Annotated in this window: 215 protein-coding genes, 2 tRNA genes, 9 pseudogenes and 1 riboswitch (1 of these 227 cut by a window edge); of the genes and pseudogenes, 128 read left to right on the forward strand and 98 right to left on the reverse strand. The window is 54.1% G+C overall.

What is annotated here, in order from left to right; all coding sequences use genetic code 11:
• Positions 1-160, reverse strand: partial view of a hypothetical protein gene (locus tag C1N59_RS03025; protein WP_033739939.1) — the 5' portion only. It extends 98 nt beyond the left edge of the window; the window shows 160 of its 258 coding nt (coding positions 1-160); the start codon lies at positions 158-160; the stop codon falls past the left edge of the window.
• A gap of 279 nt (positions 161-439) precedes the next feature.
• Complete coding sequence (locus tag C1N59_RS03030) at positions 440-2,368, reverse strand: methyl-accepting chemotaxis protein (RefSeq protein ID WP_394550276.1); 1,929 nt, start codon at positions 2,366-2,368, stop codon at positions 440-442.
• A gap of 919 nt (positions 2,369-3,287) precedes the next feature.
• Between C1N59_RS03030 and C1N59_RS03035 the strand changes: the two genes are divergently transcribed.
• A complete protein-coding gene (locus C1N59_RS03035; RefSeq protein ID WP_394550277.1) occupies positions 3,288-4,832 on the forward strand; it encodes a methyl-accepting chemotaxis protein in 1,545 nt (514 codons plus the stop codon).
• Positions 4,833-4,932: 100 nt separating this feature from the next.
• Here C1N59_RS03035 and C1N59_RS03040 read toward each other — a convergent pair whose 3' ends face one another.
• Positions 4,933-5,517 (reverse strand): phage repressor protein CI, encoded by a 585-nt coding sequence (locus tag C1N59_RS03040; protein WP_054633073.1) that lies wholly within the window; start codon positions 5,515-5,517, stop codon positions 4,933-4,935.
• Positions 5,518-5,943: 426 nt separating this feature from the next.
• Between C1N59_RS03040 and C1N59_RS03045 the strand changes: the two genes are divergently transcribed.
• From C1N59_RS03045 to C1N59_RS03120, 16 genes and pseudogenes are all read left to right on the forward strand, one after another.
• Positions 5,944-6,312, forward strand: a complete 369-nt coding sequence (locus C1N59_RS03045) for a hypothetical protein (RefSeq protein WP_394550278.1) — start codon at positions 5,944-5,946, stop codon at positions 6,310-6,312.
• Positions 6,313-6,378: 66 nt separating this feature from the next.
• The gene (locus C1N59_RS03050; protein WP_394550279.1) at positions 6,379-6,597 is read left to right on the forward strand and encodes a DUF2732 family protein; all 219 of its coding nucleotides are present in this window, start codon (positions 6,379-6,381) and stop codon (positions 6,595-6,597) included.
• Complete coding sequence (locus C1N59_RS03055; RefSeq protein WP_394550281.1) at positions 6,597-6,824, forward strand: TraR/DksA family transcriptional regulator; 228 nt, start codon at positions 6,597-6,599, stop codon at positions 6,822-6,824. The genes C1N59_RS03050 and C1N59_RS03055 overlap by 1 nt, the downstream gene beginning before the upstream one ends.
• Positions 6,821-8,922, forward strand: a pseudogene (locus C1N59_RS03060) (replication endonuclease). The gene C1N59_RS03055 and the pseudogene C1N59_RS03060 overlap by 4 nt, the downstream one beginning before the upstream one ends.
• A gap of 227 nt (positions 8,923-9,149) precedes the next feature.
• The gene (locus tag C1N59_RS03065) at positions 9,150-9,317 is read left to right on the forward strand and encodes a hypothetical protein (protein WP_226374750.1); all 168 of its coding nucleotides are present in this window, start codon (positions 9,150-9,152) and stop codon (positions 9,315-9,317) included.
• A 655-nt stretch (positions 9,318-9,972) separates the two neighbouring features.
• The gene (locus C1N59_RS03070; RefSeq protein ID WP_033739932.1) at positions 9,973-10,176 is read left to right on the forward strand and encodes a tail protein X; all 204 of its coding nucleotides are present in this window, start codon (positions 9,973-9,975) and stop codon (positions 10,174-10,176) included.
• A 5-nt stretch (positions 10,177-10,181) separates the two neighbouring features.
• Positions 10,182-10,406: an HP1 family phage holin gene (locus C1N59_RS03075; protein WP_033739930.1), complete on the forward strand. Its 225-nt coding sequence runs from the start codon at positions 10,182-10,184 to the stop codon at positions 10,404-10,406.
• Entirely contained in the window at positions 10,390-10,899 is a 510-nt protein-coding gene (locus C1N59_RS03080) for a lysozyme (RefSeq protein ID WP_394550283.1), read from the forward strand. The genes C1N59_RS03075 and C1N59_RS03080 overlap by 17 nt, the downstream gene beginning before the upstream one ends.
• On the forward strand, positions 10,896-11,330 hold the full coding sequence (gene lysB / locus C1N59_RS03085) for an Rz-like lysis system protein LysB (RefSeq protein WP_394550285.1): 435 nt from the start codon (positions 10,896-10,898) through the stop codon (positions 11,328-11,330). Before C1N59_RS03080 ends, lysB begins: the two co-directional genes overlap by 4 nt.
• Positions 11,212-11,487, forward strand: a complete 276-nt coding sequence (gene lysC, locus C1N59_RS03090; protein ID WP_226374589.1) for an Rz1-like lysis system protein LysC — start codon at positions 11,212-11,214, stop codon at positions 11,485-11,487. Before lysB ends, lysC begins: the two co-directional genes overlap by 119 nt.
• A complete protein-coding gene (locus C1N59_RS03095; protein WP_080752832.1) occupies positions 11,417-11,887 on the forward strand; it encodes a phage tail protein in 471 nt (156 codons plus the stop codon). Before lysC ends, C1N59_RS03095 begins: the two co-directional genes overlap by 71 nt.
• Positions 11,888-11,978: 91 nt before the next feature.
• A complete protein-coding gene (locus tag C1N59_RS03100; protein ID WP_394550288.1) occupies positions 11,979-12,563 on the forward strand; it encodes a phage baseplate assembly protein V in 585 nt (194 codons plus the stop codon).
• Positions 12,560-12,910: a GPW/gp25 family protein gene (locus tag C1N59_RS03105; RefSeq protein ID WP_172913629.1), complete on the forward strand. Its 351-nt coding sequence runs from the start codon at positions 12,560-12,562 to the stop codon at positions 12,908-12,910. The genes C1N59_RS03100 and C1N59_RS03105 overlap by 4 nt, the downstream gene beginning before the upstream one ends.
• Positions 12,911-12,913: 3 nt before the next feature.
• A complete protein-coding gene (locus tag C1N59_RS03110) occupies positions 12,914-13,822 on the forward strand; it encodes a baseplate assembly protein (RefSeq protein ID WP_394550290.1) in 909 nt (302 codons plus the stop codon).
• Positions 13,815-14,423, forward strand: a complete 609-nt coding sequence (locus C1N59_RS03115) for a phage tail protein I (protein ID WP_033739917.1) — start codon at positions 13,815-13,817, stop codon at positions 14,421-14,423. The genes C1N59_RS03110 and C1N59_RS03115 overlap by 8 nt, the downstream gene beginning before the upstream one ends.
• Positions 14,420-15,709: a phage tail protein gene (locus C1N59_RS03120; RefSeq protein WP_394550292.1), complete on the forward strand. Its 1,290-nt coding sequence runs from the start codon at positions 14,420-14,422 to the stop codon at positions 15,707-15,709. Before C1N59_RS03115 ends, C1N59_RS03120 begins: the two co-directional genes overlap by 4 nt.
• A 279-nt stretch (positions 15,710-15,988) precedes the next feature.
• Here C1N59_RS03120 and C1N59_RS03125 read toward each other — a convergent pair whose 3' ends face one another.
• On the reverse strand, positions 15,989-16,165 hold the full coding sequence (locus tag C1N59_RS03125) for a hypothetical protein (RefSeq protein ID WP_185200640.1): 177 nt from the start codon (positions 16,163-16,165) through the stop codon (positions 15,989-15,991).
• Positions 16,162-16,797: a glycine-rich domain-containing protein gene (locus C1N59_RS03130; protein ID WP_394550294.1), complete on the reverse strand. Its 636-nt coding sequence runs from the start codon at positions 16,795-16,797 to the stop codon at positions 16,162-16,164. Before C1N59_RS03130 ends, C1N59_RS03125 begins: the two co-directional genes overlap by 4 nt.
• An 81-nt stretch (positions 16,798-16,878) precedes the next feature.
• Between C1N59_RS03130 and C1N59_RS03135 the strand changes: the two are divergent.
• Together C1N59_RS03135 and C1N59_RS03140 are read left to right on the forward strand one after the other, a co-directional pair.
• A pseudogene (locus tag C1N59_RS03135) lies at positions 16,879-17,330 on the forward strand (phage tail protein); the annotation flags it as partial.
• Positions 17,330-17,926, forward strand: coding sequence for a tail fiber assembly protein (locus tag C1N59_RS03140; protein ID WP_058702818.1), 597 nt, complete (start codon positions 17,330-17,332; stop codon positions 17,924-17,926). The pseudogene C1N59_RS03135 and the gene C1N59_RS03140, both read left to right, overlap by 1 nt.
• Before the next feature lie 658 nt (positions 17,927-18,584).
• Here the strand turns inward: C1N59_RS03140 and C1N59_RS03145 are convergent.
• Positions 18,585-19,118 carry a phage tail protein gene (locus C1N59_RS03145; RefSeq protein ID WP_394550296.1) on the reverse strand — a complete coding sequence of 178 codons (534 nt, stop codon included), beginning with the start codon at positions 19,116-19,118 and terminating at the stop codon, positions 18,585-18,587.
• A 61-nt stretch (positions 19,119-19,179) separates the two neighbouring features.
• Here C1N59_RS03145 and C1N59_RS03150 point away from each other — a divergent pair, with 61 nt between their 5' ends.
• From C1N59_RS03150 to C1N59_RS03195, 10 genes are all read left to right on the forward strand, one after another.
• Positions 19,180-19,758 carry a recombinase family protein gene (locus C1N59_RS03150; protein WP_394550298.1) on the forward strand — a complete coding sequence of 193 codons (579 nt, stop codon included), beginning with the start codon at positions 19,180-19,182 and terminating at the stop codon, positions 19,756-19,758.
• A gap of 12 nt (positions 19,759-19,770) precedes the next feature.
• Entirely contained in the window at positions 19,771-20,124 is a 354-nt protein-coding gene (locus C1N59_RS03155; protein WP_394550299.1) for a YciI family protein, read from the forward strand.
• Between the two features lie 40 nt (positions 20,125-20,164).
• A complete protein-coding gene (locus tag C1N59_RS03160) occupies positions 20,165-21,334 on the forward strand; it encodes a phage tail sheath protein (protein WP_394550300.1) in 1,170 nt (389 codons plus the stop codon).
• 12 nt (positions 21,335-21,346) lie between these two features.
• Positions 21,347-21,859 carry a phage major tail tube protein gene (locus tag C1N59_RS03165; protein WP_033739911.1) on the forward strand — a complete coding sequence of 171 codons (513 nt, stop codon included), beginning with the start codon at positions 21,347-21,349 and terminating at the stop codon, positions 21,857-21,859.
• Positions 21,860-21,913: 54 nt separating this feature from the next.
• Positions 21,914-22,210: a phage tail assembly protein gene (locus C1N59_RS03170; protein WP_375097014.1), complete on the forward strand. Its 297-nt coding sequence runs from the start codon at positions 21,914-21,916 to the stop codon at positions 22,208-22,210.
• 32 nt (positions 22,211-22,242) lie between these two features.
• Positions 22,243-22,365 carry a GpE family phage tail protein gene (locus C1N59_RS03175; RefSeq protein WP_013027268.1) on the forward strand — a complete coding sequence of 41 codons (123 nt, stop codon included), beginning with the start codon at positions 22,243-22,245 and terminating at the stop codon, positions 22,363-22,365.
• Positions 22,358-24,604: a phage tail tape measure protein gene (locus C1N59_RS03180; protein WP_394550301.1), complete on the forward strand. Its 2,247-nt coding sequence runs from the start codon at positions 22,358-22,360 to the stop codon at positions 24,602-24,604. The genes C1N59_RS03175 and C1N59_RS03180 overlap by 8 nt, the downstream gene beginning before the upstream one ends.
• Positions 24,605-24,610: 6 nt before the next feature.
• Positions 24,611-25,114: a phage tail protein gene (locus C1N59_RS03185; protein ID WP_033739905.1), complete on the forward strand. Its 504-nt coding sequence runs from the start codon at positions 24,611-24,613 to the stop codon at positions 25,112-25,114.
• A gap of 1 nt (position 25,115) precedes the next feature.
• On the forward strand, positions 25,116-26,273 hold the full coding sequence (locus tag C1N59_RS03190; RefSeq protein ID WP_394550302.1) for a contractile injection system protein, VgrG/Pvc8 family: 1,158 nt from the start codon (positions 25,116-25,118) through the stop codon (positions 26,271-26,273).
• A 73-nt stretch (positions 26,274-26,346) separates the two neighbouring features.
• The gene (locus tag C1N59_RS03195) at positions 26,347-26,568 is read left to right on the forward strand and encodes an ogr/Delta-like zinc finger family protein (RefSeq protein ID WP_033739904.1); all 222 of its coding nucleotides are present in this window, start codon (positions 26,347-26,349) and stop codon (positions 26,566-26,568) included.
• Between the two features lie 374 nt (positions 26,569-26,942).
• On the opposite strand, the gene C1N59_RS03200 is transcribed toward C1N59_RS03195, so the two are convergent.
• Positions 26,943-27,473 carry a hypothetical protein gene (locus C1N59_RS03200; protein ID WP_262959506.1) on the reverse strand — a complete coding sequence of 177 codons (531 nt, stop codon included), beginning with the start codon at positions 27,471-27,473 and terminating at the stop codon, positions 26,943-26,945.
• A 138-nt stretch (positions 27,474-27,611) separates the two neighbouring features.
• Here C1N59_RS03200 and C1N59_RS03205 point away from each other — a divergent pair, with 138 nt between their 5' ends.
• The 3 genes and pseudogenes from C1N59_RS03205 (at position 27,612) to C1N59_RS03215 (ending at position 29,345) form a co-directional block, all read left to right on the forward strand.
• Entirely contained in the window at positions 27,612-27,803 is a 192-nt protein-coding gene (locus tag C1N59_RS03205; RefSeq protein ID WP_039341980.1) for a toxin-antitoxin system HicB family antitoxin, read from the forward strand.
• Positions 27,804-28,351: 548 nt separating this feature from the next.
• Positions 28,352-28,639, forward strand: a pseudogene (locus C1N59_RS03210) (DUF1493 family protein); the annotation flags it as partial.
• A 553-nt stretch (positions 28,640-29,192) separates the two neighbouring features.
• A complete protein-coding gene (locus C1N59_RS03215) occupies positions 29,193-29,345 on the forward strand; it encodes a tail fiber assembly protein (RefSeq protein WP_199227863.1) in 153 nt (50 codons plus the stop codon).
• Here the strand turns inward: C1N59_RS03215 and C1N59_RS03220 are convergent.
• Both C1N59_RS03220 and C1N59_RS03225 read right to left on the reverse strand, forming a co-directional pair.
• Entirely contained in the window at positions 29,342-29,782 is a 441-nt protein-coding gene (locus C1N59_RS03220) for a WapI family immunity protein (RefSeq protein ID WP_110268417.1), read from the reverse strand. The genes C1N59_RS03215 and C1N59_RS03220 overlap by 4 nt on opposite strands.
• Positions 29,783-29,802: 20 nt before the next feature.
• A complete protein-coding gene (locus C1N59_RS03225; RefSeq protein ID WP_394550304.1) occupies positions 29,803-30,348 on the reverse strand; it encodes a hypothetical protein in 546 nt (181 codons plus the stop codon).
• 279 nt (positions 30,349-30,627) lie between these two features.
• Here C1N59_RS03225 and C1N59_RS03230 point away from each other — a divergent pair.
• Positions 30,628-31,023, forward strand: a pseudogene (locus C1N59_RS03230) (phage tail protein); the annotation flags it as partial.
• 248 nt (positions 31,024-31,271) lie between these two features.
• Here the strand turns inward: C1N59_RS03230 and C1N59_RS03235 are convergent.
• The gene (locus C1N59_RS03235; protein ID WP_394550306.1) at positions 31,272-31,541 is read right to left on the reverse strand and encodes a hypothetical protein; all 270 of its coding nucleotides are present in this window, start codon (positions 31,539-31,541) and stop codon (positions 31,272-31,274) included.
• Between the two features lie 158 nt (positions 31,542-31,699).
• Between C1N59_RS03235 and C1N59_RS03240 the strand changes: the two genes are divergently transcribed.
• Both C1N59_RS03240 and C1N59_RS03245 read left to right on the forward strand, forming a co-directional pair.
• Complete coding sequence (locus C1N59_RS03240) at positions 31,700-32,599, forward strand: NACHT domain-containing protein (RefSeq protein WP_394550307.1); 900 nt, start codon at positions 31,700-31,702, stop codon at positions 32,597-32,599.
• A 95-nt stretch (positions 32,600-32,694) separates the two neighbouring features.
• Entirely contained in the window at positions 32,695-33,603 is a 909-nt protein-coding gene (locus C1N59_RS03245) for a hypothetical protein (RefSeq protein ID WP_394550308.1), read from the forward strand.
• A 130-nt stretch (positions 33,604-33,733) separates the two neighbouring features.
• Here the strand turns inward: C1N59_RS03245 and C1N59_RS03250 are convergent.
• The 3 genes and pseudogenes from C1N59_RS03250 to C1N59_RS03260 form a co-directional block, all read right to left on the reverse strand.
• Positions 33,734-34,399: pseudogene (locus C1N59_RS03250) on the reverse strand (tyrosine-type recombinase/integrase); the annotation flags it as partial.
• A 373-nt stretch (positions 34,400-34,772) separates the two neighbouring features.
• Complete coding sequence (locus C1N59_RS03255) at positions 34,773-35,414, reverse strand: hypothetical protein (RefSeq protein WP_394550309.1); 642 nt, start codon at positions 35,412-35,414, stop codon at positions 34,773-34,775.
• Between the two features lie 519 nt (positions 35,415-35,933).
• Positions 35,934-36,009, reverse strand: a tRNA-Ile gene (locus C1N59_RS03260).
• Positions 36,010-36,311: 302 nt separating this feature from the next.
• Here C1N59_RS03260 and mug point away from each other — a divergent pair.
• Positions 36,312-36,827, forward strand: coding sequence for a G/U mismatch-specific DNA glycosylase (gene mug / locus C1N59_RS03265; protein WP_394550311.1), 516 nt, complete (start codon positions 36,312-36,314; stop codon positions 36,825-36,827).
• A gap of 72 nt (positions 36,828-36,899) precedes the next feature.
• On the opposite strand, the gene rpoD is transcribed toward mug, so the two are convergent.
• The 3 genes from rpoD to rpsU all read right to left on the reverse strand — a co-directional run bounded on the left by rpoD (position 36,900) and on the right by rpsU (position 41,134).
• Positions 36,900-38,744 (reverse strand): RNA polymerase sigma factor RpoD, encoded by a 1,845-nt coding sequence (gene rpoD, locus C1N59_RS03270; RefSeq protein WP_028723590.1) that lies wholly within the window; start codon positions 38,742-38,744, stop codon positions 36,900-36,902.
• Between the two features lie 312 nt (positions 38,745-39,056).
• Positions 39,057-40,802 carry a DNA primase gene (gene dnaG, locus C1N59_RS03275; protein ID WP_394550313.1) on the reverse strand — a complete coding sequence of 582 codons (1,746 nt, stop codon included), beginning with the start codon at positions 40,800-40,802 and terminating at the stop codon, positions 39,057-39,059.
• Between the two features lie 116 nt (positions 40,803-40,918).
• The gene (gene rpsU / locus C1N59_RS03280) at positions 40,919-41,134 is read right to left on the reverse strand and encodes a 30S ribosomal protein S21 (RefSeq protein ID WP_001144069.1); all 216 of its coding nucleotides are present in this window, start codon (positions 41,132-41,134) and stop codon (positions 40,919-40,921) included.
• 278 nt (positions 41,135-41,412) lie between these two features.
• Here rpsU and tsaD point away from each other — a divergent pair, with 278 nt between their 5' ends.
• Positions 41,413-42,426, forward strand: a complete 1,014-nt coding sequence (tsaD, locus tag C1N59_RS03285) for a tRNA (adenosine(37)-N6)-threonylcarbamoyltransferase complex transferase subunit TsaD (RefSeq protein WP_058708785.1) — start codon at positions 41,413-41,415, stop codon at positions 42,424-42,426.
• Positions 42,427-42,460: 34 nt separating this feature from the next.
• On the opposite strand, the gene plsY is transcribed toward tsaD, so the two are convergent.
• Positions 42,461-43,060 (reverse strand): glycerol-3-phosphate 1-O-acyltransferase PlsY, encoded by a 600-nt coding sequence (plsY, locus tag C1N59_RS03290; RefSeq protein WP_006118206.1) that lies wholly within the window; start codon positions 43,058-43,060, stop codon positions 42,461-42,463.
• Between the two features lie 108 nt (positions 43,061-43,168).
• Here plsY and folB point away from each other — a divergent pair, with 108 nt between their 5' ends.
• Entirely contained in the window at positions 43,169-43,528 is a 360-nt protein-coding gene (gene folB, locus C1N59_RS03295) for a bifunctional dihydroneopterin aldolase/7,8-dihydroneopterin epimerase (RefSeq protein WP_006118205.1), read from the forward strand.
• Positions 43,529-43,721: 193 nt separating this feature from the next.
• Positions 43,722-44,540 carry an undecaprenyl-diphosphate phosphatase gene (bacA, locus tag C1N59_RS03300; RefSeq protein ID WP_033739833.1) on the forward strand — a complete coding sequence of 273 codons (819 nt, stop codon included), beginning with the start codon at positions 43,722-43,724 and terminating at the stop codon, positions 44,538-44,540.
• A 28-nt stretch (positions 44,541-44,568) separates the two neighbouring features.
• On the opposite strand, the gene C1N59_RS03305 is transcribed toward bacA, so the two are convergent.
• The gene (locus tag C1N59_RS03305) at positions 44,569-45,786 is read right to left on the reverse strand and encodes a multifunctional CCA addition/repair protein (RefSeq protein ID WP_006118203.1); all 1,218 of its coding nucleotides are present in this window, start codon (positions 45,784-45,786) and stop codon (positions 44,569-44,571) included.
• A 159-nt stretch (positions 45,787-45,945) separates the two neighbouring features.
• Positions 45,946-46,566, reverse strand: a complete 621-nt coding sequence (locus C1N59_RS03310; protein ID WP_006118202.1) for a TIGR04211 family SH3 domain-containing protein — start codon at positions 46,564-46,566, stop codon at positions 45,946-45,948.
• Between the two features lie 264 nt (positions 46,567-46,830).
• Between C1N59_RS03310 and C1N59_RS03315 the strand changes: the two genes are divergently transcribed.
• The 3 genes from C1N59_RS03315 to hldE all read left to right on the forward strand — a co-directional run bounded on the left by C1N59_RS03315 (position 46,831) and on the right by hldE (position 52,509).
• On the forward strand, positions 46,831-48,141 hold the full coding sequence (locus C1N59_RS03315) for a CYTH domain-containing protein (protein ID WP_058702278.1): 1,311 nt from the start codon (positions 46,831-46,833) through the stop codon (positions 48,139-48,141).
• 29 nt (positions 48,142-48,170) lie between these two features.
• Positions 48,171-51,023 (forward strand): bifunctional [glutamate--ammonia ligase]-adenylyl-L-tyrosine phosphorylase/[glutamate--ammonia-ligase] adenylyltransferase, encoded by a 2,853-nt coding sequence (gene glnE, locus C1N59_RS03320; protein ID WP_394550316.1) that lies wholly within the window; start codon positions 48,171-48,173, stop codon positions 51,021-51,023.
• Positions 51,024-51,084: 61 nt separating this feature from the next.
• Positions 51,085-52,509: a bifunctional D-glycero-beta-D-manno-heptose-7-phosphate kinase/D-glycero-beta-D-manno-heptose 1-phosphate adenylyltransferase HldE gene (gene hldE, locus C1N59_RS03325; protein WP_033739825.1), complete on the forward strand. Its 1,425-nt coding sequence runs from the start codon at positions 51,085-51,087 to the stop codon at positions 52,507-52,509.
• Between the two features lie 38 nt (positions 52,510-52,547).
• On the opposite strand, the gene C1N59_RS03330 is transcribed toward hldE, so the two are convergent.
• A complete protein-coding gene (locus C1N59_RS03330; protein WP_006118198.1) occupies positions 52,548-52,886 on the reverse strand; it encodes a ubiquinone biosynthesis accessory factor UbiK in 339 nt (112 codons plus the stop codon).
• A gap of 171 nt (positions 52,887-53,057) precedes the next feature.
• Positions 53,058-53,206: riboswitch (FMN riboswitch) on the forward strand.
• Positions 53,207-53,316: 110 nt separating this feature from the next.
• Here C1N59_RS03330 and ribB point away from each other — a divergent pair.
• The gene (gene ribB, locus C1N59_RS03335; RefSeq protein ID WP_006118197.1) at positions 53,317-53,973 is read left to right on the forward strand and encodes a 3,4-dihydroxy-2-butanone-4-phosphate synthase; all 657 of its coding nucleotides are present in this window, start codon (positions 53,317-53,319) and stop codon (positions 53,971-53,973) included.
• 182 nt (positions 53,974-54,155) lie between these two features.
• On the forward strand, positions 54,156-54,938 hold the full coding sequence (ygiD, locus tag C1N59_RS03340; protein WP_133745620.1) for a 4,5-DOPA-extradiol-dioxygenase: 783 nt from the start codon (positions 54,156-54,158) through the stop codon (positions 54,936-54,938).
• A gap of 40 nt (positions 54,939-54,978) precedes the next feature.
• On the opposite strand, the gene C1N59_RS03345 is transcribed toward ygiD, so the two are convergent.
• The 3 genes from C1N59_RS03345 to tolC form a co-directional block, all read right to left on the reverse strand.
• The gene (locus C1N59_RS03345) at positions 54,979-56,139 is read right to left on the reverse strand and encodes a glutathionylspermidine synthase family protein (RefSeq protein WP_394550319.1); all 1,161 of its coding nucleotides are present in this window, start codon (positions 56,137-56,139) and stop codon (positions 54,979-54,981) included.
• 8 nt (positions 56,140-56,147) lie between these two features.
• On the reverse strand, positions 56,148-56,816 hold the full coding sequence (locus tag C1N59_RS03350) for a DUF1190 family protein (RefSeq protein WP_033739822.1): 669 nt from the start codon (positions 56,814-56,816) through the stop codon (positions 56,148-56,150).
• 142 nt (positions 56,817-56,958) lie between these two features.
• A complete protein-coding gene (tolC, locus tag C1N59_RS03355; RefSeq protein ID WP_006118193.1) occupies positions 56,959-58,431 on the reverse strand; it encodes an outer membrane channel protein TolC in 1,473 nt (490 codons plus the stop codon).
• A gap of 211 nt (positions 58,432-58,642) precedes the next feature.
• On the opposite strand from tolC, the gene nudF reads away from it, so the two are divergent.
• Genes nudF through parE form a run of 5 tightly spaced genes read left to right on the forward strand, consistent with a single transcriptional unit; the run spans position 58,643 to position 63,099 of the window.
• Positions 58,643-59,278: an ADP-ribose diphosphatase gene (nudF, locus tag C1N59_RS03360; RefSeq protein WP_394550778.1), complete on the forward strand. Its 636-nt coding sequence runs from the start codon at positions 58,643-58,645 to the stop codon at positions 59,276-59,278.
• Positions 59,275-59,700 (forward strand): DUF1249 family protein, encoded by a 426-nt coding sequence (locus tag C1N59_RS03365; RefSeq protein WP_006118191.1) that lies wholly within the window; start codon positions 59,275-59,277, stop codon positions 59,698-59,700. Before nudF ends, C1N59_RS03365 begins: the two co-directional genes overlap by 4 nt.
• A 42-nt stretch (positions 59,701-59,742) precedes the next feature.
• On the forward strand, positions 59,743-60,570 hold the full coding sequence (gene cpdA / locus C1N59_RS03370; protein WP_394550321.1) for a 3',5'-cyclic-AMP phosphodiesterase: 828 nt from the start codon (positions 59,743-59,745) through the stop codon (positions 60,568-60,570).
• A gap of 3 nt (positions 60,571-60,573) precedes the next feature.
• Positions 60,574-61,155, forward strand: coding sequence for an esterase YqiA (gene yqiA, locus C1N59_RS03375; protein ID WP_039342135.1), 582 nt, complete (start codon positions 60,574-60,576; stop codon positions 61,153-61,155).
• Between the two features lie 48 nt (positions 61,156-61,203).
• Complete coding sequence (parE, locus tag C1N59_RS03380; protein WP_006118187.1) at positions 61,204-63,099, forward strand: DNA topoisomerase IV subunit B; 1,896 nt, start codon at positions 61,204-61,206, stop codon at positions 63,097-63,099.
• A 65-nt stretch (positions 63,100-63,164) separates the two neighbouring features.
• Here the strand turns inward: parE and C1N59_RS03385 are convergent, their stop codons facing one another.
• Positions 63,165-63,473, reverse strand: coding sequence for a putative quinol monooxygenase (locus C1N59_RS03385; protein ID WP_033739815.1), 309 nt, complete (start codon positions 63,471-63,473; stop codon positions 63,165-63,167).
• A gap of 31 nt (positions 63,474-63,504) precedes the next feature.
• Entirely contained in the window at positions 63,505-64,086 is a 582-nt protein-coding gene (locus tag C1N59_RS03390; protein ID WP_033739814.1) for an NAD(P)H-dependent oxidoreductase, read from the reverse strand.
• Positions 64,087-64,260: 174 nt separating this feature from the next.
• Here C1N59_RS03390 and C1N59_RS03395 point away from each other — a divergent pair, with 174 nt between their 5' ends.
• The gene (locus C1N59_RS03395) at positions 64,261-65,010 is read left to right on the forward strand and encodes a transporter substrate-binding domain-containing protein (RefSeq protein WP_394550323.1); all 750 of its coding nucleotides are present in this window, start codon (positions 64,261-64,263) and stop codon (positions 65,008-65,010) included.
• A gap of 286 nt (positions 65,011-65,296) precedes the next feature.
• On the opposite strand, the gene C1N59_RS03400 is transcribed toward C1N59_RS03395, so the two are convergent.
• The 6 genes from C1N59_RS03400 to C1N59_RS03425 form a co-directional block, all read right to left on the reverse strand.
• Positions 65,297-66,157: a ketose-bisphosphate aldolase gene (locus C1N59_RS03400; protein WP_006118185.1), complete on the reverse strand. Its 861-nt coding sequence runs from the start codon at positions 66,155-66,157 to the stop codon at positions 65,297-65,299.
• A gap of 86 nt (positions 66,158-66,243) precedes the next feature.
• The gene (locus C1N59_RS03405; RefSeq protein ID WP_033739812.1) at positions 66,244-67,095 is read right to left on the reverse strand and encodes a class II fructose-bisphosphate aldolase; all 852 of its coding nucleotides are present in this window, start codon (positions 67,093-67,095) and stop codon (positions 66,244-66,246) included.
• Positions 67,096-67,104: 9 nt separating this feature from the next.
• A complete protein-coding gene (locus C1N59_RS03410) occupies positions 67,105-68,196 on the reverse strand; it encodes a PTS fructose transporter subunit IIC (protein ID WP_054633136.1) in 1,092 nt (363 codons plus the stop codon).
• An 11-nt stretch (positions 68,197-68,207) separates the two neighbouring features.
• On the reverse strand, positions 68,208-68,522 hold the full coding sequence (locus tag C1N59_RS03415; RefSeq protein WP_394550325.1) for a PTS fructose transporter subunit IIB: 315 nt from the start codon (positions 68,520-68,522) through the stop codon (positions 68,208-68,210).
• Positions 68,523-68,542: 20 nt separating this feature from the next.
• Positions 68,543-69,013 (reverse strand): PTS sugar transporter subunit IIA, encoded by a 471-nt coding sequence (locus C1N59_RS03420; protein WP_033739808.1) that lies wholly within the window; start codon positions 69,011-69,013, stop codon positions 68,543-68,545.
• An 18-nt stretch (positions 69,014-69,031) separates the two neighbouring features.
• Complete coding sequence (locus tag C1N59_RS03425; RefSeq protein WP_394550326.1) at positions 69,032-70,594, reverse strand: BglG family transcription antiterminator; 1,563 nt, start codon at positions 70,592-70,594, stop codon at positions 69,032-69,034.
• 392 nt (positions 70,595-70,986) lie between these two features.
• On the opposite strand from C1N59_RS03425, the gene parC reads away from it, so the two are divergent.
• From parC to ftsP, 3 genes are all read left to right on the forward strand, one after another.
• Positions 70,987-73,260 carry a DNA topoisomerase IV subunit A gene (gene parC, locus C1N59_RS03430; protein WP_033739803.1) on the forward strand — a complete coding sequence of 758 codons (2,274 nt, stop codon included), beginning with the start codon at positions 70,987-70,989 and terminating at the stop codon, positions 73,258-73,260.
• A gap of 45 nt (positions 73,261-73,305) precedes the next feature.
• Entirely contained in the window at positions 73,306-74,043 is a 738-nt protein-coding gene (locus C1N59_RS03435) for a 1-acylglycerol-3-phosphate O-acyltransferase (RefSeq protein WP_039342149.1), read from the forward strand.
• 146 nt (positions 74,044-74,189) lie between these two features.
• Positions 74,190-75,620 (forward strand): cell division protein FtsP, encoded by a 1,431-nt coding sequence (gene ftsP / locus C1N59_RS03440; protein ID WP_039342152.1) that lies wholly within the window; start codon positions 74,190-74,192, stop codon positions 75,618-75,620.
• Between the two features lie 44 nt (positions 75,621-75,664).
• Here the strand turns inward: ftsP and C1N59_RS03445 are convergent, their stop codons facing one another.
• Together C1N59_RS03445 and dkgA are read right to left on the reverse strand one after the other, a co-directional pair.
• Positions 75,665-76,597, reverse strand: coding sequence for a flagellin N-terminal helical domain-containing protein (locus tag C1N59_RS03445; RefSeq protein WP_033739799.1), 933 nt, complete (start codon positions 76,595-76,597; stop codon positions 75,665-75,667).
• Between the two features lie 478 nt (positions 76,598-77,075).
• Complete coding sequence (gene dkgA, locus C1N59_RS03450; RefSeq protein ID WP_006118176.1) at positions 77,076-77,903, reverse strand: 2,5-didehydrogluconate reductase DkgA; 828 nt, start codon at positions 77,901-77,903, stop codon at positions 77,076-77,078.
• 193 nt (positions 77,904-78,096) lie between these two features.
• On the opposite strand from dkgA, the gene C1N59_RS03455 reads away from it, so the two are divergent.
• The gene (locus C1N59_RS03455; RefSeq protein ID WP_033739797.1) at positions 78,097-79,005 is read left to right on the forward strand and encodes an AraC family transcriptional regulator; all 909 of its coding nucleotides are present in this window, start codon (positions 78,097-78,099) and stop codon (positions 79,003-79,005) included.
• An 11-nt stretch (positions 79,006-79,016) separates the two neighbouring features.
• Here the strand turns inward: C1N59_RS03455 and C1N59_RS03460 are convergent, their stop codons facing one another.
• The 3 genes from C1N59_RS03460 to C1N59_RS03470 all read right to left on the reverse strand — a co-directional run bounded on the left by C1N59_RS03460 (position 79,017) and on the right by C1N59_RS03470 (position 81,970).
• Positions 79,017-79,676, reverse strand: a complete 660-nt coding sequence (locus C1N59_RS03460) for a DedA family protein (RefSeq protein WP_006118175.1) — start codon at positions 79,674-79,676, stop codon at positions 79,017-79,019.
• Between the two features lie 218 nt (positions 79,677-79,894).
• The gene (metC, locus tag C1N59_RS03465) at positions 79,895-81,085 is read right to left on the reverse strand and encodes a cystathionine beta-lyase (protein WP_394550327.1); all 1,191 of its coding nucleotides are present in this window, start codon (positions 81,083-81,085) and stop codon (positions 79,895-79,897) included.
• A gap of 78 nt (positions 81,086-81,163) precedes the next feature.
• Positions 81,164-81,970: an IclR family transcriptional regulator domain-containing protein gene (locus tag C1N59_RS03470; RefSeq protein ID WP_325992491.1), complete on the reverse strand. Its 807-nt coding sequence runs from the start codon at positions 81,968-81,970 to the stop codon at positions 81,164-81,166.
• A gap of 186 nt (positions 81,971-82,156) precedes the next feature.
• Here C1N59_RS03470 and C1N59_RS03475 point away from each other — a divergent pair, with 186 nt between their 5' ends.
• From C1N59_RS03475 to pcaC, 6 genes and pseudogenes are all read left to right on the forward strand, one after another.
• Positions 82,157-82,846, forward strand: a complete 690-nt coding sequence (locus C1N59_RS03475) for a 3-oxoacid CoA-transferase subunit A (protein ID WP_054633141.1) — start codon at positions 82,157-82,159, stop codon at positions 82,844-82,846.
• Positions 82,847-82,856: 10 nt separating this feature from the next.
• On the forward strand, positions 82,857-83,513 hold the full coding sequence (locus tag C1N59_RS03480) for a 3-oxoacid CoA-transferase subunit B (RefSeq protein WP_033739788.1): 657 nt from the start codon (positions 82,857-82,859) through the stop codon (positions 83,511-83,513).
• 10 nt (positions 83,514-83,523) lie between these two features.
• Positions 83,524-84,726, forward strand: a complete 1,203-nt coding sequence (gene pcaF, locus C1N59_RS03485) for a 3-oxoadipyl-CoA thiolase (protein ID WP_039342167.1) — start codon at positions 83,524-83,526, stop codon at positions 84,724-84,726.
• Between the two features lie 3 nt (positions 84,727-84,729).
• On the forward strand, positions 84,730-86,070 hold the full coding sequence (locus tag C1N59_RS03490; RefSeq protein WP_205952298.1) for a 3-carboxy-cis,cis-muconate cycloisomerase: 1,341 nt from the start codon (positions 84,730-84,732) through the stop codon (positions 86,068-86,070).
• Positions 86,067-86,822: pseudogene (pcaD, locus tag C1N59_RS03495) on the forward strand (3-oxoadipate enol-lactonase); the annotation flags it as partial. The gene C1N59_RS03490 and the pseudogene pcaD, both read left to right, overlap by 4 nt.
• A complete protein-coding gene (gene pcaC, locus C1N59_RS03500; protein WP_394550780.1) occupies positions 86,823-87,209 on the forward strand; it encodes a 4-carboxymuconolactone decarboxylase in 387 nt (128 codons plus the stop codon). It begins immediately after the preceding pseudogene.
• Between the two features lie 9 nt (positions 87,210-87,218).
• On the opposite strand, the gene C1N59_RS03505 is transcribed toward pcaC, so the two are convergent.
• Genes C1N59_RS03505 through pcaH form a run of 3 tightly spaced genes read right to left on the reverse strand, consistent with a single transcriptional unit; the run spans position 87,219 to position 89,569 of the window.
• Entirely contained in the window at positions 87,219-88,151 is a 933-nt protein-coding gene (locus C1N59_RS03505; protein WP_033739783.1) for a LysR substrate-binding domain-containing protein, read from the reverse strand.
• A 60-nt stretch (positions 88,152-88,211) separates the two neighbouring features.
• Entirely contained in the window at positions 88,212-88,832 is a 621-nt protein-coding gene (gene pcaG, locus C1N59_RS03510) for a protocatechuate 3,4-dioxygenase subunit alpha (RefSeq protein WP_033739781.1), read from the reverse strand.
• The gene (gene pcaH / locus C1N59_RS03515; protein ID WP_033739780.1) at positions 88,829-89,569 is read right to left on the reverse strand and encodes a protocatechuate 3,4-dioxygenase subunit beta; all 741 of its coding nucleotides are present in this window, start codon (positions 89,567-89,569) and stop codon (positions 88,829-88,831) included. The genes pcaG and pcaH overlap by 4 nt, the downstream gene beginning before the upstream one ends.
• 233 nt (positions 89,570-89,802) lie before the next feature.
• Here pcaH and C1N59_RS03520 point away from each other — a divergent pair, with 233 nt between their 5' ends.
• Both C1N59_RS03520 and C1N59_RS03525 read left to right on the forward strand, forming a co-directional pair.
• Positions 89,803-91,695, forward strand: coding sequence for a bifunctional sugar phosphate isomerase/epimerase/4-hydroxyphenylpyruvate dioxygenase family protein (locus tag C1N59_RS03520; protein ID WP_394550328.1), 1,893 nt, complete (start codon positions 89,803-89,805; stop codon positions 91,693-91,695).
• 279 nt (positions 91,696-91,974) lie between these two features.
• The gene (locus C1N59_RS03525; protein ID WP_039342179.1) at positions 91,975-93,351 is read left to right on the forward strand and encodes an MFS transporter; all 1,377 of its coding nucleotides are present in this window, start codon (positions 91,975-91,977) and stop codon (positions 93,349-93,351) included.
• Between the two features lie 15 nt (positions 93,352-93,366).
• On the opposite strand, the gene C1N59_RS03530 is transcribed toward C1N59_RS03525, so the two are convergent.
• Entirely contained in the window at positions 93,367-93,882 is a 516-nt protein-coding gene (locus tag C1N59_RS03530; RefSeq protein ID WP_226375065.1) for a hypothetical protein, read from the reverse strand.
• Positions 93,883-94,577: 695 nt separating this feature from the next.
• On the opposite strand from C1N59_RS03530, the gene exbB reads away from it, so the two are divergent.
• From exbB to C1N59_RS03545, 3 genes are all read left to right on the forward strand, one after another.
• Positions 94,578-95,303: a tol-pal system-associated acyl-CoA thioesterase gene (gene exbB / locus C1N59_RS03535; RefSeq protein WP_199227862.1), complete on the forward strand. Its 726-nt coding sequence runs from the start codon at positions 94,578-94,580 to the stop codon at positions 95,301-95,303.
• 5 nt (positions 95,304-95,308) lie between these two features.
• Positions 95,309-95,731 carry a TonB system transport protein ExbD gene (gene exbD, locus C1N59_RS03540; RefSeq protein ID WP_006118163.1) on the forward strand — a complete coding sequence of 141 codons (423 nt, stop codon included), beginning with the start codon at positions 95,309-95,311 and terminating at the stop codon, positions 95,729-95,731.
• A gap of 315 nt (positions 95,732-96,046) precedes the next feature.
• Complete coding sequence (locus C1N59_RS03545) at positions 96,047-97,369, forward strand: MFS transporter (RefSeq protein WP_006118162.1); 1,323 nt, start codon at positions 96,047-96,049, stop codon at positions 97,367-97,369.
• On the opposite strand, the gene C1N59_RS03550 is transcribed toward C1N59_RS03545, so the two are convergent.
• The 5 genes from C1N59_RS03550 to C1N59_RS03570 are packed head-to-tail and all read right to left on the reverse strand — an operon-like array spanning position 97,366 to position 102,620.
• On the reverse strand, positions 97,366-98,340 hold the full coding sequence (locus C1N59_RS03550) for a Csu type fimbrial protein (protein WP_033739775.1): 975 nt from the start codon (positions 98,338-98,340) through the stop codon (positions 97,366-97,368). The genes C1N59_RS03545 and C1N59_RS03550 overlap by 4 nt on opposite strands.
• Positions 98,337-100,784, reverse strand: a complete 2,448-nt coding sequence (locus C1N59_RS03555) for a fimbria/pilus outer membrane usher protein (RefSeq protein ID WP_394550329.1) — start codon at positions 100,782-100,784, stop codon at positions 98,337-98,339. Before C1N59_RS03555 ends, C1N59_RS03550 begins: the two co-directional genes overlap by 4 nt.
• Before the next feature lie 6 nt (positions 100,785-100,790).
• A complete protein-coding gene (locus tag C1N59_RS03560) occupies positions 100,791-101,489 on the reverse strand; it encodes a fimbrial biogenesis chaperone (RefSeq protein WP_006118160.1) in 699 nt (232 codons plus the stop codon).
• 18 nt (positions 101,490-101,507) lie between these two features.
• Positions 101,508-102,029: a Csu type fimbrial protein gene (locus tag C1N59_RS03565; protein ID WP_006118159.1), complete on the reverse strand. Its 522-nt coding sequence runs from the start codon at positions 102,027-102,029 to the stop codon at positions 101,508-101,510.
• A 24-nt stretch (positions 102,030-102,053) separates the two neighbouring features.
• Positions 102,054-102,620: a spore coat protein U domain-containing protein gene (locus C1N59_RS03570; RefSeq protein WP_006118158.1), complete on the reverse strand. Its 567-nt coding sequence runs from the start codon at positions 102,618-102,620 to the stop codon at positions 102,054-102,056.
• A 52-nt stretch (positions 102,621-102,672) separates the two neighbouring features.
• Here C1N59_RS03570 and C1N59_RS03575 point away from each other — a divergent pair, with 52 nt between their 5' ends.
• The 3 genes from C1N59_RS03575 to C1N59_RS03585 all read left to right on the forward strand — a co-directional run bounded on the left by C1N59_RS03575 (position 102,673) and on the right by C1N59_RS03585 (position 106,833).
• Positions 102,673-103,011 (forward strand): hypothetical protein, encoded by a 339-nt coding sequence (locus C1N59_RS03575; RefSeq protein ID WP_394550330.1) that lies wholly within the window; start codon positions 102,673-102,675, stop codon positions 103,009-103,011.
• A gap of 246 nt (positions 103,012-103,257) precedes the next feature.
• Positions 103,258-105,354, forward strand: a complete 2,097-nt coding sequence (locus tag C1N59_RS03580) for a putative bifunctional diguanylate cyclase/phosphodiesterase (protein WP_006118157.1) — start codon at positions 103,258-103,260, stop codon at positions 105,352-105,354.
• 72 nt (positions 105,355-105,426) lie between these two features.
• Positions 105,427-106,833, forward strand: coding sequence for an aminotransferase-like domain-containing protein (locus C1N59_RS03585; RefSeq protein WP_054633191.1), 1,407 nt, complete (start codon positions 105,427-105,429; stop codon positions 106,831-106,833).
• Here C1N59_RS03585 and C1N59_RS03590 read toward each other — a convergent pair.
• The 3 genes from C1N59_RS03590 to C1N59_RS03600 all read right to left on the reverse strand — a co-directional run bounded on the left by C1N59_RS03590 (position 106,830) and on the right by C1N59_RS03600 (position 108,876).
• Positions 106,830-107,312, reverse strand: a complete 483-nt coding sequence (locus tag C1N59_RS03590) for a YlaC family protein (RefSeq protein ID WP_006118156.1) — start codon at positions 107,310-107,312, stop codon at positions 106,830-106,832. The two genes, C1N59_RS03585 and C1N59_RS03590, sit on opposite strands and share 4 nt — an antisense overlap.
• A 78-nt stretch (positions 107,313-107,390) precedes the next feature.
• On the reverse strand, positions 107,391-108,551 hold the full coding sequence (locus tag C1N59_RS03595) for an amidohydrolase (protein WP_394550331.1): 1,161 nt from the start codon (positions 108,549-108,551) through the stop codon (positions 107,391-107,393).
• Positions 108,552-108,606: 55 nt separating this feature from the next.
• The gene (locus C1N59_RS03600) at positions 108,607-108,876 is read right to left on the reverse strand and encodes a hypothetical protein (protein ID WP_006118154.1); all 270 of its coding nucleotides are present in this window, start codon (positions 108,874-108,876) and stop codon (positions 108,607-108,609) included.
• A gap of 304 nt (positions 108,877-109,180) precedes the next feature.
• Here C1N59_RS03600 and C1N59_RS03605 point away from each other — a divergent pair, with 304 nt between their 5' ends.
• The 14 genes from C1N59_RS03605 (at position 109,181) to C1N59_RS03670 (ending at position 124,805) form a co-directional block, all read left to right on the forward strand.
• Complete coding sequence (locus C1N59_RS03605) at positions 109,181-110,182, forward strand: LLM class flavin-dependent oxidoreductase (protein ID WP_394550332.1); 1,002 nt, start codon at positions 109,181-109,183, stop codon at positions 110,180-110,182.
• A 15-nt stretch (positions 110,183-110,197) separates the two neighbouring features.
• Positions 110,198-111,352, forward strand: a complete 1,155-nt coding sequence (locus C1N59_RS03610; protein WP_081316784.1) for an amidohydrolase — start codon at positions 110,198-110,200, stop codon at positions 111,350-111,352.
• Positions 111,353-111,429: 77 nt separating this feature from the next.
• Entirely contained in the window at positions 111,430-112,743 is a 1,314-nt protein-coding gene (locus C1N59_RS03615; RefSeq protein ID WP_394550333.1) for an LLM class flavin-dependent oxidoreductase, read from the forward strand.
• Positions 112,744-112,754: 11 nt separating this feature from the next.
• The gene (locus C1N59_RS03620; RefSeq protein WP_394550334.1) at positions 112,755-113,693 is read left to right on the forward strand and encodes an ABC transporter substrate-binding protein; all 939 of its coding nucleotides are present in this window, start codon (positions 112,755-112,757) and stop codon (positions 113,691-113,693) included.
• 10 nt (positions 113,694-113,703) lie between these two features.
• On the forward strand, positions 113,704-114,216 hold the full coding sequence (locus tag C1N59_RS03625; protein WP_164482569.1) for a GNAT family N-acetyltransferase: 513 nt from the start codon (positions 113,704-113,706) through the stop codon (positions 114,214-114,216).
• Positions 114,217-114,225: 9 nt separating this feature from the next.
• The gene (locus C1N59_RS03630) at positions 114,226-115,152 is read left to right on the forward strand and encodes an amino acid ABC transporter permease (protein WP_394550335.1); all 927 of its coding nucleotides are present in this window, start codon (positions 114,226-114,228) and stop codon (positions 115,150-115,152) included.
• The gene (locus C1N59_RS03635) at positions 115,136-115,930 is read left to right on the forward strand and encodes an amino acid ABC transporter ATP-binding protein (protein ID WP_033739758.1); all 795 of its coding nucleotides are present in this window, start codon (positions 115,136-115,138) and stop codon (positions 115,928-115,930) included. Before C1N59_RS03630 ends, C1N59_RS03635 begins: the two co-directional genes overlap by 17 nt.
• 9 nt (positions 115,931-115,939) lie before the next feature.
• Positions 115,940-116,839, forward strand: coding sequence for an ABC transporter substrate-binding protein (locus C1N59_RS03640; protein ID WP_394550336.1), 900 nt, complete (start codon positions 115,940-115,942; stop codon positions 116,837-116,839).
• Between the two features lie 375 nt (positions 116,840-117,214).
• Positions 117,215-117,817 carry a cupin domain-containing protein gene (locus C1N59_RS03645; protein ID WP_033739757.1) on the forward strand — a complete coding sequence of 201 codons (603 nt, stop codon included), beginning with the start codon at positions 117,215-117,217 and terminating at the stop codon, positions 117,815-117,817.
• Between the two features lie 301 nt (positions 117,818-118,118).
• Positions 118,119-119,825, forward strand: coding sequence for a lysophospholipid acyltransferase family protein (locus C1N59_RS03650; RefSeq protein WP_033739756.1), 1,707 nt, complete (start codon positions 118,119-118,121; stop codon positions 119,823-119,825).
• A 74-nt stretch (positions 119,826-119,899) separates the two neighbouring features.
• The gene (locus tag C1N59_RS03655; protein ID WP_394550337.1) at positions 119,900-120,967 is read left to right on the forward strand and encodes an ABC transporter ATP-binding protein; all 1,068 of its coding nucleotides are present in this window, start codon (positions 119,900-119,902) and stop codon (positions 120,965-120,967) included.
• Between the two features lie 15 nt (positions 120,968-120,982).
• Positions 120,983-121,984, forward strand: a complete 1,002-nt coding sequence (locus C1N59_RS03660) for an ABC transporter substrate-binding protein (RefSeq protein WP_394550338.1) — start codon at positions 120,983-120,985, stop codon at positions 121,982-121,984.
• Between the two features lie 2 nt (positions 121,985-121,986).
• A complete protein-coding gene (locus tag C1N59_RS03665; RefSeq protein WP_394550339.1) occupies positions 121,987-123,729 on the forward strand; it encodes an ABC transporter permease in 1,743 nt (580 codons plus the stop codon).
• Positions 123,717-124,805, forward strand: a complete 1,089-nt coding sequence (locus C1N59_RS03670; RefSeq protein ID WP_394550340.1) for an MBL fold metallo-hydrolase — start codon at positions 123,717-123,719, stop codon at positions 124,803-124,805. The genes C1N59_RS03665 and C1N59_RS03670 overlap by 13 nt, the downstream gene beginning before the upstream one ends.
• 17 nt (positions 124,806-124,822) lie before the next feature.
• Here C1N59_RS03670 and C1N59_RS03675 read toward each other — a convergent pair whose 3' ends face one another.
• On the reverse strand, positions 124,823-125,887 hold the full coding sequence (locus C1N59_RS03675; RefSeq protein ID WP_039342364.1) for a LacI family DNA-binding transcriptional regulator: 1,065 nt from the start codon (positions 125,885-125,887) through the stop codon (positions 124,823-124,825).
• A gap of 217 nt (positions 125,888-126,104) precedes the next feature.
• On the opposite strand from C1N59_RS03675, the gene C1N59_RS03680 reads away from it, so the two are divergent.
• Together C1N59_RS03680 and C1N59_RS03685 are read left to right on the forward strand one after the other, a co-directional pair.
• Positions 126,105-127,412: an MFS transporter gene (locus tag C1N59_RS03680; RefSeq protein WP_394550341.1), complete on the forward strand. Its 1,308-nt coding sequence runs from the start codon at positions 126,105-126,107 to the stop codon at positions 127,410-127,412.
• A gap of 10 nt (positions 127,413-127,422) precedes the next feature.
• Positions 127,423-129,786 carry a glycoside hydrolase family 31 protein gene (locus tag C1N59_RS03685; protein ID WP_394550342.1) on the forward strand — a complete coding sequence of 788 codons (2,364 nt, stop codon included), beginning with the start codon at positions 127,423-127,425 and terminating at the stop codon, positions 129,784-129,786.
• Between the two features lie 70 nt (positions 129,787-129,856).
• Here the strand turns inward: C1N59_RS03685 and ftnA are convergent, their stop codons facing one another.
• Positions 129,857-130,363, reverse strand: coding sequence for a non-heme ferritin (gene ftnA / locus C1N59_RS03690; protein WP_054687048.1), 507 nt, complete (start codon positions 130,361-130,363; stop codon positions 129,857-129,859).
• Between the two features lie 423 nt (positions 130,364-130,786).
• On the opposite strand from ftnA, the gene C1N59_RS03695 reads away from it, so the two are divergent.
• The 11 genes from C1N59_RS03695 (at position 130,787) to mrdA (ending at position 143,061) form a co-directional block, all read left to right on the forward strand.
• On the forward strand, positions 130,787-131,386 hold the full coding sequence (locus C1N59_RS03695) for a pentapeptide repeat-containing protein (protein ID WP_006117596.1): 600 nt from the start codon (positions 130,787-130,789) through the stop codon (positions 131,384-131,386).
• Positions 131,387-131,733: 347 nt separating this feature from the next.
• Positions 131,734-133,320, forward strand: coding sequence for a peptide chain release factor 3 (gene prfC / locus C1N59_RS03700; protein WP_039342235.1), 1,587 nt, complete (start codon positions 131,734-131,736; stop codon positions 133,318-133,320).
• A 255-nt stretch (positions 133,321-133,575) separates the two neighbouring features.
• Positions 133,576-134,190, forward strand: coding sequence for a molecular chaperone OsmY (gene osmY, locus C1N59_RS03705; RefSeq protein ID WP_006117598.1), 615 nt, complete (start codon positions 133,576-133,578; stop codon positions 134,188-134,190).
• A 99-nt stretch (positions 134,191-134,289) separates the two neighbouring features.
• Positions 134,290-134,451: a DUF1328 domain-containing protein gene (locus C1N59_RS03710; RefSeq protein WP_003848537.1), complete on the forward strand. Its 162-nt coding sequence runs from the start codon at positions 134,290-134,292 to the stop codon at positions 134,449-134,451.
• A 239-nt stretch (positions 134,452-134,690) separates the two neighbouring features.
• Positions 134,691-135,740 carry a patatin-like phospholipase family protein gene (locus C1N59_RS03715; RefSeq protein WP_006118237.1) on the forward strand — a complete coding sequence of 350 codons (1,050 nt, stop codon included), beginning with the start codon at positions 134,691-134,693 and terminating at the stop codon, positions 135,738-135,740.
• A complete protein-coding gene (locus C1N59_RS03720; RefSeq protein WP_394550343.1) occupies positions 135,737-136,510 on the forward strand; it encodes a TatD family hydrolase in 774 nt (257 codons plus the stop codon). Before C1N59_RS03715 ends, C1N59_RS03720 begins: the two co-directional genes overlap by 4 nt.
• A 230-nt stretch (positions 136,511-136,740) precedes the next feature.
• Positions 136,741-137,520: a deoxyribose-phosphate aldolase gene (gene deoC / locus C1N59_RS03725; protein ID WP_394550344.1), complete on the forward strand. Its 780-nt coding sequence runs from the start codon at positions 136,741-136,743 to the stop codon at positions 137,518-137,520.
• A gap of 59 nt (positions 137,521-137,579) precedes the next feature.
• A complete protein-coding gene (gene deoA, locus C1N59_RS03730) occupies positions 137,580-138,908 on the forward strand; it encodes a thymidine phosphorylase (protein ID WP_054687052.1) in 1,329 nt (442 codons plus the stop codon).
• Between the two features lie 94 nt (positions 138,909-139,002).
• Positions 139,003-140,226 carry a phosphopentomutase gene (gene deoB / locus C1N59_RS03735; RefSeq protein WP_033739739.1) on the forward strand — a complete coding sequence of 408 codons (1,224 nt, stop codon included), beginning with the start codon at positions 139,003-139,005 and terminating at the stop codon, positions 140,224-140,226.
• Positions 140,227-140,258: 32 nt separating this feature from the next.
• Positions 140,259-140,972 carry a purine-nucleoside phosphorylase gene (gene deoD, locus C1N59_RS03740; protein ID WP_054633162.1) on the forward strand — a complete coding sequence of 238 codons (714 nt, stop codon included), beginning with the start codon at positions 140,259-140,261 and terminating at the stop codon, positions 140,970-140,972.
• Positions 140,973-141,177: 205 nt separating this feature from the next.
• Positions 141,178-143,061: a penicillin-binding protein 2 gene (gene mrdA / locus C1N59_RS03745; RefSeq protein WP_039342248.1), complete on the forward strand. Its 1,884-nt coding sequence runs from the start codon at positions 141,178-141,180 to the stop codon at positions 143,059-143,061.
• Here mrdA and C1N59_RS03750 read toward each other — a convergent pair.
• From C1N59_RS03750 to C1N59_RS03765, 4 genes are read right to left on the reverse strand one after another with little or no spacing between them, the layout of a single operon-like run.
• On the reverse strand, positions 143,058-143,768 hold the full coding sequence (locus tag C1N59_RS03750; RefSeq protein ID WP_033739733.1) for a GGDEF domain-containing protein: 711 nt from the start codon (positions 143,766-143,768) through the stop codon (positions 143,058-143,060). The genes mrdA and C1N59_RS03750 overlap by 4 nt on opposite strands.
• The gene (locus C1N59_RS03755) at positions 143,765-144,169 is read right to left on the reverse strand and encodes a DUF1987 domain-containing protein (RefSeq protein ID WP_033739731.1); all 405 of its coding nucleotides are present in this window, start codon (positions 144,167-144,169) and stop codon (positions 143,765-143,767) included. Before C1N59_RS03755 ends, C1N59_RS03750 begins: the two co-directional genes overlap by 4 nt.
• Positions 144,162-144,728 carry a SiaB family protein kinase gene (locus tag C1N59_RS03760; protein WP_006118245.1) on the reverse strand — a complete coding sequence of 189 codons (567 nt, stop codon included), beginning with the start codon at positions 144,726-144,728 and terminating at the stop codon, positions 144,162-144,164. The genes C1N59_RS03755 and C1N59_RS03760 overlap by 8 nt, the downstream gene beginning before the upstream one ends.
• Positions 144,729-144,744: 16 nt before the next feature.
• Complete coding sequence (locus C1N59_RS03765; RefSeq protein ID WP_033739730.1) at positions 144,745-145,974, reverse strand: SpoIIE family protein phosphatase; 1,230 nt, start codon at positions 145,972-145,974, stop codon at positions 144,745-144,747.
• 295 nt (positions 145,975-146,269) lie between these two features.
• On the opposite strand from C1N59_RS03765, the gene C1N59_RS03770 reads away from it, so the two are divergent.
• Positions 146,270-146,345, forward strand: a tRNA-Phe gene (locus C1N59_RS03770).
• 425 nt (positions 146,346-146,770) lie between these two features.
• Here the strand turns inward: C1N59_RS03770 and C1N59_RS03775 are convergent.
• From C1N59_RS03775 to C1N59_RS03785, 3 genes are all read right to left on the reverse strand, one after another.
• A complete protein-coding gene (locus C1N59_RS03775) occupies positions 146,771-148,081 on the reverse strand; it encodes a glycosyl hydrolase family 28-related protein (protein ID WP_054633164.1) in 1,311 nt (436 codons plus the stop codon).
• Between the two features lie 963 nt (positions 148,082-149,044).
• Positions 149,045-150,319 (reverse strand): MFS transporter, encoded by a 1,275-nt coding sequence (locus C1N59_RS03780; RefSeq protein WP_394550345.1) that lies wholly within the window; start codon positions 150,317-150,319, stop codon positions 149,045-149,047.
• Entirely contained in the window at positions 150,316-151,737 is a 1,422-nt protein-coding gene (locus C1N59_RS03785) for a M20 family metallopeptidase (RefSeq protein ID WP_054633166.1), read from the reverse strand. Before C1N59_RS03785 ends, C1N59_RS03780 begins: the two co-directional genes overlap by 4 nt.
• 145 nt (positions 151,738-151,882) lie before the next feature.
• Here C1N59_RS03785 and C1N59_RS03790 point away from each other — a divergent pair, with 145 nt between their 5' ends.
• Positions 151,883-152,797, forward strand: coding sequence for a LysR family transcriptional regulator (locus C1N59_RS03790; protein ID WP_054633193.1), 915 nt, complete (start codon positions 151,883-151,885; stop codon positions 152,795-152,797).
• Here C1N59_RS03790 and C1N59_RS03795 read toward each other — a convergent pair.
• Together C1N59_RS03795 and C1N59_RS03800 are read right to left on the reverse strand one after the other, a co-directional pair.
• On the reverse strand, positions 152,744-153,634 hold the full coding sequence (locus C1N59_RS03795) for an EamA family transporter (protein WP_394550346.1): 891 nt from the start codon (positions 153,632-153,634) through the stop codon (positions 152,744-152,746). The genes C1N59_RS03790 and C1N59_RS03795 overlap by 54 nt on opposite strands.
• A complete protein-coding gene (locus C1N59_RS03800; protein WP_173476988.1) occupies positions 153,631-154,764 on the reverse strand; it encodes an MFS transporter in 1,134 nt (377 codons plus the stop codon). The genes C1N59_RS03795 and C1N59_RS03800 overlap by 4 nt, the downstream gene beginning before the upstream one ends.
• A gap of 290 nt (positions 154,765-155,054) precedes the next feature.
• Between C1N59_RS03800 and C1N59_RS03805 the strand changes: the two genes are divergently transcribed.
• Positions 155,055-155,438 (forward strand): winged helix-turn-helix transcriptional regulator, encoded by a 384-nt coding sequence (locus tag C1N59_RS03805; protein ID WP_253274957.1) that lies wholly within the window; start codon positions 155,055-155,057, stop codon positions 155,436-155,438.
• Between the two features lie 295 nt (positions 155,439-155,733).
• Entirely contained in the window at positions 155,734-156,096 is a 363-nt protein-coding gene (locus C1N59_RS03810; protein WP_006118252.1) for a hypothetical protein, read from the forward strand.
• Positions 156,097-156,227: 131 nt separating this feature from the next.
• Here C1N59_RS03810 and C1N59_RS03815 read toward each other — a convergent pair whose 3' ends face one another.
• From C1N59_RS03815 to C1N59_RS03855, 9 genes are all read right to left on the reverse strand, one after another.
• Positions 156,228-157,436: an aldose 1-epimerase family protein gene (locus C1N59_RS03815; RefSeq protein WP_054633170.1), complete on the reverse strand. Its 1,209-nt coding sequence runs from the start codon at positions 157,434-157,436 to the stop codon at positions 156,228-156,230.
• 294 nt (positions 157,437-157,730) lie between these two features.
• Positions 157,731-158,483, reverse strand: coding sequence for a DUF1868 domain-containing protein (locus tag C1N59_RS03820; protein ID WP_235318793.1), 753 nt, complete (start codon positions 158,481-158,483; stop codon positions 157,731-157,733).
• A gap of 467 nt (positions 158,484-158,950) precedes the next feature.
• Positions 158,951-160,237, reverse strand: coding sequence for a methyl-accepting chemotaxis protein (locus C1N59_RS03825; RefSeq protein ID WP_006118256.1), 1,287 nt, complete (start codon positions 160,235-160,237; stop codon positions 158,951-158,953).
• A gap of 484 nt (positions 160,238-160,721) precedes the next feature.
• A complete protein-coding gene (locus tag C1N59_RS03830) occupies positions 160,722-160,967 on the reverse strand; it encodes a hypothetical protein (protein WP_394550347.1) in 246 nt (81 codons plus the stop codon).
• A gap of 26 nt (positions 160,968-160,993) precedes the next feature.
• Positions 160,994-162,280 (reverse strand): methyl-accepting chemotaxis protein, encoded by a 1,287-nt coding sequence (locus C1N59_RS03835; RefSeq protein WP_054687061.1) that lies wholly within the window; start codon positions 162,278-162,280, stop codon positions 160,994-160,996.
• 286 nt (positions 162,281-162,566) lie between these two features.
• Positions 162,567-162,962 (reverse strand): acyl-CoA thioesterase, encoded by a 396-nt coding sequence (locus C1N59_RS03840; protein ID WP_054633173.1) that lies wholly within the window; start codon positions 162,960-162,962, stop codon positions 162,567-162,569.
• A gap of 187 nt (positions 162,963-163,149) precedes the next feature.
• Positions 163,150-164,727 carry a methyl-accepting chemotaxis protein gene (locus tag C1N59_RS03845; protein WP_394550348.1) on the reverse strand — a complete coding sequence of 526 codons (1,578 nt, stop codon included), beginning with the start codon at positions 164,725-164,727 and terminating at the stop codon, positions 163,150-163,152.
• A 441-nt stretch (positions 164,728-165,168) separates the two neighbouring features.
• The gene (locus C1N59_RS03850) at positions 165,169-165,834 is read right to left on the reverse strand and encodes a YfdX family protein (protein WP_033739721.1); all 666 of its coding nucleotides are present in this window, start codon (positions 165,832-165,834) and stop codon (positions 165,169-165,171) included.
• 111 nt (positions 165,835-165,945) lie between these two features.
• Entirely contained in the window at positions 165,946-166,188 is a 243-nt protein-coding gene (locus C1N59_RS03855) for a hypothetical protein (protein WP_054687064.1), read from the reverse strand.
• 443 nt (positions 166,189-166,631) lie between these two features.
• On the opposite strand from C1N59_RS03855, the gene C1N59_RS03860 reads away from it, so the two are divergent.
• The 5 genes from C1N59_RS03860 to C1N59_RS03880 all read left to right on the forward strand — a co-directional run bounded on the left by C1N59_RS03860 (position 166,632) and on the right by C1N59_RS03880 (position 170,808).
• Positions 166,632-167,570, forward strand: coding sequence for a sensor domain-containing diguanylate cyclase (locus C1N59_RS03860; protein ID WP_394550349.1), 939 nt, complete (start codon positions 166,632-166,634; stop codon positions 167,568-167,570).
• Between the two features lie 140 nt (positions 167,571-167,710).
• Positions 167,711-168,541, forward strand: a complete 831-nt coding sequence (locus C1N59_RS03865; protein ID WP_283785903.1) for an alpha/beta fold hydrolase — start codon at positions 167,711-167,713, stop codon at positions 168,539-168,541.
• 596 nt (positions 168,542-169,137) lie between these two features.
• Entirely contained in the window at positions 169,138-169,302 is a 165-nt protein-coding gene (locus tag C1N59_RS03870; RefSeq protein WP_006118264.1) for a con-10 family general stress protein, read from the forward strand.
• A gap of 505 nt (positions 169,303-169,807) precedes the next feature.
• Positions 169,808-170,305 carry a YciE/YciF ferroxidase family protein gene (locus C1N59_RS03875; protein ID WP_006118265.1) on the forward strand — a complete coding sequence of 166 codons (498 nt, stop codon included), beginning with the start codon at positions 169,808-169,810 and terminating at the stop codon, positions 170,303-170,305.
• Complete coding sequence (locus C1N59_RS03880) at positions 170,302-170,808, forward strand: ferritin-like domain-containing protein (RefSeq protein WP_033739715.1); 507 nt, start codon at positions 170,302-170,304, stop codon at positions 170,806-170,808. The genes C1N59_RS03875 and C1N59_RS03880 overlap by 4 nt, the downstream gene beginning before the upstream one ends.
• A gap of 70 nt (positions 170,809-170,878) precedes the next feature.
• Here C1N59_RS03880 and C1N59_RS03885 read toward each other — a convergent pair whose 3' ends face one another.
• Positions 170,879-172,537 carry an alpha,alpha-trehalase gene (locus C1N59_RS03885; RefSeq protein WP_050504863.1) on the reverse strand — a complete coding sequence of 553 codons (1,659 nt, stop codon included), beginning with the start codon at positions 172,535-172,537 and terminating at the stop codon, positions 170,879-170,881.
• Positions 172,538-172,848: 311 nt separating this feature from the next.
• Between C1N59_RS03885 and C1N59_RS03890 the strand changes: the two genes are divergently transcribed.
• Positions 172,849-173,361 (forward strand): GNAT family N-acetyltransferase, encoded by a 513-nt coding sequence (locus C1N59_RS03890; RefSeq protein WP_039342296.1) that lies wholly within the window; start codon positions 172,849-172,851, stop codon positions 173,359-173,361.
• 49 nt (positions 173,362-173,410) lie between these two features.
• On the opposite strand, the gene C1N59_RS03895 is transcribed toward C1N59_RS03890, so the two are convergent.
• The 4 genes from C1N59_RS03895 to C1N59_RS03910 all read right to left on the reverse strand — a co-directional run bounded on the left by C1N59_RS03895 (position 173,411) and on the right by C1N59_RS03910 (position 175,855).
• Positions 173,411-174,121 (reverse strand): ArsR/SmtB family transcription factor, encoded by a 711-nt coding sequence (locus C1N59_RS03895; RefSeq protein WP_044241491.1) that lies wholly within the window; start codon positions 174,119-174,121, stop codon positions 173,411-173,413.
• Positions 174,122-174,126: 5 nt separating this feature from the next.
• Complete coding sequence (locus tag C1N59_RS03900; RefSeq protein WP_033739711.1) at positions 174,127-174,510, reverse strand: amino acid-binding protein; 384 nt, start codon at positions 174,508-174,510, stop codon at positions 174,127-174,129.
• Entirely contained in the window at positions 174,503-174,826 is a 324-nt protein-coding gene (locus C1N59_RS03905; RefSeq protein WP_006118272.1) for an antibiotic biosynthesis monooxygenase family protein, read from the reverse strand. The genes C1N59_RS03900 and C1N59_RS03905 overlap by 8 nt, the downstream gene beginning before the upstream one ends.
• Before the next feature lie 171 nt (positions 174,827-174,997).
• Positions 174,998-175,855: an SDR family oxidoreductase gene (locus C1N59_RS03910; protein ID WP_172913399.1), complete on the reverse strand. Its 858-nt coding sequence runs from the start codon at positions 175,853-175,855 to the stop codon at positions 174,998-175,000.
• 103 nt (positions 175,856-175,958) lie between these two features.
• Between C1N59_RS03910 and C1N59_RS03915 the strand changes: the two genes are divergently transcribed.
• The 8 genes from C1N59_RS03915 to C1N59_RS03950 all read left to right on the forward strand — a co-directional run bounded on the left by C1N59_RS03915 (position 175,959) and on the right by C1N59_RS03950 (position 182,759).
• Positions 175,959-176,342: a winged helix-turn-helix transcriptional regulator gene (locus C1N59_RS03915; protein ID WP_033739707.1), complete on the forward strand. Its 384-nt coding sequence runs from the start codon at positions 175,959-175,961 to the stop codon at positions 176,340-176,342.
• A 769-nt stretch (positions 176,343-177,111) separates the two neighbouring features.
• Positions 177,112-178,524 carry a cytochrome ubiquinol oxidase subunit I gene (locus C1N59_RS03920; RefSeq protein WP_033739705.1) on the forward strand — a complete coding sequence of 471 codons (1,413 nt, stop codon included), beginning with the start codon at positions 177,112-177,114 and terminating at the stop codon, positions 178,522-178,524.
• A 1-nt stretch (position 178,525) separates the two neighbouring features.
• The gene (gene cydB, locus C1N59_RS03925; protein ID WP_033739704.1) at positions 178,526-179,530 is read left to right on the forward strand and encodes a cytochrome d ubiquinol oxidase subunit II; all 1,005 of its coding nucleotides are present in this window, start codon (positions 178,526-178,528) and stop codon (positions 179,528-179,530) included.
• Between the two features lies 1 nt (position 179,531).
• A complete protein-coding gene (locus tag C1N59_RS03930) occupies positions 179,532-179,699 on the forward strand; it encodes a DUF2474 domain-containing protein (RefSeq protein WP_006118277.1) in 168 nt (55 codons plus the stop codon).
• A gap of 224 nt (positions 179,700-179,923) precedes the next feature.
• Positions 179,924-180,790, forward strand: a complete 867-nt coding sequence (locus tag C1N59_RS03935; RefSeq protein ID WP_394550350.1) for a helix-turn-helix domain-containing protein — start codon at positions 179,924-179,926, stop codon at positions 180,788-180,790.
• Positions 180,791-180,956: 166 nt separating this feature from the next.
• A complete protein-coding gene (locus C1N59_RS03940; protein ID WP_006118279.1) occupies positions 180,957-181,151 on the forward strand; it encodes a hypothetical protein in 195 nt (64 codons plus the stop codon).
• Positions 181,152-181,363: 212 nt separating this feature from the next.
• Positions 181,364-182,146 (forward strand): siderophore-interacting protein, encoded by a 783-nt coding sequence (locus C1N59_RS03945; protein ID WP_394550351.1) that lies wholly within the window; start codon positions 181,364-181,366, stop codon positions 182,144-182,146.
• A gap of 79 nt (positions 182,147-182,225) precedes the next feature.
• Positions 182,226-182,759: a PadR family transcriptional regulator gene (locus tag C1N59_RS03950; protein WP_394550352.1), complete on the forward strand. Its 534-nt coding sequence runs from the start codon at positions 182,226-182,228 to the stop codon at positions 182,757-182,759.
• Between the two features lie 16 nt (positions 182,760-182,775).
• Here C1N59_RS03950 and C1N59_RS03955 read toward each other — a convergent pair whose 3' ends face one another.
• Positions 182,776-183,069, reverse strand: a complete 294-nt coding sequence (locus C1N59_RS03955) for a SelT/SelW/SelH family protein (protein WP_394550353.1) — start codon at positions 183,067-183,069, stop codon at positions 182,776-182,778.
• Between the two features lie 257 nt (positions 183,070-183,326).
• Here C1N59_RS03955 and C1N59_RS03960 point away from each other — a divergent pair, with 257 nt between their 5' ends.
• Positions 183,327-183,842 carry a CinA family protein gene (locus C1N59_RS03960; RefSeq protein WP_054633197.1) on the forward strand — a complete coding sequence of 172 codons (516 nt, stop codon included), beginning with the start codon at positions 183,327-183,329 and terminating at the stop codon, positions 183,840-183,842.
• Here C1N59_RS03960 and C1N59_RS03965 read toward each other — a convergent pair.
• On the reverse strand, positions 183,839-184,822 hold the full coding sequence (locus tag C1N59_RS03965) for an acrylyl-CoA reductase (NADPH) (RefSeq protein WP_054633184.1): 984 nt from the start codon (positions 184,820-184,822) through the stop codon (positions 183,839-183,841). The genes C1N59_RS03960 and C1N59_RS03965 overlap by 4 nt on opposite strands.
• Before the next feature lie 581 nt (positions 184,823-185,403).
• Between C1N59_RS03965 and C1N59_RS03970 the strand changes: the two genes are divergently transcribed.
• Positions 185,404-187,554: an ornithine decarboxylase gene (locus C1N59_RS03970; RefSeq protein WP_054633185.1), complete on the forward strand. Its 2,151-nt coding sequence runs from the start codon at positions 185,404-185,406 to the stop codon at positions 187,552-187,554.
• 1,217 nt (positions 187,555-188,771) lie between these two features.
• On the opposite strand, the gene mltC is transcribed toward C1N59_RS03970, so the two are convergent.
• From mltC to C1N59_RS03995, 5 genes are all read right to left on the reverse strand, one after another.
• A complete protein-coding gene (gene mltC, locus C1N59_RS03975) occupies positions 188,772-189,851 on the reverse strand; it encodes a membrane-bound lytic murein transglycosylase MltC (RefSeq protein ID WP_033739669.1) in 1,080 nt (359 codons plus the stop codon).
• 52 nt (positions 189,852-189,903) lie between these two features.
• On the reverse strand, positions 189,904-190,176 hold the full coding sequence (locus tag C1N59_RS03980) for an oxidative damage protection protein (protein WP_006120869.1): 273 nt from the start codon (positions 190,174-190,176) through the stop codon (positions 189,904-189,906).
• The gene (gene mutY / locus C1N59_RS03985) at positions 190,176-191,261 is read right to left on the reverse strand and encodes an A/G-specific adenine glycosylase (RefSeq protein WP_054633249.1); all 1,086 of its coding nucleotides are present in this window, start codon (positions 191,259-191,261) and stop codon (positions 190,176-190,178) included. The genes C1N59_RS03980 and mutY overlap by 1 nt, the downstream gene beginning before the upstream one ends.
• 248 nt (positions 191,262-191,509) lie before the next feature.
• On the reverse strand, positions 191,510-192,922 hold the full coding sequence (gene melB, locus C1N59_RS03990) for a melibiose:sodium transporter MelB (RefSeq protein WP_054633198.1): 1,413 nt from the start codon (positions 192,920-192,922) through the stop codon (positions 191,510-191,512).
• A gap of 84 nt (positions 192,923-193,006) precedes the next feature.
• Positions 193,007-194,362 carry an alpha-glucosidase/alpha-galactosidase gene (locus C1N59_RS03995; RefSeq protein ID WP_155489634.1) on the reverse strand — a complete coding sequence of 452 codons (1,356 nt, stop codon included), beginning with the start codon at positions 194,360-194,362 and terminating at the stop codon, positions 193,007-193,009.
• A 252-nt stretch (positions 194,363-194,614) separates the two neighbouring features.
• On the opposite strand from C1N59_RS03995, the gene melR reads away from it, so the two are divergent.
• The 4 genes and pseudogenes from melR to C1N59_RS04015 all read left to right on the forward strand — a co-directional run bounded on the left by melR (position 194,615) and on the right by C1N59_RS04015 (position 197,501).
• Positions 194,615-195,550, forward strand: a complete 936-nt coding sequence (melR, locus tag C1N59_RS04000) for a transcriptional regulator MelR (RefSeq protein ID WP_006120865.1) — start codon at positions 194,615-194,617, stop codon at positions 195,548-195,550.
• Positions 195,551-195,725: 175 nt separating this feature from the next.
• Positions 195,726-196,445 (forward strand): tRNA (guanosine(46)-N7)-methyltransferase TrmB, encoded by a 720-nt coding sequence (trmB, locus tag C1N59_RS04005; RefSeq protein WP_033739664.1) that lies wholly within the window; start codon positions 195,726-195,728, stop codon positions 196,443-196,445.
• A pseudogene (locus tag C1N59_RS04010) lies at positions 196,445-196,742 on the forward strand (YggL family protein). Before trmB ends, C1N59_RS04010 begins: the two are co-directional and overlap by 1 nt.
• A gap of 42 nt (positions 196,743-196,784) precedes the next feature.
• Positions 196,785-197,501 carry a YggN family protein gene (locus C1N59_RS04015; RefSeq protein WP_006120862.1) on the forward strand — a complete coding sequence of 239 codons (717 nt, stop codon included), beginning with the start codon at positions 196,785-196,787 and terminating at the stop codon, positions 197,499-197,501.
• Positions 197,502-197,558: 57 nt separating this feature from the next.
• Here C1N59_RS04015 and C1N59_RS04020 read toward each other — a convergent pair whose 3' ends face one another.
• Genes C1N59_RS04020 through C1N59_RS04030 form a run of 3 tightly spaced genes read right to left on the reverse strand, consistent with a single transcriptional unit; the run spans position 197,559 to position 199,736 of the window.
• Positions 197,559-198,935: a PTS ascorbate transporter subunit IIC gene (locus tag C1N59_RS04020; RefSeq protein WP_033739662.1), complete on the reverse strand. Its 1,377-nt coding sequence runs from the start codon at positions 198,933-198,935 to the stop codon at positions 197,559-197,561.
• Between the two features lie 44 nt (positions 198,936-198,979).
• Positions 198,980-199,249, reverse strand: coding sequence for a PTS sugar transporter subunit IIB (locus C1N59_RS04025; protein ID WP_006120860.1), 270 nt, complete (start codon positions 199,247-199,249; stop codon positions 198,980-198,982).
• A gap of 25 nt (positions 199,250-199,274) precedes the next feature.
• Complete coding sequence (locus C1N59_RS04030) at positions 199,275-199,736, reverse strand: PTS sugar transporter subunit IIA (RefSeq protein ID WP_054633250.1); 462 nt, start codon at positions 199,734-199,736, stop codon at positions 199,275-199,277.
• Positions 199,737-200,192: 456 nt separating this feature from the next.
• Here C1N59_RS04030 and C1N59_RS04035 point away from each other — a divergent pair, with 456 nt between their 5' ends.
• A complete protein-coding gene (locus C1N59_RS04035) occupies positions 200,193-200,927 on the forward strand; it encodes a GntR family transcriptional regulator (protein ID WP_039339294.1) in 735 nt (244 codons plus the stop codon).
• Positions 200,928-200,979: 52 nt separating this feature from the next.
• Here the strand turns inward: C1N59_RS04035 and hemW are convergent, their stop codons facing one another.
• Genes hemW through C1N59_RS04055 form a run of 4 tightly spaced genes read right to left on the reverse strand, consistent with a single transcriptional unit; the run spans position 200,980 to position 204,001 of the window.
• On the reverse strand, positions 200,980-202,119 hold the full coding sequence (hemW, locus tag C1N59_RS04040; RefSeq protein WP_033739660.1) for a radical SAM family heme chaperone HemW: 1,140 nt from the start codon (positions 202,117-202,119) through the stop codon (positions 200,980-200,982).
• Positions 202,112-202,705: an XTP/dITP diphosphatase gene (locus tag C1N59_RS04045; protein ID WP_006120856.1), complete on the reverse strand. Its 594-nt coding sequence runs from the start codon at positions 202,703-202,705 to the stop codon at positions 202,112-202,114. The genes hemW and C1N59_RS04045 overlap by 8 nt, the downstream gene beginning before the upstream one ends.
• 21 nt (positions 202,706-202,726) lie before the next feature.
• Positions 202,727-203,281 (reverse strand): YggT family protein, encoded by a 555-nt coding sequence (locus tag C1N59_RS04050; protein WP_006120855.1) that lies wholly within the window; start codon positions 203,279-203,281, stop codon positions 202,727-202,729.
• Positions 203,282-203,293: 12 nt separating this feature from the next.
• A complete protein-coding gene (locus C1N59_RS04055) occupies positions 203,294-204,001 on the reverse strand; it encodes a YggS family pyridoxal phosphate-dependent enzyme (protein WP_039339277.1) in 708 nt (235 codons plus the stop codon).
• A 15-nt stretch (positions 204,002-204,016) separates the two neighbouring features.
• Here C1N59_RS04055 and C1N59_RS04060 point away from each other — a divergent pair, with 15 nt between their 5' ends.
• Positions 204,017-205,012 (forward strand): type IV pilus twitching motility protein PilT, encoded by a 996-nt coding sequence (locus C1N59_RS04060; RefSeq protein WP_054633201.1) that lies wholly within the window; start codon positions 204,017-204,019, stop codon positions 205,010-205,012.
• On the opposite strand, the gene ruvX is transcribed toward C1N59_RS04060, so the two are convergent.
• From ruvX to C1N59_RS04095, 7 genes and pseudogenes are all read right to left on the reverse strand, one after another.
• Complete coding sequence (gene ruvX / locus C1N59_RS04065) at positions 205,009-205,425, reverse strand: Holliday junction resolvase RuvX (RefSeq protein ID WP_006120852.1); 417 nt, start codon at positions 205,423-205,425, stop codon at positions 205,009-205,011. The two genes, C1N59_RS04060 and ruvX, sit on opposite strands and share 4 nt — an antisense overlap.
• Complete coding sequence (locus C1N59_RS04070; RefSeq protein WP_033739653.1) at positions 205,425-205,988, reverse strand: YqgE/AlgH family protein; 564 nt, start codon at positions 205,986-205,988, stop codon at positions 205,425-205,427. Before C1N59_RS04070 ends, ruvX begins: the two co-directional genes overlap by 1 nt.
• A 79-nt stretch (positions 205,989-206,067) precedes the next feature.
• The gene (gene gshB / locus C1N59_RS04075; protein ID WP_033739652.1) at positions 206,068-207,018 is read right to left on the reverse strand and encodes a glutathione synthase; all 951 of its coding nucleotides are present in this window, start codon (positions 207,016-207,018) and stop codon (positions 206,068-206,070) included.
• Positions 207,019-207,130: 112 nt separating this feature from the next.
• Positions 207,131-207,862 (reverse strand): 16S rRNA (uracil(1498)-N(3))-methyltransferase, encoded by a 732-nt coding sequence (gene rsmE / locus C1N59_RS04080; RefSeq protein ID WP_006120849.1) that lies wholly within the window; start codon positions 207,860-207,862, stop codon positions 207,131-207,133.
• Positions 207,863-207,936: 74 nt separating this feature from the next.
• Complete coding sequence (gene endA, locus C1N59_RS04085; RefSeq protein ID WP_039339282.1) at positions 207,937-208,644, reverse strand: deoxyribonuclease I; 708 nt, start codon at positions 208,642-208,644, stop codon at positions 207,937-207,939.
• A gap of 75 nt (positions 208,645-208,719) precedes the next feature.
• Entirely contained in the window at positions 208,720-209,232 is a 513-nt protein-coding gene (locus tag C1N59_RS04090) for a SprT family zinc-dependent metalloprotease (RefSeq protein WP_006120847.1), read from the reverse strand.
• 95 nt (positions 209,233-209,327) lie between these two features.
• Positions 209,328-209,993: pseudogene (locus C1N59_RS04095) on the reverse strand (methyl-accepting chemotaxis protein); the annotation flags it as partial.
• A gap of 174 nt (positions 209,994-210,167) precedes the next feature.
• Between C1N59_RS04095 and C1N59_RS04100 the strand changes: the two are divergent.
• The gene (locus C1N59_RS04100; protein WP_394550059.1) at positions 210,168-211,136 is read left to right on the forward strand and encodes an IS110 family RNA-guided transposase; all 969 of its coding nucleotides are present in this window, start codon (positions 210,168-210,170) and stop codon (positions 211,134-211,136) included.
• A gap of 17 nt (positions 211,137-211,153) precedes the next feature.
• On the opposite strand, the pseudogene C1N59_RS04105 reads toward C1N59_RS04100, so the two are convergent.
• The 3 genes and pseudogenes from C1N59_RS04105 to metK all read right to left on the reverse strand — a co-directional run.
• Positions 211,154-212,428: pseudogene (locus C1N59_RS04105) on the reverse strand (methyl-accepting chemotaxis protein); the annotation flags it as partial.
• A 234-nt stretch (positions 212,429-212,662) separates the two neighbouring features.
• The gene (locus C1N59_RS04110; RefSeq protein WP_006120845.1) at positions 212,663-214,054 is read right to left on the reverse strand and encodes a sugar porter family MFS transporter; all 1,392 of its coding nucleotides are present in this window, start codon (positions 214,052-214,054) and stop codon (positions 212,663-212,665) included.
• Positions 214,055-214,498: 444 nt separating this feature from the next.
• Positions 214,499-215,650, reverse strand: a complete 1,152-nt coding sequence (metK, locus tag C1N59_RS04115; protein ID WP_110268365.1) for a methionine adenosyltransferase — start codon at positions 215,648-215,650, stop codon at positions 214,499-214,501.
• A gap of 801 nt (positions 215,651-216,451) precedes the next feature.
• On the opposite strand from metK, the gene speA reads away from it, so the two are divergent.
• Positions 216,452-218,431: a biosynthetic arginine decarboxylase gene (gene speA / locus C1N59_RS04120; RefSeq protein WP_394550354.1), complete on the forward strand. Its 1,980-nt coding sequence runs from the start codon at positions 216,452-216,454 to the stop codon at positions 218,429-218,431.
• A gap of 159 nt (positions 218,432-218,590) precedes the next feature.
• Entirely contained in the window at positions 218,591-219,511 is a 921-nt protein-coding gene (gene speB / locus C1N59_RS04125) for an agmatinase (protein ID WP_033739645.1), read from the forward strand.
• A gap of 42 nt (positions 219,512-219,553) precedes the next feature.
• Here the strand turns inward: speB and C1N59_RS04130 are convergent, their stop codons facing one another.
• Positions 219,554-220,309, reverse strand: coding sequence for a metalloprotease LoiP (locus C1N59_RS04130; protein ID WP_006120841.1), 756 nt, complete (start codon positions 220,307-220,309; stop codon positions 219,554-219,556).
• Between the two features lie 269 nt (positions 220,310-220,578).
• On the opposite strand from C1N59_RS04130, the gene tkt reads away from it, so the two are divergent.
• The 4 genes from tkt (at position 220,579) to fbaA (ending at position 226,304) form a co-directional block, all read left to right on the forward strand.
• Positions 220,579-222,573, forward strand: a complete 1,995-nt coding sequence (gene tkt / locus C1N59_RS04135) for a transketolase (protein ID WP_006120840.1) — start codon at positions 220,579-220,581, stop codon at positions 222,571-222,573.
• A 307-nt stretch (positions 222,574-222,880) separates the two neighbouring features.
• Entirely contained in the window at positions 222,881-223,900 is a 1,020-nt protein-coding gene (epd, locus tag C1N59_RS04140; protein ID WP_033739643.1) for an erythrose-4-phosphate dehydrogenase, read from the forward strand.
• Positions 223,901-223,951: 51 nt separating this feature from the next.
• Positions 223,952-225,115, forward strand: a complete 1,164-nt coding sequence (gene pgk / locus C1N59_RS04145) for a phosphoglycerate kinase (RefSeq protein ID WP_033739641.1) — start codon at positions 223,952-223,954, stop codon at positions 225,113-225,115.
• Positions 225,116-225,224: 109 nt separating this feature from the next.
• Positions 225,225-226,304: a class II fructose-bisphosphate aldolase gene (gene fbaA, locus C1N59_RS04150; protein WP_039339288.1), complete on the forward strand. Its 1,080-nt coding sequence runs from the start codon at positions 225,225-225,227 to the stop codon at positions 226,302-226,304.
• Positions 226,305-226,613 lie beyond the last annotated feature (309 nt).

Here is a 226,613-nt window from a genome sequence, read left to right on the forward strand (position 1 = left end):
ATGCTGCGCGAATGCGTACCTCATCACTTTCGGTATCCAGAAGCTGTTGCAGCCGCTCAAGGAGAAGGCGCCAGGAAATTGCCGCATCCTCATTCAGTAGCTGCGTCACCATCTCTCCGATGATGATGTCCGTCATTTTTTCGTCAAAAACGTTATTCATATACTCCCCGGAAGGCGGTTCTGAGACCGAAAGATTAGCACAGGTTTTTCCAGTGGGGGTTTGCTCAGCATCAAAATGAGACTGCACGGATGTGCAGGCGGCACTGCAATGGCACCGAAAACCTTTACTGGCTTTTTTTTGCGGGCAACAGAATAAGTTTCTTTGAGCAATCATTCAATTGTACATTGACGTATTTTTCATCTTTGCCAAAGAAAGAGCCCGGGCAGTGCCGGGCTCTGGCGGTCATGCTGCTGCATCGCCGGTTAACTGAGCAGGCGGTCAGGCTGTACGAAACACAGAAACCATGTCGCGCAAATCACTGGCCCGTTTTGCCAGTTCATCTGCGGATGACGCCGACTGCTCAACCAGTACTGCATTTTGCTGTGTCACCTGATCCATCTGGTTAACGGCAATATTAATCTGGCTTACGCCGCTGCTCTGCTCTTCAGACGATGATGAGATATCGCGAATCAGCTGAGAGGTTTGCTCTATGGCCTCTACGCTCTGCTTAACTTTGCTGCCCGCATCCTGCGCCAGCGTTAAGCCTTCATTCGACTGAACGACAGATTGCTCTATGAGACCTTTAATCTCTTTCGCGGCACCGGCTGAGCGCTGCGCCAGTGCGCGCACTTCGGCCGCTACTACGGCAAATCCTTTACCCAGTTCGCCGGCGCGAGCCGCTTCAACGGCGGCGTTAAGCGCCAGTATATTGGTCTGAAAGGCGATGCTGTCAATGACGGCGGTGATTTCCTCAATCTGGCTTGAGCTGCCACGAATCTTCTGCATTGTCGCCATGACAGCGTTCATCGCATCACCACTCATTAAGGCCGCATTAGTCGCCGATACGGCCATATCGGAGGCGTAACGTGTGTTATCGGCATTCTGTTTAATAATGGACGACAGTTGCTCCATACTGGCGGCGGTTTCAGCCAGCGAGGCGGCCTGTTCCTCCGTACGCGATGAGAGGTCGTTATTACCCATCGCAATTTCTTCCGACGAGTTGGCAATGGTTGACGCGTTATTTTTGATACTGGTCACTAACAGCGAAAGACGTAGCTGCATCTGCGCCAGGGCATTCAGCAGTTCGGCGATCTCATTATTGCCCGATACCGTTATTACGGTGGTTAGATCACCCGCTGCAACTTTACTGGCCACTGCCACCGCCTCTTTTACAGGGCGCGTGACCGAACGACTAATCATAAACGCCACAAAGACTGCAATGAGTGCTAACACCAGTAATGCGGCCAGCAGGATATACTGCGAATGACGACGTTGATCGATTTGATCGTTGAGCGTGATTGCCAGTTGCTGGCTGAGTTTGGTGCCAAGATCGTTATAGGCGTTAATCGCCTGGGTAAAGTCTTTTACGTAGTCCAGAGGCGTAATCTGCACGGTTTTCGTGATAAAGACGTTTTCCGCCATCTTAAGCACGCTGGCCGAACGTTGATAGGCGTCCTGCGCCTGCGCGGCAAAGTCAGTTTTCAGTCCTGGCTCTACGGTAAAGGCTTTATTCAGTACATTACTGAATTTCTCCAGTGCATTTCGGCCGCCTTCAAGTTGATATTCCATGGCGCCACGATAGGATTCGTCAGCTTTATCCCCCGCCGCAATGATGGACGTACCACTTGCCCGGATGCGCCCGAGCGTTTCGGTCAGCTCTGGCAGGCGGCCATAAATACTCATAATAAGTTGATAAGTATTCAGGTCGGCATCTAAAGAGAGACTATACAAATCAAGAATGTCTTGATTCGTGTCCAGCAGGTTTTGAATGAGTTGGGCATGATGCGTCAGGCTGCTCGACAGCGTTAACTTCCCCGTTAACACGTCCTGTTGTAGCTGTGACCATGCGGTCTGAACGTTTAAAAAACGCTGAGTGGGTTGTGCGCTGGCATCATATTGACGCAATTCAGAGGCTATTTTTTCATACATTGCATCGATCTGAGAAGCCAGCGCTACGCGTGGTGCGTTATCCAGCTTATTTTGGGAAATAGCGATGGCGCTTTCCGCACGATGGCGCTGTATCAGGTTAAGTAATGTCAGGATATCTTTTTCGATCGGTACGCCCTGTAACTCTTGTGTTTTTACGTTAATCGCTTCATTACCCGTCTGAATAAATAGATAGGTAGGTAATATAAATAAAACCAGAGCAAAAATACCGAGGATAAGAAATTTTGTCGGCAGGCCGAGTTTGTCGAGAATCTTTTTCATTACTTACGGTCCAGGTGGAGTGGTGTCTTTTGATAAAATCATCAAAATATAATTATGTTATGTTTTTACTGTAATAGAATGGAAATTTTTCGCTTATTATCAACGATCTGTTTGATTTAACGGCAGGGCGAGACCCATTTTTCACAGTGAAAGACAGTATAGAGTGCATTCTTCTGTTTATCATGTTAAAGATTCACTAAATTTTCTTTTCAGTGTGGCTAAGCCAAATTATTTTTCTTTTTTAATTTTCATCTAATCATAAATAGGTATGTATGGGATGCTTGTTATAAAAAAGCAGCCTCGCTCGCAAAGAATGAAAAAAAAATTAAAGTTATCCTGAGGGGTGACGATAATGGCGATCCTTATTTTTTAGTCAACAATAAAGTCTTACAGGGCTTTTACCGGGTAATATTCTGGTCAGATAATTAAAGCCATATGACTTATGATGAGTATCGCCACGTGCTCAATACCGGTTAAACATACATTCCGCTTACTCCCGCAAGACGTTTTCGAAGCTGAGGATTGTGTTGCAATCTCTGTGCCGCGTTTTGTGTCGCTGCGTGCGTCATCGCCTGCGTGTTTTCCTGCGCTTAAGTATTGTTTACAGTGAAGAAGTGGTACACGGTAAGGCACGCTCTGACGCCGCAGCGGCAAACGGCGAGTCTTCCCTGTTAACCACGATTGAATATTTTTTCTTATCGCCCGAAAGTAACCAATACAATGTTTTATTCTCTTTTTCTAAATGAAATTCTTCTCTTTTAGTTTAAGATTTAATATTCGTCAAATTAATTTTGTTTTTATTTAAAAGCTATAATTATCAATCATTTATTATTTTTTTTGTTGAGGTTGTGTTAATTTTTACTGTGGATTTTTCTTTTTTAACCGATATCTGTTTTTCACCATAAGCAGGGAGTCCATAATGAAAATTTCAACGCGCCTGACGATGAGTTTTGGCCTTTTAATTACGCTGTTTATTATCTGCACCTCAGTGGCCTATACCGGTATGAATAATGCCCGTAACGGCATGGATGAAGCCGTAAATGTCAAAATGAAGAAATACCGTGTGGGGATGGACATGTACGGTGGGTTACGTGACATGGCCGTCATTGTGCGTAACCTTGCCCTGATTAAGGATCCCGACCAAATGCAGCGAGAGTGGCAACGTATTGTCACGCAAAAAGCGAGCTATAAAGAGAACCGTGAGCGTCTGGCTGCAATGGTTGCCAGGGATTCAACGCCAAAGGCCAGAGAGGCCTTTGATAAGATAGTAAGTAGCGAGGGCCCGGTACTGGCGGCGCTGGAACATGCCGGCCAGCTTGGCTTACAAAATAAGCAGCAGGACGCGACGTCTTATCTGATAAAAACGGTTCGGCCATTGCAGGGGCAATTACTTGAGTCGCTGAAAGAGATGACCAGCCTGCAAATGGAAGACAGTGAAAAGTCCGTTGAAATCACCAGTCAAAATGTGCGCCGGGCCACGCTGATTCTGTTGATTCTTGCCTCCCTGTCGGTGGTCGTTTCCGTCGCAGCGGGGTATATGATTATACGCGTGCTGATGCGTCAGCTCGGTGGTGAACCTGCTCAGGCGCAGGCATTATCTGCGGCGATTGCCGGCGGCAATTTAACCGCACCGGTCACCTTGCGTGCCAACGATTCAACCAGTCTGCTTGCTTCTCTGGCGAATATGCAGTCCAGTTTGCGGCGTCTGGTTAGCCAAATCAAAGAGACCGCCGGCTCCGTCGCTTCGGCATCCGATGAAATTGCTCAGGGCAATACTGAGCTGTCATCACGTACAGAACAGCAGGCTGCGGCCCTACAGGAAACGGCGGCCAGTATGGAGCAGCTCACCGCCACGGTGAAGAGCAATACGGCCAGTGCACAACACACGGCTACCGTTGCCCGCGAGGCTGCAACCCTGGCGCGCAGCGGCGAGTCCGAAGTCCAGCGCATGTCTCATACCATGAATGACATCGCCCTGAGCGCGACAAAAGTACGCGACATCACAGGCGTAATTGAGAGCATTGCGTTTCAGACCAATATTCTGGCGTTAAATGCGGCGGTTGAGGCAGCGCGGGCGGGAGAGGGTGGGCGCGGTTTTGCCGTCGTCGCTGGCGAGGTCAGAATCCTGGCACAGCGTAGCGCCACTGCCGCAAAAGAGATCAAGGAACTGATTGAACATGCGGTGGAACAGGTGGATAGCGGCGTTCATGTCGCCGCCGGAACCGGAGAAAGTATTCTGAAGGTCGTTGGCATGGTCAATGCACTGGCGGGCGCAATGGATGAAATATCAATGGCTTCGTCAGAGCAGATGCAGGGGATCTCGCAGGTCAGCGTTGCCGTCAGTCAGATGGATGGGGTCACCCAGAATAACGCGGCGCTGGTTGAAGAATCCTCATCCGCCTCGCACTCCCTGTCAGAGCAGGCGCACACCTTACGCGGCATGGTTGAAGCATTTCAGGTTTGATCGCTTAACAGGGGCGGTAACGCCCCTTTTTTATATCACAGAGTCTGGCTTGCCCAGCCTCACGACAGGACATCCCCGCGTCGCCAGGCAATCGGGCCTGTCACTGAATGGTCAGTACAACCCGGCCAATCAGTTTGATGTCATCAATCCCACAATCAAAGGCCACGCCAATCCCGCTGACGTGGACTTTCCTGACCGGAATACGCGTCAGCGTTCTGACGCTGGCTGTGCCTTCAATTTCGACCAACCAGACGCCGTCATGCATATCTTCGAAGTCAGTATCGATGATGTATTGCGTGGTTTCGGCCAACAGTAAAAAAGCGTTGCGCGGTTCCTGCTTCAGGGGCGCATATAAGGCTTTATCCAGCATCACATAACCCGCATCCTCGATTTTTCCGCTGATTAGTCTTTTTCTAACCAGTGTCGGTGTGTCAGGTTTGCTTTCTGAGAACTTACTTCCTTTACCCGTAATCAACCATTGCAAGTCCGCCCCCGTTTCCATAACGCACTGCAAAACGATATCTGACGGAAAAACATCACGTTTATAGCGTGCAGACAGGCTGCTTGCGGCAATTCCAAGGTGATCTGCAAGCTGCATTTTCATGGTAAAGCCATAGGCATCGACAACGCGATCCAGAGCTTCAGCGCTCGAGTTCGGAAATTTGAAATTAGTATAAACGCTCATTTTCATTGACACTTAGATTTAGACTAAGTATCCTCCGGTTTTAGTTAGCTTTTGATTGATGCAGCAGCAGGCGGCTTTATCAGATAACGAAAGATTTTGCCTGATGAGGCCCATTTTTACAATCGTCATGCCGGAACCTTATCGCGTCGCTCACCTGTCTGCGTGTAACGGTCAGCACCGGTGAGATAAGGCAACAAGGGCGATTGTGTCGGTAAGCGCCGCGATTGCACGCAAGATGTGAGTGAAAGTGGTTTAACGCCTTGTCGTGCTGACACCGAGGCCAGTTGTCTTACCGTTTCGCTTAATGCTTAACAAAAGCCAGCGATGAGACAGGCGCGAATCCGTCATCAGGTACAGACACCATGATGTCAGTGACGGTGGCGACTGGTCAGTCAAACCCGATGCAAACTTTATCGGAGGAAAACAATGAGCCGCACCGTCCAGATAAAAAGCCCGCTATCCGCTTCGCATGCCGAAGCGCGTTTTGACAACGGCAGCAGCGAAAAGATGACCTTTGATGAATTTCGTCAGCGCTGGCGCTTGCTGCGCGACCGCAACCGTAACCCTGCGCTGCGGTACTTCAATCATCAAAATAACGATTTCAAATTCTGTGTTTTAACGCTGGTCAATCGTGACTGGCCCGGCAGTTTCAGGCAGGAAGATATTGGCAAACCTTTCGAGTGTTTCGATCAGTTACGTCGTGAACGCATCATCATGGCGATGAACAAGCTGGCGCGCTGGGGAAAGATATTGCCGCGACAGTTCTCAACGGCGGACTGCTTTTTGCCTGAATAAACCACCTAATCGTAACGCAATGACGTAAACCCGTCGGGCATGACTTTGCCCAAAATCTGGAGAGAAATGATGAACAGCGAAACCCATTCACTGAATGACGCCACAACCTTTACCCTCAATAAACTGCTTGATAACGAAAGAAAAGCCTGCGCACTGGCGGTCGCCAGACGGCTGAATGTTATGGCGGCGCATATTACGCGTCAGACATTAAAAGGCATTGAGGCTGCGGAACTGCTGCGCAACGAAGCTGAACGTTATGAAAACGAATCAGGAGCGCTGCGCTGATGACCGATACCATTGATGTCGCGCAGCAGCGCAGCGAAGAAATCCTGGCGCGCAATATTGCCCAGGTCACGCAACGGCCCGTGGCAATCAGCGCTTCGTTTTGTGAAGAGTGTGATGCACCGATTCCCGAGGCGCGCCGTCGCGCCGTTCAGGGCGTCACCCGCTGCCTGTCCTGTCAGGAAGTCAGCGAATTGCGCACACGTCTTCACCACGGACAGGCGCGATGATGACTTTTGCTTACCCCTGGAATGCACCCCTGCTGGCGATTGCCAGCCCATATCCCACTTATGACCAGCAGCAACACCGCGATCGCCTGATTGCGGCGTGGCTGCATGGGCAGAAAACCCTTAACGCCCAGGCCAGGATGGTGCAACTGGACGTCCGGCGTCGCATGGCGTTACTTGAAAAGCAACAGGGCACAGCCCGGGCTAATGCGTACTTAGCAAAAACCTTTGTTGAGCGTACATTACCGCGTGTTGAGTCAGTCAACCAGCGCTACCAGTTGCATGCCATGCGTCCCGGCATCGTGGCGCAGCTATCCCGAACGCTGTCGTGCCCGCAAGGTGCAGCCAGAGCGGCCGGCACATTGTGGGAACTGATGAAGCGGTTTAACCGCCTGCCGGATATGTCCCGTGCTGATGTTGACTTACTCGCGGGCGATATTGCCAGCTTTATTCATGCAGAACTGGTGCAGTTGCATGCCAGCAACAGTGACAGGACGGATTACCGTTATGTCCATCACCTCTACACAACCGCAGCTATCATCACCCGTGAGCTGGGACAAACGCCACCGCTCTGGGAAACGGTCAGTACTCGCTTCTTCTGTCCCGACGATGTTACCGCCGCCATCCTGCGTATGCAGGCAGAGAAATGGTGGAAAGGACAGTTGCGTCGTCTCAGCGCCTTCTGGCGAGAACATCTGCATATTGCCTTAGCCAACGTCAGCAAAAAGCGGTCACCTTATGCCAGCCCGATGGCGGTCGCGGAATGGCGGGAACAACGTCGACGCACTCGTGACTTCCTGCAGAGTATGGATCTGGAAGATGAGGAGGGAAACCGCATCAGCCTGATCGAAAAATATGACGGCAGTGTGGCCAATCCAGCCATTCGTCGTGCGGAACTCATGACACGCATTCGTGGCTTTGAAACCCTTTGTCAAAATATGGGCTTCCGGGCGGAGTTTTATACTTTAACCGCCCCTCTCGCTATCACGCCACCTTGCAAACGGGCCACCGCAATGCGAAATGGAACGGGGCCAGCCCGGCGGACACGCAGCGCTATCTTTGCACGCTCTGGCAGCGAGTCCGTGCCAAACTGCATCGAAATAACATCAGTATTTTTGGTCTGCGCGTTGCTGAGCCCCATCACGATGGTACACCGCACTGGCACATGCTGATGTTTATGCGCCCTGAGGACGTCAGTCGGGTAAGTGAGATCCTGCGTGATTATGCCTGCCAGCAGGACAGCGATGAGCTGAACAGCGCCCGCGCACGCAAAGCGCGTTTTCATGCGGAAGCCATTGACCCAGCAAAAGGCAGCGCGACAGGCTATATCGCTAAATACGTAGCAAAAAACATTGATGGCTATGCGCTCGAAGGCGAGCGGGATCATGAAAGCGGAAAGCCGCTGAAGGAAACGGCGATGGCCGTCTCGGCCTGGGCGGCCCGCTGGCGTATCCGCCAGTTTCAGTTTATTGGCGGTGCACCCGTCACGGTTTATCGCGAACTGCGCCGCCTGGCTGATCTGCAAAGCGCTCATGGTCCGGGCGAGGCGTTTGCTGCCGTACATGCTGCGGCTGATGCCGGTCAATGGGCAGCGTACACCGATGCCCAGGGCGGCCCCTTCGTTAAACGTGACGCACTTACCGTGCGTGTCTGGTATCAGCCCGATGAAAATTGTAATGCCTTTGGCGAGGAAACGCAGTCGATTAAAGGTGTTTATGCCACGGCGACAGGGCCCGGCGCGCCCGTGTTGACCCGGCTGAAAACATGGAAAGTTGTGCCTAAACGCGCTGAAGAAGAGAACGGCCAGAAACCGCAGCCGGCGTTGCGGTCTTGGAGTTCTGTTAATAACTGTACGTCTCAGACATATCTTCTTTCTGATAGCGGGACATTATCTGCGGAGGCGCGGAATAAAGTCGGGTTCGGGAACGGTACAGGTCAGAAGCCTTTTCAGTGCCCACACACAACCCAGTCTGTCGCATTCTCCGGCACGGTTTTTAAGCCGGACAGCCGGACAGCGTTGACGGTGCCGCCGCGTTATCGTGACAGGCAGGCCTGGCCTGATCCGGACGAAAACAGGTGGGTTAAAAGGCCAGATTTTTAAACTATAAACAGTAAAAATCTATTGATTTTTCTTACGCTTCTGCAGGTCAGTGCCGCAGGTTTGTCTTAAGGGAAGGTTAATAAAAGTTGATGCCTATCAACATGATATAATTTTTTACCAACTATCTTAAAACGCTTCCACAGTTAATCAATGCTATGATACTGTATGTATGTACAGTGTTTATTTTGGGGGAGGGAATTGTGGGAAATGAATTACATGAGCGAGTTATGCTTGAGCGCGTTGAGCTTATCGCCAGGCTCACCAGTGAAGGGGCCTGCGGCGAACGAGACAGGGAAATTGCGTTAAATTTGATTGCTGAACTCGCAGCTAACTACACCCTTTCCGATAACCGATTTTCCGTTGTCTTTTCGGCTACGCCTTTAAAAAAACCATGATGCCGGCGTTCTCACTGTAACGTCAGCGGGTTGTCTGTCGCCTGAGCCCACCCAAAGGATGATGTGGGCTCAGGCGCGGGCAGCGGTCCGGGCAAACAGACCTTCACTTCGATCGGTCTTTAGCGTTCCTTTCTGTCATGTCAGGCCACAAAAAACGCCAGGTAGTTGTCACGTTCCTTTCCCGTTTCACTGCTTCATCCGGCCGCAGACGCTCATCGTTAATCACGCATTTTTCTTTCCCGTTTCGCTGCCTCTTCCGCCTGCGGATCATCACGGCTAAAACACGCACCTTCCTTTCCCGTTTTATTGCCTCTTCCGGTCGTTGAACCTCATCGTTAAAACGCGCGCTTTTCTTCCTTCCTGCCGTTTTTTTAGCCGGATTCATCCCATTTTTACTGCCTTTGCCCGCTCACTGTTGAGCGGGCGCTCCCGCGTTGAGCAATGCGCTGCTGAAGCAGACACTACTCCTGTCGCGCGCTGGCAACGCAGGCCGCGCTGAGCACATGTCCCCTGTTTACCGCATGGCCTGAGCTTTATGAAACCTGCTTTTGCGACAGGAGATATGGCCTGGCGATGCGGTGCCGGTAATGCAGGCTACCGCTGACAACATTTCGCCCAGCCAACCATGGTTTTTATGCTCATAAGGGGCCAATCAATGCTGATTTATGCACGACAGGAAGAAACGGTTGATGAGATTTGCTGGCGTTATTACGGACGCACGCAGCAGGCGGTTGAACAGGTTTATGCCGCCAATCCTGGCCTGGCAGAAAAAGGCCCAACCTTACCGCACGGATGCAAAGTGGTCTTACCGGATCTGCCCCAGGCGGCTACTGGTGAGACGCTCAATCTGTGGGATTAGTGCCAATGGAAAAAATCAGTTCTCTGATTAATTACCTCATCGGGATTGTCCTGATGTGGTTTGGACGTCACACACCACAGGATATCGCTTTTATGGTGGGCTCTGGCGTTGCTGTGTTAACGATGTGCATCAATGTCGCAACCTTTTTTATCAACTGGTATTACCGCCGCAAAACCTACGAGCTGCAGCAGCGCAACGTTAAGGGGCTGAATTTTGAGCCAGACCGCTAAGCGATGTGCCGTCGCCGCCGTGCTGGCCATGGCCGCACTGCTACCGCAAATCAAGATGCTAAAAACCTCCGAAGCCGGACTCAGGCTGATTGCTGATGCCGAAGGGTGCCGCACGTCACCTTATCAGTGCAGCGCCGGCGTCTGGACTAATGGCATTGGCCATACGCAGGGTGTTACGCCTGCCAGCGTGGTGAACGAGCGCCAGGCGGCAGTCAACCTGGTTTATGACGTCATGCGCGTTGAGCGCGGCATTGATCAGTGCATGACACGTGACATGCCATCCGAGGTCTACGACGCGGTGGTGTCCTTTGGCTTTAACGTCGGCGTACATGCCGCCTGTAACTCCTCGCTGGCGGGCTTCATTAACCGTGGCCGCTGGCGCGATGCCTGCCTGCAGCTCAGACGCTGGGTCTATGTCAAAGGGACGTATAACGCCGGGCTGGATAACCGTCGCCAGCGTGAAATGGCCTGGTGCCTGAAGGGGGCAGGATGATGCGACTGATGGTGATTGCGATCGTGACGTTACTTGCGGCACTGGGGGCCGGCGGCTGGCGTCTCAGCGTCATCGAGGCGCGGCTGGACAAGGCACAGCACAAGGCCGCGGCGCTGGCCGCCGACCTGAGCAACCGGGAGAAGGCCATCGATCAACTCAACCGGGATAGTCAGGCCAGCCGAAAACGTGAGGCCGAACTGCGGCTACAGCAAAACCAGGCCAGCGCTCAGGCGCTGAACCGCGAAACGACAATCAGAAGAGAAACCGATGCGAATCCCGCTTTACGTGCCTGGAGTGCGACTGCTTTGCCTGCTGACGTTATCCGGCTGCACAGCCGTCCCGCCTTCAGCAATGCCCGAGATTATCTGGACTGGCTGTCCACGCGTGACCAGTTGCCCCATCCCGGAGAACCGCCTGCAAACGCAGGGTGATTTGGCGGCAGATAACCGCCAGTTAGAGGCTGCGCTCGCATCGTGCGGGTTGCAGGTAGAGATGATTAAAGCGTGCCAGGAGCAGCATGATGTTGAAAGCAACCCAACTCCGTCAGGTGCTGATAAACAGCGTTCCGCTGCTACAGCAAAATCCTGACAACCTGACCATCGATATTCAGTCCGGCAGTCTGGTCTCCACCCTCGCCAGCTCGCTGTCGTTTGAATACCACTTTCAGCTGGCTGTCGTCATTACTCAGTATGCCGACGATATTGATCTGATCATGGTGCCCGTGCTGGCCTGGCTGCGGGAAAACCAGCCCGACATCATGGTGTCGGAGGAAAAACGCCGCACCGGCTTTACCTTCACGCTCGATGCCACGGGCGAGGGGAAGCACACCGTGACGGTCACGCTCCAGCTGACCGAACGTGTCTGGGTTGAGCAGCAGGAAGGTGGATTACACATCACGCATCTGCCGGAACCTGCGCTGCCAGAAAACGATGCGCGGCCCTGGCAGTTGTATATCAAAGGCAAGCTGGTCAGCGAATGGAAGGCATAGCCACTGCCGCTTTTGCTGAGGCGCTGTTTAGTCATTTCTGAGTAAACGGCATTCGATTGCTGCTTTTCTCCTGCAACGTGAAACTACTGCCATGAACGAGCAAATATTAGAAATCAAGCGCTTGCTGCGCAACATGGTCCGCATCGGTACTGTCTCCGACGTCAATCTGGAGGCGGGCACCTGCCGTGTAAAGACCGGTGATAACACCACTGACTGGCTGCACTGGCTGACAGCCCGGGCGGGACGCACCCGTACCTGGAATGCCCCTTCGGTTGGCGAGCAGGTGTTGATCATGAGCCTGGGCGGCGAGCTGAACAGCGGCTTTGTTTTGCCCGGTGTGTTTTCGGATGCCAGTCCGGCGCCATCGGCCTCTGCGGATGCGCTGCACTGCTCCTTTCCCGATGGGGCGGTAATTGAATATGAGCCCCAGACCGGCGCGCTGAAAGCGGAGGGGATCCAGACTGCCACTCTCAAGGCGACCGTTAAAATCCTGCTGGATACGCCCGAGGTGGAGTGCACAACGTTACTCAAAACCGCCACGCTGGAAGTCACCCAGGGCGGCACCATGAAGGGCGACGTATCGCACAGCGGCGGCAGTTTCGCCTCCAATGGCAAAGTGCTGCATACGCACCAACATCCGGGCGACAGCGGTGGGACAACAGGAGCGCCATTATGACAACAGCACGCTACAGCGGTATGAGCCGCGAAACGGGTACGACGCTGGAAGAGCTGGATCACATCCGACAATCCGTGCGCGACATTTTAACCACGCCACTCGGGTCGCGGGTGATGCGCCGTGATTATGGCTCGCTACTGTCGGCGCTGATTGACCAGCCGCAAAACGACACGCTGCGTCTGCAAATCATGTCGGCCTGTTATATGGCGCTGCTGCAGTGGGAGCCGCGCATCAGCCTGACCGGCATCAATTTTGAGTCTGCGTTTGACGGCGGGATGGTGGTGGAAATCACCGGCAACCGTGCGGATACCGCGCAGGATTTTTCGTTAACCGTCCCTGTGAGTTGAATCATGCCTACTATCGACCTGAGCCAGCTGCCTGCGCCAAATGTGGTGGAAACGCTGGACTATGAAACGCTGCTTGCGGAACGCAAGGCGACATTGATTTCGCTCTATCCTGCTGACCAGCAGGCGTCGGTTGCCCGCGTACTGGCGCTGGAGTCGGATCCGCTGGTGAAGCTCCTGCAGGAGAACGCGTACCGGGAAGTTATCCTGCGCCAGCGCGTTAACGAGGCGGCAAAGGCGGTGATGGTTGCCTGGGCCAACGGCAGCGATCTGGATCAACTGGGCGCAAATAACGGCGTGACGCGGCTGGTACTGACTGCTGCAGATCCCACCGCCACGCCGCCTGTTGAAGCCGTAATGGAGCGCGACGAAGATTTTCGCGCCCGCATTGCTGCCGCCTTTGAGGGGCTGAGTGTGGCAGGGCCATCGGGTGCCTATGAGTTTCATGCGCGCAGTGCCGACGGACGCGTCGCCGATGCTTCCGCCATCAGTCCGTCTCCTGCCAGCGTCACCATTACCGTGCTGTCACGCGAAGGCAACGGCGTGGCGGATAACGATCTGCTGGCAATCGTGGATGCCGCCCTGAACGATGAAGATGTACGACCGGTCGCCGACCGCGTCACTGTTCAGTCGGCTCAGATTGTGGATTATCGCGTCGAGGCCACGCTGTACCTCTATCCCGGCCCCGAAGCCGAACCTATTCGCGCTGCCTCAGAAGCAAAACTGCAGGCGTTCGTGAACACCCAGGCACGTTTGGGCCGCGATATCCGTAAGTCTGCGCTTTACGCCGCCCTGCACGTCGAAGGCGTACAGCGTGTCGAACTGGCGCAGCCGACTGCGGATGTGGTGCTGGATAAAACCCAGGCGGCGTTCTGCACCGGTTATCAGATCACGGTAGGAGGTTCTGATGAGTAAACGCCTGCTGCCCACCGGATCTTCGGCACTGGAAGTGGCGGCGGCGGAAGCCTGCGCAACGCTGGAGGCCATCCCTGCGCCGATGCGCATGTTGTGGAATGCTCAGACCTGCCCGGTCGAGCTGCTGCCTTATCTGGCCTGGGCCTGGTCGGTTGACCGTTGGGATTCAGGCTGGAGCGAAAGCACCAAGCGCAGCGTGGTTGCCGCATCGGAATACATCCATAAGCACAAGGGAACGATTGGATCGCTGCGCCGTGTGGTGGAGCCGCTTGGCTATCTAATCCGCATCAAGGAATGGTGGAACACCAACGAAGCGCCGGGCACATTCCGCCTGGACGTGGGCGTGCTGGAAACCGGTATCACTGAGGCCATGTACAACGAGCTGGAGCGATTAATTGCCGATGCCAAGCCGGTCAGCCGTCATCTGACGGGGTTATCCATCAATCTGGACAGCACCGGCACCGTTCCTGTTGCGGCCGCCAGTTACAGTGGCGATGAGCTTACCGTTTATCCCTATACACCTGAAGTTATCACCGCAGGCGGTTCCGGTTACACCGGCGCAGCGGTCCATCTTATTGACCTGACGGAAGTGAGAGCATGACAACGAAATATTTTGCCATACTGACCAATCAGGGCGCGGCTAAGCTGGCCAATGCCGCGGCCCTGGGTACCCAACTGCAAATCACCCAAATGGCGGTGGGGGATGGCGGCGGCACCTTGCCCACGCCCGATCCTGCACAGACCAAACTGGTCGGCGAAAAGCGACGCGCCGCACTGAATTCACTGAAGGTGGATGCGGCGAACACCAGCCAGATCATTGCTGAGCAGATTATCCCTGAAGGTGAAGGCGGCTTCTGGATCCGCGAAATTGGCCTGTATGACGCCGATGGCGTTATGGTTGCGGTGGCAAACTGCGCGGAGACTTACAAGCCACAACTTCAGGAAGGCAGCGGCCGTACCCAGACCGTGCGCATGATTCTGATCGTGAACAGCACCAGTGCCGTCACATTAAAGATTGATCCTTCGGTGGTGCTGGCCACGCGCCAGTATGTGGATGACAAAGTCATCGAAGTGAAAGCCTATACCGACGACGTGATGAAGAAGCATGTCGATGCGGCAAACCCTCATAGCCAGTATCTGCAAACGGCTAAAGCGCTGGCAGAGATTAAAGATGCGGGGCTGGTGGCGGAGGTTCTCAAAAACCTCGGTTTTGTAGAAGCGGTTCAAAATGAAATTTCGCGCTCCCGAGGCGTTAAACAATTCACGAGTAACGGCAAGTTCCAGGTCCCGGATGGCGTAAGCACTGTCTACTTATCCGGATGTGCTGCTGGAGGCGGCGGGGGCGGGGGCGGTTGCCGTACAAACACCAGTGAATTTGGCGGCGGTGGCGGTGGCGGTGGCGCTGGACAGTCAGTTATTAAGCGCGCCATAACAGTTAAGCCTGGAGAAATGATCGATGTAGTCATCGGGGCTGGTGGTGCCGGTGGAACCACGTCAGTAAACTCCGATGGCAAAGCTGGAGGAGTTGGTGGCAATACTGTTTTTGGCAATTATTTGACCCTCATCGCCGGTCAGGGTGGAGACCCTGGTGGTGGTGGTTCAGCGCAGTATGGTGGGGCTGGTGGGGGAGGATATCCTCGTGGAAGCACTGGAAATGATGGAGCAGGAACAACGGGCTCGACGATTGGAACAGGTTGCGGCGGCGCAGGCGCGTCATGTCCATTCGGTGGAGGCGGTGGCTCCGTTCGCTCATCTTCCGCAGGTAGTGCTGGAGGCCAAAATGGTTACGTTGGTGATGGTTATGGTGCTGGCGGTGCAGGTGGTTCAACAGGAATAAATGGTAAAGGGGCTATGGGGCAGCCAGGTTTAGTCATAGTCGAATGGTAACTGGGAAAAAATTTTTTCTCACCAAAATTTAATAACCCTGAAGAAATAATCCGGCCAGAAATAATTAAAAATATTCAATCTTTCCATGGTTAATTTTTAATTTATATTTTTTTGAGGGTTATTTTTAAAAATATACTTCAGCATAAGTTTATTAACGCAATCCATAACAGTTGAAGCCATAACCTGGAATCATTTACTAATCATTTTATAAGCATCTTTTTGATGTTTATGGGATTTAAAGTAAGACCCGCTGTCGCGGGTCTTTTTTCGAAGTGATGTTCATTTCCTGGGTGGCACGAACATACCTTTTACATACTCCCAACCTTCTTCAGGCTTAATTTCACACTCTGTGATATCAACCCACTGGATAGAAGGATGGAACAATTCCGTTATATCATCTTCCGTTGAAAATAGTTCTCTTACTGTACTTTTTTCAATTCGCGCATAGTTTTTCATGCATATTCCTCAATGATAATAATGCCATCGCCACCGCTCCCTCCATTTTGAGCAGAAGAATTACTAACAGAAAATGCACCACCGCCGCCTGATCCAAACGCGCCAGGATCACCAGACAAAGATGAGCCTGCAGCAATAGGATTTCCCCCTCCACAGAAAAACGATGCGCCACCACCTCCACTCTCATAGCCCGAGCTTAAGGTAATTGCTGGGGTTCCTGCAGAGCCTCTGACATTCATGTGATTACTACCATAGCCAATACCACTGCCGCCGTTAGAAAGTAAGCGATTCTCTCCGTAGTTAAATGCCGTACCACTTGCCGCTCGAGCACCGCTTGATGCAGAGAGGTATCTACCAAAACTGCTGCTTTGCCCTGATTGCGGCTCGTTACCACCGACTCCACCAGAACCACCCTTTCCGACGGTTAGCAATATGGGAAACTCAAGCTCATCGACTGAATGCCAGGAGATAGCGGTACCACCCGCCCCTCCACCTGAGCCAACCGCTCCCTGATTTGCTCCAACTGCAGAAGTCCCACCGCCACCGCCGCCGCCTCCTGTAACGATTATTTTTAGTAGTCTCGCGGTCGGTTTTGCATAAGTCGTATTTTGACTGAAAATATTTACCTTCAATAATCGGCCAAAAAGCTTTTCGTCTAAACCGAGGTTTGTATCCTCTTTTTATTATTGGCACAAAGCCCGGAAAAACTTTAAAACCTCGGTTTAGGCGAAGGCTCTGCTTTGCCGGTTGGCGTGCCGGTTCCCTGGCCTTCGGAAAATCCGCCAACTGGGTGGCTAAAGTGTAATGGTGCCGCTTTCAGCGCTGCCACCTATCCGCTTCTGGCTAGAGCCTATCCATCGCTTAAATTACCGGATTTGCGTGGGAATTTATACGTGGCTGGGATGATGGGCGTAACATTGATAACGGAAGAACAGTGCTTTCTGCACAGGATGATGCGTTTCGCTCACATAACCACCGTTTTGTTAACGAATATGGTACTCCAACACCCAATATTGTTGCCTATACAGATCAAAATAGTGAGTCTGTTGATGTCACAAACCAACCGGGCAATCGTTGTCACACTTATATTTTTATGGAAAACACGGGTGGATCAGAGACACGACCACGCAACATTGCATTTAATTATATTTTGAGGGCTGCATAATGTTAAGAGCTCAATTGGATAAAAATCTCATAGCTATTAACTATGGGGAAATTAGTGTTTATAATTATGATGGTGTTTCTCGTGAATATCTTTCAACTATCACTGAAACTCTTGCTAAAGGAGTAGGACTTCCTGCTAATTCATGTGTCGATGCTCCCTTAGAAAAAAAAGAGGGCATGAAGGTTTGCAGAACTAAAGACCTTTCTGCATGGGAATATATTAGTGATCATCGCGGTGAAACTGTCTACAACACTGAGACAGGAGAATCATTTATTATAACTGAACTGGGTGATTACCCAACCAATACAACTTCAAAAGTTCCAGCTTCAGAGTACTGTAAATGGGATGGTGAAAACTGGGTTGAGGATTTTTCGCTTAAACATGAAGCCGATAAAAAAATTGCAGAAAAACATCGAGAAGATATTTTAAATAGTATCGATAAGACAATCTCCGATTGGAAGATTGAACTTTTGCTTGGTGACATTAGCGATAATGACAAAGCAAAACTATCAGCGTGGATGGCATACAAGTCTGCAGTGAAAGCCGTCGATGTATCGACGGCACCTGAAGTTAACTGGCCGCAAAAACCGGAATAATTAAAGTGTTCCTCAAGAATGACAGATAGCGAGGCTCGCTATCTGTTAACTCAGCTTGGTTATGAGAATTTTTCACTCTTTGGACAGGGAAACAATAGAAACCCACTTGTCTTTTAGGCCATTTGAAACTGTAGAAATACAACAATTATTTTCTATTGAAATATTATTTGAGTAGATTAATTCCAGAACCAAGTCAACGTCATCTTAAAAAAATGAATAATTTATCTTTTCAATAGTGAGCTTAACCATGGCTTGTTTTATACTAAAAAAGCCAGCCACTTTATTCCGCAGAAAGATGTTCAACTAAAAAAATCCCTGCAAATTACAGATACATAAATATCCTTGCATCTGTAATTATTTCGATATCAATTTCGAGCTGGTACGGATAAATTTTAATATTCCAGGGTCGTCGATACATCGACGGCTTTTACTGGATTATCATATGCTAGACAAGATAATATTTTCGACTTTATATTGCCGCTAATATCACAAAAGAAAGTTGCAATCTTTCGGTGCAATATAATATTTTAGTATCATTCAATAACACATCATCAATGCTTGTCGACATTTGTCATACAGACTTCATACTTTTTGCCAGCCCTTACCCAGCTTTCATTATCTCCTAAACAGAACTCTAAAACAGGATGTATATAAGTCATTACTTAGCTCTCACTATATAATTGAATGCTAAGTTGCGTGGCCTGGTAGTTATACCTTTGGATATTCCAGATTTTATAGAGGTAATAATGGTTGAACTCATACCATTGTCTGAAATCGCGCCTTCATAATTATTCGGGTTAGTTCCATCTGGCATTTTAAAGTCAGATTGCTGCATATCAAATAATGAGTCTTCATTTTTGAATCCTAGCCCGACTACACCATTAGCGCCCGTTGCGTCCTGATTATAATAATCGAGCATCGCTGTTCTGAGGGTCGTAGACTGCTGCGATGTTAAGATCCCTCTTCCATTATCGATACCACGACCACCATCCCAGCCACGAATAAACTCTCCACGTAAATCCGGTAATTTAAGTGATGGATAGGCTTTCGCCAGAAGCGGGTAATCAGCTGCGCTAAAAGTATCACCATTACAGGTCAACCAGCCTGATGGTGGTATTTCAGACGGCCATGGAACCGGCACACCAACCGGCAAAGCAGAGCCTTCGCCCAAACCGAGGTTTTCGCGAAACAAACCCCTGGCCCCTGTAACCTACGCAATGGCAAACTCCCCACCTTTTACCAGAGGAAAAACGATGCTGATTGGCTATGTCAGGGTGTCAACAAATGACCAAAACACCGATTTACAACGGAATGCCTTGCAGAGTGCAAATTGTGAACAGATTTTTGAGGATAAAATCAGCGGTAAGACCAGCGAACGGCCAGGCCTAAAGCGGGCGCTCAGGACGTTAAAAGAGGGCGATACTCTGGTGGTGTGGAAGCTGGATCGGCTTGGCCGCAGCATGCGTCATCTGGTCATGCTCACTGAGGAGCTGCGTGAACGTGGAGTCAATTTCCGTAGCCTGACAGACAGCATCGACACCAGCACGCCGATGGGACGTTTTTTCTTTCATGTGATGGGCGCCCTGGCGGAAATGGAGCGTGAATTGATCGTTGAACGCACGCGAGCGGGCCTCACCGCTGCGCGAGAAAAAGGACGCATTGGTGGGCGGCGGCGCATTATGACGCCGGACGTCGTGGAGCGGGCAAAAAGAATGCTGACGAACGGCGCCACACGTTACCAGGTGGCACTGGTGCTGGATATCTCTGTCAAAACCCTGTATCGCTATCTTCCAGTCAACGCCGCTAAACCCACCGATCATAGTAGTAACTAACAGGAATAAACGATGTCATTTGCCGTGCGTTTTTACGATCGTGCCGACCGGGCTGATATTCGCAAAATCCATATGGACGCTCATCTGCAGTGGCTGGAAAGCGTCAGGTCAGGCGTACTGATTGCGGGCTCCCTCAGAGAGCATGCCACGGCCCATCCCGATGGTGCGTTATGGATTGTGGAAGCCGCATCCAAAGAAGCTGTTGAAACCCTCCTGAAGCAGGACCCGTTCTGGCAAGAGGGCTGCGTCAAAACGTGGATATCCGGCTCTGGAGTAAGGCTTTTGACAGCCCCGTTACCCTGTAAATTATCGCCACTGTTTAGCCACGCGCCAGCAAACTGCAATCGCATGCATCCTTTCTGCTGACCTGACACTCTGAGCACACCCTCAACACGGAGTGCTACAGATGTCTGATTTTCATCACGGTGTCCGCGTCGTCGAAATTAATGACGGCACACGCACCATCTCGACTGTTTCAACCGCCATTGTTGGCATGATCTGCACCGCAGAAGATGCTGATGCAACGGCGTTCCCTCTTAACACACCTGTTCTGCTGACCAACGTGCAGGCAGCCATCGGCAAAGCCGGTACCCAGGGCACCCTGGCGGCCGCGCTGCAGGCGATTGCTGACCAGGCGAAGCCAGTGACTGTCGTGGTTCGCGTAGCAGAAGGCGCGAGTCAGGCGGAAACCACCTCTAACCTGATTGGCTCGACAGACGCGAACGGTAAATACACCGGCATGAAGGCGCTGCTCAGCGCGCAAACTCAGCTGGGTGTTAAGCCACGTATTCTGGGCGTGCCAGGGCTGGATTCGCTGGAAGTGGCGACCGCGCTGGCCAGCATTGCACAGCAGCTGCGTGGCTTTGCTTACGTGTCCGCCTGGAACAGCAAAACCATCTCTGATGCCATGAAGTACCGCGAAAACTTCAGCCAGCGTGAGCTGATGGTCATCTGGCCAGACTTTATTGCCTGGAATACCGCGACCAGCAAATCTGAAATGGCTTATGCCACCGCACGTGCGCTGGGCCTGCGCGCCAAAATTGACAACGATACGGGCTGGCATAAAACCCTGTCCAACGTGGGCGTCAATGGCGTAACCGGCATCTCTGCAGACGTTTTCTGGGATCTGCAACAGACTGGCACCGATGCCGATCTGCTGAATGAGAAGTGCGTCACCACGCTGATCCGTAAAGACGGCTTCCGTTTCTGGGGCAACCGTACCTGTAGCGACGATCCGCTTTTCGCGTTTGAGAACTACACCCGTTCAGCGCAGGTGCTGGCCGATATCATGGCGGAAGCGCACATGTGGGCCAACGATAAACCGCTGACGCCAGTACTGGTACGCGAAATCATCGCCGGCATCAATGCGAAGTTCCGTGAACTGGTCAGCGCTGGTTATCTGCTGGGTGCGAACTGCTGGTACGACGAAAGCGCGAACGATAAAGAGAGCCTGAAGGCGGGCAAACTGTTTATCGATTACGACTACACGCCGGTGCCCCCGCTGGAAGATCTGACGCTGCGTCAGCGCATCACTGATACCTATCTGGCGAACTTCGCCGCATCCGTAAACAGCTAAGGAGCCGGATAAATGGCACTGCCACGTAAACTCAAGGGGTTAAACCTCTTCAATGATTCAAACAGCTATCAGGGCATTGTAACCGCCGTTACGTTGCCGAAGCTGTCACGCAAGCTGGATACCTATCGCGCAGGCGGCATGAACGGCGCCGCGTTTATCGATAACGGCCTGGACGATGCGGCGCTCGATATGGAGTGGACGCTGGGCGGTATGGATGAGCTGGTACTCAGCCAGTGGGGCGCAACGGCCAACGTTCCGTTACGTTTTACCGGTTCTTATCAGCGCGATGACACCGGCGAAGAGATTGCCGTTGAAATCGAAGTGCGCGGTAAGCACCAGGCGTTTGACTTCGGTGAAGCCAAGCAGGGTGAAAACGCCGAAACCAAAGTCACCAGCAAAAATACCTATTTCAAACTGACCTGGAATGGCAAAGAGCTGATTGAAATCGACACCGTCAACATGGTGGAGAAGGTCAACGGCGTCGATCGTCTGGAACAGCGCCGTAAAAATCTCGGCCTGGTGTAATAACAAAGGCCAGCGCGTTCTGCGCTGGTCCCTCTTGATTGAGATGGAGAAAAAATGGAACAGCTGGATAAGCCGGAACAGAAAGACAACCTGGTGGTGCTGGAAAGCCCGATTTCACGCGGTGATGTAGTGATCGCCCAGATCGAGCTGGTCAAACCGAACGCCGGCGCACTGCGCGGTGTACGACTGGCCGAGCTGGCCTCGTCCGATGTGGATGCGCTGTTGATGGTGCTGCCCCGTATCACGATGCCTTCGCTGACCAAAGCGGAATGCAATGCGCTGGACCCGGTTGACCTGATTGCCCTGGGCGGCAAGGTGATTGGTTTTTTGTCAGCGAAATCGGCCACGTAAGCTGGCCCCGCGATATGACGGTCAATGATCTGATGGCCGATATTGCCAGCGTTTTTCACTGGCCCCCCTCAGAAATGTATCCCATGTCGCTGGAAGAGTTACTCGACTGGCGGCATAGAGTGATGATCCGCAGTGGAGTAACCTCAGATGAGTAACACGCTCAAGCTGCAAGTGCTGCTGGAAGCGGTTGATCGGGCGACGCGCCCGTTCAGTGCCGTGCGTAAAGAAACAGAAAAACTGTCTGCGGATATCCAGGAAACGCAGGACCACCTGGATGCGCTCAACGCTAAATCCGCGCAGATTGAAGGGTTCCGTGCGACGCGCAAAGAACTGACGCTGACCCAACAAAATCTCAAAAATACCCGGGCAGAAGCGGCAGCACTCGCCATTCAACTTAAAAACACCCAAAACCCCACCGCGGAACAAACGCAGGCGCTGGATAAGCTGCGTCAGTCGGCTAACGCGCTGCAGCAAAAAAATATTCAGCTGCGTCAGTCGGTACAGGAGCAACGCCAGGCGCTGAATGACGCCGGGATTTCCACGCGCCGGTTGAGCAGTGAGCGCCGGAAGCTGAATCAACAAGCCGAGCAGACGACATCCACCCTCAATGCGCAGGGTCAGTCCATGGATCGGCTGAATCAACGTCAGGACAAGCTCAACCGCATACGCGATCGCTACCGTGCCGGCATGGCGCTGGCAGATAACGTGCAAAGTGCCAGTTCGAAGGCCAAAGACTTTGTTGAAAAGGGCCGAAAAGTCATTGATTACCTGTCACCTGCAAATGAGGTTGTGCAAGCCCGCGCGGCGATTACGCAATCGGGTGGCTCATCGGGAGAGGCAAAAGCTGCAGCACCGGCAGTGGCTAACCTTGCAAACGCGACGCAACGTAGCATGCAAGAAAGCGCGTCTTTGGTGCTCAATATTAAAAACGCGTTCGGCATTGCAGATGACCAGGTTGGTCAGTTAGGCGACGTGCTCTCATCGACCTTTGCCAATAAAACCACCGATTTTACCGCGCTTAAGACGGCGATGGTCGCTGTAGGGCCAGCCGCGAAGGACGCCGGTGTAAGCGTCGGTCAGACCGCGGCCATGATGGGCGTGCTGGCGGAAAACGGCATGACGGGCAGCCAGGCCGGTGCTGGCGTCAGCGCCATGTTGACACATGTTCAGGCACCGGACGCCAGCGCAGACAGCGCACTGAAAGCGTTGAATGTGCAAACCGCTGACGAACAGGGCAACAACCAGCCCATTTTCGCGGTGCTCGGTCAGGTACAGGCGGCGTTTGAGAAAAATAAACTCGACGCAGCCCAACAAGCCGCTTATCTGCAGGCCATTTTTGGTGAACAGGGCGCGGCCCCTGCCGCAGTGCTGATGAAGGGCGCAGCCAGTGGCCGACTGGATCAGCTGTCTCAGGCGCCCGCTGCCCAGCCGCCAGCCGCAGACGCGTCGGTTGATACCAGCCTGCAGGCTATCACTCAGGATGGCTTGTCCGTACAGTCCGTACTGACCGGCGTCATGAATATCAATCCTCAGCTCTCGGACAGCCTGCTGACGCTGGCGGCCGGTGGGCTGACGTTGGTGGATTCCCTGGCCAGCGTGGGGAACATTGCCTGGCCCGTCATTAGCGGGCTGAGTACTATCATGGCGGGTGTGGAGCTGCTGGGCAGCGCGTTTGCCATCATCGGTGGCGCGATTACGGCCACGCTGGGGGCGATTACGCTACCGGTGGTCTTGCTTGGCGCGGCTATCGCGGCGGGTGCCATGTTGGTTTACCAGTACTGGGAACCGATTAGCGCTTTTATCAGCGGCGTTGCTGAAGGTTTCAGCGCGGCGATGGGGCCGATAAGCGACGCGTTCGCGCCGCTGAAGCCGGTATTTGACTGGTTCAGTAACAAAGTGTCTGAGCTGGGCGCATGGTTCTCGACGCTGCTGGAACCCGTGAAGTTTTCTCAGCAGGAGCTGGCTTCAGCAGGGGAGATGGGACAGCGCTTCGGCAACATGCTGGCGACAGCGCTGAAATTGCCTGGTGAAGCCCTTAACCAACTGCGGGGCGGCATTGACTGGGTGCTGGGCAAACTTGGCATCATCGATGAGAAATCTGACAAGGTGAAAGACAAGCTGCCACCGCCCAAAATGCGCGAGCAGGACGACGAGGATGAGGATAACGCGGATGCCCGTCCGGCCGCATCGCGCGCCAGCCTTAACAGCACGCTCAATCAGCCTTTGCCTTCGGTTAACAATTCAAACGTGGATAACCGTCAGCACACCGTAACCAACAACATCTATGCGACAGGCGACCCCCAGGCGATCGGACAGGCCGTTGCACAGTATTCCACGGCATCGCCGTGGTCCACGGCTGATAGCAGCTATAACTCCATGTTTAGCCGGGATTAATTCACCATGATGATGATATTAGGCATGATGCCGTTTGTACGGCAAACCCTTCCCTTCGACAATCTGAAGCATGACGTGGGCTATCGCTGGGCAAAGAACAGTCGCGTGGGGCGACGTGAGTCGACCCAGTTTTTGGGTGCCGGTGACGATAAAATCACCCTGTCTGGCGAGCTCCGGCCTGAAATCACCGGCGGCAATGTCACGCTGCTGGCACTGAAGGCGATGGCCGATGAAGGCCTGGCGTGGCCGCTGATTGGCGGCAATGGCATTATTTACGGCATGTTTGTCGTAACAGATTTCTCGGCCACGCATACCGAATTCTACAGCGACGGCAGCGCGCGCAAGATAGGCTTTACCCTCAACCTGTTGCGGGTTGACGATTCGCTGACCAGCATGTTCGGCGACTTAAAAAGGCAGGCGGAAGAACTGCAAAACCGGGCCAGTGACGCAGCGCAACGGGTGGGTTCTGTCATCAACAGCGTTACCTCTGCGCTGAGCGGAGGGCGCTGAGATGAGCGATATCGCCCCGATTCCGGTGCCTCTGCGCGTTGCGCCGACGCCGGACTTCAATATCAAAATTGAGACGAAGGATAAAACGGAAGATATTCGCCCACGGCTGATTTCTCTGAAGTTAACGGATAACCGTGGCTTGCAGGCCGATCAACTGGAGCTGACACTGGACGACAGCGACGGCCAGTTGGTCATGCCGCCTTTTGGCGCAAAAGTCGCCCTGGAGATTGGCTGGAAAGGACAGCCGCTTGCAAATAAAGGCATCTACCTCATTGATGAAGTCACCTACCAGGGCGCGCCGGACACGATAACGGTGGTCGCCCGAAGCGCCGATTTTAGCGGTTCGCTCGATGTTAAAATCACTGATTCATATCCAGACATGACGGTTGGCGAGGTCGTGGAAAAAATCGCGAAACGTAATAACCTCAAGTGGAAAGTTTCGCAGGAGATAGCTAAGAAAAAGATTAAGCACCTCGATCAAACACAGGAAACGGACGGCACATTTATTACTCGTCTGGCTATGCTGGTTGGCGCGGTGGCGACAATTAAAAAAGAAATGCTGCAGTTCTTTGCCCCCGGGCAGGGCGTGACCGTGAGCGGAAAGCCGATTTCACTCCTGAATCTGAACCGACAGGATGGCGATAAGTATGAGTACAAATTGTTTAAGCGCGACGATTACAGTGGCGTAGAAGCAAAATGGTACGATCAGAAAAAGGCGCAGCAGAAAGGGGTAACCGTCAACACGATACCGCCAGCAACACCGGCGGTGAACCCTGTCCATCCCGCAGCCAAAAATATCCCCACAATCGGGCAACAAGACCCGGGAAAAACCTATGTTTTTGGCAGCAATAAGAAGCTGTATGTACTGAATACGCACTTCAGTAGCCAGGAGGAAGCAGAGGAGGCGGCTAAGGCAAAGTGGCAGGAACTGCAACGCAACCGGGCTACGCTGAAGATCCTACTGGCGCTGGGTGCTGCGGAGTTGATTCCTGAAACGCCGGTCAAAGCTCATGGTTTTAAATCGGTCATCGATAATCAAAAATGGCTGATTACCAATATCGTGCATACCCTCGATAAAAGTGGCTTTACCACCCAGTTGAACCTGGAGCTGATGACTGAAAACGTGGATTACATCTTAGTTGAAAAGCAAGTTGGTTAGATTAAATCTAATTATTGTTGCTTTTTGTTTAGTCTTTGGCTAATGTGATTGTATGCCAGAGAGGAGAACAACTATGATGCATTGCCCAAAATGTCAGACCGCCGCCCATACGAAAAGCAGCCGTTATGTTTCGAAAGAGACGAAAGAACGTTATCACCAGTGCCAGAATATTAACTGCAGTTGTACCTTTAAAACCCTGGAGAGCGTATCCGGGATTATCGTCGAACCGGCACAGATTAATACCGTGCCGGTGATGGCGAAAGGCAGCAATAATCCGTCACCGCAGCTGCTGTAAGCCCAACCCGCGAAAGCGGGTTTTTTTATGGCTGCGGCCTGGATGGGATCGCTGGGAGATCAGGCTGAAGGCCAGCGAGCCGTTGACGTTTAAGGGCGCGACAGCGGCCTCTGGGAGTGCTGTTAATAACTGTACGGTGGTGAGGGCCGGGGCCCTTGGGGACACTGGCAATTACTGTACGGAATAAAAAGATTTTACTGATATGAGTCAGGCAAAACAGGCTTCCGGTGAAGAGAGAAAAAGCGTGGCGATTTTCGGCAGAAGAAAACGCAGGGGTGATAAAGTATTTTGGTACTAAGAGTAAGTCCGCGCTGGGATTTGAATTCGGTATGCGAATTCCCTTCTTCCAAAGGGAAGAAGGGAAAGGGCCGGAATTAATGAACGCTATCTGTAAGTTTGCTATCGATCATCACCAGCCCCGACGCTGTTTGCACAAAACGCGGCGCGGTTAAGTCATCAGTCATGATGTTAATCATCTGGAATAACAAGCCGGTGATGTGTTTCTGCAAGTCTGTAGAAGCCGGCTGATTCAGCAACACTAACGTCAATGCGCTGCAATATTGCCGCATCTCTTCCGAATCTATCGAACAACCGCTGCGACAGGCTTTGTCATTACCTTTCTCCAGCGTGAGGCGTTTAATCAGGTGTTCTGGCAGTGGCTTGTCTAACAGAACTTTCAAGACTTCCAGTGCAGCGAGCAGACGGCCGCATAGTGCCATACGAGCGGTGATATCGTGACATTCCACCAGGGCATCGACATAGTGGCTACATGCCTCCAGCACCTGAAAGAGATCGTGCGTCGTGCCGAGCGGTGTTTTCAAAAGGGTTGATACTGCCGGTTCGATAACTGGTTGAATGTCCACGATTTCATAATGAGTGGTTGTGTTACTATTGGTATTAGCCATAGCGTTGTTTCCTTTAGAGTGAACGTTGTGGTCAGACGCTCCGGTATGTGTTGCATCACTGCCGGGGCGTTGCTCTCATAAAAGGCCTCATGTTAGTGTGGTCTTTTAAAGGATTAAAATGAGGGAATAGGTCAGTACATGTCAATTATAATGCGTGAAAAAAAACCAAAAGGTGGAGGCAAGTCCCCACAATTTCAAATGCGCATTGATCCCGCCTTAAAAAAACAGCTCGATGCGGTTGCAACTGAAGAAGGAATTAGTCTGGCAAGCTGGCTGAAGAATCTGGCGAGAGAGGCGTTAAAGGCAAGGGGAATTGAGCCGGAGGGGTGAGTTTGTACGTGAAATATTGAGTTAATTATATGTGTGGTAAATGAAAAAAGCTAAATTTCGCTATTGTGAAGTTTTTAATTTGGCCATTACAAGTTTGATAAAATAGCTGAGGCTTTGATGGAGTTGTGAGTAAATGAAGCTTTTTATTGTATGGTTACTGCAATCTTTTTTCTATCTTGTACCGATTATAGTCAGTGTTGTTGGTGCTTATTTTATTGTGCGATTCGTTCCATTTTACCCAATGGGGTTTGTGGTTGTCTGGGTCGGTATCGTTGCTTATCTTTATGTAAGATACAGTAAGTGGGTTTAACCTCAACCGTATAATCTTTTTCATGGCGATTTTCAAAACACCATGAAGTTTCAATATTTATCTGTAATATGATGTTCAGTGAATCGGGACTTACCCATATTGACTTGCTCAAAGTAAATAATCAGGATGTAAGGTCCTTATAAATGAATGAGCAATCTAAGTTGTACGCTTACAAGATTGGCTATGAGATAACATTCAAATAAAATAATATTGCCAGAAAGAAGAGCAGACTACGATAATGGACGAGACAGAAAAAGCAGTACTCGATCTTGTTGAGACTTACAATGGTCGAAGCATATTTACCTTTAAGCGGTATCCGCTCAAACATAATACCGATCTTAATGAAGATTTTCGAATGGACCCGTTAGATGCCTATGATTTACTAGAGGAATTCACAGAGAAATTTTCGATTAATTTAGATGAAATCAATTTCACTCGCTATTTTCCTGAAGATAATGGCAAAGCAGAAAAGGCGTTGACCATTCAATTACTGATTGACTCGGCCCGAGCAGGTCACTGGACGGATGAAGAAAAATCAAAAACAGAAAATACCTTACCCTCAAACTCAGACAGGAAAATAATGAAAAAGGGAAAAAATAAGACGATTTATATTTTAGCAGTCATTATATGTTTTCTGATTCTTCCGGAAATAATGGTTCGTACACTAACCCCAGAACAACTCGTCAGACTCAGCGATTTCACAAGCCTGGGCGGGATTTTTAGCCATCTCCTTTCGTTAATGTTTTTTCTCGGTATAACATCGATTTTGCTGGGCATTGTCGCTATCTGTCTGGCAAAAAAAATCTACCGATATTTTGTCAGGTTAAAAAAATAGCATACCTGCTGTACGCTCTGTATGCGTTACCAACGCACTGAGAGCAAAATTTTGCCAAAGCTGAAAACGTTGAGCGAAAGCAATCCAGGAAAGCGTATAGGATCTGCGGACCTGTTTTACAGTGGCTGGTCCGCGCAAACTCATGGGGGAAATGTGAGTAGGTCAAAGTGTGCCATTCTTAGCGTAATGTGAGGTGTAATACGTTATTCCGCCCTTGCAGGATGCGGACGAGTTGGGCATCGCCATGGAGAGCGAGAAAGCGCTACTGGAGCAATGGAGAACCTACCGCGTGGAGACCTTAACGGCACCGGATATTAGTTGGCCGGGAAAGCCTAAACAGAAACATCCCCGTTACAGCGGGGACTATCAGGAAAATTTTAGAGGCGTGAAGGCTTAATTTTGCCATTCAATCATCTCATCCAGCCGTTTTAAAATATCTGGGAAGTAGCTCTCATTGATGCCGAAATCACCTTTCACCTGAGCGCTGTCAGCATGCGCTTCAGGACGAAGGTCATATTCAATAATTACACCCTCTTCGCCGGTTACTTTCCTGATGATCATATTCAGTTGATGGCACTGGCTTTGAAACACGAAAGGCTTTATCTCTCTTTGAGCAATTAAAGCATTATGGTGCGCTGCAAATTGCTCACGTAGTTCCAGTAGCTCACCTACCGTAAATTCAGTTTGAAACTGTGCTTTCAGGCCAGGAACAGAAAATTCAACAAAAGATTTTATCCAGTCCCAGCGATGATGTTCAGGGTCAATGTCGTTATCGACCACTCTTTCAAAAGGAGAAACCGTAAACGTAAATTTCTCATCTTTAATATCAAACATTGATGCGTTCCTGTCGGTTATTAAAAATACATAAAGTGGGTGATTGTCCAGTCGGACTCTCTTACCACAACTTCGAGTGTGTATTTTTTATACTCAGTAGTGGCCTTCTTACGATAAAGCTTGTACATCTCAATTTCGTATCTGTACAGGCCTTTAACTTTCCGGGGATCGGCCGTTCGCTTACCAAAACGAATAGCTTTTTCCTGAATATGTAAAGGAACATACCGACCCGTTTCATACATGTGCTTAGCAGCCGTTTCGGTCATTTTCAGGTTGCGTACAGATAAGCCGAGTTTAAACCGGGCGCGCAAAAATGAAATCGTTCCCTGGCCAAGCTTTGCTGTAATCGCTGTTCGCGTACCCGCTTCAAATAAAGCACGGCCAGTGCGGAGAATGCGGAAAACACCAAAAGCAATTAGTGCAATATCAGTGGGATCGAACAACGGCGTTTCAAGCGGAGCCTCTTCAAGCCGGACAAAATGGCCCTGTGCATCATAAATTTGCCAGAGGCCGGGAGCCTGAGCCACGGTGTAGCCGATACACATACCGCTTGTTTCATCAAGCACCGGCTGAGCATTGCGTGGTAGATGTTGTGGCCGAAGCTCAAAAAATTCTCCGGGGGCAATCTTGACTCAAAAGTGTAATACCGTCCAGGTTCCTGTCTTTCTGCTCTTCCTGAGATCATTCTCGTTCCCTCTTTTTGATGATGGCTGTTCATAGTGCCACAGGAAGGCAAAGCGATCATTCCCGAGTAAATGCCCGATCATTCTTCAACAAACCCTAATTGTATAAACGGCATTGCCTGACCTGACACTCTGAGCACATCCATTTTACGGGGGCATCAGATGTCTGATTACTGTCATGGTATCTGCATCGTCGAAATCATGGATGGCACTCGCAACATTTCCATCATCTCTACCGCGATTATTGAGCTGGTCTGTACCGCCTGGGACGCCGACACTACCGCTGAATACGCCGGTATTGTTTGCTAACGTGTAGGGTGGTATCGCCAAAGCCGGGGCAAAATGCACGTTAGCAGGCGATTTTCGACCAGGCCAAATCGGTTAATGTCTTGGTGCGCGTTGCCGTGGGTGCGACCGAAGCGGAAACCATCTCAAGCATCATCGGTACCACTTACGAAAACGGCCAGTACACTGTAATGAAAGTCCGGTTAAGCGCAGAATCAGCTCGGCGTGCCGGGCCTTAACTCGCTGGAAATGGCGATCGCGCTCGCCAGGATCGCGTAGCAGGTGCACCTTCAAAACGTACGAAAGCATAGCGGGGATGATCGTCTCGCCGGGCCAGACTAATAAGGTGCCGATTTTTACGCATAACGACAGAAGGTAATCGTTACTTCACTGAAAGCTCGCGAAAGTATGCTTTTTGTATCTGCGTTCAAAAAGAACGAATAAAGTCATGCGATACTTTTGTGACACTGGCCTATAGAAACAAAAAAGCCACTCGGCTAAAAGTGGCTTAATATCCTGATTCAACAGGTGAAATCTGGTGGCCCCTGCTGGGTTTGAACCAGCGACCAAGAGATTATGAGTCCCAATTCAAAGTGAGTTAAATCAGTAAGTTGCTGATTATTATTATTTATTTGGGCCGAATAGTGATGAAAAGTGGCATATAGCGTTGCGCTCTGCTGCCACTTTGCTGCCATTTTTTTCGAATTTTTATAACTTTTCTTTACTTTAGTTAGAAAACTGAGATAGTGAAAGTCACCAAATAAAATTTTCTTTAACTCAATAGACATCATTGCAAACGCCGGTTAGGCTCCATGTTATTTTTTTAAATTTATCTTATGTGCTGTTTTTTAATAAAAAAAAGATTGTCAATTGTTTTCATGATTAATTATATCTATTTAAAATTTTTTTTAATATAAATATTCCATTGCATTTAAAAATTGAGGGTAAAATGGTTACTTTTATAACGTCAATTACAACGAAAGTTATTTCTGGTCTTTTGGTTAAAGCAGGTGTTGCTTCAATTTCTTCTGCTATTAGTACTATTAAAAGTAAGAAAAATGTCTACGAGTTGTATAACTCGCTATGTGAGCCTAGTGGTAATCATGATTATGCTAAAAATGTCATTAATAAGGTTTTTACTTTTAGGACTATTATTTATGGTGACAGGGATGTGTTTTTGGATCAAATTTACCATCCATTAAAACTTACATCTCCTGAAGATGAGGTTGTTGTTGTGGATGATAATTTTACTCTACCCGAACATACATCATCTTGTCTGGTTGGTTATGCTGGGCAAGGTAAGACTATCACTATGAAAAAAATGTTTTTGGAGGACTTAAACAAAAATGTCTTCTTTCCTTTGTTTATTTCTCTTAGAGCAATCGATTTTTCAAGCCAGGTTTCAGTTCCTGAAGTCCTTCTGCAGCACTTCAAAGCTCATGGAGTAAAAACAGATGTCGACAGTGTTATAGGTTTACTTAAACAACTGAATAATATAAGGGTGTATTTTGATGGTTTTGATGAGATTCATCATGACGAAAGAGATAATGCTTTGGCGCTATTGGATGAATGTATCTCATTATGGAAAATGAATGTTATTTGTTCTTCAAGGCCAGATACTCAAGTATGTAAAAAACCAGGCTTTCTGGTTTACAATGTTCAATTCCTTAATGCTAGTGATGTTGAGGAGATTATCAACATTAATGTTATAAATGTTGAAACTAAAAGTACACTTTTAACCATTCTACATGGAAAGGACTTTTTATTAGATTCGATAAAATCCCCTATACTTGTTGATATTTTTATAGTGACAAGTATAGGGCTTGGAAAAAACCTGAAAATATTGTAAGTTACTATGAGTCTTTATTTTCATCTTTGGTGTATAAACATGACTTTAATAAAATATTCACACGCGCCAGAAAAAGTGATCTAACTGACACGCAAATGGAGCAATGTTTATCATATTTCGCTTTCATTGCCCAATTAAAGCAACAAACAAATTTTGCATATTCAGATATGGTTGAGGCTTTTATTGATGCAAAAGATATTATTGGCAAGGGAAATGATGATGAGAAAGCTATAATTGAAGATGTTATTGAGATTACCAATTTAATTACAAGGGATGGGTATGATAATTATACCTTTATCCATAAGTCGATACAGGATTTTTATGCAGCTAAATTTATAAGCACTAGTGCAGAAGAAAATCAGATTGATTTTTTTCATGAAATTAAACAATTGAGGCCGGATGTGAATTTTTGCTATATGTTAAAAAGTTTAATTCCTTCTGCATATTACCCTCATTTTATTAAATTGAAAATCGATGATTTGGGCTTTAAGGAAGATAATATAAAATACCCTGTCACAGAAAACGTGATTAAGTACCTTGAAGATGCTGAAATACTTTTCGACAAAGAAAATGAACATGGAGATGGGGGTGATACTTTCAAAATTGTTGGGATTGTAAATTCCATTTCAAAAGATGATTTTCCTTTTTCAATTATTGATGATCTAAAAGAGTATATGTTTTTGCGGCAGGTTGAATGTGATCCCATTACGTCTATATTTAGTTATTGGAGTGTTAATAAACTTAATGATATTAAGTACTCGAGTTTGGTTGAGGGTAAAGTAAGGCAGTCAAAAGATTACTCTGCTTCATTTGAAATGACTGGAAAGGAATTTATATCTATTTTTCCTGATTTTGTTGAGTTCATTAAATTATTTGTAAAAGATGTAAGTGGAATGATAGATAGTATATTTGAGGAATATAATGCTGCTATTGAGAAAGTAAACTCCAAAAATGTTACAACACAGAGAGTGATTAAAGCCTTAATGAAAAAAAATAGTAAATAGGCTTTTTTTTTTGGTTTGTAAAGTGGCGCAAGTCATATGGTTTGCGCTACTCCCTAAATGTATGTTTTTTTTCATTAAATAATTATTTATATAATTAACCAGTTATCTGATTATTTAGTTTCTTGCCAAATTATATTAGATTAAGAGGGTTCAACAGCTTTGCTTCTGACAAGTGATTGGGTTTGAAATGCGCATACCTCATGGTCACTTTGATATCGGTGTGTCCCAGTATTCATTGAAGTACAAGGATGTTGCCGCCTTTCATCATGAAATGAGAAGCGAAAGTATGTCGTAAAACATGTGTTAGTTGCCCAGAGGGTGTTTCTATACCTGCACGTTGCATAGCTTTTCTAAATGCTGAATAGCATGGTTTGAATAGCAACTGAGCTTTTCTGCTTGATGGCAGTTCAGCTTTCAATTTTTCACTTATTGGCACCGCTCTATTTTTCTTGCCTTTTGTTTTCACATAGATGATTTGACCATCGCGGATTTGGTTCCCCTTTAGTCCCTCGGCCTCACTCCATCGTGCGCCAGTAGCAAGGCAGATTTTCACAATGGCTTTCAGATCTTTCAATCGGCTGTTCTCACACTCTGTGAGGAGAGTTTTAATTTCCTCAATGGTGAGATATGCCATCTCCAATTCACTAATTTTAAACTCGTGTACTTTCTCAAACGAATTAGGCGCTGTCCATTCATCTAATCGGCGTAGTTCTTTAAATATAGCCCTGAAATACTCGAACTCTAAATTTACCGTGCGATGTGTTATCGTCTTCACTCTACTGGATTGAGTTACCTTCCTGTTTATGATTTTTAAATTTTTTTGTCAGGTAGATAATTACGGTTTTAAGGTCGCTTTTATTTGAAATTTAACCTTCAGCTTAAAGCCAAAATTACAGTGGGTGATATTCTATATCGCTGGTTTTTAGATTCAACTTGCGGAATGCCCACGAGCACAGCATTAACCTGGCTGGCCCTTTTTATCATTTTCATTGATTTTCGTGGTGGCATACATTACCAACACATAAGCCCCGATTCCGCAGATAAATACAGCGAGAGGCCCTACAATCCGCATGCTGCCTTCATTTGTGAAACCTGTATAGAACATCCCAAATACAGTTGCTGTCAAAACCAAAGTTCCCAATATCTCGGAAATAAATTTGAATGACAGTTTAAAGATTCTCGATAGCACGTAATAACTCCTCAATCCTGTTGGGCTCTTTACGCAAAATTTTCCCCATTTCAATCAGGTGCTTAAGAGGCTCTTCAAAAAGGAAGTAGAGCATATCGTAATTATGGATACGCAGCTTCTGCCACAGCGCCGGGTTTTCCATGCTTAATCGCCGAGAGGCATCACATGCTCGCGCTATCACACCCTGAGTTACAATACCGCCTAACATCACGCCTGTTACACCTCTGATTGCGAGACGGGTAATCAGACCGGTTATCATTCCACCCATAACTTTTGTGCCGAGGAAGGTCGAGATACTCACCTGCAATGCAGTGCGTGATGCAAACTGCGTAGCGCTGCCAATAACGGCCTCATGAACTTTCATTAGTACAGGAGCGGGCAATCGGTTTAAAACATCGTCAATGATGATTTTAGCGACTTTGGCGATTGTGTTCCGGTCTTTGATAATTTGCTCTATTGCTTGAAAAACTCGCTTGTCATCATCAAAGTTACGCCGCTGTGTCCGGTAGCCCCCATCCGACAGATTCAGGTCCTGGAATGTTCTTTCCAGTCCTAAATAGAAGTCTCTAGGGATTGATATAACACCATCACCTACGGCTTTTGCTATCTGAGCAACATCCATTAATTAGCCCTCCTACTGCTTTCGCAAAAGCATAACGCAATTGAACTCCTGTGTGTAGTAATAAGGTTCTTTTTGAGTCTCTTCGCACACAACTGCCATTATGGCCTATTCAGGATACTGAGTTGGTAACAGCTTTACTCGGTCTCCTTAATAGAAAAGTTTGATTGAGCTATATGCCTTACGATCAAATCATCACTTCTTAAACCTGTCATATGAGACGCTGTTAACTCAATGTTTTAAATAAATTAGCCAAAATTCGGACCAACTCCATCAAAAACAGAGCGTTGCGGACAGTGCGCATCTGTAGGTAGGTATGATCTGGTTGATACAAACAGGTCTTTTGAAGATTAAATTTAACGGAAACAATGCACTGCACAATGTTATCAAATTAAGCGGTTTTTCTATGACCGTATACTGACGCCATTAAAATAAAACGCCATTTTATCGCCACTCAAAAAGCACAAACAAAAAAGCCACCCTTGCGAGGTGGCTTAACTGCATGATTTTAATCACTAAATCTGGTGGCCCCTGCTGGGTTTGAACCAGCGACCAAGCGATTATGAGTCGCCTGCTCTAACCACTGAGCTAAGGGGCCAATGGAGCGGGGATTATAAAGTATCTGTTCGGGGCAATCCAGCGTTGTTCGGCTGGTTGCTGAAATAAGCAGCAATGTTTTACTTGCTGATAACTATGATAAAACCGCCAAAAACGCTACGCTGATACGCAGCGTCGTCGCATGTGCGGTGAAGCGCGATTGTCTTATTGGGCTTAACAGTAGGAAAGACAGCCGCGATCACGACATTGCTCCGCAAATAAGCGTTAACCACTGGCAAGATTATGACGAATACGGATTCTTTGCGTGAGCGGCCAGGACGCAGCGCAAAGCCAGGAGGCCTCATGAGCGAACACAACATCACCGATATCATTGCACCGGACCTGAACGTCCTCTTCTGCGGCATCAATCCCGGTCAGTCGACCGCGCACACCGGCTATCATTTTGCCCATCCCGGCAATCGCTTCTGGAAGGTGATTCACCTGGCAGGGTTTACGGTGCAGCAACTGAAGCCGGAAGAAGAGCAGCGCTTACTGGAGACCGGCTGTGGTATTACGATGCTGGTCGAGCGCCCGACCATCCAGGCAAATGAACTGGCCAGTGATGAGCTACGTGATGGCGGTCAGCGGCTGATGGACAAGGTTCTATGCTATCAGCCTGCCGCGCTGGCTATCCTGGGCAAAGATGCCTTTAAACGCGCGTTTCGTCAGAGCAAAGTGCAATGGGGCGAGCAGCCGATCTACATGGGGAAAACCCAAATGTGGGTGTTGCCGAATCCCAGCGGATTAAACCGGGCCTCACTGGAAGAGATGGTGGCGCTATATCGCCAGATGTACGAGGCGTTACAGCAGCGGCGTTAATGGTGGCGGTTTGCGGGAAAAGGGCAGGGCAGCAGACATAAAAAACCCCGGCGAACCGGGGTTTTAACGGACTTAGTCGTCGAGGAAGCTACGCAGCACTTCCGAGCGGCTCGGGTGGCGCAGTTTACGCAGGGCTTTCGCTTCAATCTGACGAATACGCTCACGGGTAACGTCAAACTGTTTGCCCACTTCTTCTAACGTGTGGTCGGTGTTCATATCGATACCGAAACGCATGCGCAGCACTTTGGCTTCACGCGCGGTCAGGCCAGCCAGCACGTCGTGGGTCGCAGAACGCAGGCTCTCAGAGGTCGCAGAGTCCAGCGGCAGCTCCAGCGTGGTGTCTTCGATAAAATCACCCAGATGTGAATCTTCATCATCACCAATCGGCGTCTCCATAGAGATAGGCTCTTTGGCAATCTTCAGCACCTTGCGAATCTTATCTTCTGGCATCAGCATACGCTCAGCCAGTTCTTCTGGCGTCGGCTCACGGCCCATCTCCTGCAGCATCTGGCGCGAAATACGGTTGAGTTTGTTGATGGTCTCAATCATATGCACCGGAATACGGATGGTACGCGCCTGGTCAGCGATAGAACGGGTAATCGCCTGACGAATCCACCATGTGGCGTAGGTCGAGAACTTGTAGCCGCGACGGTATTCAAACTTATCAACCGCTTTCATCAGACCGATGTTCCCTTCCTGAATCAGATCCAGGAACTGCAGACCACGGTTGGTGTATTTCTTGGCGATTGAAATCACCAGACGCAGGTTAGCTTCAACCATCTCTTTCTTCGCGCGGCGGGCTTTCGCTTCACCGATCGACATACGACGGTTGATGTCTTTCACCTGCTCGATGGTCAGGCCGGTTTCTTCTTCAATCTGTGCCAGCTTCTGCAGCGAACGCATCACGTCATCCTGCACGTCCAGCAGTTTTTCAGACCATGGCTTGTTCATCGCCAGTGCGGCTTTGAACCAGCTCTCGTTGGTCTCGTTACCGGTGAACAGCGTAATGAAGTTTTTCTTCGGCATTTTGCACACTTCAATACACAGCTTCATGATCAAACGCTCCTGGGTACGGACACGTTCCATCATTTCGCGCATGTTGTTCACCAGATAGTCGAACTGCTTCGGTACCAGGCGGAACTGTTTGAAGACGTCAGACAGGTTCTGGATCTCAGCGACAGAGGCCGCATGACTGCGTCCTTTGCTCTTGATCACATCGCGCGTTGTTTCGTATTGCGTACGCAGGTCAGAGAACTTCTCGCGCGCCAGTTCCGGGTCGATAGAGTTATCGTCGTCAGAGCTGTCGTCGTCGCTCTCTTCGTCGTCATCGTCGTCGTCATTACGATCTTCTTCGGACAACTCAGAACCGACGTGGGTGGCGGTCGGTGCCAGGTCTTCTTCTGCGTTAGGATCGACAAAGCCAGTGATAAGGTCTGACAGTCGCGACTCACCGGCTTCAACACGATCGTACTGATCCAGCAGGTAGGTAATGGCTTCCGGATATTCAGCAACGGAACACTGAACCTGGTTGATACCGTCTTCAATACGCTTCGCGATGTCGATTTCGCCTTCGCGGGTCAGCAGTTCAACGGTACCCATTTCACGCATGTACATGCGAACCGGGTCGGTGGTGCGGCCAATTTCAGATTCAACGCTGGATAATACCTGAGCGGCAGCTTCCGCGGCATCTTCGTCAGTATCGGAGCTGTTTTCATTCAGCATCAGATCGTCGGCGTCCGGGGCTTCTTCAACCACCTGGATGCCCATGTCGTTAATCATCTGGATGATGTCTTCGATCTGATCGGAGTCGACGATATCTTCCGGCAGATGGTCATTGACCTCAGCATAGGTCAGATAGCCTTGCTCCTTACCACGGGTGACAAGAAGCTTGAGCTGTGACTGCGGGTTTTGCTCCATAAGACGGTATCCACACTTCTGTTAATTAGATTGGTGTCGGTCGGCAGCGAGCCAACAATAACATTGAAGGCATTTCGTTCTCGCCGCTGCCTTCGTCGCGGCCTGGGCTTTGCCCATTAGTAATCGGCACTTAAGCCGCAAATTTTATGTCGGGCCTGGCTTACTCGCCATTTTTGCCTCTGACAGTGCTCGTCATCCTCACGTACATCAGTACGCTCCGGTGACTGCGCGCTTTCAGCGACAAAACCTGCTTCGCCCTGAATAACTAAACCTGCCGCTCCGGTTACGGGCAGCAGCAGGTAGGGTAACCTGTTACTTTTTCGCGAAGGCCTGGCTCAGTGTCCAGAGCTCGCGACGTTCATCGGTGCTGAGTCCATGGGTGCGTTCTCGCGCAATCAGGAACTCCAGTCGTTCTTCCAGAGCCGCGTCATAAATACTGGCCAGGGAATCCTGGAACACCGCTTCGCTCTCTTCATCCACTATCATGTGGTTCCACACGGCCAGTGTTTCAAGCGTTTGGCTAAAATTTGTTCCGCGATATAACTCTAGTAGCTGACCGGTGGTCAATCCAGGATTCTCGTTACAGCGCTTCACTAATTCAATAAATAGCGGTAAACCGGCTATTTTTGACTCGGCCAGCCCATCCAGTGCAGGGACCAGACTTGCCAGTTGTGGATTCTGAATCAGCAACGCCACCAGTACGCGCATTGTGGTGCGTTTCAGCGGCGGAGCAACCGGTGCGCTTGCGCCCTGTGCCTGTTTAGGCATCAGCTTTTCAAGCTGCGCATCATCCAGAATACCGAGTTTGTTTCCCAGCTCCTGACGCAGATAAATGCGTAACGTTTCACCGGGAATCTGCGTGATCAGTGGCAATGCCAGTGTACTTAAACGCGCTTTGCCGTCACGAGAGCTTAAATCGACCTGCGGCAACAGGCTGTCGAACAAAAACGAAGAGAGCGGCATAGCCTGCTCCATCCTCGCTTCGAATGCGGCTTTACCTTCTTTGCGAACCAACGTATCCGGGTCTTCGCCGTCAGGTAAAAACATAAAGCGTAGTTGACGACCGTCATTCATGTAAGGCAATGCGGTTTCAAGCGCTCGCCAGGCGGCTTCACGTCCGGCGCGATCGCCGTCGTAACAGCAAATCACGTTATCCGTACTGCGAAACAGCAACTGAATATGTTCAGCCGTGGTCGATGTACCCAGTGAGGCAACCGCGTAGTCCACGCCGTATTGCGCCAGGGCAACGACATCCATATAGCCTTCCACCACTAACAGGCGTTTCGGTTCAGGATGATTTTTTAAGGCTTCATACAGGCCATACAGCTGACGACCTTTATGAAAAACAGGCGTTTCGGGCGAGTTCAGATACTTCGGCGTATCATTACCCAGCACGCGGCCGCCAAAGCCGATAACGCGGCCTCGCTTATCGCGGATGGGAAACATCACGCGCTCGCGAAAGCGATCGTAAACCCGGCCTTTATCATTATTGACCAGCATGCCCGCTTCCATTAATGACTCGCGATCTTCCGGCTGCTTACCAAAGCGTTTGAGAACATTGTCCCAACCGGCGGGGGCATAACCTATCGCGAAATGATTAATGATATCGGCGCTCAGGCCGCGATGTTGAAGATAATCGCGCGCTGACTGGGCACTGGATTGCTGCAAACTCTGCTGATAAAAACCGTTAAGGTTGTCCATCAGTTGGTACAGGCTCTGGCGCTGATGGCGTTCCATCGGGCTGGGCCCGTTACCCGCTTCGTAAGGGACATCTAACCCGTGAGAAGTGGCTAACTCTTCGATACTTTCAACAAACTCCAGACGATCGTAGTTCATCAGAAAGTCGATGGCATTACCGTGCGCACCACAACCAAAACAGTGATAAAACTGTTTTTCGCCATTTACGGTAAAAGAGGGGGTTTTCTCATTATGAAAAGGACAGCACGCATGATAATTCTTTCCCTGCTTTTTCAGCTTTACGCGAGCATCGATCAACTCCACGATGTCCGTGCGGGCAAGTAAGTCATTGATAAATACGCGTGGAATTCGTCCTGCCATAAGCCCCGTTTTTTCAGCTCATAAACGACAACAAGCCGCGCTTCCTTTCGGAAAGCACGGCCTTTTACTTGACTCGGTCTGCGTTTATCACGCTGTGGAGGCGAACCTCCGGGATATTAGTACAGACGAGTGCGGCGTGCGTTTTCGCGAGCCAGTTTTTTGGCATGACGCTTAACTGCAGATGCTTTAGCGCGCTTACGCTCGGTCGTTGGTTTTTCATAAAACTCACGACGACGAACTTCAGCCAGAACGCCTGCTTTCTCGCAAGAACGCTTAAAGCGACGCAGTGCTACGTCGAACGGCTCGTTTTCACGTACTTTAATTACCGGCATGTAACTCTCACCTCAATAAAATTCGGTTTTTCTGCTGACTGCGGCGCCAGCACATTTCAAAATGGTGCAGCATTTTACTCCAACTCGCGTCGGCTTGTAAAGCACCATGGATAATTAAGAACCAACAGGAGCGTGTGCCTGTGCGGCTGCCGGTTTTTTCCAGGGGCGGGAGTATAGCGCACTCTTTAGGCAGCAGAAAATGACTTTTTGCGTGGATTGAGTCCTCTTTTTGCACAGTGGCTATGCTAAACTGCGCGCCGCAAGAATGAGGTGAAGCAATGCGAATTCTGGGTATTGAAACATCGTGCGATGAAACCGGCATCGCAATCTATGATGACGAGGCTGGCTTAGTCGCGAACCAGCTCTACAGCCAGGTAAAACTGCATGCCGATTACGGCGGCGTGGTACCGGAACTGGCTTCGCGCGATCACGTACGTAAAACGGTGCCCCTGATTCAGGCGGCGCTGAAACAGGCGGGTTTAGCGCCGCAGCAGATTGATGCGGTGGCCTATACGGCGGGCCCGGGCCTGGTCGGCGCGCTGCTGGTGGGCGCGACGATTGGGCGCGCGCTGGCCTTTGCGTGGAAGGTGCCTGCGGTACCCGTGCATCATATGGAAGGCCATCTGCTGGCGCCGATGCTGGAAGACAATCCACCCGCCTTCCCGTTTGTGGCCTTGCTGGTTTCTGGCGGCCACACGCAGCTGATCAGCGTTACCGGCATTGGTGAATATGTACTGCTGGGCGAGTCAATTGACGATGCCGCAGGCGAAGCCTTCGATAAAACCGCCAAATTGCTGGGGCTGGATTATCCCGGCGGTCCCATGCTGTCGAAAATGGCGCAGCAGGGCACGGCTGGACGCTTCACGTTCCCGCGTCCGATGACCGATCGTCCGGGGCTGGATTTCAGTTTCTCGGGCCTGAAGACCTTTGCGGCGAATACCATTCGTGGCCATGACGATGATGCGCAAACCCGTGCCGACATCGCCCGTGCGTTTGAAGATGCGGTGGTGGATACGTTGGCCATCAAATGCAAACGCGCCCTGGATGAAACCGGTTTTAAGCGGCTGGTGATTGCGGGCGGCGTGAGTGCCAACCGTACGCTGCGCGAGCAAATGGCGGTCATGATGCAGAAGCGCGGTGGTGAGGTGTTTTATGCCCGTCCTGAATTTTGCACCGATAACGGTGCCATGATTGCCTACGCGGGCATGGTGCGTCTGAAAGGCGGTACGCGGGGAGAGCTGGGCGTAAGCGTCAGGCCGCGCTGGCCGCTGGCCGAACTGCCTGCCATCTGACAGAAAAAAGCCGGTCAACCGGCTTTTTTTACGCTTACTGTTTCTTTTTGCGCTTCCAGATTTTACTTTCCTGACGACGCCACAGACGTTGGATGTTGTCATGATGCCGCAGCAAAATCAGGCAGGAGAGCATGGAAACCGGGAACGTAAACTGCGGTTTAAACCACCAGACATAGAACGGCGCAATCAGGGCGCTGACAATCGCCCCAAGCGATGAGTAGCCGCTGAGCAGCACGGTCAACAGCCAGGTGCCGGTCATTAGTCCGGTCAAATCCCAGCCGATAGGCGCGATAGCACCAAACGCGGTCGCCACGCCTTTCCCACCCCTGAAGCGGAAAAACACCGGATAAATATGGCCCAGACAGGCGGCAATGGCGGTTAAGCCCAGATAGAGCGGGGGCACGTGAAGCAGGTACGCCAGCCAGACAGGCACCATACCTTTCAGAATATCGAATACCAGCACCGTTGCTGCCGCCGCTTTGCCGCCAAGGCGCAGCACATTGGTGGCACCCGGGTTGCCTGAACCGTGGGTGCGGGGATCGGGTAGCCCGGCGAGTTTGCATACCAGAATCGCACTGGAGATGGACCCACACAGATACGCGAAAATAATCATACCAAGCGCGAAAGCACTCATAACACCGTCCCGTTTCCTTTGGGGTCGTTTTGATCACGTCAACTATGGATAATACGCACAATCTGCCGGAAGTGGTATCCGGCCTGGCCAAAAACAGAGAGCACCGTCATGGATATCGTCTTTATAGAACAACTCACCGTCTTCACTACAATTGGCGTTTACGACTGGGAGCAGGGGATTCAGCAGAAGCTGGTGATCGATATCGAAATGGCGTGGGATAACCGCCAGGCGGCCGCCAGTGACGATGTTAAGGATTGTCTGAGCTACGCCGACGTCTCTGAGGCGATTCTGACACATCTGACGGGCGGACGTTTTGCACTGGTCGAACGCGTTGCCGAAGAAATTGCGGATCTGTTGATGAACCGTTTCAATTCGCCCGGTGTGCGTATAAAGGTAGCAAAACCGGGCGCTGTAGCGCAGGCCGCGCAGGTTGGCGTGCGAATTGAGCGCGGGACTATTCCTAAATAATGATGATGTGATTGCCATCACAATGAAACCAAACCAAATTATGGTCTGTCTCAGCAGGTGCCGTTTCGTTATAACAAACTCAATGGCAAGCGAGCTTAATGTTATATTCAGGCTGGACAGATAAGATTCAAGGCGATAGCGCGACTGCTAGCGCCTTTTTCATGGTTTTAAAACGGACAGAGGAAATACATTGATGGCAGATATTCATCAGCTGTGGGTAGCTGCAATCCTGGGCGTGGTAGAAGGGCTGACCGAGTTTTTACCGGTCTCTTCCACCGGGCACATGATTATAGTGGGGCATTTGCTTGGCTTTGAGGGTGACAAAGCCGAAACCTTTGAAGTCGTGATTCAGCTAGGCTCCATTCTGGCGGTAGTCGTGATGTTTTGGCGGCGTTTGTTTGGCCTGATCGGCATCCACTTTGGCGAAGTCAAACACGAAGGGACAGGAACCGGTCGCTTAACGCTGATTCATATCCTGCTGGGCATGATTCCTGCTGTCGTGATAGGGCTGGTCTTACACGATCAAATTAAAACGCTGTTTAATCCGATAAATGTTATGTATGCGCTGGTGGTCGGCGGTTTGCTGCTGTTAGCGGCGGAATTCCTGAAGCCAAAACAGCCAAAATCCGTTGGCGTGGATGACATTACCTATCGTCAGGCGTTTATGATCGGCTGCTTCCAGTGTCTGGCGCTGTGGCCGGGCTTTTCGCGTTCAGGTGCCACGATTTCAGGCGGGATGCTGATGGGCGTGAGTCGCTATGCGGCGTCCGAGTTCTCCTTTATCCTCGCCGTACCGATGATGATGGGGGCGACCGGGCTGGATCTGTATAAGAGCCTGGGCTTCCTGAGCATGGCCGACTTCCCGATGTTTGCGGTGGGTTTTATCACTGCCTTTATCGTCGCGATGATTGCGATCAAAGTGTTCCTGGAGCTGATCAAACGCATCTCTTTCGTATCGTTTGCGGTCTACCGCTTTATCGTAGCGGCTGCGGTTTACATGCTGTTCACGTAAACCCAACGCGGCCAGGTCACTGGCCGCGTTAACCTCTGCCTTCGGCAACGGCGTCGATGCGGCGCCGCGTCAGCTCTTCCCGCACCGCACTCCCTTTAAAGCCCGCCTCAACCACCGCTTTCGATGACACGGCCTGCGCCCGCGCAAATGCGCGCCGCAGATAGTCACCCTGTGGATACGGCATGCTGGCGAGCCCACCGCGCCCACGTGCATCGGCTTCGCTACACAGCGCCAGTTGATGCACGCGTTCAGGCTTACGCCAGGCGTCGAGACGGTCAAATAACGCCACAATCGCCTCAGAAGGCAACTGCTCAATAGTGTGCATCGTGTCGTGGAATTCGGTTACCAGCAGGGCTAAATCGCGAATGGCATTCGGCACGCGCAAACGCTCACAGAGTGCGGCAACCAGTGGCACACCGGCAGGGCCATGACCGCGATGGCTGGGCCACTTTTCAACGGGGGTTAATGCTTTGCCTACATCGTGAAACAGCGTGGCAAAACGTACATCAATGGCCTCACTTAAGGCAGCGGACAGCGTCAATGCCATCAGCGTATGCACGCCCGTGTCAATTTCAGGATGCCATCTGGCGGGGGCGGGGATGCCATAAAGGTTATCGATTTCCGGGAACAGCACCTTCAGGGCACCGCAGTCACGCAGCACCTGAAAATAGACCTGAGGATTATGCGAGGACAGCGCTTTTTCGGTCTCTTTCCACACGCGCTCAGCGGTAAGATCGGCCAGCTCGCCGCTCTCGACCATTTGCCGCATTAGCGCCTGGGTTTCATCGGCAATGCGAAAGTTAAGGTGGGCAAAGCGCGCAGCAAATCGCGCCACGCGCAGCACGCGCAGCGGATCTTCACTAAAGGCTTCTGAAACGTGGCGCAGCAGTCGGTCAGCAATATCCTGTTGCCCCTGGTAGGGATCATAGAGCGTGCCGTTTTCATCGCGGGCGATGGCGTTGATCGTCAGATCGCGGCGTTGTAAATCCTGCTCCAGGGTGACGTCCGGGGCCGACCAGGTGGTAAAACCGGTATAGCCTTTGCCGTTTTTGCGTTCGGTGCGCGCCAGTGCATATTCTTCGCGGCTGTCAGGATGCAGAAACACCGGAAAATCGCGGCCCACCTGATGATAGCCCTGTTCCAGCATGCTTTCTGGCGTTGCGCCCACGACCACCCAGTCTTTGTCTTTAACCGGCAATTTCAACAACGCATCACGTACCGCACCGCCAACAAGAAACGTCTTCACGCACCACTCCAGAGATAAATAAGCGACCTGCGCGTCTGCGGGCGTCCTGCACCTGAATTCAGACGGGCACAACCCTTATTGTTACACAAATTCGACATATTGCAGACAGGCCAAAAGGGGCATCTTGCGATCCCCTTTTGCAGCGAGCGGTGGAAAAGGTTAGTTCATCCAGCGATCGTTTTTCTTGCGACGCGGCACCATATGCGGCAGCAACAGACCCAGCAGCAGGCCCACGCCGAGCACGCCGCCACCGTACATAAACCACTGCATGATGATCGTGCGCTGTTTGTCATCCAGCTGAACGTTAGCGGCATTGACCTTCTTCTGGGCCACGATCAGTTCGTTCTTCAGCTTCTGATTTTGCTCTTTCAGCCCATTGATGACGCTGTCGCTGCTGGCCACTTTATTCTGCATCTCGGCCGTGCGCTGGTTCCAGCTGTTGTCAATGTTCGCTAACTTAGCTGTCAGGTCTTTAACCTGTTGTTCTAACTGAGGCACCCGGGTGCGCAGGCTGGGATTTTCACTCAACTGCGACAGGGGAATCCAGACGGTGCGGCCTTCCGCATCGCGCACCTGGCCATATTTGGTGGCGTCATTGGTTTGTAGCAGTTCGACCTGTTCACCCGCGTTCAGCTTACCGAGCAGGCGAAACTGGTCGCCGGGGCCGCTGCGAACCCAGGTGGATAATTCGTCAGAAACATAGCGTTTTTGATCGGCATGAGCAGGTGTAAGGGCGCTGAGGGCCAGCAAAGTGATTCCAGCAAGTGTGATTTTTTTCATTCGATTTCGTTTTGTTTAAAAATAAAGATAATTTACCGGCACAGTCTGTAGAGGCTTCGCATAAATCTGAATGAGAACTATCCTGGTCTCATAACAGTGCGAAAAGGCGAGCGAAAGCAGAAAGAAACCAGAGACAGCAAGGCTTCTGTGCATTACTCTTCGCCTGAAAACCCGCATCTTCGGCTCAGTGGATGCAGCAGAAGATAACCTTAAACGGGCAGGGAATATATCCTCAAGTGCCAGCGACGTAGTGAATAAAAAAATATGACCATCGAGATTGAGCTTAAGTTCATTGCAAAACCCAACGCTGCCGGGAAACTGGCAGAGAAGCTGGCGGCTTTTCCGCATCAGCATCAGGCAGCGCGCCAGCTGACCAATATCTATTTTGAAACCGACGATAACCAGTTACGTCGGTGGAACATGGGCTTACGTATTCGCGGCGTGGACCAGCGTTACGAAATGACGCTGAAAACGGCCGGCAGTACGCTGGGCGGTTTACATCAGCGCGGCGAATACAACGTTGACCTGACGGAACCTACGCTGGATATCAGCCGTCTGCCCGCCGACATCTGGCCAGAGGGAACGGATATCGCGGCCTTGCAGCAGCGCCTGAACCCGCTGTTCAGCACGCATTTTGACCGTGAAATCTGGCTGGTGACGGCAGGTAAGAGCGAAGTGGAAATCGCGTTCGATAAAGGCGAGGTCGCGGCCGGTGAGCATCAGGAAGCGCTGTCAGAAGTCGAACTGGAGTTAAAAAGCGGTGAGCGCAGCGATATGCTGGCGTTTGCGCAGCAGCTGATTGCCGTGGGCGACCTGCGTATGGGCAGCCTGAGCAAAGCGGCACGCGGCTATCAGCTGGCGAAAGGTAACCTTCCACGTGAATTACGTGCTTTTCCGCTTTTGAAAGCCGGACCGAAGGCGACGGTGGAAGCTGGCATGGTGGCGGCAATGGCCGCTGGCCTGGAGCACTGGCAATATCATGAAGAAGTGTGGTTACGGGGCAATAAGCGCGCGCGGGAATCAGTACGTGAAGCGCTGGACGTGCTGCGCCAGGCCTTTGCGCTCTTTGGTGCGTTAGTGCCGCGTAAGGCCAGTAGCGATCTGCGTCAGAAGCTGACGACGCTGGAAGAAACGCTGCTGAATGAAGACGTGGATGCAGACAGCTTCTGCTTCTCTACTCGCTCCGTAGAAACTCAGTTAGCACTTACTCACTGGCTGGCTGAGGCACAATGGACGCCGTGGATTGATCAGAAGGGGCAAGCCAAGCTGCAAGGTTCCTTCAAGCGCTTCGGCGATATCATGCTGGGCCGCATTAATGCCGATCTGAAAGAAACCTTTGCCACTATTCATCAGGCGAATGAATATCAGGACAAAGCCACGCGTCTCGATCGACAATTACTGGCCGTTCATTTGCTGGCGGGCGCTTACTCGCCGGACGCGGTAGAGCGCTGGCTGGCCCCGTGGCAGCAGCTACAGCGCGCCATACACGAAAAGCAGCACGTCAGCTTAGACGGCTTAACCGCGCAGGCAATGAAACAACCGCCGTTCTGGTTAACCAGCGGCTCGCCGCGCTGAATCTAACAGCACGCTATCAGGGAGAGAACATGTTGCCAGCCTTACCTACCGTATTGCGTACTCAGGCCGAGCGGGCGGTCGAACAGTCAGGTCTTACCGGTTCTGCTCTTACGGAAGAGCAACTTGCCGGTCTGGCCTTCAGCGATTTCGTGCTCGACAACCTGCAGCAGAACCCGGACTGGTGGCAGGCGATCGCTGACCGCTCGCCTCAGCCTGAAGAGTGGCGGCACTATGCGCAGTGGCTGAGTGGTGACATGGCGGCGGCAGACAGCGAAGCCAGTCTGATGCGCGTGCTGCGCCTGTTTCGGCGTCGGATGCTGGTGCGCATTGCCTGGATGCAGTGCCTGCATCACGCCAGCACAGAACAGACGTTGCAACAGCTGAGTGTACTGGCGGAGGTCCTGATCAGTGCGGCGCGTGACTGGGTTTATCAGGACTGCTGTCGTGAGTTTGGCACGCCGTGTAATGCCGCGGGTGAGCCTCAGCCGCTGCTGATCCTGGGCATGGGAAAACTGGGCGGCGGCGAGCTGAATTTCTCCTCTGATATCGATTTAATTTTTGTCTGGCCCGAGAACGGCAGTACCCGTGGCGGTCGACGTGAACTCGACAATGCGCAATTTTTTACCCGTATGGGGCAGCGCCTGATCAAGGTGCTCGATCAGCCCACCGCGGACGGGTTTGTTTACCGGGTGGATATGCGTTTACGGCCCTTTGGCGACAGTGGGCCGCTGGTGATGAGCTTTGCCGCTCTGGAAGATTATTACCAGGAGCAGGGGCGCGACTGGGAACGCTATGCCATGGTGAAAGCCCGGCTGATGGGCGATGATCAGGATCGCTGGAGCCAGGAGTTGCAGCAGATGCTGCGGCCGTTTGTCTATCGCCGCTACATTGATTTCAGCGTGATTCAGTCGTTACGTAACATGAAGGCGATGATCTCACGTGAAGTGCGCCGCCGTGGCCTGAAAAATAACATTAAGCTGGGGGCGGGCGGCATCCGCGAAACGGAATTTATCGTCCAGGTCTTTCAACTGATTCGCGGTGGACGTGAGCGCTCGCTTCAGCTCAGAGCTTTGCTGCCCACGCTTTCCGCCATTGAATCCCTGGGCTTACTGCCACCGGAGCAGGTTGCTGCACTGCGCGAGGCCTACCTGTTTTTGCGGCGGCTGGAAAACCTGCTGCAAAGCCTGGCCGATGAACAAACGCAAACGCTGCCGGAAGATGCCCTGCACCGCGCCCGACTGGCCTGGGCGATGCAGTGTCAGGACTGGTCAGAACTTAGCGCAAAACTGGATACGCACATGGCCGCCGTGCGGGCAATCTTTGACGAGCTGATCGGTGAAGATTCGCCGGATGTTGGCGATCAACCGGAGCTGGCCGATTTTAATATGCTCTGGCAGGACAGTCTGGAAGACAGCGAGCTGGCCCCGCTGGTTCCTCAACTGGACGCGGAACACTGTCAGGCGCTCAATCAGTCACTGGAAGCGTTTCGTCAGGATATCAGCCGCCGTTCCATTGGTCCGCGCGGCCGTCAGGCACTGGATCAGCTGATGCCGCGCCTGCTGAGCGAAGTCTGTCTGCGCAGCGATGCGGCCGTCACCTTTAGCCGGCTGGCACCGCTGCTGCTCAGCGTGCTGACGCGCAGTACCTATCTGGAGCTGCTGACGGAATATCACGGAGCCCTGCGGCACCTGATCCGTCTGTGTGCAGCCTCGCCGATGGTGGCAAGCCAGCTGGCGCATTATCCGCTGCTGCTGGATGAGCTTCTCGATCCCGCCACGCTGTATCAGCCCACCGCGACGGATGCCTATCGTGATGAACTGCGCCAGTACCTGATGCGCATTCCCGCCGATGATGAAGAGCAACAGCTTGAAGCGTTACGCCAGTTTAAACAGGCGCAGATGTTACGTATCGCGGCAGCCGACATTGCAGGGACGTTGCCGGTGATGAAAGTGAGCGATCACTTAACCTGGCTGGCCGAAGCCATCATTGAATCGGTGGTGCAACAGGCCTGGAATATGATGGTGCAACGTTACGGTCGGCCTTCGCATCTGGTGCAGGAGCACGAGCGGGGCTTTACCGTGCTGGGCTATGGCAAGCTGGGTGGATGGGAGCTGGGTTACAGCTCCGATCTTGATCTGGTTTTTCTGCACGACTGCCCGCTGGACGCGGTGACCCAGGGCGAACGCAGCATTGACGGCCGACAGTTTTATCTGCGGCTGGCCCAGCGCATCATGCACCTGTTTAGCACCCGCACCTCATCCGGGATTTTGTACGAAGTGGATGCGCGCCTGCGTCCTTCCGGTGCGGCGGGCATGCTGGTCAGCACGTTCGACGCTTTTGATGACTATCAACGTAACGAAGCCTGGACATGGGAACATCAGGCGCTGGTGCGTGCCCGGGTTGTCTTCGGTGAGCCCGCCCTGAGCGAACGTTTCAACGCCATTCGCCGGGCGATTCTCTGCCTGCCCCGTGAACCGGCGGCGTTGCAAACCGAGGTCAGGGAGATGCGTGATAAAATGCGCGCGCATCTGAGCAATAAGCATAAAGGGCGCTGGGAGATCAAAACCGACGAAGGCGGCATTACCGATATCGAGTTTATTGCCCAATATCTCGTACTGCGCTATGCCGCAGCAGACCCTGCCTTAACGCGCTGGTCGGACAATGTGCGGATCTTTGAACTGATGGCAAACCATCAAAAAATGGCAGACGACGAAGCGGCGGCGTTAACCCATGCCTATGTCACGCTGCGCGATGCCTTGCACCATCTGGCGCTGCAGGCGCTGCCGGGACACGTCGAACCGGATGCCTTTGCGCAGGAAAGAGCGTCGGTCAACGCCAGCTGGCAGCGGTGGTTGCAGTCAGCAGAATCTCTCACGGCGTGATGCTGATAGCAACTGTGCTATCATCCGCGCACTATTTTGAATGCAGTCTGGAGTGTCTGGAATGAAAGTTACTCTGCCCGCGTTCGGCCAGGCTTCGGTACTGGTCGTTGGCGATGTCATGTTGGATCGTTACTGGTATGGCCCTACCAGCCGTATTTCCCCTGAAGCCCCGGTGCCGGTGGTGAAAGTGGAGACCGTTGAAGAACGCCCTGGCGGCGCCGCTAACGTGGCGATGAATATTGCTGCGCTGGGTGCCGGTTCTCGGTTGATCGGGCTGACCGGTGAGGACGATGCGGCTCAGGTCCTGAGTAAAACGCTGAAGGACGTTCGTGTTGACTGCGATTTTGTCACGTTAAAAAGCCATCCGACGATCACCAAACTGCGTGTGCTGTCCCGCAACCAGCAGCTTATCCGCCTGGATTTTGAAGAAGGTTTTGAGCAGGTTGATGCCGCACCGATGCACGAAAAAATGCGCCAGTCGCTGGCCAGCAGTGGCGCGGTGGTGCTGTCGGATTACGGCAAAGGGGCGCTCGACAGCGTTCAGCAGATGATCACTCTGGCGCGTGAAGCCAGTGTGCCCGTCCTGATCGATCCGAAAGGCACCGATTTTGCCCGCTATCGCGGCGCGACGCTGCTGACGCCCAACCTGTCGGAATTTGAAGCTGTTGTCGGTAAATGCAGGACGGAGCAGGAAATTGTTGAACGCGGCATGAAACTGATTGCCGATTGCGACCTTTCCGCGCTGCTGGTCACGCGTTCTGAGAATGGCATGTCGCTGCTACAGCCGGGGAAAGCGCCGCTGCACTTGCCCACGCAGGCACAGGAAGTGTTTGACGTTACCGGCGCCGGGGATACGGTGATTGGTGTGCTTGCTGCTGCTCTGGCGGCGGGGGATTCGCTGGAAGAAGCCTGTTTCCTGGCCAACGCGGCAGCCGGTGTGGTGGTGGGTAAACTGGGAACCTCAACCGTCAGCATCGTGGAGCTCGAAAACGCCATTCATGCCCGTCCGGAGCGCGGTTTTGGCATCATGACCGAAGCGGAACTGAAAGAGGCCGTCGCTATGGCCCGTCAGCGCGGCGAAAAAGTGGTCATGACCAATGGCGTCTTCGACATCCTGCATGCCGGTCATGTTTCCTACCTCGCAAACGCCCGTAAACTGGGCGATCGCCTGATTGTGGCGGTAAACAGCGATGCGTCGACGAAACGTCTTAAAGGCGACAGCCGTCCGGTGAATCCGCAGGAAAACCGGATGATCGTGCTGGGTGCACTGGAAGCCGTAGACTGGGTCGTGCTGTTTGAAGAAGATACGCCGCAGCGTTTGATCGCCAGCATATTACCGGATTTACTGGTGAAAGGCGGGGATTACAAGCCGGAAGACATTGCAGGCAGTAAGGAAGTCTGGGCGAATGGCGGTGACGTGCGGGTGCTGAACTTTGAAGATGGCATTTCAACCACCAATATCATTAAAACCATTCGCGGCAACTGAGTCGTGATGGCGGGAGCGCAGGCTCCCGCCAGCCAGCATCACTCGCCGGATTTATCCGCAGGGTTCGCCGCCGGGACAATCGCCGGTGCCGGGCCTGGCGTGGTGGGCACCGCGGGTGCAGACGATGCGGTCCCGGTTCCTTTGCTTTCCAGCTGGGCCAGACGTTGTTCCAGCGCCGCCAGTTTTTCCCGCGTACGCAGTAAAACCTGAGTCTGTACATCAAACTCTTCACGGTTGACCAGATCCATGCGGGTCAGCTGGGCCTGCAGAGTCTGCCGTATTTTCTTTTCAACATCATCGCCAAATTCACGAACTCCCTTCGGCAGCGCGTCATGAACCTGACGGGCAATTTGTTCAATTTTTTTCGTGTCGATCATGATGATTTCCTGGTTACGGGTTGCTGTGGCAGCATTTTACCAACGCTAGAGTCACTTAAGTGTAATGCCTGAATTGAAAAGGTTAAACCTGAAATCCATAGCGCAAAAAAAGCTAAAGCAATAATGGCTTTGTGGATTGCTGCCCTGACGGGGAAACGTTATAGTTAAAACGCTTATTCTCAGGGCGGGGCGAAATTCCCCACCGGCGGTAAATCAGCCCAGGCTGAAAGCCCGCGAGCGCTTCGCTGTAATGGTGAAGGTCAGCAGATCCGGTGTAATTCCGGGGCCGACGGTTAAAGTCCGGATGGGAGAGGGTAACGACATCTGTCAGGCATTATGTCTGTTTTGCGTCATTGCTACGTCTTTACGACGTCACTCCTAAGCTTGCCCTGATTCTGGTAACCCAACACATTTATAAGGTTTTATTACCATGAATCAGACTCTACTTTCTGAATTTGGCACGCCGAAACAGCGTGTAGAACGTGCTATTGCAGCCTTACGCGAAGGCCGTGGTGTTATGGTTCTCGACGATGAGAATCGCGAAAACGAAGGTGACATGATTTTCGCCGCGGAAACCATGACCGTGGAGCAGATGGCGTTAACCATTCGTCACGGCAGCGGTATCGTTTGTCTGTGCCTGACTGAAGAGCGTCGCCAGCAACTGGCGCTGCCGATGATGGTGGAAAACAACACCAGCGCCTACGGCACCGGTTTCACCGTGACGATTGAAGCGGCAAAAGGCGTAACCACCGGCGTATCTGCTCAGGATCGTATTACCACTATCCGTGCCGCGATTGCCGATGACGCAAAACCTGAAGATTTAAACCGTCCGGGTCACGTCTTCCCGCTGCGTGCCCATGATGGCGGCGTTCTGACGCGCGGTGGCCACACCGAAGCCACTATCGATCTGGTGACGCTGGCAGGCTTCAAGCCCGCAGGCGTTCTGTGTGAACTGACCAACGACGACGGTTCCATGGCGCATGCGCCGGAAGTGATCGCGTTCGCGAAACAACACGCCATGCCCGTCGTCACCATCGAAGATTTGGTAGCCTACCGTCGCGAACACGAAACGCGTCAGGCCAGCTAGTTTTCGTCTTAATCAGGCCAGTTCTCTGGCCTGATCGTCTCGCCTTGTCCTGTCTGTGCGCTTCCTCAGTCCCTGCCATTTTTATTCAAAATTTCTGACAGAGAACATCATGCTTATCCGCGTGATCACGCCGGTAAAAAGCGTATCGTGGTGTTCACAGAATGAACACATCAAGGATCACTATGAGTCAGGTTCGCATGCCGGCGCTGTTTTTGGGACACGGCAGCCCAATGAATGCCTTAGAAGAAAACCGCTATACCGCAGCCTGGCGTAAAGCCGGTGAAACCCTGCCACGGCCACGTGCGATTCTGGCGGTTTCGGCTCACTGGTACACACAGGGAACTGCCGTAACGGCGATGGACAATCCACGCACTATTCACGATTTTGGCGGCTTTCCTCAGGCGCTTTTTGATACCCGTTATTCCGCGCCGGGCTCACCCGCACTGGCGGAAGAGATTGCGGAACAGTTATCCCCGGTGCCGGTTCATCTGGATCACGCATGGGGATTGGATCATGGCTCGTGGGGCGTGCTGATTAAGATGTATCCCGACGCAGATATCCCGGTCGTCCAGCTCAGTATCGACAGCGGCAAGCCCGCCGCCTGGCATTTCGGGATGGGAAGAAAGCTGTCTGCGCTGCGCGATCGCGGCGTGATGATCGTCGCCAGCGGTAACGTGGTGCACAACCTGCGTAAAGTTCTCTGGGGCGGTGGCGAAGCTTACAGTTGGGCGACGGGGTTCAATAACTTCGTGCGGGACAATCTGGCGGTGCAGGCCGAGGCGGATGCACATCCGTTGGTGAGTTTTATGCAGCATCCGGATGCGGCCTTATCCAACCCGACGCCGGAACATTTCCTGCCATTGCTGTATGTGCTGGGCTCCCGTCACGCAGATGAGCCTGTGACCGTTCCGGTGGAAGGTATGGAGATGGGCGCAATCAGTATGTTGTCAGTACAGGTCGGTTAACGCGTAAGACAGGCCAGCGAACTGGCCTGGAGCTAAAAGGCTATTCAATAAAGGCGTGCGGATAGAAACGCGACAGATCCTGCGTGATCAACTCCCGATCTTCCCGCAGGCCAATCCCGGCCGGTTGATCGTCGATGAGCCAACTGCCAATCAGCGTATAACTGTCACCAAATTTTGGCAGCGGATGGAACTGCTGCACAATCATGCCTTCTTCGCCGTATGGACCATCCACCCGGGCGATCTCTTTGCCGTTTTCCACGATACGAATGTTAGCGCCTTCGCGGGAGAACAGCGGTTTGACCACATACTTGTCCATAGGCGGCACGTCGTCTTCAGCAAACCAGGCAGGCAGCAGGTTGGGATGATTGGGAAACATCTGCCACAGCATTGGCAATAACGCTTTGTTTGACAGAATGCTTTTCCAGGCGGGTTCAAGCCACCGCACGCCCGCATCCGCCAGCTTGGTCGAAAACATTTCGCGCAGCATAAATTCCCATGGGTAAAGCTTAAACAGATTACTGATCACCTGATCGTGCGGGTCAGTAAACTGGCCTTTCTCACCCAGCCCTATCTCATCAATATAGAGAAATTCGCTGGGTAAGCCGGCTTCCGTGGCGCAGTCCTGCAGGTATTGCACCGTGCCGCGATCTTCCTCGGTATCCCGGCAGCAGGCAAAGTGCAGCCAGTTAAAGCCGTGCTGCTGATGCAGCACCGTGAAGCGATCGATAAGCTTTTCCTGCAGGCTGTTAAACTGGTCGCTGCCAGACGGCAACTGGCCCGCATTCAGCTGGTCTTCCAGCCACAGCCACTGGAAAAACGCCGCTTCATACAGCGAGGTCGGTGTATCGGCGTTGTTTTCCAGCAGTTTGGCATCGCCTCGGCCATCCCACGCCAGATCGAGACGGGAATAAAGTGAAGGCTGACGCTGATTCCACGAGTCACGCACGAAATCCCAGGTATGTTTTGGAATACGGAAGCGGGTAAGCAGGGCTTCACTGTTTACCACTTTTTCCACCACCTGCAGACACATCTGATGAAGTTCGGCGGTCACCTCCTCCAGATAGTCGATTTGCGCCAGGGTAAACTGATAGTAAGCATCTTCGCACCAGTAGGGCTCACCGTGCATGGTGTGAAAACGAAAACCAAACTCTGTGGCTTTTTCCCGCCAGCCCGGACGCTCAGAAATCGCGATACGTTGCATAAACGGTATTAGCCTCCCAGCGAACGGCTGGAGGTGCCGGAAGCACTGCTGCGCTGCATCGCGTTTTGTTTCGCGACCGTTTCGCCAAAACCACCACGTGTGATGGTTGAGGTGGTGGTCGGTTTCGGCGCCAGGGCAGTTTTGGGCACGTTCATGGTCTTACCTGGGGTGGCATTACCGTAGTTACGGCCAGAGGCATCCACGAACTGACCGTTTGCCGGGCTGTTGGGGGTTTTCGGTGAGAACAACGGTTGCTGGGCAAAGCCCGCGCCACCGCCCATCATGCGCCCCATCATGTAGCCTGCCATTAACGGCATCCAGAAGCTGCCACTTTGCTGCGCTTCGGCATTCGTACTGCCTGTGCCCGCCTGTGCCGGTGCCTGCTGGCACTGGTTTTCACCAAATTCGGCGACACAGTCTTCACGTGTCGCATATTTTGGCGCGGTGCGTTCAGCTTCCTTTTTAGCGTTGTTAAACGCGGTGGTGCACTGCGCACTTTGTCCCGGATTGGCTTTTGAACAGTCGTCCGCGTTTTGATAAAGGGTGACGGTTTCGTCGTTTTGCTCACAACCTGCCAGCATAAATACCGCTGAAACAGCGATAGCAACAGGCGTTAAGTGTCTTGCTTGCCAGCTCTTACGAAAGGCGGCATAGCGGATCGTTTTAGTCCGTTTCATTATAAATATCCTGTGCCCAAAGGTAGTGCATAGAATAGGGGATGAGTGGTGAGAAATGAAGCTAACGGCCAGGCAGGACGGGGATCTTTACGTAGTTATACGTTTTGCAGAGAGGCGGGCCGCAAAGCAGCCCGCAACAGGCTTAGTGACTGAACGGATTACGGCTGCTCTTATGTGCGGCCTTATGTACGGGGGCCGGTGCTGGTGCCGTTTCGGAAGTGGAGATGTGATCTTCACCCAGCACCTGCTGTACATTTTGTGGCTGAACCGTTTCCGGCGAGGTTGAGATTTCTTTACCTAACTGACTGTTAAGCACACCCAAACTCTGCTCGTTCAGCGTGCCCAGGGCATAGCTGATATTCAACTGGTTAATCAGATAGCTGTAACGCGCATCCGACAACTGCTGCTTAGCGTTATAAAGCGTTGATGTCGCATTCAGCACGTCAACGATGGTACGGGTTCCCACCTGGTAACCGGCTTCCATCGCGTCTAATGAACTTTGCGCGGACACCACGGCTTGTTTGTAAGCGGCAATGCTACTTGCTGACGCATTGACGTTGTTGTAAGACGAGCGCACGGTCTGCACGGCTGAACGGTGCGCGGCTTCCAACTGCTCACTGGCGCTGACAAAGTTGTATTGCGCCTGTTTCACCTGCGAGGTCACGCTGCCACCGCTGTAAAGCGGCAGGGTAAAGCTCAGGCCCACTTTGTTGTTGCCGGTGATGGAATCTGTCGAGCTGGCATTTTGCTCAGCACGGCTTCCGCCGTATTTGCTGTTGGACAGGCCAGTCGAGGCGGTCAGATCCAGCGTCGGTAAATGGCCCGCCTCCGCTGAACGGATTTGCTCACGGGCTAAGTCCTGGTTCAGACGGGCAGAAAGCAGGTTCAGGTTGCGGCTTTCAGCCTGCTTAAGCAGCGAGTTAACCGCTTCAGGTTTAGTGGTTTTGAAGCGATCAATATCCAGCGACGCCAGCGCCAGGTAATCCATACCGGTAATCTGACGCAGAGACTCCACTGCGTTGTCCAGGTCATTACGCGCGGTCACTTCATTCGCCAGGACACTGTCGTACTGCGCGCGGGCGTTCTGCACGTCGGTAATGGCGACCAGGCCCACGTTAAAGCGCTGGGTCGTTTGATCCAGTTCGCGATAAATCGACATCTTCTGCGCTTCGACGTAAGAAAGCGTATCAATGGCTTTCAGCACATTGAAGTAGGCCGTCGCGGTGTTCAGAATCAGATCCTGCTGGGCGACCTGGTAGGTCACATCCTGAATACCGGCTGCTTTTTCCTGCAGCGTCAGCGCACGCCATTTTGACATATCGAAAATGGTTTGCGTCAATTGCAGCGAGCCACTGGTGGTATTGGAGTGAATACCGCTACTATCACGGTAGCCGTTTGCGTAGGTATAGTCTGCACCCAAACCCAGTTGGGGTAATAAAGGACTGCGCGCTTCGTTAATTTTCTCGAACGCCGCATCACGCGTCGCCGCAGAGCTACGCAGATCAGGGTTGCTTAAACGCGCTTGCTGGTAAACCTGAAGCAGGTTTTCCGCCTGGCTGGCGAAGCTGAAACCGCCCAGGCTCAGCCCAATAAAAAATGGGAGCAGTTTTTTCATTTGCATTCCTTTTGTTGCAGCAAATCGCAGTGACTGTGCCGCCTGTAAGCCAAAAATTATCGCAGATTCTAGCAGAGGGCAACTGTGAGATAAGGTGGCTGAACGTGCCATATTTGTGTGTTTCAGGTAAATAACTCAGTAATAACCCTTTGGATGGCATCTGGGCTTGTGTTTTATCTGTGTTATCCCAATCTGCATAAGGAACTTAATGATGAAGGACAATAAAACATCACCTGTGACTTTCACAAAAAATGATGTAGAAATTATTGCACGAGAAACCGCGTACGAGGGTTTTTTTTCCATTGTGCGTTATCGCTTTCGTCATCGGTTGTTTAATGGCCAAATGAGCCGGGAAGTGACGCGTGAAGTTTTTGAGCGCGGTCATGCCGCTGTGCTGCTACCTTATGATCCCGTCCGTGATGAAGTGGTGCTGATTGAACAGATCCGCATCCCGGCTTTCGATTGCAGTCCCACGCCCTGGCTGCTGGAAATGGTGGCAGGCATTATTGAACCGGGTGAAACCCCGGAGCAGGTGGTGCGCCGTGAAGCCGTCGAAGAAGCGGATCTGACGGTTGGCCGGGTCAAACCGGTGCTGAACTACCTGGCCAGCCCCGGCGGCACCAGCGAACGGTTATCGGTAATGGTCGGAGAAGTGGATGCCAGCCAGGCAAAAGGATGCCATGGTCTGGAGGAAGAGAATGAGGATATTCTTGTCCATGTGGTCAGTCGTGAACAGGCTTACCACTGGGTGGAACAGGGGATTATTGATAACGCGGCATCTGTCATCACCTTGCAATGGCTGGCACTGCACCATAAAAAACTTCGAGAAGAGTGGACGCAAAAATGAAACAGCGCTATATCCCTGATTTCCCCGAGATGATGAGGCTGTGCGAAACCAATTTCGCTCAGTTACGTCGTCTGCTACCACGTGATGACGCAGCAGGCGCATCGGTGATCTATCAGGTGAGTGGCGCCCGCTACCAGGTAACCGTTGAAGAATCAACGCGTTATACTACCCTGGTCGATATCCGTCAGACGGCCCCAGCCGTAAGTTACTGGAGCCTGCCGTCAATGTCTGTCAGGCTGTATCATGACGCGATGGTGGCTGAAGTGTGTTCGACACAGCAGATCTATCGGTTCAAAGCACGTTATGATTATCCGAATAAAAAAATGAATCAGCGTGATGAGAAGCATCAAATCAATCAGTTTCTTGCTGACTGGTTACGTTATTGCCTGACGCACGGCGCGATGGCAGTACCGGTTTGCTGATGCGTATAATGCACTGAATGGCGTAGAGACGAAGGAAACGCTTTGGATAGCCTGCTAACTCTTCCTGCGACAACAGAATCTGAGGTTCGGATTCTGCAAGTAACGGACACGCATTTGTTCGCAGGAAAACACGAATCCCTGCTGGGGGTGAATACCTGGGCCAGTTATGACGCGGTACTGGATGCGATCATCGCGCAGCAGCGTGATTATGATCTTATCGTTGCCACCGGCGATCTCTCTCAGGATCACTCAGTCGAAGCCTATCAGCATTTTGTTGAGGGCATTTCGCGCCTGCCTAAACCTTGCGTCTGGCTGCCGGGGAATCATGATTTTCAACCTGCGATGGTCGATACGCTGGCAGAGGCCGGCATTAACGCACACAAGCATGTGCTGTTAGGCGATCACTGGCAGGTTGTTCTGCTGGACAGCCAGGTCTTCGGCCTGCCCCATGGCATGTTAAGTGACTACCAGCTTGAGTGGCTGAATACCACGCTTGCCCGTTATCCGCAGCGCCATACGCTGGTGCTGTTGCACCATCATCCTTTAGCGTCGGGCTGCACCTGGCTTGATCAACACAGCCTGCGCAATCCGCATCAGTTAGACGCCGTGTTGCAGCACTATCCGCTGGCAAAAACGCTGGTCTGCGGCCATATTCATCAGGAAATGGATGTACCCTGGCAGGGCCGCCGTGTGCTGGCAACGCCGTCGACCTGCGTGCAGTTCAAACCGCACTGTACCAGCTTTACCATCGATACCGTTGCGCCTGGCTGGCGCTGGTTTACGCTGCACAATGACGGTCAGCTTGAGACCGAAGTCAACCGACTCACCACACAGGCTTTTCGCCCCGATCTGGATGCTGAAGGATATTAACGGATGAAGGCGCTGCTTTATCTGCACGGCTTTAACAGCTCACCGCGTTCAGCAAAAGCGACGTTGTTTAAACAGTGGCTGAGCCAGCATCATCCCGATATCGAGATGATTGTGCCGCAGTTGCCCACGTTTCCTGCGGATGCGGCAGCTATGCTGGAAGATATTGTGCTCAGCCACAGCGGACGACAGCTGGGCCTCGTCGGTTCTTCGCTGGGCGGCTACTACGCCACCTGGCTGTCACAATGTTTTATGCTGCCGGCGGTGGTGGTCAATCCCGCCGTTCGCCCGTTTGAGTTGCTGGTGGATTTTTTGGGTGAAAATCAGAATCCCTACACCGGTCAGCAATATGTGTTAGAGTCTCGCCACATTTACGATCTGAAAGTGATGCAGATTGATCCGCTGGAAGCGCCTGATTTATTGTGGTTGCTGCAACAAACCGGCGATGAAGTGCTCGACTACCGCCAGGCACTCGACTATTACAGCGCGTGCCGTCATACGGTTGAAGAGGGCGGAAATCATGCATTTACTGGATTCGAGCGCCATTTCCCGCAAATTCTGGACTTTCTGGGCCTGAATCACGCTTGAGCAACGTGGAAATCGCAACCATTTTCTTCATCTAATCAGACAGTTACCATGAGTCAATCAAGCTATAATGCGGGTGACATTGAGGTCCTGACTGGCCTTGAGCCGGTTCGCCGTCGCCCGGGAATGTATACCGATACGACGCGCCCTAACCACCTGGGTCAGGAAGTCATTGATAACAGCGTCGATGAGGCACTGGCGGGCCATGCCAAACGGGTAGAGGTGATTTTGCATGCCGATCAGTCGCTGGAAGTCATCGACGACGGGCGCGGCATGCCGGTGGACATCCACCCGGAAGAAGGCGTTCCGGCTGTTGAACTCATTTTGTGCCGGCTGCACGCGGGCGGTAAATTTTCCAATAAAAACTACCAGTTTTCCGGTGGCCTGCACGGCGTCGGGATTTCGGTGGTTAATGCCCTGTCCAAACGCGTTGAAGTGAATGTGCGCCGTAACGGCGAGATCTACACTATCGCCTTTGAAAATGGTGAAAAGGTGCAGGATCTGACCGTCACCGGCACGGTTGCCAAACGCAACACCGGCACCAGCGTCCATTTCTGGCCGGACGAACACTTCTTTGACAGCCCGCGTTTCTCGGTTTCCCGCTTATCTCACCTGCTGAAAGCGAAAGCCGTGTTGTGTCCGGGTGTCGAAATCGTCTTTAAAGACAAGCTCAACAATACCGAGCAGCGCTGGTGTTACGAAGATGGCCTGACAGATTATCTGTGTGAAGCCGTAAACGGCCTGCCGACGCTGCCGGAAAAACCGTTTGTGGGTGCCTTTGCAGGCGATATCGAAGCGGTGGACTGGGCGTTACTGTGGCTACCGGAAGGCGGTGAGCTGTTGACCGAAAGCTATGTGAACCTGATCCCGACCATGCAGGGTGGGACACACGTTAATGGTCTGCGCCAGGGCCTGCTGGACGCCATGCGTGAGTTTTGCGAATACCGCAATATCCTGCCGCGTGGCGTGAAGCTGTCCGCCGAGGATATCTGGGATCGCTGTGCCTATGTGCTGTCGGTCAAAATGCAGGATCCGCAGTTTGCCGGTCAAACCAAAGAGCGCTTATCTTCACGCCAGTGCGCCGCCTTCGTGTCAGCCGTGGTCAAAGATGCCTTCAGCCTGTGGCTGAATCAGAACGTGCAGGCGGCAGAACAGCTGGCAGAGCTGGCGATTTCCAGCGCCCAGCGCCGAATGCGCGCGGCGAAGAAGGTCGTGCGTAAAAAGCTGACCAGCGGCCCGGCGTTGCCTGGAAAACTGGCAGACTGTACAGCACAGGATCTGAATAAAACCGAACTGTTCCTGGTGGAAGGGGATTCGGCGGGCGGTTCAGCCAAGCAGGCACGCGACCGCGAATACCAGGCGATCATGCCGCTTAAAGGCAAGATCCTGAACACCTGGGAAGTCTCGTCGGATGAAGTGCTGGCTTCACAGGAGGTGCACGATATCTCTGTGGCGATCGGTATCGATCCCGACAGCGAAGATCTGACGCAGCTGCGCTACGGTAAGATCTGTATTCTCGCCGATGCCGACTCAGATGGGCTGCACATTGCCACGCTGCTCTGCGCGCTGTTCGTGAAGCACTTCCGCACGCTGGTGAAAAACGGCCACGTTTATGTAGCGATGCCGCCGCTTTATCGTATCGATCTGGGCAAAGAAGTCTATTACGCGCTGGATGAAGACGAGAAAGAGGGCGTACTGGAGCAGTTAAAGCGTAAGAAGGGCAAACCGAACGTTCAGCGCTTTAAAGGGCTGGGTGAAATGAACCCGCTTCAGTTACGTGAAACCACGCTCGATCCGAATACCCGCCGTCTGGTTCAGCTTACCGTCAGTGACGACGATATTGAGCAGACGCTGCGGACGATGGACATGCTGCTGGCGAAGAAGCGTTCTGAAGATCGCCGCAACTGGTTACAGGAAAAAGGCGACAAGGCCGATATCGAAGTCTGAGTCGGTTACCCGCTGCAAAAAGCCCCGGCCTGTACCGGGGCTTTTTCGTGTCAGCGTTGCAGAAATTACTGGCCGGGTTCCAGCACCAGAATTTTTACGTCTGTCACGTATTCTTTAATGGCAGCGCGATGGGCTTCCATATGCGGCATTTGCTGATGCTGGTCGAGATGACGCAGGGTTTCCCACTGCTCCAGCATGAAAATCGAATCGGGTGAGTTGTGTTTCCACGGCACCTGCGCCTGATGATCGACCAGCGCGCTGTACTGATGGCAGCCTTCTTCTTCCAGCACGGTCGGGATCACCTGATGAAACGCCTCCAGTACTTTCTGACGGTAGCCTGGCTTCACACAAATTTCAGCAACGACGGTTAACATTCACGTTTCCTCTTTCGGGGGGAAAGTCTATTTAAGCAAAAATTTCGCTGAGATGCGCCCGATAACGAGCAATATCCCGCGGCACATCAGGCTGCTTGATCACGTCGTTACAGATGAACGTCGGTAAGGCTTCCATTCCAAGGAACTGATTAGCCTTGTGAAAATGCAGGTACAGGCCATCCACGCCGACGCCTTCGAAGAATTGCTCAGGATCGGTAAAGGCTTCCAGCGGAGCGTTCCAGGTCAGAGAAAGCATATATTTTTTGCCCTGAAGCAGACCGCCAGAACCGTATTTTTTCTCGCTGTCTGAACGTGTGCGACCATCGCTGGCATACAGCTTGCCGTGGCCTTCCGTAAAGACTTCGTCAATATAACGTTTCACGGTCCAGGGTTCGCCCATCCACCAGCCTGGCATCTGATAAATCACGACATCGCTGTCGAGATATTTTTGGATCTCATCTGCCACAACATAGTCACTGTCGGCGACGGTAACGGTCACCTCATGACCCAGATCGCGCAACTGGCTGGCGGCCACGTCGGTCAGCGTATGATTCAGTTCACCTTTAGAATGGGCGAAAGTTTTACCACCATCGATAATTAAAATGTTGCTCATTAAGCGTGTCTCCCGTATGCGTTTATGGGGAGTAGCTTAGGCCGCGACGCGCGGGAGAAAAATGCGAGAATGATCACAACACTTTTGCGATTAGCGCAATAACCCGTAAGGTTATGTCACCATAACGGCGCAAACTCACCTCCGAAAAAAAGAATGATGAAGAAAACACTCATAATGACTTTACTGCTGGTGGCTGGCGGTGCTCAGGCCCAGTCGCGTCTGGACAGCGTGCTCAACACCAAAACCCTGAAAGTCTGTACGACCGGGGACTACAAGCCCTACAGCTTTCTGAAACCCGATGGCCACTATGAAGGGCTGGATATCAGCATGGCGGAGTCGCTGGCGGCGTCACTGGGAGCGAAAGTGCAATGGGTACCTACCACCTGGAAAACCCTGATGCAGGACTTTTTAGCGAAACAGTGTGATATTGCACTGGGTGGCGTATCGGTTACGCTGAAGCGCCAGCAAACCGCCTGGTTTGCTCAGCCGCTTGGCGTGGACGGCAAAATTCCGCTGGTGCGCTGCGCGGATAAAACGAAGTATCAGACGATTGACCAGCTAAATAGACCCGGCGTCCGGTTAATCGAACCCGCGGGCGGGACGAACGAAGCCTTTGTGCACAGTTATCTTCCTCAGGCGGCGTTAACGCTGTTTCACGATAACGTCACCATTTTCCAGCAGTTAGTGGATAACAAAGCCGATGTGATGATTACCGATGCCTCAGAGGCGCTGTATCAGCAAAAACGCTTTCCTTCCCTGTGCGCACTCAACCCGGATAAACCGCTTCAGTATGGCGAGAAGGCCTATATGCTTCCGCGTGATGATATGAGCTGGAAACAGTATGTCGATCAGTGGCTACACCTGAGCACGGCCACGGGAGAATATGCGAAGATTGCCCAGCAGTGGATGGGCGTGATGAAGTAATCATGTTTTGTGCGCTCAGTTTTTTTGCAGCGCTGTACACGCCATCCGACAGGGTTTATGAGCGGGCGTCCTCACGTCGCTGTCGCGGTTGCCTTCACGTCGCGCTTCAGCCTGACGGACTGACGGAGACGATACAGCCTGTACCGACTCCGTTTTTTGCCCGCGTCCTGCGGGCTAATCCTGGCTTTATCGCTCTGTTCAGCGCTGCGGATTGCCTGCTCCGACTTTCTGTCAGATGGCTTTGAAACGCCACGGTGCGGTTGTCTGAATCAAAAAGCGAAGATGCTTAATACAACGACGCTTTACCCAGCCCACCAAACAAATTCATCTTGTAGCGAATGACCGCTTTTGCCGCCTCAATCGCTTCGGGATAAATTACGTTCGGATCCCACCAGGTTTCACGGGTTAACACTTCACGCACCTTCTGGAAATAGGCATATTTCATGTCGCTGGAGATGTTGATTTTACCCACGCCCAGCGTCACCGCCTCGGCCACTTCGGCATCGGGATTCGCCGAGCCGCCATGCAGCACCAGCGGAATGGAAACGCGCTGTGAAATGTCGCGCAGGATATGCATTTGCAATTCCGGTTTCATATCTTTGGGATAGATACCATGCGCGGTGCCGATGGCGACCGCTAAGGTATCCACGCCGGTTCGCTGCACAAAGTCTTCGGCCTGAGCCGGGTCGGTATAGATCACTTTGCTCACGCCGCCTTCCACGGTCGTCCCGGTATCGCCAATCGTCCCCAGTTCGCCCTCAACCGACACGCCCACCGCATGGGCCAGCTTCACCACCTCTTTCGTCAGCGCCACGTTTTCTTCGTAAGGCAGCAGGGAACCGTCAATCATCACCGACGTGAAACCGCACTGAATAGCGCGCAGCACATGGGCCACCGATGCACCGTGATCCAGGTGCAGCGTAAACGGCACGCTGCTTTTCAGTGTGCGCTCCCGCACATAGCCAAAAAATGCATCGGTGACGAATTCCAGTTCACTGGGATGAATCGAGATAATGGCCGGGGTTTGAGTGGCTTCGGCTTCTTCCACGACCGCGCGGATAAAACAGCTGTCAGCGACATTGAAGGCGCCAATCGCAAAGCGATGTTGACGGGTGGGTCTTAACATCTCTTTCATAGAAATCAACATGTTAAATCTTCCTCAGCTTGTTTTATGACAAAGGGTTGCCCTGCGCTGACGTTCAGTGACGCGCACCGGGTTACAGCAGAAAGCCATCAGGCCTGGCGGGCGGAGCCAGACCAGCTCAGATAGTCACTGACGACTTCACAACAGGCGGACTCCATCAGGGCGAGTAAGTCCGGCAGTTCGGTGGTGGGAGGGTGTTTAAGCGCCTGGTGCAGCGCCTGTTTACCGGCTTCAAATACCGCCGCGCCAACGTTAATCTTGGCGACGCCGTGCTGACTTACGCGCCGAATATCGTCCGCTGGCGTGCCACTGCCGCCGTGAAGCGCCAGCGGGCGCGATGAGGCCGCGTGCAGGTCTGCCAGACGCTGGAAATCGATTGTCGGCTGCACCCCAGCGGGATAAAGCCCATGCGCGGTGCCAACCGAAACCGCGAGCAGATCGATATGGGTCTGCTCAAGAAACGGCAGGACATCCGCCACCTGGGTCATTTTGACCGCCGCGTCGGCCAGCGCGTAGGTGGGCGCATCGGCGATATGGCCCAGTTCACCTTCGACGCAAACCCCGGCGGTGTGGGCCATGTCGACCACGCGGGCCGTCTGACGAATGTTTTCGGCCAGCGGCTCCGCCGAAGCATCGATCATCAGCCCGGTAAAGCCTGCGCGAAAGGCCTGGCCAATCAGCGGAAAGGCCTTGCCATGATCGAGCGCCAGCGCGATTGGTACGCTGGCCTCTGCCGCCAGCGCCTGCACCAGCGGCACCGCGATGGCTGGCGGAAAATGACGGCTATGGCCTTGATACACATTCAGTATCAGGGGCGCACGCTGCTGCTCCGCCGCCTTAACCGCCGCCCGGGCACTTTCCAGGTTGAAGCAGTTGATGGCCAGAACGGCATATTTTTTCTGCGCAGCCTGGCTTATCAGGTCGTTCATTGCCGCGTACATACTCACTCCTTATTCCAGTGTGAATTTAATGTCGTCGTCGCGAACGGTGTGATCTTCCACGTCGTCAAACTCTTCGTCGGCTTCAGTGACGGGCTTTTTCAGCAGCGAAAGCATGACGCCACAGATCGTGGTGCCGATACCAAGCGCCAGGCAGAACAACCCGGGTTTGGTGAACAGCGGTACGACGAACATGCCGCCGTGAGGCACCGGCGCTTCCACGCCCCAGACCATGATCAGGCCACCGGCAACGGCTGAGGCAACCACACAACTCCCGACGACCCGGAACAAATCGCGTGCGGCAATGGGGATCACACCTTCGGTGATCATGCAGATCCCCATCGGGAAGGCCGCTTTCAGGGCTTCTTTTTCCGCGCGGGTGTACTTATGGCGCGTGAGCAGCCAGGAGAGCGTGATGCCAAAGGGCGGGATCATCGAACCGGCAAATTTGACCGCTTCCGGCCCGTAAATGCCGTCCACCAGCATGCCATCCGCAAACAGCGACATGGTTTTATTGACCGGCCCGCCGAAGTCAAAGGTCGCCATCGCCCCCAGAATCGCCCCCATGATGAACTTAGAGCCCCCCTGCATTGATTCCAGCAGGGCGATCAGCGCCTTTTGCAGCCAGACAATGGGCTGACCGATAAACGTCATCATGAGCAGCCCGGCAATGATGGTGCTCAGTACGGGCAAGACCATGATCGGCATCAGCCCCTGCATCGACTGTGGCAACCGGATACTGCGCCGCAGCAAAATCACCGTGTAACCCACCAGGAAGCCACCCAGGATGCCGCCGATAAAGCCGGTGCCAATCTGTCCGCAGATAAACCCGACGATCAAACCCGGCGCGAAGCCCGGCCTGTCGGCAATCGAGTAAGCGATAGCCGCACTGATCAACGGGACGATTAAGCCCATGCCCCAGCCACCGATCTGGTTCAGCATCCAGGCGATCGTACCGGGATGTTTACCCACATCGGGCCCGCCAATCACCTGACCCAGCGCAATGCAGATCCCGGCGGCGACAATCAGCGGGATCATCCAGGAGATCCCGGTTAACAGATGGCCTTTGATCGCTTGCCCGTACTGGCTTTTGTTAGCGTTCATTGTGGATCTCCTCAGGCACGCGCCAGTGAATCCGCCACTTTTTCCAGAAACTTGATGGGCGACTTGATCACCACTTCGGTTTTCACCCGCACGATCGGTTTGCCACGAAAACGTTCCTCGCCGGTGATCTTCACGTCCACCGCCAGGATCACCACGTCGGCTGCCGCTATCGTTTCGGCATCCAGGGCGTTTTCTGTCCCGATGGTGCCCTGCGTTTCCACATGGATGATGTGGCCAAGGGCGTGAGCGCCTTTGATCATTTTTTCACGCGCAATGTAGGTATGCGCGATGCCCGCCGTACAGGCGGCAACACAGACAATGTTCATGATTACCTCGGACTCCAGGGTTAACAGAGGTCGGTTTCGGCGTACTGACTAAACAGCCGAATGATTTCGCTGGGATCGTTTTCCACCAGCAGTTGCGCAATCACCTCATCATCGGCCAGCGCACTGGCCACCTGTGACAGCAGGCGAATATGGGTCGTGTTTTGATCTTCCAGCCGCACGGCAAACAGGATGATGCAGCGCACCTTGCTGCCATCCAGCGTCTCCCAGGGGATATCCTGCTGGCTGCGCCCGATGGCCAGCGTGGTTTGCTTAACGGCAGAGGACTTACCGTGAGGAATGGCGATATGATTCTCAAACCCGGTCGATCCCTCCGCCTCGCGTAGCCAGACATCGCGGATAAAGGCCTCTTTATCGCTAATGGCACCGTCACTGAACAGCAACTCCGTCAGTTCGATAATGGCCGCTTCTTTGCTGCTGGCCTGCAGATTGAGATTGACGCGGCGTGGCGTGAGAATGCGAGAAATATCCATTAATCAGACCTCATTCAGTTAATGTTCTGCCAGCGCGCGCGTTGCGGCCTGTGGCAGTTGGCGACCAATCATGGCGTCCGTCACCCGGCGAATATCGTCGTCGTTAAAAAACGCAGTAACATACACGGTGGGCAAGGTGCTGATATCGAGATGAATGGTGGAGATGACCAGATCCACCGGCTCCTGCTGACAAAAGTCGTCCAGCGTGCTGGCCGAAATAACGCCCACGATAATCCAGTCCGGAAAGGCGCGCAGGATGCGACTTTTCAGCAAATGCGACGTGCCGACGCCGCTGGAACACACCAGCAAAATACGTTTATGGGCGATTTGCCGTTCAAGCGCGGCCTGAAAATGCACGCACAGATAACCGATCTCATCGTCAGCGATTGGCCCATAATGAAACCGCTCGGCCGTTACCTGCATGGCGCGTTGGGTCAGCGTGAAAATATCCTGTAATTCCGCTTTTATGTCATCGAGTAAGGGATTGCGAATCGTAATATGATATTTAAGCCGGTTAAGTAGCGGCTTAATATGGAATAGCAAACCTTCAAATAATAAAGAATCGGTCGACAGATCCTTTTGGATGAATGCGGAAAAGCAATGAATTAATTCGAGCGTAATATTGCGCGATGCTGCATTTGAAAAAGGAGAGTGCGATAGCATGTGGCTGCCGCGTTCTTCGACTACAATGCCCGATGAAATAATATATTGATAAATAAATCCCACTTCATCTGCGGGCGCGGATTGCCCCAGCCGCTGTTCAATCTGTACTACCATCTGGCGGGCAATCTTCAGAATGCGGTTGTCCATTTCTGACGCGCTCAGAGCCAGCGGCAGGGACAAGGCTTTGCCCTGCGCCATACGGTGAATCATGATCAGAATATGGGTGGACAGATTGAGGTAATACGCATCGCTCAAAGGGTAGCCAAGCTGCTGCTCCATTTGCTGCAGTAAGCGCTGCACAAAGGCCACGTCCTCTTCGCCAAAATAGTGGATCAGCGCCTGATAACTGCCGGGGTCGAGCCGCGGCAGGGCCATATTGCTGCCCGTTTTATGCTGCATAACGTCGTTAATCAGCAAAACCATGGCCTGGCGCAGTGCTTGCTCGCTGCCTGCCACATGCGTGCCGCTCTGACTACGGACCAGCTCCAGCGCCAGCGGCTGCAACCACTCTTCAATCACCTTGAGGTCATTAACAATCGAAGCGTGACTGATGAAATAACGTTCAGATAACTTACTGATCGAGGTTTCACGTGGCGCGTCTCGTAGCAGCTGGGACAGGATTTTTACCCGCCGCGCATTGTTGCTTAAGCCCGCAGACCAGTTATCGTCGCTGGCAACATGCTGCTGCAAGCGCAGCCGCTGTTCATGATCGTGTGTTTCCAGCGCCACACAGCGGCCAGGCAGCTTCACCAGTTGCGCCTGCCAGCCATGCAGCCAGGGTTCCAGACTTTGTAAATCGCGATAAATACTTTTTTCAGAAACGGTTAACTGTTGGGCTAATTGCGCTAACGCCAGCGGCGTGCCCGCCTGTAACAGTAATTTCAGTAATCGGTGTTGTCGTGAAGTCAGATTTTGCATTCAGTCACCCGTCTATTATTTCGTTAGCGGTGCTTAAGTGGCAATTCGTTAAATCCAACCAGGGCATAAAATAAAACCGGTATATGTCGCTGAAATTGAATTTAGGTGGTGAAAGAAAAAGCAACAATACTAAATGTTGTCCCGGGGACGGGACAGGATTAATACGCTATAAATAAGCTGATAATTAATTGCGAGGAAGGTCACAAACTATTAAAAATAAGCGCACGGGGATTTTTACCGGTGCGGTTTTTTCGGCGGCCGGAAAACAGGGAAAAAAGAGTGACCAGCCCGCTCCAGGACTGTGACTAATACCCACGAATAAGGTACTATCCTCGCCAAACAACCGCCGGGTGATCCGCCGTTGCGGGTCACGATGTGAGGATGAGGACTTAATGAGCGAATTGACGCAGGATGGTGCAGAGCGTCTTGCCCTGCATACGTTTACTGAGAATGCGTACTTAAACTACTCCATGTACGTCATCATGGACCGTGCGTTGCCTTACATTGGCGACGGCCTGAAACCCGTCCAGCGCCGCATTGTATATGCCATGTCGGAGCTGGGGCTTAACGCCACCGCCAAATTTAAAAAATCGGCCCGTACCGTGGGTGACGTGCTGGGTAAATACCATCCTCATGGTGACAGCGCCTGTTACGAAGCCATGGTGTTGATGGCACAGCCGTTCTCCTACCGTTATCCGCTGGTCGATGGCCAGGGAAACTGGGGGGCACCTGACGATCCTAAATCTTTCGCCGCCATGCGTTATACCGAGTCTCGCCTGTCGAAGTATGCCGAAGTGCTGCTGGGTGAGCTGGGGCAGGGCACGGCAGACTGGGTGCCAAACTTTGACGGCACGATGCAGGAGCCGAAGATGTTGCCGGCGCGCCTGCCAAACATTCTGCTGAACGGCACCACGGGGATCGCGGTGGGCATGGCAACCGATATTCCGCCGCATAACCTGCGCGAAGTGGCGCAGGCCGCTATCGCCCTGATTGACGATCCGAAAACCAGCCTGGATGCGCTGCTGGAGATTGTGCAAGGGCCGGATTTCCCGACCGAAGCCGAAATCATTACGCCACGCGACGAGATTCGCAAAATCTATCAGAACGGGCGCGGCTCGATTCGCCAGCGTGCGGTGTGGAAAAAAGAGGACGGCGAGGTGGTGATCACCGCGCTGCCGCACCAGGTGTCCGGTGCCCGGGTACTGGAGCAGATTGCCAGCCAGATGCGCAATAAAAAGCTGCCAATGGTCGAGGATTTACGTGATGAGTCCGATCACGAAAACCCGACTCGCCTGGTGATTGTGCCCCGGTCAAACCGTGTCGATCTGGATCAGGTTATGAACCACCTGTTCGCCACGACCGATCTGGAAAAAAGCTACCGTATCAACCTGAATATGATCGGACTGGATAACCGTCCGGCCGTGAAAAACCTGCTGGAAATCCTGTCTGAATGGCTGGTGTTCCGTCGCGATACTGTTCGTCGCCGTCTGAATCATCGTTTAGAACGCGTGCTGCGCCGTCTGCATATCCTGGACGGTTTGCTGGTGGCCTTCCTTAATATTGATGAAGTCATTCACATCATCCGTACCGAGGACGAACCAAAGCCAGTGCTGATGTCGCGCTTTGAGATCAGTGAAACCCAGGCCGAAGCGATTCTTGAACTCAAGCTGCGCCATTTGGCGAAGCTGGAAGAGATGAAGATTCGCGGTGAGCAAAGCGAACTGGAAAAAGAGCGCGATCAGCTGCAGGCGACGCTGGCCTCTGAACGCAAAATGAATACGCTGCTGAAAAAAGAGCTGCAGGCAGACAGCAACAGTTTTGGTGATGATCGCCGTTCGCCTCTGCGTGAACGTGAGGAAGCCAAAGCGCTCAGCGAAACCGAGCTGGTTCCGTCTGAGCCGGTTACGATTGTTCTGTCGCAGATGGGCTGGGTGCGCAGCGCCAAAGGACATGATATCGACCCGGCGGGCCTGAGCTATAAAGCCGGTGATAGCTTCCTGGCGGCGGCACGCGGCAAGAGTAATCAGCCTGTGGCCTTTATCGATTCCACTGGCCGCAGCTATACGCTGGACCCCACCTCGCTGCCGTCGGCACGCGGGCAGGGCGAGCCACTGACCGGTAAACTGACGCCACCACCGGGTGCGGTTGTTGAACAGGTATTGATGGAGCCGGAAGAGCAGCGCCTGCTAATGGCTTCGGATGCCGGATATGGCTTTATCTGCACCTTCAACGATCTGATTTCGCGCAACCGTGCGGGCAAAGCGCTGCTGACCCTGCCGGAGAATGCGCGCGTCATGACGCCGATGGCTGTGCATCATGAAGACGACATGCTGTTAGCGATCACCCAGGCGGGCAGGATGTTGATGTTCCCGGTCGGCGAGTTGCCGCAAATGTCGAAAGGCAAGGGCAACAAGATTATCTCGATTCCGTCGGCAGATGCCGCGGCGGGCACGGATAAACTGGCCTGGCTCATGATTCTGCCACCAGGCAGCGCGATTACGCTGCACGTCGGTAAACGCAAGCTGTTGCTGCGCAGTGAAGAGTTGCAGAAATTCCGTGCCGATCGGGGTCGCCGTGGCACGCTGTTACCGCGCGGTCTGCAAAAAATTGATCGGGTCGAACTGGATGCCCCGGCACGTCCTGACAGCGCTGACAGCGACGCGTAATTCATCCGGCTGGTTCATCGCCAGCCGTGTTACATTGAGGAAGCTATGTTACTGATATTACGCACGATTATTGTGGTAATTTATTCGATTCTGGTCTGTGTATTTGGCTGCATCTGGTGTCTGTTCTCGCCGCGCAATCCGCGTCACGTCGCCACCTTTGGTCATCTGTTTGGCAAATTATCGACGCTGTTTGGTCTGAAGGTTGAACTTCGTCGCCCAGAGGGCGCGGATAATTACGGTAATGCGATTTATATCGCTAATCACCAGAACAACTACGATATGGTGACGGCCGCTAAAATTGTGCAGCCCACCACCGTGACCGTGGGGAAAAAAAGCCTGCTGTGGATACCGTTCTTTGGCCAGCTTTACTGGCTGACCGGTAATCTGCTGATTGACCGTGACAACCGGGCCAAAGCTCACGGCACCATTGGCGAGCTGGTCGAGCAGTTCAATAAAAAACGGATTTCGTTCTGGATGTTTCCTGAAGGTACGCGCAGTCGCGGGCGGGGATTATTACCGTTTAAAACCGGTGCGTTTCACGCTGCGGTGGCGGCCGGCGTCCCGATCATCCCGATTGTGGTGTCCAATACGCATAATAAAATTAACCTCAACCGCCTGAAAAACGGCCTGGTGATTGTGGAAATGCTGCCGCCGGTAGACGTCAAACAATTTGAGTCGTCGTCTGTGCGCAAACTGGCTACCCACTGTCGTGAACTGATGGCGGCGAAGCTGGAAGAGCTTAACGCCGAAGTCGAAGAACGCGAAAAAAACGGTAAAATCTAACCGACAAATCCGTTGTCGGACTATTCTGCATGGATGCCCCACGGCGAGTGACGTCCTGCGTCGCTCGCCGTGAAAGCAGCACAGCAATGACAGCAATAAAAACAGGGTTGGCGTTTCAGCGCCACGCGTAAAAGGTCTGAAATTTCATGTCTTTCAGCAGACGTCAGTTTATCCAGCTTTCTGCCGGTGTGGCGCTCAGTGCCACGGTAATGCCGCATGCGGCACGTGCCGCTTCCTTGCGTGGTGACACGCCGCTTCCCGTTCCGCCGTTGATCGAATCCCGCCGGGGTCAGCCGCTGTTTCTGACCTTACAGCGCAGCCACTGGTCGTTTAACGGTGACAATAACAAGGTGCCGGTCTGGGGCATCAATGGCATGTACCTTGGGCCAACTGTCCGTGTTTACAGCGGCGATGATGTCAAACTGATCTACAGTAACCGCCTCAATGAACCGGTTTCGATGACCGTCAGCGGCCTGCAGGTGCCAGGGGCACTGATGGGCGGCGCGCCGCGGATGATGTCAGCGGGCGTCGACTGGGCACCGGTGTTACCGATTCGTCAGAACGCCGCCACCTGCTGGTATCACGCCAACACGCCAAACCGCATGGCACCGCACGTCTATAACGGCCTGGCGGGCATGTGGCTGATCGAGGACGACCTCAGTAAGCAGCTTCCGTTGCCAAAACACTATGGCGTGGATGACTTTCCGCTGATCATTCAGGACAAGCGGCTGGATAATTTTGCGACACCGGTTTATGACCCACCCGCTGACGGCGGTTTCCTGGGCGATACGCTGCTGGTTAATGGCGTACGCAATCCGTTTATTGAGGTATCACGCGGCTGGGTGCGCCTGCGGTTGCTCAATGCCTCCAATGCCCGACGTTACGAACTCAGCATCAGTGATAACCGACCGTTTACGGTCATCGCCAGCGATCAGGGTTTTTTACCGTCGCCGGTAGCGGTACAGCGGTTAACGCTGGCTCCCGGTGAGCGGCGCGAAGTTCTGGTGGATATGTCACAAGGGGATGAGGTCTCCATTACGGCGGGCACCGCGGCTGGCATCATGGATCGCCTGCGCGGTTTCTTCGAGCCTTCGACGATTTTGACCTCAACGCTGGTGCTCACGCTTCGCCCCACTGGCCTGCTGCCGCTGGTGACGGATAATCTGCCAATGCGTTTACTGGCCGATCAGATTCTGGACGGCGCTTCGGTGCGTACCCGGGAGTTTCGTATCGGCGACAGTATGCCCGGCATCAACGGTGCCGTGTGGGATATGAACCGCATTGATACCACCGCGCAGCAGGGCACATTTGAGCGCTGGATTATCCGTGCCGATCGTCCGCAATCGTTGCATATTCAGGGCGTAATGTTCCTCATTAAGAGCGTGAACGGTGCGCAGTCGATGGGGGAAGACCGGGGCTGGAAAGACACCGTCTGGGTGGACGGCGAGGTCGAACTGCTGGTCAACTTTACCCAAAGCTCTTCAGACCATTTCCCGTTTGTCTATTACAGTCAGACGCTGGAGCTGGCGGATCGGGGAACGGCAGGTCAGCTGCTGGTGCAGCCCGCCACGGCATAACGGAGCAGACTGTGCCGGGCAGGGCTTTCAGCTTTTGCGTTTGGCTAGCGCAGAAGCTGCAACATCAGTTGGGGCATCTGATTTGCCTGGGCCAGCATGGCGGTACCGGCCTGCTGTAAAATCTGCGCCTGTGACATCGCCGATACCTCCGCAGCGTAGTCTACGTCCTCTATCCTGCTACGGGCAGAGGTAAGGTTTGTGACCATATTGTTCAGGTTGGCGATAACCGACTGAAAGCGGTTCTCATAGGCACCCAGCATACTACGCTGACTATCAACGGATTTAATCGCCCGATCGAGATCGGCCAAAGGCGTACCGTCTGTCGCGGTTCCACTTGCTCCGCCGGTAACATCCCCTTTTAAAACGTCAAAGCCTTCTGCCGCAACCGTACGGGCCACGCCATTTACGGTATCTCCTGAGGTCATTTGCCGGATATTAAGTGTTGAGCCGGTGGTACCCGCTTTCAGAAGGTTATAGCTGTCGCTGGCATCCAGATCGATCGTGATCGTTTCGCCGTCTTCCGCACCGACCTGAAAGCGATACGCAGCCGAGCCCGATCCGGTATTCAGCATACTAATGCCGTTAAAATTCGTTTGTGCGGTAATACGGTTAATCTCCTCCATTCGCTGATTCACTTCTGTCTGAATAGAGTCGATATCCGCAGCGGAGTTGCTGCCATTTTGCGCCTGCACCGTCAGGTCACGTATGCGTTGCAGATTGTCGTTAATCGTGGAGAGCGCCCCTTCAGCGGTTTGTGATAGCGAAATCGCATCATTGGCATTCCTGCCCGCTACCGTCATGCCGTCGATGTTTGAGGTCAAACGATTAGCAATCGCCATTCCCGCCGCATCATCTTTCGCACTGTTAATGCGCAAACCTGAAGACAGGCGCTCAATGGCGGTCGATAAAGCATTTTGAGAGTTATACAGATCGTTTTGAACGATCAACGACACGATATTGGTATTGATAACCGACATGATACGCTCCCTGGTTAAGTCGCTTAACGTTCTGAAAACCGTGAAATGACGTTCAATGGTGGTAGCCGGGATCACGCGACAGGTGTGGCAGAAAACAGTATTACCTGCACAACGACGTTTTCACAAAAGCGGAGCGGCTTCGGTGTGTTGCAAAATTTTACCTGTTATAACAAGGTAAGGTGAGGTGATTATAATTTTAAGTTTTTGATTTAAAAGACAAAATACAGGGGCGGATTAAGGTGTCAGCGTTCAGCGCAAAAAATTTGATTTAACAGAGCGGAAAGACCGGGGGATTTCGGTCAGGGACGGGTTTTTTTGCCCGGCGCCGCGCACTGCCCAGAAAGGCGTTGCGTAATTATTATGCGTTTTGTCATACATTTTAAGGACGTTTAACATTTTGCGTGGGCGCTAACCGTAAAAAAGCCCCTCCCGGAGGAGAGGCCTGCCCGAGGCGTGCATCGGGTCCGATGCGCCCGTATTAGCCGTTAAACGTATCCGGGTCAGGACCTAAACGCTTACCGGTATCAAGCTGGGCAATCTCACTCATTTCTGCCTTATCCAGGCGGAAATCGAACACATTGAAGTTTTCTTCGATGCGTGCCGGCGTGACGGATTTCGGGATAACCACCAGCCCGCTGTCCAGATGCCAGCGGATAACGATTTGCGCCGGCGTCTTACCGTATTTTTTGGCCAGAGACTTGATGATTTCCTGATCGAATACGCCTTCGCCGCCCTGAGCCAGGGGACTCCAGGACTCGGTCTGAATCTGGTGCATGGCGTTCCAGGCATGCAGCGTGCGCTGTTGCAGCATCGGATGCAGCTCGATCTGGTTGATCACCGGGGTTACACCGGTTTCTTCCAGCAGACGTTTCAGGTGCGGCTGGTTGAAGTTACAGACGCCGATGCTTTTGACCAGGCCTTGTTGCTGCATCGCAATCATGTTCTTCCAGGCGTCAACGTACTGATCTTTCTCCGGGCACGGCCAGTGCATCAGATACAGATCTACCTGCTCCAGCTTCAGTTTTTGCAGACTGGTTTCCAGTGCCTGCTGGACATTTTGCTGGTCAGCATTCCACAGTTTAGTGGTGATAAAAATATCCTCACGCGCGACATCGGTTTCCTGTAACGCCTGACCAATCGCTTCTTCATTTTTGTACGCGGCGGCGGTATCAATTGAACGATAGCCAACGTCCAGCGCTTTCAGCACGGCGTTGCGCGCATCTTCCATGCTGGCTTGCCACACGCCAAGTCCGAGCTGTGGCATCATGTTACCGTCGTGCAGTTTGATAATAGGTTGGTCTGCCATATCCTGCTCCTTACATTTGCAGTAAACCAGTGAGTCTTCGCTGTGCTTAAGTCTAGCTAACAATTTTCAGGCTGCCTGCGAACAGGCGAGGATAACCCTGCCTGATCCTGTAAACTTCTTGCCTGATTCTCCATTTTGCTGGCGATTTAACCAGGCGCGCGGCAAACTGCGCTTTTAATTTTCAGGAGTGATGATGCCCCACGACTTACTGTGTCAGCGGCTGGCTCAACAGGTGGTCACGCTGATGACGAACGGACGCGAACAGCTGTGTCCGGTGGAAAATGTCTCACTGATTTATGCGGGGCAGCACCGACCGCGTGAGCCCATCATGTATCAGCCCGGCATTGTCATTTTGTTTCAAGGCAGCAAAACCGGTTATCTGGGCAGTACGGTTTTTCAATACGACGCCACAAAATACCTGATGCTCACCGTGCCGCTCCCGGTCGAATGTGAAACCTGGGCGTCACCCGAGCAGCCTCTGGCCGGGATGTGCCTGCGCGTGGATACGGCCAGCCTGCAGGATTTGCTCATGGACATCGGTGATGACGAAGGGTTTCAGCCTCAGCCGTTGACCTCGGGCATTCACTCTGCCTTTCTCACGGAGCCAATGCTGTGTGCGGCAGAACGCCTGCTGGATGTGATGACCCAGCCTCGTGATGCAAGGGTGCTGGGGCCACAGATTGTGCGGGAAATTCTTTACTATGTGCTGACCGGCCCGATTGGGGGGGCACTGCTGTCACTGGTGAGTCGTCAGACGCAGTTCAGCCAGATTGCCCGGGCACTGCGCCGTATAGAGAATCACTATGCCGACAACCTCAGCGTGGACACGCTGGCGGCAGAGGTGAATATGAGTGTCTCAGCGTTTCATCATAATTTCAAAGCGGTGACGCAGACGTCGCCGCTGCAGTATCTCAAGCGGTATCGCCTGCATCAGGCGCGTTTACTGATGCTGCAGGACGGCCTGAAAGCCAGCGTCGCGGCGGTGCGCGTCGGTTATGAGAGTCCGTCGCAGTTTTCGCGGGAGTTTAAGCGCTACTTTGGCGTGACGCCGGGTGAGGAAGTGAATCGGGTGCGTCAGACGGTGGCCGAACCGCCCGCCTGACGCACGCGTGATCAGGCTCTTTGACGACGTTTTTTCCAGATAACCACGATGCTGCCAACCAGCCCGACGACCAGCAGCACCATCGGTAATACCATCAGGACAGCCATCACCTGATCTTCGTGCCGTTTGATAAACGGCACCTGGCTGATGCCGTAACCCAGCGTCACCACAATGCCCACCCACAGCAGACCGCTCAGCCAGTTAAACAGCTGAAAACGGCTGTTCTTCAGGCCGGAAATGCCCGCCATTGTTGGCAAAATGGTACGAATAAAGGCCAGAAAACGTCCCACCAGCAGCGCCATCAGGCCATGACGATTAAACATATTCCATGCGCGTTGGTGATATTGTGCCGGAAGCTGCATCAGCCAGCTCTTAACCAGTCGGGTATTACCCAGCCAGCGGCCTTGCAGGTAACTGAGCCAGCAGCCCAGACTGGCGGCGGTGGTCAGGATCAAAAGCGTGGGGAAAAAATCCATCACGCCTTTGGCTACCATCGCGCCAGCCAGCAGCAGCAGACTGTCGCCGGGCAGAAAAGAGGCGGGCAGTAAACCATTTTCCAGGAATAGCGTCATAAACATCACGCTGTAGACGATCCATACCACTTCCGGATTGGCCAGCGCGGCGAAGTCTTGATGCCAAAGCGCGTGCACAATCTCATGTAAAACACCCATTAGCTATCCCATTACGTCACAATCATGCTGAATTATAGTGTTCAGATCGGCCTGACCTCTTGGTTGTCGCCTGCCCCAGAGTGGGCGACAACCTTAACCTGCGGGGGTTCTTCTGCTCGCTGAACACTTTTATATTAAGAGAATTTTAACATCTATCTGGCTGTGGCCTGTCGATATATCACACGGGTCTGTATCTGGTTTATATCAGGTTTACTCTTTTAGCGCGTCAGGCGTGTAAAACCCGCTTCAAGATCAACCAGTAAATCATCCACATGTTCCAGACCGATGTGCAGCCGTACCAGCGTACCGCTGAAATCAACGCCGCCCGCCGGGCGAATAGCCGCCAGCTCTTCGGGTTGACTGGCTAAAATCAGCGACTCATAACCGCCCCATGAGTACGCCATGCTAAAGTGCTGAAAATGATCAAGATACATCGCTAACTGCTCGCGGCTCAGTTTTTCCTTCAGCACAAACGAAAATAATCCGCTGCTGCCGCTGAAGTCGCGTTGCCAGAAGGCGTGACCGGGGCATGCGGGCAGCGCCGGATGATTCACTCTGGCGACCTCCGGGCGGGCGGCCAGCCATTCTGCGACCTGAAGTGCACTTTCTTCATGCTGCCGCAGACGTACGCCCAGCGTACGTAATCCCCGGCTGGCCATGTAGGCGGTATCGGCATCCACCATCTGCCCCATCAGGTAGCTGTTCTCGCGCAGTTGCTCCCAGCAGCGGGCATTGGCGACGGCGGTCCCAATCATGGCATCGCTGTGACCAATCAGGTATTTGGTGCCAGCCTGAATCGAAATATCCACGCCCAGCGCAAGAGGACGAAACAGCACGCCCGCCGCCCAGGTGTTGTCAATCATAATAATCGCGTCCGGTGCTTTTGCGCGCACCGCCGCCACAATGGCGGGGACGTCCTGCACTTCCATCGTGATGGAGGCGGGCGACTCCAGGAACACCACGCGCGTGTTGGGCTGAATCAGGGTGGCGATCGCATCGCCGATGCCGTGATCAAACCAGGTGGTGGAGACCTGAAGTTTAGCAAGGATTTTGGTGCAGAAATCCTGGGTTGGTTCATACACCGCGCCGCTCATCAGCACATGATCGCCTGCTTCAACAAACGCCAGAATAGCGTTAGAGACCGCTGCGGCGCCGCAAGGATACAGCACACAGCCCGCGCCGCCTTCCAGCTCTGTCATGGCGTCCTGCAAGGCAAAGTGGGTCAGCGTGCCACGACGACCATAAAACAGTTCGCCCTTTGCCCGCCCTGCGGTCGCGCGTTTTTTTTCCGCAACGGTATCGAAAACCAGCGACGAGGCTCGCTGAATGACCGCATTCACCGAACCCTGGGTGTAACGTTTATCGCGTCCTGCGCTGACGAGTGTGGTATCAATTTTTTTTGTGGTCATGAACTCCCTGCCTTGCCGCTTGCACCTGAGCCTTCACGTTAGCACGAATTCGGCGATGACGTTGAGGGGCAACACAGATTATTCGCGCAGCAACAGGGAGATTTCCCGTGCGGCCTCCTGCAGTAGCGGCAAATGGTGTTGACGCAGCGTATCCGCAGAAACCTGTCCGGCATGGACGCCGACGTTCAGAGCGGCCACGATGCGTCCGTCCGCGCCACAAAGCGGCACGGCAAGCGAACGCAGACCGATTTCCAGTTCCTGATCGTTAATGGCGTAACCCTGCTGCCGGACGCGGGCCAGTTCTTCACGCAGCGCGCTGCTGCTGACCAGCGTGTGGCTGGTATAACGCAGCTGGGTCAGCCGCGCCAGATAGTCGTTCAATGGCTCAGCGGCAAGCCCGCTCAGCAGCACTCTGCCCATGGAGGTGGTACTGGCGGGCAGACGACTGCCGATATGCAGGTCGATCGTCATGATGCGCGACGCGGACGCGCGGGCGATATAGAGAATGTCATCTCCGTCCAGCACCGCCATTGAGCAGGACTCGTTCAGCGTCTGGCTCAGCTGGCGTAAAACCGGCTGTGAGGCGCTGGCGAGCGGCGTGGCGCCCAGCCAGTTATGACCCAGAGTGAGCACGCGCGGACGCAGTTCAAAGTTTTTACCATCTTCGGCGTAGACAAAACCCAGCTTACTCAGGGTGTACAGACAGCGCCGCACGGCTGCGCGCGGAATACCGGTGCGCTGACTGATTTGCGACACGGACATCACGCGTCGCTGTGGGGTGAATGCCTGCAAGACCTCCAGCCCACGCGCCAGTGAAGCCATAAAGTTCGGATCCCCTTTCCAGGGATCGCTGCTGCCGCGCAGCGTCTGATCGTCATCCATCATGCTTTTCTCCCGAGATTAACAGGATCGTCCTGCAACTGTGCGAACGATCACATTGTGCCATTTGGTTTTGCCAGTGACCGATAATCGCACACTATTTCGATAATCGGTATTGTTTGCACTCACAGAGCGATCTACTTTTTGGCTATTCACTACTAACCGGCTGATGCCGGGCTAAAGGAACAGCTAATGATCAATAAAAGTGTGGCAACACTGGCAGAGGCCGTGGCGGTCATCCCGGACGGGGCCAGCATCATGATTGGCGGATTTGGACCTGCCGGTCAGCCGCTGGAACTGATCGATGCGTTGATCGAAAGCGGCGCTCGCGGGCTGACGGTGATCAGCAATAACGCTGGCAACGGTGACAGCGGCCTGGCCGCGCTGCTTAAGGCAGGCCGCGTTGATAAAATGATTTGTTCATTTCCGCGCCAGGTTGACTCCTGGGTGTTCGATGAGCGCTATCGTCGTGGAGAGATTGAACTGGAGCTGGTGCCGCAGGGCAACCTTGCCGCCAGGATGCAGGCCGCAGGCAGCGGTTTAGGCGGCATTTTCACCCCCACCGCCTTTGGCACGCCGCTGGCGGAAGGCAAGGAAACGCGGGAAATCGATGGCCGCCATTACGTGTTCGAAAAACCGCTCAAAGCCGATTTCGCGCTTATCAAAGCCCATCAGGGCGACCGCTGGGGCAACCTGGTGTACCGCAAAGCGGCGCGGAATTTTGGCCCCGTGATGGCGATGGCCGCCACCACGACCATTGCCCAGGTAGCAGAGCTGGTGCCGCTGGGCCAGCTCGATCCTGAAAACGTCGTCACGCCGGGCATTTTTGTCCAGCGCCTGGTGTGCGTTCCCCATCCCGTTACCCTGACCGTTTCAGCCTGAGGAGTCGGCAATGCAAAAACTCACCCGTGACCAACTGGCACAGCGCGTGGCGCGCGATATTCCGGAAGGGGCTTACGTTAACCTGGGGATTGGCCTGCCGACCCGCATTGCGAACTATCTGCCTGCGGACAAAGAAATCTTTCTGCACAGCGAAAACGGACTGCTCGGCATGGGGCCAGCGCCTGCGCCGGAAGACGCCGATCCGGAGCTGATCAATGCCGGAAAAGAGCTGGTAACCCTGCTGCCGGGCGGCTGCTTTTTCCATCATGGCGACTCCTTTGCCATGATGCGTGGCGGGCATCTGGATATCTGCGTCATGGGCGCGTACCAGGTATCCGTTAGCGGCGATCTGGCGAACTGGAGTACCGGTGCGCAGGATGCAATTCCTGCTGTCGGCGGCGCCATGGATCTCGCCATTGGCGCGCGCAAGGTTTACGTGATGATGGACTACCTGACGAAAAAAGGGGAATGCAAGCTGGTGAAGCAGTGCAGCTATCCGCTCACCGGGCTGGGGTGCGTCAGCCGGATCTATACGGATATGGCCGTGATTGATATTACGCCGGACGGTCCGCTGGTGGTCGAGTGCTGCCCCGGACTGAGTTTCGAGGCGCTCCAGGCGGTCACGCCGGTGCGTTTACTGCAACCTGAACTGGCGACCACCGCCTGAGGAATCGCGAATGCAACAGGCTTTTATTTGTGATGCGCTCCGCACTCCATTTGGCCGTTATGGCGGCGCGCTCGCGGGAATTCGGGCAGACGATTTGGCGGCCTTACCGCTGGCGGCGCTGCTTGCCCGTCAGCCTGCTTCTGTCGCGCAGGCGATCGATGATGTGATCTATGGCTGCGCCAATCAGGCAGGCGAAGACAATCGTAACGTGGCGCGTATGGCCCTGTTACTGGCCGGGCTGCCGTCCAGCGTGCCCGGCACGACGATCAATCGTCTTTGCGGTTCTGGGCTGGATGCCATCGGCATGGCGGCCAGGGCAATAAAATGCGGCGAAGCCGAGGTCATGATCGCAGGCGGCGTAGAGAGTATGTCGCGCGCGCCCTTCGTGACCGGAAAAGCAGAAAGCGCGTTTAGTCGCAGCCTGAAAATGGAAGACACCACCATGGGATGGCGTTTCATCAACCCGCAGATGCGCGCCCGCTTTGGCGTTGAAACCATGCCGGAAACGGCGGAAAACGTGGCACGCGATTTTGCTATCAGCCGCGCCGATCAGGATGCCTTTGCGTTACGCAGCCAGCTTCGTACCGCGCGTGCGCAGGAGATGGGACTGTTCAGTGACGAGCTGATGACCGTCACTCTCCCGCAGCGCAAAGGGGAAGCTATCACTGTTGCCTGCGATGAGCATCCGCGCAGTACCTCCCTGGCGGCGCTGGCGGGATTAAAAGGCGTCGTGACGCCGGACGGCAGCGTGACGGCAGGCAACGCCTCGGGCATCAATGACGGGGCCTGCGCCTTATTACTCGCCAGTGAAAACGCGGTTGCCGCCCACGGCCTCACGCCGCTGGTGCGTGTGGTCGCGATGGCTGCCTGCGGCGTTGAACCGCGTATCATGGGTTATGGTCCCGTACCTGCGGTACGCAAAGTGCTGGCCCAGAGTGGCCTGACGCTGGCACAAATGGACGTAATCGAATTAAATGAAGCGTTTGCTGCCCAGGCGCTGGCCGTGACGCGGGCGCTCGGGCTGGCCGACGATGCCGCGCAGGTGAACCCTAACGGCGGCGCAATAGCGCTGGGCCATCCGCTCGGCGCATCCGGTGGCAGGCTGACCATGACCGCGGCCTATCACCTGCGGCGCACCGGAGGACGTTACGCACTCTGCACCATGTGCGTCGGTGTCGGGCAGGGAATCGCACTTATTCTGGAACGGGTATAATCAATGTCTCTTTACCGCGCCATGTTTATGGCTTCTCCTCTCAGTGAGGGCTTCAGCGATACGGCGCTGCTGCAGGGGATGCTTGATTTTGAAGCTGGCCTGGCACAGGCGCTTGCCAGTGCGGGGCTGATGGACCGCGAATCTGCGCAGATCATTCAGGACTGCTGCCGTGCCGACGCGATCGATGCCGCTGCGCTGACCCAGGCCGCAGGGCTGGCCGGCAACCTGGCGATTCCCCTCGTCAAACAATTGACCGCTTTGGTGGCTGCCCGATCGCCCGAGGCGGCGCGCTATGTCCACTGGGGCGCAACCAGCCAGGACGCAATCGACAGCGGACTGATGCTGCAACTGCGCGCGGCGCTCAGCGGTACGGCTACGCTGCTGGATCGGCTGATTGCCGTGCTGAGCGCGCAGTGCGAACGGCACAGCAAAACGCTGATGGTCGGACGCACGTGGTTGCAACATGCCTTGCCCGTTACCCTTGGGCTGAAGCTGGCAGGCACGCTGGACGCCCTGGTACGCGATCGACAACGCCTCAGGGCGATGCAGACGCGGGTACTGGCGCTGCAGTTTGGCGGGGCGGCAGGCACGCTGGCCTCGCTGGGCGATAAAGGCGAGCAGGTCGAGCAGGCACTGTCCGAGGCGCTGAATTTGCCGCGTAGCGCCACGCCCTGGCATGCTCAGCGCGACAGGCTTACCGAGCTGGCAGGCTGGTATGCCGGCCTGACCGGGACGCTGGGCAAGCTGGCGCGGGATATGTCGCTGCTGATGCAGAGCGAGGTAGGGGAGATCAGCGAACCTCAGGCGGCAGGGCGGGGCGGCTCCTCAACCATGCCGCATAAACGTAACCCGGTACTGTGCGCCGCCATTCTCAGCGCGGCCAATCGGGTACCGGCGCTGATGTCCGGTCTGTATGCCGGGATGGTGCAGGAACACGAGCGTGCGCTGGGTGGCTGGCAGGCCGAGTGGCAGAGCCTGCCGCAGCTGATTGTACTGAGCGGCGCGGCGCTGGCCCACAGCACGGAACTGATCGACGGGCTGGAGGTGCATGAAGATGCCATGCAACGTAACCTTGGCCTGACGCAGGGATTAATTATGGCGGAAGCGGTCACGCTGGCGCTGGCGAACGAGATGGGACGCCAGCAGGCGCACCATCATATTGAGCAGTGCTGCCGCCGGGCGCTGGACACACAGCAGAGTTTGTTGTCCGTACTGAGCGCGGATGAAACGGTCAGAACGCGCCTGAGTCATTCAACGCTGGAGGCACTGCTCGACCCGGCCAATGCCACGGGCAGTGCGGCGCGCTTTATTCAACAGGTTTTAGCGGCGGCGAGGGAATCATGACACTTCATTACATCCTTGAGGGACCAGACGATGCTCCGGTGGTGTTATTCAGCAACTCCTTAGGAACGGAGGCAGACATGTGGCAGCCCCAGCGCGATGCGCTGATCGGTCATTATCGCATTCTGCGTTACGATGTCCCGGGGCACGGTGCCTCGGCACCGAACGGACAAACCAGTTCGCTGGAACAGCTGGGGAGGGCGGTGCTGTCGCTGCTGGATAAGCTGGCTATCGACAGGGTGCATTTTTGCGGCATTTCGATGGGCGGGCTGACCGGGCTCTGGCTGGCCCGTTTCCATCCTCATCGCCTGATCACGCTCACGGTCGCCAACAGCGCCGCGAAGATCGGTGAGTCTGCGGCCTGGCAGCAGCGCGCAGCGCAGGTGCGTCAGTACGGTATGGCGGCGATTGCTGACGGGGCCACCGCACGCTGGTTTACGCCGGTGTTCAGCGAACGGGCACCCGCCACCGTGCAGGCGTTGCTCACGCAACTGCGTGCCTGTGATGCAGAAAGTTATGCGGACTGCTGCGATGCGCTGGCTGCCGCAGATTTACGTCACGAACTGGCGGCCATTCATCTTCCTGTGCTGGTCATTGCGGGGCGGGACGATGCCGTGACGACGGTGGCCGACGCAGAAGCCATGGTGGCGCACATCCACGGCGCGCAGCTGGTGGTGTTGCCTGCGTCGCATCTTTCCAGTGTGGAGGTGTGGCTGGCGTTTAATCGTGCCCTGCAGCCGTTTATTGACGCGCAACTGACGCAGCAGCAGCGTTATCAGCAGGGAATGACGCTGCGCCGCGCGGTACTCGGTGACGCGCATGTGGAGCGCACTTTGGAGAATCTGTCCCCTCTGAACGACGAATTTCAACACTTCATCAGTCGTTACGCCTGGGGAGAGATCTGGACCCGGCCCGGATTGTCGCGCCACACGCGCAGCCTGATCACCATCGGTATGCTGATTGCGCTTAACCGTGAAGCCGAACTGAAAATGCATCTGCGGGCCGCATTCAATAACGGGGTCAGTCGGGATGAGATCAAAGAGGTACTGATGCATGCCGCGCTGTATTGTGGCCTGCCTGCGGCGAACGCGGCGTTCCACCTGGCGCAAAGCATTTTCGACGAGCGGGATAGTGCCCGTTAAATCGCGGCGTCAGACCGGGACATCCAGCACCCGCTGACGCAATGCCGCCACCAGATGTTGTTGTTCAGGGGGCGGTGTATGCTGCTGACGGGTCAGGATGCCCACCGCTTCGGCCATGCCCTGGTTCGGCAGCGGCAGAGCCCGAAGCTGATTACTCGTTAAGTCGTCGCGCACCGCGCCGTAGGGCACCAGCCAGACGTAACCGTGGTTTTGCGTCAGCCGCCGCGCCAGCGTCGTTGACAGGGTTTCTACCGCGCCTTCGGGCAGGGTCAGCCCATGGCTGGTCATCAGCGATTCCGCATTTTGACGCGGTACGGTGCCGCGTGGCGAAAGGATCAACGGCCAACTGAGCGCTTCTGCCAGGGTCACGCCCGCATGCAGCAAGGGGTGGTGCGGGGCCACGACCAGACGCAGTGTTTCCAGATACAACAGTTCAAAGTTCAGACCGTCCATCAGAACCGGTTCCGCCATCCGTCCGATTCCCAGCGTCATTTGCCCCGACTTTATCGCCATCAGCAGCGCGTCGTTCGAAAGCGTAGTGACCTGTATACGCCAGCCCGGATAGTGCTGCTGCAGGCTGGCCAGCACCGGCGCAACCACGCTGCCGATGGCGGTCGGCAAGGCACCGATATGCAGAGGCGCGAGATGTGGCGCGCTGTCCGGACGCATGACCTGATCGACCAGCGTAAGTGCATCCAGGATGCGAATGGCGTCATGCAGAAAGCGCGTCCCGCTGGCGGTCAGCGCTGTTCCCTGGCGGCTGCGCACCAGCAGTTGTTCACCGGTCAGGTATTCCAGTTCGCTGAGGGTTTTCGATAAGGCGGGCTGAGTAATACCCAGTTGGCGGGCGGCACGGCCCAGCGTCCCTTGCTGCGCGGTGGCAACAAAAGCGTGAAGATGACGCAGGCGCACGCGCTGACTGAACCGGGAAACACTATCCATGGCTCATGGTAAGAATTTGCCGCCGCAGCGGCAAGGACAATGTAGCGAGATTGTTAAGCGTCAGACATCAAAAAATACGGTTTCGTTTTCGCCCTGCAGAACGATATCGAAACGGTAAACCGTTTCGCTGCCGCGTTGTTCACGGTGTGCCAGCAGGGTGTTGCGCCGCTTCTCCCACTCAATCAGATTCAGCACCGGATCCCGGGCATTTGCCGCCTGTTCATCGGCAAAATAGAGGCGGGTGTTCAGGCCGATATTGATACCTCGTGCCACAATCCATAAGTTGAGGTGCGGCGCCATGGGACGTCCGTCGCGGCCGGTCACGCTGCCGGGCTTGATGGTTTCAAAACGCCAGATGCCGCTGTCAAAATCGGAGCAGGTGCGCCCCCAGCCGCGAAACGCCGGATCCAGCGGCTTGTCGTGCTGCTGGTCAGCGGGATGCTGGTAGCGCCCGGCGGCATTGGCCTGCCACACTTCAATCAGCACATCGCGCACCGGCGTGCCAGAACCATCGTAAACACAGCCTTCAACGGTAATGCGCTCACCGCGCGTTTCCGGCTGCGTGAGCACCTCGCTGAAATTATGTTCAAAGATATCAAAGCCTGCGGCATGCGGTGCCAGGCCAATGTGCACGTAAGGGCCGGCAGTTTGTGAGGCCGTTTCAGGCAGATAGTTTTTCATGATGCGGCTCCCTGAGTGCGGTTTTCGAACCAGGTTGCGCGGTGACCCCGCAATACCAGATCAAAGCGATAGGCCAGACAGTCCAGGGGAATCGCCGAATGCGTATCCAGCTCTGCAATCAGGGTGCGGACGGCTTCTTCGCTGCCTACCGACTGCAGGATAGGACAGCGTCCTACCAGCGGATCGCCCTCAAAATACATCTGCGTAATCAAGCGCTGAGCAAAGGCTTCGCCAGAAAGGGAAAAATGAATATGGGCTGGACGCCAGTCGCTGACCTGGTTACGCCAGGGATAGGGGCCGGGCTTAATGGTCCGAAAGCAGTAGTAGCCATTGTCGTCGGTCAGCATGCGACCACAGCCGCCAAAATTCGGATCGATGGGGGCCAGATACTGATCTTTTTTATGACGATAGCGACCGCCAGCATTGGCCTGCCATACCTCAACCAGGGCATTCCGCACCGGCTGACCAAACGCATCGCGCACGTAACCATGCACAATGATGCGCTCGCCAATCGGCAGGCCGTCCTTCGCATAATTAAGAATCAGATCGCTGTCCCGGGGGCCCAGCTCCTGACGGGTGAACACCGGTGCGGTGATTTCCGATAAGGAATTTTGCAGCGAAATCAGCGCATTGCGCGGCGAGCGCAGTATGCTGGTTTTGTACAACGGCGCAAGCGCCGGCGGGTGATGGCGGTAATCACGGTGTACCAGTTCACGGGCGGGCCAGTCATTTTTCATCCAGGCATCCTTATTGTTTTGTTTTTCGCGTACAGAGGAACGAGTGTAGGAAGCGTAACTTGTAAAAGAAAAGTGAAAAAACGTAGCTGTACTCATAACCAAAAATCATGACCTGTCACATTGACGAAATGTTCCATCTGGTTCATAACAATTGCCAATCTCCGTTAGCAGAACGCCTCGCTGCTGACTGGCTGCTTTAAGGTCACCCTGTGACCGTTTATCAGGAGGCAATAATGAAACGTTCTGTCGCAACGGTCTCGGTATCGGGCACGCTGCCGGAAAAGCTGCGCGCAATCGCCGCCGCCGGCTTTGATGGTGTCGAAATTTTCGATAACGATTTAGTCTATTATCCCGGCTCACCCGTGGAGATTCGCCAGTTGTGCGAAGAGCTGGGCCTGGAAATTTTACTGTTCCAGCCCTTCCGTGACTTCGAAGGCGGCCCGCGTGACAGGCTGGCACAAAATCTGGCCCGTGCGGCGCGCAAGTTTGAGGTGATGACGCAACTGGGCTGTCAGCGGATGCTGGTATGCAGTAATGTGTCACCCGACTGCAGCGATGATTTCAACACCCAGGTCAGCGATCTGCGTGCGCTGGCGGAGCTGGCCGCGCAGTACGGTATTACCCTCGGTTATGAGGCGCTGGCCTGGGGCCGACATGTCAGCCTGTGGCGTGATGCCTGGGCCCGCGTGGAAGCGGTGGACCATCCCTCCTTTGGCATTGTGCTCGACAGTTTTCATATTTTATCTCGCGGCGACAGCCTTGACGGCCTGGACATCGTGCCGCCCGAAAAAATAGTGTTCGTGCAACTGGCAGATGCGCCGCTGCTGAAAATGGACGTGCTTTCCTGGAGCCGTCACTTCCGCTGCTTCCCCGGCCAGGGGGAACTGAATCTGACGCAGTTTATGACGCAGCTGTCAGCACATGGCTATCGCGATGCCTGGTCGCTGGAGATTTTTAACGACGGATTCCGCGCTTCACCGGTAGTGCCGACGGCGCAGGACGGCTACCGATCGCTGTTGTGGCTGGAGGAGCAAACCCGCGACTGGCTGGTCAGACAACCGCTGCTGCCCAGCGCGCTGGCTTCACTGGCGGGAGAAGAATTATTTCACTCAGCGCCTCAGCCGCCGCTGCTGGCACTGGAGTTTATTGAATTTGCCGTCAGCCATAACGATGCGCTGGCGTTAGGGCAGTGGCTCACGCAGCTTGGCCTGGTGCACGCGGGCGAGCACCGTTCGAAACAGGTTTCGCTTTATCGCAACGGCAAGGTCAACGTCATTCTGAATGCGCAGCCCGACAGCCAGGCCAGCGGTTACTACCATCAGCATGGTATTTCCCTCTGTGCAGTGGCCTGGCGCGTACGCGGCGTGGAGAACCTGATTCAGCGGGCGCAGGATTATGGCTACGCTATCTGGCAGGGCGAAACCGGCCCAAATGAACGTCAGATACCGGCTTTATGCGCGCCGGATGGCAGCCTGATTTATCTGGTGGAAGACGAGCCCGCCGGTCAGGACGGTTACCACAGTGATTTCAATTTAACGCATCGCAGCGCGCCTCAGCCTGCGATGCAGACCCTGGATCATCTGGCGATCGCGTTGCCGGATGAAGCGCGCGACAACTGGATTATGTTCCTGCGCAGCGTACCGGGCTTTGTTCAGGATACCGAATGGGAACTGCCTGATCCGCTTGGGCTGGTGCGCAGCCGCGTTTTACGCAGCCCGAATGATGCTATCCGTCTGCCGTTGAATATGTCAGTCAGCCGGGAAACGCAGATCGCCCGTGCGTTGACGACCTACCAGGGGGCGGGATTACAGCACGTGGCGTTTGGTTGCGACGATCTGTTCAGCGCAGTAAAAGCCGCTCGCGAACGCGGCCTGAAAACCTTGCGCATCCCCGCTAACTATTATCAGGATCTGCTGGCGCGCTTTGACCTCGACCCGGATTTTCTGGCGCAGTTACAGCGCTTTGACGTGATGTATGATAGCGATGAACAGGGCGGAGAGCTGCTTCACGTCTATACGGAACCCTATGAAAAAGGGCGCTTTTTCTTTGAACTACTGGAGCGGCGGCGTCGCTATCACGGCTTCGGTGCGGCAAACGCGCCGGTACGGCTGACCGCCATGCGGTAATACACAGGGGCCAGGCTGACTGGCCCCGTTACCCCAATCCCGCGTTTTCTCTCTTTCCCTTTGCTGGCATCACGCCGATCACGCTCACAATCCTCACCGGACAGTCCAGACAGACTTTCCAGAAAATTCCTTATTTTTAACAAGCCATTAACGCATTTCAGCTGCCCGCACGGGCGCAGGTTGCGCGATAAACGCACAAAATTTCGATTATCGCCATTTCTTGCCCTGCAGCGCCTGCATATAGTAACTGCACATTACTTATTTCACCGGAGAGTCACCGTGGCGGAAAGCAAAGCAATTGATGTTCGGGCGTTAATCGACAGCCGCCCGCTGGGAATGTGGCAAAAGATGGTGGTGCTGTTCGGCTTCTGCATCATCGCGCTTGATGGGTTCGATATCGCCATCATGGGGTTTATTGCCCCTGAATTAAAAGCAGACTGGGGGATCACGAATCGCGAACTGGGGCTGATTATCAGCGCGGCGCTGGTGGGACTGGCGCTGGGGGCGATGCTCTCGGGTCCGCTGTCCGATAAGCTGGGCCGAAAAGTGGTCATCATTAACAGCGTGTTCTTTTTTGGCGCGTGGACGCTGATCACCGCCTTCTCGCAAAATATGGAACAGATGGTCCTGTTTCGCTTTCTCACCGGCCTGGGTTTAGGCGCGGCGATGCCGAATGTGGGGACGCTGGTGGCAGAGTTTGCCCCGGCCAGACGGCGCGCCTTTCTTATCACCGTCGTTTTTTGTGGCTTTACTTTTGGCGCGGCACTGGGCGGTTTCGCCGCCTCCTGGCTGATGCCGCACTTTGGCTGGCATGCTGTGCTGTTGCTGGGCGGCATCCTGCCGATCCTGTTTGTGCCGTTACTGCTTTGGGCGCTGCCGGAGTCGGTCTGCTTTCTGGTGGTCAGGCGCGCGGCCAGCCAAAAAATTCACCGTATCCTGGCGAAACTGGCCCCGGATCTGGATCTGCAACAGTGTACGCTGGCGTTGCCCCCGGTCAGTCGGGCTCACGCGCAACCTGTTAAAGTCGTCCTCAATGACACCTACCGCTTCGGCAGCCTGATGCTGTGGGGCGCCTATTTCACCGCACTGTTTCTGTTTTACACCCTGGGCAGCTGGCTGCCGATGCTGATTAAAGACAACGGTTTTAGCGTGGTTCAGGCAGCGGTTATTACGGCCCTGTTCCAGGCTGGCGGCACATGCGGTTCTCTGTTTTCCGGCTGGCTGATGGATCGTATTGAATCGCATCGTGCCTTATCGCTGATTTACGGTGCGGGTGGACTGTTTACTGTTTGTATGGGGCTGTCGATGACGCATCCGGTGTTGCTTGGCGGCTGCGCACTGATGATAGGCTTTTGCATTGGTGGCGCGAACACCGGAATGAATGCCCTGTCGGCCAGCTTTTATCCCACCGAGGCGCGGGCAACCGGTTCCAGCTGGATGCACGGCGTCGGGCGCGTTGGCGCAATCCTGAGTGCGCTGGCGGGCGCGGAAATGCTGGCGCTGGGATGGGGCGTTACCACGATTTTCGCGGTATTAGCGATTCCGGCCTTGCTGACGGTGGCAATGATTGCGGCGAAAGGACGCTATCAGCAGCGCCAGCGCGCGGACAGCGGCACCGTCTCCCGCTGGGGCGTCAGCCCGGGGGATATCCATTAACCTGCCCAGCCGCCGTCAATGCAGACAGGGCAGTAAGCCCGCGTCCATGTCCCGTTGCGGCACAAACAGATTTTGCTGTGCCGCGTTGTCTGCCTGACTCAGGCAGGGCGGCAGCGGTTGCGCAGGGCGCTGACGCAGTAAGGTATCAGGCTGGAACAGGGGGGAGGTTGACGTACTTACCGGTGTTGGCGCTTCCCCGCTGTCTGCACGGAATGGCGGCCGGACGGACTTTTTACCGGCGTGATGCGCATAGTGAAAACGCTTCAGTTTGCCCGGCGGTGCCGCATTGCGTGAAGCATGAATAAAGCGAATGAGCGCGACCGTGCGGAGCTGACGACTGAAACACTTCACCATACCGGATGAGGGCTTGCCCGATTCATAGCAGCGCCTGAAGAAGTGTAACGTAATCAAGGTGTTCGTCGCGGCATAGCACGCCCCTGAACAGGGTGAAACCATGCCCGATCCCGGCAACAGCAGTGAGATAAGCAGGAAGACGCGCGACAGCCAGAGAGAGGCTGGGCGTCCCGGCATTTGTGGCGAGTCCTCAGCGCCTGGTACAGATACCAAAGAGGACCGGCGCGCGCCGGCACTCAGTGACGCATCTTCCGCATGGGCCCGGACGGATTGCCGATCAGCGTGGCGATTGCAGGCAGCGATCCTGTTATGTGAAGCACAGCGGCCCTGCTGCTTTATTCGACGAAAAAACGTCATCAGGCTGGCGATAAAGAGGTTACTCATCGGCTGTTTTCATTATGTTTGCGCAACGGCCACTTACAACAGGCAAACCCTGACTGGCGGCCTCAATGTTTTACGTGCTGGCTTATCTGACAATGAAAATTCAGATTGATGCTGGACCGGATAAAATTATTTTTCTCGCGCCATTATGACGCCCGATGGCTTATTAAACGCCACAAAACACTTTCCCTGCGTCTGCGGTTAGCGTGCTCAGCAGGGCGGGCTGCGGATCAACTCACTCTCCATGCGCATCAGCCATCGACCAGGCAGTTTCTGACCGCCCTCATCGCTACGTTGCATACTGTCCGGATACAGGCAACACGGTGCAACAGATACGGCTACGCGTTATCCCTTCTTCCAGCGATGTCCAGCTATTTGATTGTAAATACTAATGAGAACCACTATCAATTCGATTGATTTTTGCTATCATTTGCCCTTATTCCGCATCCTGTATATGAAGTTGGAGAAGCAGCGTGGTAGCCAGTGATTTAATGCAAGCGGACCTTTCCGTGTGGGGCATGTATCAGCATGCCGATATTGTGGTGAAGGTTGTCATGATCGGTCTGTTACTGGCCTCAGTCGTGACCTGGGCCATTTTCTTCGGGAAGTACGCTGAGCTGAGCGCCGCCAGACGTCGCCTGAAGCGTGAACAGCTGGCATTAGGCGAAGCCCGCAGTCTCAATGATGCCGCGCGCGCGGCCCAGAGCTTCCATGCGGCCAGCCACAGCGCGGTGCTGTTACATGATGCGCAAAACGAGCTGGACCTGTCCGCAGGCGTGGAAGAAACCGGCGGCATTAAAGAACGCACTGCGTTTCGTCTTGAGCGTCGGGTTGCGGCATTCTGCCGTCATGCGGGGCGCGGGAATGGCTTCCTGGCCACGATTGGCTCGGTGGCGCCCTTCGTCGGCCTGTTTGGTACCGTCTGGGGCATCATGAACAGCTTTATCGGTATTGCCAAAACCCAGACGACTAACCTGGCGGTCGTGGCACCGGGTATCGCCGAAGCGCTGCTGGCGACGGCCATTGGTTTAGTCGCGGCGATTCCGGCGGTTGTGATTTATAACGTGTTTGCCCGTATGATCGCTAATTACAAAGCCTCCTTAGGCGACGTTGCCGCGCAGGTCATGCTGCTGCAAAGTCGCGATATCGACCTGGGAAACCTGGCTCAGCCTGAGGTCAGCCGTCCTGCCGCCGCGCAAAAACTGCGTCTGGGGTAAGCGTTATGGCAATGCGATTTAACGACAGCTCAGAAACCGATGGTGAAATGCATGAAATCAACGTCACGCCGTTTATCGACGTGATGCTGGTACTGCTGATTATCTTTATGGTGGCTGCGCCCCTGGCAACGGTGGATGTGCGTGTGAATCTGCCCGCGTCCACCAGTGCGCCGCAACCGCGTCCGGAAAAACCGGTCTATCTCTCGATTAAAGCCGATAAGCAGCTTTACGTAGGTAACGATCAGGTGAACAAGGACGCGCTTATCAACGTGTTGATGCAGCAGACGCAAGGCAACAAAGATACCACCATTTTCTTCCAGGCCGACAAATCGGTCGATTATGAAACCCTGATGAGCGTGATGGATGAACTGCGCACGGCGGGTTATCTCAAGATCGGCCTGATGGGGATGGAGACGGTAAAAAAATAACGCGTCGTTGATGTGCGCAGGCTAAACCCGTCCTGCACAGCCTTGCATTGAGTGCGTTTCGCCTGTTTCTCCTTCATCCGTTTATCCCTTGTTTTGTAAGACAGCGCGTTCAGCCCGACGCGCTTTTTTTATGCCTGAATTTTTGCCACATCTTGTCTGGCAAATCCTGCGCCGAGCAGGCAGTTACGCTACTGTAACCCTTCTGTTAATTTCTTGTTACTTAAACCAGAGAGTTTGTAAAGTGCAATGGTGATGGAGGTCACATTAATCTCACCTCTGGCAGGCTAAAAGGGATAAAAAACCAAGGAAGCAGTTATGAGCCAAAGTGAAACTTTACAAAAGCCGCCAAAAGGTGCGGCCAGAACCATTTTCAATGTTACCAGCGGTAATTTCCTTGAAATGTACGATTTTATGGTGTTTGGCTACTACGCCACGGCCATTTCCAAAACCTTTTTCCCCGGAGACGATCCCTTCTCCTCGTTAATGCTGACACTGATGACCTTCGGTGCCGGCTTTCTGATGCGTCCTCTGGGGGCGATTATTCTGGGAGCGTACATTGACCATCATGGCCGTCGTAAAGGACTGCTGTTAACGCTTGGGCTGATGGCGTTAGGCACGCTGACTATCGCACTGGTCCCGGGTTATGCCACCCTGGGTGCCGCCGCACCGATACTCATTTTACTTGGTCGCTTATTGCAGGGTTTTTCTGCCGGGGTAGAACTGGGCGGCGTTTCGGTTTATCTGGCCGAAGTGGCACCGAAAGGGCGTAAAGGGTTCTTTGTCAGCTGGCAGTCCGGTAGCCAGCAAATCGCGGTGATCTTCGCGGCTCTGCTGGGGCTGGGGCTGAATCATCTGCTCTCACATGATGAGGTGACCGAATGGGGCTGGCGTATTCCGTTTGTCGTGGGCTGCCTGATCGTCCCTTTCCTGTTCTATATTCGTCGCATGCTGGAAGAGACCGAAGCCTTTAGTCAGCGTAAACACCATCCATCAATGACCGACATTATGCGTTCCGTCGCCAGCAATTGGGCACTGGTGCTGGCCGGTATGCTGATGGTGGTGACCACCACGGTGATGTTTTACATGATCACCGCGTTCACGCCAACCTTCGGCAAGACCGTATTAATGATGAGTGACAAACAGGCCTTTATGGTGACGCTGTTTGTGGGGATTTCCAACCTGTTCTGGCTCCCGGTGATGGGCGCGCTGTCTGACCGCGTAGGTCGTCGTCCGCTGCTGCTGACGTTTACGGTATTGATGATTGCCACCGCCTGGCCTGTGCTGCACTGGATGGTTGGCGCGCCGAGCTTCGGCCACCTGCTGGCGGCGGAGCTCTGGCTCTCCTTCCTGTACGCCAGCTACAACGGCGCGATGGTGGTTTATCTGGCAGAAATTATGCCCGCTGAGGTGCGTGCCGCCGGTTTCTCGCTGGCTTACAGCCTGGCCACGGCGCTGTTCGGTGGCTTCACGCCCGCCGTTTCCAGCTATCTGATCCACGCCAGCGGCGATAAGGCGATGCCCGGCGCGTGGCTGACCTTTGCGGCCATTTGTGGATTAATCGGGACATTACTGATTGGCCGCATGGTGAAACAGTATCGCGCCCGGCATAGCGGAACCCCCGTCAGCGCGCCGCTCTAAAACGCGATATCCACCACGACGCTGTCGGTATAATTCCCTGCAGGCGGCGTATTTTGGGTGGTGAGGACACGCGCAGTGTAGTTGTAGCTGCGCGTCAGCCCATCGGTACTGACGGTATCCGCCGCCGTGCTGCTTACCCGTTCCGTGCCACTCGGTCCCCAGCGATTACTGGTCGTTCCTTTATAAATCTCGTAACTCAGTTGGTTCGTCCCACTCGCCATATTACGTACGCTGCTTACCGCGTTATTGCCGTTGCTTAACCCCACTGTATAGGTGCTTCCTTTACTGCACAGGACATTGATGGTTTGTGACACGCTGCCAAAACTGGCGACCAGCGGTGCGCTGCCAAAGCTGATATTGGGCGCAGTGATGGCGGTACAGTCGTTGCTGAGCACCACGGTAACAGTAATGGGAATGACGCCGCTGCCGGTTTGCGGTGTGAGACACAGGCCAACAGCCGAAACGCTGGTACAGATGTTGTAGGTGACCGTCATATTCAGCGTCACCGTGTAGGTCCCGGCGGCCACGGTTTGCCCGGTGAGGGTGCGCAAATAGACCGGAATGGCAAAGTTGAGACTACCCAGCAATCCCGCCAGGTTGATTAAGGTGGCGGAGTTGTAGACAAACGCAGGTCCGCCAATGGTGAGCTCACTGGCACAGGCGCTGTCGGTACATAACCGCACCGGAATGTTGTCGCTGCCGGTATCGCCGCTCCGTTTGAGGATGCCGCGCGTCCCATTGGCGTTGCTGGCGCTGGTCAGCTGAAAGGTGATCTGGTTATTGCTCAGCAGCGACAGCGCGCTGCCGGCCCCGCAGTTGACGTCAGCATTGGTCGAGGTGCTACTGACCGTGGTGTTAGCCACAAAGGTGGTCACACTGCCAAAGCTGGCGCTGGAGGCGGGCAGGGCACAGGCGGCGTAACTCAGCGAGGGTAACAGCAGCAGGCAAAGCAGCAACATTAGCGTTTTCATGGGGTGATTCCGGCAGTGGCGTTATCGGGATTAGGCACGGATGCGCCTCTGGGGAGCGGCGGCAACGGGCAGGTAAGCGGGCCATACGTTTTGAGTGCCTGCGGCTGACCGCCAGGCAACGTCAGGATCGTTTCGCAGGCGCGGCCATCAGGGGCGATCACGCGGATGGGATTGGTGGCACCCAGTTCTTCCATCCAGACAATACCGTCCCAACCCACATAGCCCGTAGCCCGTCCCGGCCGAATCACCTGGCTGGACACGGGCAGCGGCTTATCCTGACCGTCATGCAGTATCACGCTGGCGGCGCGCAACCGCTCGACCGGGAAGTTCAGCAAAAACCCACTTTGCCGTTTAACGGCAAAGCGCTGCTCGACGTTGGGCACCGTCATATCGGCGGGCAGATCGAGCGTATCGATGTCGTATTTAGCGGGATAGTAGCTGCTGATCGACGGCACCAGCAGATAGCCCTGGCGGTCGGTGCGTCCCATCGACTGATTTTCATAGCGCACATTCACGTCAGGGTAATGGGTTTTCACCACCACAAACGCATCGTTAATGGTGTTAGCGGCAAACACCTGGCTGTCCATTAACACCACCGAGCCGGACACATCGGCCCACTGGGTGAGGTTGTCGTCATCGCCGTAGAAGCCGGCAGAGGTATCGATCTTGTTATTGCGGTAACGCAGACTGCCCTGGCGATAGTCGCCACTGTTGCCGCCCTGGTTCGCCCAGGAGGCATCCCAGGCGAATCCGCCATCGCTGGGCATGGCGCGGGATAAATACGCCCGCTGGCTTTGTTGACCCTGTTGATCGCGTTCGACGCTCAGGGAAGCATTACTGTTTTCACCAAACGGAATCACCAGCGAGACTGCGCCGCTCCATTCTCCCTGCTCTCTGTCGCGGCTGGCGGAGACATACAGGCTGGCATTGCCCCACAAATTTTTACTCCAGGAGAGGTTCCACAGGCGGGTACGCTGGTTATCGCCGCTGGCAATGTCGATCCAGGCCGCGCCCAGACTGCCATAGCGATTGAGCGACACGCTGGCGGTGTACTGCGCTGTGCGCCGTGCCAGGCTGTAGCGGTTATCTGCATAGAGGGCGTTGCTCTGGCTACTCACCAACGCCAGGTTGCCAAAGCCCGCGCTGCGCACCGTATGCTGAGTGCCCAGGCTGAAACGGCTGGTGTTGTATTGATAACCCCAGCTGTACTGATTGCCCGACTCGCTGTCCAGGTGGCTCTGTGCGGCGGCGCCGTTGATCACGCCCCAACTGCCGACTTTAAACAGGGCACCTGCGCCGCCCATGGCCAAATCGCGGCTCCCTTCACCATGGCTTTCCAGTGTGAGCCAGTCTGTCAGGCCATAGCGCCACGAGCCGCTCATCGCGGCCGCACCGTAATCGGCGTTTTTGATGCCGTAATTTTGCCGAAGCGCACCGGCTGAAAAGGCGTAGTCAGACAGGCCTGGCTTGAGCAAGTTACTGGACACATAGAACGGCAGCGTCGTGACGACCTGACGACCCACCGCATCCGTTGTTGTAATCACGGCGTCACCGGCACCGTTAACGAAAGGCACGTTAGTGAGCGACCAGGGGCCAGGCTGGACATTTGCCTGAGTAGAGCGGTAGCCATTGACAAACAGATCCACCGTTGACGGCACCGCCGCCTGGCCAAAAAAGGCAGGCAAGGGATAGGTGATCAGATCCGGCCGCACGCTAAAGTCGCGGGCAATCTGGATGCCGCCAAGCCGCACGCTGCTGCTCCATGACAGCGCATCGGTAGTCAGGTCCCCCACCCGCCAGCTCAGGATGGCGTTTTCATCTTCATTGCTCCACCAGGTGTCGTAGCGAATGTAGCCGTCATTCTGGTAGCGATTCTGTCCTTCCATCTGCTGCTGTAAAACGCCATTGCTGGAGAAGTGCCCGGCGGGACCAAACACGCGCAGCTCATTAAAGGCGGCCAGACGCGTGCCTGCCACATCGGTGCGCGTGGCATAGAGATCGTAATTGAACAGCGCCCCGGTACTCACGCGTCCGGGGAAGCGCGACCCGTTCCTTTCCTCACCAATGGTCTGTTCAGGCAGCCAGCCTGGCGGCACGGTCAGCAACAGGCGCTGACGGCGATCGTCGTACTCCACGTTGACCCCGGCAAGCTGATTCACATCGACCTGCTGTTGCCCCTGAATCTTCTCCGCCGGGATCCCCGCGCGTTGTAAGTCGCCTGCCCGCACCAGGAAGTGGCCGTTTTGTTGCTCCACGGGCACAATATCGCCACGTGACAGCTGATTCACCACCAACTCCAGCATATAGCGCTGGCCCGTGGCCCCGTTGTCAACGGGCGGCGGCGGCGGAAGCGACGTAAACGTTTCTGCCCACACAAACGTGGGCACCAGACAACACAGACTCGCAATGGCGAGCGCAACGGGATGCGGGGAATACGGCTTCATTGCGATTTACTGCGCCGCGGCGCTGCGCCACTGTCCGGTGTTGGTCTCTGCGCGCAGTTCACCGCTGACGGCGGATCTGAGCGGAAAGCGCTGTGTGCTGTTCGCCAGCACATAACCATAGAGGCCGTTGCCGAGCCGCTGGCCACCAATGGTGACATTGCTGAGTCGGGCATGGCCGTTACCGCGATTCGTCAGTTCCAGGTAGCGCTTACCGCCCGCATTCACCTGACGCCAGCTCAGGGCGGGTTTTGCATTGTCGCGCACCAGACCGTTGCCATAGACAAAGAGCGGCACCGAATAGCGCATCTGAAAATTGAGCCCGGCCTGATTATCGCCAACGGCACGTGGCGTGGGGATTTCATCCAGCACAACGCGATAGGCCATCTCCTGTCCTGCGGCAGGTGGGATCTGTTTAATCAGACGGACCAGTTGCTTTTGCCCCGGTTCAATGCGCACTAACGGGGGACTGGCAACAATCTGCTGCTGGGTCTGATACTGCTCCTGGTTGTTCGTTTGCTGCCAGGCAAAAATGCGCACCTGCATCAGCGTGGTAGTATTGCCTCGGTTTTCCAGCCACAGTTCACTGGCCTTATCTTCCGGATCGATGGCCGGATCGATGGGCCAAATCATTACGGAATTTGCACCCTGAGCCTGAGGCAACACCAGAAAAGCGAACAGAAAAAACAGGGCACGCAGGGATGGCATGGTAAAGCTCCTTTTTCATCACCAGGTCAGCGTGACGCTGAGGGTGTCAGAATAAACCCCGGCGCTTGTCGGACCGGGTAATTGCAGCAAGCCGTAAATAGGTAACGTAATGTTGTTCGCGTTGCTGTAACTCAATGGCACGGCTGTGTTCACCGGAATCGGCGTGGTGTGTGCAGCATTGCTGTAGAGGTAATAAGGAATCGTGTTGGTATTGTTCGCCAGCTTCAGGTTACGGGCCGTGGTGTAATTGCTGCCGCCGTTGATGGTCATGCTCAGCGTCGTACCCGGCGTGCAGGCCAGGTTAATCGTGGAACTTTGTACATAGCTGGCGCTGACGCTGCTACTGGCCAGCCCCGACTGGGTGCCAAAATTGAGCGTGCCGAAGATCCCCGTATTGGTGCCGGAGATCACGCAACCTGCCACGATTGACGCTGAAACCTGGAATGTTGTGGAGCTGGTCGTAATGCTCCACCCATTCATACACACGATCAGCAGCAACCCGCCAGCGGTGAACGAAACAGGTGACCGTCTTACCGTCATCTGCATCTACGCCAACACAGGCACTTAATAGTTCACGGCAACGTTAATCGTGTCGGTATAAGTCCCGGCCGGGATCACCGGATTAAATCCGCCGCCTACCACACGTCCATAGATCGCGTAATTGGTGCCGAGGGTCGGATCGGTCGTCCCGCTGGGCGCAATATTCGTGTTGTTGGCGATGGCGGTCGTGAAGGACGCATCGCTGTAGAGGGTATAAGCGATGCCTTGAGTATTATCGGCGCCCAGCACCAGATAGCGTGGCGCAGAAGAAACGGTACCGTAGACGGTTCCCGGTGCTGCGTTACTGCTGGTCACCTGAACGTTAAACGTTTGGCCGGTCGTACAGCGCACATAAATGCCGTTACCCGCCGCGCCGACCAGCGTAGCGTTCAACGTACCAAAGGTGGCTGCGCTGCTACCGAAGTTCAACGAACCGAAATTGACGCCAGAGGTGGCCGACTGGCCGTTCACCAGACATCCCGTGGTTAATGTTAGCGTAGCGTTAATTGCACCCGTGGTAGTGGCAGCAAACGTCGCGGACGGCAGGGTGGTAGCAACACCGGCAGCTAACAGAAAAAGCTTGAATTTCATAACCATTCCTTACTGATTATTTAGGGTCAGTGCTTTTTCACCTGATGGTATAATGCAAAAACCTCGAAAAAATAACATTAAATCGCCAGATAACAGCAACCTGCCGTCACTCTCTCCAGTGCCCCAGAAAAAAGGGGTGCTGATTTATATTAGTTTTTTTTACTATACATCAGCGCAGGCAAAGTGGCGAAACTCATCGATAAATTTTTTATTATTTTGTTACATTGCCTGCCGCAACGGCGAATCGACAGGCGATCACGGGCTGAAGACGCAGAGCCGCAGAACTGTTTTGCCTGGCTGTGGTGTCGCTGTTATGTCTCCGTCAGTTTGGTATGAGAAAGAAGCGCATGCGGGATGTGAGGCTGAAAAGCGGCAGATGCGCTATCTTTGAATAGCTGCTGTCTGCCCGTGCGGTAAAGGTCGTCAGTGCAGGCATAACGTTGTGGTCAGGCAGCAAAACGGCGGCTCATATGCCAGCTAAAAGAGTTGATTGAGCCGGACGCTTGCAGGTATCGGAAAGCGCTATTAAAAAAGCCTAATTTAGTCGTTTCCCGCGCCGATAAAAGGGTAACAAGGCGAAAATTCCTTTCCATCATCTCTTTAACAGCGGCGTGTTCGGCGCTATTCGGAAATCACTATGTTAGTGGCCTCATACAACTCATTCATTGTCGTCATTTCGGTCTTAGTGGCGATGCTGGCTTCATTCACAGCGCTGGATATGGCGGGACGTGTTGCGACCTCAACCGGTAAAGTGGCCCTGGCGTGGCTCTTTGGCGGTGGCTTTGCCATGGGGATAGGGATTTGGGCCATGCACTTCATTGGCATGCTGTCCATGGACCTGAACATGATGATGAGTTACGACGCCTCGCTGACGGCGCTGTCCGCCGGCATTGCGGTGTGCGCATCCATCTTCGCCTTGTGGCTGGTTTGCCAGGGCAACCTGCCGCTGTTCCGCTTGCTGGGCGGCGCGATTGTCCTGGGCTGCGGCATTGTCGCGATGCACTACACCGGCATGGCCGCGCTGATGCTTTCACCGGGTATTCGCTGGAACTGGGGCTGGGTCGCGGCTTCAGTCATTGTTGCCCTTGTGGCCTCGGTGGCCGCACTGTGGCTGGCTTTTAAACTGCGCGAAGGCCCACAGGGGCGAATTGCCGCCTTGCGGCTGTGTGCCTCTATCGTAATGGGGGCCGCGATTGCCGGCATGCACTATACCGGCATGATGGCGGCGGAGTTCCCGATGGGGAGCCACACGATGTCATCCGGCGTCAACAGCAACTGGCTGGCGATTGTCGTCACGGTAGTAACCCTCGCCATACTGGGGATTACGCTGCTGGTTTCCATGCTGGATGCCCGTATGCAGGCGCGCACCTCGATCCTGGCCAGCTCGCTGGCTGAAGCCAACCGTGAGCTGGCACAACTGGCGCTGCACGACAACCTGACCCGGTTGCCAAACCGTATTCTGCTCGAAGACCGCCTTGAGCAGGCCATCAATAAAGCGAATCGTGAAAGCACGCAGTTTGCGCTGATGTTTATGGACCTTGATGGCTTCAAGGCCGTAAACGATGCCTTTGGTCACCACATCGGTGACAGCCTGTTGATCAGCGTCACCAAAAGAATGAGTGACCAGATGAAAGGCTACTACACGCTGGCACGTCTGGGCGGCGACGAGTTTGTACTGCTGATTGAAATTACCGAGCCGAATGATGCGGCGGCGGTCGCCGATCAGCTGGTTAAGGCCGTTGACCGCCCGTTCCCCATTTCGCGTTACGATCTGGTGGTCTCACTGAGCATTGGCATTGTTGTCTATCCCGGTGATGGCGAGGATGAGCGCGAGCTGATGTTTAATGCCGATGCCGCGATGTACCACACCAAAAACAATGGCCGAAACGGTTACACCTTTTTCCAGCCTTCTATGAATCTGCTGGCACAGAGCCAGTTACAGTTGAACAACGACCTCTGGCATGCGCTGGACAATGATGAACTGCGCCTGTTTTATCAACCCAAGTACTGCGCACCACACGGCCCGATTCTGGGCTTCGAAGCGTTGCTGCGCTGGCAGCATCCCCAGCATGGCCTGCTGTCGCCGGATCGCTTTCTGCCGATAGCGGAAAAAACTGGTATGATTGTGAATATTGGGGGATGGGTCATTAACGAAGCCTGTCGCCAGCTGCATCAGTGGCACCTGCAGGGCCATCAGACGTGGTCAGTCGCGGTCAACCTGTCGGCGCTGCAGTTTGAGCAAAGCAATCTGATCGACACCGTTAAGCTGGCACTGGCGACACACCAGATTCCGGCGGAGCTGTTGACGCTGGAGGTGACCGAAACCACCGCCATGCGTAATCCCGATGAAAGCGTGCGGATTCTGACCGAACTGACGCAGTTGGGCGTGAAAGCCTCGATTGATGATTTTGGTACCGGCTATTCCAGCCTGTTGTATCTTAAACGCCTGCCTGCAAGTGAGTTGAAAATTGACCGCGCCTTCGTCAACGAACTGGAGCATCATTCTGAAGATGCCACCATTGTGTCGGCCATTGTGGCACTGGCGCAGTCATTGCAGTTAAAGGTCGTGGCAGAGGGCGTGGAAACGTCGGAACAGCAAGCGTTTCTGACCCAGCTTGGCTGTAATACGCTGCAGGGCTATTTGCTCGGTAAACCGCTGCCACCCGATCGGATCGATGAGCTGAAGGAGTTTGTCGGCCCGCACGCTACTGAGCCTGCCGCACTGGAAGTGTAAGGCCCGCCAGGGATTTTTGTTAGCGCTGATCAACATGCTAAAGTGGCGCCTCTGCATCAGGAGCGACAGGCCGTGGCGAAATATCAGCGATTAATGGATGACATTCAGCAGCAAATAGAAGCCGGTATCTGGCCGCCAGGTACCCGGCTCCCGTCGCTGCGCCAGCAGGTCGCGCGTCAGGGGCTGAGCCTGATGACGGTGCTGCACGCCTACGAACTGCTGGAAAGTCAGGGCTGGATCGTTTCGCGTCCGCAGTCAGGTTATTACGTCGCGCCCCGTGCCCTTGCCGCCGCGCCGCTCAGCGTTGCCATCAGCGAACGGGTCGATATTAATGACTTCGTGTTCGATGTGTTACAGGCCTCGCGCGATCCCGCCATTGTGCCGTTTGGCTCGGCTTTTCCCGATCCGGCGCTGTTCCCGCAACGTCCGCTGATGCGTTCGCTGGCAAATGTCTCGCATCAGCTCACGCCCACGGATGCGCTGCATAACCTGCCGCCGGGCAACGCGACATTGCGCCAGCTCCTGGCTCAGCGCTATGCCCGCCAGGGCATCACCTTGTCGCCCGACGAAATCGTGATAACCAGCGGCGCACTGGAAGCCCTGAACCTCAGCCTGCAATCGCTCACCGAACCGGGTGACTATGTGGTGATCGAACAGCCCAGTTTTTATGGTGCCCTGCAGGCCATTGAGCGCCTTAAGCTCAAGGCGCTGGCGATCCCGAGCGATACCCAGCACGGCATCGACCTGCAACAGCTTGAAGACGCGCTTCAGCGCTGGCCGGTTAAAGCCTGTTGGTTAATGACCACGCTGCAAAATCCCCTCGGCGTGACCTTAACGCCGGCGCGTAAAGCGCAACTGGTTGCCCTGCTGGAACGCTATCAGGTGCCATTGATTGAAGATGATGTCTACGCAGAGCTATGGGACGACAACAGCACACCGCCGTTGCCCGCTAAAGCCTGGGACAGCCAGGGGAATGTGCTGCACTGTGGTTCCTTTTCGAAATCGCTGGTGGCGGGGTTCCGTGTCGGTTGGGTCGCGGCCGGGCGGCATGCGCAGCGAATTCAGCGCCTGCAACTGATGAGCACACTCTCGACCAGCGCGCCGATGCAGTTGGCGTTAGCCGATTTCCTGGCGACCCGACGTTACGATAATCACCTGAAACGGCTGCGGCAAAGTCTGGCTAAGCGTCAGCAACTGGCGCGCCAGGCCCTGATAAAGGTGCTGCCTGCGCAGTCAACGGTCAGTGACGCGGCGGGGGGCTATTTTTTATGGGTGACGTTGCCAGACAGTATTAATACCACACAGCTGTATCAGCGTGCGCTGGCAGAAGGGATCAGTATTGCACCGGGACAGATGTTTGCCGCAGGCGAACAGTTCAGTCACTGTTTTCGGCTTAACACCGCCTGGCCGTGGGATACGCGGGCCGAGGCGGCGGTGGTCACGCTGGGCAGGTTAATGGCAGAGATGGCGCAGGATTAAACCTGAGCGGCCTGACGATGTCCCCAGGTCAGGTAATACACATCGTAAAAGTCCACTTCACCTTTCTGCTTCAGCAAACGGGTAATGCCGCTTTTCACACGCTCTGGCGCATCCGGCAGTGACAGGATGCGGGAGACCGCCTGTTCAGGGACGGGCTCCACGTAATACCATTCGCCGTTGTAGCAAACCCGCAGATCCAGAGCATCAATATCCTCAAAACGGTATTTAGGATTGATGTCCAGCAACATCAGAAAGCTCATCACCAGCACAAATGCTGTTGCAAACCAGAACGCGGGCCAGCCCAGCATATCCGTGGAAAAAATCAGCGCGACGCACAGGCCATAGCACAGGTACATCACTGCCCACAGTCCGGGATGGGTTTTTAAAAACGAGAAGCTGAAACGCGGCAAATTATCGCGGCGTCCTTCACGGTTTAGCGTATTAATTTCGTCGATTAAGATCTGTTTAATGGCGTCCATCGTTCCCCTCACTTTCAACTGATAGCGATTAGAACAGATAACAGTCAACTTGTTCAGACACAGATTACGCCCGTTTTTCTATAACAGTTGCGCCAATGCCTCCTTGCGCGCCGCAATCCGGCGTAGGGCGTGCGGAGCCAACTGACTAAAATAGTCGACAGCCGGTCCCATCAGCGCTTCGTCAGGATTAAAGGCCGGATGATGAAGCCCCGATTCACTGGCACTGCCAATACTGACAAATGCCCCCGGCACCTGCTGCAGGTAAAAGGCAAAATCCTCACCTCCCATCAGCGGTACTTCAGCCCGTTCGGCGCGATAACCGCTTTGGGCAGCCTGTTCCAGGGCAAAGTCGGCCCATTCCGGGGTATTCAGCAGCGCAGGCGGTCCCGTTATCCACGCCAGTTCAGCGTGCGCGCCAAAGCCCGACGCGATGCCCTGAATCAGCGCGGTCATGCGTTCAGGCATGTGCTCACGTATGGTCGCATTGTGCGTACGTACCGTACCTTCCAGTTCCACCTGCTCTGGCAGCACATTCCAGGTATTGCCGGCGGTAAAGCGGGTGACGCTTAATATCACCGTGTCCAGCGCGCTAAAGACGCGAGCCGGTAGCGTTTGCAGTGCCGAAACGATATGACTGGCGATCACGATGGCATCAATGCCTTCCTGCGGCCGGGCGGCATGCGCACCTTTACCCAGCACCCGAATGGTGAAGCGGTCAACATTGGCGTAAAACGCGCCGGGGCGGGTGCGCAGCGTACCCAGCGGCAAATCCGGCGCGTTATGCAGACCAAAAATAGCCTGTACGCCCGTCAGTGCACCGGCATCAATCAGCTGTCTGGCACCGTCGAACGTTTCTTCTGCGGGTTGAAAAAGAATTCGTACCCGGCCAGGCAGGGCGGCTTCCTGCTGTTTCAGCTGATGCGCAACGCCAAGCATGACTGACGTATGAATATCATGTCCGCAGGCGTGCATGACGCCGGGCCGCTGAGATTTCCAGGGCACGTTCACCGCCTCGTCAATGGGAAGGGCGTCAATGTCGGCGCGAAAAGCAATCAGCGGCTCGCCCTGACCAATCTCCACCACCACACCTGTCGTTAACGGCAGGGGCAACAGACGAATATCCGCCTGCTGTAACCAACGGGTAAGACGTTCCGTGGTCGCAAACTCCTGATGAGAGAGCTCGGGATGCTGATGCAGTTCACGCCGCCACTGCACCAGTTTTTCCGTTAAAGAAGTCATGATTCTCCTGATAACACAGACTGAGACCCGGTCAGCAAAAGGGGCCGCGTTGTCTTTAAATATGATTGGGCTGCCAGCGATAATCCGGTAATACCGTAAGGGCACTGTCGTTCCGCGATAATGGCGTTTGGATAAAGGCTTGCTGCACGTTGTTCTTTTCACTCGCTTCAGGGGCAGGAATATTATTCAGGCATGAACCGCTGTCAGAATACGTCTGATTAGATGCGCGGTCTGGCAGGGCAGGCGGGATAGCCGACAGTCTTTTTTTTGAAAACCCACCCGGCTTCAGAACATTTTCCCGTATCAGGCCAATGATGTTATTCATCCTTATCTTCCTCTTGAAACGCGTTGTTTTTACAATGGTTTCATCATTAAACGTTCTGTCTGACAGATAAAATAAGGAATAGCGCAAAGCTTAGTGAAAATACGCAAATGCCTGAGATATGTTGCCGGGTTTATTTCCACAGGTCGTCTAAACAGGGAGGCGGAAATAACGTTATTCTCTGCTTTTTTTTATTCTTTTAAATTCTATTGCCGTTTTTTAACTTCATATTATCATAATTGTTGTTTTACGAAATATAACGTTCTCGCCACACTAGCTTTCAAAGGAAATAAGCGAGGGCAGGTGAATGGCATATCAGTTAAGTCTGTTAGATAAAGCGCCCGTGGCGGAAGGGGAATCGCCCGGCGCGGCCCTGCAACGTACGCTGCGGCTGGCGCAACAGGCCGAGAAATGGGGCTATCACCGCTTCTGGCTGGCTGAGCATCACAACATTGAACAGCTGGCGAGTCCGTCACCCGAAGTGTTAATCGCCTGGATTGCGGCACAAACGACGCGCATCCGGCTGGGATCGGGTGGCGTGATGCTGCAGCACTACAGCCCTTACAAAGTGGCAGAAAATTTCAATGTACTGGCCTCGCTGGCCCCCGGACGTATCGATCTGGGTATTGGTAAAGCACCGGGCGGCCTGCCGCTTTCCACCCGGGCGCTGCAGCGCGGTGTGCATCAGGATGAAAAAGGCAGCTTTGCGGAACAGCTGCGCCAGTTAGCACACTGGCTGGCACCCGGCGCGGCGCAAGAGAATAAGGACGAAACGTTACGCGCCACGCCGATACCGGCGCGCCCGGCGCAGCGTTTTTTGTTGGGTGGCAGTGAACAGAGCGCACAGCTGGCGGCAGAGCTGGGCTGGCAGTTTGTCTTTGCCGCTCACATCAATGGCGATCGCCCGTTACTTGAGCGTGCACTGAAGACCTATTCACATCTGACCCGCGGCAAGCGGGCACTGGTGGCGGTACAGGTTGTGGTGGCGGATTCTCCCGCCCAGGCCGATCTGCTGGTCGCGGGGCTCAAACAGTTCCATGTCCAGGTTAAAGACGGGCCGGGCGTCAATGTTGCCAGTCTGGAACAGGCCGAACGTTATGTCCGTCAGGGTGGATTCACGGACTACCTGATTGAGCCGCGCACGCCCTCGCTGCTGAAAGGCACGGCCTCACAGGTTCACGCGCAGCTTGAAGCGCTGCATCAGAACTTCAGCATTGATGAATTCGTTATCGACACGCCGGTTGCCGATGCGCGCGCCCGATACCGGTCTCTGGAATTACTGGCAACCCATCAATGGGTCGCTGCCTGAATCGCCGAGGTCATGATGAGTCTGAACGAAGCACAGCTAATTGAATGGCGACGTGAACTGCATACCTGGCCCGAACTTTCCGGTCAGGAATTTGCCACCACCGCGCGCCTTCGCCAGTGGCTCCAGGCCGCCGGGGTTCGCTTACTGGATTACCCACTGGCAACCGGCGTGGTGGCAGAAATCGGCCAGGGTGAAAATCTGATCGCACTGCGTGCCGATATTGACGCGTTGCCAATCCATGAAGCCAGCGGCGTCAGTTTTCATTCCCGTCAGCCCGGCGTCATGCATGCCTGCGGTCACGATCTCCATACTGCCGTCATGCTGGGCGCTGCCCTTGAGCTACAGACAAGGGCGCATCAACTACCAGGACGGGTACGTATTTTATTTCAGCCCGCCGAAGAGATCGCACGCGGTGCCAGACAGTTTATTGAGGCCGGCGTGCTGGAGGGCGTTCAGGCAATTTTTGGCATGCATAACGAGCCGGGCCTGCCGAGCGGCACCTTTGCCACGCGCAGCGGTGCGTTTTATGCCAATGCAGACAAGTTCGTCATTCAGGTTACCGGCAAAGGCGCGCATGCGGCGCATCCTGAGCAGGGCGTGGATGCCATTGTGGTGGCCAGCCAGATTATTCAGGCTCTTCAGACGCTGACCAGTCGCAGCTTCAATACGCTCGACAGCCTGGTGCTCAGCGTGACCCGCATTGATGGCGGCAAAACCTGGAATGTATTGCCGGGTTCTGTGGAATTTGGCGGCACTGCCCGCACCCACGACCTGCAACGCCGTGCCGAACTGGAAGACCGTGTGCGCACGCTGGTGGAGCACATCGCCCGGGCCAGCGGCGCGCAGGCCAGTCTGAGCTGGCACGCCGGACCGCCTGTGCTGATCAATGATGCGCAGTGGGCGCAGTTTACCAGCGAAGTAGCGCACGATGTCGGCTATCGGGTACAGACGGCTGACCTGCATCTGGGGGGAGAAGACTTTGCCTTCTACCTGCAGCAGGTGCCCGGTGCCTTTGTCAGCATCGGCAGCGGCAGCGACTTTGGTCTGCACCATGCCGGTTTTACACCCGATGAAGCGTCGATCGCGCCCGCTGCCCACTACTTTGCTCAACTCGCGCAGCAGGCCCTGCGCCATCTTCATGACCGATGTCGTGAACCCGCCCTGAATTAAGTTCCACTTCCTGACGACCTGTGCGGCTTGTCGCGGACAACCGCCTGGCATTGTGACGTAGAAAAAAGAGAGTAATCATGAGCACAAGACAGCTTCGACTGGGTACCCTGTTGCACGGTGCCTCGGGTAACATGTCCGCCTGGCGCCACCCGGCCGCTCAGGCGGATGCCAGCATCAGCTTCGACTATGCCAAAAAAATCGCGCGTAAAGCCGAGCAGGGCAAACTGGACTTTCTGTTTGTCGCCGATGGTCTGTTTATCAATGAAAAATCGATTCCTCACTTCCTGAACCGTTTTGAACCTTTAACGCTACTCTCGGCGCTGGCCGGCGTTACGAAACATTTAGGGCTGGTGGGCACGGTCTCCACTTCCTATAGCGAACCTTTTACCGTGGCGCGCCAGTTCGCCAGCCTGGATCATCTGAGCGGTGGCCGCGCGGGCTGGAACGTCGTCACCTCGCCACTCGAAGGGTCGGCAAAAAACTTTTCCCGCCAGCAGCACCCGGAACACGCTTTGCGTTACCGCATTGCCGACGAATACCTTCAGGTAGTGAAAGGGCTGTGGGATTCATGGGAAGAGGATGCCTTCGTTCGCAACAAAGAGAGTGGCCAGTTCTTCGATCCCGCCAAACTACACACACTGCATCATCACGGCGATTTCTTTCAGGTACAGGGGCCGCTCAATATTTCACGCACGCCGCAGGGACGGCCTGTCATTTTCCAGGCCGGCGCGTCTGACGACGGTAAAAAGCTGGCGGCGCGACATGCCGATGCCATCTTTACGCACCAGCCGACGCGGGAAGAAGCCCAGGCCTTTTACCGGGATGTGAAGCAGCTGCTGGTGAAAAACGGACGGCAACCGGACGATTTGCATATCTTTCAGGGCGTCAGCGTCATTGTGGGTCGCGATGCAGAGGATGTGGAGCAGCAGTATCAAACTACCGCTGCGCTGGTCTCGATTGATGATGCCCTGAATTATCTCGGCCGCTTCTTCGATCATCATGACTTCTCCCAGTATCCGCTCGATGCGCCGTTCCCCGACGTTGGCGACATTGGCCAGAACAGTTTCCGCAGCACCACCGACGAAATTAAACGCAAAGCCCGTGAACAGGGACATTCACTGCGCCAGGCGGCACTGGAAGCCGCCACGCCACGGCCGCTGTTTCATGGCACACCAGCGCAGGTTGCCGACGGCCTGCAGGCATGGTTTGAGAGCGGGGCTGCAGACGGTTTCATCATCAATGGCGGTACGCCGGATACGTTTGAGCGCTTTGTTGATGAAGTGGTGCCTGTTTTGCAGGCGCGTGGCCTGACAAGACGTGAGTATCCGGGGCGCACACTGCGTGACAGCTTCGCCTTGCCCAAGCCGGTCAATCAGTTCACTTTGCAATAAGGACCTTTGCTATGCAGAAAAAAATGCTGATGGCGCTGATGCTGCTGACGGCCAGCGCTACCAGCCATGCCGAAAGCACCAGCGTCGCGGTAAATGGGCAGCGCGTCAGTCTTGAAGCCAATAAAACGCCTGTCCATACCGTAAAGAATGCGCAGGCCATCGCACAGTTGCCCGCCGGTTACCACTTTGCTGTGCCGGGTTCGTTCACGGTGGCGGTGGCGGCGCTGAACTCGCCGCCGCTCACCGTTTTCTCGGACGACAATACCACGCTGTTGGGGAGCGAAGTCGATATCGCGCGACTGGTCGCAGACAGCCTGGGGTTAAAGCTCAACGTGGTGCCCACCTCGTGGGAGGACTGGCCGCTGGGCGTGGCGTCCGGAAAATATGATGCCGCCATTACCAACATCACCGTGACGAAGGCGCGCAAAGCGAAATTCAATTTTGCTACCTACCGCAAAGATTCGCTGGGGTTCTACGTAAAAACCAGCAGCCCGATTAAATCACTCACTCAAGCCGACGATATCGCCGGGCTGCGCATCATTGTCGGTTCCGGGACCAATCAGGAGGCCATTTTACTGGCCTGGGACAAACAAAATCAGGCCAAAGGGCTTAAACCGTTTACACCCATTTATACCAAAGACGATGCGGCACAGACGCTGGCGCTGCAGGCCGGACGTGCAGATGCCTATTTTGGCCCTAACGTGATTGGCGCCTGGAAAGCCGCGCTCAACGGTAAGACTCGTCTGGTCGGCAGTGTGGATGGCGGCTGGCCCAAAGCGGCGCATATCGCCGTGACGGTGAAGAAAGGCAGCGGCTTAGCGCAACCTGTCAGTACGGCGCTGAACGGCGTCATTCAAAATGGCGCTTACCAGAAGGTACTGGATCGCTGGGGCGAAGGCGTTGAACGCATTGACCATTCCGAAATTAATCCACCCGGTCTGGGTGACTGAGGAGCACACGATGAGTCAACAGCAATTCCGTGAACTGTCACCTGATGCACCAGAGTTAGTGCCCATTCTCACCGGCTTATTTGGTGAATATGCGGCCCGCTATGGCGATTACTTCAGCCGCCACAAGGAGCAGGAAAAAACCGAATGGTATCTGCCGCCGCACGGCTTATTCATCGTGCTGGAGCGCGACAAGGAGATTATCGCGATGGGGGCGTACAAACCTTACGACGCGCAGACGGCAGAGCTGAAGCGAATCTGGACGCGTGGCGATCTCCGGCGACAGGGGTTAGCCCTGGTGGTGCTGAAAGAGCTGGAGCGACGGGCCCTGCGCGCCGGTTATCAACGGCTGTTTCTGACTACCGGTTTCCGGCAGCCCGAGGCCGTTCGCTTATATACCGGCCACGGCTATGAGCCGCAGTTCGATCTGAGTGGCGATCTGGAGCGTTACGGGCAGCCACCGCACGATGGCCGCTTACGGTTTATCAAAGTGATCGGCGTGCACAGCGTTGCGCAGGCAAGTTAAGGAGTCAGTATGAACCCTCATCAACATTTACATGTCGTGCCTGCCCGTTATCCTGCCCGCACGCTGGGCGCGGTGGTCGCGCTGTTTATCCTGGCAGGCGTGGTGCAGTCGGTCGCGTTTAATCCACGCTGGGAATGGGGCGTGTTTGCCCGCTGGTTCTTTGATCCCGTCATTCTGCATGGTCTGGGGCAAACGCTGCTGCTAACGCTGTTGGGCACGGTATTCAGCCTGCTTTTAGGCGGTCTACTGGCGCTGGCGCGGCTGTCGTCGTCCTGGCTGCTAAGCAGCCTGGCGTGGGGATACATCTGGCTGTTTCGATCGCTGCCGCTTATCGTGGTGCTGATCATTCTCTATAACTTCTCTTATCTCTACGACACGTTGTCCATTGGCGTGCCTTTTACCACGCTGTCCTGGGGCCATTTTCAGACGATTAACGTGCTGGGGCAGTTTCCGGCGGCCGTCATTGGCCTGACCCTGGTCCAGGCAGCCTACAGTGCAGAGATCATCCGGGGTGGTTTTCTGGGCGTTGATCAGGGTCAGGTGGAAGCGGCTTCCGCACTCGGGCTGTCTGCCACGCGGCGCACCTTCCGCATTATTCTGCCCCAGGCCCTACGCGCCATTATTCCCACGGCCTTTAACGAAATTATCAGCCTCGCGAAGGGCACGGCAATGGTCTATGTGCTGGCGATGCCGGAACTGTTTTACACCATTCAGATGATCTACAACCGCAACCAGGAGGTGATCCCCTTACTCATGGTCGGTGCGGCCTGGTATCTGATTATCACCACCGTTCTGTCACTGATTCAGCACAGCGTCGAACGCTGGCTGGCGCGTAGCGTCAGCCGTGAACCCCAACCGTCGCGCTGGCGACAATGGCGCAGCCGCGTCACACCGCTCAATCCTGTTGAGGAGATCAGCCATGTCCGAAGCCATTGATTACCGCGTAGCGCATCGTACCGGGGCCATCAGCATTACCGGGGTCAGCAAACGTTTCGGCAAGCTCAAGGCGCTGGACGACGTCTCGCTGGAACTTGAACCCGGTTCTGTGACGGTGATTCTGGGGCCATCCGGTTCAGGAAAGTCGACCCTGCTGCGCACCATCAACCATCTGGAACGCGTGGACGAAGGCTTTATTCAGATCGACGGTGAGTACATCGGTTATCAGCGTCGGGGAAATACACTCTATGAACTGAAGGCGCGAGCGATACTGCGCCAGCGCGTCAACGTTGGCTATGTTTTTCAGAACTTCAATTTGTTTCCTCATCTCACGGTGCTGGAAAATTTAATCGAAGCGCCGATAGCGCACCGGCAGCTCTCAAAACGTGAGGCGATCATCCGGGCTGGCGAGCTACTGGAGACGGTCGGCCTGCGCCATAAAGCGGATGCCTGGCCGCGTCATCTGTCGGGCGGTCAGCAACAACGCATTGCGATTGCCCGGGCCCTGATGCTGCAACCCCGTGTCATGTTGTTTGATGAGCCGACTTCCGCGCTGGATCCTGAACTGGTAGGCGAGGTGCTGGATGTGATTAAAAAACTGGCCCGCTCCGGCACCACCCTGGTTATCGTGACGCACGAGGTTGGCTTTGCCCGTGAAGTTGCCGACAACGTGGTGTTTATGGTGGACGGAAAAATTGTTGAGCAGGGCAGCAGTGCCCAGGTGCTAAACCATCCACGTCATGAACGCACCCGCCGCTTTCTGGCACGCGTACTATAAGGAGCCGATATGAAATACGCGTCTCTCACGCTGTTAGCGGTGTTGGTGAGCGGTACGGTATGCGCTGAAGAAAGACGGGATGCCACCCAGAATGAACAGCCCATTCATGCGCCCGTGAACCCGGAAGCGGTGAGAAAAATCCCGGCGAATTTTCCGTTTGTGGAGCCGGGCACCTTGACCGTCGCCACCTCGGCTATCCACTCACCGCCGCTGGCGCTGCTGGCGTCGGATAACGTGACGCGCATTGGCAGCGATCCGGACATTGCTCGCCTGCTGGCAGACAGCCTGGGACTCAAACTGAAACTGGTACCGGCCTCCTGGGAGGACTGGCCCCTGGGCATTCGCGCAGGCCGCTATGATGTAGCCATGTTTAACATCGCAGTAACCGAAGAGCGAAAGCAGAAATTTGATTTCGCGACCTATCGTGCCGATAACCATGCCTTTTCGGTCAAAGCTGACAGTCCCCTCCGCGCGATCACCTCACCGGCGGACGTGACAGGCAAACGTATCATCGTGGCCTCGGGGACCAATCAGGAACGCATACTGCTGAACTGGGACGCACAGAATCGGGCGAAGGGCTTACCGCCGGTTACGCCGATTTATCTGACCGATGATGCTTCAGCCACGCTGTATCTGCTATCTGGGCGGGCCGATGTGATGTTTGGTCCACATTCTGTAGCGGCCTGGAAAGTCGCCTCACGGGGCCAGACGAAACTGGTGGGCCAGGGGCCGTTTCGCGCCTGGGTTGCCGTCACCACGAAAAAGGGCAATGGCCTGGCGGCGGCGCTGCAAACTGCACTCGATGGCACGATTGCAGGCGGACAATATCAGCAGGTTTTGCAACGCTGGGGTGAGCAGGATGAGGCGATCACCCATTCCACGATTAACCCACCCGGTATTGTGTACTGATTCAGGGCCTGCAGGCGGATTTTCCCCCACAGGCCCTGACAGTCCAGCGCCAGCACGGGCGAATAATCCCGTCTCATCTGACAGAAGAAGGCTGCGCGGTCAGCCTGTTTTCGCTCATCCCTTCCTGATATAAACAGGCTGCATGGCCGGTTGCCCTTGCAGGTTTTCCCGGCCTGCTCAGCGACGGGCGCATTGTGTTGCGCGTTTTACAGATTAATCCTACCACGATACAAAGCCTTACCGACTTAAGGTGGAATTGTTAACAATTAATTTGGCTTTGGTTAGCGAGTTTGGATGATTGTGTAAATTGTGATGCATGGCGCACATTACATCACCTGCGACCTTTGTCACACTATAGAAAAAAGGAGACATTGTATGACTGCCCAAACTTCCAGTCTGATGTTGCTGATGTCTTTCGCCGCAGGGACATTTTCAGCCGGTGCATCGAATAACCCGCAACATTTGATGTTCGCCAGCCCGTCTGCTGGCGTGCCCAATAATCCGTTGCCGCTCATCATCTGGCCGCGCGTTGTGCCTGAAGAGGAAGAGGACATCGCGCGCTGGTTTGAGACGACGTTTGAAAAAAATGGCTGGCCTTCGGACTGGCGCGATCAGATCTTCCCCTACATGCACTATCATCCCAACACGCATGAGCTGCTGGGTGTGGCGGAAGGCTGGGCTGAAGTGCTGTTTGGTGGGGACAGCGGCCGTATGATTACCCTGCGGGCGGGCGATGCCGTCCTGATTCCTGCGGGCGTTGGGCACCGTCAGGTGTCGGCCAGCGAAGACTTCGTGGCCGTGGGCGCGTATCCCGAGGGCCTGAAGCCCGAGATTCTGCGCGACGAAATCGGCCTGCTCAAACTGTCGCAGGAAAAAGTGAAAAAAGTGCCCCTGCCAACACGCGATCCCTTCACAGGCAAAGCCGGGGCGATGACGGAGATCTGGAATCCCGTTGCCACCATCATGCACCAGCAGTAAGGCAGGGACCCGCTGCACGGTTGCGCTGCCGTTTTTTACGCCGCGCAACCGCCCCTTGTTTCTCCCGGCAAGGGCAAGTGACTGCCACGTCATAGCCGACTTTTCCCCCTTTACGCCGCGTTTCGCTCTGGCGAAATTGTCTTTATTAACCTGCTATTTTTAGTAAATAAAATCCATGTTTCCATGCGTTCTCAGCAGACTGTGCTGACAATTTTGCCCTTCGATTTGTCCCGATTCATAAAAGTGCAAACATCGCGACTTACTTTCGCTGTATCTCTGGGACAGGCACGAAAGGTTAACTATGTTTTCAGTCGATCAGGTTATTGAGAGTTTCTGGCCTAACCAGCGTCCTGCCAACTGGCAGAAACGGATGCTGAAGTGGGTGTTGCGTGAAGATGAATTCCAGCGCTTTGCCGCGCGCTATCCGCACCTGAAAGGGCTGGATATGGTGGAGCAGGTACTGGAACACCTTGATGTACGCTGCGAACTCAGCGAGCGCGATCTGGAACAAATTCCGCCGCGCGGCCCGGTCGTGGTGGTGGCGAACCATCCGCTGGGCACGATTGATGGCATGGCACTCCTGCATGCGATCTCCCAGGTGCGCCGTGATGTCAAAATCGTGGCAAACCGGTTGATTATGTTACTGGAGCCGCTCAACAGCCTGATGTTGCCTGTCGACAACATCGGTAACCGTACCAGCCGCCAGCAGCTGCAACATATGCAGCAGCACCTCAATAATCAGGGCGTACTGATTATTTTCCCTGCCGGGGAAGTTTCCCGTCTCACCAGCGCGGGCGTTCGCGACCGTGAATGGCATCACAGCTTCCTGCGCCTTGCCGCGAAAGCCCGCGCACCGCTGGTACCGGTGCACGTTGAAGGGCGTAACAGCTCCCTGTTTTACACCACCGCCAAAGTCGCCCCACCGGTGGCGATGCTGATGCTGGTGCGTGAAATGTTTAAGCAGCGCGGCATGCGCATCAAACTGCGCATTGGAGCACAGATTCCGTTCGCGCACTGGCACGATGGTCACACGCCAGGCAAAGAGCTGGCAAAACGTGTGCGTAAACATGTCTATCGCCTGGGGCAGGGGAAAAAGGGGCTGTTCCAGACCGAATCCGCTATCGCCCTGGCGGAAGACCGCGCTGAACTGAAGAAAGCGCTACTGCAAAGCGAGCTGCTGGGAACGACCACCGACGGTAAGCAGATCTATCTGTGGCGACGCAACGGCGCAACCTGGGTGCCAATCCTGCGCGAGCTGGGCCGGTTGCGTGAAATTGCGTTTCGCGCCGTGGGCGAGGGCAGCGGACGTCGTCGTGACCTGGACAGCTACGATGATGACTATTATCACCTGATTCTGTGGGATGACGCCGAACTGGAAATCGTCGGGGCCTACCGGTTTATTCCGGGTGGCGAACAGCTGGAACGGCGCGGAATGGAAGGCCTCTACAGCCACAGCCTGTTCCATTACGATGAACGAATGATCCCGATCCTGCGCCAGGGCATCGAGCTGGGCCGCAGCTTTATTCAGCCAGCCTATTGGGGCAAACGTGGACTGGATTACCTCTGGCTCGGCATTGGTGCCTATGTCGCCAAATATCCCGAAGTACGCTATCTGTTCGGGCCGGTCTCGATTTCAGGCACCATGCCGCTGGCGGCGCGTGATTTGCTGGTGGCGTTCTACCGCATCTACTTCCCCACAGATTTTCCGCTGGCTACCTCACGCTGCCCGTATCCGGCCTCGCTGCCTGACGTGCTGGCACAGTTCAGCGGTAATGATTACAAAGAGGATCTGCAGCGGCTGAAACAACTGCTCAGTAACCTTGGCGCCGCGATTCCGACCCTGTACAAACAGTACTGCGAAGTGTACGAGCCTGGCGGCGTGCAGTTTATTGATTTCGGTAGCGATCCCGATTTTAACAACTGTATCGATGGGCTGGTGCTGGCGGATCTCACCAAAATCAAGCCGTCGCGCTATGAACGTTACGTGGCAGTGCATCTGCCGAAGTAGCGGGATGTCACGGTGCTGTCATCAACGTGTCGTAACGTTTAACGCAGGACGTTTATGGCAAAGGCACAGTAGATATGGCCGCACTCTCTCTCACCGGGCTGCATAAGGCCTTCGCGGCGCAGCCGGTTATCCATGACGTAACGCTGAAGATCCAGCAGGGCGAATTTGTCGCCGTGCTGGGTCCGTCCGGCTGCGGCAAGACAACCTTGCTACGCCTGATCGCCGGATTCGAAACCCTGGATCGCGGCGAGATTCGGGTGGACGACACCGTGTTTGCTGCTCCGGATTTTCACCTGCCTCCGGAACGTCGCGATCTTGGCGTGGTGTTTCAAAACTACGCGCTGTGGCCGCACATGACGGTGGCCGAAAACGTGGGCTACAGCCTGAAAGTCACTGGCGTAAACCGAACTGAACGGGCGGATCGCATCCGGCAGGCCTTGACGCTGGTCGATCTGCTGGCGTTTGCCGATCGGCACCCGGCCGATCTCTCCGGAGGCCAGCGTCAGCGCGTGGCGCTGGCGCGTTGTCTGGTGGCCAGGCCACGGCTGGTGCTGCTTGATGAACCCCTGGCTAACCTTGACGTACATCTGCGTGCGGCGATGGAAGACGAATTTCGCCGTTTTCATCGTCACAGCGGCGCGACGCTGATTTACATCACCCACGATCAGCGTGAGGCCATGGCACTGGCCGATCGTATTGTGGTGATGGAGGGTGGTCAGGTGATGCAGTTTGCCTCGCCACAAACCTTGTGGCGCGAACCGGCCAACGAGATGGTTGCCACCTTTATCGATGAAGGACGTGTGCTACCGGTACAGGATATTGAACCCCTGGGGCAGGGCGTGTCATCGGTCATGCTCTGCGGTACGCGACTACGGCTGCGTTGTGCCACGCAGCAGACAGCCTTACCTTATGGCAAAGCCAGTTTCCATCGCGCCAGTTTCCGCCTGGCCCAGGGCGAAACCGGGCATTTTGCCGCGCAGATCACACGTCTGGTCTACCGTGGCGGTCATTACGACGTCCATCTGTCCCCCTCGGCAGCGCTTGATGTGTCTTTCACCCTGGCCCTCGACGACGTTTCTGCGCTTACGGTTGACGATACCGTCGGCATTATCGTGACTGACGGCTGGATTCTCCCCGCATAAAGGACTTCAGACAGTATGAAAAAGGCTATTTTCACTTCGGTGACCTCGCTGCTGTTTACCGTATTGCTGGCAGGCTCAGCGCTGGTGCAGGCGGCAGACCAGCCCACCGGTAAACTGGTGGTGTACACCTCACAGGCACCGGAAATTGCACAGCAAACGATGGATGCGTTCAAAGCGGCCTATCCCGATATTCAGGTAGAGTGGACGCGCAACGGCACCACGCAGTTAATGAACGTGCTGCATACGGAAATGATGAGCGGCAGAGTCAAGCCTGATGTGCTGCTGGTCGCGGATGCCATTAATCTCGGCGCGCTGAAGAAAGAGCAGCAGCTCTATGCCTATCAGGACGCACCCGTTGGACACCTGAAGCCGTCCTTCTACGATCGTGACAAGACCTTTTTTGGCACCAAGATCATTGCCACGGTCATTGCCTACAACACGCAACGGGCCAAACCGGTCAACAGCTGGAACGCATTGCTCAACGCCGATAACAAAGGGCAAATCGCGATGCCGAGTCCGCTCTATTCCGGGGCGGCCTTGTACAAACTGCATACCGACATCGCCACGCCTGACATCGGCTGGAACTTCTATAAACAGCTGGCGGCGCTGGGCATCGCGCCGCAGGGAGGCAACGGGCCAGCACTGAAAGCCGTGGCGAGCGGGATGGATAAATATGGCGTGATCACCGATGCCGATATTATCCGGGCGAAAAAGCAAGGATCGCCGATCGATCTGGTGTATCCCAAAGAGGGCGTGTCTTACGTCACCGAACCGGTTGCCATTATGAAATCCGTCCACAACCTGCCCGCTGCGAAAGCCTTTGTGAATTTTTTACTGTCAGAGCAGGGCCAGAAACTGGTGGCCGATCAGGGCAACCGGCCGGTTGACGATCGCGTAGCCGCGCCGGAAGGCTTTGTTCCGGTTGCGCAGATTAAACTGCTGACGCCGGACGTGGAAAAGGCGGTTGCGGATGATGCGCAGGTGCGGGCGCAGTTTACCGCACTGTTCGGAGGCTGAGCATGAGCGTGCTGAGTCACGACAGTCAGCCTCGCTGCGGGCATCTTACACGCGGGCGTTTTCGCGCCGAGCCGTGGGTGCTGGGCGTGCTGGTGTTGATGATTGGGCTGCTGTCGGTGGCGCCTTTTGCCCGGCTTATCTGGACGGCGGTAGCGCCGCAGGGCGTCCCCGATCTGACGCGGCTTGCGCAGTTGCTGGTCAGTCGGCGGGTCCTCAGTGCAACGCTCAATACCTTGAGTATCGGGCTTTGTGCCACACTGTTGTCGCTGCTGCTGGGCACGCTCGCTGCCTGGCTGGTCGCGCTCAGCGATATGCGCGCCAAAGCAGCCTGGGTTTTTGCGTTTATTCTGCCCTTGATGATTCCGCCCCAGGTGACCGCGCTGGCCTGGCTGCAGGCGCTGGCACCGGGTAGCCTGCTGGCCTCACTGTTTCAGTTACTGGGTTTACCCTGGTTCGCGCCAGGCGATCAGCCGCTCTTTTCATGGGGCGGCATCGTACTGCTGCTGGGCCTGCACAGCGCGCCGCTGGTGTTTCTGACGGTACGGGCCGGTCTGCGGCGTTTACCCGCCGAACTGGAGGAAGCGGCGCGTATCAGTGGCGCGTCACATGGGCAGATTCTTCGCACCATCATTTTGCCGCTGGCGCGTCCGGCCCTGTTTGCCGGCGCCGCGCTGGCCTTTGTCGCGGCCGTCGGCAATTTTGGTATTCAGGCCATGCTGGGCATTCCGGCGCGCCTGCCGACGCTTATCACCCTGGTCTATCAGCAGCTTAACGCGACAGGTCCGGGTGCGTTGCCGGACACGGCTGTCTATTCGTTGCTGATGGCGCTGATTAGCCTGTCGGGCATGTTGCTGAGCGGCTGGCTGGGCGGACGGCGCGATGTCCGCGTCAGTGGATCCCCGCAGGCGTGGCGACAACCGCTACAGGGCGCACGTTTGCCGACAGAAATTCTGGCCTGGCTGTGGATGGTCGCAACGCTTATCCTGCCCGTCAGTGCGTTGCTGACCAGCGCGTTGACGCGGGGTTTTGGACAGGCTCTGACGTGGCAAACCCTGACGCTGGAAAACTTTTTTCAGGCGCTGTGGGGCTATCCCGCCATCCGCCATGCTTTTGCAACCAGCCTGCGGCTGACCGGGCTGGCGACGCTGATCCTGACCGCCATGGCGCTGTTTCTGGCTTTTTTTCTGAGCTGGCAGCGTACCCGACTGGTTCGCTGCCTGTGGTTCGCCAGCGAGCTGACCTATGCGCTGCCCGGTATTGTCACCGGCGTGGCGGCAATCCTGTTTTTTCTGCCGCCGCTTCCGCTGCTGGACGTGTCGATTTATGGCACGGTCTGGATCATTCTGGCCGCCTATCTGTCCAACTTTCTGGCGCTGGTGTTGCGGCCTGTGCTGGCTGGCTTCGCGCAAATCGAACCTGCGCTTGATGAAGCCGCCCGTCTGTGTGGCGCAGGACTGATGCGCCGTATGCGCGATATCTTACTGCCGCTGGCCGCACCTTCCGCACTGGCAGGCGGTCTGTTGGTGTTTCTTACCGCGTTAAACGAAATTCAGGTATCGGTTCTGCTGGTGACATCGGAAACGCAAACCCTCGGTCCCACGATTATCTTTCTTGATGAAGGCGGATCTGCCCCGCTGGCGGCGGCGGTGGGTTGCCTGATGATACTGGTGGTTCTGACCTTAATGCTGCTGGCGACGCGTTTAACGCGTCGTCTGCCACAGGGTACATTGCCATGGCAAGCCTGACCGTTGTAAGCGGGGTGGGCGGCAAATTGCCCGCGGCGTTCCTGCTGGAGATTCAGGGCTATCGTCTGCTGTGGGACTTGGGTGCCGGGCCGGAGCCGGGCGTCAGACCCGATCTGGCCGCCATCGGTCAGGTTGATGCGATCTGCCTGACCCATTCTCATCGCGATCATACCGGGGCGCTGGACAGCTGGCAGCAACTGGGCTCGCCACCGGTTTACGCGACGGACATCACCTGGCAGCAGTTGGGCGACGGTCCGGTGCCTGCGCGCTGCCGACATGCGCTGCCTTTACAGGGCCAGTGCGCCGTAGGGCCACTGAATCTGTTTACCGGCCGGAGCGGACATTCACCGGGATCCGTGTGGCTTCATCTGCCTGTCGCTGGCGGCATCACCTATATGGGTGACTGGAGCCGCGAGTCATTATTGTTACCGTTTGACCGCCCACCACGGGCGCGCTGGCTGATTACCGATGCGTCCTACGGCGACCGTCATCAGCGTCTGCATCAACAGGTCGACGCGCTGGTGCTGGCGGCCCGACACGGGGCGGTGGTCACGGCACCGTTACATGGCAGAGGGCCAGAGATGGCCCTGCGACTGCGCAGCCAGGGATTACCGGTCAGGCTGTGTCCGCAGGTGCGCGAGGAAGTCTCCCAGTTGCTGGCGCAAAAAACGTTACCGGCCGCCACGGCGCTGGCGTTACTGCCGCTGCTGCGTGAGCCGACACCGGCACGCTGGCAACCTGACAGCGTAATCGTGGCTGCCGATGCGGTCGCCGACAGCGGTCTGGCGGCCACGCTGAGCCACTGCCCTGAGTTTACCCTGATTTTTAGTAGCCACGTCGCCCGCGGGACACGAGCCTTTGAGATGCTGCAAAACGGGCTGGCGCAGTGGCTGCCCTGGAACGTTCATCCGCCGCTGGACGATCAACTGGCCCTGATAAAACACTGCGGAGCCGAGCAGGTGATCCCCGCCTTCGTCGCACCCGAACAGTGTCAGCAGTTGATGGCCCGTGCGGGTAGTGCGCTGTGCTGGCAGCGTCACTTCACGCTGTCATCCCGCTGGGAGAGTTTTGTCTGACGCTTTAGCAAACGGCTTCAACTGTAAAGCCCGTACTGCTGGACCGGCGCATGGCCCGGATTATCCCGGATACGGCGTACCGAATCGCGCACCACCAGTTTGCCGTTCAGCAGCAGGTTACCCGGAGGAAGATCCGGATCTAACCGGAGCGACTGAAGAATTCTCACCGCGGCTTCGCCCAGCTCATCGCGTGGCACCTGTACCGAGGTTAAGGGGATCTCCTGAACGGTCGCCAGGTTAAAACCATCCATGCTCATCACCGACACATCCTCCGGCACCCGCAGGCCCGCCTGCTGTAACGCCTGAACCGCCCCGGCGGCAATATAATCGCCGCTGGCCAGAATGGCCGTGGGCCGCTGCGCCTGAGGGCAATGGCGCAGGTAGTCGCTCAGCCGGTCGCGGGCGTCATTGCTGCTAAAGCTGTTCAGCGTTAGCAGATGCTGACGACTGTCGAAGCGCAGATTCATGGCATGCCAGGCATCACGGACGCCCTGTAGCCGCTGCTCCATCGTGTAGCGCCGCAGGCAGTGCAGCGACAGGATTTGCCGGTGGCCCTGTTCAAACAGATAGCGTGCTGAGAACTCGCCAATCAGATGATGATCGGGGGAGACCGACGGCAGGCGCATCCGGCGGTCGCGGGCATTAATCAGCACGCAGGGCTTGTGCATTTCAGCGGCCAGCTGATGGATATGTTCATCATCAATACCAATCACCAGCGCAGCTTCGGTCTGCTGCATCTTATCGATAAACAGTGCCGCATCGCTGTCGACTTCTTCCAGCGGGCAGTAGCGCACCCGGACATCGTGTGGTTTCACGGCTTCGCTGATCCCCTGGATCACCTTGTAATAGAAAATATCCGTACGGATATCGAAGGCACGCGGCGGCGCAAACACGATCAGGTCATTAAGCAGCAGCCGGCCATGGTGCAGGTTGTCCAGCACACCTTGCTGTTGGGCAATACGCAGTACCTTGTCGCGCGTGGCAGGGCGAATGTTGGCTTTGCCGGCCAGAACGCGTGAAACCGTGCTCACCGACACACCGCTCAGGGCGGCAATTTCGCTCACTTTTAAGCTTTGTTTCATTCTGTGATCGCCCTCAAGTCTGCAAATAAAAAATTTTTCATAAAGTGCTGAATCGTGTCCTTTCTGGTGTGAACGGACATTTTTGTTGTGCTGCAAGCTTGCCATGAAAAGAGTTGCAAAAAATTGGCTGTACCCACGTTTTGCGCTTTTTTAAGGTCGGGGCAGAGAGAAGTTTGTTCACGGCAACGTGATAATCACTGGCTACAGGAGCGTCATCATGAGTCTCGACTCAACCTCTGCCCGCAGCGCATCGCGCCCGCTGCGGATCATAAAAAATCTGCGCTGGTGGATGCTGGGCATGTTTCTGCTTGGCGTGACGGTGAACTACATCACCCGAAACTCCCTGGGCATTCTGGCCCCTGAACTGAAAAACACCCTGAATATGAGCACCGAGCAATATTCCTGGGTCGTTGCCGCCTTCCAGCTGGCCTACACGTTGTTTCAGCCCGTGTGCGGTTGGTTAATCGATGTCATCGGTCTGAAGATGGGCTTTCTGATTTGCGCCGTCATCTGGTCGATCACCTGCCTGCTGCACGCCGGGGCGGGAAGCTGGCTACATCTGGCGCTGCTGCGCTTTGTGATGGGTGCCTCCGAAGCGGCGGCGACGCCGGCCAACGCCAAGGCCATCGGCGAATGGTTTCCGAAAAAGGAACGTCCGGTTGCGGCAGGCTGGGCGGGCGTGGGGTTCTCTATTGGCGCGATGCTGGCACCGCCCATCATCTATGTCGCCCATATCTCCTTTGGCTGGCAGGGCGCGTTCCTGCTGACCGGCGGCCTTGGCCTTATCTGGGTCGCGCTCTGGTGGTGGGGTTATCACTCACCGGAACGCCATCCTCGTTTGTCGGATGAAGAGCGGGATTTTATTACGCAGGACAAGGAAGTCATCGGTGAAAAGTTACCGTTCTTTACCGCGCTGAAAGTCATCGGCAAAGAAAAGAAATTCTATGGCATTGCCATTCCGGCCTTTTTAGCCGAACCCGCCTGGGCCGTGCTGAGCTTTTGGGTGCCGCTCTACCTCGCCAATCAACGCGGCATGGATCTGAAACAGATCGTGATGTTTGCCTGGCTGCCCTTCCTGGCGGCAGATATTGGCAGCGTAGCCAGTGGTTATCTGACCAAAATCTATGTGCGCTGGTTTGGCTGCACCCGGGTGAACTCGATCGTCGCCAGTTCGATCACCGGTGCGGTGCTGATGATCTCGCTGGCGTTAATGACGCTGGTTAAAGATCCCTACCTGGCCATCGCGCTGATCTCCATTGGTGGCTTCGGTCATCAGGTGATCTCCTGCATGTTGAGTGCGCTGGTGGTAGAGCGTTTTGATCGCCGCCAGATGGCGACAGTCAACGGCATGCGCGGATCCTGCGCCTGGATCGCCAGCTTTATCTTCTCGCTGATTATCGGCGTCACCGCCGACACGATTGGCTTCAATCCCCTGTTTATTGCCATGGGTTTCTTTGACCTGATTGGCGCGGTTTTCCTGGTGATGTTTATCGCCGAACGCCGCCAGAATATTGCTAAAAATTGAGGATAACCTGATGAAAACGCTTAAGACATGGACGCTCCATCAGCAGGCAGCGCATTTCGTCGAACTGAAAACCGAGCAGCGTCACTTTTTACGTATTTACGTATTGGAAAGCGGGCTGATGCGCGTGTTATTAAAACGCGACGGGGAGCTGGCATTAAACCGGACCTGGAGCATTGCGCCTCAGGATGACGTGCCCTGGCAGGGGCGCGATCGGGAATCGCTGGAAGGCTTTTCGTTGCCCGCATTCACCTTTGAACAGGGGGCGCAGTTTGTTCGCCTGGCCACCGACCGGCTGCGCGTGACGGTGCATTCGCCGTTGTACCTTAGCTGGGAGCATTTCGATGGTACCGAGTGGCAGCCGCTGGCGGCCGATCGTCATACCGGGGCTTATCTGCTGAACATGCATGGCGATGGCGTTGAACATTACCAGCGCCGTCAGCCGCAGGATCGGGTGTATGGCCTGGGCGAAAAGAGCGGGGATCTTAACCGGGTTAATCGCCGCTATGAGATGCGTAATCTGGATGCGATGGGCTATAACGCGGCCAGTACCGATCCGCTCTATAAACATATTCCCTTCACGCTGACCCAGCGCGACGGCGTCAGTTTTGGGCTGTTTTACGATAATCTTTCCAGTAGCTGGCTCGATCTGGGCAATGAGCTGGATAATTACCATCTGCCTTATCGCCGCTATCGTGCAGAGGCGGGCGATTTGGATTACTACATGATGCTGGGGCCGACGCTGCTGGATGTGACCAAGGCGTTTGTGCGCCTGACGGGCCGAACGCTCTTTCAGCCGAAATGGAGCCTGGGCTACAGCGGATCCACCATGCACTACACCGATGCGCCGGATGCGCAACATCAGCTGCTCTCCTTCATCCAGCTGTGCCGTGAGCATGAGATCCCCTGTGATTCGTTCCAGCTGTCATCCGGTTATACCTCGATTAATAACAAGCGCTATGTCTTTAACTGGAACTACGACAAAGTGCCCAATCCCGAGGCGATGACCGCCGCGTTCCATGATGCCGGGATGAAGCTGGCAGCCAATATCAAACCCTGTCTGTTACAGGATCATCCGCGCTATGACGAGGTGGCGGCTCAGGGGCTGTTTATCCGCGATTCTGAGCAGGATCAGCCAGAACGCTCCGTGTTCTGGGACGACGAAGGTTCGCATCTGGATTTCACCCATCCCAAAACGGTGGCGTGGTGGCAGGAAAACGTCACGGAGCAGTTGCTGAAAAAAGGCATCGACGCGACCTGGAACGACAACAATGAATATGAAGTCTGGGACGGCGAAGCGCGCTGTCATGGCTTCGGCCAGCCGATTGCCATTAAGCATATTCGTCCGGTCATGCCGTTGCTGATGATGCGCGCCTCGCTGGAAGCCCAACAGCGTTTTGCCCCGGAAAAACGCCCGTACCTGATTTCCCGTTCGGGTTGTGCCGGTATGCAACGCTATGTGCAGACCTGGAGCGGGGATAACCGGACCAACTGGCAGACCCTGCGCTACAACATCCGCATGGGACTGGGGATGAGCCTGTCAGGATTGTTTAACGTGGGGCACGATGTCGGCGGCTTTGCCGGAGATAAACCGGATCCGGAGCTGTTTGTGCGCTGGGTTCAGAATGGTGTTATGCATCCGCGTTTTACCATTCACTCATGGAATGACGATCACACCGTGAATGAGCCGTGGATGTATCCGGAAGCCACGCCAATGATCCGTGAGGCGATTCGCCTGCGTTACCGGCTGATGCCGTATCTGTATACGCTGGCATGGCAGGCCAGCGCGCACGATGAACCGATGCTGCGTCCGACTTTCCTGGACCATGAGAACGATGCACGGACCTATGATGAGTGCGATGACTTTATGCTGGGACGCGACCTGCTGGTCGCCAGCGTTGTGGAGCAGGACGCGCGTACCCGATCCGTATATCTGCCCGAGAATCCACACGGCTGGTATGACTGGCATAACGGCAACTGGCTGGCGGGCGGACAAACAGTTACGCTGGATGCACCGCTGGATCGCCTGCCGCTGCTGGTGCGCGCAGGTGCCGCGCTTCCGCTTGGCCAGTGTGAAACCACCACCAGTGCGCAACGTGACAACGTGCGTGAACTGCAGGTATGGCCTGCGCCGGGCAACGCCACAACCCACGGTGAGCTGTTTGACGATGACGGCGAATCGCACGGCTGGCGCCAGGGCAATGCACTCTGGCTGAGCTGGACGTTAACCAGTAGCGCGTCGCGGCTGGATCTGACGGTCGGGAAGCGCGGGGATTATCTGCCAGCATGGCGGAAAATGACGGTTATCTTACCGCCGGGTGAGAAACGTACGTTGTGGATCAACGGTGAAATGACGTCATGCTATCGGCTGGCATAAGCCGTAACGTGTCAGACCGGTAGGGTTCGTTACGATAACCACCGGCCCACCTGCGTGGGCCGGTTTGTATTCAGGCTGAGTGCGTTTCAGTGCTCATGCGTCCCAGGTCTTTATCTACCAGGAACAGGCCATTGCCGCCTTCGCCGACCATCGCCAGTTTGTCCAGTACGGTTTTAAACAGCTTCTCTTCTTCATGCTGTTCCGCAACGTACCATTGCAGGAAGTTGAAGGTCGAATAGTCCTGGGTGGTCATTGCCACATGGGCCAGCTCGTTAATCTTACTGGTGATCAGCTTTTCATGATCCAGCGCCTGAATCAGCACTTCGTTCAGTGAATTGTAGGCAACAGGCGGGGCTGCGATGGTACCCAGCACCGGCATCGCACCGGTATCGCTCAGGTAGTTAAACAGGCGCTGCATGTGTTCCATTTCTTCACGTGAGTGCATTTTCAGGAAGGACGCTGCGCCCTCATAGCCTTTATCGCTGCACCACGCACTCATCTGTAAATAGAGATTCGCGGAGAAAAATTCCAGGTTCAGCTGGTCGTTTAAACGCCCAGTCATTTCAGCAGTCAGCATGGCCGCGTCCTTATTTCATTGTAAATAGACAGGTGATAAGTGATGAATTATGCATCAGGCTTATAAGAAATGTGAAGCGTTTTGTTAAAAAAATACCATTTTATCTGATTGATTTAAAAAGAATTATTTCAACTCTTGAATGCGAGCGATTATCATTGTGGTCTGCTTTTCTGCCTGTATCTGAGCCAGGTTGTGCCGGACGCGCGGGCGTGAAGGCGGTTTATCTAGTCGGCCCGGATCCGTCAGTGGACCGCGTTCTGCGGCGTTCTGCTACTGTCCGGCAACCGCTTTTTCCCGTCCCGGTGATAAGGTAAGGCCATAATCGCGTCAGGAAGCATGAACAGCATTACACTGGTGTGCCTGGCCGGGGTTTACTATGCGGAGCGGGGCCTGTGTCTTCGCACGAAAGAGGATGGCGTAAAAATGCAATCTTTGGAAAGCAACACTGAATACTATGATGCGTGTTTTACCACCTGCGATCTCAGCGAACGGGTGCTCACGCAGGCGCATTTTGAAGACTGTGAATTTACGCACGTTAACTTTACCTCGGCGCGCTTTTCAGCCTGTAAATTCATTAACTGCGTCTTTACGCACTGTAACCTCAGTCTGGTCGATCCGTCCGGCACCCGCTTCTTTGGCGTTCACTTTAACGACTGCAAGCTGACCGGCATGGACTGGACGAAAGCCTGGTGGCCTGATTTTTACCTGGACCATGAATTGCACTTTTCAACGTGTATCCTGACCAGCGGATCGTTTTTTGGTCTGCGGCTACACGGCGTGAAAATGGAAGGATGCAAACTGATCGAGGTGGATTTCAGAGAGTGCGATTTAACGGGTGCCACGCTGACCGAATGTGACATGACGGGCAGCCTGTTTCATCACACCGTGCTGCGCGGGGCCGATCTGACGGAATCCTGGCATTACGCCATCAACATCTTTAACAACACAGTCGAAAAAGCCCGCTTTTCGCGGCTGGAGGCGGTTTGCCTGCTGGAAAGTCTGGGCATTGAGCTGGTGGATTAACCCGCTGGCGAGGCGGCGGGATGAATAACGTAAAGACGGGAGAAAACCCGGCGTCATTTCCCCCGCGTTGGCTTCACCAGCAGCCATCTGCTGCACGGTGACCCGCTGTTTGCCGGTGGCGCGACTTTCTCTTCCGTCCGCTGTAGGCCAATAGCGCAAAATATTGTATGCTATGCCGCCTTAAAGTTGACCAGGTAACCGGAATCACGCCAATGTAACTTTGCGCTCATCACGCGACGACAGAAAGTCGCATCTGGCACCGTTTACTCGCCGGTAAAATTCTGCCGGCCACCGTGATTTATCTGCCGCGCCTGAGAGTGCGTGGCTACGTTGAGAAGAATTCACTCATGTCTAATCCCTTTTTAGAAGAGGTGGCACGCCGCCGCACCTTCGCGATTATCTCGCACCCGGATGCCGGTAAAACCACCATCACCGAAAAAGTTCTGCTGTTCGGACAGGCTATCCAGACCGCCGGTACGGTAAAAGGCCGTGGCTCTAACCAGCACGCAAAATCCGACTGGATGGAGATGGAAAAGCAGCGTGGTATTTCGATTACTACCTCCGTTATGCAGTTTCCCTATCGTGACAGCCTGGTAAACCTGCTGGATACACCGGGGCACGAAGACTTCTCCGAGGATACCTATCGTACGCTGACGGCGGTCGACTGCTGCCTGATGGTGATCGATGCGGCGAAAGGCGTCGAGGATCGTACCCGTAAGCTGATGGAAGTAACCCGTCTGCGCGATACGCCGATCCTGACCTTTATGAACAAACTTGACCGTGATATCCGCGATCCGATGGAGTTGCTGGATGAAGTGGAAAGTGAGCTAAAAATTGCCTGCGCGCCCATCACCTGGCCGATTGGCTGCGGCAAGCTGTTTAAAGGCGTTTACCATCTCTACAAGGACGAAACCTACCTGTATCAGACCGGTAAAGGTCACACGATTCAGGAAGTCCGCATCGTTAAGGGCCTGAACAACCCTGACCTCGATGCGGCCGTCGGGGAAGAGCTGGCCTCGCAGCTGCGTGACGAGCTGGAGCTGGTGCAGGGCGCATCACACGAGTTTGAACTGGACGCGTTTCTCAGCGGTCAGCTGTCGCCGGTGTTCTTCGGAACCGCACTGGGTAACTTCGGCGTAGATCATATGCTGGATGGCCTGGTGGCGTGGGCGCCGCGCCCTATGCCGCGCCAGACCGATACCCGCACCGTTGAAGCCAAAGAAGAGAAATTCACGGGCTTCGTGTTTAAAATTCAGGCCAACATGGACCCGAAACACCGTGACCGCGTGGCCTTTATGCGCGTCGTGTCGGGGCGTTATGAAAAAGGCATGAAGCTGCGTCAGGTCCGTACCGGCAAAGATGTAGTGATTTCGGATGCGTTGACCTTTATGGCGGGCGACCGTTCGCATGTGGAAGAAGCCTATCCGGGCGACATTATCGGCCTGCATAACCACGGCACCATTCAGATCGGCGACACCTTTACGCAGGGTGAAAACATGAAGTTTACCGGGATTCCGAACTTCGCCCCCGAACTGTTCCGCCGTATCCGCCTGCGCGATCCGCTTAAGCAGAAACAGCTGCTGAAAGGATTAGTCCAGCTGTCGGAAGAGGGGGCAGTGCAGGTGTTCCGCCCGGTGCATAACAACGACCTGATTGTCGGTGCGGTCGGTGTGCTGCAGTTTGACGTGGTGGTGGCGCGCCTGAAGAGCGAATACAACGTCGAAGCCATCTATGAGGCGATTAACGTGTCGACGGCGCGCTGGGTTGAATGCAAAGACGCCAAAAAATTTGAAGATTTCCAGCGTAAAAACGAGGTCAACCTCGCGCTGGATGGCGGTGATAATCTGACCTATATCGCCCCAACAATGGTGAACCTGAACATCACTCAGGAGCGGTATCCTGACGTCATTTTCCGCAAAACCCGCGAGCACTAATCGCGTTTTCCGGGCCATTCTCCCTGGGAATGGCCCGGTTTCCCACGATACAGAACCCTCCTAAAACACGCTTTTTCCTCGCTTTTGACGCACGATCAACCAGTTACCCGAGCAAAGTGCCAAATCCCGACTATCCTTATTTCATCGGACGGTTAAAGAGACTTATTTCTCCATGCGTCCTGTGCCGCAGTAGCGTTGTTTGCTGCTCTTGCGCCCACAGTCTGGGGCGAATTAACAGATAGAAGGATGATATCGATGCACACAACTAAGCTTACTAAAACATTAATGGCTGCAATGGTAGGTACCGCACTGTTAAGCGGAAACGTCTTTGCAGAAGAGTCCGCGTCTCAGAAAGCGTCACAAACCGCTGACAGCGCGGGCGCGAAAATCGACAGCTCAATGAAGAAAGTCGGTGGCTTTATGGACGACAGCGCGGTGACCGCGAAAGCGAAAGCGGCGCTGGTGGATGACGACTCGATTAAGAGCACCGATATTTCGGTCAAAACCCACAACGGCGTGGTGACGCTGAGCGGTTTCGTGACTTCACAAGATCAGGCGGAAAAAGCCGTGGCCGTGGTGAAGAAAGTCGAAGGCGTGAAATCCGTTAGTGACAAGCTGCACGTAAAAGACGTGAAAAAGCAGTCCATGAAAGGTTATGCCGGTGACGCTGCCACAACCAGCGAAATTAAAGCTAAGCTATTAGCAGATGACAAGGTTCCTTCACGTAACGTGAAAGTTGAAACCACCGACGGTGTGGTACAGCTCTCAGGTGAAGTGGCGAACCAGGCGCAGTCCGATCGTGCCGAGAGCATCGCGAAAGCTATCGAAGGCGTAAAAAGTGTTAAAAACGACCTGAAGGTCAAGTCTTAACATGACTCCGTGCGGCCTCTGTCCGGGCCGCACTAATAAGAATACCCATCCTGGGATGAAACAAGCAGTTCAATATTAAAAATGGTTAAGGAGAGGCTTATGTTTCGTTGGGGCATTATTTTTCTGGTGATTGCACTGATCGCCGCTGCATTAGGTTTTGGTGGCCTGGCCGGTACCGCAGCATGGGCAGCGAAAGTCGTGTTCGTGGTGGGTATTATTCTGTTCCTCATCAGCTTGTTTACTGGCCGTAAAAAGCTATAGCGATGACCCAGACAGGTTAACGCTGGCATAGTCAGCGTTAAACGGAGACCAGTTATTTGTCGCGAAAGGTAGTGTGAAGCAAAGGATGCTTCATATTCGCAACGAAGTGTTAAAAAGCGCAACGCTAATAGCACAATTAATGGACACTCTGGCTGGTTCTCCGTGCTAGTATCGACCCACAATTAACTCCCTGCATTCTCTTAATTCGTATTTCGGGATCCCACTCTGAGGTCGGTACATTGGGTATACGTATTCCCGTGACGCTCGGGGCCATTGAACCCCTTGCGCTCACACCGTTTAAAGCCAACAAGATTGCCTTAGTGTGCGAGGGCGGCGGCCAGCGCGGCATTTTCACAGCAGGCGTTCTGGATGAGTTCCAGCGGGCAAAATTCAATCCCTTTCAGTTGCTGTTAGGCTCTTCTGCTGGTGCGCAGAACCTTTCCGCTTATGTCTGCGGCCAGCCGGGCTATGCACGTCGGGTAATTACCCGCTATACCACCAGTAAGCTGTTCTTTGACCCCGTGCGTTTCCTGCGCGGCGGTAATCTTATCGATCTCGACTGGTTAATTGATATCACCCGCAGCGAATTTCCGCTGGCCATGACCAGCGCCGAAACCTTGTTTGCTTCGGGGCGGCAATTTTACATGTGCGCCTGTCGCAGTGATGATTATGCCCCCAGTTACTTTGCCCCCACAGCCAGTAACTGGCTGGATATTATTAAGGCTTCCAGCGCCATTCCGGGCTTTTACCGTCTGGGCGTGGATTTGGAAGGCATAAGCTATCTGGATGGCGGCGTCAGCGATGCGATTCCCGTGCGCGAAGCGGCAAAACGCGGGGCCGATACCATTGTGGTCATCCGTACCGTGCCGTCGCAGATGTTCGATGTGCCCCGTTGGGTGACCCGTATGGAACGCTGGTTCAGCGGCGGGGCGCTGCAGCCAATGATCAAGATTCTGCACCATCACGAGCAGACCTATCGCGAAACCCAGCAGTTTATTGAAAAGCCGCCGGGCGATTTACGTATCATCGAAATCTTCCCGCCGCGCGTGTTAGCCAGTAACGCACTGGGCAGTCGTATTGCCGCGTTGAATCAGGATTACCATCTGGGGCGCCGCTGTGGTCGCTACTTTATTGCCACGCTGGGGCAATGGCTGAGCGATGCCGAGCCCCACACAGGGCTGGATATTGTGGTCCCTTCTGCGCCGGTGGCAAATGAGCCGGGGGATATCGCTCCGGTCATCCCGCTGACCGGCAACGATGGCACTTATGGCGAGGGTCCGCTGACATGAGGTTTGTTGATACCCACTGTCACTTTGATTTTCCGCCGTTTGTGGACGCGGCCGACGTCAGTCTGCGCCAGGCTGCGGACGCGGGCGTAGAAAAAATTATTGTGCCATCGGTCGAGGCAGGGCGCTTTGACCTTGTTTGCCAGTTAGCCCGGCAGCACCGCGCGTTATATGCCGCACTCGGCCTGCATCCGATTGTGACGGAGCAGCACGATGAGCAGCACCTCGCTCAGCTTGAAAGCCTGTTACAACAGCGGCCCCCAAAGCTGGTGGCCCTCGGTGAGATCGGCCTGGATCTGTATCGGGACGATCCGCAGTTTGATAAGCAAACCTGTTTCCTGGATGCGCAACTGAAGCTGGCGAAACGTTACGATCTGCCGGTGATCCTGCATTCGCGCCGCACGCACGATCAGCTGGCACTGCATCTGCGTCGTCAGGCTGTGCCACGGCGCGGCGTCGTACACGGTTTTGCCGGTAGCCTGCAGCAGGCGCAGGCGTTTATTAAGCTCGGCTATGCGATTGGCGTAGGCGGCACGATTACGTATCCCCGAGCCAGTAAAACCCGGCAGACGATTGCCCGTTTACCGCTCTCGTCGCTGCTGCTGGAAACCGATGCGCCTGATATGCCGCTGAACGGCTACCAGGGCCAGCCAAACCGGCCCGAGCGCGCCGTTTTAGTCTGGCAGGTGTTGTGTGAACTGCGTGACGAGCCGCCCGCCGAAATCGCCGACGCGTTATGGCACAACAGTCATGCGCTGTTTTCGCTCACATAATTCCCGCCGTCACATCATGTCCTGGTGAAATGTTATAATAGTAACATCCCTGTCGCTGTCTTATACTGGCTGCCTTGCGCCATACTTTGCAGATAATCTAAATTTCGCTGAGTATTTGCAGACGTTTCATACTTTTATGTGATTTGGTGCACAAAAAATGGCCGTTATCATTGTTAATATTATCACATTCAAGGGTGGGCGAACGTTTACCCGATGTTCTGGAGATCACCATGACCGATATTAAACAGCAGGCCCTGCGCGCCCTGAAACTGATGGATTTAACCACGCTGAACGAGGATGACACCGACGAGAAAGTGATCGCGCTCTGTCATCAGGCGAAATCTCCGGTGGGTAACACCGCTGCCATCTGTATTTATCCGCGTTTCATTCCCGTGGCGCGTAAAACGCTGCGTGAGCAGGGCACGCCTAACGTGCGCATTGCCACCGTAACCAACTTCCCGCATGGCAATGACGATATTGAGATTGCGCTGGCCGAAACCCGTGCCGCCATCGCTTACGGCGCTGATGAAGTGGATGTGGTTTTCCCTTATCGCGCGCTGATGGCAGGCAATGCGCAGGTCGGCTTTGATCTGGTCAAGGCCTGCAAAGCCGCCTGTGCGGAAGCCGGCGTTTTACTGAAGGTTATTATCGAAACCGGCGAACTGAAGCAGGAAGCGCTGATTCGTCAGGCCTCTGAAATTGCGATTGATGCCGGGGCTGACTTTATCAAAACCTCAACCGGTAAAGTGCCGGTCAACGCCACGCCGGAAGTGGCGCAGATCATGATGAGCGTCATTCGCGACAAAGGTGTGAAAGCGCAGGTTGGCTTCAAACCGGCAGGCGGCGTTCGCACCGCTGAAGATGCCGCTGTCTATCTGCAACTGGCGGATGACACGCTGGGTGCCGACTGGGCCGATGCCCGCCATTTCCGTTTTGGTGCCTCCAGCCTGCTGGCAAATCTGCTCAACACGCTTGGGCACAGCAGCGACACCAGCAAGTCGGGTTACTGATTCATCCGGGCGGCTCACGGCCGCCTCTTCTCCTCTTTCCCTGACGTAAGGGGGCGACATTGTACCTCGCACAAGAAATCATTCGAAAAAAACGTGACGGCCAGGCGCTGACTGAAGACGAAATTCGTTTCTTCATCAACGGGGTGCGCGATAACAGCGTGTCCGAAGGGCAAATTGCCGCACTGGCAATGACCATCTATTTCCACGATATGTCACTGCCGGAGCGCGTTGCGCTGACCATGGCGATGCGGGATTCCGGCACCGTCCTGAACTGGGCTTCACTGAATCTGAACGGGCCGGTGGTCGACAAGCACTCCACGGGCGGCGTGGGCGATGTGACCTCGCTGATGCTCGGACCCATGGTGGCGGCCTGTGGCGGCTATATCCCGATGATCTCCGGACGCGGACTGGGCCATACCGGCGGTACGCTGGATAAGCTGGAGGCGATTCCCGGTTTTGACATTTTCCCCAGCGATGACCATTTCCGCCAGACCATCAAGCAGGTTGGTGTGGCCATCATCGGGCAAACTAACTCGCTGGCACCGGCGGATAAACGTTTTTACGCGACCCGCGATATCACCGCCACCGTGGATTCCATTCCGCTGATTACCGCTTCGATCCTGGCAAAAAAACTGGCCGAAGGCCTGGATGCGCTGGTGATGGATGTCAAAGTCGGCTCCGGCGCCTTTATGCCGACCTGGGAAGCCTCTGAGAGTCTGGCGCAGGCCATTGTGGGCGTGGCGAATGGCGCGGGCTGCCGTACCACGGCGCTGCTAACAGATATGAATCAGGTCCTGGCTTCTTCGGCGGGCAATGCCCTGGAAGTGCGCGAAGCCGTGCGCTTCCTGACGGGTGAGCAGCGCAATCCGCGCCTGCTGGACGTGACGCTGGCCCTGTGCAGCGAAATGCTGATTTCCGGCAAACTGGCGGCTAACGAAACCGACGCCCGTGAACAACTTCTCGCCGTGCTGGATAACGGCAAAGCCGCAGAGGTATTTGCCCGCATGGTGGCAGCACAACGTGGCCCAACCGATTTCGTTGAGCGCTACGACAGCTACCTCACAGCCCCTGTGATGAGCAAAGCGGTTTATGCCGATGGCGCAGGTTACGTCACGCAGATGGATACCCGCGCGTTAGGCATGGCGGTGGTTGCGATGGGCGGTGGACGTCAGCGCGCCAGCGACGCCATTGATTACAGCGTGGGCTTAAGCGACATGATCACGCTGGGCGAGCGGGTGGACGCTTCACGCCCGCTGGCGGTTATTCATGCCAGCAGCGAAGCGCACTGGCAGCAGGCCGCCGCCGCTGTCAAAGCGGCCATCACTCTGGGGGACAGCGCCCCGGCGACCACACCGGTGGTTTATCGCCGTGTGACTGAAGCGGGATAACGCGGATAACAGACTGTATACCGGAGACGATTCGGGTATACTGATCTGATCGCTTTTTTTTGACTTGTCGCGCGCGTTAGCGCAGGAGACTGGCATGAAACGTGCTTTTATTATGGTGCTGGATTCCTTTGGAATCGGCGCCAGCAAAGATGCCGACAAATTCGGCGATGCAGGTTCCGATACGTTAGGTCATATCGCAGAAGCCTGTTTTAACGGTAAAGCGGATCAGGGCCGTAAAGGACCGCTGCACTTACCGAATATGACCGCGTTAGGTCTGGGCAAAGCGGCCGAGCTTTCTACCGGGCGTTTCCCGCCGGGACTGGACCCTGACGCTGAGATAAAAGGCGCTTACGCTTACGCCAGCGAACGCTCATCCGGTAAAGATACGCCGTCAGGCCACTGGGAAATCGCCGGTGTGCCTGTTCTGTTCGACTGGGGCTACTTCAGCGATAAAGAGAACAGCTTTCCGCAGGAGCTGCTGGATAAACTGGTTGAGCGGGCCGAGTTGCCGGGTTATCTCGGTAACTGTCACTCATCCGGTACGGTTATTCTCGACCAGTTGGGTGAAGAACACATGGCTTCGGGCAAGCCGATTTTTTACACCTCGGCGGATTCCGTGTTTCAGATTGCCTGCCATGAAGAAACCTTCGGCTTAGATCGCCTGTATGCGCTGTGTGAAATTGCGCGCGAGGAGCTGACGGAAGGCGGTTATAACATTGGCCGCGTGATTGCCCGCCCGTTCGTGGGTGACAAAGCCGGCAGCTTTGAGCGCACCGGTAACCGTCACGATCTGGCCGTGGAGCCACCATCGCCTACCATGCTGAAGAAGCTGGTGGATGAGAAGGGCGGTCATGTGATTTCGGTAGGTAAAATTGCCGACATCTACGCGGAGCAGGGCATCACCAAAAAAGTCAAAGCCACCGGACTGGATGCGCTGTTTGATGCCACCATCCAGGAAATGAAAACCGCGCCGGATCAGGCGATTGTGTTTACCAACTTCGTAGACTTCGACTCTACCTGGGGCCATCGTCGCGATGTAGCAGGCTATGCAGGCGGGCTGGAGCTGTTCGATCGCCGCTTGCCAGAGTTGATGGAGCTGGTCAAAGAGGATGATATTTTGATCCTCACCGCCGACCACGGTTGCGATCCGACCTGGCAAGGCACGGAACATACGCGCGAGCATATTCCGATCTTAATTTACGGCCCGAAGGTCGAGCCGGGATCGCTGGGTTACCGCGATACCTTCGCGGATATCGGCCAGACGATTGCACACTATTTTGACCTGTCCCCCATGGACTACGGCAAGAACATGCTGTAAAAACAGCGAAATTTTAAAAAGGATAGAGAATCATGGCAACTCCTCACATTAACGCAGAAATGGGTGATTTCGCTGACGTCGTACTGATGCCTGGCGATCCGCTGCGTGCGAAACACATCGCAGAAACCTTTCTGGACGATGCCGTTGAGGTCAACAACGTGCGCGGCATGCTGGGTTACACCGGCACCTATAAAGGCCGCAAAATCTCTGTTATGGGCCACGGCATGGGCATTCCGTCCTGCTCCATCTATGCGAAAGAACTGATCACCGAGTTCGGTGTGAAGAAAATCATCCGCGTGGGCTCCTGCGGTGCGGTGCGTCCCGATGTGAAACTGCGTGACATCGTGATCGGCATGGGGGCATCCACCGATTCCAAAGTGAACCGTATGCGCTTCAAAGACCATGACTTTGCCGCTATCGCGGACTTCGACATGGTGCGCAACGCGGTGGATGCGGCCAAAAACCTGGGCGTCGAGGCGCGCGTCGGTAACATCTTCTCGGCCGATCTGTTCTATACGCCCGATCCGCAGATGTTCGACGTGATGGAGAAGTACGGCATTCTGGGTGTGGAAATGGAAGCCGCAGGCATCTACGGCGTAGCCGCTGAATTTGGCGCGAAAGCGCTGACCATCTGTACCGTGTCTGACCATATCCGTACCCACGAGCAGACCACGGCCGCAGAACGCCAGACCACCTTTAATGACATGATTAAAATCGCGCTGGAGTCGGTGCTGCTGGGTGATTAATCCCCACGGTGGCTGATCGGCCCCTTTATCCGGCTGCGCATCTGCGGCCGGATGATCCTCTCCCGTTTTCCATTTCGCAACATTCTCACTAAATGACACACTTTTCATCAGGCTTGTGCATCTTCGCGCTGGCACGACGGGCTGATGTCACTATCATGAAGCCGAACAATTAATAACAACACGCCATACAGAAAATACCTGCCTGATGAATTTCCGTGATTTCGACGCTGAAGAGAAGTTGTTTGTCCGCCGTGCCGCTATGGCGTTTGTACTGGTTTGCCTGTGCTTTAGCATCCTGGGTTTTAACCTGTATCGCCTGCAGGTCCGCGACCACAGCTATTATCAGACGCGCTCGAACGAGAATGACATCAAAATGATCCCCATTGCGCCCACGCGCGGACTGATCTTTGACCGCAACGGGATCCCGCTGGTGCGCAACGTGACCTGGTATGACATCACGGTTACCCCGTACAAAGTGGAGGACATGAAGGCGCTGTTGCAAGAACTGACGCCACTGGTTGATCTGACCCCGGAAGATATCGAGCGCTTTCAGCACGATCTGCATCAGACCAGCCGCTATAAGCCCGTCATTCTCAAAGAGGAACTCACAGACGAAGAGGTGGCGCGTTTTTCGGTTAACCAGTTCCGTTTTACCGGCGTCAGCATCGATACCTATCAGGACCGGGAATATCCCTATGGGGCCGATCTCGCGCATGTGATCGGCTATGTTTCCAAAATCAACGATAACGACTACAAGCGGCTGAACGCAGAGGGCATCGCTGAAAACTATGCTGCCGACCATAACATCGGTAAGCAGGGGATTGAGGGCTATTACGAATCCCTGCTGCACGGCAAACCCGGCTATCAGGAAGTGGAAGTGGATAACCACGGGCGCATTGTCCGGGTGCTGAAAGAAGTGCCGCCGGTGGCGGGAAAAAACATTACGCTGACGCTGGATCTGCACCTGCAGCAGTACGCGGAAAGCCTGCTGGTCGGGCAGCGCGCCGCGTTGCTGGTCGAAGATCCCCATGACGGCTCAGTGCTGGCGATGGTTTCCAGCCCCAGCTACGATCCCAATCCGTTCGTAAAGGGCATCAGCTATCAGGCGTACAAAAAGCTGCTGCAGGATAAAAATTTACCGCTGATCAACCGTGTCACGCAGGGCCTGTATCCGCCGGCCTCAACGGTAAAACCCTATATGGCGATGTCGGCGCTGCTCACGCACGTCATTACGCCACAGACCACCTTTTTTGGCGGGCCCACCTGGACATTACCCGGTACTGACCGCCGCTATCGCGACTGGAAAAAAAGCGGTCACGGTACGCTGGATGTCACTAAAGCGATCGAAGAGTCGGCGGATACCTTCTTCTATCAGGTGGCGTTTATGATGGGCATCGATCGTATTCACACCATGCTCAGTAAATTTGGCTACGGTCAGTCCACCGGCATCGATCTGAATGAAGAGTACAACGGACTGCTGCCCAGCCGTGACTGGAAGATGAAAGTGCATAAGAAACCCTGGTATCAGGGCGATACGGTGTCAGTCGGCATTGGTCAGGGCTACTGGATTGCCACGCCGATTCAGATGGTAAAGGCGCTGGTGGCGCTGATTAACAATGGCAGAGTCATTGCCCCGCACCTGCTGGAGAAATCGCAGCTTGGCAACCACGTGCAGCTTTACCAGCCGAAACTGCCGCAGGCGCAGATTGGCGATCCGCATTCCCCTTACTGGTCGCTGGTGCGTCACGCGATGTTTGGCATGGCTAACGCGCCGAACGGCACAGGCTACAAGTATTTCCATACCGCGCCTTATGGCATTGCGGCCAAGAGTGGAACGTCGCAGGTATTCAGCCTGAAACAAAATCAGACCTACAATGCCAAAATGATCCCGGTGCGGCTGCGCGATCATACGTTTTATACCGCCTTCGCCCCCTTTAACGATCCTAAGGTGGCTGTGGCGTTGATCCTGGAAAATGGGGGCAGCGAAGGCGTGCTGGCCGCGCCGGTAATGCGGCAGCTTCTCGATCATATTTTCCTGCCGCCCACCACGCCACCGCCCGTTGAGGTTGCCCAGCGTCCGGCCCGCTAGCGGAAAAATACCCGGTTACGTCCGTGCTTTTTAGCATCATAGAGTGCGGCGTCGGCATGCGTATAAAGCGCTTCGAAGTGGGAGCCCGCCGCGCCCCAACTCACGCCCAGGCTGGCGGTGACCAGCCGCTCGGGCAACGCATCCAGGGGAGATGCGTTCAGTGAGGCGAGAATCGCCCCGGCGACAATCACCGCTTCCCCAAGGAACGTATCCGGCAGCATAATCGTGAACTCTTCCCCCCCAATGCGCCCGATGCTGGCAATGTCCGGTGTGTTGCGCTGGATACGTTGCACCAGCTCGCAGATCACTTTGTCCCCGGTGGGATGGCCATATTCGTCGTTAATCCGTTTAAAAAAATCGATATCAAGAATGATCAGAGCGGCGGGGGTTCGCGTCAGTGTGTCGCTGATGCGCTGAATAATGGCGCTGCGGTTCCAGACATTCGTCAGCGGATCGTGAGTGGCTTTGTACTCCAGCTCTCTCGTCAGCTCAATAAGCTGCTCATTCACCCGGTTTAACTCACGCTCGGCCCGATCGCTGCGCGAGATCAGCCGGTAAGTTTCGCGCATCAGCCGCTGATAGTGGTTATTAAGATCGGACAGCGCCTGGCGGTACTCTTCGGCGTGCAGACAGCTCTGCGCCGCCACATGGCTGGCATGGTTCAGCGCCTGGGTTTCTTCCAGAAACAGCTCATTAAGGTGCGTCATTGGCGCTGTTCCGCATGTAATGTGACGGTCAGGGCGGTGAAATCCAGCGACAGCTCCTCGCCAAACTCTTCTGACACGTCATCTTCAGCGTCATAGAACCAGTTCAGCACAATCTCACAGCCGTTCTGCGCCAGCCTGTTGAACTGATCGAACAGCCCGAACAGCATTTTGGTGCTGGAGCTGTTGAAATAGCTCAGGTCGATATTGACTTCAGTCAGCTGGCTGGCCTGCGGTTGCCAGGATTCCAGTGCACTTTGCAGCGGGCGATAAAAGGCGGCCGCATTTTCCGGCCAGGATTCGCCCCGCAGGGAAAATCGCTGGGCCGCAAAATCAAATTCCACGGCGGGCGTGCATTCGGTGGCGGTGAGATGAATGGTTTGCATAGAGGATTCTTTAGTCATGGCAGATTGTCGCCTTTAGCCAAAAGGCAGAGAGCTCGCTGGCTTCCAGTGGCTGGAAGCAGTATTCCAGCGGTTCACTGACGTCGCGGGCAAGGGTAAGTAAGCCGATATTGGCGCCTTTGCTCCAGACAGGACTCTCTGCGCGTAACCGACTGCGGTAGGCTTGTTTAATTTCGTCTGCGTTCATGACCCGTAACGAGTCCAGATCGCCACGCAGTTGAACGCTGGCATCGCTGCCTACCAGATTGGCACTTTCCAGATAGTAGCGCCCACCATCATAGCGCAGGCTCAGCGATCCAAAACGATAGAGCTGATCGTTGTGGCTCAGCGCCCGGCTGTCCTGCGAGTAGCGCAGGATGTTTTGCGCGATCTCGACAAAGCTGGAGAACAGCCGTCGTCGCACTTTCTGTGACTGCTCGTGGTTCTCCAGAAACAGTTTGACCACCTCACCCATTGCCGTGATGTTTTGCGGCGAAAAAAAGCCGGTGTACTGGAGCGCGATAAGACCAGATTGCGATTCGGTGTTGAACGGCAGACCACGGAGTGATTCGTTTTTCATTTTCTTCCCGGTGCAATCAATAGCGAAAGCCAAACCAGGTGACGTCGTCGCGTCGCGCCTGATTACCTTGCCAGCTTAAATAGTCTTGCTGAAACGCCAGCGATAACTCCGCCATAGGCAAATGCTGATAGCGCATCAGCAGTGACTGAATGCGCTTATTGCCAAACATAATATTGCGCTCGCCACCCGGCTGATCGGTGACGCCATCCGTCAGCACAAACAGCATATCGCCGCGATTAAATGCCAGGCTCTGTTCCGGCCAGTCATAATCCTCCGGCGTATCGGTATACCCCACGCCGACGCGATCCTGGCTGAGCGCGATGATTTCGTTACTGATGTTGCTGAGCATAAATGCCTGGGTTCGGGCGCTGGCCCAACGCAGCTGATGCAGTTCGGTATCGACAGACAGCACGATGGCATCGCAGCCATCGTTAGAGAGTGACGTTTGCTGAGACGCATTTAACTGTCCCAGGGTTTGTTTAATATGGTGGTTAAGCGCATGCAGAATGCGGGCAGGCGCCTGCAGATCGGCCTCGCGTAGCGCATTTTCCAGCGCAGACTGCAAAATTACCGTCATAAAGGCACCAGGAATGCCGTGGCCCGTACAGTCGGCAATGACCGCCAGCCAGCCGTTATCATGACGGTGAAAGGCGTAATAATCGCCACCCACGCCGTCCCTGGGCTGCCAGTATAGACACCAGTCGTCGAGCAGGGTCGCGATTAGCTGGTTGGATCGGTCCAGCATTGCATCCTGAATCACCCGCGCGTAATCGATGCTTTGTAAAATCTGCTGATGCTGGCGCGCCTGTAAGTCGGAGACGCGGCGGATCAGATCGATCCCTAAACCAATGCCAATATAGTGCCCGTTCTCCGTCAGGATAAAGCCATCAGCGACGGACTTATCGCCATTGGCCACCACCTGCTGCGCCACGCTTTCCAGCGTGTTTTCTACGTCGATCACCAGCGGGAACTTATCCATAAAGGCAATGCAGCTCTTACGGTCATACAGTTCGGGAAAGAAGGGCCGCGCCATCTGCGACAAAAAGATGTGGCGGTTAATCATGCCAAACGGTTTGCCGTTTTCTACCACGGGCAAACCGATGAGATCTTTATGCTCGGCAAACAGCGCCATCACCGCACGGTTATCCGTCTCCGGACTGACAAAAGGGACCTCAATGCATAACACCCGCGCGTCGTAACGACTTGAGGCGGAAACCACAGTATTCACAGAGGCGGGTAACTGCATGATGCGGCTCTTGATTGTCCAGGAATAATCTTAAGAGTAATGAGCGCAGATGACGGATTTATGGCAAAAAAACAGTTAGTAAAAAGAGCGCCGATAAATCGTGGATAAAGCAAAATAGCAGCGAAAAACCGCCAGCCAGGCGGCGTTAGACAGCGTGAAAATCCGGCACCCGAGTTATGCGCCACCGGGACCGGCGGTCAATGTTGCTGCGGTTGATGGAAAAGGCGGCAGTTGATTTCATTTTTGTGAAAAGCGTTTGACGCTGGGGCCTGCATAGGGTTTAATGCGCCCCGTTGCCCGAATAGCTCAGTCGGTAGAGCAGGGGATTGAAAATCCCCGTGTCCCTGGTTCGATTCCGGGTTCGGGCACCAAAATTTGAAACCCTCGCTTCGGCGGGGGTTTTTGCGTTTGGGGGCAAGGCTGTAGTTATCGGGACGGCTAAACGTGCAAAACAGCCTCTTCGTGGCGAGGGACAAGGCGTATGTCGTTTGCCAGCCTGTTACGGCATCTGCCCATAAAAAGGCTGACTGAGCGGTGATAGCACCTCGATCTTCCCTATGTCATGCGCTTCGCCGAAAAGTATGCAGTCCGGTAGCAGAGCAGAAAGACCTCTTTTTACCGGAAGCCTGTTATCATCAGCTTAACGGGATCACGTCGCTGACGCCTGCCAGACGCAAGGAATGACATCCAGTTTACTGCTACGGCCTGCTGCCCCATTCGAATTGCGTAAATCAGGCTGTCCAGCCTGGCCCAGGCTAATAATAAACCCCGGCCGGTACCGGGGCGAAGCGAGAGGCTACACGGCTGGCATGATCGGCTGAAGATTCAGATAGGGCAACGCATAGTCAGGTAACAGGTCGATGATCGCTGGCAGGGGGATTTCTGCGATGACGCCTGCTACCACCACCCGTTTTCCACTGTCGGCAAAGCGGTTTTCCGCGCAAAGAAAAGCGTCAGGGAACAGGGTGACGCCAGGGCCAGGCGAGCCAATGAGTTGAGAATCTTCGCTGCGATTAATAAACAGATTAGAGAACACCAGATACTTTGAAACGGTGATGTGTTTCTCTGGCGTATCATAAATGTTACTCCAGTAGCTAATCATTCCATCGTTCAAATAATTATTGAATATAAAGGTATCCTGCATGATGCGCCATTGAACGGCTAAATCGTCGTAGGGACGTGCATCAAATGAGATACTTTTTAGATAGTTACCGGCAAATACGAGGCCTCGGGCATTACGGAATTTCAACTGACCGGACGCATCAGCAGGCCAGCCTGAAAAATAGTTCTCAACAACTTCAACCTGGTCGTAGGCTTTAATATAAACAGCATGATCCCGGACAATATCATTTTCACCGCTGGCCGGATTATACAAGCGGGGAGTCGTGCTACCTGAAAAGAAATTTTTACGGAAAACCCCTTTTTTCAAATTGCTGGTCGAGTACCACCCGGCAACAAAGTGCCCCTGCTCATCATCAAATGTCATTATCCCCCGTGTGCGTAATGCGATAAGCGTCAGCAGCATCGCTTTTGTGGTTGCATCAATCCACGCTTCCGCAACAGAAATGTCCGTTATTGAACCCAGAAAATTTTGCTCGATTATCAGGCCGGGCGAATTGCCATAGGTATTTATCGCCACGCCGGGATAACCCCGGCCACGCATAAAAACATTGCCCTTAATCAGGTAAGCCTTTGTTGAGCAGGTTAACTGGGCCACGTTAGTATCGCTCACCGTATTAATAAAAACATTATAGTTAACATTAATGCCGGTTTTTCTTCCGTAAAAATACAGCGTCGCATTCTCAAAGATAATATTCTCTATTGTCAGGTTAGCGACGGTATTGCCATATTGACCGTCACCAAACATGACGGCGCGTTTGTTGTTGATACCGCGAAATAGCGTGCCGGTAACATCACCTTTCAGTGAGTTAAACGATTTGAGCTGGATATCCTGCGAGAAAAGGTAGACGCCTGCGGGGAAATAAATGCCTTTTTTCTGTTGCGTGCTGATATTTAATAGCGCAATGAGTTTTTCAGAGAGATCTTCGGATGTATCAGGGTAAATACCCATGTCGGGCGCAAAAATATAGTCATATAACGTATCCATTTTCACCTCATTTTTAACGTAAAACCTACTTGATCTGCATGGTGTGTCTGTCCGTATTTAATGTAAATTACGCAGTGTTTCTACTGCATCTTCAGCAAGGGAGGGCCGAATAATGGCAGGTTTGCATGATTGCACGTAATAAAAAACGGGTTTCTGCCTGGGTAGGCAACATTAAGCGTAAGAACATTGAGCGAGATCAAAATGGTTAACAGAGCCGGGATGAGTTAAACAGAATACGGGATAGATTTTACAGTTAAAGCCGATCTGAAATGATTCACAGATCCCTGCCAAATCGCGCAACAGGAAAAAGGCGAACGGGTCGCTGACAAACAGCATATTCAGGCGGAGGAAAGATGGCTCACTGGCCAGGCGAAAAGTCATGGTCTGATAGTTTTAATGCTGCTAAAAAATACTTCCGATATGGGCTGTTCTTAATAATGCTGTAATAACCTTTGCTCGTATTGGTGAACGCATCCTTATTGTTCTGCCGTTCCATCACTGGAATAAAAACGGTGCGTGTTAATTGTTAGTGGGTTCTCCGTAAGTCTTGCTGCTGGAACGCAGCAGAATATGATGGTTCACAGAGCTTCTTTATCGTGACTGGGTCATTATTTTTCATTATCGTCAGCTTGCCAGACGGCATAAAGACGATGCCTCATGTGAGTAAGTTAATCTTGTTTACAGTATTAATGCGTCTTTTCTACCGTTCCGTTTTCGGGGTGGCAGACCACACATTGAGCCATTACCGGGTTTTATGAAGACTGTTACATTCTAAAGTGGGTGGGGATGAATATTGTTGACAGCAATCGGGGGGGTTCTTAGCAAGGTATAAAGAAAGGAAAAATCAGTCAGCTTTCTCAGCCCGACTGATGCTGGGGTTATTGAAGCAAATGAAGCGTTAACAGCCAAACTTCTGCCACCTTGTAAAATCCGTCAGGTGCACAACCCTGTGCACCTGTTCTCCTACTTCACGCGCTTCTGGCTGCGCAGCAGTGCCAGGCCGCTCAGCACCGACATGGCCATCAGGTAATAGCCGGGTGCCAGGCTGGTGCCGGTGGCCGTGATTAACAGCGAACAGATCAGCGGTGCAAATCCGCCAAATACGGTCACTGCGATGTTATAGCTGATCGCCATGCCGCTGGCGCGGGTGCCCATCGGAAACAGATCGGCCATGACCGACGGCACGGTTGAGAAGTAGATCGATTTCAGCAACGCCATCCAGCAGACCAGCGCGACAAGCGTGATGGGCGTGGTGTGACTGACGACCAGCTTAAAGGCGGGATAGATGGTGACGATCAGTAAAATCAGCGAGCCCCACATCAACGGAACCCGGCCGATGCGTTCTGCCCACAGACCCATAACCGGCGTCACCACAGTCAGGATCACACCCGCCATTAACGTCGCGGTAAAGGCCACAAAGCCGGGCAGGTGCAGATTGCGCGTGGCATAGGTCGGTACATAGTTGAGCATGTAGTTAACCGCCGTGGAGATGACCATCAGGCCAATCGCCAGCAACATCAGCTCTTTCTGGCGGCCAAACAGGCGTTTAAGTGGGGCAACATCAGGTTGATGTGTGGCAAAGCTGGCAGGTTCATGCACATGGCGGCGGATATAAATCCCCAACGGGCCAATCAGCAGACCAAAGGCAAAGGGAATGCGCCAGCCCCACTCCTGAATCTCGCTTTCCGTCAGGATTTTCGTTAATCCCAGACCAAACGCGGATGCCATCAGCGTACTGGCCCCCTGAGTGGCAAACTGCCAGCTGGCGATAAAGGCTTTGCGCTCGGGAAAATGCTCCACCAGGAACGCCGTCGAGCTGCCAAATTCGCCGCCGGCAGAAAAACCCTGAACCAGCCGCGCCAGCAGGATAAGTACAGGGGCCATCAACCCAATACTGTCGTAACCCGGCATAAACGTAATCACGGCACCGCCCAGCATCATCAGATTGATGGAGAGCAGTAGCGCCTTTTTGCGGCCATGGCGGTCAGCATAGTTGCCCAGCACAATCGCGCCCAGCGGCCGGATCAGGAAAGACACACCGAAACTGCCGAACGTAAGCAATATCGACACGGACGGATCGCGGGTCGGGAAAAACGCATGGGCGATATAGCTGGCAAAGAAGCCGTAAACCGCAATATCAAACCACTCCAGCGCATTACCGATGCAGGTGGCAAACAGGGTTTTGTGCAGGCTGGGTTTATTCGCGTGCAGAGATGCGGTGGTATTAAGTGTGCTCATGCGGCACCTCCGGCATGGTGACGATGCTTCGCGACCAGTTCGCGGCCTTGTTCGCCCAAATCCCACAGCAGTCGGGTCATGATCTGCAGGCCTTCGCGCGCAATTGACTTCAGCATATGCTCGTTCACGCCGTGCTGACCGCAGGCGGGATAAGAGTGCGGCACCCACAACGTGGGCAGGCCGAGAATGTCGGAGAACACCTCATTAGGCAGTGAACCGCCCAGGTTCGGCAGCAGTGCCGGCGTTTTGCCGCTGGTTTCGGCCATGCTGGCCAGCACCCAGTCGACTAACGGATCGGTGGGATCCAGCCGCGTGGCAGGCGATCCGCGCATAAACTCGACGTTCACGTTGTCAAAGCCGTGCTGTGAAAGGTGTTTCCTGACGTGCTGCGCCAGATTTTCCCAGTCGGTGCCGACCACAAACCGCAGCTGACATACCGCGGTCGCCTCGCCCGGTATGGCGTTCATGGGGCGGGCAGGATTGCCGGTGAGAAAAGACAGCACCTCCAGCGTGTTCCAGCCATACAGGCGTTCTGTGGGGGTAAGTGCCGGTTCGCCCCAGTCCCTGTCAATCTCGGGATCGCCAGGCATGCCGCCGACGTGAATCTGACGGAGAATATCGCGCACCTGCTGAGTGAGTGAACTGGGTTTCAGCGCCGCAACCTGAAGCACGCCCTGAGCATTTACGAGCGAGGCAATGGCATTGGCCAGTTGCGTGCCGGGGTTACTCAACAGGCCACCCCAGTTGCCGGAGTGATAGGCGTTGTCGCGAGCCGTGATGGTAAGACGAAAATTGACGGCGCCGCGCGAGCCCAGGAACAGGGTCGGCTGCACCGCGTTCAGACGTGGACCGTCTGAGGCGATAAACAGATCGGCTTTCAGCAAATCACCGTGCTGCTGGCACAGCTGTGCGAGGCCCGGCGAGCTGATCTCTTCGCCCATCTCGAACAGCAGCTTGCAGTTGAAACCCAGCCTGCCGCCGCGCGCCTGAAACACCTGTTCCAGCGCGGCCAGGTTGACGCAGTGCTGACCTTTGTTATCCGCACTGCCGCGGGCGTACCAGCGGTCACCCTCTTCAACAAGCTCCCAGGGCGTTAACCCTGCGCGCCAGTTTTCGTCATCGCCAAACACCACATCGCCATGACCGTAGCTCAGCAGGGTGGGTAGGGCGGGATCTTCAATGCGTACCGCCACCAGAAAGGGACGATGGGCTGCTTCGGTGTTCTCAATAAAGTGCAGAGTAAAGCCCAGCGCGCGCAGCTGCGGCCCAATCTCATCGTGTAAATAGTGATGCAACTCGCCGTCGCGATCCTGGCGCTGGCTCTCGGTGCGCTGCGCCACGCGACGCGCCAGAATGCGTTGAAATTCCCCACTGTCGAACCAGGCGGTGGCCTGTTGTATGGCGTTTTGCGCTGTCATGTTTGCGTATCTTTTATGCGTATTATGTTGTCCCATCATTTCCGAAACGCTGCTTTGCCACAATTATCAATTTATCGAGTAAGATTTGCTTTTAAAGCAAAGCTAACCTGCCCGTTTTCGAGGCATGCACCAGCATGAGGCGCGCATGATCAGTAATGAAATCCGCTATTTCCTCGCCGTGGCGAATACGGGCTCGTTAAGTGCGGCGAGCGAACAGTTGTTTATTGCGGTGTCGGCTATCAGCCGTCAGATTCAGCGGCTGGAGACCCAAGTGGGCGTTCCGCTGTTTGAACGTCATGCACGCGGGATGGTGCTGAATGAAGCCGGGGAAATTTTTGCCCATCATGTGCGCAAGAACATGCTGGATATGGACTATGCGCTGGCCGAGATCAAAGGGCTGAAAGCCGTGCGGCGCACGCTGATTCGGCTGGCCTGTACCGACGGGCTGGCCTTTACGTTGCTGCCGCGCATGATTGCCGACTTTCGCGAGACGAATCCCGGCATCCTCTTTGACATTAATGTCGCCAGCCCGCAGGGCGTGTCCGAACGAATACGCAGCGGCGAGTGCGACCTGGCGCTGCAGTTCAGTCTTCATGCCGAAACGGGCGTGGAAATTATCGGCTCCTGGCCTGCGCCGGTGTTGTTAGTGATGCATCAGAGCCACCCACTCGCCAGCGCGCCGCAGGTGACATTGCGTGATATCAGTCCCTATCCGCTGGCACTGCCCCAGCAGAATACCACCGTGCGTCAGCTGTTTGAGCTGGCGAGCCATATGAGTGGCAACCTGATTGAGCCGGTGGTGACCTGCGATAATTTCTCTACCTTATTCCAGTTTCTGCTGCGTACGCCGTTGGCGATGACCATCTGTAGTGCCTTCAGCGTGCTACAGGAAGCCGAAGCGCATGGACTGGTGATGCGATCTGTCAACATCGATCAACTGAGCCAGCGCAATCTGCAACTGCAGGTGCCTTCTGGTCGGCCCCGCAGCGCTGCGCTGGAGATGTTTTTAGCGTTTGCGCGGCAGCAACTGAACACGCTGGACGAGTCGTTGACCATATAACCCCACCGTCAGCCCGATAATAATCAACAGCAGAGCAAGCATTTTTTGCGGTGAGATGTGCTCGCCGAATATCATCATGGAACCTAAAATCCCGAAGACCGGCACCAGTAGTGAAAGCGGTGCTACTGTGGAAACAGGATACTGCTTGAGTAACGAATTCCATATCCAGTAGCCGAAAAGGGTATTGGGATAGACCTGGAATAAAACAGACAGCAACGCGCGGTTGTCCATGTGGCTAAACATCTCTGTAAAGCCGTTGCTGCCGTTAACCAGCCAGTCCAGCCCAAAAAGCGGTAGTGGCGAAAACGCGCTCGACCATACCAGAAAGGCGAATACCTGTTTTGTGCCTGCCTTTTTAATAATGATGTTAGCGATGCTCCAGGCAAGCGCACCGGCCATGACCAGCAACATGCCGCTCAGTGTAACCGAGCCATCCGTTACAAACACAATGCTTAGTAAACCCGCACAGGCGATAACAAAACCGGTGATTTGATAGCGACTGAGGCGCTCCCGAAATATCAGGCTGCCCAGCAATAAGGTAAAAAAAGCGCTGAACTGCAGTACAAGCGATGCTATCCCGGCAGACAAGCCTGTTTTGATTCCCAGATTGACCAGCCCCCACAGACCGATGCCAAAAATCAGGCCATAACCGATGAGGTAACGCCACGGCACATCGGGCTTTTTGATGAAAAACAGCGCAGGCAGGGCACTCAGCGTGAAGCGAATGGCTGCCAGTGTGAAGGGATCGATAGTGTGCAGGCCAAGTTTAATGACGGAAAAGTTTACGCCCCAGATTGCGGTAACCAGGATGGCGAGCAGAAGATGCGGGTATTTCATGATTGACGGGATCCTGACCAGATAAGAAAAGCACACACGCTGACCGAGGCACCGGCAAGGCAGACGGCCTGCCATCCCCAGTAGGCGTACAGTTGCGTTGCAATGAGGGCTCCTGCTGCGCTGCCCACCGAATAAAAACACATGTAAGCACCGACCAGACGGCTTGCTGCTGCGGGTCTGGCGGCAATGATGAGGCTCTGATTGGTGACATGAACGGCCTGCACCGCAAAGTCCAGCGCGATGATGCCTGCCACCAGCCAGCACAAAGAGGTTTCGACATACGCGACGGGCAGCCATGAGAACGTCAATAGCGCCAGCGCTAGCCCTGTTGTGCGTTGGGCAAATCCTCTGTCAGCCCACTTGCCCGCGCGTGATGCCGCGAGCACGCCAGCAATTCCGGCTAAGCCAAACATCCCTGTCTGGGTATGTGGCAGGGAAAGTGCCGTAAGTGGCATTACCATGGTTGTCCATAGCATGCTGAAAGCCGCGAAGATCAGCAGCGCAATCATTCCACGTTTTCGCAGTTGAGGTTCCGTAATAAACAACTGAAAAACCGACTTCAGCAGGGAAAGGTAACTGGGCTTACAGGGCAGTGGCGGGGGCGATGGCATCACTTTCCAGACGAAACAGGCAATCAGCAACATCAGGCAGGCAGAGGTAAGATAAACGGCCCGCCAGCCGGCGATATCGGCAATGGCGCCTGAGATAAAACGGGATAACAGGATGCCTGTAACAATTCCGCTGGTCAGGGTGCCAATCGCCTGGCCTCGTTTCTGTGGCGTCGCCAGTCTCGCTGCCCACGCCACGATAAGCTGCACCACCACGGCCATCAGGCCAATCATCAGCACGGCGCAGAGCAGAATCGTGACACTGCGTGATAACCCCGCCACGACTAACGCCACGACGGACAATAGCAACTGCGTCATCACTATGCGTTTAGGGTTCATCCAGTCCCCGAGCGGCACCAGAAACAGCAGGCCGATGGCATAGCCCGCCTGTGTGGCAGTGACAACGCTGCCGATCATAGCGGGTGAGACTTTCAGGCTTGTCGCCATCGAATGGAGTAACGGTTGCGCAGAATACACATTGGCTACCGCCAGTGCACAGGTCAATGAAAATAGCATCGTCATTCCTGAACTCAGCGCAGTGACACTGGGCGATGCAGTTTTAGTCTCGTCATCGCGGCACGTACTTGCCTTATCTGCCATAAGATGCCTTTATTCTGGTTTTTTTTTAAAACTAGATTGCTTATAGAAGTAACAAGAGTGGTTTTTTTTTGCAACTATTAAATGTGGGAATTAAGCTTGCATCAGTAGACAGACTGAGAGGGAGAACACCGATGGCAAAACAGGAATCGCTCAGAACCAGCGAATGTCCCGTTGCGCGGACGCTAGAATCGATTGGTGAGCGCTGGTGCATGATGATTATCCGCGAGGCATTTGATGATGTGCGGAGATTCAGCGAGTTTCAAAAAAACCTGGGGCTTGCCAAAAACATACTGGCCTCACGTCTGAAACATCTGGTCGATATCGGCGTGTTCGACATAGTGCCAGCATCGGATGGCAGCGCCTACAGGGAATACGTCCTGACGGAAAAGGGGCGTTCCGTTTTCCCCATTGTTGTAGCGATGCGGCAATGGGGAGAGCGTTATATGTTTGACCAAGGAGAAACCTATTCTGTCCTGCTTGATAACGAACAGGGTAAGCCGGTTCAGCTTTTGGATGTGCGTTCCTCCCAGGGAAACAAACTGCAACCGGGTGACTGCCACCGCAGGCGCGTCGTTTCTGATAAAACCGCCAGGTGAATTGCTGAAATACCCGCAGGAAAATGATGTGAAGCGCCTGAAGGTTATGGCGCAGCCTTCGATGGCTGACCGCCCGCTCATCAGTGGACTACGCCGCTCCGTGGTCACCATGACATCACTCGTTAGGTAGTGTAAAGGACGTAAAAGGCTGTAAAAACGCGCGTTTTTAGCCTGTGACGCGCTTATCATTCCTGCCATACGTCACTGTCACTCAGTCGGAAGTTTGCCGATAAAACAGAAAACAGAAAACAGTGCACATACTGACCTGAACATTCATCTGCAAAGGAGAACCACCATGGATTCTTTCTTTCCTGAGGATGTCATTGATACCCTCAGTAAAACGTTCTGGCAGCGCGTCAGTGCGATGAAAGGGCTTATCGAACGTCACCAGAGTTTTCGTCTGCTGTGGTTCGGCGAGGCGCTGAAACGTAACCACAACTGGACCGATATCAGCGCGGAACAGGCCGTCAACCGCGTGATTAGCGAAAGTCAGGGATTGCCGTTGGCGGAGGTCAGAAAAATGACCATCGCCCAAAAGTGGGTTGCACTGTCAACGGTGAGAAAGACGCTCTATTCACAACCGGATGGTAAAACGTTTCAGTGGCTGGTGGAGAAGAAGCTGGACGAGCTGGATAATCCCGGCCAGTTTTCAGCGTAACGCCATATTGCGTTCAGCGGCGTAATAAAAAACCTGTCCACGCTGTTCGCGTTAATATCAACTGGCTGGGGTTGCCCCCGGCTCTGTGATGAACAGCGAAACCTTACCGCTTTTGTGGCAGTAAACCGCGCTTATTCATTCGCGATCGGCGTCGAATTTTCCTCGATTTTGGTGTCGCCCTGAATCGCCTTAATCCGCTTCTCTACCGCATTTACCTGATCGCTGTTGTGCAACAGCGTGTAGGTCAGATCAAAGGTTGCACTCGCGCCCGGTGCCAGCTGTTTCACGCGCTTCTGCTCCCGTTCAATCGTGACCGGATAGGCATAGTTGGTGCCGGGCTCAATCCCGGTGACATAGCCTTGTTTAAGCGTGTCGGTATTTTTCCACAAGGTCAGCAGCGGTAACTGCTGAGTATCAAACTGAATGGACGCGCCTTTGTTGCCCGCTCTATTAACCACGGCGGCGACCGTCTGATGATTCTTGTCGGACAGCGGTTTGATGTTAAACACCATTTCATCGAAGTCTTTGGTTGGGCCTTGATAGGTCTGCCAGTTTTTCAGCCCCGCTTTGGCATAGTCATTGAACGGGCTGATGCCCGACATCGGGGCCATAAAGCGGGCACCTTCCTCCAGAATGGGCGTACTGAAGTTGCTGTGATAGATGATCTCGTAATCGTGCGGGTAATCGGAATGGTTGGTCAGCACGTCGTGCAGGCTGAACTGGTTGCTGCCCGGCACATAACGCAATTCCGTCCACGTCTGCAAATCGGCTTTCTTAAACGTGCTCTCTTTGATCAAACCGCGAATACGGATTTCATGCGGGGCCGCATCCGCCACCTCGACTTCAAGCTGCGAGACCGGCGTGTTTCCGGCTTTGCCATGCAGCGTGTAGATACGGCCTTTGTCGTTCACCGGATGGCCGGTCCATTCGTAGCCACAACGCACCATCATTTCGTTGAATCCTTCCAGCCAGCCCAGGCCATTGCGGCTTTCAAGATTGATGAACGCCGGGTTTACCACCTCTTTAACGGGCGAATCCCAGCCCAGGCGGGTGCCGAATCCCTCTACGCGGAGCAGGTTCATACCGCGTGTCGGAATAAGCGTAATAGTCAGGCCATCCTGACTGCGGATGACCAGAAGCTTACTGCCTTCCTGCTTGCCGCCATGCAACACTTTCTGCTCAATGCTGAACAGTTTGCCCTGAATGTTCAGCTCGCTGCTGTTTATCTGCCAGTTTCCTTTGTCGGTGCCTTGTTCAGCACTCGTCAGCACCCAGGTTTTTGCAGATACCGAACCCGAAATCATTACGGCCAGCACCGTCAGTGCGAGTTTCGTCTTCATCGTTTACCTCTCTGGCTGAATCGTTTTTTCATTAGTGAGAGGAATTTACTGATTTGGGCTACGCGGAAACGTGATTTCTCTCACCTGCTGGAAAATCAGGCAGGATTAAGCGTGTTAGTGGGATGTTGCTCACATTTAAAATGCTTATTAATGCTGTTATGTCATCTTTTTATCGGCATAAACGCGAAAGCTGTAAACGTTTCAGCCACCACCGGTAAACCGTGGCTGGCGCGTAAAGTCAGGAATCAAAACAAAGGCGCGAAGCAGGGGCGTCGCGCTGCACAGTGAGGCGGATCAGGTCAGATAAAACTGTCGCTTGAAGGCAAACATATCATTCAGCAGGCAGTACTCGGGATTACCGAGCGTAATAACTGGCGCGCGCTGCGCGATCATCGTTTTCCAGTTCGCCAGTGAACGTCGCCAGGCGGCGTCTTCGTCGTCGGTCAACGGCGCAACCTGATATCCCAGCGTGATATGAAACTGGTAGCGATCGTGGTCTGGTTCGCGAATGCCGGTGACCTCGGACAGCCGATCGCGTAAACGGCGCAACCGCGTCTCTGTCTCCGCATCCGCCGTTAGCAGGCGCAGCGTTAACGGGGTTTCACGCGCAGACGGCGCCTCCGGATTGACGCGCATGCGGTAAGGCGAGGCATCCTCACCCAGTTTATATGTCCGCAGGCGTTCAGCCAGAATCCGGTCACACTCGTCCATGGGCATGTCCAGCGGCAGCCCGGCAGGCCATAAGGGATAGCGTCTTGCCTTGTCGTTGGCTCCGCCGAAAACAGTCATGTGATAACTGGAGGGCGGCAGTGCGGTAACCTTCCTTGACCAGCTTTCGCCGGGTAATTCACGATAGACATCAAGCAAGGCATCGAAAGGTTCTGAGCCGTCACCTTGCTGCGGCAGATGGCAGATAATCGTGTTTCCTTTAAAGGGAAGAACGCGGCCATCTGCGTCAAACTTACGACCCACGTCGTTGGGGCGGTGTTCCGCACCGATGGCGAGGGAAGCGGCCAGACCGCCCAGGGTGGCAATCGTACTTTTCAACAGCCTTCTCCGTGTTGTCATCGAATAACCTCTGCATTTAGCCGGTTCCGACAAGGTCGGTAACGGGACCGTTTCCCCGCGCAACGCCACCCGTATCTGCGCGTGCTGTATTCATGAGAAGCTGTTCTCATGCCTGACCGGGCTTAACAGGCAGGGGGGCTGTGATAAGGGGACAATAACGCGCATGCGCAGAAACAAAGAACCCGACGTCATCCTGCACGGTGATCCGCTCAGGGCGCTTCTCAACCGGGGAGCTTAGTGAAGATCTGTGACTAAAAAATGACTGAAGATGTACAACGAGCGAAAGAGGAATATCTGTTATGACTAAGCGGGCCGCAATGGCGCTTGCAGCACGCTTCATAACGCCCGATGCAGCGTCGTCGTGGCTTGTTCATCTGCGCGCTTTTTTCTGCTCGTCTGAGAAAGAAAAAGCCAGCGTATGCGCCGCTGGCATGACGTTTTCATGCTTACACGTTGAGCCGGTGGATGACCGTCACGAATTCGTTCACCCCGCGATTGATCTCCTGGAAACTGCGCGAGAGGTTGCTGATCTTATCGTTTTCAGTCGTAAGAAAGCGTCTGATTTCATCAAGCTGCCGGGACATGTTTTCAATGAGCGCGGTATTTTCTTCCACAACTTTCGTGATTTTAAGCGTCGCCTGCGACGTCGAAGCCGCCAGTCGCCGGACCTCCTCGGCCACCACGGCAAACCCACGTCCCGCTTCGCCTGCCCGCGCGGCCTCAATCGCCGCGTTTAACGCCAGAATATTGGTTTGTCCGGCGATGGTGTTGATCGTCGAAACAATTTCTTTTATGTCCATGGAAGAATGATTGAGTCTGTCGCCAATGTCTGCTGCCGCACCCACCTGTAACGACATGGATTCCGCATTGCGGATGGTCTCACCCAGGACATCATTGGCATTAAAGGTGATTTGCGACGTCTCTTCCGACGTTGTGACGGCAATGTCAGCGATCCGTTTGGCATTCTCTACACGGTCGGTGATATCAGACGCCAGTTTAATAACCTTATAAACATGCCCGGAGGCATCTTTGACAGGGTTATAGCTGGCCTCCAGCCAGACGCGTTTTCCAGACGCTGTCACACGTTCAAAACGCCCTGTGAAAGCACGCCCCTGCTGAATCTTTTGCCAAAAATCAGGCTGCTCCTTATAAAATTCATCAAAGCAAAATATGCGATGATGTTTACCTTGAATGGCCTCAAGCTGATAGCCCATTAATTTCAGAAAATTGTTATTGGCGTCAATGACCTCACCCTGCGGTGTAAACTCAATCATGGCCATGGAGTTATTCAACGCGGTAATGATGGCTTCTTTATGCTTTAACGCTTCATGTTTATGCGTAATGTCGTTGGCAATTTTTATGATTTTTTTCACCGCACCGTGACGATCTTTCACAGGGAAATAGGTGGCGCTCAAATACAGCCGGCTGTGATTTTTGCGAAACCGCTCAAAGATACCGCTGAACGAGTGACCTGAGCCGAGTGTTTGCCAAAAGTGGGTATAGTCGCTGGAGTGCACAAATTCATCATCGCAGAACAGGCGATGATGCTGACCGGCGATCTCATTTAGCGTGTAGCCTGTCAGTTCGAGGAAAGGCGTGTTTGCCGTAATGATGCGACCGTCGGGCGTAAATTCAATCCAGCCGATGTTGGCTTTGATCGCCTGTGTATTGGTCTGGTCGTCCGCTAACCCCAGTGAAGCTTTACCAGGCATAAAACGTGTCAGGGCTAACATACTTCTCTCCATCTGATTCAGTGAAAGGGGCGTAAAGCGTCGGGCCTCGTGGCGGAGAGTTTGCTGTCTGATGGAAAGTAAAGCGTCCGGCCCGGGTCATTTAACTTATCGGCACAGGACGGTTCATATTTAGAAATGTATTAAAAAAATTGATGCTTATCACAGTGACTGTTAGTGCACACAGATAACGAGCTACGTCTTCTGACAGACTGCCTGTAACAGTGAAAAGATGGCGAAAGCAGAAAAACAGCAGCCATGTGGCGGATTGCTTCCCGCTGCCAGACAGGACGGCAGATAAAAAAGCAGGATGAGCGGGGGCTTTTCCGGGCAGATGTCAGCGGCAACCGCTACAGCCCGGATAAGATTGTCAACCAGAGTTTGTCAAACGAGGTAAAAGAAGACATCAGGAGGGGTTATACAGTCAACATAAAGTGTTTAGGGCTTGTTGCAGTGTAGGGACGTTTTTATGACAGGAAAGCGCGAATCAGTGAGAGCGAAGCCGATGGCAATGGCGTCGCCAGGCGTTTTCATGCACACCCGAGAACGCGCCTGCGATGGCGATGAGCCGGATTTTCTGTCGGGCAGGCATGTCGCCGCTGTGATACCCAGGCGCTGCATCACCACACGGCGGCGTCGACAGGCTGTCGGCAGGAGAAAAGGCTGGCGCGTCAAACAATGACGCGCCCGTGTGTGGGGCATAACCTGACAATAAAACCCTATGCAGTGCCATGAATCGCATCAATGCTGCCTGTGTCCTCAAACCTTCAGTCGATGAATCACCGTTACGAATTCGTTCACGCCGCTGAAAATTTCCTGAATGTTGTCAGACAGATGCGTGATTTTGTCGTTTTCTGTGGTAAGAAAGCTGTTAATGCCGTCGAGTTGCTGGTGCATATCGCCAATCAGGCTGGCATTTTCTTCGACCACCTTGCTGATTTTCTGCGTCGCCTGTGAGGTAGAAGCAGCAAGACGTCTGACTTCTTCTGCCACCACGGCAAAACCGCGTCCTGCTTCGCCTGCCCGTGCGGCTTCAATCGCGGCATTGAGCGCCAGAATATTGGTTTGTCCGGCAATGTTATTGATGGTTGAGACAATCTCTTTGATGTCTTTGGCTGAGTAATTCAGTTTGTCGCTGATTCCGGCTGCCGCAGCGACCTGCGAGGCCATCGATTCGGCGTTACGCACCGTCTGACTGAGAACATCATTGGCATTCACGGTGATGTGTGACGTTTTTTCAGACGTGGTCATGGCGATATCCGCCACGTCCTGCGCCGTGACGACACGTTCGGTAATATCCGACGCCAGCTTAATCACTTTATAAACGTGTCCTGAGGCATCTTTCACCGGGTTGTAGTTGGCCTCAAGCCAGACGCGTTTTCCTGATGCTGTTACCCGTTCGAAGCGCCCGGTAAACGCGCGCCCCTGTTGAATTCTGTGCCAGAAGTCCGGGTTTTCTTTATAGAACGCGTCAAAACAGAACAGACGGTGATGTTTGCCCTGAATAGCGGCCAGATCGTACTCCATCAGCGTAAGGAAGTTTTTATTGGCATTAATGACCTCGCCCTGTGGGGTAAATTCAATCATGGCCATGGTGTTGTTCAGCGCCGTAATAATCGCTTCTTTATGCGTGAGTTCTTCATGCCGATCGGTAATGTCGTTAGCGATTTTGATAATTTTTTTGACCGTGCCGTGTTTATCTTTCACGGGGAAATAGTTAGCGCTTAAGTAGAGCAGGCTGTTGTCTTTGCGGTAGCGTTCGAAAATGCCGCTGAAGGACTGGCCAGAAGCCAGGGTTTCCCAGAACCGGGCGTATTCACGGGAGCGGACGAAATCAGGCTTGCAGAACAGTCGATGGTGCTGACCGGTGATCTCACTGAGCTGGTAGCCTGTTACGGCAAGGAAGGCTGGGTTGGCTGTAAGGATGATGCCCTCGGGCGTAAATTCAATCCAGCCGCTACAGGCCTGAATAGCTTGAATATTATTTTGATCGTCTGAGGCGCGAAATGAGTTTTTTCCGCGAAGTAAACGCATAAGGGAAAACATAGATCTCTCCAGAAAGAGCCGCAAAAAGGTCAAAAGTGTTGACCGCGTAGTGGAGAGACAGCAACCCGTTTAAGGGAGGTCGATCAGCTCGGGTCCAGTACTGTTATCGGCATCGCACATGTCATATTTAGGTCATATTGCAGTCGGCAAGTGATGTGCATCACACTATGCAGGTCAGGCGGGCAGGGACATCATCACAGGCGAGGTGTTTGCGATAACGTCCCGAATTCAACACGATAACAATGTTGTCATCGCGCGTCGTGCCGTCAGGTGGAAAGCAGCAGCGTTAGTCCTGAGCGTCAGGTATCGCACTACGCAAGAATGCCGGAATAGCGGGACGTCCTTTTTCCAGACAGGTGCCGGTGAAAACCGCTTCAGCATAGACGACATCGTTAACCAAAATTTGCTGAACGAAATTAACACGGTTGCGCTTTTCGTTTGCCGCGAGTGCGCAGGTCACCTGCATCTCATCGCCTTTTTTCAGGCTCTTTTTAAAGCGAAGCGTATATTCAAGCAGCATATGGATACGGCCTTCGGCAAACTCCGCTTCCAGATCTACGCCAAGATGCTCTTTCATAAACGCGTGGCGTGTCCATTCCATATAGAAGGGATAGTAAAGTCCGTCTACAACGCCCTGAAAATCGATATGCTTTTCGTCAACCTGATACGTTTTGCTAAACATAGTATGGCCACTGGTAAGTGAGGGAAGGCCCACTTTAGTCGGCATGGCTGTTTTTTTAAACGGCTTTTTTCAGGCGACAGAGGAAGGTGAGTGATTCGCGCTAACAGTAAAATCGGCACGCGCCAGAATCATCCAGACACGTGCCGGGTGGGCTTTACGTCATGCCGCAGCTAAACACCGAGGCTGCTTAGCGCAGCACAGCGGCTGGCGGGTGTCGGTCAATACGGAAAATGGACACGGCATTACGTAGCAGGGTCGTTTGTTCCACCATGCCCTGGGCCGCAGAGGAGACCTGCTGCACCAGCGCGGCATTCTGCTGGGTGACCCGGTCCATTTGGCTGACGGCAATGCTGACCTGCCCGATACCGTTGCTTTGCTCATCCGACGCAATGGTGATTTCGCCCATAATGGTCGTCACGCCCTGTACGGATTTCACGATCTCCTCCATCGTGTTACCTGCCTGTTTCGCCAGGCCCGAACCTTTCGCCACGTGTTCAACCGACTGGGTGATCAAATCTTTGATTTCTTTAGCTGCGGTAGAGCTGCGTAAGGCGAGCGAACGGACTTCCCCGGCGACCACCGCAAATCCGCGTCCGCCTTCGCCAGCCCGTGCGGCTTCAACGGCGGCGTTCAGGGCCAGAATATTCGTCTGGAATGCAATCCCTTCAATGACAGAGATAATCTCGGCCACTTTGCCTGAGCTTTCTGAAATAGAGCGCATCGTTTCGACAACCTGTTTCACCACATCTCCTCCCTGTAGGGCAACGTGCGAAGTGGTATCCGCCTGAGAATTTGCCTGACGGGCGTTATCGGTATTTTGACGGACGGTAGCGGTCAGCTCCTCCATACTGGCGGCCGTTTGTTCCAGCGCGGCAGCCTGCTCTTCAGTGCGCTGAGCCAGGTCAATATTGCCTTGGGCGATTTCGCTCGCTGAGTTATTGATCAGTTCCGCAGAGGACTGAATGCCACTCACAATGGTGACCAACTGTTGGCGCATGGCTTCCAGCGAGGCCATCAGGCTGCCCTGGCCTTTAAGCGGCACAGCAATATCTACCGTCAGGTTACCCTGGGCAATCATGCCAGCAATATCGGCAGCCGCTTTGGGTTCGCCGCCCAGTGCGCGAACGATACTGCGTGTAATGATGGTGCCCAGCACCAACGAGAGCAGGATGGTGGTTAACCCGGCCAGACTGAGCGTCATTTTCGTGGCAAAGGCCAGGCTGTTGACTTCGTCAGAACGCGTAGCCAGCAGCGACGATTCTGCGTTGTTGAAACCGGCGGCGACGGTGCGGTAGCGATCCATAAAGGCTTTATCACGCCCTTCCTGAAAAAAATGCGTCAGGGCATCGAGCGGTTGCTGTCCTCCATTAACCTGACGACGCAATGCGATTAGCTGATCGTCAATGGCCTGGACGCTGTTGTGCAGGTCAAGTAATGACGTCAGTCTTTGCTGTTGACTGGCATTATCTGCCGTCATGGTGCGGAGCTGATTATATTTCTGGTCGAACGCCGTTTTGCCTGCGTTGAACGGTGCCAGGAAGGCTTCATTACCGGAGATGACAAATCCCCGCACGCCCGTTTCCATATTAACCATGTCAGTTAACATGCTGTCGCTCAGACTCATCACCTTATAACTGTGAATATTCCAGCTATTGGCCTGCCGTAGCTTGAGAAAGTTAATAATCGACAAGCTGCTGCCTATTAATGACACAAGAACGATGATGCCGAACGCGAACGCGATTTTGCGGCCTGTTGTGATTTTCATGTTTATTCCCCGTTTAGTAATTTTTTTATTTTTGTAATAACAACCCTTGCTTTTCGAGTATCGGCAACAAAGGAAGGCAGTTTATGAAAGCGAAGCCGTTTTTTAAAAAAAAAGTTTAAAAACTATCCTTAAGTTTAGTAAAAAGTTAATTTCCTGAGTTATCTATAGTATTCGATAGAAAGGACGAGATTAGCGTAAGGGGTATAAATAAACTGAAAATAGAAGTGATAATGAAAAGGAGGTACTGGAGATTTGTGTTAAGTGAGCGTAGTTGCTGGGATGGGGAGAAAAAATGGATGATCATCAGGCCGTATCATTGTGCGCTTGATATCTGAACGGATTAAATAAGGTTGCCGCTTTCATCTCACCTTATCGATGAAATGAAAGCGGCCTTGTTGTTTAACATCGTCATCGTGTATTTAATGTCACGCTTATTGATAATTACGATCCTTTATTACTCTGTGATGCACTGGCACCGGTCTGTGAATGATGCAGGGTCGGGCTCACAGGCAGTTCAGAATAAGTTTGCGTATCGTAAATCACGCCTTCTTCTGCGGATTTCAGCAGCATGCCTGCCTGGTAGTATTTATCCTGTTTCATTAAAGCAAGGGCATTTGAAACATCATTTTCTGTTTGTTGTAGCGGCATCAGTTCCTGCGTTTCAGTGACGGCTACGCCAGCCAGCTTCAGCGCATCAAGCGCACCTTGCTTATCACCTGCTTTAATATGCTGATTGGCTTTATCGATCGCGTCATTTTTCTGTTTTGATAGCTGGTAATCTTCCGACACGGATACATCGGAGCCGATGCGAATATAATTATCTCCCGTCATCGGGGCTTTTTTGTCATAGCGAATATACTTTGTCCAGTCCACACTATTATCTTTCAAATAAGTGTCAGCCTGAGTCGCCAGCGCTTTTGCTTGTTGAGTTTGGCCATTAAATAACGCGTTGCGTGAAAGCTGAATATCATTCATGGCCTGCGCGGCCTGGGCCGAAATGACTTCATTATTTAATGTATGGCTGTCTTTAAAGGACTCAGCGGCCGCAGCGCCACCAGTAAACACTAATACGGCTACAATCATTGAGCTAATAATCATCTTTTTCATGATATTTATCCTCTGTATTTATGCATCCGAAAGGTGCTAACGTCATTGATTACATCTGTAGTGTTCATTTACCAGGACTGTCTTTTTCGAAAAAGCAATAACACTGCGTTGTCAGACAAATGCAACGTCGCTGTTTTTGCTGTTTGGGAAACAGTTATCCAGAATGGCATTCTTCACGCAAAAATAATGAGGTGAAACGGCGTTGAAAACATAATCCGCCTGCGAAATGTCCGGGCTGTTTATTGAGAAAAACATATCGCCAACAAACAGGGCGTCGGTCAGATGTGAATCCTGGCGTGAATAATCACTTTTACACAGGTTACCGTGGTAAGAAAGCAGAAGGGGCAGAGCCATGATGTTATCTCCTTGATGTCGTCTTGACGTCTTTACTTAACACCCGGAGGATATTTAATTGTAATTATGAGTTTGCAGAAAAATGTCACTGTTACAATTGCATGGTTTTTTTATCATTTTAATTCAATGGCTTGCGAATCAGTGTTTGTTACATCTTACCGCTTCTTTAAAAAACCTGAGTTTTCTATAGAAGAAAGCGTACAGGCTGACAGTCGGGTCATAAAAGAAGCCACATCAGCCGCGCCGTCGTTGATCACTCTCTGTGCAAGATAATCATTCAGCGCGCTGTCACTGAGCGTCTGCCGTATGCTGGTTCTGATGCGGCTAAGCGTGGTTAATTCTGAACGGGTTGACTTTATCCCTGTCTCATCGTGTTTTGAACATGTTGCTTTACAGTGCGCATGGCAATGGCAAAATAGCCTTTTCCCTTTCCCGCTATCGATATGTCTGAAGATGCCCTGCGGCAGCAAATTGCGAATTTAAAAAAACACAATGCGCGATTAAGGCGTATTGCGCATGATGCCCGCGATAAATTGGGTGCTGCGCTGGACGGCACGGGCCTGTGCTTGTGGAAACTGGATATTCCCACGGGCAAGTTGGTTATTTTTAACCGCCGCTGGGGATCCATGCTGGGTTTTCAGCCTAAAGAAACGGATGCCCATTTTGATGTCTGGAAATCCTGCCTGCATCCTGAGGATGCCGCAGATGTTCTGAAGGCGTTCTATGATCATATCGAGGGCAAAGCACCCTTCTATGAAGCCTTACATCGGATGATTGGTAAAACAGGAAAAATTACGTGGGTGCTGGACCGGGGCCGCGTCAGTGAATGGGACGAGCAGGGCAGACCGATCAAAGTGACGGGCACGCACATTGATATGACCAAAGAGAAACAGTACGAAGCGCAACTGGCTTCACTGGCCATGCACGATCCCCTGACGCAATTAACCAACCGGCATGCGTTGATCAATCATTTTCGCGATATGAAGAAAAAGGCATTATGTATTGCCTTTATTGATTTAGATAATTTTAAGCATGTCAACGACACGTTAGGGCATCGCAGTGGCGACGAAGTCCTGATTCAACTTAGTCTGCGCTTTATCGCAGCCTGCCCACCAGGTGTCATTATTGGGCGACTGGGCGGCGATGAGTTTGTTTTACTGATTCCGCTCGCGTTAACCCATCCACTCACGAAGAGGCTCACGCACGCCTGTCTTAATGCTGCCTTGCAACCTTTTGAGCTGGCCAACGGTACTGCCGTCATTGGCGCATCCATTGGGGTTGTTCAGGTTGAGGAGCCAGAAAACTTTGACGGTGCGCTTGCCCGTGCTGATGAGGCGATGTACCGCATCAAAAAAAACGGTAAACGCGGTGTAGCGTTGTAAAAACGCGTTTTTTCTGCTTCTGGTTTGACCATCGGTTTCCCTCTGCCATGCTTGACAGGTAGTGCCGCGCGCCGGAACGTCGCTGAGCTTCTCAGACGATGGCCGGAAGCGTCATCACCTTCATCCATAGCGAGGCGTTTATGAGTCTGTTTAAAAGCAAAGATGGATTTAACCTCTACTACAAAGACTGGGGCAAAGGGCAGCCGGTACTGTTTAGCCATGGCTGGCCGCTGGACGCGGATATGTGGGATAGCCAGCTCAACTTCCTTGCCGAACGCGGCTATCGGGTTATTGCTTTTGACCGGCGCGGTTTTGGACGTTCCGACCAGCCATGGGAAGGATACGACTACGATACGTTTGCTGACGACATTCATAGCCTGATCACACATTTACAGATCAAGGATGTCACGCTGGTCGGGTTCTCAATGGGCGGCGGCGACGTATCGCGTTATATTGGAAAATATGGCACGGGCAACGTTAAAGGGCTGGTTCTGTTAGGCGCAGTCACGCCCGTGTTTGGTAAGAAAGACGATCATCCCGAAGGCGTAGAGAAATCGGTTTTCGACGATATCAAACAGGGACTGCTTAACGACAGAGCGCAGTTTATTAAGGATTTTGCCGCCCCCTTTTATGGCACCAATGCTGGCCAGTCAGTATCCGAGGGCGTATTGACGCAGACGTTAAACATGGCCCTGCTGGCATCGCTCAAGGGAACGCTGGACTGTGTTACCGCTTTTTCTGAAACCGACTTCCGCGCGGATCTCGCTCGCGTTGATGTGCCCACCTTAATCATTCATGGCAGCCATGATCAGATCGTCCCGTTCGAGGCGACCGGAAAGCTGGCCCATGAACTGATTACGGGTTCAGAGCTCAAGATCTACGATCAGGGGCCTCATGGATTCGCTGTCACGCATCAGGCTCAGCTCAACAACGATTTACTCGCCTTCCTGCAAAACAGCAGGGCAGAATAGTCCGAAAAAAACGCCCGTCAGGGCGTTTTTATTTTTATTGCCGCTTCGCTTACCTGAAATGTGATGAGCGGTATTTCTTCCGCTTGTGAGAAGTGCCATTTTACTAATTGTCGCCTGCCTGGTCATTTTATGATCTTTTCTTTCTCTTCATTCTAATAAACGAGACGTTTACCGCTTCGCTTATTTTTGCATGTTGCAAACCCTGCCGTAATGAATTCGATTTTATCGCGCTTAGTTAAATAGATCATTTATTGATCATATTGACGATGGGCAATGCCACCTGGCCGTCCATGTGCTGCGATTGAAAATAAAATCAGTGTGGACTTTTTAATGAATAGATCGATTAATAGAGCCTTAGAGGAGCGTTTTCATTAAAGTTTTCGCCAGAAGCGTTAAACTAGAGTTTCCTCGAAAAATAGTTTCATCACTAAAGAATTAACTGGATGTACAAATAAGGTATATGTATCTGCCTTTGTGAGTGTCGTGGCCGTCATGCTTGATTAGGTGATTTTTACAGCTGCATTTGTTTGTGCACCCTTTAGTTGATGCAACTTCCACTTTGCTATTTCAATAATTAAACTTGCGGAGAACACAGAATGACTCAATATCGTGGTGGGGCCGGTAATTTCGCTGCAGACAAAGAGAGAGCAGCAGAAGCAGGCCGTAAAGGCGGACAAAACAGCGGTGGGAATTTCAAAAACGATCCCCAGCGAGCTATTGAGGCGGGGCGTAAGGGAGGTAAGGTTAGTCGAAGGAGTTAATTCAATATTAACAAGGGGTTAGCTATTTAAACTGAAACCTTCAGTGAAGCTGACTTCTACTCAATATATAAACTTCGCTGTTTAATCCATGAAATAAACCACCTCTGGTTTAGGATTTGGTCAATCTTGCCGGAAAGGATATTCCTTTCCGGTTTTTTTTATTGCTGCTTTTCCGGTCAACGCACGGCTGTCTGAACGAAAAAATGAAATCCGGGTTCACCAGGTGAAGCGCCTCTATTTTAACTGAAGGTTAACTTGTACGGTTTTTGCTAATTCTGTACAGGTTTGTCTTAATTGAGGTGAGGCGGAGCATTTATCAAAATAACTCATTTTGAGTAAAGTACTGGTAATTAATGGAAAAAGGCATTTTCAATGCTACTTTAAAATCTGAATTAAACGGAGCCGAATGCATTCTTCGTTAAATAGTCTAAGGTTAGTGAGTACATTGTCACTGGCGCTGCATTAAAAAATAGTGGCGTAGCCGTTCAATTAATGAGGCTCTTTTATGACTGTCAAAACGTTAAACGATCTCTTTATCCATGACTTGTCCGATGTTTACAGTGCGGAAAAACAAATCGCGAGAGCACTGCCCAAAATGGCGCGTGCGGCAAGTGATGAAAATCTTATCGCTGCGTTTAATCAGCATCTCGAAGAGACACGCGGGCAAATCGAACGTCTGGACGAATTAGTCGACGTTACGCCTGAAGTGAAAATCAAGCGAATGAAATGCCATGCCCTGGAAGGCCTGGTAGAAGAAGCCCAGGAAATTATTGAGTCTGTTGAAAAGGGTGAAGTACGCGATCAGGGATTGATCGGGGCGGCGCAGAAGGTCGAGCATTATGAAATTGCGACCTACGGTACGCTGCACGCGCTGGCCTCAAAGCTGGGCTATACCAAAGCCGCGAAGCTGCTGGCCCAAACCCTTGCGGAGGAAAAGCAGACGGATGAAAAACTGACCAGCGTTGCACAGACCATCAGTTCGGCTGAAGGAGTTGCGAAATGACGGCCATTGAAAACTATCATGACTGGTTGCGTGACGCGCATGCCATGGAGAAGCAGGCCGAGAGCATGTTGAGCAAAATGGCGGGTCGTCTGGAGCATTATCCCGCTCTGGAGCAGCGCCTTGCCCAGCATCTGGATGAAACTAAGCATCAGCTTACTCTGCTTGAACAACTGTTGGATCGCCACGGCATTGACCATTCCATTATGAAAGACGTGATGGGCAAAATGGCCGCCACAGGACAGGCGATTGGCGGCATGTTTACTTCTGACGAAGTCGTCAAAGGCGCGATGAGCGGCTATGTGTTCGAAAACGCGGAAATCGCCAGCTACACCAGCCTGATCGCGGCTGCCGAGCAGGTCGGCGACAGTGATGGCGTCAGAGTCCTGACCGAAATTCGCGATCAGGAAATTGCGATGGCCGAATGGCTGTTCACGCATCTGCCGGAAGTCACTCAGCAGTTCCTGCAGCGCTCTGCGGCGCCAGGCGTTGAAGCGAAAAAGTAAGTTCTCTACAGAGAAATCGCCAGAAAAAAGCCGGGAACGTTTCCCGGCTTTTTTGTGCCTGCGACACAAATTAATCCATCATCATATGGCCATACATCGCCATCAGCCGACGGGTTACGCCGTTTGTCCAGCCAAAGCCGTCCTGCAGAGGATATTCACCGCCGCCACCGGGACGCGCGCGGTCACCGCTGATATCGTACTTCTCGACCAGTTTATGGTGTAACTGGTAGAAGTTATTCACGGTTGTCAGCCAGTTCACGGCGATTTCGCTCGCCAGGGTTTCTTCGCCGTAGTTATTCAGGCCCACCACCGCCATCCACTGCATAGGCGCCCAGCCGTTAGGTTTATCCCACTGTTCGCCGCTTTCCACCATAGAGGTCAGCAGCCCGCCATTGCTGAGCAGCAGATGGCGCAGCGCGATAGCCTGTAAATGCGCCTGATAAGGCGTTGCCAGTCCGACGAAGAGCGGCACTACCGCAGCGGCGGTGAACGCGCCAAAGCGGGCGCGGCGCCAGTCATAATCACGGAAAACGCCTGCGGTACTGTCCCACAGGTAACGGGTAATGGCACGTTTGCGGGCGTCCGCCTTATTCTGCCAGGCCAGCGCAGTCAGCTCTTCGCCTTTAACGTGAGACAACGTCGCAATCATCAGCTCAAGCTTGTACAAAAACGCATTGAGATCGATCGGGATAAACTGCGTTGTACGGATGCTCGACAGACGTTTTGGATTACGCAGCCAGCGTGATGAATAGTCCCAGCCTGACGCGGCACCCGCGCGCAGATCGCGGTAAACTTCGCTTGCCGGACGCTTAGAATGACGCGCTGTTTCGATGTCCTCGATCCAGGATTCATCACGTGGTGTGTCGCGGTCGTCCCAGTAACGATTCAGAAGCGAGCCGTTCGGCATCCGGACCACATGGCGATAAGCTTGGTTGGGCATCAGTGAGCCGGCGCCATCCATCCAGAACTGATACTCTTTCATCAGCTGATCCAGATAGCGCTGTGAGCCTTGCACGCCGTCCTCTTCGAACAGTTCCACCATCAGCGCAAACACAGGTGGCTGTGAGCGGCTCAGATAATAAGTGCGGTTCCCGTTCGGAATGTGCCCGTAGTTATCAATCAGCCAGGCAAAGTTGTCGGCCATATGACGTAACAAATCGTCACGCCCTGATTCCGCCAGGCCGAGCATCGTAAAGTACGAGTCCCAGTAATAAGTTTCGCCAAAACGACCACCGGGCACGACATAAGGTTTAGGCAACGGCAGCAACGACGAATGCGGCATATGCTGCTGCGGCATCTTGGTAAGAACCGGCCACAGATCGTCGATGTGCTCGTTAAGCGTTTTGTCAGGGTTCGAAACGTAGAAGCTTTCGTTGATGCCTGGCATGTAGAAATGGTCGGCAACGAAACGCGCCAGATCGAAGTCCTTGCTGCGCTTCTGACGGCGGTAACGCATCAGCACATCAAGCGGATCGTATTTGGGCGAGCAGTCGGGGAACGTTTTGCTGTCCTCGAAGATGCCCGACATCTGAACGGCCTCGAAAAGCTCAAGATAGCGATCGGCAGGCGTCAACGCATCCGGCGCAGGCAGACCTTCGATCAGCTCTGGCTCGGGTTCAGAATCCTGCATGCGCTCCAGCTTCAGTTCATGGGGATCGTATTGATACTCAACTTCCGCCCCGGCACGATTCTCTTCGAATGCATTGAGTTGCTGGCGATAAGTATTAATAACGGCCTCCTGAGCGAACGGGGTTGCACAAAAAGGAAATTATAGACCTCTCGCAGGCAGGAACAACAATGCAGATTGTCTATGAACGTAATAAAAATTGTCTATTAATCGTATAGATTGAATAAAACACAGACAATTCAACCGAATATCTCGACTTATGACGTAAATGCATTTCAGATGAATCTCTTACGGCAGGCTTAATAAAATTTTGCCTGGGCCAAAAGGGGCTGTTTTTTCCCTGTGCGGCAGGAAAATGAAGCAAAAGTGGCATGATGTAAGAAAATACCCTCTGAGGTGCCCTGTTAAGGAGAATGATCGTGCGTTCCTTTACTCTGCGACGACTCACCGGCAGCGACAGTGTAGGCTATCGCGCCATTCGGCTGGACGGATTACAACGCCATCCTGAGGCGTTTGGCGCGGATTATGCGCGTGAGCGCTCAGAACCTGACGCGTTTTTTGCGGCTCTGCTGCAAAACAATACTGTGCTGGCCGGATTCGATCCCCAGGGCGAGATCGTGGGCGTGACGGGTTTACGCTTCCATCCCGGCCAGAAACAGCGGCACGTCGCCACGATTTGGGGAATGTATGTGCTGCCTGAGTGGCGGGGAAGCGGCCTGGCGAAGACGCTGCTCATGACCGCAATCGCGCAAGCCCGTGAATGCATCAGCATCCGGCTTGCCGTGAGCGCCACCAATGCAGCAGCAACGGCCCTGTACCGGTCTGCGGGATTTACGACCTACGGAACAGACGTCGCGGCGCTGTATGTCGACGGTGTGTTCCACGATACCGTGCTGATGCGGCTGGACTTAACGGCTATCGGCTGAGGCGCACTGCCAGCATGCCCGCGCGTGGTATAAGGCGAAAAGGAGGCTGTCAGACGAGGCGGAGGTTAAATATGCGCGACAGCCCAGTTTGGCCGCGTGCGGTGACGCCAAGCTCCCGATAGCCGGGCGTCTGCTGTAGCCAGGCTTTTTGTATCATGAAGCGCAGCAAGGCTGCACCGGCCTCGCCACCAAGATGAAAGCGCCTCTCACTCCAGTCCAGGCAGGGGCAACAGGGCTTTCGTCGCGACGGCGAAGTCAGCTCGATGCCTGTTGCGGCAAAATGCGCCTTGCCCTCCATTGTGAGCGCCGTGCCATCCGGCATCAGCCAGCCCGCTGACTGCATAGCATCATAGATACCGACGGCAATCTCACCGGCCAGATGGTCATAACAGGTGCGGGCTCGCCGGAGCCGGTCTGGCGTGGTTGTTTTCAGGACTGAACCGGGCCGGGTCGAAATGCCCATCAGGTTTTCCAGCAGGCCCGCCACCTCATGGCTGGCCAGACGGTAATAACGATGCCGTCCCTGTACCACGCAGGTTAGCAACCCTGTCTCCGTCAGCTTATTCAGATGGCCGCTGGTAGTGGAGGGCGCAACGTCAGCGACCACGCTCAGCTCGGTCGCCGTCCAGGCCCGGCCATCCATCAGGGCACAGAGGATGTGCATGCGCGAGGTATCCGCCAGCGCAGTGGCCACCGTCGCCATGCTGAAGGTCAGAGAAGAGTGTGTGCTGTCATCACACCGGGCCGCCATGCGTGTCATTCTGCTCATCCTTTCCACTGGCGGGTCAGTGCTTCGGCCCGCCTGTCATCATCGGTAATCAGCACCAGCCAGTTGCTGTGATCGCTGTACTGCGCGCGAATATTAATGCCATTTTGCGCCAGGCACTGCGCAATTTCACCCAGTTCACCTGGCCGCTGCTGAGGGAGTTTTCGGCGCAGTGGCCTTCGGACGTCCCTGACATCGAAACCGGCATCTACTAACACCTGCCGGGCGCGCGGGCCATCCTCCACCAGAAAATGAGCGTGACTTTCCTTGCCCGTTGAAAAGACGCCGCCGCCTTCCAGGCCGATGCCATGCTGCCCAAGCAGTGTTCCAAACGCGGCCAGCGACCCCGGTTCGTTCCTGAAGACCACATAAAGATTAAACATGCCGGGTGTTCTCCTCTGGACCAGCATAATCACGCATAACCTTCGCAACGCGCAGGCGGTAATGGCTGAAAATTGTGTTCTGGCCTTCCCGCTGTGCCGACTGATGCAGGCTGTTTTCCCGCCAGTGACGCACCGCCCGTTCATCTTCCCACCACGACAGGGACAATATCTTGCCAGGCTCGCTCAAACTCTGAAAGCGCTCAATCGCGATAAATCCCGGTATCCTGTCCAGTTCGGGCCGAAGTTCGGCCGCCAGTTCAATGTAACGCTGTTGCGCTGCCGGTAAGGCCTCTGCTTCAAAAAGTACGGCAATCATTTCTCTCTCCCTTAAGTCAGCCTGCAGACAGCGTACCCGATGCAAAAGCGGTTACTTCGGTGTGCACCGAATCGTGGCTGATGGAGCAACAGAAAGGGGAGAAAGGGAGTGAGAGAGGATAATCGCTGCGGTTAACCGGCAGGGCTTAACCGCAGCGTAAGCGTGAGTGCGTTATCCCTTTGTCAGCGCCGCGCGGATCACCTCGGCATAAGGCGTGGTGGGGCGACCAAGCAGTTGGCTCAGTGTGCGGGACGCATCGAACAGACCGCCCTGAGCGGCACCCGCATCGGAATCTGCCAGAAGCTCTGCCAGCGGGGCCGGCAAGCCTGCGCTTTTCAGTGCGGCGGCAAAATCTGTCTGTGGCAGATTGACGTATTCCACCTTTTCGCCGCTCTGCGCGGCGATTTCAGCCGCAAACTCCGCCAGCGTATAGCTGTCATCGCCGGCCAGCTCGTACACCTTGCCCGCCTGGTCGTCACGCACCATAACTTCCGCTGCCGCGTCGGCATAATCCCGACGCGCCGCAGAAGCGATACGGCCCTGTTCTGCCGCGCCGAGAAACGCATGGTGCGCCAGGGCAGGGGCGATGCTCGCCGCGTAGTTTTCGGTGTACCAGCCGTTGCGAAGCAGGGCATAAGGGACGCCAGACGCTGCCAGCAGGGCTTCTGTAGCCCGATGTTCAGCGCCCAGCGACAGCGGAGACTTATCGGCATGGAGGAGGCTGGTATAGGCGATAAATTTCACGCCTGCGGCTTTAGCGGCATCAATGACTGCACGGTGCTGCGCTTCACGCTGGCCCACTTCACTGCCGGAAATCAGCAGGAGTTTGTCGACCCCTTGCAGGGCGGCCGTTAAGGTTTCTGGGCGGTTGTAATCCGCCTCACGTACGTGAACACCACGGGCGGCGATGTCACTCGCTTTCGCCGGCGTGCGTACGGCGGCAACCAGCGTATCTGCGGCTACTTTTTTCAGTAATGCGTCGATAACTAAACGGCCCAGTTGGCCTGTTGCTCCAGTCACTGCGATCATCACATAGCTCCTTTAAGAGGACAGTTGGTCAACAGCAGCCTATGCGATATGCTAACTTTTAGTAAGTACTTACAGAATTGTTAGGATGAAGGGTTTTGTTTAAATGACTGATAAATTAAGCGAAAAATTTATGCGCGGCGAATTGCTGAATGTTAACTGCCCGTCGCGCGATGTGTTAAAGCGCATTACCAGTCGCTGGAGCGTATTAATTTTACTGGCGCTGAAAAATGACACGCTGCGTTTTAGCGAACTCCGGCGTGCAGTCGGCGGCGTCAGCGAACGTATGCTGTCGCAGAGCCTGCGCTATATGGAGGAAGACGGCTTTGTTGAGCGCATCGCCTACGATGTTGTGCCGCCGCATGTTGAATACCGACTGACACCGCTGGGTCTGGAAGTAGGGGAGCAGGTGGTAGGACTGGCCGACTGGCTGGAGATGAATGTAGAACGCATCCTCGCCCACCGGGAGAAACAGTCCGCCGACGCGTAAGACCGTTCATAAGACGGGACCGAAGCACGCAGAGAAACACTCCCCTCGGCCACCGTAAAAAAATGCCTGTCCGACATAACAGATTCATTCTGCGTCGGGCGGTCTTAATTACTCACAGCATTTCTTTAACATCCTTTTTACCAGGCGACTTTTTCCTGAGGTTTCTGGCTGCGTTAATTATTGCGCGCGATAAAGATGTGATGAGTTATTTACATATTGCATATGATTTTTAACATGCCTGACCGGTTGAGCTTCGTTTTCCTGCCCGGAAATAGCGAAGCCAGAGTGCGAAAAACCGGACGTATTCTAAAAAAAAGCATCATAAAGCGCAGATAAGATAAATATCCTGCTAACAATATAATAAAACACGTGATTCCCGTGTCAGAACGGTACTTTTCTCTGTTTAACGAAGCGCGGAAATGGCGAATGACGCTTAAAAACAGCGAGTTGCGTTATTTTTTAGCGGTAATCTCGTTTGGCCGTTACGGCTCCGTGCAGGGTCTGTTTTAATAACAATAATGTCACATTGCCCCTTTGAAATTAACGTTTTGCTTATCCCTCCTAAATAAGAAAACTTTCAACAAAAAAATGATCTTAATCAAAAAATACTGTTATAGTTTTTACTTATCTGATTGTCTCTGTTTTACCAGGACGAAGCATCTTACATTCGTCATGGCATTTTTCCATGCAATGGAATGACATGCTTTGTGTATAAGTCGTTAATTATAAGTAACTATATGTGGTGCTCTATGTGGCAAAGAGGTAAGCAATGTTTGGATTAGATGCCTTTCATCTCGCCAGGATCCAGTTCGGTTTTACTGTTTCCTTCCATATTATCTTTCCAGCCATCACCATCGGTCTGGCCAGCTTTCTTGCTGTGCTGGAGGGAATGTGGCTCAAAACACGTAATCAAACCTACCGCGATCTCTATCATTTCTGGTCGAAAATTTTTGCGGTGAATTTCGGCATGGGCGTGGTTTCCGGGCTGGTCATGGCGTATCAGTTTGGGACCAACTGGAGTGGTTTCTCCCAGTTTGCCGGCAGTATCACGGGTCCCTTGTTGACCTATGAAGTGTTAACGGCTTTCTTCCTTGAAGCGGGCTTTTTAGGTGTAATGTTATTTGGCTGGAACCGCGTCGGCCCGGGGCTGCACTACTTTGCGACCTGCATGGTGGCACTGGGAACGTTGATTTCCACCTTCTGGATCCTGTCATCTAACAGCTGGATGCAAACACCGCAGGGCTATCTCATTCAGAATGGCATCGTGGTGCCAGAAAACTGGTTTAAAATTGTCTTTAACCCGTCCTTTCCTTATCGCCTGTTACATATGTCCGTGGCGGCATTTTTGGCCAGTGCGTTCTTTGTCGGATCGTCGGCGGCCTGGCATCTGCTTAAAGGAAATGACAATCCTGCCATCCGTAAAATGTTCTCAATGGCGTTGTGGATGGCGCTGATTGTCGCCCCTGTGCAGGCCATGATTGGTGACGCGCATGGACTGAACACGCTGGAGCATCAACCTGCAAAAATTGCGGCCATTGAAGGCCACTGGGAAAACCCACCCGGTGAAGCCACGCCATTAATACTGTTTGGTTTACCGGATATGGAAGAGGAACGTACTAAATATGCGCTCGAAATCCCGTATCTGGGCAGCCTTATCCTGACGCACAGTCTGGATAAACAGGTCCCGGCGCTGAAATCTTTCCCGAAAGAGGACCGTCCTAACTCCACCATCATTTTCTGGTCATTCCGCGTCATGGTGGCAATGGGACTGTTAATGATCACCCTTGGCGTAGTCAGCCTGTGGCTGCGTTACAAAGGACGCCTGTACCAGTCGCGTCCGTTCCTGTGGTTTGCTTTGCTCATGGGACCCTCCGGCCTGATCGCGATTTTAGCAGGCTGGTTTACTACCGAAATCGGTCGTCAGCCTTGGGTAGTTTATGGCGTTCAGCGAACGATTGATGCGGTATCTCCCCATGGCGAAATGCACATGAGTATCAGCCTGCTCGCCTTTATTCTGGTTTACTCCTCCGTCTTCGGTGTGGGTTATCACTATATGATGCGCTTGATTAAAAAAGGGCCGGTCACCGGCGAAGGCGATACCGTGGAAACAGGTGGCCCCGGACAAATCAAAACGCCAGCGCGCCCGCTCTCTGCGGCCACTCACCATCATGAGGAGCGTTGAGATGATTGATTTTTCTGTTATCTGGTTCGCGATTATCGTTTTTGCTGTCCTGATGTATATCGTCATGGACGGTTTCGACCTGGGTATCGGCCTGCTGTTTCCTTTTAACAAAGACGCAGGCGAGCGCGACATGATGGTCAACACCGTTGCGCCTGTCTGGGACGGCAACGAAACCTGGTTAGTGCTGGGCGGCGCAGGACTGTATGGCGCTTTCCCGCTGGCCTATGCGGTAATAGCCGATGCGCTTTCCGTGCCGTTAACCGCCATGCTGATTGGGCTGATTTTCCGTGGCGTCGCCTTTGAGTTCCGCTTCAAGGCTGTCGAGCACCATCGGGCCTTCTGGGACAAGTCGTTTATTGCCGGTTCACTCCTCGCAACCTTTAGCCAGGGCGTTGCCGTCGGCGCGATGCTGGATGGCATTCCTGTCGAAGGCCGCAGCTTTGCAGGCTCGACGATGGACTGGCTGGCCCCGTTCCCGCTGTTCTGCGGCGTCGGGCTGGTGGTGGCATATGCGCTGCTGGGCTGCACCTGGCTTATCATGAAAACCGAACATGAACTGCACCGTAAAATGTCAGCCCTGGCGACACCGCTGTTGATTGCGCTGTTGTTAATTATTGGCATCATCAGTATCTGGACACCGTTCACGCATCAGAACATTGCACATCGCTGGTTCACCACGCCAAATCTGTTCTTATTCCTGCCGGTGCCTGTACTGGTGCTGCTGTGTGCATGGGGACTGCGCCGCGCAATCAAGCGCGAGGCGCATTATTCGCCTTTCCTGCTGACGCTGGCCCTGATTTTCCTGGGCTTCTCGGGTCTGGGTATCAGTATCTGGCCGAATATTATTCCGCCCTCGGTATCCATCTGGGACGCCGCGTCCCCGCCGCAGAGCCAGGCCTTTATGCTGGTAGGTAGCTTACTGATCATTCCAATGATTCTGGGATATACCTTCTGGAGCTACTACGTGTTCCGTGGAAAAATCAAAGCAGACGAAGGATACCATTGATATGCAGACCCAGGTCAGCAGCAAAGAACGTCAGAATGAAACCCGGTCACCGTGGTGGAAACGCGTGCTGTGGCTGGTGGTCATCTACAGTGCCAGCGTGCTGGCACTCGGTGTGGTCGCGACGCTGTTCAGAATGATGATGACCGCCGCAGGCATGCGTAGCCACTGAGTCCTCCGAACGAGGCAGTGCATTCCTGACTGCCTCCGTTGTTCCCCTCGTCCTTCCATAAGCCAGCCTGTGCGCTGGCTTTTTTAAAGTAGTAACCCAGGCAATTAATGCGCTTTTTGCCGCTATCCGGCCCTGGCTGGCCCATGAGCCATGACATCCTGCAACGCTTTTTGTTACTATTTTGTTACAAATCTTTCCCTCTTTTTTCTTTTCACGTTTTTAAAATGCTAAGTCAAACCATAAAAAAACAGCATATAAATGATTTAGTCGACTGGATTGAAGCCAACCTGACCAACGACATTTCCATCGATCTGATTACGCTCAAATCGGGCTATTCCAAATGGCATATGCAACGTTTGTTCAAAGAGATGACCGGACAAACGCTGGCGGCCTATACGCGCAAGCGCCGCTTAACCCTTGCCGCTATGGCGTTACGACTGACGCGCATGCCGTTAATTGATATCGCCGTCCGTTTCGGGTTTGAAAATCAGCAAAACTTTAACCGCGTGTTTAAAAATCACTTCTCTGTTACGCCGGGCGGTTTTCGCCGTCTTAACGTGCTGCCTGTCCGGTATTTTCACGGCCGTATTGCCCAGCGCGAGCCGGTCATGCCGGTATCGCTTTACCGGCGCGAAGAGGAGTTGCTCCTGCAGGGCGATACGCTGGAATGGGAATGCCCGTATGGCGACTATATTCGCGACCGGCATCAGCGTATGGCCGGCCTGGTACGCCATTTTGTCCGTACGCAGCAGGGCGACGCGCAAGGATGGCTGGGATTTCAGTATGGCCCCGGCAACGGGTCCGTCGATCAACAGCACATCAGCCTGTTTCGTGGCGTCGCGCTGGCAAACACGGATGCCGGGCCAGGCGATCTTCAATGCCGCACGGTGCCTGCGGGGCTTTACGCCCGCCTGGCATGGCGTGGCTCACCGGAAGAACTGACGCGTTTCATCGCGGATATTTACTACCTTTATCTGCCGCAGCTGAATGTGGCCTGCCGGCCGGGAATGGATTTGCTCTGTCTGGATTTAACCCGATGCACAGCCGACAACATTGAAGGGGTGTTCTCTATTCCTGTCACGCAGGGATAATGCACATTATGTGCGTCATTGTGTGATAAAGCGCACGATTTTATAAGCAGGCTGGCAGGCAAGGCGTAAAATCCTTACCGAAACGCTGAGTGCAGCTACGCATACTGTATCTCCTTCTCAGCGCTGGATATTCACCTGCTTTTTACGCCTGAACAGGCAAAATACCATGACCAAAATAACGCAAATAGCCGCCTTTTTTCTGACTGTCGCGCTGTGTGCCGCTCCCGGCCTGGCGACTGCACAACTCACCGATCCCGGCAATGTTCGCACAGGATTACATCCCGGCAGTCAGGCCGGCCACAGCGAGATACTCGGTGACAGCTCGCTGCCGCAAAACAGCGGACAAAATCAGGCGCAGTAACCGCCCGATGACCGACAGTCCTCCTTTAAAAGGCGCGTAAGCGCCTTTTTGCTTTTCAGCGATAAAAGGCCGACGGATGTGCCTGCACGTACTGCCGGACCGCATTTTTAGTCATTGTTCTTAAAATATATCATAGCTATTCTCTCCGACTGACATGAGAATGATTGTTGTTTACTAAGGTTGCGTGCAACCCTGTTTTTCGGAGAGCCACTGTGCCTGTATCTTATTCCCGCCGTTTACCTGAACGTATCCGTAACGCGCTCCGCTTTCGCTGTATTCACGTTGCCACCAAAACCAAAGTGGCTGACCGGTTTTGGCGCATCGTGTTTACGGGCGACGACCTGAAAGGATTTAATTCGCCCGGTTTTGATGATCACATCAAAGTCTTTTTCCCACCCACCGCTGACACGACGCTGCAACTGCCGACGATGGACGATGACGGCATTCACTGGAAAGAGGGCTTGCGGCCGGCTGCGCGTGACTACACACCGTTTGACTTTGATGGTGAATCTTCGCTGACAATCGATTTTTACCTGCATGAAAGCGGTGTCGCCAGCGACTGGGCCGCGCAGGCACAGACCGGCGACAGCCTGATTATCGGTGGACCTCGCGGTTCTCTGCTGGTCCCAACGGATTATGCTTTCCAGCTTTATGTCTGTGATGAAACCGGTCTGCCTGCGTTTCAGCGCCGCAGCCGCAGCATTGAAGCCGAAACCCTGCACCTGTTTGCCTTCACCGATGAAAAAACGGGGCGTGACTACTTAGCGGACACCGGCAAGGCAAATGTGGCCTGGCTCGGTAGCCAGCAGATGACGCAGGCGGCTTTGCCAGCCCTGACGGCGGCGCTGGATAAGATAGCGATACCGTCGCATGACGCTTTTATCTGGCTAACGGGAGAAGGGCGCGTTGTTAAACAGCTCGCTGACTACTTCACAACGCAACGCGGCGTGGATGCTGATCTTGTGCGTGCGGTTGCTTACTGGCATCACAAGTGAGTGACCTGCCGTTGATTGAATTTTACCTGGTGGCCCTCTACCATCAGGCTCTTTCTCCTTAAACAGGCAGAGGCGACAGATGGATTCGGCCCATTCAGAACAGGATAACCGCCGCCAGTCTGCGCGGCCTTGCGCAGCGCGGCGGAAGCGCCGGGAAAAGATGCTTGATGCGGGTGAAATGCGCCTGTTGATGCTGCACTTTATCGCTCAGCGCGCTTCGCACGGTTACGAGCTGATTAAATGCGTTGAAGAACTGTCGAAAGGGGAATATTCCCCCAGCCCGGGTATCATTTATCCCAACCTGACCTTGCTTGAGGAAATGGAGGCCATTCAGATTGTCGATCCTCAGGCGGCGAGAAAGGCTTATGTAGTGACCGCAACGGGTCAGGCGATGTTAGAGGCCGAAGCCCAGCGATTGTCGCGTTTGATTACGCGCCTTTCCTCGCTGGCTGTATTAGTCAACAACCGCAGTATTCCCGACATAGAACAGGCCATCTTTCAGTTTAAAAACGCTTTAAATGGCCGTCTGGCACAGCAGGACATCACGGACGAAACACGGCATAAGATTGTGGCTGCGCTGAACGCAGCCGCTGAGCAAATCAGCCGCAGTTAACGCCGGATCGTGCCCGTCAGCTTCCGTCAGTTTTGTTTTTGTCGATGTGTCCCAGTGAACGTTCCGGAAAGCAGATATCTCTGACACGCTGCTTGAGCACCTGAGCATCGGGAAAGCCGCCGTCACGTTTACGTTCCCACACCAGATGGTCATCTACCGTGACTTCAAATATGCCGCCGCTGCCGGGGCGAAGCGTGACGCTGGCCAGGTCCTGAGCAAAAGTGTGCAGCAATTCCTGTGCCATCCAGGCTGAGCGCAGCAGCCAGTTACACTGAGTACAGTAGTAGATCACAACGACAGGTTTTTGCATATTCTTTTCTCCTTTTCCTGAATAAGGGCTGTCAGCGATGTTACGCAATGGCAGACAGGCTACATGAAACATCTACAGGCTGACCGGGACAAACCGGTTCGCGTTGCCAGCCGAAACGGCAGAGAACGATGGGCGACGTGTTAGCCGAAACGGCACAAGCCATTTTCCCGTTTACGCTGATAAAACATCAGATTAGCCGCATCAGATTACTGAGTTTCAGCCATACTTTACCTGTGACAGAAAACAAAGGAAAACTCATGACCATGAAACTCAGTCAGGCTGCTGAACAACTGGGTCAGCAGCTTTTATCCTCTGGTTTGCGTCTGGCAACCGCAGAGTCCTGCACGGCGGGATTGATCAGTATTACGCTGGCGGCGGTCGAAAACAGCGGTGATTTTTTTACCAGCGGCTTCGTCACCTACAGCGAAAGCGCCAAAGTGCGTCTGCTTGGCGTTAACCCGCAAACGCTGGAAAATCACACTGCAGTCAGCAGAGAAACCGTGTGTGAAATGGCGCTGGGGGCGCGTGAACGGTCCGGCGAACCGGTGAGTCTGGCGATAAGCGGCTATGCCGGACCGGACGGCGGCGAAGATGGTACGCCTGCAGGCACTATCTGGGTAGGATGGACATTGCCTGATGGCAAAGTCGTGGCCCGTTGTCAGCACTTTTCTGGCGACCCCAAAGCCGTCATGGAGCAGGGCGCGAGCTGGGCACTGCAGGGGCTAAGCGCGTTACTAATGCAGCAGAATGCGCCGCCCCATAAAGACCGTTAGCGGCAGTCCACCACCAGGCGGCCGCGAACCTTGCCTTCAAGCAGATCCCGCGCGCCCTGACTGGCTTCGCTCAGTGGGATGACCGTGATCATCTGAGACAGTTGCGCATCATTCATCAACTGTCCGAGCCGTTGCCAGGCCTGCTGGCGAAGCGGTTTAGGGCACATCACGCTGTCCACGCCCGCCAACGTCACGCCGCGTAAAATAAAAGGCGCGACGCTGGTGGGCAGATCCAGCCCCTGAGCCATGCCACAGGCGGCGACAACGCCATCGCGCTGCGTACCCGCCAGAACGTTACTCAGCGTATGGCTGCCCACGCTGTCGACAGCCGCGGCCCAGCGCTCTTTGCCCAAAGGTTTGCCCGGCTGAGACAGTTCAGCGCGATCCATGATCCTTTTCGCGCCCAGCGTGTTGATCAGCCAGTTTTCATCGCTGGCGCGGCCGCTGGAGGCGATCACCTCGTAGCCGAGTTTTGCCAGCAGGCTGACGCTAAAGCTGCCCACGCCACCGCTGGCACCGGTGACCAGCACGGGGCCGCGATCGGGCGTAACGCCCTGTTTTTCTAAAGCCAGCACGCACAGCATGGCGGTAAAACCGGCGGTGCCAATGGCCATCGTATTCAGTGGCGATAAGCCGTCTGGCACGGGCACTAACCAGTCGCCTGCGACACAGGCTTTTTGCGCCAGGCCGCCCCAGTGTTTTTCTCCCACGCCCCAGCCGGTCAAAATAGCGGTGTCGTCCTGCTTCCAGTCGGGATGCTGGCTGGCGACTACGCGACCGACGAAATCAATCCCCGGCACCATGGGAAATTCACGGACAATCGGGCCTTTATTACAGATGGCCAGCGCATCTTTGTAGTTCAGGGTGGAATAGTGCACGTCGAGCGTGACATCCTGGTGAGGCAATTGTGTTTCGGAGAGTTCTTTTAACTCGGTACGGTAACCTTGTTCGTCATTTTCAATGACCAGTGCCTTAAACATACAGCCTCCGTCAGGCGTAAGAATCATCAGGCAAGTTTACGCCCGACAGCCTGAGAGGGCCAGGTACTGGCCCGACAAGTACCCCGCTCTGAGGCATTATTAAACATCCCGGTGGCGGGGCGGCAATGTCCGGACATGGCATAATTTTGCATTGATTACAGAGGTTTAGTCGCTTAAAGATATTGCAACTGAATGATATGTATTGTTTTTTATTTTAAAGTTATTGACCTGATATTTAACGTTGTCGGGTTGTCCCTGTCAGTAAAAAATGACATTATTGCCGCCACATTTTTCCCCGCCGCCATCCCAGACAGAGGACGCTACCATGTCCGGATCAATGCGTTTTTGCACTTGTTCCCACTCGCCAGACCTGGCGCGTGACCTGTTTTCCGCCGTCATACCGGTTACACAAATTTCCGTCACTATGCGGTGACGCCAGCCTGGTCGTTGCTGTTGGACATGAGTAAGGACTACTCTTTACTGATGTCTATCGGTTTGACCCGTCAGATATCATTCGCCGGGGAAATTTCCCTATTGCCGTGCCTCAGGCACCCACTCCCTGACTGTTAGGGATTTGTGTTATGACACCACTTAAAATTGCTGCCAGCGCTGCCGTTGCGCCAAGTCTGTCCCTGAATACTGCGCGCGACGTGGTCACGCTGGATAATACTGATTTTACCGATGTGGCGGCTGTGGTCGTCTCGCTTGCGGATACACGCAGTGGCGTGCTGGCCTTATTGCGGCATACCGGTTTTAACTTACCGGTGTTTGTTGCCAATGCCTTCGAAGAAGAGGTCATGCATCTGCCCGGCGTGACGGGTGAGTTGAACGGTGAACCGCAGGACTGGGCGGCACTGGAAACGGCGGCGCAGGCGTATGAAGCTGAGTTGCTGCCCCCGTTCTTTGAAACGCTGACCCGCTATGTCGATATGCAAAACAGTACATTTGCCTGCCCCGGTCATCAGGGCGGTGCCTTTTTTAAAAAGCATCCGGCAGGTAAGCAATTTTATGATTTTTATGGCGAAAACGTTTTTCGCTCAGACATGTGTAACGCTGACGTTAAGCTGGGCGATCTGCTGATCCATGAGGGATCGGCCAAGCATGCACAGAAGTTTGCTGCCAAAGTTTTTAATGCCGATAAAACCTACTTTGTGTTGAACGGCACCTCAAGCGCCAACAAAGTGGTCACGAATGCCTTGCTGACGCGCGGCGATTTAGTGCTGTTTGACCGCAACAACCACAAGTCCAACCACCATGGGGCGCTGATTCAGGCTGGCGCAACGCCCGTTTATCTCGAAGCGGCCCGTAATCCGTTTGGCTTCATTGGCGGCATTGACGCGCACTGTTTTGATGAGGATTATCTGCGTGCTCAGATCGCCAACGTGGCCCCTGAGCGTGCACAGGAAGCACGTCCTTTCCGCCTGGCGATTATCCAGTTAGGCACCTATGACGGCACGGTGTACAACGCGCGTCAGGTGGTGGATCGCATAGGTCATCTGTGTGACTACATCCTGTTTGACTCCGCCTGGCTGGGCTACGAACAGTTTATTCCGCTGATGGAAGGCTGCTCACCGCTGACGCTGTCGTTAAACGAAAACGATCCCGGCATTTTCGTGACGCAGTCGGTACACAAGCAGCTTGCGGGCTTTTCACAGACCTCGCAGATTCATAAAAAAGACAACCATATCCGCGGTCAGAAGCGTTTCTGCCCGCATAAGCGATTGAATAACGCCTTTATGCTGCACGCCTCTACCAGCCCGTTTTATCCGCTGTTTGCCGCACTGGATATTAACGCCAAAATGCACCAGGGCGAGGCGGGACGTCGCATGTGGGACGAGTGCGTCATGCTGGGCATTGAGGCGCGCAAGGCAATCTTTGAGCGCTGCGATATGATCCTGCCTTTTGTTCCTGAAACGGTGAACGGCAAACGCTGGCAGGATGCGCCCACAGAGGAGATCGCGCGGAATCTGCACTATTTCAGCTTCGAACCCAACGCCAAATGGCACGGTTTTGCAGGATACGATCGCGATCAGTACCGCGTCGATCCCTGCAAACTGCTGCTGACCACGCCGGGCATTGACGCGGCAAGCGGCGAATATGCTGACTTTGGGATTCCGGCGACGATCCTCGCCAACTACCTGCGTGAAAACGGCATCGTGCCGGAAAAATGTGACCTTAACTCCATCCTGTTTCTGCTTACGCCAGCGGAAAGCCCGGAGAAAATGGCCAACCTGGTCGCCATGCTGGCGCAGTTTGAGCAGCATGTAAAAGACGACACGTTGCTGGCTGAAGTCCTGCCCACGCTTTACCGTAAGAACGCCAAACGCTACGCCGGTTACACGTTGCGCCGCCTGTGCCAGGAGATGCATGACCTGTACGTGAGCTTCAATGTGAAAGATCTGCAACGTCTCATGTTCCGTGAGCAGGGCTTACCTCAGGTCAAAGTGAATCCACAGGACGCACATCAGGCTTATATTCGCGGTGATGTGGAGCTGGTGCCGATTGCGTCAGCAGAAGGGCGCATCGCCGCGGAAGGCGCGCTGCCTTACCCGCCTGGCGTACTCTGTGTCGTTCCCGGTGAAGCCTGGGGTGGGGCGGTACAGCGTTATTTTCTTGCGCTGGAAGCAGGCATCAACCAGCTTCCGGGTTTTTCACCCGAGCTACAGGGCGTTTACACCGAGGAAGATGCCGAGGGACGTAAGTACCTGGTGGCGAACATGATGCAGGGGTAAGTGCTGGGTGGCTGTTTGCACAGCCTGGCTGGAATCAGGGGCCATGGCTGGCCCTGAGAAGGTTTGAGTCGCTGGCAGCTTATGAAACGCTGAGAGGGTTTCGCCCGCCAGGCGGCCTGGAGTTTCAGTCTGCCCGGTGCGGGCGACCGACAAGGGGCCGCCAGCCGCCGCGGCCCCTTGACCCCGTGCTCCCGTCCTGCCCGCCCGCCGCTTCGCGGTGCCTTCGCTGCTTCAGGATTTCTGCGGACCGCCAGGACGCGCCATCCGTGGCGCGGCCCGGCTCTCGCCGACGTCCTGTCGGCTCATCCGGAAATCCCTCATCCGCTCAGCGGGTGGGAAGGCCGCCCCAGGCTACCGCTTTAACATTTGCGCCTGTTCAGGCATTTTTATTGCTTTGGATACGGATAATGAGTTGCAGTGATGCTTGCGCGACTAGGCTTTGAGAAGGTTTGAGTCGCTGACAGCTTATGAAACGCTGAGAGGGTTTCGCTCGCCAGGCGGCCTGGAGTTTCAGTCTGCCCGGTGCGGGCGACCGACAAGGGGCCGCCAGCCGCCGCGGCCCCTTGACCCCGGGCTCCCGTCCTGCCCACCCGCCGCTGCGCGGTGCCTTCGCTGCTTCAGGATTTCTGCGGACCGCCAGGACGCGCCATCCGTGGCGCGGCCCGGCTCTCGCCGACGTCCTGTCGGCTCATCCGGAAATCCCTCATCCGCTCAGCGGGTAGGAAGGCCGCCCCAAACCCCCGCTTCACTATCTCTGTGTTAAAGCCACTTCCGGTGCCGCTGTAAGTAATCGCAAAACCTGCTCTTGTGGGTTCTGAAGCACTCCCCGTTTATCAAGTCTGCTCTTTTTAAGCCTCACTGAACACATTCAAACAGACAACACCTGCTTTTAAAAGAAACCAGGACTGGCAGGCGGGGGGGGGTTCTGCCGGCATCCGGCGCGCTGAGGAGAGAACGGAGGCCAGGGCGGCGCGGCAGGGATGCCGCGACGAGGACGGCTGCGCCAGGGAGGGCGCATCCGGACGGCCCGTGAGGCCGGAGTGAGAGACGAAGGAACAGCGACGGCTGACGGCCGCCGGGATTGTTAAGGGGCTGGCGCGAGCCCCTTAACACGTCCGCCTGCACGGGCAGGCTGAAACTCCCGGTCGCCTGGCGGGCGGAATCCGCTCAGAGCAACCCGCAGCGCCTGTCACCACGTAGGCAGCAGCCCCGCCAAATCAATACCTGTGATAACTCCGCTGCGCCGAACTCACCTTATACAAATACCGCCGCGATTCCGCCGACGGATGCTGCTTCGACAGCGTCTGATAAACCTGACCCGGCGACATACTGTTAATAATGGTAAAGGCACGATCTTTATCGCTGGAGAACACGCGCAGTACACTACCGGCGCCGCCGTTATAGGCGGTGATAACCGCATAGCGGCGTGAAACCGGATCCTGAATACCGGCCAGATAGTTGCTCTGCAGCAACGACAGATAGGCAGTACCGGCATCGATGTTGTTCTCGGGATCCAGCAGATAGCTGCGGCTCGGTTTGCCCCATTTGCCCTTCATGCGGAATACATCCACACCGGCGGTATGCTGCACTACCTGCATCAGGCCGAGCGCATCAGAATGGCTGACTGCGTAGGGGTTAAAGCTGGATTCGGTCTGCATAATAGCCAGAATCAGAGACGCATCTACACCGTACTCTTCGGCGGCTTTACGCACCATAGGCAGATATTTATGCGCACGCTTATCCAGATGGTTTGGCACCATCGGAATCGTGACCGAGTAGATTACATGCAGGCCGGACGTACGGCGTTGCAGTTTATTGGCAATCAAGTAGTCAGCAAAGGCCTGAGCACGTCCCTGCCAGCGAATCGCCTGACCGGTGTTATCCAGCACCTGTCCGTACAACAACGGCTCTTTACTGATCTGAATGTCGTTAGCATCAGAGTAGAGATCGACATTTCCCGGATCGTCGCCGATCAGTAACGTAGTCACGATCGCCTGACGCAGACTGGCGGCAGGATCGGTACCGGAAATGGTCTCAATGGTGATGTTCCCGCTTTCAAAGTTGATGTGGCTGCGGGTGTAATAATTGTCGGTGTATTTAACGTAGTCTTTCGGTCCGGCGATCAGGACCTCATTGATACCCCAGATGTTCTCAATGTTATGGGCGAATTGCCCCATCAGAATGTCAAATCCGTTGGTATCTTTGACCCATTCCTCTGAATATTCCGGATGTTTTTTACCGGAGCAGGACACCAAAAGGGGGGCAATCACCAGCAGGGCTATCAGCTTTTTATTCATCTAAAATACGTGCCTGACCTGGAAAACGGCCTCAACACGGAGGCCAATAAAGTTATGCTTCGGGTGGCGTGTAGCCTTCAATATGAACGTCTTTACCTTCGAACAGGAAATTGATCATTTCCTTTTCCAGCACTTTGCGATCGTCGGGATTCATCATATTGAGTTTTTTCTCGTTGATCAGCATCGTCTGCTTAGCCATCCATTGCTGCCAGGCTTCTTTCGAGATTTCATTGTAAATGCGTTTTCCCAGATCGCCAGGGTAGAGCTGAAAATCCTGCCCTTCAGCGTCGCGTTGTAAAAAAGTACAAAAAATGGTGCGGCTCATTACTCTTCCTCATTAATCTCACCGTCGCCCACAGGCAACGGCTGGGGATGGCGCAGTTCGTGTAAAAGACGCTCTACAGGTGCGGCTAATCCCACAGATGGCGGCAGCGTTAAGTTATACCAGAGACCGCCAGCTTCATCCATTAATGCCCCGGCAGAAGGCCATGACAGCCACATGGGAACGATATCCAGATGAAAATGGCTGAAGGTGTGACGAAATGCCGTAAGCTGCTGCGGTTTGGCATGGATGCCGCGCGTCGACAGCCAGGCGTTCAGATCGTCTTCGCTGGTGAACTGCGGGAAGCAGAATAAACCGCCCCATAAACCCACCGGCGGACGCTGTTCAAGCCAGACATTGTCGCCGTTTTGCATCATCAAAAACCAGCCGCTGCGTTCAGGCAACGTCTGCTTAGGTTTTTTGCCCGGATAGTTTGCCCAACTGTTCGTCGCGCGGGCTTCGCAACCATCGCTCAGCGGGCAGATTTCACATTTCGGGCGCGAGCGGGTGCAAACCATGGCGCCCAGATCCATCATAGCCTGGTTAAACTGACTGACGCCCTCGGCTGGCGTCACGTCTTCACTAATTTGCCACAGCCGTTTTTCAACATCTTTCCTGCCCGGCCAGCCAGCCACTGCGTAACAGCGAGCCAAAACCCGTTTCACGTTACCGTCCAGAATCGGGAAGTGCAGGCCCAGCGATAGCGATAAGATCGCACCCGCTGTCGAGCGGCCTACGCCGGGCAGCGCGGCGATGTCATCGTAGTTGCGCGGGAATTCGCCGCCGTGCACCTCAACCACCTGTTTGGCGGCTTTGTGCAGGTTACGCGCACGCGCGTAGTAACCCAGACCGGTCCAGAGATGCAGCACTTCGTCTAGGGGCGCGGCGGCCAGATCGCTGACGGTCGGAAACCGCGCCATAAAGCGCTCAAAATAGGGGATAACGGTGGCGACCTGGGTTTGCTGTAACATCACTTCAGACAGCCACACCTTATAAGGTGTTTTCTCTAACTGCCACGGCAGGGTTTTGCGGCCAAAGCGTTGATACCAGTCCAGCACCTGTTGCGCGAACTGCGGGGCTTGCATCATAAAGGGGATATTTCCGTGATTACGCGACATTCAGGCGGGAATTCCAGCATAAGCGCCACTGAGAGTAAACCTGAAGATTGCAAAGGCCTGTTTCTTTCTGGTGGCCACTAACGCCCGGTTGTCAGATAAGGCCGGTTACACACAAGAAGGCGATGGAAATGTTGCTGATAAAACACGGGTTGTTTCTCGTTTTCGGGCATAGCCGGAAGTCAGACTTAAAACAGAAGCCCCAGGTCGGGGCTTCGCGTTTAAATTTTTATCTCTTTGGTTGCTGCGATCGGCACCGCTTCCTTTTCCGGTGGCTTACGGTATTTATCCAGCAGGCGGATGTGAATTTTCCGTAGCATGTCGCCGTTCAGTGTATAGAAACGGAAATAGAGCAGCAGCGTCAGGGCAAAAAAGACAGCGGGCAGCACGATCATAATAAACTGCATGCCAGCAAGGGTTTCCTGCGACTGGTTGACGTTGGGCAGATAGCCAATCATGCCCAGCACGACAGCGATAAAGAAAGCCGCCAGCGCAGAGCCGCCTTTAACGACCATGGTTTGCACCGAATAGGCAATGCTTTCACAGCGCACATGCAGTTTGTATTCGCCGTAATCTACGGTATCCGCCACCATAATTACCTGAAGCACCCAGAAAAGCGCCGTTCCGGTATTTAATAAAATCCCGGCAATAACGATTAAGGATGTCGCGTGACTGCCTGCTAATGCCATAGCGAACAGCACACCGCCGCTCAGAATCGGCAGGGCAGACGCCGCCGCCCATAGTATCCGGCGTGACAGCAGATTCACTAATTTGGGGAACAGAACCAGTGTTGCCAGGTTCGCCGCGCCAGCATAGGAGAGGTAGTAAGGGAAGAGACTGGCATCGCCGATCACATAGGTAAAATAGTAAATCGCAAAACCGGTAATGATATTCGCCGCAATGTTATAGGCCAGCGCCATACCGAGCAGGCAGGCAAGCTGATCGTTGCGGTAGATAAGGCCGACGATCGCGCTCAGTCCCATCCGACCGCCGTCCTGGGTCTGCGCGCCGTCTGATGAATAAACCTCATGAACATTACGCAGCGTGATGAGGGTTGCCGCGATGAAAAACACGATCAGGAGCAGGGTAAACATCTGAAAGCCAAAGCCGCGATCGTCGCCCCCGATATAACTGACAAACGGTAGCGCAATGCCGGCCGTGACAAAGGAGGCGAGGCTGGCAAAAAAGCGTGGCCAGGGCACCAGCTCTTCGCGCTCACGTTTGTCCAGCGTAATAGTCGGTACCAGTGACCAGAACGGAATATCCATTATGGTATAGGTCATTCCCCACAGAATGTAGGTGACCCAGACAAAAACCAGCTGTGTCGTCCCTTCAAACAGGTGAGCGCTGAATAACGCGAACAGCACCAGCGAGTTTGTCAGCGTGCCAGTTAAAATCCAGGGTTTAAATTTCCCCCAGCGAGAACGTGTAATGGTAACGATCCATCCCATAATGGGATCGTTAATCGCATCCCAGATCCGGGCGACTAAAAACAACGTGCCGACCATGCCAACCGATAAGCCCACCACGTCGGTGTAGTAATACATCAGGTAGAGGTAAACAATGCCAATCGCGAAGTCTTTTCCAAACGCACCACATCCGTAACTGAGTTTTGTCGTTATCGAAATGCTCATCGGTTGCCGGGTCGCTGTTGCCAGCGCCCGCTCACTGTTATGACGTAGAATCGCGACCGGACCATAGCATCCGGCGACAAAGAATTAACGATGAAGCCAGGCGGGCAACCAACTGCCGTGCTCAGTGATGAGTTCGTCCACCAGTGCATAGATCTCATCAAGGCTTAATACCGCTGCCGTATGCGGATCCAGCATGGCGGCGTGATAAACCCGATCGCGGTTTTCAGTCAGAATGGCTTCGGTCAGCAGCGTCTGCACATTGATATTGGTTTGCATCATGGCGGCCAGATGTGACGGAATCGTGCCGACTTTGGTGGGCTGAATCCCATTGGCATCGACCAGACAAGCGACTTCCACGCAGCATCCCTGCGGCAGATTATCAATCAGACTATCATTACGCACATTGCCATAAATGACCGCCGGTTCGCCGGTCCAGATAGCGTTCATAATCGTGCTGGCGTATTCACGCGAGGGTTTGCTTTCAATACGTTCGGCGCGACGGTAACGTGCCAGTTCTGCCCGCCATTCCGCCAGTTGTTCTTCACAACGTTTGGGATATTCATCCAGCGGAATCTGATACCGTTCAATAAGATCTCCGCGGCCTGGTTTGATAAACCACGGCGTATATTCTGCGAAGTGCTCTGAGGATTCGGTGACGAAATGGCCCAGCTTTTTGAACATTTCATAGCGCACAATGTTGGGACAGCGCGTATTGCCGTGCAGGTTGGGCTTCGGCACCTGGCCAGCGTTCCAGGCCGCCAGCAGGTCAGGATAGAGATCAACGTAACTGCCGTCAGCGGTTTTACGCTCCAGCGTCAGATAAAACGCCATATGATTAATCCCGGCGCAGCGGTAACGCAGATCGGCAGGATTTAAATTCAGATCGTTGGCCAGTTCCTCCGCCGTTCCCTGTACCGAGTGGCACAGCCCAACCTGTTTGATATGGGGATAGCGCGCATACATTGCCCAGGTGTTCATCGCCATGGGGTTGACGTAATTAAGCAGGGTGGCATGCGGGCAGACTTCCGTCATGTCTTCGCAAATCTGCCACAGGTGCGGGATGGTGCGCAGGGCGCGCATAATGCCGCCGGGGCCCAGCGTATCGGCTATGGTCTGCTCCAGACCATAGCGTTTACAGACCTCAAAATCGGTGACGGTACAGGGCTGATAGCCGCCTATCTGAAAGGCGACCACGACAAAATCCGCATCCGCTAAGGCCGCTTTCTGCTCGCTGTGGCAGGTAATCTGGCCAGCCGCGCCTGCGGAATCCATAAGTTTACTGACGACGGTATAGGATTCTTCAAGCCGGGTTGCATCAATATCCATCAGGGCAATATGGGCCGATTTTAGCGCATCGCGATGGAAAACATCGCCAAGGATATTCTTGACGAAGATAGTGGAACCCGCGCCAATAAAGGTAATTTTGGGTGCAGACATCAGAACGCTCCATGACAGGGTGGGATAATCTCATGGTGGCACGCTGTGCGGGCGAAAACTTCCGTCTTATCGGATGAGCATTCCCAAAAACTCAGATCAGATGCTGGCAACGAACAGATCTGAGTTTTTGGGATAAATTAACGTAAAAAGAAGAGTATCTGGTCTGAAAGAGCGCTTAGTATAGGGAATCCACTGCTGTTTTTGGCCGTCTCCGCGGGCACGCTGGGCGGGGTTCTGATAATTCAGGAGAGAATCATGACGACATTACAGCCCGTTGCTACGCTGCCGCCCGATCCGCATATGTGCAGCAGTGACGAAAAGCAAACCCGCAGCCCGCTGTCGCTCTATTCCGAATATCAACGTATGGATATCGAACTGCGTCGGCCGCTGGCGATGAGCAGCTGTCACTGGCATGGGCAGGTTGAGGTCAATGTGCCGTTCGACGGGGACGTGGAATATTTAATCAATAATGAAGTCGTACAGATTAAGCAGGGCTATATCACGCTGTTTTGGGCCTGTACACCGCACCAGCTTACCCGGCCCGGTAACTGCCAGAACATGGCTATCCTTAATCTGCCGATGCATCTGTTTCTGTCATGGCCGCTCGACCGGGAACTCATCAATCATGTCACACATGGCATGGTGATTAAGTCTGTGGCAAAACAGCAGCTCAGCGCCTTTGAAGTGCAGCGCTGGCAGCAGGAACTGAACAGCCCGGATGAACAGATTCGCCAGCTTGCTGTGGATGAAATTGGCCTGATGCTTAAACGCTTTAGTCTGTCAGGGTGGCAGCCTGTGCTGGTGAACAAAACGTCGCGGACACACAAAAACAGCGTGTCGCGCCATGCGCAGTTTTATGTCAGCCAGATGCTGAGCTATATTGCCGACAATTATGACCAGGCTCTGACAATCAATGACGTCGCAGAGCACGTCAAGCTTAATGCAAACTATGCCATGGGCATCTTTCAACGCGTCATGCAGCTTACGCTAAAACAGTACATTACCGCGATGCGCATTAACCATGTCCGGGCGCTGCTGAGCGATACCGATATTACCGTGCTGGATGTGGCGCTGACGGCCGGCTTCCGTTCCAGTAGTCGCTTTTACAGCACCTTTGCCAGGTATGTCGGCATGTCGCCACAACAGTACCGCAAGCTCAGTCAGCAACGGCGGCAGACCATGACGTTATAATTCTGTTTCCGGCCAGCAGCCTCCCAGGCAATTTTCTTGCATTACTCTACACTCAGGCAGGAAAACGCATGTCAAAACACGCCGGGTGCGCGCGGAAAGTGGCAAAGGCTTGCTTCTGCTTTTGAACTTTGCATAATGCCCGTTTCCCTGAACAGGCTAACCAGCAGGCTTCAACATGATTAATGACGTCATCACCCCAGAATATGATGAAAATGGACGCCCGTTGCGTCGGATTCGTAGTTTTGTGCGCCGCCAGGGCCGCTTAACCAAAGGCCAGCAGCAGGCGCTGGACAACTACTGGCCGGAAATGGGTGTTGAATATCAGCCAGAGCCCATTGATTTGCCCGCGCTGTTTGGGCGCGATGCGCCTGTCACGCTGGAGATCGGCTTTGGTATGGGCGCGTCGCTGGTCACCATGGCGCAAAATAATCCGCATCAAAACTTCCTTGGCATCGAAGTGCATGCGCCCGGCGTGGGAGCCTGCCTGGCGTCGGCGAAAGAGGCCAATGTCAGCAATCTGCGGGTGATGTGTCATGATGCGGTGGAAGTGCTGGAGAAAATGATCCCGGATAATTCACTGCGCATGGTTCAGCTGTTCTTTCCCGATCCGTGGCATAAAGCCCGTCACAACAAACGCCGTATCGTGCAGGTGCCGTTTGCCGAGCTTGTGATGCGTAAACTGAAACTGGGCGGTGTGTTCCATATGGCGACCGACTGGGAAGCCTATGCCGGGCATATGCTTGAGGTGATGAGCAGCATCGCGGGTTATCGAAACCTGTCTGAAGACAATACGTATGTGCCGCGTCCTGAGACGCGTCCACTGACCAAATTTGAGCAGCGCGGGCAGCGTTTGGGCCATGGCGTTTGGGATTTAATGTTTGAGAGGGTGAAATAATGGCCACACAACGCAGCCGTCGTTTACGTAAAAAATTGCATATTGATGAGTTTCAGGAGCTGGGCTTTTCCGTAGCCTGGCGCTTCCCGGACGGCACCTCTGAAGAGGTTATCGACGATACGCTGAATCAGTTTATTAACGAAGCGATCGATCCCAATGGCCTGGGAAGGGCTAATCTGCCTGCAGCAAACCGGTAAATGTACCGAGGAACATCGCGAGCTGGTACGTAAATGGCTGGAAGATCGCCAGTTACTGGATGTAAAGGTGACCGAACTCTTTGACGTCTGGTGGGACTAAGTTACCAGCGATGTCGCTTTCACACCCAGACAGGGAGAACGTATGATTCGTAACGTGCTGGTCGCTGGCCTCTTGCTGGCGGCAACGCAGGCCCAGGCGGCCTGGGAATGCAGCGTTAAACCACAGGATGATGTGGTCATTAGCCCACAAAACGTGCAGGTTGTTGGCGCAAACGGCAATCTTGTGATTTCGCCGCAGGGCGATGTGCAGTTCAACGGGCAAAAAATCACGATGAACGCCGCCAGTCGTCAGCAGGCCATTAATTACCAAAATGCGTTACGTCGCGATCTGCCGTGGATCGATAACGGTGCCACCTCCCGTCTGGAGAAAGGTCGGCTGGCGCTGGATAAGATCATCACTGAGCAGGTAGGGGAATCAAGCCGCTTGCACAGCCGACTGGCCACGCTGAATGCCCAGTTAAAAACCCAGATGAACCGCATTATTGAACATCGCAGTGACGGACTGACCTTCCATCATCAGGCGATCGATCAGGTTCGTGCCGATGGGCAGCAACTGGTGAATCAGGCGATGGGCGGTATCCTGCAGGACAGCATTAATGAGATGGGGACGAAAGCCATGACCAACGGTGGCGGCAGCGGGCTGCAGGGGTTGATGGGTAACCTTGGTGGTCTGCAGAACGCCATTCAGAGCGAATGGAATAATCAGGAAACGGACTTCCAGCAGTTTGGTAAAGACGTCTGTAACCGGGTTATCTCGCTGGAAAAAGACCGTAAAACGCTGGTTAAATCATTTAACTAACCCGTTTTATGTCCTGCCCTGTCAAGAAGGGGCTGAATCATCAGCCCCGTTTAGGTCTCAGTCGCTGTTAGCTTCTTTGGTCACGGTCTTGTTACCGGCGACATAGTTATAGATCACCAGCAGCGCAAAGATGCCCGTAATAATCATGGTAATGGTGCCTTTATCGAGGAACCTCGCCATATTACCCAGCAGAATCCCTGTCACGCCAAAGTCCGTATCTGAGAATGTGGTATTCGTCAGACCAATCGCACCCAGCACAGGCAGTAACGCAACCGGCAGGAAGGTAATCAGAATACCGTGTGCAAAGGCGCCAATCATTGCACCCCGCTTGCCGCCCGTCGCATTGCCAAAGACGCCCGCCGTCGCCCCGCAGAAAAAGTGCGGCACCACGCCGGGCAAAATCAGCACCCAGTGCAACTGCCCAAGGATAAACAACCCGACGAGTCCACCGATAAAGCTGGAAATAAAGCCGACCAGAACGGCATTGGGCGCATAGGGAAACACGATAGGGCAGTCCAGAGCAGGACGCGCGCTGGGCACCAGCTTCTCTGAAAACCCCGTAAAGGCCGGTACAATCTCCGCCAGAATTAAGCGCACGCCCTGCAGGATAATAAAGACCCCGGCAGCAAAGGTAATGGCCTGCACAAACGAATACACCAGATAGTTTTGACCATGACTGAACTGACTTTCAACATACTCTCTGCCCGCCGAGACGGACAAAATAAAATAGATGATCATCATGGTCAGAGAGATGGAGATGGTACTGTCGCGCAAAAAGCTCAGGTTTTTGGGCATGTTCATCTCTTCGGTGGACTTTGAACCTTTGCCCACTATAGAGCCTATCCAGCCTGACAGGACATAACCCACCGTGCCGGTATGAGCCAGCGCAACCTGATCGTGACCGATAATTTTACGCATATAGGGCTGAGCCAGGGCCGGGAAAAAGGCCATCAGCATGCCCAGCGTCAGCGAACCGGTATAAATCAGTTGCACACCTTCAAAACCGGCAACGGACAGAATAATGGCAATCATACAGGCCATATAGAAGGTGACGTGGCCAGAGAGATAGATATATTTCAGGCGGGTAAAGCGGGCGACGGTAATGTTTGCCACCATGCCGAACGCCATAATCAGCGTGGTAGGCGCGCCGTATTTCGCCAGCGCGATGGATACCATCGCTTCGTTATTAGGAATAATGCCCTGAACGTTGAATGCGTGCTTAAAAATATCGCCGAGCGGCGTCAGCGAGCCCACCAGAACGGTGGCACCGCCTGCCAGCACTAAAAAGCCCAGAATCGTTTTTACCGTTCCCTTTATCACATCCGGCAACGGCTTGCGCTGCGCGATCAGGCCGAACATCGCGACTAACCCGACCAGAATCGAAGGGACTTTCAGCACATCGACAACTACCAGTAAAAGGTTTTGTATAAACATAATAACCTCAGCGGTAAGTGTTCTTATCAAAGGGGATAACGGTGTTATTTATTGAAGTAGTCGCGAATTTTCTGCTCAACTTCTTTCAGGTCGATGATGTTGTTGATGATAATGACTTTTTCCGGGGGCAGATTAGCGCTGTAGGCAATGTCTTTTGCCATCACGAATACATCTGCGACGTCCGGCGTCACCGAGCCGAGGTCGGCATGTTCGACCTCCGCCGTCATATCAATCGCTTTAAGCACTTTTTTGATGTTCATTTCCATCATGAAGCTGCTTCCCAGGCCTGAACCACACACTGCCATAATTTTCATAACTACCTCTTCTTATTTGAAATTGTTAACTGATAAGGTCGTCTGCCAGCAGAACCGTGCACAGTTCCTGCTGGCTTTGTGCGTGATAAACGCGTTGCATGATGTCCTCGTCTGTCAGCACTTCAGCCAGCTGCGAAATCATCTCGATATGGCTGTTGCTGTCAGGGGCCGAGAACATAAAAAGGATGTCGACAGGATCGTTTTCATCAGCATCAAAGTTGACAGGGGTTGCCAGTTTCACGACGGACAAGCCCAGTTTCTTCGCGCCCTGTTCAGGACGCGCATGTGGCATCGCGATTCGGGGGGCGATCACGAAGTAGGGGCCGGTCTCTTCTTTGAGCCGGACGATGGTGTCAATGTAATCCTGCGAAATAGCGCCTTCACGGCAGAGAGGATTACCGGTGACCTGAATCGCCTCTTTCCAGTCGGAAACGCGCTCAATGTATTGAATTTTTTCAGCATTCAGCCATTGGGTAAGATTTGCCATACGGTGTCCTGGATAAAAAAGTTGGGCCAGCAGGCAGGCTGCTTGTCATTGCAAGATGTACAGTCAGCTTTTTGCCTTTTTCAGGCGGTCAACCTGTTTGTTTTTCCTGATTCTCTTCCACACACGTCAGGGTAGATAAAAAGTCAAAACCAGTTATTTGATTAGTAATGACTTTTATTGCTAAAGCAGGCGTCAGTTCTGACAATTGCCTGTTGCACAAATTTATTTATACGTATAGACATGTTTAACGTGTCTAGTCATCTTGATGATGCACCTAGACCTGTACAGATACAATATGCAAGAATCAATTCCGGCTGGACAGGCGACACTGGAGTGCAAAATCGTTAGCTGGATCACACTGGTTCCTGTCTCACTCATACGCAGTGACGGAAATCAGGCATACAGGCGATGCGGCGGCGCACCGCAGGCACGGGCTTACTATTCGGGAACAGCGTGATGTTCGATGGCATAACAGAGAAACAAAAAGAGGTTGTCGACTATATTCTGACCAAGATCATGCAGGACGGACTGCTGCCGGGCGACAAGCTGGATACCGAAATTGCGATAGCAAAGAACATCGGTATCACCCGGGCGACGGTACGGGAAGCAACCCGTATTCTGATTGAGCAGCAGCGTATTTATCGCGTGAAGGGGTCGGGACTGTTTGTCGGTTCTATCGGCAAGAGCAATCACGCCGGCCGGTTCCATGCGCTTTCGCCCTTTGATTATCAGGCTCATAAAAAAGGCCATAAAGCGGTCAGGAAGGTGCTCACTGCCAGCATCATCAAGGTGCCCGGACCGGAGATGGCGCAGGCGTTACGTATCAGAAACAGCGATCAGATATACAAAATTCTTCGACTGATGTGCTTTGACGATATTCCCGTGGCGCTGGAATATATCCACCTGCCTGTCAGCCTGTTCAGCAGCATGGAGTTTGGCCGGCTGGAAATCTCGAAATACTCTTACATTGAACAAATCACCGGCAAAAAGATTCAGCGCCGCGACCAGCAGCTTAATGCGATTAACGTGACCGACAGTGAGCAGCTCAGACTGCTGAATTTTAGTGCGAATGAGGCGGCGTTGGAGATTAATGAGACGGTTTATCTGGATGATGGCATGCCCTGCGAGGTGAACATTGCCATCATCAATACCCGGTTGTTGCAACTGAGACAGAATACTGAGCGCGGATAAGGATTCGGCCTCCTTCATACAGCCGCAGTTTGCACGCCGAACCCGAAGCGCGTTACTCGTCGGCCAGGAACAGTTCCAGTAGCGAGTTCAGAAACAGTTTGCCCTTCTCGGTAATTTGCCAGATGTCCGCTGTTTCAGTGATGTAACCTGCGGCAATAGCCTGATCGAGCTGTGGACGAATCAGCGCTTCATTCAGCCCGGTATAGCGGCTGAAGTCCGCGCGTGGCGCAGGCTCCAGCAACCGGAAACGGTTCATAAAGAACTCGAACGGCTTGTCACTGTCTGCTACCTCGTACTGTTTATCGAGATAGTTGCCCTTCATAAAACCCCGCGGATGGCGCACTTTGACCGTGCGAACAATACGGCCATCGGGTTGGGTCAGCTTGCCATGGGCACCACAGCCAATCCCAAGATAATCGCCAAAACGCCAGTAATTCAGGTTGTGCTCACAGCGGTATCCCGGTTTGGCATAGGCCGATGTTTCATATTGCTCATAACCGGCAGCGGTCAGCAGCTGATGTCCCTGCTCAAAGATGTCCCACAACGCATCGTCGTCGGGCAATTTAGGCGGACGTGAGCCAAACAACGTATTCGGTTCGATGGTCAGCTGATACCAGGACAAATGCGGAGGATTAAGCGCGATCGCCTGACGCAAATCGTCCAGCGCTTCCGTCAGTGACTGGTCGGGCAAACCGTGCATCAGATCGAGGTTAAAGCTGCGCAGGTTCAGGCCCTGCGCCAGCGCCGCGGCGCGCTTCGCTTCCTCGGGACCATGGATGCGACCGAGACGTTCCAGCTTCTGCGGGCTAAAGCTTTGTACCCCAATGGAGATGCGGTTAATCCCGGCGCGCTGATAGGCGCTGAAACGGTCGGCTTCGACCGTGCCTGGATTCGCCTCCATCGTAATCTCCGCCCCTTCTGCAAGCGTCAGGCGCGCGCGTACGCCATCCATCAGCATCTGCATCGCGCTACTGCTTAACAGGCTTGGCGTTCCGCCACCGATAAATATCGTGCGCACGTCACGTCCGTGAATCAGCGGCAGATCGTTTTCAAGATCGCGCAGCAGGTGCTGCACATACTCAATGTGCGGCACCTCATCTTTTAACGCGTGAGAATTAAAATCGCAGTAAGGGCATTTCTGGACGCACCAGGGAATATGGATATATAAACTCAGCGGGGGTAAATCAGGCATTACGCATCGCTTCCAGTAACAGCGTCAATGCTTTACCTCGATGAGAGACTTTTCCTTTCTCTGCTTTTGTCAGCTCGGCGGCGGTTTTACCCAATGCCGGAATGTAGAACACCGGGTCGTAGCCGAAGCCGCCTTCACCGGCTGGGGTGCGGGTGATTTCGCCGTCCCAGGCGCCGTGAAACACCAGCGGCGTGGGATCGGCAGCGTGACGTAAATACACCAGCACGCAGTGGAACTGGGCCTGACGCTGTCCGTCCGGGGTGCTTTCCAGCGCCTGAAGCAGCTTTTCCAGGTTCTGTTGGTCACTGGCGTCGTCACCGGCATAGCGGGCCGAATAAATGCCCGGTGCGCCGCCCAGCGCGTTGACGGCCAGCCCGGAGTCATCTGCGATAGCGGGCAGCCCGGTCACCTGCGCGGCATGGCGCGCTTTCAGGATGGCGTTTTCAATAAAGGTCAGGCCGGTCTCCTCGGCGGATTCAACGCCGAGGTCGGTTTGCGCCACGATATCCAGACCAAAGGCGGAGAGCAGATCCGCCAGTTCACGGACTTTGCCGGGATTACCGGTGGCAAGAACAACTTTTTGCATAACAGTTCCAGTTTGGTTCATTTACAGCAAATACCAGAGACCCGGGAACAGGTCCATGCCGAGGAAATTCAGGGCATACAGCACCAGAATGACGATCATGGCGGAGAAGTCGATGCCGCCCATCGCGGGCAGAATGCGGCGAATCGGCGCCATTAACGGCTCGGTCAGCTGAATCAGCACATAGTCCATCGGACCGCGGCCCTGGCTGATCCAGCTCATCAGGGAACGGATAATAATGACCCAGAACACCAGATAACCGGCGGATTTCAGTAGCGACAGCAGGCCGACCAGCAAGTTAGCGGGATCGACAGAGAACACGCCGACCTGAATCAGCAGCAGAAGCGGATATTTCAGCGTAGTGAGCACAAACGCCAGCAGCAGAGAAGCCGTATCAATCGGACCCAACGCAGGCAGAATGCGACGCAACGGTTTCACAATCGGCTGAGTGATCTTCACGACAAACTGGGCAAGCGGATTATAAAAATCGCAACGTGACCACTGCATCCAGATGCGCAGCAACAGCACCATGACGTAGAGATCGATTAGCGTTTTTACCAAAAACGTCATTGTTAACATGAAGTTCCTCAATTATTGTTGTGAAGGCTGTGTGTAATCACGTGCGCCAAATATTGCGGTGCCAATGCGCACCAGGGTGCTGCCTGCGGCAATCGCCGCCTCCATATCATCACTCATTCCCATCGACAGCGTATCAACATCACTATAGTGCTGTTTTAACTGGTGAAATGCATCAGCCATTTGCTGGCATACCGCCAGCTGTTTCTGATAATCCTGTTCGGGTGCCGGAATCGCCATCAGCCCGCGCAAACGCAAACGCGGCATCGCGGCAATAGCCTGCGCCAGTTCGTCGACGGCCTCCAGCATGATGCCAGATTTGCTGTTTTCGTCACTGATATTTACCTGAATCAGCACATTGAGCGGTGCCAGATGTTCAGGCCGCTGATCGTTAAGCCGCTGTGCAATCTTCAGACGATCAAGGGTGTGGCACCAGGCAAAGTGTTCTGCCACCAGTCGGCTTTTATTGGACTGCAGCGGGCCAATGAAGTGCCATATCAGATTGGGATGTGAGGTCAGCGCCTGAACCTTTTCAACCCCTTCCTGAACGTAATTTTCCCCGAACGCGAGCTGACCCGCCGCCGCCGCTTCTTCGACTGCGCTCGCAGGTTTCGTTTTGCTCACTGCAAGTAGCGTAATTTCTTCGGGAGCCCGGCCGCAACGCGTTGCAGCAGCGGCGATTCGCTGGCGGACTTGCTGTAGGTTGTGCTGGATTGAAGTCATAGTCGGGAGAACACAATGAATCTGGATGAAATCGTGGCGCTTAGTGTAAAGCATAACGCTGCCGATCTGCACCTTTGTAGCGGACATTTGCCGTACTGGCGGCGTCAGGGCAGGCTGGAGCCGCTGCCCGATCGGTCTGCGCTGTCACCTGACTGGATGGCGCAGTTTACGTCGGTGTGGCTGGACAGCGAACAGCAGCAGCAACTTAAGCGGGAAGGGCAACTGGATTTCGCGTTGACCCTGGCGGCGGGACAGCGCCTGCGCGCCAACCTGTTTATGCAGCGTAACGGGCTGTCTCTGGCGCTACGCACCATCGCCAGCGAATGCCCGACGCTGACCGATCTGCGCGTACCGGAAGGGGTGCAGGCGTTACTAAAGAAACGGGACGGACTGATATTAATCACCGGGGCGACGGGCAGCGGTAAGTCGACCACCCTCGCGGCAATGGTGGATGCGATTAACCGGCAGCAGGCCCGCCATATCCTGACCCTGGAGGACCCGATTGAGTTTATCCATCGCAGTCAGCAATCCCTGATTCAACAGCGTGAAGTCGGTGTGCATTGCCGGAGTTTCAGCCAGGGCCTGAAAGCCGCACTCAGGGAAGATCCTGACGTTATTATGCTGGGGGAACTGCGCGACAGCGATACCATTCGTCAGGCGCTCACGGCCGCAGAAACCGGCCATCTGGTGCTGGCCACGCTGCACACGCGCGGTGCGGTGCAGGCGGTAGACAGGCTGGTGGATGTGTTTCCTGCGGAAGAAAAAAATCTGGTGCGCACTCAACTGGCAAGCAGCCTCAACGCAGTGATCGCGCAGCAACTGGTGCCAGCCTGTGATGAGAAGAGGACCGGGCTGTTTGAAGTATTGATGGCGACCAGTGCCGTGGTCAATCTGATTCGGGAAGGCAAAATGCATCAGATTCCGGCGCTTCTGCAAACCGGCGCTCGGGCCGGGATGCAGACGTTCGAACAGAGCCGCGCAGCCCGTCAGGCTGAAGGGGTCATTCGCTAGTGAGTGTCGAACCAGTCCTGCAGGATAATGGCCGCTGACTGTGAATCGACCGACCCTTTGTTCAGCGCACGGTAACCGCCACGCTCAAACAGGCCCGCACGAGCTTCAACGGTACTGAGGCGTTCGTCCTGCAGCTCCACGCGAATGCCGAAACGCCCGTGTAAGCGGTTGGCAAACTTGCGCGCACGCGCGGTCAGTGGCTGTTCGCTGCCGTCCATATTAAGCGGCAATCCCACCACCACAAAATCAGGCTGCCACTCTTTCAGCAACTTTTCGATTTGCAGCCAGTCAGGCGTACCGTCCTGTGCTTTGAGGGCACTTAACGGACGGGCGCTGCCCGTCAGCTGCTGCCCGACGGCAACGCCAATGCTTTTGGTGCCGAAGTCGAAGCCTAACAAGGTTTGGTGTGTCATCAGGCGTGACCTGCATCGCTGGCCATATTGTGAATATCCACCCCGATGCTTCGTGCCGCTTCGCGCCAGCGCTCAGCGATGGGCGTCTGAAACAGAATATTGCTGTTTGCGGGGGTGGTCAGCCAGGCGTTTTCCATCAGCTCATTTTCAAGCTGATCTTTTTCCCAGGCACAATAGCCCAGCGCCACCAGAACATGATCGGGCTGATCGGCGGTACCTATGGCTTCCAGGACATCGCGTGATGTCGTGATCACCGTGTTGTCTGAGACACGGATACTGGAGGTAAACGTGCGCTGGGCAGAGTGCAGGATAAATCCGCGATCTTCTGCCAGCGGGCCGCCGCTGAATACCGGCTTATCCAGGTTGATTGCCGGATCGCGGTTTTCCTCGGCAATCTTGAGCTTTTTCAAAATGCCTTCAACCGTCAGGTTTTCCATAGGCTTGTTAATAATCAGCCCCATTGCCCCTTCTTCGTTGTGCTCGCAAATGTAGACCACAGAACGTTTGAAAAAGGGATCCTGCAACGCTGGCATGGCAATCAAAAAGTGATGCTGTAAATTCATTCTCACATGCTTTACCAAAGATAACCGGTGCGTAAAGTCAGCACCGGTGTTGGGTTGATCACGGAGCATGGTCCCAGCGTTATGCTGAGCCCAGACGCTTCTCAATGGCATCCATCAGCATACCGGTGATGGACACAGGGAAAGCGGCCTCGATTTCACGAATGCATGTTGGGCTGGTCACGTTAACTTCTGTCAGTCTATCACCAATAATATCGAGTCCGACAAAAATCAAGCCTTTGGCTTTAAGCGTGGGGCCGACTTTGCGGGCGATCGCCCAGTCACTTTCGCTCAGCGGGCGCGCTTCACCGCGTCCACCGGCGGCCAGGTTACCACGGGTTTCACCGCCTTGGGGGATACGCGCCAGGCAATAGGGAACGGGTTCGCCATCGACGACCAGTACGCGTTTGTCGCCCTCTTTGATCGCTGGCAGATAATTTTGCGCCATGCAGTAGCGGCTTTCATGCTCTGTCAGCGTTTCGGCGATTACGCCAAAGTTTGGGTCATCCTGCTTCACGCGAAAGATGGATGCGCCACCCATGCCGTCCAGCGGCTTCATAATCACATCGCCATGCTCCTGCCAGAATGCACGGAGTTGCTGCTTCGAACGGGTCACCAGCGTATCCGGCGTAAATTCGGCAAACCAGGCGGTATAGAGTTTTTCATTGCAGTCGCGCAGGCTTTGCGGCTTGTTAACGATCAGCGTGCCCTGTTCTTCGGCACGTTCCAGAATGTAGGTGCAGTAGATGAATTCGGTATCGAACGGTGGGTCTTTGCGCATCAGGACGACATCAAGATCGGCCAGTTTGATCTGCTGTTCGCTGCCAAACTGGTACCAGCTCGCGGCATTCTGTTCCACGCTGAGCAGGCGCGTGCGGGCAAAGGCCACGCCGCCGCGCAGGGAGAGATCGTTCATCTCCATATAGTGAATTTCGTAGCCCCGGCGCTGGGCTTCCAGCAGCATTGCAAAGCTGGAGTCTTTCTTAATGTTGATGGATGCGATCGGGTCCATCACGATGCCAAGCTTAATCATTATTCTCTCCTGAAGGAGGCGGCACTAACCGTCTCGTTCCGTTCGGGCAAAAGGGGCTGATCTTTCAGGCTGGCGGTGAGGCTGCATGACCTGAACGTGCTAAAAGTATCGCTTAACCCAGGTCGCCAAACCTCACCTGAAGTGCCGTAATGGCCGTCAGCGCGGTGGTTTCGGTGCGTAAAACGCGTGGGCCAAGCAAAATATCCGTAAATCCATGCTGTGCCGTCATGGCAATTTCTTCAGCGGACAGCCCACCTTCCGGGCCAATCAGCAACCTGACGCGCTCGACCGGTTGGGGCAAGGTGTTAATACTGTGGCTGGCGCGCGGATGCAGATTCAGTTTTAACCCACTTTCCGCTTCACTGCACCAGGCTTCCAGCGTCATCGCCGGACGGATTTCCGGTACCCGGTTACGGCCACACTGTTCACAGGCGGCAATCGCAATCTTTTGCCATTGCTGAATTTTTTTCGCCAGACGTTCGGCGTCCAGTTTGACACCACAGCGCTCAGAAAACAGCGGCGTGATGACATTAACGCCCAGTTCGATTGATTTCTGGATGGTAAATTCCATTTTTTCGCCACGCGACATCACCTGGCCGAGATGGAGATAAAGGGGCGATTCACGATCGTCAGTCTGACTCGTTGTGATGGATACTTTTACACGTTTTTTATCAACTTGCGTGATTTCTGCCGCGAAAGTCAGATTACTGCCATCAAACAGTTCCAGATGCTGTCCGCTGGTCATGCGTAATACGCGACCAACATGGTTAGAGGCATCGTCATCCAGTGTAATCTCACTGCCAACATGCAGCGGCTGTGAGTGAAAAATGCGAGGTATGCGCATAAAGTACCTGAGAGCAAAACGCCGCGCGATCCACGCGGCGAGGCCGTAAAGACAGTTAGTTTAGGGCAGGGATTTTAACGCTTGCAAGCTTCGAGCACATAAGGATTATGATTCCCCTGTACCCGTGCGATACGTTGGTCTCGCTCGCATTCCCACTGGCTGACCGGATAGAGCTTGTTCCAGGCCGTAAATAGCTGGGTTTGCTGGCGCGACAAGCGCAGATGATATTGATCGCGCATATAGAAGTAGGTGCGCGCGATGGCACCGCGGGCCCGTTCTGGTGGCTCTGCCTGTTTGTTTTTAAAATCAATGTGCATGCTGCACTGACCATATTGCTTCTCTGTCCCGTTCCACTGGCTGTAAGCAAAGTTACCCCGGTCGCCGTTTACTTCACCTATTGCCGGTTGCAGATTGTGCAGATCGGTCTCCATATGGCGATAGTCGGCATCTTTACTGCAGTTTTTGCGTCCACCATTCTGCCAGCACTGACGTTGATGACCGAACTCCCAGGCAGGCATCACGTGCTCCCACTCGATGCGCGCGGCACGGTTGGCATTTTTACGCGGTTGATAACCGCAGCTGCTCAGATCAGGTTCGCCCTTTTTACCGTGCCAGGTCATTTTGCAGCCGCAATAAAAACTGCCCGGTGCATCGGCGTTAATCTCGGCCGCATAAGCTTTTGCCTGCTGAAAATTATTCTGATGGTAATTATTCAGGTTAAGCGCGGTAGCATGAAAGGAGGCCAGCAGCAGCGCGGCGGTCATGATTATTTTGCGAGACATATTCCAGTTATCACCTTGATCCTAAAAAGGGCGGCAGGGTACCAGAATGCGGGGGCAGGCGGAATGAGAATCCGGTCAGGATGGAAGGAAAAGGCCGGCTTTTAATACGTTGCCGCAATGGACACAGCGGTATTCGCTTTCGCCGCGAATCACGCGATTATGACGCCGTACGGTAAGGTGGTGCTGCTGACACTGACAGCGGTAGGCAAAGGTGCGACTACGGACGGACGCGACTTCAAAACGGTGGGTACGCTGGGCCGGAACACCGAGGACGGTTTCCATCATCCACTTCCACTCTTTCCCGTGCGGTGCCACGCGACCAAAGGTCTTCCACACCAGCAAATGGGCCAGTTCGTGAGGAACGACTTCATCAATAAACGCCTGTTGGTTCTCCAGCAGCAGCACAGGATTGAGGCGAATCTCCCATTTTTCCAGCCAGGCGGTACCGGCGGCGGTGCCCCGTTGCTGATAAACCAGCGTGGGCTCAGGGTAGGTGCGTTCAAGCATGCGATTAGCGCGCTCAAGAGCATCACGCAGGGCGCGCATAACGGCTTGTTGCAGGGCAATCGGAAGACGAGGTGTTTTCATGGCGCTCAGCATAAGCGCCGCAGAGGCGGAACTCAATATGAATGCGCGGGGCAAAGATGGCGATGCCCGTCTGTCACGACGGACATCGCCACGGCTTAATGGAACTGCGCGACGGTTTGTGCCAGCTGGCGGGCCTGATCCTCAAGCGAACTGGAGGCCGCCGACATCTGCTGAACCAGTGCCGCATTTTGCTGAGTCGTGCCGTCCATTTCATTAACGGCAATGGTGACCTGAGCGATACCGCGCGCCTGTTCATCGGATGCGGCAACAATTTCACCGATGATGCGCTGCACGGATGAAACGGCATTTGTCATTTCATGCATGGTTTTGCCCGCATCATTGACCAGCACAACGCCATTCTCGACGCGCAGCGCTGACTCTTCAATCAGGGCGGCGATGTCCTTTACGGCACTGGTGGTGCGCTGCGCCAGGTTACGCACTTCTGAGGCCACCACGGCAAATCCGCGTCCCTGTTCCCCTGCACGTGCCGCTTCAACGGCGGCGTTAAGCGCCAGAATATTGGTCTGGAAAGCAATGCTGTTAATCAGCGTGGTGATATCACCAATTTTCTGCGAGCTTTCATCGATCTTCGCCATGGTTGTCACGACCTGATCCACCAGCGTTTCGCCACGGTTAGCGATACGGGTGGCAGTTTCCGTCAGGCCTGTCGCCTGTTGTGCGTTGTCAGCGTTCATACGAATGGCCGCGCTAATCTGTTCCATGCTGGCCGCAGTTTCCTCCAGGGCGGCAGCCTGCTCCTTGTATGTCGTTATTTGGTTAGAATCAGGTTGGTCTGGTTTGGCACAGCGTATGCAGCCCGATTGCTCCAGGGGTTTAAAGCCCGTAACTGAGCTGTAAGCGCATACGCTGCGCCACTCATCTGAAGCCCGAACAGTTGTCCGTACTCCATAACGTATCTACAAGGAAGGGTAATCATGGGTCTGCCAAATCAGCTCTGCATCGGTATTGACGTTTCTAAAGCGACGCTGGACGTTGCCGGTCATCACGACATGGCTCAGTTCACGGTGAGTAACGATCCTGAAGGTATCGAGGCACTCATTAAGGTCCTGGCTAATCAGCCCGTTGCGATGCTTTTGCTGGAAGCAACCGGTGGCCTGGAAATGGCCGTTGTCTGCTCTCTTCAGACTGAAGGTTTTGATGTTGCTGTAGTTAACCCCCGGCAGGCCCGCGATTTTGCGCGCGCCATGGGGTATCTGGCTAAGACAGACCGTATTGACGCCCGGGTGCTGGCTCAGATGGCAGAGGTCGTTAACCGCCATCCTGAAAAGAGCCGGTTCATAAAGAAAATGCCCGATGCGGAGCGCCAGATCCTCACAGCGATGGTGGTACGCCGACGCCAGCTGATAGCCATGAGCGTTGCGGAACGTAACCGCCTGCATCCGGCTCATCCTCAGAACAGGAGAAGTATCAGTATTATTTTGCAGGCGCTTGAAGACGAGCTGGCCCGCATTGATGCTGAAATGGACAGGCATATCAGCCTGCATTTTAAAGATCCTGCAGACAGGCTCTGCGCCATTCAGGGTGTCGGAAAAGTGACGGTTGCCGCGCTTCTCGCCGAAGTTCCGGAACTGGGGCATCTCAACCGCAGGGAAATCAGTGCGCTGGTCGGTGTGGCGCCCGTAAACCGTGACTCGGGTACGATGCGGGGACGACGAACCATTTCGGGAGGGCGCGCTGGCGTGAGAACCGCACTCTACATGTCGGCACTGGTCGCTACCCGCCATAATCCGGTTATAAAAGCGTTTTACACCCGCCTTGTCGGCGCAGGGAAAGCAAAAAAAGTGGCTATCGTTGCCTGCATGCGCAAACTGCTCACTATCCTGAATGCCATGTTCCGGAAGAGTGAAAAATGGGACGAGTCGTACCATTTCGTTACCTCTTAGTATGTTGTTCAAGACAGTTGCTCAGTTCGGGAGGACAGGTTCAGGTTGGCGCTGGCGATTTCGCCCGCGCCCTGCTGGACAGAGAGGCTGGCATCTTTGATTTGGCCGACCATCGTCCTAAGCTGTGACTGCATGGTATTCAACGCGTAGAACAGACTACGGCTATCGTCGGGCGCAACGCCAATGCTGTTGTTTAACCGCCCCTCAGCCACAGCCAGCGCGATACGCGCAGCCTCTGCCGGTTCACCACCCAGCGGGCGCATCACTTTGCGACTGAACAGCAGCCCCAGCACGGCACCCACCGACAGGATGCTGATGATCATCAGCCCGATTGCCCAGTACAGCTGGCGGTCAGCGGCCGCCATCACCTGACTGACGGGCGCCACGATCCCGACATACCAGGGTTTATCACTCTTCCCAACGCGCACGGGATACCACGTATACATGGCCTGTTCTTTGAGCACCGGATCGTATTGCTCCGTCACGTTGGTACTGGTGCTGTTTACGTTCCCCGGCCATTTCTTGCCCGCTTCACTTGTATCGGGGGAGGAAATCACGTTACCGCTGTTCGAAATCAGCAGCGCGTAACCGGTGCCTTGCCAGGGTTTGATCTGGTTGATTTTTTTCTGGATAGACGACAGCAGAATATCCGAGCTGACGACCAGTTTTAGCTTATCGTTCACCATGACAGGCGTGGCGACTGAGGTTAACCACTCGGGTTTCGCGCCATCATAGGCGAAGCTGTAGGGTTCAATCAGCGTGTCTTTAAGCGTTTCTTTCGGCAGCAGATAGTAATTGCCCGCACCGGGTTGTAAAAAATCCAGCGCCGGATTCATTTTAAAATGCCCGTCTTTATCCCGATCAATATACCAGGCATAGCGCCCCTCGGGTGGCATTCCCTGCTGGCCGGCGAAAGCTCTGTCACGACCGTCGAAGGCGTTGGGTTCGAACACCACGGTCATCGATACAAAGTCAGGATTTTTCTGCAGGGCATATTCCATGAGCTTATGGGCAACGTTGCGATCGGTCACGCCGGCCGCTGGCAGCGCGGCAAGGCTTTGCCCCAGGTTTTGTGCCGCGTCCAGTGCATGTGTCAGTTCCTGTTGAATTTGTCCGGCATGGCTGGCAGCAATTTGTTGCAGGTAGTCAGCGGCCAGAGATTTTTGCGCTTTTGAAGACTGCCAGCTGAGCAATCCGATGGTCGCTGCAAAGCCCACGACAATCGTCATTCCCCCTGCCAGCAGCATCTGAGCCCGGGTGCTCATTGTCTTTTTAACGCTGGGGTTGTTCATTGGATTTCCTGATGAAAATAAAGTCTGAAAACGGGTTTTTATAAGGGAAACGTCAGGTCATTTATCGGCGTATATTTTTTCGACTTTAACGAAAGAAAAGCGAAGCGGGGCGGCGCAAGCCAGGCGTGGCAGGGTTTGAGCGTGAATACGCTGAGCTGTTGGCGTGGGTAAAGGGTTAAAAAAAGCCAGTCAGTTTACACTGACTGGCTTTCACGGACGCGGGCGCGAAGGAATTTACTGGCCGATATCGCGCAGTTTTTTACCCGCCATCAGGTTACGTTCAATATGTTCCAGCGACACGTTTTTGGTCTCCGGAATGAGCATAACGGTGAGCACAATAAAGAACACGTTCAGCAGCGCGTAAACCCAGAAGGTCGGTGCATTACCCAGCGTGTTCAGCATGGTCAGGAAGGTTGCGCCAACGATCATATTGGCAATCCAGTTGGTGGTGGTTGAAACCGTGATACCAAAATCACGCCCTTTAAGCGGCTGAATTTCGGAACACAGTACCCAAATCAACGGACCGGCTGACATGGCGAAGCCCACGATAAACATCAGCAGCATACCAATGGCGAAGTACTGCGCGCCTGGTGTATGGATGCCCATGTGCAGCATAGTGCCCAGGATGCCCATACCGGCAGCCATGACCAGGAAGCCCAGAATCAGTGTAGGCTTACGGCCCCAGCGATCCACCAGGCCAATGGCGATGAAGGTGGCCAGTACGTTAACCAGACCGACAATAACCGTTCCCCACATCTGCTGAGTCGTATTCGCAAAACCGGCGATCTCAAAGATTTTCGGCGCGTAATACATGATGACGTTCATCCCGGTGAACTGCTGCATCACCTGAAGCAGAATGCCGAGGAAGACCGCGCGGCGGAAGTTGGCGTTATTGGTAAACAGGCCCCAGCCAGACTGCTTCACTTTCAGGCTTTCGCGGATCTCATCCAGTTCGCGTTTTGCCTGTTCACTGGTGTCACGCAGACGATCCAGAACACGCTGTGCGTCGCGGAAGTTGCCTTTCGCCGCCAGCCAGCGCGGGCTGTTCGGCAGGAAGAACACACCAATCAGCAGCAGAATGGCAGGGATCGTGATCACGCCCAGCATCCAGCGCCAGTTTCCGGTAAAGCTAAATGCGGTATCGGAGAGATACGCACCCAGAATACCGATGGTAATCATCAGCTGGTACAGCGAGATCATGCTGCCGCGGATTTTCTCTGGTGCGATTTCAGAAAGGTAAAGTGGCGCGGTATACGAGGCGACACCCACGGCGAGACCTAACAGGACGCGCGCGCAGATCAACATTTCCGGATTAGGTGCCATCGCTGACCAGAGTGATCCAATGACAAACAGAATCGCACCGGCCATCAGGCTTTTTTTACGGCCCAGACGTGATGACATCCAGCCGCTGCCGATAGCACCAATGGCTGCACCAAACATCATGGAGCTGACAATCCACTCCTGTTGGTGGGCAGTAACATTAAAGTCCTTAGCGATAAAGGGCAGGGCACCTGCGATAACGCCGATATCCAGCCCAAAGAGCAGGCCTGCGAGCGCTGCCAGAAAGCAGACAAATAAGGTCATTGCCTTATTTGAGGTTCTGCTTTTATGTGAGTTGCCAGGCATGGTTGCCTCCAAATTATCCATCATTGTTGTTATCGATGTTAAAAAACCTTATCTGGGTTAAAAGTGAGCCCGATCACATTGATGTAATCGCTTACACATGCTGAAACCCTGAAATCCAGCATTTACAACCCAGAAAGGTCAAGTAACCAGTGAGGTATAGTACCCTCGAAGTTTCTGACAATGTCCTGATTAACGCCTATCAGATGACGCTGAAAATAACGCATTTTTAAAAGAATAACTACGGCGATAAATTCCTAAATAGCCGATATTTAAAGCGTTTCAAATTGTAATCGTTAACACAAGGGCAGGGTACAAACTGAAAGAAAGTGTAGTTGAGTTAAAAAAATGTGCCGCAGGAAAAAAGCGGAGGACGAATGCGGGATAAAGCCCATTAAAAAGCCCCGCCATCGGGCAGGGCTTTCAGGTGCACTTACTCACCAATGCTTACAGGCCAGCGGCCTCGCGCAGCTGTGCCGCTTTGTCGGTTTTTTCCCATGGGAAATGTTCGCGGCCAAAGTGGCCGTAAGCAGCCGTTTCTTTATAGATTGGGTGCAGCAGATCCAGCATCTGAATCAGACCGTATGGACGCAGGTCAAAGAATTCACGGACCAGCAGCGTCAGCTGTTCAGTAGAGACTTTCTCGGTACCAAAGGTTTCCACCATGATAGATGTCGGCTCTGCCACGCCGATGGCGTAGGAAACCTGAATCTCACACCGATCGGCCAGGCCAGCTGCCACGATATTTTTGGCAACATAGCGCGCAGCGTACGCCGCGGAGCGGTCAACTTTTGAGGGATCTTTACCTGAGAATGCGCCGCCACCGTGACGCGCCATCCCGCCGTAGGTATCGACAATGATTTTACGACCGGTCAGGCCACAGTCACCCATTGGACCGCCGATAACAAAACGGCCGGTTGGGTTGATGTGGTATTTGGTGGACGCGTTCAGCCACTCAGAAGGCAGTACCGGCTTGATGATTTCTTCCATCACCGCTTCCTGCAGATCATGCTGGCTGATGGCTTCGCTGTGCTGAGTCGAGAGCACGACCGCGTCGATGCCTACAATCTTGCCATTGTCATACTGGAAAGTGACCTGGCTTTTCGCATCCGGGCGCAGCCATGGCAGCGTGCCATTTTTGCGGACTTCAGCCTGACGCTGAACCAGACGATGCGCATAGGTTACCGGGGCGGGCATCAGCACGTCGGTTTCGTTGGTTGCGTAGCCGAACATCAGGCCCTGATCGCCTGCACCCTGTTCCAGCGGATCGCTGCGGTCAACGCCCTGGTTGATGTCCTGAGATTGTTTACCGATGGCGCTTAACACGGCGCAGGAATTGGCATCAAAGCCCATATCGGAATGAACATAGCCGATTTCACGTACGGTATTACGGGTGATTTCTTCGATATCAACCCAGGCGCTGGTCGTGATTTCGCCGCCGACCAGAACCATACCGGTCTTCACGTACGTTTCGCAGGCCACGCGCGCTTTAGGATCCTGCTCCAGGATCGCATCAAGCACCGCATCGGAAATCTGGTCAGCGATTTTATCAGGATGTCCTTCTGATACGGACTCGGATGTAAAAAGATGTTTAGCCATTATGTTCTTTACCTTACCAATGGTTTGAGTTCGACTGCGTAGCGCAAGTGAGTGTTAGCTGACTTAACGCCCCTTAAGGCAAAGCCGCGAGCAGTCAGGTAGTGTCAGCACGCCAGGCCAACACCGCCTGGATATTAACCTGTTTAGATGGAAAACCATCTGGACGTCTATTTTAGGTTACGAGATGAGCGAATTACCAGCCCTTTTTTCTGATGCACTGCCGGCCTGGTGCTGAGTAGTGAATAATGCTGCGGGCAGGGCCAGCATTAAGCGAATAATCTCTTTGCATTTTTCAGGCGCAAATTGTATAAAACGCCGCTGCGTTTGCAGCAGAAAAAGGATGACGCGCTATCGCGTCGCGCCCGTCAGACCACTGTCTGGCTTTCACCCTGATGGTTTGCCACATGACGGCGTCATGTGCGGAGGTGATACACGTCATGAGCCTTATCTTCTCCTTCACGGCTTCTTTGCGTGCTGGCTTTGCGTCAGCGTTATCCTGTTTCCCGTCTTTATTTCTTTCCTGCCACCCTTTTATTCGCTTCGGTAATTATCCCGACACAAGCGCTGGCTAACCTCTGACACGTCATCGTGGGCAAGTGGCCCGACCGACGTGGTGTGAATTATTCGCGGCCCTTTTTTCCCCTGTCGTGGCGGAGTGTTTTACACTTAGGTCATGCAAGGGGATTATCTGGGCGCGTGACGCTGACAGAGCATGACGTAATATGTGGCAACGAATTTCCCTACATCCGGCTGTTGAGTCGGATTACAGTATTATCTTTCAACGGAAAATTGAGGTTCGTGATGTCTGACGGCATGAAGAATATCAAGGGTTCGTCAGCTGGCGAACAAGGTGCTCTCCGCTCTATGCAGGAGGTGGCGATGAACGATCAGGACGCCAGCCTGATGCTGCGGACCTATAACATTGCCTGGTGGGGCAATAACTATTATGACGTGAATGAACTGGGTCATATTAGTGTCTGTCCCGACCCGGATCGCCCGGACGTGCGCGTTGATCTGGCAAAACTGGTGAAAGAACGTGAGGCGCAAGGCCAGCGTCTGCCGGCGTTGTTCTGTTTTCCGCAGATCCTTCAGCACCGCCTGCGCTCAATCAACGCCGCGTTCAAACGCGCGCGTGAATCCTATGGCTATACCGGTGACTACTTCCTGGTTTATCCCATCAAGGTTAACCAGCACAAACGCGTGATTGAATCGCTGGTGAACTCCGGTGAGCCGTTGGGCCTTGAAGCCGGATCAAAAGCGGAACTGATGGCGGTGCTGGCGCATGCCGGCCACACCCGCTCAGTGATTGTCTGTAACGGTTATAAAGATCGTGAATACATTCGTCTGGCGCTGATCGGCGAAAAAATGGGGCACAAGGTTTATCTGGTTCTGGAGAAGATGACCGAAGTGCGCCTGGTGCTGGAAGAAGCGGAACGCCTGAATGTGGTGCCGCGCCTCGGCATTCGTGCGCGTCTGGCGTCGCAAGGTTCCGGTAAATGGCAGTCGAGCGGTGGCGAGAAATCCAAATTTGGCCTGTCTGCCACGCAGGTGCTGAAGCTGGTTGAAATCATGCGCGAAGCCGGACGCATTGACAGCCTGCAACTGCTGCACTTCCACCTTGGCTCTCAGATGGCGAATATTCGCGATATCGCCACCGGCGTGCGCGAGTCGGCACGTTTTTACGTGGAGCTGGCGAAGCTGGGCGTCAACATTAAGTGCTTCGACGTCGGCGGCGGCCTGGGCGTGGATTATGAAGGGACGCGTTCACAGTCTGACTGCTCGGTAAACTACGGGCTGAATGAATACGCTAATAATGTTATCTGGGCCATCGGTGCCGCCTGCGACGAACACGGACTTGAACATCCTACCGTCATCACCGAGTCCGGTCGCGCCGTAACGGCGCACCATACGGTGCTGGTCTCTAACATCATTGGTGTTGAGCGGAACGAATTCAGCAAACCTGAAGCGCCCGATATCGATGATGCGCCACGTCCTATCCTGAGCATGTGGGAAACCTGGCAGGAGATGCACGAGCCGAATACGCGCCGCTCTCTGCGTGAATGGCTGCACGACAGCCAGATGGACCTGTTTGATATTCACACCGGCTATTCGTCAGGCATTTACAGCCTTAAGCAGCGCGCCTGGGCTGAACAGCTGTACCTGAGCATTTGCCATTATATTCAGCAGCATCTGGATCCCAGCAACCGCGCACATCGCCCGATTATTGATGAGCTGCAGGAGCGCATGGCGGATAAGATCTATGTGAACTTCTCGCTGTTCCAGTCGATGCCGGACGCGTGGGGCATCGATCAGCTGTTCCCGGTGCTGCCACTGGAAGGCCTGAATAAAAAGCCCGAACGTCGGGCCGTGCTGCTGGATATTACCTGTGACTCCGATGGCACCATCGATCATTACGTGGATGGCGACGGCATCGCGACGACCATGCCGATGCCGGAATATGATGTTGAGAACCCACCGATGCTGGGCTTCTTTATGGTCGGCGCGTACCAGGAAATTCTGGGCAACATGCACAACCTGTTTGGTGATACCGAAGCGGTGGATGTCTTCGCATTCCAGGATGGCGAAGTGGAAGTACAGCTTTCCGATGAAGGCGATACCGTGGCCGACATGTTGCAGTATGTGCAGCTGGACCCCAATGAGCTGATGATGCTGTTCCGTAAACAGATTCAGACTTCTGAACTGGACGAAGACCTGCGTGAGCAGTTCCTGCAGGAGTTTGAAAGCGGTCTGTATGGCTACACGTATTTAGAAGACGAATAACGCCCTGCGAAGCGCTTGCAGCCGGGCGGGACATTGTTGATAATCGGCGGCAACACATCCCTTCCTCGTCGGGCCTAACGACGCGGAGGGGATTTTTTTTATCTCAACCTGAAAGGTGTGCGGGCACGGCCCGGTTCAGACATTAACAGAGGACGACTTATGTACAATACCCTCGGTAATCAGTACGACAATTCACTGGTTTCTAACGCCTTTGGTTTTATGCGTTTTCCAGTCAATTTTCAGCCTTACGACAGCGACGCAGAGTGGGTGATCACCGGCGTTCCGTTTGATGCAGCAACCTCTGGCCGTCCAGGCAGCCGTCTTGGCCCTGGTGCCATCCGTCAGATTTCAACGAATCTGGCCTGGGAAGGCTGTCGCTGGCCGTGGGATTTTGACCTGCGTCAGCGCCTGAATGTCGTCGACTGTGGCGATCTGGTTTATGCCTTTGGCGACTCTCAGGACCTGTCTGACAAGTTGCAGGCTCACGCAGAGAAGCTGCTGGCTAACGGTAAACGTATGATGACGTTTGGCGGCGATCACTACGTCACGCTGCCGCTACTGCGTGCCCACGCGAAGCACTTCGGTAAAATGGCGCTGGTGCACTTCGACGCGCATACCGATACCTATTCTAACGGCCCCACGTTTGACCATGGCACCATGTTCTTTACGGCGCCAAAAGAGGGCCTGATCGATCCGCAGCACTCCGTCCAGATCGGTATCCGTACCGAGTTCGATAAGAGCCTGGGCTTTAACGTGCTGGATGCGGCGCAGGTTAACGACCGCAGCGTGGACGATATCCTGGCGGAAATTAAGCGCACCGTTGGCGATCTGCCGGTTTACCTTACCTTTGACATTGACTGCCTGGACCCTGCGCATGCGCCGGGTACCGGTACGCCAGTGATCGGTGGCTTAACGACCGATAAAGCGACCAAGTTGATTCGGGGTTTGCAGGGCATGAATATTGTCGGGATGGATCTGGTGGAAGTGGCCCCGGGCTATGATCACGCCGATCTGACCGCGCTGGCTGCCGCAACGCTGGCACTGGATATGTTACACGTTCAGGCCGCCAACAAAGGCTAATGCCACAGCGGGATAACGCAGCGTTATCCCGCTGATTCAGGCTTACTTGCTGTCTGCCGCGATACGATCGCGAATGTGTTGTGCGCGGGCTTCAGAATCAGGGTGCGAATCGAACATAGAGCTCTGGCGACCCTGTTCCAGTTTCGCCAGTTTTTCAAAGCTGGTCGCTAATCCGACAGGGTCAATTCCCCGTTTTTTAAGCAGATCGTAAGAGTAGTCATCCGCCTGCGTTTCCTGAGTCTGGGAGAACTGCGCATTCACCAGTTTTTCGCCCATATCGCCCAGTTGTGACTGCGACAGCGAGCCAATGATGCCTCCTACGGACGCGGCAGCGGTGCGCGCGGCGGTCGTGGTAAAGGCAACCTGCATCGCTTTACGTGTATGGCCCAGCGCGACGTGACCCATTTCGTGCCCCAGCACCGCCTCCACTTCATTGTCGTTCATCATGTCCATCAGGCCGCTGTAAACGCGAATACAGCCGTTGGCCATCGCCCAGGCATTCACATCTTTGGTCTGGTAGACCTTATAGTTAGCCGGCGTACCGTTAATGTTGTCGCCCAGTGCGGCCGCGATTTTATTCAGACGTTGCTGGTATTCGCTGTTCGCCGGCGCGACCTGATTGTCTTTGTCCATCTGGGCACAGGATTGATCGCTCAACTGCTTCACCTGGGCATCGCTTAATGTGTACGCCTGGAAAGCCTGTGCACCTGACTGCAGCAGGCCGTTGTTATTCATCCCCTCGCAGCCACTTAACAGCGCGATCATCCCCAAAGCCAGTACCGTTTTCTGAATTTTCATTCCATCTTCCCAATAGTAACAAGATAAAAAACAATCACCTGACGCGGTGGCTGGTGATCGAACTTACTGGTTATAGTCGGCGGTAAACCGTTTTGCTAGCAGACATTACCGGAAAAGCCAAACGCGCCGGGCATATTTCGCGTTTTACGACATTACTTTTAGGCCGTTTTTCATGTACATTGTTGTGAAAGTTTCCCCTCGCTTTGCCCGATAACTGATTAATTACAAAAGGTTAAGGCGCAAATCGTTAATCCGAAATGGAGTAGAAGATGCCCTCTCGTAAAGATCTTGCCAATGCCATTCGCGCGTTAAGTATGGATGCAGTGCAAAAAGCTAAATCGGGACATCCGGGTGCCCCTATGGGCATGGCGGATATCGCCGAAGTGTTATGGCGTGGCTACCTGAATCATAATCCAACTAACCCATTGTGGGCTGACCGCGACCGTTTTGTGCTGTCGAATGGTCACGGTTCGATGCTGATCTACAGCCTGCTGCATCTGACCGGTTACGATTTGCCCATCAGCGAACTGGAAAACTTCCGTCAACTGCACTCTAAAACCCCGGGTCACCCTGAGTACGGCTACACCGTTGGTGTGGAAACCACCACCGGTCCGCTGGGCCAGGGCATTGCCAATGCCGTGGGTTTTGCCATCGCTGAGCGCACATTAGCGGCGCAGTTCAACCGTCCGGGTCATGACATCGTAGACCATAACACCTGGGTGTTTATGGGCGATGGTTGCATGATGGAAGGCATCTCACACGAAGTCTGCTCACTGGCCGGTACGCTGAAGCTCGGTAAGCTGGTGGCCTTCTATGACGATAACGGTATTTCAATCGATGGCCATATCGACGGCTGGTTTACCGATGACACCGCTAAGCGTTTTGAAGCCTATGGCTGGCATGTGGTGCGCGGTGTGGATGGGCATAACGCGGATGCGATCGCGAAAGCCATCGAAGAAGCGAAAGCCGTAACCGATAAGCCTTCACTGCTGATGTGCAAAACCGTGATTGGTTTTGGTTCACCAAACAAAGCGGGCACCCATGATTCACATGGCGCGCCACTGGGTGACGACGAAGTGGCCTTGACCCGTAAGCAACTGGGTTGGGAGTATCCGCCATTTGTTATCCCGTCTGAGATTTATGCCGAGTGGGATGCTAAAGAAGCGGGCCAGGCGAAAGAAGCCGCGTGGAATGAAAAATTTGCCGCTTACGCCAAAGCCTTCCCGGAACTGGCTGCCGAATTCAAACGTCGCATGAGCAACGAACTGCCAGCTAACTGGCAGCAAGAGTCGCAAAAATTCATTGAGCAGTTACAGGCGAACCCGGCGAAAATTGCCAGCCGTAAAGCCTCGCAGAATGCGATTGAAGCGTTTGGTAAGATCCTGCCGGAATATCTGGGCGGTTCAGCGGATCTGGCACCCAGTAACCTGACTATCTGGTCGGGATCTAAGCCAATCAATGAAGATGCTGCGGGTAACTACATCCATTATGGTGTGCGTGAGTTTGGTATGACCGCGATTGCTAACGGTCTGGCCCTGCACGGCGGTTTCCTGCCGTATACCGCAACCTTCCTGATGTTCGTGGAATATGCGCGTAACGCGGCACGTATGGCTGCGCTGATGAAGATCCGTCAGATCATGGTGTATACCCATGATTCAATCGGTCTGGGTGAAGATGGCCCGACGCACCAGCCTGTTGAGCAGATGGCAAGCCTGCGCACGACGCCGAACATGAGCCTGTGGCGTCCGTGTGACCAGGTTGAATCTGCCGTGGCGTGGAAATATGCCATTGAGCGTAAAGACGGTCCAAGCGCCCTGATCTTCTCGCGTCAAAACCTGGCACAGCAGGAGCGTACACCCGAGCAACTGGCCAACGTGGCCCGCGGTGGTTATGTCCTCAAAGACAGCGCAGGCACGCCAGAACTGATTCTGATTGCCACCGGTTCCGAAGTGGAACTGGCCGTCGCGGCTTACCAGAAACTTACTGAAGAAGGTCGCAAGGTGCGCGTGGTGTCTATGCCATCGACCGATGCTTTCGATAAACAGTCCGAAGAATACCGTGAATCTGTTCTGCCAAAAGCCGTTGCGGCGCGCGTCGCTATTGAGGCTGGTATCGCCGATTACTGGTTTAAATACACCGGGCTGAACGGGGCTATTGTTGGGATGACCACCTTTGGTGAGTCGGCTCCTGCTGAGAAGCTGTTCGAAGTGTTCGGTTTCACGCTCGACAACGTTGTCGCAAAAGCAAAAGCGTTGCTGGCGTAATGCCACAATCCTGACGCGTGCCTGCGCGTCAGGATAGCAATAAAAAGGGGGCGCTTTCTGCCCCCTGACTGACGCAATTATTCCTGGAGTAATCGCTCATTTTTGCTCAATTATGTGATGCAGATCCAAAAATTCGCAGCTCGCTTGATCGCAGTCATTCCTGTTATTCCTCACTTCTATTATTCTCGCTGAACCGTTTCAGTTATGGCGCGTTCACCCTGCATCGGGTAAGAATCTCCTGTACAAAACGTGGTGAAACGCTCAGGCTATCTGCACCTTTTTTTCAGTCTGGTTTGGCAGGAGAAAGATGACCATTCGGGTTGCAATAAACGGCTTTGGTCGCATTGGACGCAACGTGTTGCGTGCACTGTATGAAACGGGACGCCGTGCTGAAATCACCGTGGTGGCGATTAATGAGCTGGCGGAAGCCGCAGGCATGGCGCACTTATTAAAATACGACACCAGTCATGGCCGTTTTGCACTGGATGTTCGCCAGGAGCGGGACCTGCTGTGGGTGGGAGAAGATACCATTCGTATTCTGCACCACGCCGGACTGGACGCGCTGCCCTGGCGCGAACTCAATGTCGATGTGGTACTGGACTGTACCGGCGTTTATGGTTCCCGCCAGGATGGTGAAGCTCATCTGCGCGCTGGCGCTAAAAAAGTCCTGTTTTCCCATCCGGGTGGTCACGATCTTGATGCTACCGTCGTGTACGGTGTTAACGAGCAGGAACTGAAACAAACGGACTGTATTGTCTCGAATGCCTCCTGCACCACCAACTGCATTATTCCCGTGATTAAGCTGCTGGATGATGCGTTTGGGATTGAGTCGGGCACGGTGACGACGATCCATTCGGCGATGCACGATCAACAGGTGATCGATGCTTATCACAGCGATCTGCGCCGCACGCGTGCAGCCAGTCAGTCTATTATTCCGGTGGACACGCGCCTGGCGGCAGGCATTACGCGTATTTTTCCGAAATTTAACGATCGCTTTGAAGCCATTGCAGTGCGTGTGCCGACGATCAACGTGACCGCCATTGATCTCAGCGTTTCTGTGCGTCAGCCGGTTAAGGCCTGTGAGGTTAACGCCTTGTTGCTGAGCGCGGCAGAAGGGGCGTTTCGTGGTATAGTTGACTATACGGAGTTGCCGTTAGTCTCAATAGATTTCAACCATGATCCGCACAGTGCCATTGTGGACGGTACACAAACGCGGGTCAGCGGTCAGCATCTGATCAAAACCCTGGTCTGGTGCGACAACGAATGGGGCTTTGCTAACCGAATGATCGACACGACGTTAGCGATGGCCGCAAGCGGTTTCAGGTAAGACGCGGTTTGCGTCTGGCAAAACTTATGAGAATCAACGAGAGGGTTCACCATGTCCGTAATTAAGATGACCGATCTGGATCTTGCTGGCAAACGCGTTCTAATCCGCGCCGATCTCAACGTGCCGGTAAAAGAAGGGAAAGTGACGTCAGATGCACGTATCCGTGCGTCTCTGCCTACTATCGAAGCAGCCCTGAAGCAGGGCGCTAAAGTGATGGTTACCTCTCACCTGGGTCGTCCAACCGAAGGTGAATACAACGACGAATTCTCACTGCTGCCTGTAGTGAACTACCTGAAAGAAAAACTGAACGGCACCCCGGTAACGCTGGCGAAAGACTACCTTGACGGCGTCGATATCGGCGCGGGCGAGCTGGTTGTGCTGGAAAACGTTCGCTTTAACAAAGGCGAAAAGAAAGACGACGAGGCGCTGGCAAAAAAATACGCAGCACTGTGTGACGTGTTCGTGATGGATGCTTTTGGCACCGCGCACCGCGCCCAGGCCTCTACACACGGCGTGGGTAAATTTGCGCCTGTCGCCTGTGCGGGCCCGCTGCTGTCGGCTGAGCTGGACGCGCTGGGTAAAGTGATGAAAAACCCTGAGCGTCCGCTGGTGGCCGTCGTCGGTGGTTCTAAAGTCTCAACCAAATTTGATGTGCTGCAGTCGCTGGTCAAGATTGCGGACACCGTGATTGTCGGCGGTGGCATTGCGAACACCTTCGTCGCTATCGATAACAAAGTGGGTAAATCGCTGTATGAGCCAGACTTTGTTGAAGCGGCAAAAGGTCTGCGCGATCAGTATGGTATTCCTGTCCCAACCGACTCACGCGTTGGCACGGAATTCTCTGAAACTGCCCCGGCAACCGTGAAAAAGGTTTCGGAAGTGGCAGATAACGAAGAGATTATGGACTTCGGCGACGAAACCGCTCAGGCCATGGCAACCATCCTCAAGAATGCGAAAACCATTCTGTGGAATGGCCCGGTTGGTGTGTTTGAGTTCCCGAACTTCCGTAAAGGCACCGAGATTGTCGCTAACGCGATTGCAGACAGTGACGCGTTCTCTGTTGCAGGTGGCGGTGATACGCTGGCTGCTATCGATCTGTTTGGCATTGAAGACAAAATCTCCTATATCTCGACGGGCGGCGGCGCGTTCCTTGAGTTCGTTGAAGGCAAAAAACTGCCTGCCGTTGCCATGCTGGAAGAGCGTGCGAAGCAGTAATCCTTTGGGGGCAGTGCCTGGCGGCACTGCCTGAAAACTCGCCCGATACCGGGCGTTTAAATCGCTGTCCCCATGTTGGGGATAACCGGTCACGAAACAGGACACAATCATGTCTAAAATTTTTGATTTCGTAAAACCCGGCGTTGTCACTGGTGACGACGTTCAGAAGATCTTCAAAGTAGCGAAAGAGAATAAATTCGCTCTGCCAGCGGTTAACTGCGTCGGTACTGACTCAATTAACGCTGTGCTGGAAGCCGCCGCGAAAGTTAAAGCCCCGGTTATCGTACAGTTCTCTAACGGCGGTGCTGCGTTCATCGCCGGTAAAGGTTTTAAAACCGACAAGCCACAGGGCGCCGCCATTTTCGGTGCGATCTCTGGCGCACAGCACGTGCATCTGATGGCTGAACAGTATGGCGTGCCGGTTATCCTGCACACCGACCACTGTGCCAAAAAACTGCTGCCGTGGATCGACGGTCTGCTTGACGCAGGCGAAGAGCACTTCAAAAAAACCGGCAAGCCGCTGTTCTCTTCTCATATGATCGACCTGTCTGAAGAGTCACTGGAAGAAAACATCGAAATCAGCAGCAAATACCTGGCGCGCATGGCGAAAATCGACATGACCCTGGAAATCGAACTGGGCTGCACCGGCGGTGAAGAAGATGGCGTGGACAACAGCCACATGGACGCTTCCGCCCTGTACACCCAGCCAGAAGACGTGAACTACGCGTACGAAAAACTGAATGCGATCAGCCCGCGTTTCACCATTGCGGCATCCTTCGGTAACGTCCACGGCGTTTACAAACCCGGTAACGTGAAACTGACCCCAACCATCCTGCGTGACTCCCAGAAATTTGTCTGTGAAAAACATGGCCTGCCGCACAATGCGCTGGATTTCGTGTTCCACGGTGGTTCAGGTTCTTCTGCTGCAGAAATCGAAGAGTCTATCAGCTACGGCGTGATCAAGATGAACATCGATACCGATACTCAATGGGCGACCTGGGACGGTATTCTGCAGTACTACAAAAAGAACGAAGGCTATCTGCAGGCGCAGCTGGGTAACCCAGAAGGCGCTGATAAGCCGAACAAGAAATACTACGATCCACGCGTCTGGCTGCGCGCTGCGCAGGCATCCATGGTGGTGCGTCTGGAGCAGGCGTTCAAAGAACTCAACGCCGTTGACGTTCTGTAAGTAGCGTTGCTCAGCGCTGAGGTCTTCAGGACGTCAGCGTGACTGACTCTGTCCCGATCAGCCGATCGGGACTTTTTTTATCCCGCCTTTGCACACCTTTCTCTTTGCGCTTTTGATAAGTCGACGTCCGGTTACAGCGGCATCGCTCACCACCTTTTATGCTCAAAAACTTCTCAACAGGGAAGGGCGAAGCGAGGGGAGTCAAACGCATTGTGGCGACGATTCAGGCTGCCCGTCCTCATTATGGTGCCATGTAATTTGGCACCAGGCTAAATAATTGATTACCCTTAATCCCTGGGTGTCGGATTA

This window comes from Pantoea sp. SGAir0183, from assembly GCF_043545505.1.

What these genes read in the sequence shown, in the direction of transcription:
- C1N59_RS03030 (WP_394550276.1), bottom strand. Translation starts at nt 2,368, where the DNA reads ATGAAAAAGATTCTCGACAAACTCGGCCTGCCGACAAAATTTCTTATC.
- C1N59_RS03035 (WP_394550277.1), top strand. Translation starts at nt 3,288, where the DNA reads ATGAAAATTTCAACGCGCCTGACGATGAGTTTTGGCCTTTTAATTACG.
- C1N59_RS03040 (WP_054633073.1), bottom strand. Translation starts at nt 5,517, where the DNA reads ATGAGCGTTTATACTAATTTCAAATTTCCGAACTCGAGCGCTGAAGCT.
- C1N59_RS03045 (WP_394550278.1), top strand. Translation starts at nt 5,944, where the DNA reads ATGAGCCGCACCGTCCAGATAAAAAGCCCGCTATCCGCTTCGCATGCC.
- C1N59_RS03050 (WP_394550279.1), top strand. Translation starts at nt 6,379, where the DNA reads ATGATGAACAGCGAAACCCATTCACTGAATGACGCCACAACCTTTACC.
- C1N59_RS03055 (WP_394550281.1), top strand. Translation starts at nt 6,597, where the DNA reads ATGACCGATACCATTGATGTCGCGCAGCAGCGCAGCGAAGAAATCCTG.
- C1N59_RS03065 (WP_226374750.1), top strand. Translation starts at nt 9,150, where the DNA reads ATGCTTGAGCGCGTTGAGCTTATCGCCAGGCTCACCAGTGAAGGGGCC.
- C1N59_RS03070 (WP_033739932.1), top strand. Translation starts at nt 9,973, where the DNA reads ATGCTGATTTATGCACGACAGGAAGAAACGGTTGATGAGATTTGCTGG.
- C1N59_RS03075 (WP_033739930.1), top strand. Translation starts at nt 10,182, where the DNA reads ATGGAAAAAATCAGTTCTCTGATTAATTACCTCATCGGGATTGTCCTG.
- lysB (WP_394550285.1), top strand. Translation starts at nt 10,896, where the DNA reads ATGATGCGACTGATGGTGATTGCGATCGTGACGTTACTTGCGGCACTG.
- C1N59_RS03095 (WP_080752832.1), top strand. Translation starts at nt 11,417, where the DNA reads ATGATGTTGAAAGCAACCCAACTCCGTCAGGTGCTGATAAACAGCGTT.
- C1N59_RS03100 (WP_394550288.1), top strand. Translation starts at nt 11,979, where the DNA reads ATGAACGAGCAAATATTAGAAATCAAGCGCTTGCTGCGCAACATGGTC.
- C1N59_RS03105 (WP_172913629.1), top strand. Translation starts at nt 12,560, where the DNA reads ATGACAACAGCACGCTACAGCGGTATGAGCCGCGAAACGGGTACGACG.
- C1N59_RS03110 (WP_394550290.1), top strand. Translation starts at nt 12,914, where the DNA reads ATGCCTACTATCGACCTGAGCCAGCTGCCTGCGCCAAATGTGGTGGAA.
- C1N59_RS03115 (WP_033739917.1), top strand. Translation starts at nt 13,815, where the DNA reads ATGAGTAAACGCCTGCTGCCCACCGGATCTTCGGCACTGGAAGTGGCG.
- C1N59_RS03120 (WP_394550292.1), top strand. Translation starts at nt 14,420, where the DNA reads ATGACAACGAAATATTTTGCCATACTGACCAATCAGGGCGCGGCTAAG.
- C1N59_RS03125 (WP_185200640.1), bottom strand. Translation starts at nt 16,165, where the DNA reads ATGAAAAACTATGCGCGAATTGAAAAAAGTACAGTAAGAGAACTATTT.
- C1N59_RS03140 (WP_058702818.1), top strand. Translation starts at nt 17,330, where the DNA reads ATGTTAAGAGCTCAATTGGATAAAAATCTCATAGCTATTAACTATGGG.
- C1N59_RS03150 (WP_394550298.1), top strand. Translation starts at nt 19,180, where the DNA reads ATGCTGATTGGCTATGTCAGGGTGTCAACAAATGACCAAAACACCGAT.
- C1N59_RS03155 (WP_394550299.1), top strand. Translation starts at nt 19,771, where the DNA reads ATGTCATTTGCCGTGCGTTTTTACGATCGTGCCGACCGGGCTGATATT.
- C1N59_RS03160 (WP_394550300.1), top strand. Translation starts at nt 20,165, where the DNA reads ATGTCTGATTTTCATCACGGTGTCCGCGTCGTCGAAATTAATGACGGC.
- C1N59_RS03165 (WP_033739911.1), top strand. Translation starts at nt 21,347, where the DNA reads ATGGCACTGCCACGTAAACTCAAGGGGTTAAACCTCTTCAATGATTCA.
- C1N59_RS03170 (WP_375097014.1), top strand. Translation starts at nt 21,914, where the DNA reads ATGGAACAGCTGGATAAGCCGGAACAGAAAGACAACCTGGTGGTGCTG.
- C1N59_RS03175 (WP_013027268.1), top strand. Translation starts at nt 22,243, where the DNA reads ATGGCCGATATTGCCAGCGTTTTTCACTGGCCCCCCTCAGAAATGTAT.
- C1N59_RS03180 (WP_394550301.1), top strand. Translation starts at nt 22,358, where the DNA reads ATGAGTAACACGCTCAAGCTGCAAGTGCTGCTGGAAGCGGTTGATCGG.
- C1N59_RS03185 (WP_033739905.1), top strand. Translation starts at nt 24,611, where the DNA reads ATGATGATGATATTAGGCATGATGCCGTTTGTACGGCAAACCCTTCCC.
- C1N59_RS03190 (WP_394550302.1), top strand. Translation starts at nt 25,116, where the DNA reads ATGAGCGATATCGCCCCGATTCCGGTGCCTCTGCGCGTTGCGCCGACG.
- C1N59_RS03195 (WP_033739904.1), top strand. Translation starts at nt 26,347, where the DNA reads ATGATGCATTGCCCAAAATGTCAGACCGCCGCCCATACGAAAAGCAGC.
- C1N59_RS03200 (WP_262959506.1), bottom strand. Translation starts at nt 27,473, where the DNA reads ATGGCTAATACCAATAGTAACACAACCACTCATTATGAAATCGTGGAC.
- C1N59_RS03205 (WP_039341980.1), top strand. Translation starts at nt 27,612, where the DNA reads ATGTCAATTATAATGCGTGAAAAAAAACCAAAAGGTGGAGGCAAGTCC.
- C1N59_RS03215 (WP_199227863.1), top strand. Translation starts at nt 29,193, where the DNA reads ATGGAGAGCGAGAAAGCGCTACTGGAGCAATGGAGAACCTACCGCGTG.
- C1N59_RS03220 (WP_110268417.1), bottom strand. Translation starts at nt 29,782, where the DNA reads ATGTTTGATATTAAAGATGAGAAATTTACGTTTACGGTTTCTCCTTTT.
- C1N59_RS03235 (WP_394550306.1), bottom strand. Translation starts at nt 31,541, where the DNA reads ATGATGTCTATTGAGTTAAAGAAAATTTTATTTGGTGACTTTCACTAT.
- C1N59_RS03240 (WP_394550307.1), top strand. Translation starts at nt 31,700, where the DNA reads ATGGTTACTTTTATAACGTCAATTACAACGAAAGTTATTTCTGGTCTT.
- C1N59_RS03245 (WP_394550308.1), top strand. Translation starts at nt 32,695, where the DNA reads ATGGAGCAATGTTTATCATATTTCGCTTTCATTGCCCAATTAAAGCAA.
- C1N59_RS03255 (WP_394550309.1), bottom strand. Translation starts at nt 35,414, where the DNA reads ATGGATGTTGCTCAGATAGCAAAAGCCGTAGGTGATGGTGTTATATCA.
- mug (WP_394550311.1), top strand. Translation starts at nt 36,312, where the DNA reads ATGAGCGAACACAACATCACCGATATCATTGCACCGGACCTGAACGTC.
- rpoD (WP_028723590.1), bottom strand. Translation starts at nt 38,744, where the DNA reads ATGGAGCAAAACCCGCAGTCACAGCTCAAGCTTCTTGTCACCCGTGGT.
- dnaG (WP_394550313.1), bottom strand. Translation starts at nt 40,802, where the DNA reads ATGGCAGGACGAATTCCACGCGTATTTATCAATGACTTACTTGCCCGC.
- rpsU (WP_001144069.1), bottom strand. Translation starts at nt 41,134, where the DNA reads ATGCCGGTAATTAAAGTACGTGAAAACGAGCCGTTCGACGTAGCACTG.
- tsaD (WP_058708785.1), top strand. Translation starts at nt 41,413, where the DNA reads ATGCGAATTCTGGGTATTGAAACATCGTGCGATGAAACCGGCATCGCA.
- plsY (WP_006118206.1), bottom strand. Translation starts at nt 43,060, where the DNA reads ATGAGTGCTTTCGCGCTTGGTATGATTATTTTCGCGTATCTGTGTGGG.
- folB (WP_006118205.1), top strand. Translation starts at nt 43,169, where the DNA reads ATGGATATCGTCTTTATAGAACAACTCACCGTCTTCACTACAATTGGC.
- bacA (WP_033739833.1), top strand. Translation starts at nt 43,722, where the DNA reads ATGGCAGATATTCATCAGCTGTGGGTAGCTGCAATCCTGGGCGTGGTA.
- C1N59_RS03310 (WP_006118202.1), bottom strand. Translation starts at nt 46,566, where the DNA reads ATGAAAAAAATCACACTTGCTGGAATCACTTTGCTGGCCCTCAGCGCC.
- C1N59_RS03315 (WP_058702278.1), top strand. Translation starts at nt 46,831, where the DNA reads ATGACCATCGAGATTGAGCTTAAGTTCATTGCAAAACCCAACGCTGCC.
- glnE (WP_394550316.1), top strand. Translation starts at nt 48,171, where the DNA reads ATGTTGCCAGCCTTACCTACCGTATTGCGTACTCAGGCCGAGCGGGCG.
- hldE (WP_033739825.1), top strand. Translation starts at nt 51,085, where the DNA reads ATGAAAGTTACTCTGCCCGCGTTCGGCCAGGCTTCGGTACTGGTCGTT.
- C1N59_RS03330 (WP_006118198.1), bottom strand. Translation starts at nt 52,886, where the DNA reads ATGATCGACACGAAAAAAATTGAACAAATTGCCCGTCAGGTTCATGAC.
- ribB (WP_006118197.1), top strand. Translation starts at nt 53,317, where the DNA reads ATGAATCAGACTCTACTTTCTGAATTTGGCACGCCGAAACAGCGTGTA.
- ygiD (WP_133745620.1), top strand. Translation starts at nt 54,156, where the DNA reads ATGAGTCAGGTTCGCATGCCGGCGCTGTTTTTGGGACACGGCAGCCCA.
- C1N59_RS03345 (WP_394550319.1), bottom strand. Translation starts at nt 56,139, where the DNA reads ATGCAACGTATCGCGATTTCTGAGCGTCCGGGCTGGCGGGAAAAAGCC.
- C1N59_RS03350 (WP_033739822.1), bottom strand. Translation starts at nt 56,816, where the DNA reads ATGAAACGGACTAAAACGATCCGCTATGCCGCCTTTCGTAAGAGCTGG.
- tolC (WP_006118193.1), bottom strand. Translation starts at nt 58,431, where the DNA reads ATGAAAAAACTGCTCCCATTTTTTATTGGGCTGAGCCTGGGCGGTTTC.
- nudF (WP_394550778.1), top strand. Translation starts at nt 58,643, where the DNA reads ATGAAGGACAATAAAACATCACCTGTGACTTTCACAAAAAATGATGTA.
- C1N59_RS03365 (WP_006118191.1), top strand. Translation starts at nt 59,275, where the DNA reads ATGAAACAGCGCTATATCCCTGATTTCCCCGAGATGATGAGGCTGTGC.
- yqiA (WP_039342135.1), top strand. Translation starts at nt 60,574, where the DNA reads ATGAAGGCGCTGCTTTATCTGCACGGCTTTAACAGCTCACCGCGTTCA.
- parE (WP_006118187.1), top strand. Translation starts at nt 61,204, where the DNA reads ATGAGTCAATCAAGCTATAATGCGGGTGACATTGAGGTCCTGACTGGC.
- C1N59_RS03385 (WP_033739815.1), bottom strand. Translation starts at nt 63,473, where the DNA reads ATGTTAACCGTCGTTGCTGAAATTTGTGTGAAGCCAGGCTACCGTCAG.
- C1N59_RS03390 (WP_033739814.1), bottom strand. Translation starts at nt 64,086, where the DNA reads ATGAGCAACATTTTAATTATCGATGGTGGTAAAACTTTCGCCCATTCT.
- C1N59_RS03395 (WP_394550323.1), top strand. Translation starts at nt 64,261, where the DNA reads ATGACTTTACTGCTGGTGGCTGGCGGTGCTCAGGCCCAGTCGCGTCTG.
- C1N59_RS03400 (WP_006118185.1), bottom strand. Translation starts at nt 66,157, where the DNA reads ATGTTGATTTCTATGAAAGAGATGTTAAGACCCACCCGTCAACATCGC.
- C1N59_RS03405 (WP_033739812.1), bottom strand. Translation starts at nt 67,095, where the DNA reads ATGTACGCGGCAATGAACGACCTGATAAGCCAGGCTGCGCAGAAAAAA.
- C1N59_RS03410 (WP_054633136.1), bottom strand. Translation starts at nt 68,196, where the DNA reads ATGAACGCTAACAAAAGCCAGTACGGGCAAGCGATCAAAGGCCATCTG.
- C1N59_RS03415 (WP_394550325.1), bottom strand. Translation starts at nt 68,522, where the DNA reads ATGAACATTGTCTGTGTTGCCGCCTGTACGGCGGGCATCGCGCATACC.
- C1N59_RS03420 (WP_033739808.1), bottom strand. Translation starts at nt 69,013, where the DNA reads ATGGATATTTCTCGCATTCTCACGCCACGCCGCGTCAATCTCAATCTG.
- C1N59_RS03425 (WP_394550326.1), bottom strand. Translation starts at nt 70,594, where the DNA reads ATGCAAAATCTGACTTCACGACAACACCGATTACTGAAATTACTGTTA.
- parC (WP_033739803.1), top strand. Translation starts at nt 70,987, where the DNA reads ATGAGCGAATTGACGCAGGATGGTGCAGAGCGTCTTGCCCTGCATACG.
- C1N59_RS03435 (WP_039342149.1), top strand. Translation starts at nt 73,306, where the DNA reads ATGTTACTGATATTACGCACGATTATTGTGGTAATTTATTCGATTCTG.
- ftsP (WP_039342152.1), top strand. Translation starts at nt 74,190, where the DNA reads ATGTCTTTCAGCAGACGTCAGTTTATCCAGCTTTCTGCCGGTGTGGCG.
- C1N59_RS03445 (WP_033739799.1), bottom strand. Translation starts at nt 76,597, where the DNA reads ATGTCGGTTATCAATACCAATATCGTGTCGTTGATCGTTCAAAACGAT.
- dkgA (WP_006118176.1), bottom strand. Translation starts at nt 77,903, where the DNA reads ATGGCAGACCAACCTATTATCAAACTGCACGACGGTAACATGATGCCA.
- C1N59_RS03455 (WP_033739797.1), top strand. Translation starts at nt 78,097, where the DNA reads ATGCCCCACGACTTACTGTGTCAGCGGCTGGCTCAACAGGTGGTCACG.
- C1N59_RS03460 (WP_006118175.1), bottom strand. Translation starts at nt 79,676, where the DNA reads ATGGGTGTTTTACATGAGATTGTGCACGCGCTTTGGCATCAAGACTTC.
- metC (WP_394550327.1), bottom strand. Translation starts at nt 81,085, where the DNA reads ATGACCACAAAAAAAATTGATACCACACTCGTCAGCGCAGGACGCGAT.
- C1N59_RS03470 (WP_325992491.1), bottom strand. Translation starts at nt 81,970, where the DNA reads ATGATGGATGACGATCAGACGCTGCGCGGCAGCAGCGATCCCTGGAAA.
- C1N59_RS03475 (WP_054633141.1), top strand. Translation starts at nt 82,157, where the DNA reads ATGATCAATAAAAGTGTGGCAACACTGGCAGAGGCCGTGGCGGTCATC.
- C1N59_RS03480 (WP_033739788.1), top strand. Translation starts at nt 82,857, where the DNA reads ATGCAAAAACTCACCCGTGACCAACTGGCACAGCGCGTGGCGCGCGAT.
- pcaF (WP_039342167.1), top strand. Translation starts at nt 83,524, where the DNA reads ATGCAACAGGCTTTTATTTGTGATGCGCTCCGCACTCCATTTGGCCGT.
- C1N59_RS03490 (WP_205952298.1), top strand. Translation starts at nt 84,730, where the DNA reads ATGTCTCTTTACCGCGCCATGTTTATGGCTTCTCCTCTCAGTGAGGGC.
- C1N59_RS03505 (WP_033739783.1), bottom strand. Translation starts at nt 88,151, where the DNA reads ATGGATAGTGTTTCCCGGTTCAGTCAGCGCGTGCGCCTGCGTCATCTT.
- pcaG (WP_033739781.1), bottom strand. Translation starts at nt 88,832, where the DNA reads ATGAAAAACTATCTGCCTGAAACGGCCTCACAAACTGCCGGCCCTTAC.
- pcaH (WP_033739780.1), bottom strand. Translation starts at nt 89,569, where the DNA reads ATGAAAAATGACTGGCCCGCCCGTGAACTGGTACACCGTGATTACCGC.
- C1N59_RS03520 (WP_394550328.1), top strand. Translation starts at nt 89,803, where the DNA reads ATGAAACGTTCTGTCGCAACGGTCTCGGTATCGGGCACGCTGCCGGAA.
- C1N59_RS03530 (WP_226375065.1), bottom strand. Translation starts at nt 93,882, where the DNA reads ATGCCGGGACGCCCAGCCTCTCTCTGGCTGTCGCGCGTCTTCCTGCTT.
- exbB (WP_199227862.1), top strand. Translation starts at nt 94,578, where the DNA reads ATGCAAGCGGACCTTTCCGTGTGGGGCATGTATCAGCATGCCGATATT.
- exbD (WP_006118163.1), top strand. Translation starts at nt 95,309, where the DNA reads ATGGCAATGCGATTTAACGACAGCTCAGAAACCGATGGTGAAATGCAT.
- C1N59_RS03545 (WP_006118162.1), top strand. Translation starts at nt 96,047, where the DNA reads ATGAGCCAAAGTGAAACTTTACAAAAGCCGCCAAAAGGTGCGGCCAGA.
- C1N59_RS03550 (WP_033739775.1), bottom strand. Translation starts at nt 98,340, where the DNA reads ATGAAAACGCTAATGTTGCTGCTTTGCCTGCTGCTGTTACCCTCGCTG.
- C1N59_RS03555 (WP_394550329.1), bottom strand. Translation starts at nt 100,784, where the DNA reads ATGAAGCCGTATTCCCCGCATCCCGTTGCGCTCGCCATTGCGAGTCTG.
- C1N59_RS03560 (WP_006118160.1), bottom strand. Translation starts at nt 101,489, where the DNA reads ATGCCATCCCTGCGTGCCCTGTTTTTTCTGTTCGCTTTTCTGGTGTTG.
- C1N59_RS03565 (WP_006118159.1), bottom strand. Translation starts at nt 102,029, where the DNA reads ATGACGGTAAGACGGTCACCTGTTTCGTTCACCGCTGGCGGGTTGCTG.
- C1N59_RS03570 (WP_006118158.1), bottom strand. Translation starts at nt 102,620, where the DNA reads ATGAAATTCAAGCTTTTTCTGTTAGCTGCCGGTGTTGCTACCACCCTG.
- C1N59_RS03575 (WP_394550330.1), top strand. Translation starts at nt 102,673, where the DNA reads ATGCAAAAACCTCGAAAAAATAACATTAAATCGCCAGATAACAGCAAC.
- C1N59_RS03580 (WP_006118157.1), top strand. Translation starts at nt 103,258, where the DNA reads ATGTTAGTGGCCTCATACAACTCATTCATTGTCGTCATTTCGGTCTTA.
- C1N59_RS03590 (WP_006118156.1), bottom strand. Translation starts at nt 107,312, where the DNA reads ATGGACGCCATTAAACAGATCTTAATCGACGAAATTAATACGCTAAAC.
- C1N59_RS03595 (WP_394550331.1), bottom strand. Translation starts at nt 108,551, where the DNA reads ATGACTTCTTTAACGGAAAAACTGGTGCAGTGGCGGCGTGAACTGCAT.
- C1N59_RS03600 (WP_006118154.1), bottom strand. Translation starts at nt 108,876, where the DNA reads ATGAATAACATCATTGGCCTGATACGGGAAAATGTTCTGAAGCCGGGT.
- C1N59_RS03605 (WP_394550332.1), top strand. Translation starts at nt 109,181, where the DNA reads ATGGCATATCAGTTAAGTCTGTTAGATAAAGCGCCCGTGGCGGAAGGG.
- C1N59_RS03610 (WP_081316784.1), top strand. Translation starts at nt 110,198, where the DNA reads ATGAGTCTGAACGAAGCACAGCTAATTGAATGGCGACGTGAACTGCAT.
- C1N59_RS03615 (WP_394550333.1), top strand. Translation starts at nt 111,430, where the DNA reads ATGAGCACAAGACAGCTTCGACTGGGTACCCTGTTGCACGGTGCCTCG.
- C1N59_RS03620 (WP_394550334.1), top strand. Translation starts at nt 112,755, where the DNA reads ATGCAGAAAAAAATGCTGATGGCGCTGATGCTGCTGACGGCCAGCGCT.
- C1N59_RS03625 (WP_164482569.1), top strand. Translation starts at nt 113,704, where the DNA reads ATGAGTCAACAGCAATTCCGTGAACTGTCACCTGATGCACCAGAGTTA.
- C1N59_RS03630 (WP_394550335.1), top strand. Translation starts at nt 114,226, where the DNA reads ATGAACCCTCATCAACATTTACATGTCGTGCCTGCCCGTTATCCTGCC.
- C1N59_RS03635 (WP_033739758.1), top strand. Translation starts at nt 115,136, where the DNA reads ATGTCCGAAGCCATTGATTACCGCGTAGCGCATCGTACCGGGGCCATC.
- C1N59_RS03640 (WP_394550336.1), top strand. Translation starts at nt 115,940, where the DNA reads ATGAAATACGCGTCTCTCACGCTGTTAGCGGTGTTGGTGAGCGGTACG.
- C1N59_RS03645 (WP_033739757.1), top strand. Translation starts at nt 117,215, where the DNA reads ATGACTGCCCAAACTTCCAGTCTGATGTTGCTGATGTCTTTCGCCGCA.
- C1N59_RS03650 (WP_033739756.1), top strand. Translation starts at nt 118,119, where the DNA reads ATGTTTTCAGTCGATCAGGTTATTGAGAGTTTCTGGCCTAACCAGCGT.
- C1N59_RS03655 (WP_394550337.1), top strand. Translation starts at nt 119,900, where the DNA reads ATGGCCGCACTCTCTCTCACCGGGCTGCATAAGGCCTTCGCGGCGCAG.
- C1N59_RS03660 (WP_394550338.1), top strand. Translation starts at nt 120,983, where the DNA reads ATGAAAAAGGCTATTTTCACTTCGGTGACCTCGCTGCTGTTTACCGTA.
- C1N59_RS03665 (WP_394550339.1), top strand. Translation starts at nt 121,987, where the DNA reads ATGAGCGTGCTGAGTCACGACAGTCAGCCTCGCTGCGGGCATCTTACA.
- C1N59_RS03670 (WP_394550340.1), top strand. Translation starts at nt 123,717, where the DNA reads ATGGCAAGCCTGACCGTTGTAAGCGGGGTGGGCGGCAAATTGCCCGCG.
- C1N59_RS03675 (WP_039342364.1), bottom strand. Translation starts at nt 125,887, where the DNA reads ATGAAACAAAGCTTAAAAGTGAGCGAAATTGCCGCCCTGAGCGGTGTG.
- C1N59_RS03680 (WP_394550341.1), top strand. Translation starts at nt 126,105, where the DNA reads ATGAGTCTCGACTCAACCTCTGCCCGCAGCGCATCGCGCCCGCTGCGG.
- C1N59_RS03685 (WP_394550342.1), top strand. Translation starts at nt 127,423, where the DNA reads ATGAAAACGCTTAAGACATGGACGCTCCATCAGCAGGCAGCGCATTTC.
- ftnA (WP_054687048.1), bottom strand. Translation starts at nt 130,363, where the DNA reads ATGCTGACTGCTGAAATGACTGGGCGTTTAAACGACCAGCTGAACCTG.
- C1N59_RS03695 (WP_006117596.1), top strand. Translation starts at nt 130,787, where the DNA reads ATGCAATCTTTGGAAAGCAACACTGAATACTATGATGCGTGTTTTACC.
- prfC (WP_039342235.1), top strand. Translation starts at nt 131,734, where the DNA reads ATGTCTAATCCCTTTTTAGAAGAGGTGGCACGCCGCCGCACCTTCGCG.
- osmY (WP_006117598.1), top strand. Translation starts at nt 133,576, where the DNA reads ATGCACACAACTAAGCTTACTAAAACATTAATGGCTGCAATGGTAGGT.
- C1N59_RS03710 (WP_003848537.1), top strand. Translation starts at nt 134,290, where the DNA reads ATGTTTCGTTGGGGCATTATTTTTCTGGTGATTGCACTGATCGCCGCT.
- C1N59_RS03720 (WP_394550343.1), top strand. Translation starts at nt 135,737, where the DNA reads ATGAGGTTTGTTGATACCCACTGTCACTTTGATTTTCCGCCGTTTGTG.
- deoC (WP_394550344.1), top strand. Translation starts at nt 136,741, where the DNA reads ATGACCGATATTAAACAGCAGGCCCTGCGCGCCCTGAAACTGATGGAT.
- deoB (WP_033739739.1), top strand. Translation starts at nt 139,003, where the DNA reads ATGAAACGTGCTTTTATTATGGTGCTGGATTCCTTTGGAATCGGCGCC.
- deoD (WP_054633162.1), top strand. Translation starts at nt 140,259, where the DNA reads ATGGCAACTCCTCACATTAACGCAGAAATGGGTGATTTCGCTGACGTC.
- mrdA (WP_039342248.1), top strand. Translation starts at nt 141,178, where the DNA reads ATGAATTTCCGTGATTTCGACGCTGAAGAGAAGTTGTTTGTCCGCCGT.
- C1N59_RS03750 (WP_033739733.1), bottom strand. Translation starts at nt 143,768, where the DNA reads ATGACGCACCTTAATGAGCTGTTTCTGGAAGAAACCCAGGCGCTGAAC.
- C1N59_RS03755 (WP_033739731.1), bottom strand. Translation starts at nt 144,169, where the DNA reads ATGACTAAAGAATCCTCTATGCAAACCATTCATCTCACCGCCACCGAA.
- C1N59_RS03760 (WP_006118245.1), bottom strand. Translation starts at nt 144,728, where the DNA reads ATGAAAAACGAATCACTCCGTGGTCTGCCGTTCAACACCGAATCGCAA.
- C1N59_RS03765 (WP_033739730.1), bottom strand. Translation starts at nt 145,974, where the DNA reads ATGCAGTTACCCGCCTCTGTGAATACTGTGGTTTCCGCCTCAAGTCGT.
- C1N59_RS03775 (WP_054633164.1), bottom strand. Translation starts at nt 148,081, where the DNA reads ATGGATACGTTATATGACTATATTTTTGCGCCCGACATGGGTATTTAC.
- C1N59_RS03780 (WP_394550345.1), bottom strand. Translation starts at nt 150,319, where the DNA reads ATGAGCACACTTAATACCACCGCATCTCTGCACGCGAATAAACCCAGC.
- C1N59_RS03785 (WP_054633166.1), bottom strand. Translation starts at nt 151,737, where the DNA reads ATGACAGCGCAAAACGCCATACAACAGGCCACCGCCTGGTTCGACAGT.
- C1N59_RS03790 (WP_054633193.1), top strand. Translation starts at nt 151,883, where the DNA reads ATGATCAGTAATGAAATCCGCTATTTCCTCGCCGTGGCGAATACGGGC.
- C1N59_RS03795 (WP_394550346.1), bottom strand. Translation starts at nt 153,634, where the DNA reads ATGAAATACCCGCATCTTCTGCTCGCCATCCTGGTTACCGCAATCTGG.
- C1N59_RS03800 (WP_173476988.1), bottom strand. Translation starts at nt 154,764, where the DNA reads ATGACGATGCTATTTTCATTGACCTGTGCACTGGCGGTAGCCAATGTG.
- C1N59_RS03805 (WP_253274957.1), top strand. Translation starts at nt 155,055, where the DNA reads ATGATTATCCGCGAGGCATTTGATGATGTGCGGAGATTCAGCGAGTTT.
- C1N59_RS03810 (WP_006118252.1), top strand. Translation starts at nt 155,734, where the DNA reads ATGGATTCTTTCTTTCCTGAGGATGTCATTGATACCCTCAGTAAAACG.
- C1N59_RS03815 (WP_054633170.1), bottom strand. Translation starts at nt 157,436, where the DNA reads ATGAAGACGAAACTCGCACTGACGGTGCTGGCCGTAATGATTTCGGGT.
- C1N59_RS03825 (WP_006118256.1), bottom strand. Translation starts at nt 160,237, where the DNA reads ATGTTAGCCCTGACACGTTTTATGCCTGGTAAAGCTTCACTGGGGTTA.
- C1N59_RS03830 (WP_394550347.1), bottom strand. Translation starts at nt 160,967, where the DNA reads ATGGCACTGCATAGGGTTTTATTGTCAGGTTATGCCCCACACACGGGC.
- C1N59_RS03835 (WP_054687061.1), bottom strand. Translation starts at nt 162,280, where the DNA reads ATGTTTTCCCTTATGCGTTTACTTCGCGGAAAAAACTCATTTCGCGCC.
- C1N59_RS03840 (WP_054633173.1), bottom strand. Translation starts at nt 162,962, where the DNA reads ATGTTTAGCAAAACGTATCAGGTTGACGAAAAGCATATCGATTTTCAG.
- C1N59_RS03845 (WP_394550348.1), bottom strand. Translation starts at nt 164,727, where the DNA reads ATGAAAATCACAACAGGCCGCAAAATCGCGTTCGCGTTCGGCATCATC.
- C1N59_RS03850 (WP_033739721.1), bottom strand. Translation starts at nt 165,834, where the DNA reads ATGAAAAAGATGATTATTAGCTCAATGATTGTAGCCGTATTAGTGTTT.
- C1N59_RS03855 (WP_054687064.1), bottom strand. Translation starts at nt 166,188, where the DNA reads ATGGCTCTGCCCCTTCTGCTTTCTTACCACGGTAACCTGTGTAAAAGT.
- C1N59_RS03860 (WP_394550349.1), top strand. Translation starts at nt 166,632, where the DNA reads ATGTCTGAAGATGCCCTGCGGCAGCAAATTGCGAATTTAAAAAAACAC.
- C1N59_RS03865 (WP_283785903.1), top strand. Translation starts at nt 167,711, where the DNA reads ATGAGTCTGTTTAAAAGCAAAGATGGATTTAACCTCTACTACAAAGAC.
- C1N59_RS03870 (WP_006118264.1), top strand. Translation starts at nt 169,138, where the DNA reads ATGACTCAATATCGTGGTGGGGCCGGTAATTTCGCTGCAGACAAAGAG.
- C1N59_RS03875 (WP_006118265.1), top strand. Translation starts at nt 169,808, where the DNA reads ATGACTGTCAAAACGTTAAACGATCTCTTTATCCATGACTTGTCCGAT.
- C1N59_RS03880 (WP_033739715.1), top strand. Translation starts at nt 170,302, where the DNA reads ATGACGGCCATTGAAAACTATCATGACTGGTTGCGTGACGCGCATGCC.
- C1N59_RS03890 (WP_039342296.1), top strand. Translation starts at nt 172,849, where the DNA reads ATGATCGTGCGTTCCTTTACTCTGCGACGACTCACCGGCAGCGACAGT.
- C1N59_RS03895 (WP_044241491.1), bottom strand. Translation starts at nt 174,121, where the DNA reads ATGACACGCATGGCGGCCCGGTGTGATGACAGCACACACTCTTCTCTG.
- C1N59_RS03900 (WP_033739711.1), bottom strand. Translation starts at nt 174,510, where the DNA reads ATGTTTAATCTTTATGTGGTCTTCAGGAACGAACCGGGGTCGCTGGCC.
- C1N59_RS03905 (WP_006118272.1), bottom strand. Translation starts at nt 174,826, where the DNA reads ATGATTGCCGTACTTTTTGAAGCAGAGGCCTTACCGGCAGCGCAACAG.
- C1N59_RS03910 (WP_172913399.1), bottom strand. Translation starts at nt 175,855, where the DNA reads ATGATCGCAGTGACTGGAGCAACAGGCCAACTGGGCCGTTTAGTTATC.
- C1N59_RS03915 (WP_033739707.1), top strand. Translation starts at nt 175,959, where the DNA reads ATGACTGATAAATTAAGCGAAAAATTTATGCGCGGCGAATTGCTGAAT.
- C1N59_RS03920 (WP_033739705.1), top strand. Translation starts at nt 177,112, where the DNA reads ATGTTTGGATTAGATGCCTTTCATCTCGCCAGGATCCAGTTCGGTTTT.
- cydB (WP_033739704.1), top strand. Translation starts at nt 178,526, where the DNA reads ATGATTGATTTTTCTGTTATCTGGTTCGCGATTATCGTTTTTGCTGTC.
- C1N59_RS03930 (WP_006118277.1), top strand. Translation starts at nt 179,532, where the DNA reads ATGCAGACCCAGGTCAGCAGCAAAGAACGTCAGAATGAAACCCGGTCA.
- C1N59_RS03935 (WP_394550350.1), top strand. Translation starts at nt 179,924, where the DNA reads ATGCTAAGTCAAACCATAAAAAAACAGCATATAAATGATTTAGTCGAC.
- C1N59_RS03940 (WP_006118279.1), top strand. Translation starts at nt 180,957, where the DNA reads ATGACCAAAATAACGCAAATAGCCGCCTTTTTTCTGACTGTCGCGCTG.
- C1N59_RS03950 (WP_394550352.1), top strand. Translation starts at nt 182,226, where the DNA reads ATGGATTCGGCCCATTCAGAACAGGATAACCGCCGCCAGTCTGCGCGG.
- C1N59_RS03955 (WP_394550353.1), bottom strand. Translation starts at nt 183,069, where the DNA reads ATGCAAAAACCTGTCGTTGTGATCTACTACTGTACTCAGTGTAACTGG.
- C1N59_RS03960 (WP_054633197.1), top strand. Translation starts at nt 183,327, where the DNA reads ATGACCATGAAACTCAGTCAGGCTGCTGAACAACTGGGTCAGCAGCTT.
- C1N59_RS03965 (WP_054633184.1), bottom strand. Translation starts at nt 184,822, where the DNA reads ATGTTTAAGGCACTGGTCATTGAAAATGACGAACAAGGTTACCGTACC.
- C1N59_RS03970 (WP_054633185.1), top strand. Translation starts at nt 185,404, where the DNA reads ATGACACCACTTAAAATTGCTGCCAGCGCTGCCGTTGCGCCAAGTCTG.
- mltC (WP_033739669.1), bottom strand. Translation starts at nt 189,851, where the DNA reads ATGAATAAAAAGCTGATAGCCCTGCTGGTGATTGCCCCCCTTTTGGTG.
- C1N59_RS03980 (WP_006120869.1), bottom strand. Translation starts at nt 190,176, where the DNA reads ATGAGCCGCACCATTTTTTGTACTTTTTTACAACGCGACGCTGAAGGG.
- mutY (WP_054633249.1), bottom strand. Translation starts at nt 191,261, where the DNA reads ATGATGCAAGCCCCGCAGTTCGCGCAACAGGTGCTGGACTGGTATCAA.
- melB (WP_054633198.1), bottom strand. Translation starts at nt 192,922, where the DNA reads ATGAGCATTTCGATAACGACAAAACTCAGTTACGGATGTGGTGCGTTT.
- melR (WP_006120865.1), top strand. Translation starts at nt 194,615, where the DNA reads ATGACGACATTACAGCCCGTTGCTACGCTGCCGCCCGATCCGCATATG.
- trmB (WP_033739664.1), top strand. Translation starts at nt 195,726, where the DNA reads ATGATTAATGACGTCATCACCCCAGAATATGATGAAAATGGACGCCCG.
- C1N59_RS04015 (WP_006120862.1), top strand. Translation starts at nt 196,785, where the DNA reads ATGATTCGTAACGTGCTGGTCGCTGGCCTCTTGCTGGCGGCAACGCAG.
- C1N59_RS04020 (WP_033739662.1), bottom strand. Translation starts at nt 198,935, where the DNA reads ATGTTTATACAAAACCTTTTACTGGTAGTTGTCGATGTGCTGAAAGTC.
- C1N59_RS04025 (WP_006120860.1), bottom strand. Translation starts at nt 199,249, where the DNA reads ATGAAAATTATGGCAGTGTGTGGTTCAGGCCTGGGAAGCAGCTTCATG.
- C1N59_RS04030 (WP_054633250.1), bottom strand. Translation starts at nt 199,736, where the DNA reads ATGGCAAATCTTACCCAATGGCTGAATGCTGAAAAAATTCAATACATT.
- C1N59_RS04035 (WP_039339294.1), top strand. Translation starts at nt 200,193, where the DNA reads ATGTTCGATGGCATAACAGAGAAACAAAAAGAGGTTGTCGACTATATT.
- hemW (WP_033739660.1), bottom strand. Translation starts at nt 202,119, where the DNA reads ATGCCTGATTTACCCCCGCTGAGTTTATATATCCATATTCCCTGGTGC.
- C1N59_RS04045 (WP_006120856.1), bottom strand. Translation starts at nt 202,705, where the DNA reads ATGCAAAAAGTTGTTCTTGCCACCGGTAATCCCGGCAAAGTCCGTGAA.
- C1N59_RS04050 (WP_006120855.1), bottom strand. Translation starts at nt 203,281, where the DNA reads ATGTTAACAATGACGTTTTTGGTAAAAACGCTAATCGATCTCTACGTC.
- C1N59_RS04055 (WP_039339277.1), bottom strand. Translation starts at nt 204,001, where the DNA reads ATGACTTCAATCCAGCACAACCTACAGCAAGTCCGCCAGCGAATCGCC.
- C1N59_RS04060 (WP_054633201.1), top strand. Translation starts at nt 204,017, where the DNA reads ATGAATCTGGATGAAATCGTGGCGCTTAGTGTAAAGCATAACGCTGCC.
- ruvX (WP_006120852.1), bottom strand. Translation starts at nt 205,425, where the DNA reads ATGACACACCAAACCTTGTTAGGCTTCGACTTCGGCACCAAAAGCATT.
- C1N59_RS04070 (WP_033739653.1), bottom strand. Translation starts at nt 205,988, where the DNA reads ATGAATTTACAGCATCACTTTTTGATTGCCATGCCAGCGTTGCAGGAT.
- gshB (WP_033739652.1), bottom strand. Translation starts at nt 207,018, where the DNA reads ATGATTAAGCTTGGCATCGTGATGGACCCGATCGCATCCATCAACATT.
- rsmE (WP_006120849.1), bottom strand. Translation starts at nt 207,862, where the DNA reads ATGCGCATACCTCGCATTTTTCACTCACAGCCGCTGCATGTTGGCAGT.
- endA (WP_039339282.1), bottom strand. Translation starts at nt 208,644, where the DNA reads ATGTCTCGCAAAATAATCATGACCGCCGCGCTGCTGCTGGCCTCCTTT.
- C1N59_RS04090 (WP_006120847.1), bottom strand. Translation starts at nt 209,232, where the DNA reads ATGAAAACACCTCGTCTTCCGATTGCCCTGCAACAAGCCGTTATGCGC.
- C1N59_RS04100 (WP_394550059.1), top strand. Translation starts at nt 210,168, where the DNA reads ATGGGTCTGCCAAATCAGCTCTGCATCGGTATTGACGTTTCTAAAGCG.
- C1N59_RS04110 (WP_006120845.1), bottom strand. Translation starts at nt 214,054, where the DNA reads ATGCCTGGCAACTCACATAAAAGCAGAACCTCAAATAAGGCAATGACC.
- metK (WP_110268365.1), bottom strand. Translation starts at nt 215,650, where the DNA reads ATGGCTAAACATCTTTTTACATCCGAGTCCGTATCAGAAGGACATCCT.
- speA (WP_394550354.1), top strand. Translation starts at nt 216,452, where the DNA reads ATGTCTGACGGCATGAAGAATATCAAGGGTTCGTCAGCTGGCGAACAA.
- speB (WP_033739645.1), top strand. Translation starts at nt 218,591, where the DNA reads ATGTACAATACCCTCGGTAATCAGTACGACAATTCACTGGTTTCTAAC.
- C1N59_RS04130 (WP_006120841.1), bottom strand. Translation starts at nt 220,309, where the DNA reads ATGAAAATTCAGAAAACGGTACTGGCTTTGGGGATGATCGCGCTGTTA.
- tkt (WP_006120840.1), top strand. Translation starts at nt 220,579, where the DNA reads ATGCCCTCTCGTAAAGATCTTGCCAATGCCATTCGCGCGTTAAGTATG.
- epd (WP_033739643.1), top strand. Translation starts at nt 222,881, where the DNA reads ATGACCATTCGGGTTGCAATAAACGGCTTTGGTCGCATTGGACGCAAC.
- pgk (WP_033739641.1), top strand. Translation starts at nt 223,952, where the DNA reads ATGTCCGTAATTAAGATGACCGATCTGGATCTTGCTGGCAAACGCGTT.
- fbaA (WP_039339288.1), top strand. Translation starts at nt 225,225, where the DNA reads ATGTCTAAAATTTTTGATTTCGTAAAACCCGGCGTTGTCACTGGTGAC.